Genomic DNA, 224,526 nt, shown 5'->3' with positions numbered 1-224,526 from the left:
AGAGAAATTTGTCCAAGAAGTGTTTTGGCGTACCTATTTCAAAGGCTGGTTGGAGCAAAGGCCAAGCGTCTGGGCGCACTACCAACACGACCTGATGCGCACCCTTAAAAACCTTGACGGTGATGCCGCTTTAGCGGCCCGATTTAAGGATGCGGTGTGTGGCAATACCGGCTTTGCGTGTTTTGACCATTGGGCGCGGGAATTGGTCAGAACCGGGTATTTGCACAATCACGCGCGCATGTGGTTCGCGTCGATTTGGATATTCACGCTGCGGCTGCCCTGGCAACTGGGCGCGGACTTCTTTTTGCGGCATCTTCTGGATGGCGATCCGGCCTCCAACACACTGAGCTGGCGTTGGGTTGGGGGATTACACACGAAAGGCAAGATCTACCTCGCGCGCGCAGAAAACATCACCAAATACACCGAAGGTCGGTTTCAGCCCAAAGGTCTGGCCACTCATGCGCAGCCGCTTGTCGAAGAGGCAGAACACCCGCGCATTCCGATTGCATTTCCCCAACAACATACTGGCAGCCCCAATTTGCTGCTTTTGACAGAGGAGGATCTTTCGGGCGCAAGCATTATGCCAACCCCGCCCGTTGCGATGGTCGGTGTGTTGGCCACCCACGGTCGATCCCCAAATCCGATCGGGAAAGTTGCACAAGATTTCGCCTGTGGCGCAATGAAGAGCGCGCTGGGGCAACACGCCACTATACTGGAGGCGGGCGACAACTGGTGCGATGCGTTGATTGAAGCCGCGCGGCAAGCTGGCGTCACAACCATTGCGACCGCTCACGCGCCGATTGGGCCTGCCAGATCACGGCTGGATCGGGCAGAACCCCAACTGAAGAACGCAGGCATCACTCTCGCTCGTGTCCTGCGCCCCTATGACCGCGAAGCGTGGCCCCACGCAAAGGCAGGGTTCTTTGGTCTAAAGAAAAAGATACCCGAGATCCTGAGCAACTTATCACTCACCCAATAAACAAATCAGAGCTTACCTCTTGTCCGCAACAACCATCCTGCTCCCCAACCAGCTTTTCGCCGATCATCCCGGGCTCGCCAACCAACCGGACCGCGTTGTGCTTTTTGAGGATCCGCTCTTTTTCGGTGACGCGCTCTATCCGGCCAGGATGCACAAACAAAAGCTCTGGCTGCACCGGGCCTCAATGAGACGGTATTGCGATTATCTGGTGACCAGAGGCATCAATGCTAAGATCTTTGCCTACGAGCGGCGGGCTGATGCCTGTCTGCGCTTGTTCCAGGGGCTTCGAGATAATGGCACCTGCAGTGTCACGATGACGGACCCGATTGATTTTATTTCCGAAAAGCGCCTGCGCGCGGCGGCACAGGAGACCGGGATCGCACTCAATCTCCTCCCAACGCCCGGTTTTCTGAATACGCGGACGGACAACCTGTCGTGGTTTGCAGGCCGAAAACGGTGGTTCATGGCGGAGTTCTACAAAAGCCAGCGTCGCCGATTGAATATCTTGATGGAGGGGGATCAACCGATAGGCGGGCGGTGGAGCTTTGACGAGGACAACCGCAAAAAGATCCCAAAGGCGCTTTTGAACAGCCTGCCCTGGATCGATTGGCCCAGCCATGACGCGGTTGACCACATGGCAAAGACAAGCGTTCTGAACGAATTTCCCGATGCTTTAGGATCGTTGGACACGCTATATTACCCGACATCCCACCACGCTGCTTCCGCATGGCTGACGCAGTTTCTGGAGCGGCGCTTTGATCGCTTTGGCGATTACGAAGATGCGATTGTTCAAGGCGAAAACTGGCTCTGGCATGCTATTCTGACGCCCGCCTTGAATATCGGTCTTTTGACACCGCAACAGGTTGTTGATGCGACCTTGGCCCACGCTGAGCGCAAGTCCATTCCCCTGAACGCGGTCGAGGGGTTTATCCGCCAAATCATCGGATGGCGCGAATTCATGCGCGCAACTTACGAGGACCTTGGCGTCAAGATGCGAGGGGCCAATCATTGGGGGCATCATCGTCCCATGCCCCGCGCGTTTTATGATGGGACAACTGGGATTGATCCCCTCGACAATACGATCCGCCGGGTTCTCAAAACCGGATATTGCCACCATATCGAACGGCTCATGGTGCTCGGCGGTTTTATGTTCTTATGTGAGATTGACCCCAATGAGGTTTACCTTTGGTTCATGGAGATGTTCGTGGACAGCTACGATTGGGTAATGGTCCCCAATGTTTATGGGATGAGTCAGCACGCCGATGGCGGCCTCATCACCACGAAGCCGTATTTTTCCGGCTCAAACTACATTCGCAAAATGAGCCATTGGGGCAAAGGGCCTTGGGCTGAGATTTGGGACGGCCTCTATTGGCGCTTTATCTTGAAACACTCGGAAAGGCTGGCTGGGAACCCACGGTGGGCGATGATGTGCCGTACAGCGCAGCGTATGTCGCCCGATATCAAAGCCAATCATTTAGCGACGGCAGATGCCTTTCTGAAGCAGTTCAGTGATACATGAATTCAGAGGCTGCAAAAGACTGAAACCGATATCACTTTACAAATCCGGTTTGTCCGCATTGCAGTCGTCGCCGAACGGAACCTCGAATGTCACATTCCCGCAACCATCGAATGATTGATAGCACCATAACAAACCGTGAACTCCACTGAGCGGATTTATGTGAAGCGATCTCTGGTTGAGTGAGTTATTCACCTGCGGATCCGACGCACCATCACTTATTTCTATCTGGTAGCAAACAATGATCCTGTTGGCAGAGAAAGTCAGCAACGAGCCCAGAGCGGCGGGTGCTGTGCTTGAATGGCTCCTTCCACCTGTATACATATAACAGATTGCAGAAGTACCTATTGGATACTGCAGTTGGGAGAGATCGACATGACAACCCCATACCTGACCCGGAGAGCTGTCGTTTCAACCGCGGGGGCCGCGCTTCTCATTGGGACCTCCGGCCTGACCTTTCCGGCACGCGCGCAAACTGTTGCGGCCACTCCGACGATGCGGGGAGGAGCCAACAATTATCGCCCTGGCGCTCCGATCATAGAAAGGATCGGCGATGGCGGCTTTTGGACCACTGGAACCGTGCGACGCGTGGGCGACGGTGCGCCCCTTGCCGGCCGGCGCATTCAGGTGTGGGCCCATACGACCGAAGGTCACGAGCGGGACGCGCGGTCTCATGGCGCGACGCTCACCGACGCCGACGGCGTATTCCGCATCGAGATGCCACAGATTGTACCCGCCTTCGGTCAGCCGCATGCGCATCTGGCTTACGATGCAGAATACGATGATGGCGGCTTCGAGACGGTTTTTTTGCGACCTGTGATGGAGCGAGCATCGGACACGAGCCTGCATGTTGAGTTCGTTCTGCGTCCTGTCTGATGAGCTTGTTGCGCGGCGTGGTCGCATGGGGGGCTCTAGCCTTAGCAATTGCCGTTCCCTTGATCGCCGCAGCGCAAAGCCCGCTTCTGCAGTGGCGCGAGCCGCTCTATGTCATTGCCGGGTTTTCTGGGATCGTCGGATTGGCGCTTTTGCTTGTTCAGCCTCTTCTAATCATCGGCGTGCTTCCGGGGATCCCGGCGCGGCGCATCCATATCTGGACCGGAACGACACTGGTTTTCGCGGTGGTTGTCCACGTGGCGGGTCTTTGGGTCACGAGCCCGCCGGACGTGGTGGATGTCTTGCTGTTCCGCTCTCCGACCCCGTTTTCCGTCTGGGGTGCGGTGGCAATGTGGGCTCTCTTCGCAACCGCCATCCTTGCTGCCGTGAGAAAGCAACTGGGGCTGCGCATCTGGCGCCTCGGCCATAGCGTGGCGGCGGTTGTGATCGTCACGGGCACGGTCGTACACGCATGGCTAATCCAGGGTGCGATGGAGAATGTGACGAAGGGGGCACTCTGCGTGATCGTTTTGGGGGCAGGAGCATGGGCCTTGTGTCGCCGCCGCGTATGGCGAATGATCCGCTAACTGCGCTCATGGATGCGTTGCACCGCGAACGACTGCTGAAAGTCCGCCTTTTGCTAGTCCCATTGGTTAATAACCCCAATCCGATATCCGGTCCTGCTGCGTTTTTTTGGTGTCAAAACCGCATCCAGCCCAAGAGCGACGAACCAACTGTTTGAGGATGCCATGTAGTGCTGAAACGGCATGAAGGGCCACAGACCTCCGCCTTCGCCACGTTATTGATCTGCAAACCAGCCTTTTCCCAAAAGGAAGGAAGGATCAATGAAATTAGACTGGGTGCTGGATGAAAGAAGTGGGGCGAAAATGGCAAGGTTCTGCCACCAGCGAAGACTAATTCTTTGAGCCTGAAACACTCTATTCCTAATGGGCGCATAAGATTTGCCATTTGCAACTCAAAGGCCTCCCTTTGACATCGACCGCTAATTATTCGCCAATTGTGCGGATTCAGTGTTCGCAAGAGCTATTGCCGGTATGAGGCAATACTCAACCTCCACCCGTCTGGCAGATTCGAATTTCTGTGACTCCACCGGATCTATAGCCTCGCCTTGCTCATAGGTCAGGATGGTGATCTTAGCCTCTTCCAATCGGCTGTGCCCTTCGGCACTGGCTTTAGACGACGAAAGGTCGAACGTGTGCTCGATTAACATTTGCTTGACCCTGTCAGCACGCCTGTCAGCTAGTTTCCTGTTTTCTTCAGGCAGGCCAGAGGTGCTCGCATGTCCTTTCAACTGTACAATCAGCCGACCTTTGCTAGGATTATGCGTCTTCATCTTTTCGGCAAAATCCACAATCTTATGGTTGTCTATCGGGTCAACCATGCCCTCGTTAAAGTAGACTGTTGTTGGCATTTTGACGTCATTTTCCCGACGGCAGGCATCCAGAGCGTCCGTTCCCAATTGGTTGGCTAGTTGCCCCCAATAAACCTGCAAAGGACGTAACGGATCTTTGCCACCCGATCCTGCCAACGCCTCGGCAGCAACAGCCAAAGAATTTGCAGCACCGCCAAGATCCTCCAATGTGTCTTCTAGGATAGTTCCACCAATGAACTCAGCTACAAGTTCAACCGTCAGGTTCTCCTGGGTTTCGTTAACAGTCGTCGGTTGGAGCACCACAAGAGGCGGTCGTTCCCTCAGCAGCTTCACCTCTTGTGCCAGGCGCGCAATTTGCATCTCGGTATCAACTCGCGGGTCCGACAAAAAACTCTGTATCCTCGAAGTAAGCGCTATTGCCGAAGATGCTAGTTGATGCGCTTGTTGAGCGTACAGTTGCAGAAGTGACAGGCTAGGTTTCTCATCCTCAAGTTGGAACTGTCTTATCGTAGAAGCATTGAGGAATACGAGCCGGCCGGGCTCATCAACTGGAGCAAGCGCCGCCCATCCCCCATATTTGCCAAGATGGAAAACTGGTTTGGACACCACCGGACCCTCTCGCTCAGCGGACAAACCTGCATCAACAATCCTAAAGTTCTCCAAAGCAGGTGGGGCCGACATAACGATCCTGCCACAGGGTATCCGCGCGGCAATCGGCAGCTCAAGTTTTTCCAACCCATCAAGAATCCAATGCCCAACGGAAATCGACGTGCAGTTCTTCGAAGCCGTCTCGATTTTCCCCTTAACTTCGCCTGCAATATTCTTGGTAGATAGTATCAGAATGCCAGCCAGTATTGCGATCAGTCCCATTCTGACCAGAACAGGACCGATTCCCTTCTGTTTGCCATTCAGAAGTGCCCCGACCCAAAAACCAACTGTATTGTTGGTTCTCCCGATCCACATGTTGCGCGTAGCCTCGTAACTGTCTCGCATCCTGCGAGCCAAAGCGAGCTCTGCTTGCCTATTACTTTCAAACTCGCGCTCGATGCGCATCTTCGCCACCTGCTCCATTCTTCGGCCATGTCCAAACCGCAGGCCAGATTGAACCGCGAGAAACTTGATACGGTGCTTCAACATCAAAATCGCCAATTGAAGCCACCCACCTTTGAGCACAGTCACAAGTGTAGGAGATATCACTACACCAACAACATAGAGCACCGCCCAAGCGGCAAGTGTGGCAAGCAGATAAAGTGAAGCAAAAATAAGGACTAAGATTACAAACTCAGCTGAAAGAAACCGATCAAAGGTCGAACTGTTGTCGCCGATGGGCAGTACGATTCCAAGTTCATGACGCCAAACTCGTTCAAGAAGCGCGACAATGGTCGTGCCCGTTATCACAAGAAGCCCCGGAGTGGAAAACACCATGTCGGCAAGACGCGAGGGGGGTTTGGTGGGTTCTTTTGCACTCAGGTCTAAGAGCTTTGAGATTTCAGCAGATTTCAGGCTGGTCAGCACAGAGATCTTTTCTTTTCCCAGAGCTGCCAGATGCCCTCCGCACAGCAACCCTTTACCATCGTCGACGGCATCCTTCGGGCAACGCTGGCCCTTGTCGACGACCACACAGCGACCATCGGGCGGGATTTTTACTCTCTTTGTCATGACATAACCTCACCGTACGAGTTGCGGCGCTATGTTTAGACCCGTCAGATTTCGCACAGCGTACCCAAGGGCACGGACAGCTGTATTGAGAATGGTTTGCCGAAATTCGAAAGTCTCGAATTTCAGACCATTCAGATACACTTTCATAGCGCGCTTATGTGACCGCATCAGGAATTCAGCATTCTGCTTGCTGATCCGATTTGCGGCAAAGTCGATCTGTGTTTGAATGACGGCTTCCGAGATACTTTTCAGATAGCCGCTCGCCTGCTCTTTGCTATCGGCGAACCAGGTTTGGGCTTCGGAAGAAATCGCGGCACCTAAACCATTTAGCAAATCATCTACAGAGCTGGGTTTGAAGTTTTCATAATCAAATGCCATGGCAACCTCACTGCAAAATGTTGTTGATGGGGATGGCGCAGGTCACCTGTACCAAGGTGTAGGCTTGAGACTGGCCGAGCCCAACGGTCCGATGCTGCTGAGCCATTTCAGTGACCCCGTCGACGCATTCCGTCAGGTCCGCCGCAAGCAGCGTGGCCGCTTTGGTCGCCGGCCTGCCGTCGTTGCTTTCTGCCCGGTTTTTTACCCAGCTTCGGGTGACCTCCAACTGCGCAAGCGCATCGGCATAGCGCGTGGCGGCACCGTTATAGGAGCCAGGCCCCTTGAAGTCGCCCAGCTGCGCAGATGCCACAAGCGACGAGACACTTTGCAAACCATCCGCCGCAGATTTTGTGACCTGATCGGGAAAGGCAGGTTCAAAATAGGTGCATCCACTGAGGGCAATGCCAATCCCGGCAGCGATAATAGCTGTCTTCGAAAAGTAGGTCATGCAATCAGCCCTCCTTGATTCAACTCAAGAGCCCGGTCCGTCGCGATGTCGATGCTGGCCTCAATAAACCCGACCCAGTTCGAACGGATCGACAGGCCACCCAGCCCAAGCTCTTTGCGCACTTCGCGCTCGATCGATTGCGTTTCCGGCCCCCATACCCCATCGATGGTAAGCATTTGGTCAAACAGGAATTTCAGGGCGTTTTGCAGGTAAAGCACTCGGCTTTTGGAATGCCGCTGAAAACCAACCGGCTCGCCATTATCAAAATGGATATGATCGCAATGGGCGGAGTCGTAGCCTGAGGTTAGCACTGTTCCAAAATTCTGGCGCAGCACGCCTTCGATCGCGAGATATTGATGCGGTTGCGTAGCAAAGGTATCGGCCATCCAGATGAAGCCGTTATCGAAGACCAGGCCGTCCAGATCGAACGCTCGGCCCTTGTGGTGAAGACTGGATCCACCTCCAGTTCGATCGACGCCGCCAAACAGGATGGCCGTGACCTGCCCAAGATCCATCGCCTCGAGCACCAGGAACATTTCGCCGAATGCGATGTCCGTTTGAAGCGCAAAGACCGTATCGACATGAGGATGCGTGCGAAAACCGCACTTGCCGTAGTTAGCTACCGGATCCCGGTCATAAAGCAGCGGGACGTCACCAAACTGACTGATCCGATTACGTGCCATGGGCATTCACCCCTTGGTCATCGGTGATGATGCCATCGTTGGCACTTGGGGGCACAAAGTACCCGACCAGAAACACGATAATTGTGATCAGCGCAGCCGACACTGCACCGGGCAACGTAGCACCTAGGAGGAACTCTTCGACTACATAGATAAAGACCGTCGCAACTGCCGCCCCGACAGAGCCGAAGACAACCTTTCGCGCAGGCAGGTTTGTTGACATCTGAGCCATGTGACACCTCTAATTAACTGTTTCCGAATGGCGCCAAACTTTCTCAAGCGCCTAATTAATTGAAAAAAAGTATCGTTTGCCTTGCCAAACAACCTCGCCCGGCAGGGCTGTGCCTGCGGATATAGCGGCGATGCAGTCCAGCGTTGAATTTCAGTTTTACGTCAGTGGCGCTCAATCGATCTCCTGAGTTTCAGGGATCATTTCTGAACATCGAAGCGTCCGCTATTGAACCACCCTAGCTATTCAAAAAGCGACAAAGTGGGTAGTTCGCAGCCCTTAGAGCCACCGGTCAACCTTAAAGCCCGGACACGCTTTTGCTGCGTAGTCGTTATGACCGCTAACCCTCTTGACCAGCGTCCGCCCCTGAATGTCCGAGATCAGATTGCGCAACGCGGAATCTTGGGCGTCCGTAAAGTTGTCAGAAAAGGCATCGTTTTCAGATGAGCCGAAACCGCCAACCAAAGAGATACCAATCGTACCGGCGTTGCGGCCCGCCACATGCGCGCCCACAACGGTTTCAGCACGTCCTTTCGCGATGCCACCATCACGATCAATCAGGTAATGATAGCCGATATCTTTCCAACCGCGATCTGACACGTGCCATCTGCGGATTTCAGCAGCCTTTTCTTCAACAGATCGTCCCGCATACCATTCCGGACGGGTAGCTGTGCAGTGGACAATAATTTCATTAACGGCATGACGGGCACTGCCCTGATAAATCATCTCGCCTGTACTGACGGCTGCAGCGACTTTTTGCATCTCGGCCGGTTCACCATCGTTTTCAAGCCAAAGCTCAGCTGCCGCACGGGTCCGGCGACCAAAGTCACCATCGATCGGACCAGGGTTGTATCCCAAAGCCTTCAGCGCTTGCTGAATAGACGTGACTGCGGTTGCCGGGTTGGTGATCAAAGCGAAGTTCGTCATAAGAATCTCCTTTTCCAATAAAATTTGGCCGTTGGAGGCAAGGTCAAAATCGTCTCTCAAAAGCACTTGTTTGCGAGCTAAAAAATGCCAATTGTCGAGCAGCTTAATGAGAGCAAACGCAACGATCATGATCCAAACAGATCATGACACGACGACTAATTGTGAAATGTGGAAAAGCTGGATGTCCTTGAAACATCTACGAACAAATTGCGAAGGCGATCGCTTCATTCGCTGAACGACCTAATGCAGATGTTTCCGTTCAAGATCAAAACAGTACACATACGCGATGTTAGGCTACCGGAGGCAAAACACGAAGAATCAAGCGTATCAGTTCGTGCCTGCCGTTCACACCTGTCTTTGCAAGCACCGCAGAAACTTGGTTCTTTGCCGTTGTCGGACTAGTGTTTCGATGCTCAGCAATCTCAGCAACGCTTGCGCCTTCTGCAATCCATCGGCAAACCTCGGTTTCCGCTGGAGTTAATCCATAAAGGGCCGTGAACCGCTCTAGTCTTAGATACGGAACTCGCTCTGGATCAACTATGGTGATTAAGGCTCCATCCAGGTTGTTCTCAAGCTCTGCATTGCTATCGCTCAGCGGGGCAATGTCTAAAAGATACGGTGTCAGGCCAGATGGCCGCGAAACGGACAAAAGCGATTCATGGCGATTGGCTTGACCCTGCGCTGTGGATCCGATGTCAAATATATGCGCTTTGATTTTCGAAGTCACATCCGGATCAGAAGTTACAATTCTTCCGTCACGGGCCAGTGCTATTCCATCTCGTGCTTTCAGAATCTTTTTTGCTTCTGCGTTTTTGACAATCACCTGACCATCCGGCAGCGCTATCGCAATGCCCGCCTGCACGTGATCCAACGCCGTGAGAGTGGCTTTGTATCTCGCCTTCAAAAAGGTAAACACGCGCCCTATCTCTAAAGCCTTCGTTAAATGTGGGAGCAATGCAAGAGATCTCTCACACGCTGACTGAGGTACTTCGGTGTCTTTTTGGTCGAAACCTAGACTCATCGCATCAAACCAGATTGGATCAGTGTTGAGACGTATTCCAATTCGGCGGGCAACACCTGTCCGTCTCTTTAAAAACGCATAATCCTTGCGGGCGTCCAAGACTTCGGCTGCAAGTCCGGTTTCAAGGTCTGGTATCGGCTGATGGGCTGGTTGAGTTCGAAGAAAATCCCAATCTTGATTTTGCAATCGTGAGAGCCAAGCTCCATAGAACCATCCTGCTGGTGTACGGGAGAAATCCAGATAAACACTGGACATCATCGTCAGGTCCTTTGCTCCCGCCTTACGTCCTCTGATCACTAAGGCTATTGCCTTCGCTCCAACGACAGAGGTCGTTGCATCCAAAGCCCTGCGCCAGCGCCCGGGATTGACCGCTGTGTCGTATATCGTTTCGAGGGCCTGATAGCCCCTAACATCTAACTCCAACTGTCACCTCCAGAGTTCAATAACCGCAAGGGAAACTGAGGTTCCCTAATGCGATTTGACGCTATGGACGGGTTGATCGGTCTTCGCCGCGCCCTCTAACAATAACTGCTAAAACCGCTACGCGCGACAAAAGATCGAAATCGAAGAAAATCCGGCCGATTTGGCAATCAGTGAAATATACGGTGTTTGAAACCTTTGCTTAGCTGACTTCGCTACCTGCCGCTGAATCTCCGCACCAGAACAAACTGCAATATTCGTCGAACCGGTGTCAGTCATGTTTCTTCACCTCTCAATTCAGTAAATCAACGTAGTTGGCCCAATCGAGAGACCGCCACTAATATTGATCAGCATGTGCGGCGGAGCATCAGATTATCTCCACCAATTGCTTTTCTTGGTTCAACAGTCGCTGAGACACACAGTTTGGTTTGACGTTTTACCGCCATCATCAGTTCACGAACCACATTCTATGTCCCTTTTGGGTACCCACAAACAAACCCGGTCTTGCAGGGGATTCGCCACGTGACAGACCATCAGGAACAGGCGCCTTCGGCGTCTGATCTGCAAATCAGCCCTGATTTTCCCAAAGAGAAGCCAGGATCAAACAAATCGGTCTGGGTGCTAGATGAAAGAAGTAAGGTGGAAATAGTTAGGTTCTGTCGCTAGTGGCAAAACTATGTGTCGTCTTACAAGGGCACCGTGGAACGTCACTGATAATTGACTCAATCGACGGCCAAAACTTCAATAAGTCGGTCAATGACGTCACTCACTTGCGACCCAAACGTCAAGCATTTGTGACCCAAAACGAATTGCAGCCATTCGACCATAATAAGGAGGGGTTTTGTCTATATGGACGGGTTATGAACAAAACCTCCATTCGTGCTGTCAGCATCAAAGACGGCTTGGCATGACTTTTGACAGCAGTGGAAAACACCCAAGTTTGGCAGTTAGACAAATCTGTTCACATAATTCTCTAGTATTTCCTGGCGTCCAGATTGCGGCTCTGGGTTTATTCCTTCATTTAAAACGCGAGCGGAAATTTCATCCAGGCTACTGCCTAACATGGACTCCGCTTTGGGAGACTTCCAACCGGAGTAGCGTTGCGAAAGCGCGTTTTCCAAACCTCCATCTTCAATCATTGCAGCCGCTGCTTTCAAACCACGTGCGCATATGTCCATTCCGCCGATATGAGCCGCCACCAGATCCACAGCGTCAATCGATTGCCGGCGAATTTTGGCGTCGAAATTTGTGCCGCCAGTGGTAAAACCGCCAGCCAGCAGGATGTAATAGTAAGCTAGGGCAACTTCCGGTGTATTATTCGGGAACTGATCCGTATCCCATCCAGATTGGTAGTCGTTGCGGTTCATATCAATCGAACCCAGCATCCCTTCAGCAGCCGCAACCGCAATTTCATGCTCAAAGCTATGCCCGGCAAGGATCGCGTGGCCCTGCTCGAGGTTCAGCTTCACCTCGTTCTCCAACCCGTATTTCCTGAGGAATCCAATGCAGGTGGCCGCGTCATAGTCGTATTGGTGCTTGGAAGGCTCCTGAGGTTTCGGCTCCACAAGAATGGTGCCTTTGAACCCGATCTTATGTTTGTACTCTACGACCATGTTCAGAAAACGGCCCATGTGGTCCAATTCAGTTTTCAGGTCCGTGTTCAGAAGGGTTTCGTAGCCCTCACGACCACCCCACAGAACATAGTTTTCACCGCCTAGTTTGTGAGTTGCATCCATACAGGATTTCACTGTCGCTGCAGCGAACGCAAAAACGTCGGGATCAGGATTGGTACTGGCGCCAGACATCCAGCGACGATGACTGAACATATTGGCCGTACCCCAAAGCAGTTTGGTGCCAGAAACCTGCATCTTTTCACCGATATAATCGGTGATTTCTTCCAATGTGCGCAGGTTATCGGCAAAGTTTCCCTGTTCGGGTCGGATATCAGCGTCGTGCCAGCAAAAGAATGGTTGCCCCAAAAGCTCAAACAATTCGAATGCAATATCTGCCTTCTGGCGGGCCCGGCCCATATCGTCCTGAGGATACCATGGGCGTTCGAACGTAGGTCCACCAAAGGGGTCTCCACCCTCCCACGCGAATGAATGCCACCAGGCCACCGCAAACCGCAGATGGTCCTCCATACGCTTGCCCATGATGATTTCATCCGGGTCGTAGTGACGAAAGGCCAACGGGTTCTTGCTGTCCACGCCTTCAAACTGGACCTTCTCGATCCCTTCAAAAAATCCACTTGGCATTTCTGCCCCCTACTCTGCTTTTTGTGCTGGCTGCTTGCCGAGAATGATCATCGACAAAAGATCGTCATCAGTGACATCTGCTATATCGACCGTCCCAACCAGTTTTCCGTTCTTCATGACCGAGGCGCGGTCGCACAGTTCCATGACGGCATGCACGTCGTGATCGATCAGAAATATCCCGATGCCTTGCGCCTTTAGCTGGTGGATCAGATCCGCCACCATCTGAGTTTCATGCGGCCCGAGCGCTGCTGTCGGCTCATCCATGATCAGAATACGTGCGTTGAAGTAGACGGCCCGAGCGATCGCCACAGATTGTCTTTGCCCCCCGGACAAGGCAGAGACCGGGTCGTTGAACTTCTGAAAGTTCGGGTTGAGCTGCGCCATGATCTTTCGGCACTCGGCCTCCATGGCTGCGTCGTTGACTAAACCAAAAGGCGTCGTCATCTCGCGCCCCAAGAACAGGTTCGATGTCGCGTCAAGATTGTCGGCCAAGGCGAGCGTCTGATATATCGTTTCGATGTTATTCGCCCGGGCATCACGGGGATTGCCAATCTCGACGGGCTTGCCATCGATCAGAATGTCGCCGTGGTCCATCTGATAGGCGCCGGACAAAACCTTGATCAACGTGGATTTTCCGGCCCCGTTGTGGCCAAGCAGGCCAACGACTTCACCCGGATAGAGGTCGACCGACACATGGTCGACGGCCTTGATCCCGCCGAAGGAAATCGAAATATCGCGCATCTCGACCAATGGCGGCGCGCCCGAACCGCGTCCGGAGTTGGGAGGTGCTTTTTGCGTGTCCTGAGCTTGCATCACTTGGCCCCCAGTCGCTTGCGGTAGACGATGTCGATATAGACGGCCAGCACGAGAACGCTGCCGACGACGATGTTCTGAAACGGCGCGTCAACGCCAACCATTGCCATGCCCGATTGCAGGGCCTGCATGATCAATGCGCCAAGGATCGCGCCATAGATGGTACCGATACCGCCCGACAATGCGGTTCCTCCGATCACTGCAGCGGCTATGACCCGAAGTTCGTCGAGCGTACCAATGTCGTTAGAGTGATTTGCCAAGCGGGCCGAGGCGACGACCGCGGACACGGCGCACAGGAAACCCATTAGTGCAAAAATCTTCACGGTCAGCAGCCGAGTATTGATACCCGAAAGCTCTGCTGCATCCGGGTTGCCGCCGGTGGCAAAGATGTATCGGCCAAACCGTGTTTTTCGCGCCACAATTGTCAGCGTGACAGCCACGATGATCAGGATGAGTACAGAAATAGGTATGCCGTATCCGACGACTAGCCCTTCTGGCATTGTCTCACCGCGCGCTTCGAACATACGTTGCAGCCGGCGCGTCGGAATCGCGTAGCTGTTTACGATGTAAACGTACCCAAGGATAGCAATTGCGATTATTCCGGCCAGAGTGGCCTCGGCCCAAACAGGTTTTACCGGGAAACCATGTGACGCTTTTGCGCGGCGACCACTCCACAAAGCCCAGATCGCGATTGCGGTAGCAAACAAGCCGAACAGCCAGCTTGTTGTCGTTCCCAATGTTCCGTTGGTCCCGCCAAACATCAGAAATGTGCTATCCAGAGGACCAATCGTCTGGCCGCTGGTCAAATACCACGCCACGTTTCGCCAAACCAGAAACCCACCAAGCGTAACGATGAACGCTGGTATCGTCAGATAACCAACCATCCAGCCATGAAACGCACCAATCAGCGTGCCGACAAACAGCCCGACTACAATGGTGATCGCCCAGGTTGCAGGATTGTTCAAACCCATCCCAAGTATTTGCGGCAAAAGCTCGGTTTGCGTCATTGCCATCACGGCCGAGGTTGTTGCCAGCAGCGCTCCTACCGACAAGTCGATGTGTCGCGTGACGATAATGAACACCATTCCGCACGCCATAATGGCCACTGAAACCGTCTGGATGGAGAGATTGAACAGGTTCCGAGGCGTCAAGAACCGTCCGTCCGTGAAGATGTTGAACCCGATACACAGGATGACAAACGCGCCGATCATTCCCAAAAGCCGCATATCCAGTTCCAATTGCTGGAACAGGCTGGGTTTCGCTTTTTCAGGTATCGGCTGAGACGAAGTTTCGGTCATTTCCGATCTTTCATATTCAGCATTTGCCCCAGGCCCAGACTAAGAGGCCCAGGGCTGAGTGGTTTAGTTACAAGGAGCAGGTCCGTTTTCAACGCCTTGGCAAAGATCTTCCAGCGGGATCCATCCGGCATCTACAACCACGGACAAGTTGTCCTTAGTGATTGGAACAGGCGCTAGGAAAACCGAGTTCATCTCGGTTCCACCCGGTGACGTCCAGCTCACTGCACCTTCGACATCAGCAGGGCTTGTTCCACCGCTCAACGCAACAGCGATTTCTCCAGCGGCCTTTCCAAGTTCGCGAGCATCCTTCCAAACCGAAACGGTCTGCGTGCCCAACGCAACACGGTTCAACGCTGCGTGGTCGCCGTCCTGACCGGAAACCGGAATGCCTTCCATGCCCTGTGCGGTCAGCGCAGCAACAACACCGCCTGCAGTACCGTCATTCGACGCAACGACTGCATCCACGTTGTTCTCGTTCGCGGTCAGGATTTGTTCCATGTTCCGCTGCGCGTTTGCGGGCAGCCAGCCATCCGTGTAAGCCTCACCAACGATTACGATGTCACCGCTGTCCACTGCTGCTCCGATAATTTCCTGCTGTCCACCCCGCAAGAAATCTGCGTTCGGATCAGTAGGAGAGCCCTTGATCATCACGTAGTTGCCCTTGGGCATGGCTTCAAAAACAGCCCGGGCCTGCATTCTGCCGACTTCCACATTGTCAAAGGTCAGATAGAACGCACGGTCATCCTCAATCAGGCGATCATAGGCAATGACCGGAATACCTTCGTCCGCCGCAGCCTGTACAGCTGGTCCGATTGCCTGCGCGTCCTGGGCCAGAATAATAAGTGCGTCCACACCCTGGGCGATCAGGCTTTCGATGTCCGATAGCTGCTTTGCAGAAGACGACTGCGCGTCTGCCGAAATGTATTCAGCGCCGCCTGCTTCAAGCGCCGATTTAATTGCCGCCTCATCCGTTTTCCAACGCTCTTCCTGAAAGTTCGACCAGCTTACGCCGACCACTGGCTCTGCGAATGCGGTCGAAGCCAACAAAGTGGCCACAGCCGAAAAGCTGAGAATTCTTTTCATGATTTCCTCCCATTTGCCGAGCCATCGCATTTCGATTCGCGGCTCTCACAGATTTGAATACCATATTTATTTCAGTCGGTAAAATATTTACTCTACAAGAGGCACTCAAATTCAAATAGATTGGGCCAACAGCAAGATTCGCGAGGACAAGATGCTGAAAAGCAAAGCCTCTCCGGTTTCTTTGGAACAAAGAAACACGACCCGCCTGCGGGTATTGGAGCACATCAGAGCCAAAGGGGCCGTCTCGCGGATCGATATTGCATCTGCCTTGCAAACCAGCCCTGCGACTGTCACCGCCGCCACGGCTGATCTCATCTCAGCCGGACTAGTGAAGGAGACTGAAAGCCAGGCACAGTCAAAGTCGGGGAAGAGAGGCAGACCCAGAGTATTGCTGCAATTGGACGGCCAGATGCACCTTGTGGCCGGCCTCAAGGTGGCTCGGCAAGTAATCTCGGTTATCTTGGTCGACTTTGAAGGTAACGAAGTCGCATCCCATAAATATGCTCTGGATAAAGCCAGAATGTCGCCGCAAGAATTTGTATCGGCGATCCGCGAAGCTCTTGAAGAAACCTGCAAACAGATCGATCGTTCTGTCGCTCATTTGGCAGGTGTTTCTATCGGGGTCGCTGGACTGGTCGATGCAAACAAGAATTTTGTCCACTGGTCATCCTCGATTACTGAGAGAAATATTGATTTTAGCCACTTACTTTCAAATGCGCTCCCCTGCCCTGCATTCGTCGACAATGACGCCAATCTTGTCGCCAAGGCCGAACAGCTTTTTGGCTTGGGCAAGGGCCTAAAGAACTTCCTCGTCGTTACGATCGAACACGGCGTTGGCCTGGGTATCGTGTTGGACGGTAAACTATACCGTGGAGAACGAGGCTGCGGCGCTGAGTTTGGGCACACCAAAGTTCAACTTGACGGGGCTTTGTGCCAATGCGGTCAACGCGGATGTCTAGAAGCCTATGTGGGCGACTATGCTTTGATCCGCGAGATGACAGTCACCGGTCATACCAACGACATGGAAACCGTTTCCGACATACATGACCGCGCCAACTCAGGTGACGACAGAGCTTCATCTGTGCTTGCCCGCGCAGGTCAGATGTTTGGCCTCGGGATTTCCAACCTGATCAACTTGTATGACCCAGAGTGCATTATCGTCTCGGGGGCACAAATGAGCTTTGAACACTTGTGTTCCAGCGAAGTTATGACCCGCATTCAAAACGGCGTTGTGAATGTCGATGCACCTTTGCCCCAGATCAAAGTTCATCACTGGGGTGACTTGATGTGGGCCAAGGGGGCGGCAGCCTATGGAATTGAACAAATCTCAATTCTCAAGGTCAAGGAGTTGACGGCGAATGCGTCTTGAGTTTGCGATATTTGCGACTTTGGCCACAGTTGCGAATGCGGACACTGTTATTCCCCAGTTTACAAATGTGGATGTACCAAAACATGTCTATGATGGCGGGTGGGAGCATTTTGTCGGCGGCGGTATGGCCGTTTTCGATTGCAATGGGGACTCGCTGCCAGAACTCTTTTTGGCTGGCGGTTCCAACCGGTCTCAACTGTTCATCAATACCTCGAAGGAACAGATAGCATTTCAGGCAAAGACGCCTGAAGATCTTTCACTGGCCGGTGTGACCGGCGCCTACCCTCTCGATGTTGATAGCGACGGCGTAGTGGATTTGGCGATTTTGCGTGTTGGCCCAGACCTGCTTCTTCGGGGCAATACCGACTGCCAATTCAGCCCTTTCACTGAACTCGGGTTTCAGTCCGAGGACCACTGGACCACAGGTTTCTCAGCAACATGGGAAAGCGGGCAAACTTTACCGACCCTGGCGTTTGGCACCTATGTTGATCGGTTTGATCCCGAAGGTCCCTTTGAATCCTGCGGCCCAACCCTTTTGTACCGTCCAGAAGGCGACTCGTATCGTGAGCCGCTGCATCTTGAGCCCGGCTACTGCTCACTTTCTATTTTGTTTTCGGACTGGGCCCGAACTGGCCGCGCTGATCTTCGCGTCAGCAACGACCGCCACTATTATGTTCGCGGCGGTCACGAGCAGTTATGGGCGATGGAGCCTGAGCCTCGGCAATACTCAGAAGGCGAAGGCTGGCTTCCATTTTCGATCTGGGGAATGGGGATCGCCTCTCGGGACCTTACAGGAGATGGATTTCCCGAAGTTTATCTGACCTCGATGGGGGATCAGAAACTCCAGATTTTTGACCCAGCGACAAACGGCCCGACCTGGCGCGATGCAACTTACGAAAAGGGTACTACCGCTCATAGACCGCACATCGGCGGAGACGGAAGGCCATCCACCGGGTGGCACGCACAGTTTGGCGATGTCAACAACGACGGCCGGGACGATGTATTCGTGGCCAAGGGTAACGTAGAACAAATGCCCGATGCGGCTCTGAACGACCCCAATAACCTACTACTACAGAACCCCGACGGTCAGTTTATTGAAGCTGCAGCAGATGCCGGTGCTGCCTCGATGGCTAAGTCTCGTGGCGCGGCACTTGCTGACCTGAACAACGATGGGAAGCTGGATCTGGTGGTCGTCAACCGAGGTTCTGAGCTCGAAGTCAGCCAGAACACTTCTCAGGGTGGCAACTGGCTATTGATTGATGTCACTCAGGATCAATCCAATCACGCAGCAATTGGTGGATTTATTGAAGTCAAAACCTCGCTGGGTGTTCAGACCCGCGAGCTCACTATCGGCGGCGGTCACGCTGGTGGTATCGCTGGGTTTCAGCATTTTGGGCTTGGGAGTCAGGGCCAGGTGCAGGTTCGTATGATCTGGCCGGATGAAGCGAAAAGCGAGTGGCGGGAATACTCCTCCAACCAAATCATCCGAATTCGACGCTGATTACTTGTCGACCGGCAGACCGCTAGGAACTTGGTCAGGTACACCTAGTCGCTGTGCCGGATCCTCAAGACTTTTAAGAAAACTGAGAAGAGCGTCAATTTCCTGATCCGTTAGGTTAAGATTCGACAAGCTGTTGCTTTGGGCAATCGCCTCCACGTGCTGATTGTCCGACATTGCCATTTGATCTTCGAAGCCCGGGAAGTCCGGCAATGCGGCCAACTCGATCGAGTAGCTTTTTAACGACGAAACCGCGTCCAGATGATGCCGCACGATGCCCTCAAGTTCGGCAAAAGCTCCGTTGTGTCCGTACGGAGCTGTCAGTGTCACGTTGCGCAAAGATGGCGTGCGGAAAGCAAACGCGTCGTCGGGATCACCGGTCACGCGAAGACGCCCGTCGTCCCTGACATGGTTTTCAAATCGCGCCGCCTTTCCCGGGCCGATCTGCGGCAGTGCGATCGAATGAAACTTGTGATCGGTCTGGAACCAGCCTGAGTGGCAATTGCTGCATCCGGCTTTTCCATAGAACAAGCCCATACCAATCTCGGCCTCTTCTGACAGCTCAGCCTCACCTCGCATCGCGCGATCGAACGGGCTGTTATCCGCACGCCACTCGAATGCGATAAAATCCGCGATTACATTGGCAATTGCCGTGAACGTAATTCCATCATCCGGCGCTAAATCTTCAAACCTCTGCTCATACTCTGGAATGGCCGCAACACGTTCTGCAATCAGATCCCACGCACCGCCTTGCTGTGTCAGAAATCCGAGGCGAACCGCCTTGCTCACGTCATTCTCGGAGTAATGACCCGCCATTTCGTCTGGCGACAAAACCGGGAACATGGCCTGTGCGGCCAGCGCTGAATTGAACCCAGAACGCATATGAGTACCCAACGGGGTTCTGATACCATCAGGTTGCGTTGGGTCTGCCTCTAGTCGCCCATCATGGAAAAACGTCGTGAACTCAGTGGCTCCGAGGTTCCAAAGCCCTGGTGAGTTTCGAGGAATACGTTGTTCCGGGGTATTCCCTGGGTCCAATGTCCGCTCTGGACCCAACCCAATTCCCCCTTCCCCTATACCAAGGGAAACCCCGTCGGACGTGCCAAGCTTGGGATGATGACAGGTCGCGCAGCTGATATTCTTGTTGCCAGACAAGATCGGGTCATAGAACAGCAAACGCCCCAGCTCAGCGCTTGCAAAGTCAGGATCGAGGAACTCCGGCAAAGGACCAAGCGATTGGGCACGCACACCGTCCACCACTGAGATCACCAACCCAAAAGCCAAAAATAGCGAAACTGCTCTCATGTCATTCCTCAGAAACTTCTAGAATAAGTTCCTGCCGATACGGCTTCTCCGGAGTATAGATGATTGAGGGAAATGACGAGATATTCGGTGCGTTGGGATAACCCGATGGCTCGATACACACACCACGCGAAGCGCGACGCGGTTTTGTCAGCTTATAGCCCGAATAAACCTGCGCTCCGGGTTGGTTAGAGTAGACTGTCAACGCAAGGCCAGAGGGTGAAGTGAGTTCCGCCACCGGAGCTTTGGGGGCGCGATCATGATCAAAGCAGAAGTAGTGATCAATCCCATCCGGCACACTTCCAATCGTATTGGGCGTTGAAAAATCCAACCCGTTTTCGTTGGTCGCAAGCACCCTGCCCGACGGGATACCCAGATCGTCGATTTCCAAATACCGATTTGAAGCGAGCTTCAGCTTGTGCCGGTCTACGCCTTCTGCGGCACCCAAAGTGTAGTAGTTGTGTTGCGCAATGCTTATCGGCGTAGGCCGATCAGGCTGTGCAGTTATTGAATAGGTCAAGCGTGGACCCCGTAGGTAGATTCTGATCTCGAACCTGATATTCCCCGGAAAGCCGCTCTCCCCGTCGCGAGAAACATAGCTCAGCAAAACCTCGTTCTGTGCAATCTGTTCGAGTTCCCAAAACTGTTTAGACAACCCATCGTCGCCGCCATGCAGGGCGTTTTTGCCCTCGTTGGCGTTCAATTCAAAACTGGTACCATCCAAGTCAAACGTCGCGCCGCTGATCCGGTTGGCAACGCGCCCAACAATTGCGCCCAGGTAACGCGTATCGGTGAGATACTCATTTGGGTCCTCGAACCCAAGGATGAGCGGGACGTCCTTGCACCACCACCCCTGCGTGATAGCCCCATAGTTCAGGACTGAAACACGCATGTTTCCATCGATGAGAATAGCATTTTCAATGCCTGAGGCTTTACCCGTTTCTGGACTCATCTTAATACCAGCGGCGCAAGCGCCTTATAGAATTGCTTATATCTCCGGTATTCGTTTTCGTAGACGTCAATCAGATCGCCGCGTGGTTCGATGCGTTCCTGAATTTCCGGCGGCGTCATGACTTGCGCTGGTTCCGCATCGTTGGCTGCACATATCGCGAGGCGCGCAGCGCCCATTGCGGCACCGAATTCGCTGCCTTTTGGCAATTCCAGCGGGACTTGCAAAACAGTAGCTAAAGTTTCTAGCCAGAACCGAGATCGTGCACCTCCTCCGACTGCCATAAGGCTATTTGGCTGGGTTCCGGTGCTCTTCAGTGCTTCCAGGCAATCTCTCATTCCAAAGGAAACACCCTCCATTACGGACTGGGTCAACTCAGCGGGTTCCGACGAGATGTCCAGGCCCAAAAACGCGCCTCGAATATGGCTATTGTTATGCGGCGTCCGTTCTCCTGACAGATATGGCAGGAAGGTGATCGCTGTAGGTCCATTCAATTTTTCCGGTAAAGATGCAGCGAGTTTCTCCACGGGTTCACCCAAATTGCGAGCAAGCCAGTTCATGCTGTTCGTCGCTGAAAGCATGACGCCCATTTGTATCCACCGATCGGGGACTGCGTGACAAAAACAGTGCACAGCAGATTCCGGATCAGGAGCATAGGTTTCCCGCGCAACAAGCAACACGCCAGACGTTCCGAGTGAGACAAAACCGGTGCCGTCGTTGATGCTCCCGATCCCGCAGGCAGCGGCAGCATTGTCGCCAGCACCGCCGGCCACGACGACGGAATTCGAAAGCCCCCACTCCTGCCTCAAATTGGCCCTCAACTCTCCACCCGGATCACTGCCCTCAACCAAGCGCGGCATCTGCTCGACACGCATGTGACCTACCGTTAACGCCTTTTCTGACCACCGCCGTGTGTCAACGTTCAACCACGATGTCCCTGCGCTGTCAGACATGTCTGAGACATATTCGCCAGTAAGCCAAAACCGCAAATAATCTTTCGGCAGCAGTACCTTGCCCACCTTTGAGAACACATCCGGCTCATGGCTGCGCAACCACTCGAGTTTCGGCGCTGTAAACCCGGGGAATACGATGTTTCCCGATATTGCGCGCATCTCTGGCGATTGATCCAGTATCCTCGCCTCATCAGCTGACCGTGTATCGTTCCAAAGAATACAGGGCCTCAATATTTCGCCATCAGAATCCAGTAGTGTAGCGCCGTGCATGTGTCCGCTTAGGCCAATACCTCGCAATTTTGAGAATGCTTGCTGGTTGCCGACGCGAAGCTTTCCAACAACCTCTTCACAAGCGTTGGTCCAATCCAAAGGATCCTGCTCAGACCAGCCAGGCTTAGGCGTTGAGGTGGAAATGCTGACTTCAGCATCACCGACGACGTGTCCTGTGTCATCTACCAGAATCCCACGGAGACCTGACGTTCCCAAATCTAAGCCCAGATACATTGAGGACCACCTGCATAAATATTTTAATGATTAAAATTATTTGAAACAGGAATCTTGTCAAGGCTCCATCAAAGGAGTTCCCTCTAATCATATCTTGATCAGAAAGCGCGAACGTAACGTCCTTCGATACCCCCGTTAGCCAAAAGAAAGACAGAGCAAGATTTGAGTTTAATCGTCTGACCGGACATGGCTCAAACCTCTTTGAAAAGCCACTTTGGCGGCGGCAAGGTCTAGGCGAGTATTTCCCCAGTTTGACCGACCGTTAGCGTTCCACCATTAACCACTTCGACATAGACGCCCATATCCATATGGCCCATCAATTTCCGAATAAGGTAGGGAATTTTCAAGTCGCGCTCGGCCGTTTTCGGGTTCACTTCAGTTGCTGCACACCTTTTCGTACGTGAGAGTATCTTCAACTCGACATCGCCAAATCTTAAAACTGATCCAACTGCTTCCAGCTCAGCAAACGAAGGTAATCCGTCTATCTCAATATTCGCTCGGAAGCGCGCCGGGTGGACTTCTGCGTTCAGTTGTTCGCCCAACTTTTTCACAGAGGCCAGATTCAAAACGGATATCGCGTTCATCATTTGCGGTGATACGACAGATACATCTGTAAACCTATGAGGAGCAGCAGAGACAAACTTTGGCAGCTCTGGATCTTTTAAATCGATCTCTGAAGAAAGGAACTCTACCGCCTTCTCCCGATCTTCAGACTCTCGCATATCAAAGCGTCGTGTCTTTCCGTTCGCATTGATCTCAAGTGCCTGGGACTCAATTTCAAAATTGGTCTGAATGCCTGCCAGTGCAGCCTCGTTCAACAAAACGACGAAACGATCTTTCGGCAGTGGCATTGGGTTCTGCATGTCGAAGCCGGAGTTGTAGCGAGCAAATCCGAACAGGCGATCGCCCGGAATGCCCTCTCCTGCTCGCAGCGTCACAGTTCTCATAGGCTCGGAACTCAAGCCTTTTATAGGGTAGCGGTTCAATCGGACGATGGAGAGATTGTTCATACGTTTGCACCCGACCAAAAAGAACTATGCACGGCCCCAAGTTGTCCGCGCTGTTTGACGCTATCTCGAATTCTCAAAGGTATCGACCAAATAATTTTTGAGCGCTTCAGAAGCTGGTTCACTGAACCTGTCGGCCGCATGACGGCTGCGCCCATTTAAGTCGATATGACCATTCAATACCTCGCTGCCGAAAATACATACACATCAGATTCAAAGAACAATTTCTCTAAGAATCAATAACTAAGAGACAAAATTGGCGATCTCTTTCGGACCCTTGAGGTACGAACCTCAAAAATATCTGGACTTGAGGTGCGTACCTCAAATAGCCTTGGATGTATGCCGCGATTCGCACATCCTCGATTGACGGCGCAAAAAAGGGAGGAATGGTTGACTTACACAAAACTGGCCTCGGCCAGCGCAATAGTCCTTGCCGCTACTACTCTTTCTACCAAGGCAAATGCTGAAGATCTGACGCTCTGTTGGGCTGCATGGGACCCGGCCAATGCGCTTGTCGAGCTATCAAAGGAATTCGAAGCAGAGTCTGGCCACTCGATGAACTTCGAATTTGTTCCCTGGCCAAATTTTGCGGACCGGATGCTGAATGAATTGAACTCTGGGGGTAAGCTCTGCGACCTGTTGATCGGTGACAGCCAATGGATCGGCGGTGGCGCCGAAAACGGCCACTATGTCCAGCTGAACGACTTCTTCGATGCTGAAGGCATCAGCATGGACGATTTCGCGCCGGCCACGGTCTACGCTTATTCGACTTGGCCCAAGGGCACACCAAATTACTACGCGCTGCCTGCGATGGGCGATGCGAATGGCTGGTTCTATCGCAAGGACTGGTTTGAAAACCCCGAAATTCAAGCTGCATACAAAGAGGCGACTGGTCAGGACCTACGTGAACCGCAGTCTCAGAAAGAGTTGTTGCAGATCGCGCAGTTCTTCCAAGGTCGTGAGATCGACGGCAAGACCGTCTATGGGGCAGCAATCTTTACCGAGCGCGGCTCGGAAGGGATCACCATGGGTGTGACCGGAGCACTGTATCCTTGGGGCTTCAAATACGAAAACACCCCGGGCTCATATGACATGGAAGGCGCCGTAAACTCACCGGAAGCGGTTGAGGCTCTGGAGTTCTATAAAGAATTCTACAAAACGGCGACGCCTCCTGGATATACCAATTCCTACATGGGTGAGAGCTTGGATGCCTTTAAATCCGGTCAGGTCGCCATGGCTATGAACTGGTTTGCGTTCTTCCCTGGTCTATATGCCGACCCCAATACTGGCGGCGACAAGATCGACTTCTTCGTGAACCCACCACAAAATCAGCCAGGCTCGACACTCGGCGGACAAGGTATTTCTGTCGTCAGCTATTCCGACAAACAGGACGCCGCACTTGAGTACATTAAGTGGTTTGCACAGCCGGAAGTTCAGGCCAAATGGTGGGAACTTGGAGGTTATTCTGCACATAACTCGGTGCTGGAAGATCCTGGTTTCATAGACAGCCAACCGTTTGCCGGTGACTTTCTGGAAGCAATGGCTGGAGTACAGGATTTCTGGCAAGAGCCTGCCTATGCGGAACTGCTGCTGGCAATGCAGAAGCGCATCCACGACTACGTGGTTGCCGACCAAGGCACAGCTCAAGAAGCGCTTGATCTGCTGATCGAAGATTGGACGGAAGTCTTCGAAGACGAAGGCAAGCTGTAGTCCGGACACAGGCAGGAGCGGGTGCAATCCCGCTCCACCTTCACCCGTGAGTCCGAAACCAAAAGAACTGGCAAAGAGATGTCTGACAGGACCGTAGATCGCGTTGCGCAGGCAACGCCCGAGCGAGTTGCGCGAAAAATCCGAGGGTTATCCGACCGCGCGATCGCCTGGATATTCATCTCCCCAACGATTTTTCTATTGCTGGCGATCAACATCTTTCCGTTGATTTGGACCATCCAACTGAGCTTTACCAACTACAAGGCCAACCGGATCGGGCGTGAAGTCAAAGATGTCGGGCTCAGGAACTACGAGCGTATCCTGACAGACTCGGACACCTGGCTGAATATGCAGGCAACGGCTCATTTCCTATTCTGGACGATCTTTTTCCAGGTCCTGATCGGGTTCACGCTAGCGTGGCTGATCAACAAGAAGTTCAAGGGCAACGATCTTTGGACAACGATCATCGTGCTGCCGATGATGCTGTCTCCTGCAGTCGTCGGGAACTTCTGGAAGTTCCTATATCAGCCTCAAATCGGCCTGTTTAACTACGTCGTGTCCTGGTTTACCGGCAAGGACCCATCGAGCTTTGAAATGCTGGGATCCGTGACTTTGGCCCCGTGGGCGATCGTGATTGTCGACACCTGGATGTGGACCCCCTTCGTGATGCTGATCTGTCTGGCCGGTCTGCGCAGCATTCCCGACTATATCTACGAGGCCGCCGAAATCGACAGGGCCAGCAAGCTGCGGCAGTTCTTTACGATTACCATTCCGATGGTGCTGCCGTTCCTGATGCTCGCTGTGCTGTTTCGAGGGATCGAGAACTTCAAGATGTTCGACCTAGTGGTTCAGCTAACCGGCGGAGGACCCGGCTCTGTAACGGAACTCACTTCAATCAATCTCAAGCGGGAGGCTTTTGAAAAGTGGCGGACGGGCTATGCGTCAGCCTACGCGATCATCCTATTCGTCACCGTATTCGGCCTTGCGTCGATCTACGTCAAAGCCCTGAACAAGGTGAAACAGAGATGAGCAGTTTTTCCGTCACTGAACCTTCGAACCGGTCCAAGTGGATCGCAGGTTTCTTGGTTATCACCTATGCGCTGATCACGATGATCCCGCTGGTTTGGATTTTATTGACAGGCTTCAAGTCCCCGGCCGATGCGATCAGCTACCCGCCCAAAGTGGTCTTTGACCCCACGCTTGAAGGGTATGTAAATCTCTTCACCACACGCACGCGGCAGACGCAGGAGTTTCTGGAAGCGAACCCACCGCAGAACTGGGCCGATGAGATCGTGCGCGAATACGACATGGTGATTGTCGGGCCATCAAAGTTCGGTGAGCGCTTTATGAATTCGGTTATCATCGGATTTGGCTCAACGTTCCTGAGTATCTTCCTTGGTACGCTGGCCGCCTATGCGTTCAGCAGGTTTAAAGTACCGCTAAAAGACGATCTACTGTTCTTCATCCTCAGTACAAGGATGATGCCGCCGGTCGCCGTCGCCATCCCAATCTTCTTGATGTTCAGAAACCTTGGTCTCAGCGACACACATCTGGGAATGATCCTGCTGTATACGGGTGTGAATATTTCCCTAGCGGTCTGGTTGCTAAAAGGTTTCATCGACGAAATCCCACGAGAGTACGAAGAGGCCGCCCTCATTGATGGCTACACGAGGTTTCAGGCCTTCTACAAAGTGGTGCTGCCCCAAGCTGCCACGGGCATCGCGTCAACTGCGATCTTCTGCCTGATCTTCGCCTGGAATGAATACGCGTTTGCGGTGCTGCTGACGTCTGCGAATGCGCAGACCGCACCACCCTTCATTCCAACCATCATCGGGATCGGCGGCCTGGACTGGCCTGCTGTGGCGGCAGGTGCCACGATCTTCCTCATCCCCGTCATGATTTTCACCATCCTGATGCGCAAACACTTGCTGCGCGGGATCACATTCGGAGCCGTGCGCAAATGAGCGAATTTCTTACCGGATTACTACGGCTCCGCCGCGGCCCATGGGAGATGGTGGCAACCATCCTCATCGCACTGGGTGTCTTTATGCTGATGCAGCCCTTTGTCCTTTGGGCCTTCACCTATTCTTTCATCGTCACGCTGATCGGAACCGTCATGTTCATCATCGTCAGCCATTTCCCGGAGTAGAAATGGCCCAGATCGTAGTCAAAAACGTAAAGAAAATGTTCGGCGATTTCACGGCCGTCCGCGAAAGCTCGTTCACGATCGAGGATGGTGAGTTTTTCATGCTGCTCGGGCCATCCGGCTGCGGAAAGACGACGACGCTGCGGATGATCGCAGGATTGGAACTTCCAACGTCGGGCGAAATCTACCTGGACGGCGAAGAGATCAGTCAGCGACCCCCATCAGAGCGGGACATTGCCTTCGTGTTCCAGATGTTCGCGCTGTATCCCCACATGAACGTGCGCAAGAACATCAGCTACCCGCTAATTTCGCAGGGTATGCCGCGCCCCGCCGTAAAAGCCAAGGTCGAGGAAGTCGCCGGAATTCTAGGGATAAACGACATACTGGATAGCCCAGTAGGTGGGCTTTCAGGCGGCGACAGACAGCGTGTAGCGCTTGGACGCGCGATTGTTCGCGAACCCAAGGCGTTCATGATGGACGAACCTCTTGGTGCCCTGGATGCCGAATTTCGTGAGCACATGGCCGAAGAACTGCGCGCGCTTCATGATCGCATGGGCGCAACCACCGTTTACGTTACACACGATCAGTTAGAAGCCATGCAAATGGGCGACAAGATCGTGGTGATGAACAACGCTGTGATCGAGCAATTCGGCACACCTCAGGAAATCTACGACAAACCGGCTACGATGTTCGTGGCGGATTTTATTGGGTCTCCTTCGATGAACTTCCTGCCGTTTCAGGGAAAGGTCGAACCCGGCTCGGAAATGGTCCGACTGAACGGCCATGACGAAGCCGTGCCCAAGCTGATGGAAGGGGCCGAAGGTGAATTGGTTTTCGGCGTTCGCCCCGAGCATGTTTTTCTGTCGGATGCGAGCGCATACCGGGCTAAGGTTCTGGCAGCGGAATATCTGGGAACCACTCAGATCGTGACGTTGCAAAGCCCGAACGGAGAACTGAAAGCCCGGATTGATGCACGCGAAGTCGTCAGTCCCGGTGAGACAGTAGGATTGGAGTTTCGCTCACCCGCAGTAACTCTGTTTGAAAAATCTAACGGGCGCGCATTGAGGTCCGCTTTGAACGACGAGGTGCTAAACAATGGCTGAAGTCGTTTTGGAGAATATCTCGAAGTCTTTCGGCAACGTCACAGCGGTGGATGATATCTCAATGACGATCCCCAACGGTGCCTTTGTGGTGTTGTTGGGTCCGACTGGTGCGGGAAAAACAACCACACTGAGGTTGATTTCAGGGCTTGAGAAACTGGATTCAGGAACAGTGCGCATTGCCGGGCGTGACGTTGGAATAGACACTCCCGCTCAGCGCGATGTAGCAATGGTCTTCCAGCAATACTCGCTGTACCCGCATATGACAGTGCGGGAGAACCTGTCTTTCCCTCTGCGGTCGCCGATCCTGAAAACACCAGAGGATGAGATCACAAAGAAGGTAAACGAAGTCGCTGAGATCCTCCAGATCCCGCACAAACTGGACAACAAAGCCACTGAATTGTCTGGCGGCGAAATGCAGCGGGTTTCAATTGGACGAGCGCTGGTGCGTGATCCCCAAATCTTCCTGATGGATGAACCGCTCAGTTCTTTGGACGCCAAGCTTCGGGCGGATTTGCGTGTCGAGTTGAAAAGGATTCAGGCCGATCTGGGGTCAACCTTGCTCTACGTGACCCATGATCAGGTCGAAGCCATGACAATGGCGACGCATATCGGGGTTTTGGAAAACGGCCGGTTGGTGCAGTACGGAACACCCCGGGACATTTATGAAAACCCGGGCAGTGTTTACGTAGCCAGCCGGTTGGGTCTGCCGCGGATCAACATCTTGCCGTCCGAGTTGTTCGGAGGCGATCACAAAGGCCCGCAGATTGGCCTGCGCCCGGAAAACATCATTGAAGGCGAAGGCAGTGAAGCGCGTGTGATACGCGCTGAACATCTTGGGGATCAAACGCGGTTGCATCTGGACTTAAACGGTCACCCGGTTGTGACCTTGATTGATGTCCATCAAGACTATCCATCTGGAAAAATTATAAAAATCCGCCCACACAACCCCTTGTATTTTGACGCGTCCGGCGCGCGAGTGAATTAAGGAGCAAAAGCATGGCCCAGTTCCTCAACACAAAAGAAACTCTGGTTACAGAGGCGATAGACGGCCTTCTGGCCTCTTCCGGCGGTCAGCTCACCCGATTGGACGGCTACCCGCATATCAAGGTTGTTTACCGGTCAGATTGGGACAAGTCGAAAGTTGCCTTGGTTTCCGGTGGTGGGTCTGGCCACGAACCCGCCCATGCAGGTTTCGTTGGCGCCGGTATGCTGACAGCAGCGGTCTGCGGAGAAGTGTTTGCTTCCCCATCGGTAGAGGCAGTATTGGCGGGCATTCTTGCGGTTACGGGTGAGGCTGGGTGCCTGCTGATCGTCAAGAATTACACAGGTGACCGGCTAAACTTTGGACTAGCAGCTGAACGCGCCCGTGCATTGGGTCGCAAGGTAGAGATGGTCGTCGTCGACGATGACATCGCCCTGCCCGACCTTCCGCAACCACGTGGCGTAGCCGGCACGTTGTTCGTACACAAAATCGCCGGGGCGCTTGCTGAAGGCAGTGCTGACTTGGACACCGTCACCGCCGCAGCAAGACGCACCATAGCCAAGGTCGTCAGCATCGGTATGAGCCTGGACACCTGTACCGTTCCGGGATCTCCAAAAGAGGACCGGATCGCCCCCGGCAAAGCGGAGCTCGGCTTGGGTATTCATGGCGAGCCCGGTGTACAGCAAGTCGAATTCTCAAATGCTGTATCGGCCATGTCCACAGTTGTGGAGAAGCTGAAACAACGGGTGGGGTCCGGGGATTGTGTGGCGTTGGTCAACAACCTGGGTTCTACAACGCCGTTGGAAATGGCTGTCCTCACGCATGCCTTGTCCGAAACTGGTATTGCCCATCACATCATAGGCCCGGCTCCAATGATGACATCGCTGGATATGCATGGGTTTTCTGTTTCTATTCTGCCTGTAGATCACGACGATTTATCGGCGCTTAAAGCGCCTGTTGATCTGGCGGCTTGGCCCGGTGTCAATTCTATCGATCCAATAAAAGTCGCACCTTTGCCTGACGGCCTGACTCCTATCGATCCAATTCCTTCAAACAATCCCGCCACAAGGGAAACGATCACCCGGTTGTCTGAACTGCTCATCAACGCTGAGAAGAACCTGAACGAGCTGGACGCGAAATCCGGAGATGGTGATACAGGAAGCACATTGGCGACGGCCGCAAGAGCATTGCAAGGTAGCCTCGACCGAATGCCGCTCGCTGATCTGACACAACTGTTTCCGGCATTAGGGAATGAGTTAAGCCAAACAATGGGGGGTTCTTCTGGCGTGATACTCGCAATTTTCTTCAACGCAGCCGGAGATGCCTGTGCGAGCGGCGCGTCTGTCCCGAAATCCTTGATCGAAGGTCTGAATAGGGTCAGCCAGGTTGGGGGTGCCAAGGTCGGTGACAGGACAATGATTGACGCCCTGGCACCAGCACTTGCCGCACTACCATCTGGTCTGACGCATGCCGCCGAAGCTGCCCGCGAAGGCGCGAACAACACCGCGAATATTCGTCGTGCGAAGGCGGGCCGCGCGGCCTATGTTCCCGAAGAGAACCTAGTTGGACATAACGATCCCGGCGCTGAAGCTGTTGCTTTGTTGTTTGAAGGCTTGGCACGGGAGATTGAGGGCTGAAGAACACGTGGAAGATCAAAAACAAAAACTAGAATTGGTGAAAAAGCCAACCGTCAATGACATCGCGCGCGTGGCGGGTGTCAGCCTGGCGACCGTTGATCGGGTCTTGAACAGACGCCCCGGCGTGCGGGCGGTGACTGTACAGAAAGTACAAAAGGCGATTGAAGAACTGGGCTATGTGCGCGATACCGCCGCAGCCAACCTGGCGCGAAACCGCGTCTACAATTTCCTCTTTGTTTTACCAGACACAGACAACGAGTTTGTTGAGGCAATCAGCAGTCAGATCGCAGAACAATCCCGTGACCAATTCATCGAGCGGACCCGCATTGCGATTAAGAAAGTCGCTCCATTCGAGCCGCAAGATATCGTCAACATTCTGGATGCTGTCGACAGTTTGGATATTGACGGAGTCGCCGTTTTCGGGCCCGAAACGCCTTCTGTCCGCGACGCCGTAAAAAGGCTCAGGGACAAAGGCGTTCCGGTTGTTGCCTTGGTGTCTGACTTGCCAAGTTCTGAGCGAGACCACTTTGTCGGAATTGATAACGTTTCGGCAGGACGAACCGCCGCTCAGCTGATGGGAAGATTTGTCCATCGCGAAGGCAAGGTCTTGGTTCTTACAGGATCCCGTTTGGCGCGTGACCACCTGGAGCGTCGTCAAGGCTTTGACCTTGTTGTGGCTGAGGAATTTCCGAACCTCGAAGTCGTAGCGTCTGTCGAGGGCCGGGATGACCCGGATCTGATTTACAAGATGATGCCCGAGATCTTTGAAACCTACCCGGATCTGGTTGGAATTTATTCCTCCGCCGCAGGCAATGCAGGACTGATTCAATTTCTTTCAGAAAACAAGCTCAGCAAAGATCTGGTGATCATAGCGCATGAGCTTACACCGCTTAGTCGTGAGGCGCTTACGCTCGGTACATTTGACGCGCTAATCTCGCAAGACACTGGGCACATTGTTCGTTCAGCCGTCCGTCTGCTGCGTGCAACTTCGGACAAAGTGCCATTCAACAAAGCCCAGGAACGCATCCGTATCGACATCTATCTGAAGGAAAATTTACCGCCATAGAGGCTCAGGTTTTGGGGAGGAAATTTTATGAAAACAATCAAAGGTCCAGCTTTGTTTCTTGCGCAATTCGCGGGGGACGAAGCGCCGTTCAATTCGTGGGACGCGATCACTAAATGGGCGGCTGACTGTGGATACAAGGGCGTTCAGGTTCCTAGTTGGGATGGCCGGTTGTTCGACCTGGAACAAGCCGCATCCAGCGCCAGTTATTGCGATGACTTCAAAGGCAAAGCCAAGGAAAATGGGGTCGAAGTCACTGAACTTTCAACCCACCTTCAGGGCCAACTTGTGGCCGTTCATCCGGCCTATGACAGTGCGTTTGATGGTTTTGCAGCCGAAAGCGTCAGAGGAAACCCGAAAGCCCGGCAAGAATGGGCGGTAGACCAAGTTAAAAAAGCGCTATCTGCTTCGAAAAACTTGGGTATTACAGCGCATGCGACATTCTCTGGCGCATTGGCATGGCCCTATGTCTATCCTTGGCCGCAGCGCCCTGCTGGTTTGATCGAAACGGCATTCGAGGAGCTTGCTCGTCGTTGGGTGCCAATACTGGATCACGCCGAAGACTGCGGCGTTGACGTCTGTTACGAAATTCACCCAGGTGAGGACCTCCACGACGGCGTGACGTACGAGATGTTTCTTGAACGGACAGGCAATCACCCACGCGCTTGCATGTTGTACGACCCGTCGCACTACGTGCTGCAATGCCTCGACTATCTGGACAATATCGACATCTACAAAGATCGGATCCGGATGTTCCATGTCAAAGATGCCGAGTTTAATCCGACCGGCCGGCAGGGTGTTTATTCCGGGTATCAAAGCTGGGTCGATCGTGCCGGGCGCTTCCGGTCGCTTGGTGATGGCCAGGTGGATTTCGGGGCGGTCTTTTCAAAAATGGCGGCGAATGACTTTGATGGTTGGGCAGTTGTCGAATGGGAATGCTGCCTCAAACACCCCGAGGATGGAGCGCGTGAAGGCGCTCAGTTTGTGTCAGATCACATTATCCGTGTGACCGAGAAAGCCTTTGATGATTTCGCTGATGGTGGCGCAGACGAAGCAGCCAATCGTAAAATGCTGGGGATTGAATGATGGTCACAGGACGCAATGAAGGAACCTCAGGCCGCATTCGACTTGGCATGGTTGGCGGCGGGAACGACGCCTTCATAGGTGGCGTTCATCGAATAGCGGCTCGACTGGACGACAAGTTTGAATTGGTTGCCGGTGCTTTGTCTTCGACGCCAGAGAAATCTCTTGAAAGTGGTCAGGCGTTGGGGCTCGAACGGGTCTATGGAGATTTCAAACAAATGGCGATCAGGGAGGCCCGGCTGAAATCTGGGATCGAGGCGGTCTCAATTGTCACGCCAAATCACGTTCACTATGCAGCCGCACGTGAGTTCCTGAAACGCGGTATTCATGTAATTTGTGACAAGCCACTCACCTCGACCCTTGCCGATGCAAAAAAACTGGTCAAAGCAGCAGAAAGCGCGAATGCCCTATTCATTTTGACCCACAATTACACGGGCTATCCGATGGTTCGGCAGGCGCGTGAAATGGTCGCTAACGGAGATATCGGCAAGATCCGCGTGGTTCAGGTTGAATACCCCCAGGACTGGCTGACCGAGCAGCAGGATTTCAAACAGGCTGAGTGGCGAACCGATCCCGAACGCTCGGGCGCGGGTGGATCAACCGGTGACATCGGGACTCATGCTTACAACCTCGCTTGCTTTGTAACCGGGCTGAAGGCGGAAAGCCTGGCGGCGGACTTGCAGGCCTTTGTGCCGGGGCGCAAAGTCGATGACAACGCGCACGTTTTGCTTCGATTCGAAGGTGAAGCGCGCGGTATGCTGTGGTCGTCTCAGGTGGCCCCCGGCAATGAAAACGCACTTCGTTTGCGCGTCTATGGTGAGAAAGGTGGGTTGGAGTGGTCTCAGGAAGATCCCAATTACCTTTGGTTCGCGCCATACAATGAACCCAAGCGGCTGATCACCCGAAATGGAGCTGGAGCTGGCGATGCTGCCAATCGGTTGAGTAGAGTCCCTCCGGGCCATCCAGAGGGATATCTTGAAGGTTTCGCCAATATCTATGGAGAGGCCGCTGAGGCGATCCAAGCTTTCCGAAATGGGATTTCACCTGACGCGTCCGTTGTTTATCCAACGGTTCATGACGGGCTCAATGGTGTTAAGTTTGTGGCGGCATGCGTGCAAAGCTCTTCAAGGAATGCGGCTTGGGTCAGCTTAACTTAAAATCTGGTTGTGGGCATAAGGCAGAATTCTTGGAAGGCAGCACGGGTATCTGCCAAAAATCGAAGCGCACCCAACCTATAGATGAACACTCCGGAACGACAAACCACGAACGTCTCTGACCGGCAGCTATGTGGCCCTATTGCTTTTTGCAGTTTGGCAGAACTGTACAATCGCAAATGGCGGCGGGCCTTCTTCCTCTCACTTTCCCTTCGTGGACCAGCGGGATTTAGACAAGTCAAACGCCCCTGGCCGTCAGGGTGAGGGGCGATCCTCCCCCTCGGGCAACCCTTTTAGACAGGGCCTTGCCTTCGGCTGCGCCTGCGGCCCGCACCCTCTTGACGAATAGCGTTGCCTCACCCCCTCCCGCGTTCGCCACGTGGCAGATTAGCAAGAACAGGCAGCTTCGCTGTCTGACCTACAAATCAGCTCTGATTTTCCGATATGGAAATCAGATCAAACCAAAATGTCAGCGGGAGTATGAAATCGGGCGGCGTGTTAGTTGATGACTCAAAGGTCAAATTCAACTGATGTCCAACGTTGAGGGCGCCTTCTGATGTCGAACGTTCACTTCTTTTCTGGTCCAACTGTGACGGTTGGTTCAGGTTCGTGTGACGTTCAACAGGAAATGTGGAACGTCACTGATATCTGACTCAATCGACCGCCAAAACCTGAAGAAACAAGTGAATCACGTCATTCAATTCTGACCCAAACGTCAAGCATTTCTGACCCAGTACGAATAGCAGCCTGACGTCAACGCTGCGGCTAATTTCTCAAATCAGCCCTTGCCGGACTTCGCGGCCGCCCTTGCTATGTCGAGTATCGCAGTTTGAGCCTCCACTGAGGAATCCCGGTAGTAGGTCAGCAATTCGATCTCAGCCTTGTTGCGCAGTTCTTTGGCTCACCAAATTTCTAACTGGATTCGAAACGACAAAACCGTGACAGTGCAGAGGGGAGAACGAATGTCTGAAACGCTGATTTCCTCTGATGTTGATTTCGCCGCTGAAGGAAAGCACAGCGGATATCTTCGCGTGCCGCACTCGGTCGACAACTCGGCTTACGGGTGGTTACCAGTGCCAATCACAGTTATCCGAAACGGAGAGGGACCGACATTGGTTTTGTCGGCCGGCGTTCACGGCGACGAGTACGAAGGGCAAGTCGCTGTAGCAGAACTCGCCACAGAGTTGTTACCTGAACACATTCGCGGTCGTCTGATCCTGTTGCCCATGGTCAATTTGCCGGCAGCTAAGCACGGTCGACGCATATCACCTTTGGATTCCGGTAATCTAAACCGCCTTTATCCCGGCAATCCTGTGGGGTCACCCTCCGAAATGATCGCCCATTACCATGAAGAGGTCATTCTTCCGCTTGCCGATTATGCCGTAGATCTTCACTCGGGTGGGTCGTCACTGCTTTATCCCGCCACGCTTTTGCGCGGGCCTGGACATACCCCACAGGAAGAGGCTGGCTTGCAGATACTCACAGAAGCCTTTGATTTGCCTTATGCATGGGTGTTTACCGGAGGTGGAGGACCTAACAGCACGGCCCGAACTGTTATGGGAGCCGCCAATCGCAAGGGGGTGATCAACGTTATGGCCGAGCTAGGCGGTGGCAACGCTGTGACGCCCGGGATTTTGTCTTACACGCGACGTGGGTTACGCCGCATATTGAACGTTTTGGGGATGTTGCCAGATTATGTGCCAGACGCCTCAAGAGGGACTTGCCTGCTGAATGCCGTGGGCGTGATCTACTCCTATGATGAAGGCTTGTTCGAGCCGCTGAAAGGTATCGGAGATCTCGTTTCAGAGGGTGAAATCGTGGCACAACTTCACCATCCGGAAACTCCGGGACGCGCACCTGAGCAAGTGCAATCCACCTTTGGCGGTGTGGTATTGGCGATGCGCGCAATGGCACCGACAAACCGAGGCGATGCACTTTATCAGATAGCGCAGGACGCAGTCCGAGATGCCTAACTTTGATTTTGATGAGGTTATCGACAGGCGTAAGGTTCCAGCGCTCAAGTTTCATCACACAGTTCTGGGGCCCGATGGCGCGGATCTTTTTGCCGCAGGCGTCGCCGACATGGATTTCCGTGTCGCTCCCTGTATCACGGCTGCTATCGAAAGGCGTCTGAAACACGACCTTTTCGGCTACGAAGCCGTGCCGGGCGGGTTGGTCCCGGCTTTGATCAGCTGGATGGAGCGTCGCCACAAATGGAAAATCGAGCCACAGCACATCCTGCGCGCTCCCAATGTGCTCAACACACTCGCCATGGCGGTCAATTGCTTCACCGCGCCGGGTGACGGAATCATTATACAGCCGCCGGTATTTTTTGATTTTGCAGACATAATCGCCGAAAATGAACGTATGGTGGCAGAGAACGCCCTAGTGTTGGAGCAGGGCCGATACAGCATGGATTTCGCTGGGCTGGAGCATCTCGCCTCACAACCCGATATTCGAATGCTGTTCTTGTGTAATCCACACAACCCGGTGGGGCGGGTCTGGACCAGAGAGGAACTTCGACAGGTTAACGACATCTGCTCTAGGCATGATGTATTCGTCGTGTCCGACGAAATTCACTGCGACATCACCTTTCCGGGCCACGAATACAAGCCATTTGCCAGCATCTCGCAAGAGGCAGGCGCCAACTCCGTCACTTGTCTGTCGCCAGCCAAGAGTTTCAATATCGCATCTTGCTGTTCTTCCTTTTCAGTGGTGCCGGATGACGGTCGTCGCAGCGCACTGCAAGCGCACAATAGCCGACTAACAGTCAACAAGAACAATGCCTTCGCATCCGTGGCGATGGAGGCCGCCTATACCTCTGGTGAACCATGGCTGGAGTCGATGCTGGAGTATCTGTGGGCCAACGTAGATCTCACCCGAAAATGTCTGAAAGACATACCAGGTGTCGACCTGATCGAACCGGATGGGACATTCCTTTTGTGGCTCGATTTCAACGGTCTGGGGCTTGCCCCGGAAGATCTTGACACATTCCTGAGAAACCAAGCCGGCTGGTCGATCACACGAGGGGAGTCTTTCGACCGCCTAAGCTCGCGTTTCGGCAGGTTGAATATTGCGTGTCCAAGATCAAGGCTAAAAACTGCGCTGGCTCAACTCAAATGCGCTGTAGCAGCTGGTTAGTTCTTCCAGAAAAGCTTCTGCGGTTTAGGTAGTGAAGGTCGGGTTTGTCCGCTTGTCGGCCATCCGACACTGGATTTGGAACATCCGGAATGCGCGGGTTCCCGGCACTCGGTATCTGCACTCCAAAGATGGCATTGGAGGTCCGGCAATTCCAACAATTAGAGAGGGCCGCTTTACGAGGCGCAACCAGCGCAGTGGCCTAAACAGTGTGATCAAGTAAGTTAGTTAGGCCGCACCGCAACGAGAACGACGTCAAGTTTATCTTCCAAGGCCTGCAGTTTCTCGAGCTGGTCTTTTGGCAGCGTCACAGTATCAGTTTCAACAGCGGTAAGAGCCACAACCGGGCTTCCAATTTCTTTTTCAAGTTCCCGAACCGCATTGAGTTTATCGGCTTCAAGTTCCGCGATTGGGTATAGCATGGCAATCTCCTGTCTTCTGATGATGGAAAGCATAGCCTATTTTCGCGATGTTTGGGCATACTAAGGTAGATCAACTCTGTTGCGCCCACCCGCCTTTCGTTGAACTCCGCTGAATGTCCCTTTAGTGCCGCATTCTGATGAATGCATGCGCAATACTCAATTCATCCGGGAACGGCCGGTAAGGGCTCAAACCACCTGTCTGAACCCACTGCAGAGAAATTCCGCGATGAGTCCATTGGTGCCGCCTCGTGCAATGCAACCAATGTCGGCTATTCCAGAAATGTCTAGGGCTTCGGGGGCGAGTTATCTGGGAGTTCCTCGGCTACCGGTTGCAAAGCGTATGTTCCTCGGGCAACTTGCGGGAAAAGGCGCCCTGTTATGTTCCCGCTCAACGACCCTACAATTTTCTCCCTTGTCTTGGCAGGTGTTGCCCTACTTTCAGCAGTGGCGTTTCGTTTTGGATGGAAGGTCCGTGCTCCACTTCTTCTTATGGCATTGGCGCTCCCGGCTGTTTTTTTATGGACTATTTCACCAACTGGTGATCACGCTGGGCTAGGGTATGTGCTCACTATTGTTCCATCTATTGCATTAATTTTAGTAGGCGCGGGATGGGGAAGTGTCATGAGATTGGCGCGGGTCTCATTGGCGATTTCAATATTGATCCCGGTCAGTGTTACCAGTGCCTATGCGGGTCGCGCGCTTTGGAACCAATACGTCCCAAACGATTGTCTTGGAAAGACTCTTCAAGTTCGCCTAGCCGGTGAAACCTTGAGTCTTCCACCAGAGCTGTGTCCTCGTCTTGAGAAGGGGCGGAATATTAGCTTCTTCGGTAGATTGGATAGAAAATCTGGCTATTATCGCTTCGGATGGCAGGCAGGGGTTACGCCGACAATATGACGATGGCGTTCTGACCAGGCTGGCCTTGATTGCGTTGGGCCAGCGGGCTGGCTATTCCTTGGATCAGATCGCCGCAGCGCTCTTTCGCCCACAGGGCGGAGAGCTGGAGCTCAGTCGCAACGAATTGCGGAGCCAGGCGACCAACTTGCGCAATCAGGCGCACGAATTGCAGGTAACTGCGGACCTTCTGGATCACGTCGCCGCTTGTACGGCGCCCTCTCACTTAGAATGCCCCCGTTTTCAAGCGTTACTTAAGGATGCTCTTATCACACATCTGCGCTGAGTTTATTGTTAAACGAAACCGCTCGGTATCTAAGTGCCAAACGTCCGCATTGCGGACAAAGCTGCCATTTGAGACAGCGGTCATACCTTAGATTTGCGACTGGTCAATCGAAGGTCGAAGTTCGTCGTCGCCATCGCATGCGTAAGACAGCTCAGAGCCATCTGAGAGTTGCATCACCAGTATTTCGCCATGGCGAGAAGGTTCGATGCTTGCTCTCACAACACTTTGCGTACGGATGCCATCATCAAGAAACTGCGGCAATATCAGCGTCCGCCCATACTCTGCCATGTCCACTGGATGAGGTTTTCCGGTCGCAACTTCAATGCTGCAACCTGCTGGACCAACAGAGATTTCGACTGCGTCTTCTTCTGCATCGGGCACCACCCAAACTCTAACGGGAAACTCCGAAATCATTTTGCTTCCGGACGGGTGCTCATGTTTCTCGACATAATAATCTGAGAGCTTGCTGCCAACTAATTCGTTAACTGAAGGAGCCATACTCATCTCTTCTGGTATCTCGCCACTATACAACTCTAGCTCACCAAACGACACCGGCACAATCTTCTCACTCTCGGAGCGCCTTGGTTGGATGCATTCAAGTCGAGGTAGATTTGGGCTCTTCCCGCTAGTCAAAACGATCCGCTGTGAACGGCGGCCAAGAGCCCATAGCGACCGATGCTGCACCGGTAACGAATGGCCCCTATCACTGAACCACTACCGGCTGATCCTACCGGTATCAGCCGGTAGTGGTTCAGTCCGTGTTCCTGCTGGGTGGTTTTACAAATCGTGCGCCGCCAGTATCTTCCGACACCAAAAACTGTCGGAGCAGCGTTTGCCGCTGCACAGGGTTTGCAAACCTTAGGATACCGTCCTCTTCTATAGCGGCCATCGTAACGGGATTGTTTGGTTCCCGATGAAGTTTAGCGACTTCACGCCCGTAACCGTCAAAAAGCAAGAGGGTCGCGATTGATGATGCTGCCGTGTCCGGGTCAAGGAAAAAAGTGACGTCATCATCCGCGTTGACGGCATTTAGTTGCACGCTCAATTCTTGCAACGCAATCACCCGTGGATCGTCCAAGCTAGATGGCTTTGCTTCAATACCAGCTTGTTCAAGTGACGCCGTCAGTTTTTGTTGGTATACTTCCGATAGGATTTCTAGCATCGATGTATCTGGATCCGCGCGCAGCAATGCAGCCATCGCCGCGAGTTGTTCAGGTGTATAGGTCGAAAGGTATTTTTTGGCAGTTCCCGACATATAGTGGTCAAGAACGGGTGCGATTTCTTCGTCGGGGATCAGATCAACGAACCGATCCATATCAACAATCTCGATCCCGAGTTCTGATAGGGGTCGAAAGTAAACCGGGACAAACGGCTCTTTAAGCATGCGCTTCAAGTCAATTAGAACGGTTGGACTCAAATTGCGCTGCGCGATGTAGTTTGCATCAGCTTGAGGTGTGGCCAAAGCGACTTGTGCGCTGAAGACAAGCGCCGCCAACAGCAAGGGTTTCAGAAGAGCTTTCATACAATGGTACCGCGAAGCATCTTGGTTGCTTAGAGTCATGGGACGGGATTCAAAAACGTTACCAAAGATTTGCGGCCAATTCTTGACGGCAACTCTCGATGGGCACTGAGACTATTCACTTTGCCAGCGTTTGGGTGGTTCATCGGGCGCAAACACGTTAGACATCATGAATCAATATCCAATGTCAGCCACATGAGCTACCCCAAAGCGGTCGCTTGTGCAGATGCACCGAATTGGTGGTATGTCCGCATAGCTGCTGTCCAAGGTTCTAAAACACTGGATATTTGATTTAAAGTCCGCTTCCTGTGCATTGCCGCCGTTACTGAGGATTAGCGCTGCACCTGCAGCGAAAGACCGCTTGGTGGCCGACTGTTACTTTTTGCAGTTCGACAGAATGGTCCAATCGCAAATGGCCTCTGGCCGTCAGGGTGAGGGCGCGGCCCTCCCCCTCGTGCAACCCCATTAGACAGGACCGTGTCCTCGGCTGTGCCTGCGGGCCGCACCACCCCTGTCGAATAGCGTTGCCTCGCCCCCTCCCGCGTTCGCCACGTGGCAGATCAGCAGGAACAGGCAGCTTCGCTGTCTGATCTGCAAATCAGCCCTGATTTTCCAAAGAGGAAGTCAGAACAAATCAAACTGCCTGCGGGAACATGAAATGGGGGCGGTGTGTTAGTTGATGACCCAAAGGTCAAATTCAACTGATGTCCAACGTTGGGGGCGCCTTCCGATGTCGAACGTTCACCCCGTTTCTGGTCCAACTGTGACGGTTGGGGCAGGTTCGTGTGACGTTCAACAGGAAACCAGTGGCGGACCGAGGAGGATTCGAACCCCCGACCCCTTGATTCGTAGTCAAGTACTCTATCCAGCTGAGCTATCGGTCCGCGTTGGTGAGGCGGTATTTAGACCTAGGTCCGAGGACGTGCAAGGCGATTCTTCAAAAAAAATTCAAAAAGTCCCATCTCCGCGCGGAAGCCTTATTTCAAAGGTGGTTCCGTCAGACCCGGTGTTCTTCAACACCAGTTCCCCGCCATGACCGCGCACCAATTCCTGCGAAATTGCCAGACCAAGGCCAGATCCGCCTTTGCGAACACCACCCTGAAAAGGGGTAAAGAGATTCTCGCGCGCCTTTGGTGGCAAGCCGGGGCCTGTGTCCTGAATTTCGACGCACCAGTTCGCATCATTTTCACCGCCTGCAATTATGATACGTCCAGGTTTTCCCGACGCCACCAAAGCCTGGCGCGCGTTGCGCACGAGATTGAGGATGACGCGAAAAATCTGTTCCGGATCAGCGCGGGCGACCAGATCCTCGGGCACTTCGTTGACGATTTCGACGCAGGCGTCAGCTACTGCCAACTGCTCGCTGGCCGCGACATCGCTCGCAATGTCGCGCAGGTTTACCATAGTCAGTGTTGGCGCTGGCTCCTCGGCGCGGCCAAAGGCGAGCGTGCTTTCGCATAGCGAGACCGCACGCGTGATCGAATTCACCAGCTTTGGTGCCATGCGCCGGACCAGAGGATCGTCGCTGGCCTCGATCCGGTCAGTGAACAGCTGTGCTGACGTCAGAATGTTGCGCAAGTCATGGCTGACCTTGGCAACGGCCCCACCAAGCTGCGCAAGGCGTTCCCGCTGCTTGAGCGCCTGTGTCAAATCGGTCTGCAGCATCTGAAGCGCCTCTTCCGCCTCGCGCAGCTCCGTTACCTTGGAGTTTGGCGAGATGATGCCGCGCGCGTCCTCGGGGGCACTGGCGTAACGCTGCATGTACACCACAACGCCCTTGATGGGGCGCACGAGCACCACGCGCACGGCCAGAAACAGAAAAAAGGCGGTGATGATCGAAATGACAAACGACAGGCCAAGAATACGCAGGCCATAGTCTGTCATCGCCATGCGCAGCGGTGAGCTGTCCATCGTGACTTCGATCAGCAGACCAGCACCTTTGACCGGCTCGCCGATCACGCGAATGACTTCATCATCCACAGTGAAGAACCGGATCATTGCATCCCGGATCAATATCCACGGACCTGCATCGCGCAAATCATAGGTCTTGGTGATTTGCTCGGGGATAGGTGATGACAGCATCAGCTGACGCACTTCGTCCCGGCGCAACACAACGTTGTAGACCCCTGCATTTGCCAGCAACTCGGCTTCAAGATCCTCGGCCAGCATATCATCGGCCAACAGGGCAAGGGACGCGATCTGGGCACGCTCCAGCCGGTTCAGCAGGAAATCCTCACGAAAGCGGGCGATCGAAGGAACAAAGATCAGCACTTCGGCCAACATAACGAAGACCGTCGTCAGGATCAGGAAACGGCCCGACAGCGAGTTCAAATGGCGCTCCTTTCCCGGTCAGGAGATCCAGCGCTGGACGAACCTGACCACTCGTTTAACTGTCTGATTCTCAAACAGCCTTGGCGAGAAATAGGCTCCCGCCACACGTTTGTTAAGCTCTCCGATCGTCGGATATGGCGATACCATCGCAGCGATCTGGCCCATCTTCAGGTTATTGGCCAATGCCAGCGACCACAAGTTGATCAGTTCCCCAGCCTGATGCCCCACGATTGTGACGCCGACGGGACGGCCTTTTACGACCATGGCCTTAATGAAACCTTTGGTTTTTCGTTCTGCCACAGCACGGTCATTGTGGTGATAGTCAAAGCGAGCAATTTCCAGCTTGTCGCCGTGCTGCTCACGCGCCTGCGCTTCGGTCAGACCAACCTGGGCCAACTCGGGGTCGGTATATGTGGCCCACGGAATATGAGAAGTTTTGGCCTTGGATGGCAAACCAAACAACGCCGAGCGGATGATAACCCCTGCCTGATAACCCGCAACATGGGTGAACTGCATTCCACCCGCCACATCGCCAATCGCATAGACCCTGCGATTCGATGTGCGCAATGAGGCATCCGTATTGATGCCTGTCCGCGTTCGGTCAATCCCGGCTGCTTCGAGGTTCAGGCGTTCGATGTTCGCCTTTCGACCCGCCGCTATCAGCAAATGTGATCCCGCGTAGATATCACCATTTTCAGTGACAACTTCGACCGCCCCGGCATTGCCACGAATTTGCGCAACCATTGCCTGTTCGCGAATTTCAACCCCTTCAGCGCGCAGAGAATCGATCACGATTGCTGCCGCTTCCGGGTCATCCTTGCCCAGCGCAGTCATGCCTTCGATCACAGTTACCTTACATCCGAGCCGGATATGCGCCTGCGCCATCTCCATCCCGATCGGGCCTGCACCTATGATCAGCAGATGCTCAGGCTTGTCCCGCAGATCAAAGATCGTCTCGTTTGTGAAATGCGGCACCTGATCGAGTCCCGGGATCGGAGGCACCAACGGTGAAGATCCGGTCGCAACAACAACTCGCCGTGCGGTGATCACGTTGTTTCCCGCCTGTACCTGCGTCGGCGATATGAAAGTGCCATATTCCCGGATCACTCGCACGCCGAACCCTTCAAACCGTTCCTGGCTGTCCATCGGTTCGATCTGTGCGATAACATCCCGCACATGTTCCATAGCAGCGGAATAGTTCACCTGAGGGGCAGCATCTGCGACGCCAAAGGCCGAAGAATGCGCCTGCGCATAAGCCGCCTTGCCGCTGGCAATCAAAGCCTTGGACGGGACGCAGCCGAAATTCAGGCAGTCGCCACCCATCTTGTGCCCTTCCAGAAGGATGACATCAGCCCCCATCTGACTTGCACCTGCGGCAACGGACAAACCACCGGACCCGGCCCCGATCACGAGGATGTCGGTTTTCAGCTCTTGCATCTGTCAGACGTCCTTTCGGCCACGCAGGGATTTGATGATAATGGGCAGCGCCGCGAGAACACATAGGCCAAGGATCGGCCCGATCACAAACGGTTCCCACAGCAGCGATACATCGGGGGTTTCGCCGCGATCAAACACACCACCCAAGCCAACGCCTATCCATGTGTAGACAATGCCACCGGGGATTATGCCCAGCGCGGTGGTCAGCAGAAAGTTGCGGAATTTCACGCCAACCAATGCCGGAACCAGATTGGCCACAAAGAAAGGCACCACTGGAACAAGGCGCAATAGGAACAGCACTGAAATCTCGTTATCGCGCAAACCATCCTTTAGCCTTTTGATCGTCCCTTCAGATGATTCCAGCCGCCGGGTCAGCGACTCCCCCAAGCCCCAGCGCGCTGCCAGAAAGATCGCCGAAGCTCCGATCGTCGCAGCGACAACGTTGAAAACCGTCCCGGCGAACAACCCGAACAGAAATCCTCCGGTCATCGAGGCGATGGCCGCGCCAGGCAGCGAAAAGGCAACAATCACGATGTAGATCGCGATGAATGCTGCCGCCATCGCCCAGTAGTTCGCATCGCGCCATGCGAGCAGCGCCTCACGATTGTCGCGCAAAGTCTCAAAAGTCAGGTAGTCGCCAAGCGTAAAGAATCCTGCAGCAGCAACGCCCAGGATCACAAGCAATGGTATATGTCGCGCCAGCCCGCCCCGCGGCGCCGGTGTTGTGTCACTCATCTGACTTTCCGGTTTCTTATGAATCATCCTGCCCACAACATGCGCTGCCGGGGCAGTCAGCAACAGGGACCTCACGTGGCCTTGATGTTTGTGGCTGTGAATGTGAGAGTTTTCCGCATCAAATCCGGTTTTTGAAACCTTTTGTCAGCCTCGGCTACAGAATTGTTGCAAAAGCAGCGAAAACCCGGCTCTTGGGGTTTGACTTACCCCCCGCTTAGCAGTAGAGGACGGGCTTCGAACACTACGGGCAGGCGAATCCGCGCCGCACCCGACCGATATAGATTGGAGACGGAGCGATGAAACGCACCTATCAGCCTTCGAACCTGGTTCGCAAACGCCGCCACGGTTTCCGCGCGCGCATGGCCACCAAGGCCGGCCGCAAGATCCTTAACGCACGCCGCGCACGCGGCCGCAAGTCGCTGAGCGCATAAACCGCCCACCGACAAGGTTCTGATGAACATGACGCCGCCGGAGGCCCCTGAGGATGGTAAAAACCAACCCCGGGAAACGCCCCCGGCGGCGTCCGTTTGCGCGCCTGAAACTATGACTGTTCTAAAAAACCGGTCGGACTTTCTGAAAGCGGCCCGCGCGCGCAGGCAAGGCACCGCCTCGATGATGGTGCAGGGCCGCAAACGTGCGCCTGATGAGGCCACGGGCCTTCGTGTTGGTTTCACCTGCTCCAAAAAGGTTGGAAATGCCGTGGCGCGCAATCGCGCCAAGCGCCGGTTGCGTGAAATTGCACGCGCTGTGATACCCGACCATGGGCGCGATGGATGGGATTATGTTTTGATCGGTCGGGCCAACGAAACGGCCAATCGCCCCTTCGAGGCCATGATCGAGGATTTGCGTCAGGCGCTCAAGCGTTTGCACGCCCGCAAGTAGCGTTACGTACAGTCCCAGGTGCAATAAGCCTTGGCAAAATCACGCGCCAGCAAGTCCTTATGCGCGATCATGAGGTTCAGCTCTCCGGCATCACCCATACAGACATGTTTATCGAAACCCAGATGTAGAATGACACGATCGAGGTCATGCAGCTCCGGATCATGACGAACATCCTCCTGCGTGAAGCTGGGATGCCCGCCCACCCAATGCTCAGATGGCAGATCGGCAAGTTGTTCCATCCGTTCTTCCCAATTGCCCAGCATCTCTGCGGCATCATCATCCGCCGGATTTCTGTCGACCAATTCCCACTCACGATCTGAATACGGCCAGATATAGGAGTTCGCGGGTGCGCTGGTCATTTCACTTTTGAGTGCTACGCCGCGCTGCCGCGCCTGTTCGGTCCGAAACATTCCACGTTTGGCCATAGCCAGCCGTTCGGGAACTTGCTGAACGACACCCTGTGAAGGTTCCGGAAACCACCTGACTCTAAAACCCTCATGTGGATCCAGCCATTTCAGTTGTCCGTCTTCCCCCACCTGCAGAAATACCTGCAATATCCCCTTATCGGGAAACTCGTTCAGGCCATCGAATTCTGCAAAATTGAGTAGCGCCGCAAGCAACATGGGCTTCCCATCTTCATCTGATGGCCATTGCGTTTCTTCCGGAGACCAGAGCGGTCCGCCAATGCGTGACGCCGTCATGGATGGATCGCCATCGACCGGGTGCAACGCAGCCATTGGCAGGCGCGCTGCTTCCAGACTGTCCAGAAACGTGTTCAGCTCTTTTGTTGTAACTGGCGGTTTGGCATCCCGTTCAGCTTTGGCAGCCTTGCGATTTCGCCATTCGAGGTACAGATAGGCAGTGACCGCTATAGCCACGACAATCCAAAGATACATGACGTCACCCCTTTTCAATCAGTGATAGAAAGTCTGACTTCACACCACCCGTCTACAAATCCGGTCAATTTGACGGGTTTTCCCTAACTCTTGCTGCAATTAGGTTACAGGCATGACACCTCTTGCCTTCATCGCCGCTCTCCCGGTTCGCGCCTATCGCTTGCTGTTCAGCCCTTGGGTTGGCTTCAATTGCCGATACCAACCGACCTGCTCGGCCTATGCTCTGGAGGCTCTTGAAAAGCATGGGGCCGTAAAGGGAAGCTTGCTGGCCGCACGGCGCATCAGCCGATGCCATCCTTGGGGCGGAGATGGATATGATCCGGTTCCCGATGCGACAGACACCCCGGATGACAAGACCTGAGGCCATGTGACGAGCCGTCAGACTTGACCCGTTCTGCCGTGCGCTCGACACTTGGGACATCAGATCCCGAGGCCCCCATGATATCTGCAGCGCGACATACCCTGCCCACACACGAAGTTCACAACCAACCCCCTGTTCGGGGCGATTGTGATCTCTGGGCTTCAGATCCTGTTCTGCAAAACGTGATCGCCTTCGCAGGCGGGCGTACAGAACCGCTGGCCTCGTATGGTAATATTCTGGGGCGCAAAGAAACGCGGGACGCCGGGATGGACGCGAACCGTCACCCGCCTGAGATCAGGCTGTTTGACCAGGGTGGCAGGCGTCTGGACGAAGTCCGTTTCCATCCCGCCTATCACCAGATGATGCAGATCAGTCAATCCGCCGGGTATGCATCAATTGCATGGGACGGGCAGCCGGGTGGTCATGCAACCCATGCTGCGATGATGTACTTGGCAAGCCAGGTTGAGCCGGGGCATTGCTGCCCCATGACTATGACCTATGCGTCAATTCCCGCGCTTGCCGCGACCGAAGCGATCGCTTCGGTCTGGCGCCCCAAGCTCACAGCTCGCAGCTATGATCCATCCACCAAACCCATCGGTGAAAAGGACAGTGCCACACTTGGCATGGCCATGACCGAAAAACAGGGCGGCTCGGATGTGCGTGCGAATACGACAATAGCCACACGCGACGGGGATCATTGGCGGCTGCGCGGGCACAAATGGTTCTGTTCCGCGCCGATGTCGGATGGGTTTCTGACACTGGCACAAGCCCCGGGCGGGTTGACCTGTTTCCTGCTTCCCCGCTGGCTCGAGGGCGAGCGCAACGCCATTCACCTCATGCGCCTAAAGGATAAGCTGGGGAACAAATCCAACGCCTCGTCCGAGGTCGAGTTCAATGATGCGCTGGCCTATCAGCTGGGTGATGAAGGCGCAGGTGTTCGCACGATCATCGAAATGGTCCATCACACCCGCCTGGACACTGCGATGGCCCCTGCCGGTCTGATGCGCGCCGCATTGGCCGAAGCACATCACTGGGTTGCACATCGCAGCACCTTTCAACGCCGCCTGATCGATCAGCCTCTGATGCGTTCTGTTCTGGCCGACCTCGTGCTGGACTGGGAAGGCGCGCTGACGCTGGGCATGCGGGTGGCGCAGGCCTTTGACGGTACAACCCCCGAAGACCGCGCATTCGCCCGCATTGCCGTTGCATTGGCAAAATTCCTTGCCAACAAGCGTTGCCCCATCGTTACGGTCGAGGCGATGGAGGTGTTGGGGGGCATGGGATATGTCGAAGATACCCCCCTGCCCCTGATCTACCGAGAGGCACCATTGAACGGCATCTGGGAAGGTTCGGGCAACGTCATCTGCCTCGATATCCTGCGGAGCCTGGCTCGTGATCCTCTGGCAGCGGAGGTGCTGCAAGCTGAACTGAGTGCCGCCGTCGGAACGGATCGGGGATACGATGCAGCATTGAAAGAGCATCGGGAACGCTGGCCAACCCTGCCTGCCGAAGCCGAAGCCCGCTGGTTTGCTGAACGGACAGCGCTTTTGCTGACAGCATCACTGTTGCTACGTCATGCGCCGGGTGCGGTGGCGGACGGCTACATAGCAACACGCATTCTTGGAAACAGCGGGCACATTCCCGGATCGGTCTCAGGACTGGACACCGAAGCCCTTATCCAGCGTCTCTCAACTCAATAAGCTAAGGCGCATCTGACCACATACTTGCCCGGTCGCCACATCTGATATAGGGGCAGCCCATGTTTGATGAAGCAGACGATATCCACCCGCTATTCGCCGGCGCGCCCTCGACCACCGAGTTCAAGAAGCTGCGTAAACGCATAGTGCGCCAGACCCGTGAAGCGATCGAGCATTACGGGATGGTGAACGAGTCTGCCCATGACAAGGACGCCAAACCGCCCAAATGGCTGGTTTGCCTGTCTGGCGGCAAGGACAGCTATACATTGCTTGCTGTCCTGTATGAGCTGAAATGGCGAGGCCTGCTACCTGTGGATTTGCTCGCCTGCAATCTGGATCAGGGGCAGCCCGGCTTTCCCGCCACGGTATTGCCTGAGTTCCTGGAGCGAATGGGCGTCCCTCACCGGATCGAGTATCAGGACACTTATTCTATTGTCATGGATAAGGTCCCTCAGGGGCGTACCTATTGCGCGCTTTGCTCACGGCTGCGTCGCGGCAATCTCTATCGTATCGCGCGTGAAGAGGAGTGCTCTGCCGTCGTTCTGGGTCATCACCGCGACGATATTCTCGAGACGTTTTTCATGAACCTTTTCCATGGCGGACGTCTCGCCACGATGCCACCCAAGCTTGTGAACGAAGAAGGCGACCTGTTCGTCTTCCGCCCGCTGGCCCATGTGGCTGAGGTCGATTGCGAGAAATTCGCCAATGCGATGAGTTATCCTATCATCCCCTGCGATCTGTGTGGCAGTCAGGACGGACTGCAGCGGCAACAGGTCAAACAGATTCTTGATCAGTGGGAAAAAAACTCACCCGGTCGACGTCAGGTCATGTTCCGGGCTCTGACAAATGCCCGCCCATCCCACCTTCTGGATCCAAAACTGTTCGATTTTAACAATCTTTCTTTGAATCCATCCGACGAAGTTAAAGATCGGGACGAAATTCCTCAGCTGCGTTAACGTCTGACTCAGACTGGTTTCCTACGGTTGGCTTGTGCGTTTCATGCCCAAGCGGAAGGCCGTAAGAACCGATGCGGACAAAATTCATTTTCGAAAAACTGCGCGATCAGTTTGTGGTCATCATCTCCGGCCCACAGGTTCTGGCGTTTCTGCCAGCATTATGTCTGGGCGCATTCTGGCTTGGTGGCGAACGTGCTTTGCTTGCAGTCGCACTTGGTCTGCCACTTCTGTTCGCCGTGATTGGGAATTTCATTACCTGGCCGTTGCACTTCAAAAGCAGCGCTGGACGTTCCAGGGGTATGATGGGAAATGATCTGTTCGGCGAGACATTGGATGAATTCTCAAAAGCCGCAGGGGCAGCCGGCAGTAACTCGGCCTGTATAATCGTGGCGCTTGATGACTACGCAGAAATTCATGACCTGCACGGGCAGGCGACCGCTGAGTACATTTTCAGCCAGTTCAGCGCACGACTTCTGTCAATGATCCGCAGCGAAGACATCGCAACGCAGATCGAGCAGAACAAGTTCCTTATCGGCCTGACCCCTTCCGGGCATCTTGATCTTGAGGCCTGCATACAAATGTCCGGCCGAATTCAGGGTGCTGTTGAAGAACCCGTCAGCCTGAATGAGGCGAGTATATATATCTCGTGTTCAATCGGTTTCTGCATGCTGTCGAACATACCTGAAACAAACGCGGAAGGTTGGATCGAAGCAACACGGGCAGCTCTGAGCGAGGCTCAAAAAAATGGACCATCCACAATTCGGGCGTATACTGCCGAGACACATCGCAGATCAGTTGTGCAGACAAATCTGCGCAAGGAATTTGATAATGCGCTGGACAGTGGTCAGATCTGCCCATGGTTTCAGCCGCAAATTTCGACTGATACCGGACAAATTACCGGCTTTGAGGCGCTGGCCCGATGGGAACATCCCGTAAAGGGTGTTTTGTCGCCACATGTCTTCCTTCCTTTTGCGGAACAGGCAAAATTGATGGAACGATTTGGGCAGGTCATTCGCCATCACGCCTTTAGTGCCATGCAGGCGTGGGATCGCGCTGCGGTCATCGTGCCGAGGATCGGAATAAACTTTTCATCTGATGAACTAAGGAATCCGGCCCTACTGGATCGTTTGAAATGGGAGCTGGATCAATTCGACTTGACCCCGGATCGTCTGGCCATCGAAATATTGGAAACTGTTTTTTCCAGACGCCCGGACGACGTGATAACCCGGAATATCACAGGGCTTTCAAAACTGGGCTGTTGTATTGATTTGGATGATTTCGGCACCGGTCATGCGTCTATTGCTTCCATTAAGCGTTTTGAAGTCACTCGAATCAAGATTGACCGATCCTTTGTGACCAAATCTGATCAGGACCCCAGTCAACAACAGATGGTAAGCGCCATTTTGACCATGGCCGAAAGGTTGAATGTGGAAACGTTAGCAGAAGGCGTCGAGACGCCGGGTGAACACGCGTTGATGGCACAACTGGGCAGCAATCACGTTCAGGGTTTCGGAATTGCCAAGCCGATGCCATTCGAAAAGACGCTGGACTGGATCATCGCACATCGCAGCAAGATGAAGGGTACACCGAAGATCGGGCGCAAAACCGGCTGAAAATCACGAAATCCCGTGATCAACCGCAGTGTCATTGGCAAATCAGGGGCGATTCCGCTTGACCTTTGGGGCTGCACTCTGTTGAACCCTCCGGTGTCTTTCACTGCTCAAGGTGGCTGTCCCCGATGGACGATCAGAACAAGAATCTCATCCTTGCAACCGCGCTCAGCTTTCTCGTGATCCTTGTTTGGTTCGTGCTGTTCCCTCCGCCGGAACAGACACCGACCACGGACCAGACGACTATCAGCGCCACTGACGGTAACGAGGTTCAGACACCCAGTGCATCCAGCACCAGCACCGTTGGTGAAGCGACAGCCGCAACATCCGAGGTGCAGCCCGAAGCCGAAGCACCTCGCGTTACGATCGACACGCCCCGCCTGACCGGCAGCCTGTCACTATCCGGTGGCCGGATCGATGAGCTGTCCTTGAAAGACTACAAAGTTTCGCTTGCAGCGGATTCCCCTATTGTCGAGCTGCTTTCGCCTGTTGGCACTGAATCCGCCTACTACGCTCTCTACGGCTGGGCACCCGGCGCGGGTCTGGCCGGCGCGGATGTCCCCGGCCCCAACACGCTGTGGACACTGGATCAGGGCGAAACGCTGGGTGTAGATAGCCCGGTTACACTGGCCTGGAATAACGGTAAGGGTCTGATCTTCCGCCGCACGATCTCGGTTGACGAAGACTATATGTTCACAGTGACGCAGTCGGTCGAAAACACCACCGACGGCGAAGTCGGCATGGCGCCCTATGGAATCCTCGCCCGCCACGGCATCGGTGAAGATGGCGATCTGCCGGGTCTGAAAAACTTCTTCATCCTGCATGAGGGTGTGATTGGCATGGCCGATGGCACCTTGGCCGAAGTTGACTATGGCGATGTTCGTGATTTCGACATCGATCCGAATGAACGAGCGCAGGCCGAGGTATATCAGGTCAAAGAAAACGGTTGGATCGGCTTCACCGATCACTACTGGATGACCACACTGATCCCGGAACCCGGTTCGGCATTCAAAGCAGCTGCAAAATATGACGCACGTCGCAAGATCTATCAGACCGAAACGGTTCTGCCGACGCTGACAGTTGCACCCGGCGAGACGGCTGAGGTGACCACACGCCTGTTTGCCGGCGCCAAGGAATGGGAAGCCATTCGCGAGTATCAGTCCCAAGGCGTTCAGAAATTCATCGACAGCATCGACTGGGGCTGGTTCTTCTTCCTGACCAAGCCGATTTTTTGGCTGCTGCACAACATCAATGCTCTGATCGGCAACATGGGCTGGTCCATCATCGGCCTGACGCTGATCATCAAGGCGATCCTGTTCCCGTTGGCCTTCAAATCCTATGTCTCGATGGCGAAGATGAAGGAACTTCAGCCGCAGATGGAGGCCCTGAAAGAGGCTGCTGGCGACGATCGCCAGAAGATGCAGCAGGGCATGATGGAACTGTACAAGAAGGAAAAGGTGAACCCGGCCGCTGGCTGTTTGCCGATCCTGATGCAGATTCCAATCTTCTTCTCGCTCTACAAGGTGATCTTCGTCACGATAGAACTGCGTCAGGCCCCCTGGTTCGGTCCGTTCCGCGACCTCAGCGCACCTGACCCAACCTCGATCATGAACTTCTTCGGCTGGCTGCCATGGGCAGGACCTCAGCCGGACACGTTCCTGGCCCTTATCTTCATCGGGATCTTGCCCCTGCTGTTGGGTATCTCGATGTGGCTGCAGCAGAAACTGAACCCGGCGCCAACCGACCCGACACAGGCGATGATCTTTGCCTGGATGCCATGGGTGTTCATGTTCATGCTGGGCAGCTTTGCAAGTGGTCTGGTGGTTTACTGGATTGCGAACAACACGATCACGTTCACCCAGCAGTACCTGATCATGCGCAGTCAGGGCTACAAGCCGGACGTATTCGGCAATATCAAGTCCGGCTTCAAACGGACGCCAAAGACGGATGACAAATGACCGGAGCTATCACCAGTATCTGGCGGCATCCGATCAAGAGCCACGGCCGTGAAAGTCTTGATGATGTAACCTTGATCCCCGGGCAGACCATGCCCGGGGATCGTGTTTGGGCTGTTGCGCACGAAGCCTCGAAAGCCGATGGCTCGGAATGGGTGCCTTGCGCCAACTTCAGTCGCGGGGCCAAGGCACCGAAGCTCATGGCAATCTCAGCGCGGCTGGAAGGCGACACCGTCACGCTCAGCCATCCTAAACAACCTGATCTCCGCTTCGATCCCGACACGCAGCAGGATATGTTCCTGAACTGGGTCAAACCGTTGATGCCAGCAGATCGGGCGGCATCAGCACGCATCATCCGTGCCCCCGGCCGCGGCATGACCGATAGCGACTTTCCTTCGATCAGCCTGTGCAACATGGCTTCGCATCGCGCCGTCGAACAAAAGCTGGGTCAAAACCTTTCGATAAACCGTTGGCGCGGAAACATCTGGTTCGACGGTCTACCCCTGTGGGAGGAGTTTGATTGGCCGGACCGCGATATCCGGATCGGTGAGACCCTGCTGCGGGTGAGAGAGCGCATCACGCGCTGCCTTGCGACCACTGCTAACCCCGAAACCGGCGAGCGAGACGCAGATACGCTTGGTGCACTCAGCGCGTGGGATCATCAGGATTTTGGCGTCTATGCCGAAGTGATCGAAGGTGGCAAGATCGAGATTGGCAACAAGGTCGAAGTGATATGAGCGCGTTACCATTCCCATTGGCCGAAGATCCGGATGCGATTGCTCTGGAAAGCGGACGCAAACTGTTCGCTGGTGAGTCTGAATTCGTCAAAGGCGTTGTAGCCATGGACGGATTGCCCTCGCCCGACCGGTTGGAGGTCTGCTTTGCTGGCCGCTCGAACGTGGGCAAATCCAGTCTGATCAATGCGCTGACCGGCACAAAAGGTCTGGCTCGCGCCTCGAACACACCGGGCCGCACACAGGAAATCAACTTTTTCACGCAGGGCCCCGATCTTTATCTGGTCGATTTGCCCGGATATGGCTACGCCAACGCTCCGGTCAAAGTTGTCGAGAAATGGCAGAGGTTGCTGAAAAAGTACCTCAGCGGACGTCAAACCTTGCGCCGTGCCTTTGTTCTGATCGACTCGCGCCATGGGGTGAAGCCCGTTGATGATGAGATCATGAAGCTTCTGGATACCAGCGCAGTGACCTTTCAATGCGTCATGACCAAGGCGGATAAAGTCAAAGCCAAGGATCGCGAGAAGGTACTGGAACAGGTGCGCAAGGCCCTGTCCAAACACCCTGCCGCCTTCCCTGAGATTGTACTGACCTCGTCTGAAAAAGGGGACGGAATTCCGACCCTGCGATCCATCATCGCTCATCTGGAATGATTGCGTTTGCCCGCATCCTCGGCGTTCTGACGCTGCTTGCGCTGGCAATCACCGGTGCCATCCCGCAGGGCTGGATGCCCGCGCGAGGTCACGATGGCAAAATTCTTCTGGTGCTCTGCACTGGTGAGGGAACGGTCGAGCAATGGGTCGATCTTGATCCAAGCGACCCGATCCATGACGAAACGGACGAGCGTGTCATGTGCCCCTTTGCGGGTTTGACCGCTGATGCCACTGTGCCGGAGCACAAGGTCATCCTTCCTTTTGAGATGCCGTTTCAGCCCCGCTGGTCGCACGAAGACTTTACGCATCGAAGCGCGGGTTTCTTTGCCCGATATGATGCGAGGGCACCGCCCCTACACTCCTGATTTCGCGAAACAAACAGGTAAGTCCGCGTGTTAGCTGCGCGGGCCTCTTTCTCGAATTTGGAGACTATTATGGCAATGGACAGCCAAAACAGGGCCGCCGACGCGGCCCCGCGCGATGCTGCGCAAAAATTCTACTTCGCCGCCTGGCGGTGGCACTTTTATGCAGGGATTTTTGTGATCCCGTTCCTGATCATACTGGCCGTGACAGGGCTGATGATGATGTTCATCACTCAGTTCGACGGCCGTGATGGGGAGAAGATTGCGGTCGAAATTCAAGGGGATCCATTACCGGTTTCTCGGCAGGCAGAGCTAGCCCTGGCCGAAGTTCCGGGACAGGTTGTGGAATGGATCGGCCCCAAAGCCGCTGATCTGGCTACAGTCTTTCGCATCAAAACAGACGCGGGTCAGCTTATGGTCGCCCTCGACCCGTATAGCGGTGATGTGATCGAAACATGGGACCGTCGCGCTGGCTGGTATGACCTCGCCGATAACATCCACTCGACCCTGATGATTGGCGATACGGGTGACCGAATTCTCGAGATCGCAGCCGGACTCAGTCTGGTTCTTGTTTTCACGGGCCTCTATCTCTGGTGGCCGCGCGGGAATTCCATGTCGGTCTTCGTCCCCAACCTGCGAGCTCGTGGGCGGGCGCTCTGGAAATCGCTGCATGCTGTTGTTGGATTCTGGATGTCAGGGCTTCTGGTCGTCTTTCTGGTCTCTGGCCTGTCGTGGGCCGGCGTGTGGGGTGGCATGATCGTGCAGCCGTGGAGCAGTTTTCCGGCCGAGAAATGGGACAATGTGCCCTTGTCCGACGACATCCATGCCAGCATGAACCACGGTCACCAGAACGATGTGCCCTGGGCGCTGGAACAGACGCCTATGCCTGCCTCAGGGTCTGACGCCGGTATCGATGGAATTGCTCAGGGCGCGCCGATCGATATTGATGCGCTGGTACAGCTGGGCACCTCACTGGGAATGCAGGGCCGGTTCCGCGTTGCCTATCCCAGCGGGGAAAACGGGGTCTGGACCCTGAACCGCGACAGCATGAGCAGTGACTCTACGGATCCGGTCAACGACAGAACCGTGCATGTTGATCAATATACTGGCAAGATTCTGGCTGATGTCAGATATCAGGATTACTCCGTGATGGGTAAAAGCATGGCCATTGGCATCCCGCTGCATATGGGCTTGATGGGTGTCTGGAACTTTGTTCTGAATCTGGTGTTCTGCCTATCCGTGATTTTTGTCTGCATCTCTGGTGTCGTTATGTGGATCAAACGTCGTCCCAAGGGGGAGGCGCGTCTGGCACCGCCCCCCTTGCCAGCGGAAATGCCGATCTGGAAGGGAGCCGTGCTCATTGGCCTGTTCACCGCGATGGCGTTCCCGCTGGTGGGGCTGACACTGCTTGGCGTTCTGGCGCTTGATCTGCTGATCATCAGCAACATTCCTGCGATGAAACGCGCGCTGAGCTAACCGGTTGGGGCTGCACCTCCCGGTGCGGCCTCGCTGCGTGGCACGTTTGCGTCCCTTATGGCGTGCCGCGCGGCAAATCAGGTGTTTCGGGTCATCTGGACTTGGCAGCCCTCTCCAAAGCCCCTAACAGGGTTGATCAGAGGGACGACAGCGATGAAGACAAGAGACATGGACCGGGACTGGATCGCCACTGCGGCCACTTTGAACAGTGCGCTGCCTTATCTGCAACGTTACGACGGTGCTATCGTCGTCATCAAACTGGGCGGTCACGCCATGGGCAGTGACGAAGCGATGGAAAGCTTTGCCCGAGACGTTGTTCTGATGCGACAGGTTGGCGTGAACCCGGTGATCGTGCACGGCGGCGGCCCGATGATCAACTCGATGCTGGACCGGCTGGATATTCAATCCGACTTCGTCAACGGCAAACGCGTCACCGATCAGGCCACGGTCGAAGTGGTCGAGATGGTGCTGTCAGGAGTCGTCAACAAGCGTATTGTTCAGGCGATCAACGCACAGGGTGGCATGGCTGTTGGGCTTTCCGGAAAGGACGCGCATCTGATGATGTGCGAGCAAACAGACGCCTCACTGGGATACGTGGGAACACCTGCGAAGATGGACCCGAAGATCCTGCATGACCTGTTCTCGCATGACGTGATCCCGGTGATTGCCCCCTTGGGTGCCGGCGCTGAAGGGGAGACCTTCAACGTAAACGGTGATACGGCTGCTGGTGCGATTGCCTCGGCTCTGAAAGCGGATCGCCTGCTGCTGTTGACCGATGTTTCCGGCGTCAAAAACGCGGCCGGAGATGTCGTGACCGAACTGAAGGCCGGGCAGATCCGTGAAATGACCCGCGAGGGCACCATTGCAGGTGGTATGATCCCAAAGACCGAGACCGCGCTGGACGCCCTGCACAGCGGTGTGCGTGCCGTTGTCATCCTAGACGGCCGTGCACCAAACGCCGTTCTGCTGGAACTGTTCACTGAGCACGGCGCTGGGTCTCTGATCCGACCAGACTAACACCTAAGTGATCCCGGTGGCCTTGCGCCGGGCACTAACATGCCTGAATGTGAATGTATGGACAATGAAACCATCATTCGGCTGGGTGTGTTTGTGGTACTGTTTGCGATCTTTGCAGGTGCCGAAGCGCTTGCACCACGTCGGCCACGCAACTGCCACAGATCGCGGCGCTGGGTGACCAACCTATCCATCACTGTTTTGAACACGGTGATGCTCCGGGCGCTGGCGATTGGCTTCCCGCTTCTGGCTGTTGGGGCCGCAATTGATGCCAGCCAGAATGGGATGGGTCTGTTCAACAATCTCAACTGGCCCGGTTGGTTTGAGGTCATTCTCTGTGTCCTGATCCTCGACTTCGCGATCTGGCTGCAGCATCTGATTACGCATAAGGTTCCGATCCTCTGGCGGCTGCACCGTGTACACCATGCGGATAGAGATATGGATGTCACCACGGCCATCCGGTTTCACCCAATTGAAATCGCGCTGTCCATGATCCTGAAAATCGGCCTGATCTATGTTCTCGGGCCAAGTGCGCTGGCCGTGGTCCTGTTTGAAATTCTGCTGAACGGGACTGCCCTTTTCAATCATTCCAACCTGAAACTCCCTCTTGCTGTGGACGCCGTGTTGCGTAGGGTTCTTGTGACACCCGATATGCATCGGGTGCACCATTCGGTTCTGAGGTCAGAGCATGACAGCAATTATGGCTTTGCGCTGTCAGTCTGGGACCGGCTGATGGGAACCTATGTGGCGCAGCCCGGGGGCGGGCATGAACAGATGAATGTGGGGCTGGAATGGCAGGACGATCGACCGACCCGACTGGGATGGAGCCTGTCTCTTCCGTTTCAGCGCAGATGACCTATCAGGAGGTTGAGAGAGCGGCGCAGGAGGTCGGCCTCATCGTGATGGGCACCCAACATCCCCGAGAAAGCGGTGCAAAACAGCTGGATGCGGGCACATTGATCCTGTTGGGTACAGCGGCCGAATTCTGGCCGCTTTTCATCGCCTCGCCTGAATGGACTGATGGCCGTTCAGATCCAGTGGATCGCTGGTCGTCGCGTGTGATTGGCAAACTGGCATCCGACATGGGCGCCAAACCCTACTTCCCCTTTGGCGGACCGCCCTATACCCCGTTCATCGACTGGGCGTTGAAATCCGGACGCACGTACCAAAGCCCGGTTGGCGCACTGGTACATGACACGGTCGGTATGCTGATCTCATACCGTGGGGCGCTGCACTTCCCGATGGAGTTTGACATCCCGGCCGTGACCGGCAGCTCACCCTGTACTGATTGTCCAGCCCCCTGCACGACGGCCTGCCCCGTCAGCGCGCTGAATGCTGATAGCTTTTATGACGTCGAAGCCTGCCATGGCTACCTTGACACTCAAGCCGGACAAACCTGCATGACAAGTGGCTGCATGGCGCGATTGGCCTGTCCCGTCAGCGAAGGTGCAGGTCGGCAGCCCGATCAAACAGCACATCACATGAAAGCCTTTCATCCTTCATGACACATACCCTGATCCTGACACGCCACGCCAAATCAAGCTGGAATCACCCCGGCCTGACCGACCACGACCGACCCCTGAACAAACGTGGCCGAAAGTCCGCTACAGCGATTGGTGACTGGCTAAAGCGACATAGTTATTTACCGGATGAAGTCCTCAGCTCCAGCTCAACCCGTACCCGCGAAACCTGGGATGGCATGGGGCTGGAAGCGTCGAACATCAGATTTACGCAGGACCTGTATCACGCAGACCCGGCGCAAATGCTGAACATTCTTGCAACAGCGCAAGGGGCCACAGTTTTGATGCTTGGGCACAATCCCGGGATCGCCGAATTCGCTGAGCGCGTCGTTAAAAAAGCGCTGGACCATCCAAGGTTCTTTGACTACCCCACCTGCGCAACCACCGTGATCCGTTTTGATTTTTTGGGTTGGGAAGACCTGCACTGGCACAGTGGAAAAGTGCAGGATTTCATAATTCCACGCGAATTGCTGGAATAGAAAAGGCGGGGAATGCCCCGCCTTTTCATAAGCTTACTGATCCGGGTTTGTCTTAGTGCCCCAGGATCTGGCTGAGGAACAGCTTGGTCCGTTCGCTCTGCGGATTGTTGAAAAACTCTTCCGGTTCGTTCTGTTCCACGATCTGACCCGCATCCATAAAGATCACGCGGTTCGCCACCTGACGAGCAAAACCCATCTCGTGCGTTACGCAGAGCATGGTCATGCCCTCTTCGGCCAGTTCGATCATGGTGTCGAGCACCTCTTTGATCATCTCCGGATCCAGCGCCGATGTCGGTTCATCGAACAACATGATCCGCGGGCGCATGCACAGGCTTCGTGCAATCGCCACACGCTGCTGCTGACCACCCGACAACTGGCCAGGATACTTATTGGCCTGCTCGGGAATCTTCACCTTTTCAAGGAAATGCATCGCCGTTTCCTCGGCCTCTTTCCGGGGTGTCTTGCGAACCCAGATCGGAGCCAGCGTGCAGTTCTCCAGAATGGTCAGGTGTGGGAACAAGTTGAAGTGCTGGAACACCATGCCAACCTCGGACCGGATCTTGTCGATGTTCTTGAGGTCATTCGACAACTCGGTCCCATCCACCACGATCTTGCCCTGCTGGTGTTCTTCCAGCGCGTTCAGGCAACGGATCAGGGTGGACTTACCCGACCCCGACGGCCCCGCGATCACGATCCGCTCGCCCTGATTGACGGTCAGATTGATGTCGCGCAGCACATGGAAGGATCCGTACCACTTGTTCATGTTGTTGATTTCGATGGCGACCTCGTCGCTCACCTGCATCTTTGAGCGGTCAATTTCGCGTTCTACGGCAAGTTGAGACATTGGGCCCTCCTCAGCGATGGCCAGTGTGGAGCTTGCGCTCCAGATACATGGAATAGCGGGACATGGAGAAACAGAAGATGAAGAACAGCAGGCCAATAAAGCCGTAGATCTCCCATACAATACCGTTCCAATTCGCGTCCGCGCGGATTGCGGTGGCAAGGCCCAAAGGATCCAGAAGCCCGATGATCGAGACCAGAACGGTATCTTTGAAAACACCGATAAAGGTCGAGACGATGCCCGGGATCGAGATTTTAAGCGCCTGAGGCATGATGATCAGTCGCTGTGCCTGCCAGTAATTGAGGCCAAGCGAATCCGCGCCCTCGTACTGGCCACGTGGCAACGCGGCAAGACCACCCCGGATCACTTCAGCCATGTAGGCTGCCGAGAACAGGGTCACCATGATCAGAACCCGCAGGATGATGTCAAAGTTCGTGCCCGGCGGCAGAAACAGGTTCAGCAGGGTCGACGCCACGAACAGCAACGTGATCAGCGGAACGCCCCGGATGAACTCGATGAAGCCTACACTAAGGTATTTGACGATCATCAGATCCGATTGACGACCTAAAGCCAGCACAATGCCCAGAGGCAGTGAGCAGGCGATGGCCACGACGCCAATGGTAATCGACAGCATGAAGCCACCAAACTTGCGGCTTTCGACAACCTCGATGCCAATCGCCGCAACAGAATCCATTGCACCGACAAAGTAGCTCGAGATAACCAACCACCAGACCAGCGAAGCAAGAACACCGAGGATGATGCCAAGCAACCCGCTCATCGTTTTGCTGATGAGTGTGTAAACTGCCCAGCCCACAACAAAGCCAAGCAATGCCGAGATCGGTCCCCAGATCGTTCCACCCCAAAGAAGCCAGGGGAAGATGAACGGGTACAGGCCTGAGAAAATCAAGAGCTTCGACGGTACCTTGTCAGCGAACAGCACAGGTGCCAGTGCAACACCCAGCAGGACAAAGGCTGCAATCGGGCGCCAGTACAGTTCCGGTGGGTAGAACCCGAAGATCAGCTGAATCCAGCGCTCGTGGATCACACCCCAGCACGCGCCGGCATAGTGGCCTTCACGTCCCAGCGCATGCAGGATTTCACGACACTCCGACAACGACCCGGCATCCCATGTGGGAGAAATTATCCACGGGACCACAGCTGCCAAAATCTTGTAGACAAAGTAGATCGACAGCAGCGTCATTACTGAGTTGAACCAACCCGAGAACAGGTTGTGGCGCATCCAGCCAATGATACCAACCTCAGAGGCTGGTGGCTCCTTCTCAGGGAGCATTTCGGTACGGACATATCCAATGTCAGACATCTTAACGCTCCTTCAGCTTCACGGATTCATTGTACCAGTTCATGACCGCCGAGATCGTCAGCGAGATGGACAGATACACAAGCATCAGCAACAGAACGCATTCCAGCTCGCGGCCGGTCTGGTTCATCGTGATGCCACCCAGAGTACCGGTGATATCCATGTAGCCCACGGCGATCGCCAGCGACGAGTTCTTGGTCAGGTTCAGATAGTTCGAGATCAGCGGCGGAATGATGACGCGCAGCGCTTGTGGCAGGATCACCAGATTCATGATCTTGTTCTGACGCAGACCCAGAGCGGCAGCAGCCTCAGACTGACCTTTTGAAATCGCCATGATACCGGCACGCACGATTTCTGCGATGAATGCCGCGGTATATAACGAAAGGGCAAGCCACAGCGCGATCAACGAGTTCCGCATATGGGTCCCGCCCTTGAAGTTGAACCCTTTCAGTTCGGGGTAACCAAGGTGAAAGCCCAGAGCATACATCAGAAGACCAATAGGCACGACGAAGACAGCAAGGCGCTGCCACCATGTGACAGGCCGGTCACCGGTCTGTTCCTGAATCCCGTCTGCGCGACGTTTGATCCACCGCGAGGTCCAGATAGCGCCCCCGAGTACGATCAGAAAGGCAACCAGGTCCAGGCTGACATCGAAACGCAGGCTGGAGGCACCAAACAGGTGAATATCGCCCAAACTGTTCGAGAACAGAACCTCGGGCACATAGACACCGCGGTTCGTCACCGCAACACTATCGGCAAGCATCATACTTGCTTCCGGGTTCTCTCCTCGGAATGCGCGCGGTGCGGGTAGAGATTCGATCAGGACCGCCATGATGAAAACGATCCAAAGAAGGACAGGCACGTTGCGGAACATCTCGACATAAACGGTCATCAACCGCGCGATGATCCAGTTGTGCGACAGACGCAGAACACCAATTACCACGCCCAAGATAGTGGCCGTGACACACCCCAGAACCGCAACAACCAACGTGTTGAGCAAGCCGACGAAAGCTGCCCTCAGGTGCGTGTCGCGTGAGGAATACTCCAGCAGTCTCTGGTTGATGTCATAGCTGGCGGGTTCACCAAAGAAACCGAATTCAACCGGTTTTCCCAGTGCTGCCAGGTTGTTGATAGTGTTGGATACAATCCAGGCTGCCAGTAGCATGAAACCGATCAATGCGATGACCTGAATGGTCGCAGATCGATACCGCGTATCATAAAGGAGCATGGACAGCCGGAACTGCTCCTTCGGCGGGTCAGTGAGAGTCGTCATGACCTATGTATATCCCCGTGACATCCCGGTTATTTTTGTCGGCAGAGTTTCTCTCTGCTCAATCTATCCGGGCATGTTTTTCTATGATGCAAAAAGGGCGCAGGTTGCCCTGCGCCCTTTTCGCGGTTTTCTTAGCGGAACGGCGGCGAGTACAGCAGACCACCTTCGGTCCATTGTGCGTTCAGGCCACGTGCCAGACCGATCGGAGTTTCTTCACCGATGTTCTTGGCAAACACTTCACCGTAGTTGCCACCCGCTTTAACAGCGCGCTTGGCCCATTCGGCGTCCAGACCCAGCATCTCACCCAGAGTGCCTTCGCTGCCCAGCAGACGGTTCACTTCGGGGTTGTCGGTGCCAGCTGCCATCTCGTCGATGTTGGCCGAGGTGATGCCCAGCTCTTCAGCCGAGACCAGCGCGTTCAGAGTCCAGCGGACAACGTCGCCCCACTCGTGATCGCCGTGACGGACCAGCGGGCCCAGAGGCTCTTTCGAGATGATTTCGGGCAGCAGGACGTGGTCACCGGGGTTTTCGAACGTGGCGCGAGTAGCAGCCAGGCCCGATGCGTCGGTGGTGTAAACGTCACATGCGCCAGCCAGATACTGCTGCTGTGCTTCGGCGTTGGTTTCGATCGGAACCGGCTCGTAGCTGATGTTGTTCGAGCGGAAAAAGTCCGCCAGGTTCAGCTCGGTTGTGGTACCGGTCTGGATGCAGACGGTCGCACCGTCCAGCTCTTTCGCCGAGGACACGCCCAGCGACTTGGGAACCATGAAGCCCTGACCGTCGTAGTAGTTGACGCCAGTGAATTCAAACTTCAGGTCCACGTCGCGGCTGAAGGTCCAGGTGGTGTTACGGGCCAGCATGTCAACTTCGCCCGATGCCAGCGCGGTAAAGCGTGTCTTACCGGTGGTCGGAACGAATTCAACAGCGTTTGCGTCGCCCAGAACAGCTGCAGCTACGGCGCGGCAAACAGCCACGTCAAAACCTTGCCATTCGCCATTTGCGTCGGGCGCAGCAAAGCCGACCAGACCGGTGGTAACACCGCAGTTCAGCTTACCGCGCGCCTTGACGTCGTCTACGGTTCCCGCCGCAGCTGCGCCAGCGGCCAGACCGGCAATCGTAGCCGCGCCCAAGATTACGGATTTTTTCATTTTTACCTCTTCCTGATTTCCCATCCCCAGAGGGAACGGTTTTGTCCGACAATAGATGCCGGTAAGGTTACCCCAAAGGTGTCTCCCCTTTAGTGGGCATGAGTTTGGTCGCATTCATAAACAAACGTCAAGGGTTCGATCAGGGAATTCGATGAGTTGACCGCTCTTGAATGCGCCAGATTACTGAAAATCAAGAAAATAAGGCTCAAACCGATAGATCGTAGAACCGTTTGGCGTGCAAAAAGGCCTCTCGTTTGGTCTTCTCGACCTCCTGAGCCTCTTCATCCTCGCCCCATTGCTCGGTCTGCCAAATTTCGTCCAGCCTAGAAATGCGCCATATCTCGTCCGGATTGCGCCAATTCTGCGCTGCGGCGAAACCAAGAATCAGGGAACCGGACAGGCTGACAAGGTCGTGAAAGGCGGCGAGTCGGTACTCATCCAGCTGATGGACCTGCTGCCGAAGTGTGTCCAATGCGGTCGACGATTGAGGCTGATGCAAAACACCCGATACCGGAACCAGACGGGCGTTCAAAACGTCCGCCGCCCAGTCCAGCGCAGGATCCCATGCCTCGGCTTGTCGCTGTTCCAACGCTTCGGGATGCGTGGCGCGATAGCACAGCAAATCCGTGTCGCCATAGTCGGCGAGCATGTCGGCAACTTCAGCCTTTTGATGGCGCACTTTATCGATTGCGGCATTGGCGGACCGGGTGAATGGCATCGTGGTCGGATCGACCTCTTTTTCCTGCGCGTCCCATTCATCAGCGACCGCTTGTGCCATCGCAGCTGTAGGCAGGATCAAAGCCGCTTTTGCCGGAGTTTTCACACTGCGACCATCCAACTCGACAGAATAGCCCCCGTCAGCCTCGACCACAGCGCTTGATGTCCAGAAGCGTTTTGGTTTCCATTCGCTCATGTTCTTAGTCCCATATCCCGGCCAAGGCCGCTGGTAGCTGATCAAAGGCATCGATCACACAGGATGCGTCACGCAGCGCAGATAGATCGTGATATCCCCAGGACACTCCAACGCCCGCGACACTGGCTGCCCGCGCCATTTCCATGTCAAAACTTGTATCGCCGATCATGACCGCATCTGCAGCAGAAACACCTGTATCTGACAGTGCAGTTTCAATCATTGAAGGATGCGGTTTCGACGGATGGTGATCCGCCACCTGACGAGTGACGAAGTAGCTTTCCAGCCCGTGCGCCTCCAGCAAGGCATCAAGACCACGCTGTGATTTGCCTGTTGCAACACCCAGCAACACTTCCGGTACCGCGTGCAGAGTTTCGATGATGTCTCTGGCACCCGGAAACAACGGTGAGCTTGCAGCACCCTGATCCAGACGATGCGCGTGATAGGCCTGCTTATAGCCTTCGACCAGGCGATCCTGCACCGCCGGTGCCTTGGTCGGGGCCAGCCGGGCAATTGCGACCGGCAGCGACAATCCAACAATCGAAAGGATCGCACTTCTGTCGGGTACGGGCAGCGAAAGGGCCTCGAAACTTGAAGTCATGGCCAGAACGATGCTGCCCTGGCTGTCGACCAGCGTTCCATCTACGTCGAACAGAACCAGACGCAATGGTGCGCTCATTGCAGTTCCTCGAACGGATCATCGGCTGCCAGATCTTCGGTCCAGCCGAACGTATCCCAACTGTCTTTCATGTGATCCGGCAGAGGTGCCTTGATCGTCACCTGCTTGCGGGTAACCGGGTGTTCAAAGGAAATCTGCCGTGCGTGCAGGTGCAGTTTCTTACTGATGATCCCACCCAGTTGCGCACCCCAGCCATCGCCGAGGTTTTCCTGACCCGAACCGCCGTATTTGCCGTCTCCGATAATCGGATGACCAATCGCGGCCATGTGCGCGCGCAGCTGATGTGTACGGCCCGTGATCGGCTCCATCGCCACCCACGAAGCGCGCCCGGCAACCCGATACAGCGTGGCATAAAGCGTATGCGCGCGCTTGGCGCCCGGCGTGCTGTCCACCTCGTTCAGATGTACGGCAATCATCTTCTCGCCCTCGCCGTGTTTGCCGTGCCCCGGGGCCTTAACCAGCCCGGTCTTGATCTCGCCCAGATATGGCGTAGGCACGCCGGCAACCAGCGCCCAATAGATTTTGCGCGTATTGCGATGACGGAAGGCCGCCGTCAGCCCTTTGGCAGCCTCTCGTGTGCGTGCCAGCAGCAGGACGCCCGAAGTATCCTTGTCCAACCGGTGCACAAGCCTCGGGTTTTCATCAAAGCCAAAGCGCAATGCTTCGGACAGGCTGTCGACATGGCGGCTCTGGCCGCTGCCGCCCTGAACCGGCAATCCGCTGGGCTTGTTGAGGGCCAAAACATGATCGTCACGATAAATCACACAGGACTGGATCATCTCGGCGTCGCTGTCTGAGACACGATGCTTGACCTCGGCCGGTTTATGATCGGCATCCGGCAGCGGTGGCACACGAACGGTTTGTCCGACTTCCAAACGGGTCGAGGCCTTCACCCGCCCGCCTTCAACACGCAATTCACCCTTGCGGCACATCTTTTCGATACGCCCCTGGCTGACATGCGGGAACAGGCGCCGCAACCAACGGTCCAGACGCTGGTCGCCATCACCTTCGGCTACCGTGATCATTTGTACGCCACTCATGCCAATGCCCCTTGCCCCGTGCGGCGATCCCGCCCGGATTGCGTGTTCGTCAGTGCCTTAGAAAACATGCGCGTCTGTCGCGCGCTATACCAAAAGAGTCAAGGCAGGACGGAGTATGCAAGCAGCACCAGATCAGATTTTTAAGAAATCTCCGTGACGTCCCGCACCATCCCGGAAACGTCCGGCACCGGCAGTGCCTTCCCTTCGGATCGCTTCGGTCCCATTGGCCCATTCTACCTTCAGGGCTTCACGAACGGGCATGCCACGGGTCTCGATGATTGAACGGCGGTCCGCCAACACGGCCTCCTGAGGGAAGCGGGCAATTTCATGGGCCATCGCTTCGGCGACCGCACGTGCTTTGCCATCCGGCGCGATCTTTTCCGCCAGACCGATGCGATAGCATTCCTCGGCCTCGACCTTTCGCCCCGTCAATGCGATCTCCAGCGCCTTGCCCTGCCCCACGAGCCTCGGCAACCGCACCGTTCCGCCATCCATCAAGGTTATACCCCAGCGACGGCAATACACGCCCATATAGGCTGTTTCAGCCATCACCCGGATATCGCACCACAGGGCCAATTCCATCCCTCCCGCGACAGCTGCCCCTTCAATCGCGCCGATAACCGGCTTGGACAACTCCAGACGAGACGGCCCCATAGGACCCAGTGTTGAGGGTGCCGAACCCAACGGAAAGGCGTGCTTGTCCATGTAGCGCTTAAGCAGGTCAGGATCGGACAGCGTCGCGGCCATCTTCAGATCCCACCCCGCGCAGAAGTTGCCGCCTTTGCCCCAGAAAACTGCGGCTTTGGCCGGGCTTTCATCGAATTCCAGAAATGCCTCCATCAGGGCCTTGGCGTGGTCTGCATCCACTGAATTCCGTGCTGCTGGCCTATCATGCACGATGGTCCATACGTCTTCGGTTTTTTCGATTGAGACGGTCACAGGCTTCCCTCCCTTGAAACTGCTGCCCCAAGGGAAACCGTTATGCCGTGCCTGTCGCATGTAACGCCACGGCACGCGCCGAACTGACCCTGCGTAATTAGCTGTTTCGCTGAGTGCGCAGTTTGGCGAAGTAGTCCAACCGCTTTTTCAGCTCACGCTCGAACCCGCGTTCGACAGGCTGATAAAGAACCGGGCGTTTCATCGTTTCCGGAAAATAGTTCTGCCCTGAAAACCCATCCTCGGCATCGTGGTCGTAAGCGTAGCCCGCGCCGTACCCCTGATCTTTCATCAATGAGGTTGGCGCATTCAGGATATGCTTGGGCGGTGGTTCACTGCCGGATTGCTTGGCCAGCCTCATGGCAGCTTTGTAGCCAACATAAGCACCGTTCGATTTCGGCGCGAGCGCGAGATAGACAACGGCCTGCGCCAAGGCAAGCTCACCTTCGGGGGAACCCAGCCGCTCATAGGTCTCCCAGGATTGCAGACAAACTGCCTGCGCCTGAGGGTCGGCCAGCCCGATATCCTCGACCGCCATGCGGGTAATGCGGCGCGCCAGAAACCGGGGATCCTCGCCTCCGGTCAACATCCGGGCAAACCAGTAAAGGGCCGCATCGGGATCTGATCCGCGCACCGATTTATGCAGGGCCGAGATCAGGTTGTAATGCTCGTCACCTGATTTGTCGTACTTTGCCGCGCGCTTCATCAGACGGGTGGACAAAGCATCCGGGTCCAGTGGCGTCTCGACTTTCCAGGCAGATACCTGCTCGATCAGGTTGAGCAGCGCGCGACCATCGCCGTCCGCCATCTCGTGCAGCGCGTCACGCGCGGCGGGCGTCAGCGGCAGGGCTCTACCAAGTTCCTTTTCAGCCCTTTGAGTCAGTCGCTCAAGATCGCTCAAACTCAACCGTTCGAGCACCAAAACCTGTGAACGGCTCAGAACCGCTGCGTTCAGCTCGAACGAGGGGTTCTCGGTCGTCGCCCCGACCAGAAGAATGGTGCCGTCTTCCATATGTGGCAGGAATCCATCCTGCTGCGCCTTGTTGAACCGATGAATCTCATCAACGAACAGCAGGGTTCCCTTGCCGTTCTCCCGGCGCAATTTTGCTGCCTCGAATACCTTCTTGAGGTCAGGGACACCCGTGAAAATCGCGCTGATCTGCACGAAATGCAGATCGGTCTCGCTGGCCAGCAGACGTGCGATGGTCGTTTTACCTACCCCTGGTGGGCCCCAGAAAATCAAACTGGAAAGGCTGCCCGATGCAAGCATCACACCCAATGGCGCGTCCGGCCCAAGAACCTGTTCCTGCCCGATCACCTCTGCCAAGGTTTGCGGCCGCAACCTGTCGGCCAATGGCCGATGGGGTTCAGCCGCAGGCTCAGCCGTACCGGTGTCGAACAGATCGCTCATAGGATCACAGCCGGAACCGCAGGGACACGACCTGACCGCCACGCAATACGTCCATCTGCAACCGGCGCCCCGGCTCGGTCAGCACGGAAACCACATCTCCGGAACGTTCCATCTCTTCACCATTGATGGCCTTCAGCACATCCCCGGTCCTCAGACCAGAACGTCCCCCATAAGGACCGGGATCAACAACAACCACGCCGGTCTGAGACAGCAACAAACCCATCCGCGCGATCAGCGCCGGGTTGACCCGCGCCACCGTGAGGCCGGGCATGACCGTGTCCTCATCCAGCGTCGTTTCTTCGGCGGGTGGCGTTTCCGGAGCTTCGATGAGTGCCACGTCGATCTCTGGCTGTTCCTCACCACGCAGCAGCGTCAGGCGGGATGTACCCCCAACACCGGCAATGGACATGCGGAATTTCATCTCGGCCGGAGAGTTCACCTCATCCCCATCCACATGGGTAATGATATCCCCGACCTTCAGCCCGGCCTCGGAAAGTGGACTGAGATCGTGCAAGTCCGAAACCACTACCCCCAAGGGCAAAGCCAGACCCAGCGACTCCGCAATATCAGCACTCATATGTTGCCCGGCCATGCCCGCCCACGGGGTGACAAAGCTGTCATTGCCCGCTTGCGCCTGGCGCAGGAATTCCGCCACCAAATTGGCCGGTATCGCAAACCCGATGCCATTAGAACCACCGGATCGAGACAGGATCGACGTGTTAATGCCAATCAAGTCTCCGTTCACGTCGATCAGCGCACCACCAGAGTTACCCGGATTGATCGGTGCATCGGTCTGAATGAAGTACCCACGCGCATTCCCGGTCGCCGTACCAGTACGCGCCAGCCCAGAGATGATCCCTGACGACACTGTCTGCCCCACCCCGAACGGGTTACCAATGGCCAGCGCCAGTTCGCCCACCTCAACATGATCAGAGTCGCGCATGTTCAGTGAAGGCAGGCCTTCTGCTGCATTCAGCCGCAGGATCGCGATATCGCTCTCCTGATCTCCTAAGACGACTTCGGCCGAGAATTCACGGCGATCCGTTGTCACCACCCGGATTTCGGTCGCTGTTCCCACGACGTGATAGTTTGAGACCACATATCCATCGTGGGTCAGAATGACCCCCGACCCCAACGAGTTCTGCACGCGGGGTTGTGGTGCACCGAAACCACCACCAAAGAAGTCCTGAAAAAACGGGTCCGAGAAGAACGGGTTCGCCCGACCCTGCCTGACGATCTTGGCATAGATGTTCACCACCGCCGGTGAGGCCTGCTTGACGACGGGCGCAAACCCCAGACTGATCTCGGACTGGCTTTGAGGGACCCGGGTTTCGGCGGCGGCGGAAAACGCCCCCAACAGCAAAACAAGCGAACACGCGATTTTCCGCATCATCAGTCCTCCGGCACCTTTGCTCATCGGATATGCGGGGCTGACGGCGGGAATGCAAGCGGCTTGGACTAAACACTTATTGGCAAGCAAATTCCCCGGATTGAGGTATAGTGAAAGGGAAGTTGTTTTTTGAAAGAGAATTACATGCATCAGGATCGTGAACTGACATTCGTATCAGCCGTCGCAAGCCATCATCAAAAGCGGCAATTCACCCCGGATGAGCACGCGCATGAATACTATCAAACCTCGTTGCTCAGTGCCGTGATGCAGGGTGTCTATGATGGCACTGTGTCCATTGATGAACTTCTGAAACATGGCGATTTCGGTCTGGGCACCTTCAACGCGCTGGATGGAGAGATGATCGTTCTTGGCGGCATCGCTTATCGTCTGGATGGAGACGGCAAGGCAACAATTGCGCAAGGCAACGAGCTGACCCCATATGCGGCGGTCATAAACTTCGAACCTACAGTGTCACTCGCACTGGAAGCGCCTGTCGAAAAACAGGCCTTCGAAAACGGGCTGGATTCCATCGCCGAGGCCAGAAACCTGTTCTATGCGGTGCGCTTTACCGGGCGGATCAAACACATCAAGTATCGAAACGTGTTGCGGCAAGAACGCCCCTACAAACCACTGCTGGAAGTCGTGAAAACCCAGGCCGAATTTGAATTGAGTGAAACCGAAGGTACGATTCTGGGCTTCAGATGCCCTGACTACGCCGTAGGCATAGGCGTGCCCGGCTATCATCTGCATTTCATCTCCAGCGACCGCTCAACCGGCGGTCATGTCCTGGACTACACTCTGACCAGCGGCCAGATCGAGATCGACCACACATCGTCGCTGCATCTGGAACTTCCGGAAACCCGAGATTTTTCAGACGCCAACCTGTCAGCCGGAGCTTCGGCCAACGGTATACTGAAAGCGGAAGGCGACTAAGTCCGCAAGCCTACGAAGCGCCGTTGGCCACTGTCCCAGAGCAACAAAAAACCCCCGCGCCTTGGGCACGGGGGTTAAAAATCAGATCTGGATCGATCTTATTCTTCGTCTGCTGCCTCTGCGGCGGCAACGCGGGCTTTGTCAGCCGCGCCTTTGGCGTCAACGTCACGATCAACGAATTCGATGATCGCCATCGGAGCCATGTCGCCATAGCGGAAGCCTGCTTTCAGGATGCGGACATAACCGCCCTGACGCTCAGCGTAGCGCGGGCCAAGAACTTCGAACAGCTTTGCAACGTCTTTGTCTTCTTTCAGCTGTGCTGCGGCCTGACGACGGGCGTGCAGGTCGCCGCGCTTGCCCAGGGTGACCAGCTTTTCGATGATCGGGCGCAGTTCTTTTGCCTTCGGCAGAGTTGTTTTGATTTGCTCATGCTCGATGAGCGAGCCAGCCATGTTCGCAAACAGCGCCTTGCGGTGCTCATGAGTACGATTCAGGCGGCGGTAACCACGTGCGTGACGCATTTTCTAGTTCCTTCTTTCGCGTTTTGCTTTGTCTGGCCGGCGATGCGTGTCACCGGCTCTCCTTGGGGCGGAAGTGCCCATATGGTCCCCGGCAGCCCGGGCATTGGGGAAGACGCGTTTAGAACGCGTCTTCGAATTTCTTGGCCAGATCTTCGATGTTGTCGGGCGGCCAGTCCTCGACATCCATGCCGAGGTGCAGACCCATGCCTGACAGCACTTCCTTGATCTCGTTCAGCGACTTGCGGCCGAAGTTCGGGGTGCGCAGCATCTCGGCTTCGGTTTTCTGGATCAGGTCGCCGATGTAAACGATGTTGTCGTTCTTCAGGCAGTTTGCCGAACGGACCGACAGTTCCAGCTCGTCTACTTTCTTCAGCAGCAGTGGGTTGAACTCCAGACCATCGTCTTCGTCCTGGCGGCCAGCCGATTCCGGCTCGTCGAAGTTGACGAAGATCGACAGCTGGTCCTGCAGGATACGCGCGGCAAAGGCCAGCGCGTCTTCCGGCGTGATCGAACCATCGGTTTCGATCTTCAGGGTCAGCTTGTCATAGTCCAGAACCTGACCTTCACGAGTCGGCTGAACGTCATAGGCAACCTTTTTGACCGGCGAATAGATCGCATCGATCGGGATCAGGCCGATAGGTGCATCTTCTGGCTTGTTCTTCTCAGCCGAGACATAGCCCTTGCCGGTGTTGACGGTCAGTTCCATGAACAGATCGGCACCATCATCCAGGTGGCAGATGACGTGATCGCGGTTCAGAACCTCGATGCCAGCGCTTTCGCTGATGTCGCCAGCGGTAACCACTGCGGGGCCTTTGGCATTGATCGACAGGCGCTTGGGGCCTTCGACTTCCATGCGCAGGGCAACCTGCTTGAGGTTCAGGATGATGTCGGTAACGTCTTCACGAACGCCCGCGACCGAGGAGAACTCGTGCAGGACGTTGTCGATCTGAACGCTGGTGATGGCCGCGCCTTGCAGCGAGCTCATCAAAACGCGGCGCAGCGCGTTGCCCAGAGTCAGACCAAAGCCACGCTCCAGCGGCTCGGCAACCAGAGTCGCCTGACGCGCGGGATCGTTGCCCGGCTTGCCTTCCAACTGGGTCGGCTTGATCAATTCTGCCCAATTCTTATGGATCATGTAATCCCTCCATTCCTGTCCGCGCCCCATGACCAACAAGGTGCAGACGCCCGAGGTTTAAAATGACGTGCTGGGGCCGTGCAAAAACACAGCCCCAGCTCAATTCAAAATCGCTTAGACGCGGCGGCGCTTCGGCGGGCGGCAGCCGTTGTGAGCAATCGGAGTCACGTCGCGGATCGACGTGATGTTGAAGCCCACTGCAGCCAGCGCGCGCAGAGCCGATTCACGACCCGAACCGGGGCCCTGAACTTCGACTTCCAGCGTCTTGACGCCATGTTCCTGCGCCTTTTTGCCTGCATCTTCTGCAGCCATCTGAGCGGCGTAGGGGGTCGATTTACGCGATCCTTTGAAGCCCATGGTACCGGCAGACGACCACGAGATGGCGTTGCCCTGTACGTCCGAGATCAGGATCTTGGTGTTGTTGAAGGTCGAGTTCACATGGGCAACGCCCGATGCGATGTTCTTACGCTCTTTGCGCTTAACGCGAGTCTTATCACGTGCCATCAGTCAGACCCTCCCTTATTTCTTCTTACCAGCGATGGCCTTTGCGGGGCCTTTGCGGGTACGAGCGTTGGTGTGGGTACGCTGACCGCGAACCGGCAGGTTGCGGCGGTGACGCAGACCGCGATAGCAGCCCAGATCCATCAAGCGCTTGACGTTCATCTGAACTTCACGACGCAGATCACCTTCAACGGTGAAGTTTTCGTCGATGTATTCGCGGATTTTCAGAACTTCGGCGTCGGACAGTTCGTTGACGCGACGGGTCGCTTCAATGCCCACGGCTTCGCAGATCGCTTTGGCCGAGGTGTTGCCGATACCGGTGATATATGTGAGGGCGATAGGTACCCGCTTTGCAGTCGGGATGTTTACGCCGGCAATACGTGCCACGTGTCACTTTCCTTTTTGTTGCGGTTCCGTAGCTCCGGAACCTTTTTTCACAACACTTGATCTTGGCAGTGACGCCAGAGGATCCAGCATTTGTACGAGGTAGTTACGACAAACAGGACGAATCCCGAATGCGCAGTTGATTCCCAAAAGGGATGGGGGTCGATATGGGCTTTTGGCGGTGCCGTCAAGCCCATTTCAGATTTAGCCGAGAACAGCCTCGATCGAAGCGGTCACTTCGTCAATGCTGGCCAGACCATTGACCGGGCGCAAATCGCCCTTGGCGTAGTAGTAGCCGATCAACGGAGCGGTTTTCTTGTAGTACTCCATCAGGCGGATACGAACGCTCTCTTCATTGTCGTCTGCCCGAACGGGTTCACCGGCAGCGCGTGCCTCTTCGGCTCGGTTGACGATGCGCTTGACCAGTGTCTCGTCATCAACACGCATTTCGATCACGGTGTGCAGCGACTGCCCCAGCTTGGCAAGCAGAGCCGCCAGCGCATCGGCTTGCGCCAGCGTGCGTGGGAAGCCGTCAAAGATAAAACCAGCGCCTTTTTCGGTCATCAGCTTTTCTTCGATCAGGCCGATCACGATCTCATCGGTGACCAGCTTGCCCGCGTCCATGATAGCCGCAACCTTCTTGCCCATATCGGTGCCAGAGGTCTTGGCTTCGCGCAACATGTCGCCGGTGCTCAGCTGGACCATGCCGCGTGTCTTGACCAGGTGTTGCGCTTGCGTCCCTTTACCTGCCCCCGGGGGGCCCAACAATATGATGTTCATCGACGAGCGGGTCCCTTCCTGCCGCGTTTCTTGCTTTTACCGCGCAGCTGGGACTTTTCGATAAGCCCTTCGTATTGATGCGCCAGCAAATGGCTCTGGACCTGTTGGATCGTGTCCATGGTCACAGAGACGATGATCAGAACCGACGTGCCGCCGAAATAGAACGGGATGGCAAACTGGTTCCGCAGAATTTCCGGCAACAGACAGACCAGCGCCAGATAGGCCGAGCCCAGCACCAGCACACGATTGACCACGTATTCCAGGTACTCCGAAGTTTTCTTGCCGGGACGAATGCCAGGCACAAAACCGTTCTGCTTTTTCAGGTTGTCTGCAACATCGTCCGGCTTAAACGACACGTTGAACGTGTAGAAGTAGGCAAAGAACACGATCATTGCAGCGAAGAATAGCAGATAAAGTGGCTGCCCGGGGCCAAAGTTGGCCAGCAACCAGGACATGACCGGTCCATTCGTTGCGCCCGACGAGAAGGTCGAGATCGTCACCGGCAACAGCAGCAGTGAGCTGGCGAAGATGGCAGGGATAACACCTGCGGGGTTCACCTTGACCGGCAGGTGGCTGGAACCACCCTCATAAACCTTCATGCCGACGTTACGGCGCGGATACTGAATATGGATCTTGCGCAGTGCCCGCTCCATGAACACCACGAAGGTGATGACTGCAATCACCATGACGATGACGCCTACGATGACAGCTGGGCTGATCGCGCCCGAACGGCCAGAAGCAAAGAACTGTGCCAGTGCTGCAGGAACCTCGGCGATGATGCCGACGAAGATAATCAGCGAGATGCCGTTACCGATGCCACGCGCGGTGATCTGTTCACCCAGCCACATCAGGAACATGGTGCCGCCAACCAGCGTGATCATGGTCGACATACGGAAATAGAGACCGGGATCAGTCGCAAGGTCACCCGATTCCAGCGAAACGGCCAGGCCATAGGCCTGAACAGTGGCCAGAGCCACGGTGCCAAAGCGCGTATACTGGTTGATCTTCTTGCGCCCTTGCTCGCCCTCTTTCTTGAGTTGCTCAAGCGCAGGAACCATCGCAGTCAGCAGCTGCACGATGATCGAAGCCGAAATATAAGGCATGATGCCGAGGGCAAAGATGCCCATCCGCCCCAGCGCCCCGCCGGTGAACATCGAAACCATGCCGCCGATGCCTTGCCCCGCCTGCTCCATGAACTCGCGCAGCGCTTGTCCGTCAATCCCCGGCACCGGAATGAAGGTGCCCAGACGATAGACGATCAGCAATGCAAGCGTGAACAGGATGCGGTTGCGCAGATCGGTGGCTTTGCCAAGGGCAGCCCAGCTTGTGTTGGCCGCCATTTGTTCTGCTGCTGATACCATAAATCGGTCTCTCTTGTGAAAACGCCGCCCGGAACCGTTTTCCGGCTCGGACGGCGTCTTGGAAAACTCTGAAGTCTATGTAAGCGGGTCTTCGCCCGCTCACAAGCGCTTACTCTGCCGCAGCAGCTTTTGTGACTTTCAGTGAACCGCCCGCTTTTTCAACTGCCTCTACGGCAGCTTTCGAAGCACCGGTGACTTCCAGGTTCACTTTGGCGCTGATTTCGCCTTTGGCCAGAACGCGAACACCGTCCAGCTTGCGACGGACCAGACCGGATGCAACCAGTGCGTCCTCGGTGATCGCAGCTTTGGAGTCCAGCTTGCCGGCGTCGACGAATTTCTGGATCAGGCCCAGGTTGATAACAGCGAATTCCTTGCGGTTCGGCTTGTTGAAGCCACGCTTGGGCAGGCGCTGGTACAGCGGCATCTGGCCGCCTTCGTAGCCATTGATGGCCACACCCGAACGGGATTTCTGGCCTTTGATACCACGGCCACCCATTTTACCTTTGCCGGAACCGGGACCACGACCAACGCGGGTGCGTTTCGGTGCGGCGCCAGGATTGTCGCTCAATTCGTGCAGTTTCATATCGCTTCTCCTAAGCCGGATGTGGCCCCCGAAGCGTGATGGGCCAAACACGGCATTTCTTGGTTTTGATTCTCGCAGCCCATACGGCCACCGAGCGCGTATAGACGGATGACATCTGTGATTCAAGAGGGTTGCAAACCTTGCACCTAGGGTCACGTGCCTTTGAGTGCCCGGCACTTGTTCCGGTTGCCGGATCAGTGTCCACAACAACGCTTGGTACGAATGGCGATCCCGGAAGGACTCGAACCCTCAACCTGCTGATTAGAAGTCACAAGTTTCCATGTTTTCCCTGAGTTGCATGAAATTGCACAGAGCCGCATAATCCCTTGTTTTTAATGCCTATTTTGTTTATTTAAATTGCATGGGCTTGCATGGCGCTTCAATTCCCGTGGTAGCCCGGTGGTAGCCAAGACAGGGGAATATGATGACGGATAAGGTAAAACTAACTAAGCGGGCGGTTGATGCGCTCAAGCCAGGAGAAAAGCGCTTTGTGGCTTGGGATTGCGATATTTCCGGCTTTGGCGTTCGCGTTGCCCCTTCCGGTCGGAAAACCTACGTCCTTAAGTACCGCGTTGGTGGCGGGCGTTCTGGCCGGGTGCGCTGGGCGGTGATCGGCGCACATGGAACATTGACGCCAGATCAAGCCCGTGAAACGGCGCAGCGTTGGGCTGCTGATGTAGCCGCAGGGGGAGATCCGGCAGCGGCAAAACTGGATTTACGCGCCGCCCCAACTGTTTCGGAACTTCTTGATCGATATTTGGCCGAGCATGTTCAAAAGAAAAACAAGCCATCTTCGGAACGCAACGCGCGTATGGTCATTGACAATATTGCGCGCCCCAGCTTGGGACACTTAAAGGTTGCGGATGTGGCGATTAATGACGTTGCCCGGGTACATACGGCCCATTCGGATACCCCCTACATGGCTAATCGGGTATTGGCCGCATTATCCAAAGCCTTCGCGCTTGCCGAAGTCTGGGGAATGCGCCCGGACGGGTCCAATCCATGTAAAAAGGTTGAGCGCTTCAAGGAAAAGTCGCGGGAACGTTTCTTGAGTGTTGCTGAATTTCAGAGGTTGGGCGAAGTTCTGGCGCAAGCCGAACAAGAGCCGCTACGCATTCCAGACGGGAACGGTAAAGAAAAGCTGGTACCAGTGAACCCGCAAGCAATACGTGCGCTTCGCCTCTTGATTTTCACGGGCGCGCGTGTCGGTGAAATCCTTGGGCTTCGCTGGGAACATATCGACGTTGAAAACGGGCGCGCAAACTTGCCCGATTCCAAAACAGGAAAGAAAGTAATTCAACTGGCCGCGCCTGCGCTTGAGGTACTGGCGGCGGCTGAGTGTCCAGTAGATGGCAGGGGTTACGTGATCCGTGGCGCGGGCGGAACTGACCCAGAGGTTCCACTTGTGAACATCAAAGGGCCGTGGGGCGTTATCCGGCAAGCGGCAGGGCTTGAGGATGTGCGCCCGCATGATTTGCGTCATGCCTTCGCCTCCATCGCGGTAGCGGGCGGTCTGTCTCTGCCTATGATCGGGGCGCTTCTGGGCCACCGGGAAACTCGCACTACGCAACGTTATGCGCATTTGTCCGACGATCCGCAAAGGGCCGCAGCAGACTTGATTGCGGGGCGGATTTCCAATGCGATGCGGGGGCAGGAAAGCGGTGCTGACGTGGTGCCGATACGCCATAAATCGTCTTAATCTGGTTACTATATCTTGTGTCAGAAAGGGGCAGTTTTTGCCATTTGCTAGTTCTGTATATATCGAAAATTCCTGTAACTTTGTTACTTTGTTACTTTTCGGCGTAAGCTTCTGATAAAAATGCGAAATTTAGGTTACAATTTTACCACAGCTTGGTTACAGGTTTTTCTTTTTGTTACTTCCTTCTGACCCTCTACGCTATTCTATGACGCCCCGTGCAATCCGGTGCGGTTTGACCTTGCAATCGAAGCCCCACAAAAACCCGCCTAAAATCACCAAAATCAGGGGTATTTTGCAGAACTCGAAACACAATATATTGTGTTCCGTTGATTTTCGGTTAGCGCTGGGCTTATGTTTTGAGTGGGCGGCTAGGTTTAGCGGCTGAAAGGCTGGATTTCGCACCCAGCTTGCCGCCTGTTAACTCTGTGCGAACGCCATGCGAGGGCGAAAATGAAAGACGTGCACAGAGGATTTGAGCAGCGCCGCGCGGCCCGCTTGCTAGAAACGGAATCGCAATTTAGGCAACAGATAGAAATACCCGCCCGAAAATCATTTGAGACCGAACCAAGCCCGTATGATGAGGCGCTTCTGGCTCGGGATGCACTGGCGTATTTAAACAGCAAAGACTATAAGTTCGGTTGGTTTGAATTTCTGCGTTCCGTTGTTCTGGGCGCTTCCGGTTTCTCTTCACCTGAGTTTCGCGCGGCTTTCCCTTATAGCGATGAAGCCTATGGAAGCGCGGGGAGTTTCAAACCCGGTTTATTTGCATCCGAAGGTATAGAGCATCTTGGTAGGGCACTGGTGGCTGAAGGTAAGATACTGGCGTTTGCCCGTGGTGAGAACGTAGACCGATGTTTTAGGCTTGATCCACAATTATTCAGGCGGATCGGTGTGGGCGTCGGGCGTCCCTCGGGGTTTTATCCCGCAATCTATGTGCGGTGTGATTTCATGGAAAATGCGCGCGGATGTGACGCTAATAAATTGAAATTGGTAGAACGCACAGATCCGCATTGGCAGGAAATAGCTTCAAGGTGCCTTGAGTGGCAAAGCCCGCGTCAAAAGGCTCCATTTGTTCAAGAAGCTGTGCGGATGGTTTTGGATGAAGCCGTTTCTATCAATGTTGCCGCGCAAAGGATAGTTGACAAATACGGGCACAGCGCACGGGGCGTTTCTTACAGGAAGGGCACTGTCGTCGGCATGGAATATCACAACGCCGTAGAAAATATTAGCCGTCCGGCTGGTAAGATTTTGAACGCAATAGAGGAAAGCGGGAAGCTTCCGAGCTAATCCACTACTTTCCAAACCGTTCCAAATGACGCCCAGCGCAGGGTAAGCGCAGATTGCATTCACGTTCAAATGAAACGGAGTGCAAGACTATGCAAGAAAATGATGCTGATAAGCTGCTTACCCGTGCAGAGGTAGAAGCCCGCTTTGGCTTGTCCCGGCGCTTTCTAGAAGTGGCGGCGGTGAAGGGTGACGGCCCCGTTATGGTCCGGCTAGGCCGCGCTGTGCGCTATCGTGTCCAGGATGTGCGCCAATGGATCGAGGTGCGCCGCGTGGCTTCTACGTCGCAAGAGGTAAGTCAATGACGGTCAATCGCAAACCTGCAAGCGTCTTGTCTGCGCCAAATGGGCAACTTTTGTTTTCGCAGGCTGATCAAGGCCACCATGCCCGTCTTGATCTGTCACGGCATGACCGCGCCACGCTGGATAAACTGGGCTTTGCCATTGATGCCCTGAGCCGCTGGGGTGCTTTTGTGCGCTCAGTCGAGCAGATTGAGGGTCTTATCTGCCGCTATGAACAAGTCACCTTGCCGATCCTCGGATGTGCGCAAGATGAGTGAGGCACAAGACATCGTTAAAGCACTGGGCGGAGAGTGGCGCAGCAACTATGGCCTTTCGCCGTGCCCTATATGCCAGCCGGAAGGGCGGCGAGATCAGCGCGGGCTTTCTGTGAAAGATTCGGCTGGCCGGACTCTTTTGACCTGCCACAAGGCAGGCTGCCCAGCGCCTGACATTTTCACGGAATTGCGGGCGCGCGGTATTGTTCAAGGTCATGGGCACAGCTTGCAGCGGTCCCCCGCTGAAATCGAAAGTGAGCGCAAAAAACGCCGTAGCCAGCGCCTGAAAACACTACGCTTTTGCGATGATATTTTTAGCCAGGCGGTGCCGATAACTGGAACGCTTGCGGAGACCTACTTGGCCACGCGGGGCATTTCCATTCAAGGTCAGAAGGTGCGCAAAACGCTGCGCTTCCACCCAAACCTAAAACACTCCGGCAAGGGCGATTATCACCCCGCGATGGTGGCACGCCTGCGGGGGCCGAAGGGCGAACCGCTGGGGTTGCATCGTACTTATTTGCGCCCGGACGGGTCCGGCAAAGCGGATCTGGATGGAGCCGCAAAGATGATGCTGGGACCGTGTGGCGGCGGTGCCGTGCGCTTTGGGCCGGATCGTCCGGTAATTGCCCTTGCCGAAGGGCTTGAAACGGCGTTGAGCATTGGTGTTGCATCCCGGTTGACCGTCTGGGCGACTCTCAGCGCGTCCGGGCTAAAAGGTCTGATCCTGCCCCCGTCGCCCGTGGCGGAAGTGATTGTTATTACGGCGGACCATGACGCGGCGGGACTTGCCGCTGCTGAGGAAGCGGCGGCACGGTTCGAGGCGGAAGGCCGCGCGGTTTCTGTGATTGCGCCTCAAGCCAAAGGTGCGGATTTCAACGACGTTTTGCGGGGTTCGGCGCATGGGTAATAAGGAAATCAACACCGCAGTAAGCGGGGCGGTAGAGGCTGCAAAGGCCAAACAAAAAAACGGCGCTGGGTTGAGCGGAAACACCCAGCGCGGGAAGGCCAAGCGGCGTCCGTTTCCGTTCAAAGTCGATGAAACAGGGGTTTACCGTCAAGTCGAACGGGAAGGCGATGACGGGACAGTGCTTAAAAGCTGGGTCCGGTTTGGTTCCGAATTGCACGTATTGGCCCTAACCCGGAACGATGATGGCGAAGATTGGGGGCGGCTTCTGCGCATTATCGACCGCGACACAATGGAGCATATTTGGGCGATGCCCGCTGCGTTACTGGCTGGATCTGGCGATCCGCTGCGGGCGGAATTGCTGCGGCTGGGGTTCGAACTTGAATCGCGTAGGGATGCCAGGGCATGGCTTCTGGAATACCTGATAACGGCTGAACCGGAAACGCGGGCGCGCTGCGTTGGGCGTGTCGGCTGGCATGGTGAAACCTATGTTATGCCAGATGGCCCAATCGGCAAAATTGAAGGCGGGGAGCAAGTGCTATTGCAAACCGTCGAAAAGCCTGACCATGCGTTTAATGTGGCGGGCGCGCTGGGTGATTGGCAAACCGAAGTCGCCGCGCTAGCGCTGGGAAATTCGCGGCTGGTGCTTTCGATTGCGGCGGCATTTGCTGCGCCGCTGCTGGCGTTGGCAGGCGATGAAGGCGGCGGCTTTCACTTTCGCGGCGCTTCATCTTCGGGAAAATCAACCGCCCTGACCGTGGCCGGGTCTGTCTGGGGCGGCGGCGGAACACGCGGGTTTGTGCGTCAATGGCGGGCAACCGATAACGCGCTTGAAAGTGTGGCGGCGATATCTTGCGATAGCCTGCTTTGTTTGGACGAACTTTCACAGGTTGAGGCCAAGGCTGCAGGCGCGGCGGCTTATATGCTGGCAAATGGCAAAGGCAAAGCCCGCGCAGGGCGCGAAGGGCAAGCCCGAAAGGTGCTTGAATGGCGCGTTTTGTTTCTCAGCAATGGGGAAATCGCCCTTGAAGACAAGATCAAAGAGGGCGGGAGCCGGATTGCTGCGGGTATGGAAGTGCGTGTTATCGACCTGCGGGCGGATGCTGGCGCTGGTATGGGGATTTTCGAAAACACCCGCGGCGCGACTGAACCGGCTGATTTTGCCCAGCGCCTCAAGAAGTCCGCCAATGCGTATTACGGCACGGCGGGCCGTGCCTTTGTGGCTGCGTTGGTGGATAATCTGGCGAGGTACCGGGAGCGGTTGGCGGATCTACGCAGAAAGTTTGTTGAACACGCCTTACCACCGGGGGCTGACGGGCAGGTGCACCGCGTAGCAGATAGGTTCGCACTGGTGGCGGCGGCGGGTGAAATTGCTACCGCGCTGGGGGTTACGGGCTGGCCTGCTGGGGCCGCTCTGAGCGCCGCCCAGCGCTGTTTTGCAGACTGGTTGGCGGAGCGCGGCGGGATTGGGTCTAGTGAAGTCGCTGAGGCCAGGCGCCGCATCGCAGAGGCATTACAGCTTCATGGCTCAAGCCGCTTTCAGCGCTGGGCGCGGTCTAGTTCTGATCGCATGGTGATTACCAACCGCATGGGGTTTGTGCGGATCCAGGGTGATCCAGATCAAGAGGAAGTCGAAAGCACCTTCTTTTTCCTTTGTGAACCCTTCAAAGACCTCATGGCAGGGTTAGATGTTCGGTCAGTTGTTACCGACCTGATGGCGGATGGCGTAATCGTCACCCAAATCGAGCGCGGCAAGCCGAGCCCAAACAAACCGTTCCATGTTTCCAGCGGTGGCGGCAAACATCGGCTTTATCAGATCGCCCGCGATAAGTTGGACACCGCAAACGGTGGTGCAGATGACCAGTAAGCCCGATTGGGACGCGCTGGGCGCTTTGTTCAGCAAGCCTGCACCAGAGAGCACTACAGCGCCGCCCAGCGCCAGTAAGGGAACTGAACAGACTATTGCCAGTCCAACACATGCCGAGGCACGGCATTCTGAGCTGGTATGTTATCGGGCCGATTGGATACCGAAGTGGCTGACCCGCGACCTGATGCAAGAGCGGGCCGCTATCTATGAATATGAGGCTGGTATGACGCGCGAAGAAGCTGAGGCCGAAGCGCGGAAGGGGGTTGAAAAGTAAAGCCCCGCAGGACTTGCTATTGTCTTAGCGGGGCTACCACTGGTGTGGTTTTGAGGCTCAACGCATTGCGCGAGCAGACAAGGGACATATAAGGCAGAAAACCTATAACGTCAACTTAACGCAACGCTACAGGCCCAGCGCCACTTTGATGCAGTCAAGTATTTTGGCAAATTCGTCCTCAGAAATACGTGGTGTCAGATACTTACGCTTGCCCGTTTGGTCCCGGTCAGTCCTGAACAGGTCAAGCCGCTCAAACCCGACTGTTGCAAGCATGTCGGCTTTTACCCAGCATTTGGTTTCCGAGAAATGCGGCAAGCTGTAAGGAAGTTTGATCTGACAATGATGCGGTGCAATCCGATCCGGTGGCGTCGTGCTAAGCGGAACCACTGTTATCAGTCCACTGCGATGACGCAAACGAGGCGACACGGCGATGACCGGACGGCGCTTCACCATTTCAGGCGGCTTGAAACCGCCCTTGCTGTAGTCGCACAGCAAAACAGTGCGTTGATTAACGTCATACTTGACAGGCAAGTTAAGCGTCCGCTTCTTTGACTGCTACGCCCGGCCCAGTTGCCACGTCACCACTTTCAAGAAACTGAACGCCTGCGGCCTTGAATGCCGACAATACTGCCTCTTGGTTCTTGGCGTTTAAGGTCGCTGTCCGACCACTTTCGAAAGATCGAATTGTGTCATGAGAGACATTCGCTCTTTCGGCTAATTCAGCTGCATTCCAATCGACTAATGCGCGGGCCACTTTGCTCATTTTCCTAGTGATTATCATATTTCGCCACCTTTTAAGTATTAAATTACACATAATGTGTTGACGCATGGCAGCACAAAGGCTACACATGATGTGTAGCAAATGAACGCGGAAAGGACAACCGCAATGACACTGAACCGTTCCGACATTATGACTGCCGCTTGGAAAGATACCCGTGAGCATATGCGCATGGGCTATGCCGCTCACCAGCTGCGTGAAGTATTCACCTACTGCCTGCGCCGCACATGGGCCGCTGCCAAGGCCGCAGCCGCGCTATTGTCCCGATCTGCCGCAAGCCTCTGGGCCGAAGTGCAGGACATGGAAAGCCGGGATCGCCTTGGCTTTCATGGCATTGAGCGTCTGGGCCAGTTGCGCCGCGCCTACTATAATGCGAAAGCCGAAGCTGAGGCGCAGGCCCAAGCCGACATCGCTGAAAAGCACGACCTTATCCGTTCTGCGAAGGGCCGTTTTGCATCTGTGACCTTCATCAAGAAAGATGGCAGCGTCCGCGAAATGCGCGTCCAGACCGCCAAACTTAAATACCACGTAAAAGGCCATGCGGCTTCGCCGAGCGCCCAGAGAGCCACAGAGACGCGCAAGGCCCTTCACCCAAACCTGATGGCGGTATGGGATGCCGACAAGGCGGCTCCGCGCTCAATAAACCTTGCCACCGTCACGGAAATCCGGCTGGACGGAATGGCCCTTGCCTATGAGGTGCCAGCATGAAGCGCCGTGAGTTTATTTTGGCAGGGGTCGCTGGTGCGCTCCCTGCCGTTCCCGCCCTATCATCCAGCGCCACATACACTGTAGGCCGGGCGCAACTGATCCAAATCATCAAGCAACTTGAGGCCCATCAAGGCTGGGAATCATCCTGTGTGATTGCTGCAAAGTGCTTTGCGGCATGGCAGTTACGTAAGGCGTTGTCGTTACCGCTTGGCGATAGCCAATACCCACAGATGCACATTGATTTTCAGCGTGACAACTTTGAGCGTTATCAACGGACAGTGTGGGCTAAACGTGATCTGCAAAACGGCGAGGTCTATCAGATCGCGCCTATGGAAAGGGCGCTGGCATGACACAGACCGCATATGATGATCGCAAAGACATTCTTCCTGGCGGCATCAATTGCTTTGATCTGGTGGGTAAGTCTAATGTTGTCGCTGGGCTGGTGGATGCATCAGTCTCCATATTGAACGAAATGGATTACGCGCTGCCGAACGGTGGGCGGAATAAAGACCTAGATCACGTCTGGGCAATCTTATCCGCTCCTGCCCCACTTGCTACCGATCTAGCTGACCTCTGTGACAATATCAAACTTATGCCTATCGTGGTCGATTCCTAGTTTTCTAGCCAATATCCAGACAGATCAAACCCGGTTGCGTTCGCTGCCGGGTTTTCTTTTCCCCGCGCCCCGGTTGGGCCAGCGGCACTGTCGCGCCCGTCCCTTCGCGTCTGTGCCTGTCCAGCGGCATAGCTGAGCCGTGAAAGATCACGGCTGTGGTGAAATGCCCGACCTTCAAATAGGGAAAAAAGCCACATACCGGGGGTATGCTGGTTTTTAGGTGTGTTTGGGTGCCGACCGCGCACCATAGCCTTGTTTACGCTTGGCCAGTGTCAGGCAAAAAAGCCCATGGGTAGGGGGGGTGCAAAAAGTTCACGCGTATGGATCAAGGGACCGGCGTGGGTAGGTAGATTTTTTCGCGAGTTGGTTTAGAGGGGGGGTGAAATACTTTATACAATTAAATCTATTATTTAAGTTTAACAGTCAATTTGAAGCTATCCGCAATGATCTGAACGCGAGGGGCGTTGATCAGCCACCGTCCTAGCCAAGCCACCCCACCCTTTCATTTCATGGTTGCCGAACTCTGCCAACGCGTCGAACATTTGAAAGATAAGCTGACCTTCACTCGATGTGGTACCAATGGACTCCTGAAGGTTTTTCAGGCCAACACCCATTTCCTTCAACGGCTCGGCGCGGCCAACCAGATACTTGAGAGACCAGCCCATCCGATCCAGCCACCAGACACCAGGGTGTCGCCATCCCGACGCTGTTAGAGAGCTTTGCTCAAATCTGGACTTTCGCTTTTAGCGCCGCTCACTTTGCCGTCGAATTCCGCTCGCACCCTATGGCGCGCAATGTATCAAGCTGCCAGGCAAGGCTCTGATCTTCTGACGATAAACATGCAGAGCAATGAGCATGGAAAACCATCTAAATAATCAATCCGATTGCCCAAATGCATACGGAGATTTCCAGATGCTGCAAACACACAAATTTGTTGCGTCGTTTCAATGGTTCTTCGACAAGCCAGTTACCTGTCTGTGAAACGGACGTTTGGATCTGGCTCTGGGAAGTATTTGGCGAGAATGGCGGTCTGTGCTGCCATCTCCTTTATTGGCAGATGCTTCATTGCTGATGCACCGCTGGAAAACAGGTCTTTCAGAGAAAAGTTGTCGCTGACGAAGATCTGCACCGCTGCAAGCCGTGCCAGCGGGTAATTCATGTAATAATGATAAAGCGTGCCCGGATTTAGAAGCCCATCAGCCAAACTATCCAGATTGTCGAACAGATAGGCCGCGTTTTCCACCGCCCAGACCTGTTCCAATTCCGGGTAAAGAGCAGGATCGTATTTTTGGACAAAACTCAAAAGAAGTAATTCTCCAATAAACGCGCAGGTCTCGCGGGCAATCGGGGGCATAGAGTCATTGCCGGAAAGCATGATCTGAAGTGCATGTGCGGCCTTGTTGGCCAAACACATCAAGTCCGTAGGTTGACCATTCCAGTTCATCGCAACAAGTGGCGGCTGTCCCTCGCCACGATCTGCTGTGTACGGCCAACAGATTGTCAGGTCTGCAAGTTCTTTGAAACCTAATCCTTGCAGTCTCCGCACAATGTCCAGGCACTCAGGAAAGCCTTCGACCAAAGCCGGGATCACATAGGTTTCAAAACACTCTGCCTGGCTTTCTGGTATCGGTGCTGCATTTGATGAGGTGGGCAGCTCTTCAACTTTCGAATGATAATCTTTCAGCTCACCCAAATAGTAGGCTGTGACAATATCCCGTAATATAGGCGCTTTCAGATCGTGCAGATCAAGCCAGTCGAAAATCGTGTGCAAGTCGGAAACCCAAATAAATAAAAATAAACGAACCTTGACCGATTAAATCATTCATTCAAAGGGCTCAATTCACCATATGAAACGGTAGTAAAGCCACAATCATGAGCAGAGTTCTGATTTACCGCCAAGAATTGATCCAAAAACTAGGAGTGGGAAGTAGTTAAGTCAATATAAATACATGGGACAGACGTGTTAGTTCACGGTAAAATCTAAATTCTCGCAAAGATTGTACCAGCCTGAACTATACTGGTACGTTAAGTCTACAGAGATAGCTCGCTCCTTCCTTCTCAATCACGACGCTGTCCGGTCACTGCTGCTGGAATGGAGCTTAGGCTGACCAACATTACCGGTCTTGCAAATAAACTCACAATCTCGACAAAAACGTATACGATTTTACAATACAAATATGATCACCTACGCGGCTTCCGAAGTCAGAAGGCCGTTTGATCCAAAGCAGAAAAGTTCTTTGATGATTTTGGGTTCAGCCGGATCAACTACAGCTGTTGTCGAAGAAATGAAACGGATACGCATGCGAAGTTTTGCAGTTGGGTCACCGGCTGGGCCAAACACTACAACGCAAATCAATACTACAAGCACGAACGAATTGGTCCGATACAGCACGGCCGGGGGACATACACCCTACGACTGGGACTCGCCTGAATTGGAAATTTATTAAACACCCGAAAGCAAAAACATCATCCAAGATGCCCGCGACCATGGGGTTTGGGGTGGCTGCTGCTCTATCCTTCCACCTTTGGTCGCTTTTGCACACTCGGGCCTATTGGGCCCGGCTCGGGTACGGCTTTGCGTGTGGCCCCTCGAACAGGGATCTGGCGCTGGGAGCCGCAGCGATTGCGGTCCGAACATCTGCATCTTTGAGGTCCAGCGATTGGAAACCGCCTGCTTCACTCTTCGCTACAGCTTCAATGCGGCCAAAGTCCTCACCATGGCGTTCGGCATAACCTTTCAGACCGAGCAACTTCGGCAATGAATCAGCCAAGTGTTGCCCATGCGGATCCACAAGATTGGCCTTAACGCTACCGTCATTGGATTGTTCAAAGAAAACAAAGTCAGGTCGCAGGATACTGGCCTGACCGTCTTCATCGTAAACGATCCCCAGGGATTCGGGTTTTGCAGAGGATGGATTGCGGTACCATGCCACAGATGTGTCCAGCGCCAGTTCCACTTCTATCACCTTGGCTTCCCATGAGTTCAGTGCGTCAGGGTATTTGCCGTCTTCATCGCACAAAAGATGGTGATCATGACGCGGCAAAGGAATTTCGGTGCCGTTTTCCCTGACTTCGACTGTTGGCTGCAACCTGTTCTTTGGCATAGCAAGCGTCACGTCCAGTGGTTCGGCGCTGAGTTCGCGCAACTCTCGGTATACGTCCTGCCGCTCATCAGTCAGCGCCTTGATTGCAGCCTCTTGCGCCGTAAGCCATGTATTTGCCAAGGCTTCCGCCTCAGCCTCCAGTGTAAATTTCACAATGTCGATCAGCCCGAGCGCAGCAACATCTGTATGCGCCTCGATCAAGGCTTCTTCATAGTCTTCTGCATCGGTGTTCTGGTCAGCCAGGTATTCGCTGTAAGTCTTTGCCAGATCAGGGGAGAACAGGCGAGCTGCACGTCTGTAGGCTTCTTCGATCACCACATAGTCAGCGGCTTCCACAAAGTCATTAAAGGACATTTCCTGCGTTTCAACATCCGCACTGACAGTCTTACCCTCGACAGTCAGGACATCTGTCCGGGCCTTGGCAATGTCGACGGTGAGTGCTGTTCGCTGTACATCCAGCACAGCATGCAAATGCGCATGTGCCTGCTTTCCAGCATTTGGCAACAAGCCATCGGCTGCTAGCTCATGTGCCAACGCTGTGAGACGCTTTACTGGCCGCGCTTGTTTCTTTGGCATTGTGGCAGAAGGCAGGCTTGTCAGCTTGTCCCAGACCGCCTGCGGCACATTCGGGTTTGGAACCATCTCAATCGGATTGATCAACACTCGACGCCCCGGCAGCATTTCGCCCGCATCACTGCCTGACATGAGCGCCTCAACAACGGCTTTTACCGTGTCCTGATTGAACCTGGGCAATAAGCAATCGACCGAGTTCAGCCGCTCGTTGCCCGGTATACGCCGCGCAAGCGGTGTCCGCACCATGCGGCCCAATAGCTGCGTGATATGTGTCTGATCTGACGCGGCGCGGAAAGACACCATAACCTCGGCCCTTGGGCAGTCCCAGCCAGTGCTGATTGCATCCTTTGCCAGCAAGACCCTTACATAGTCAGCCTCCTGAACCCGCTGCGGTTCGATGTAGGGCACCACAAAGCCGCCGAAGTTCTCTTCCTTGTGTTCTCCGAACACATTGTAAACGCTGTCCGGCCTCAGATCAGGCCATGCATCAAAAATGGTTTGCAGCCAAGTCCCCACATCATCTTTGCCGGGCGAGTTCGGCACCTGCAACACCATGAGCGGTTTTACCTTCACTGTGTCGCCTTGCTCAGCAGCATAAGCGGCCCAGGCCTTGCTGGACTCTTTCAGCTTTTCTGTGCCCCGTCGCAGCAAGACTGTGGTGAAATCACCTCGTTCATCCGGCACGTCCAGAGTGATCGTATCCTTGAGCAGGCCCGACTCTTGCACCAGCTTTGAATCCACCTCCACATTAGGCAGTGCGGTGCGGTCTTTCATCGACTTAACCGCATCATTGAACCGCTGCACGGTTGCCGACACGCCCCAGACAATCGGAATACCGGGAACCGCGCCTTGTCCGTTGATCAACCGCGTCACGATGGTCTGTGTGCCCTTCACCGCGTCGCGCATCCCCCGGTGCGCTTCGTCGAGCACCAGATACAGCGTCAGGTCCGGGTCTTCGACCGTGTTACGGATCGTGTCCCAGATCGTGTGGGACCGGCCATCGGGCATGATCGGCGTTCCGTCGATTGTCAGAACGCCCTGGTCAGACGGGTCAGCACCCCGCACCAGCATGGAGTTCTTGCTCAGCTTCTGAGTGTTCAAGAAGTACACCTTGCCCGGTTCAAACACTTCGCGCGAGAACGTGTTTTCCACCGTCACAAGGTCAGAGGTCGTCAGCTTGTCCGCCGCCTCTTGCAGCCGCCAGCGGGACTGTTCGTTCAGAGACGGGTCGTCGGAAAACCAGATAACTACCGCGCCGGGGTCAGGCTCAAAGTCGTAGTCGTCAGAGCCGAAGAACAGCGCCTCAAACACCGCAGCGGCCATCACTGTTTTACCGGCGCCTGTAGTTGCGGTTAAGGAAAAGGCGTTCTTTTCGCTATCTTCGTGCCAGCGTTTCCTTGCTTTCCTGAGGCGGTCGAGAACCTGGGCCACCGCGTCGTCCTGATAATCTTTGAGGGTAAATTGCATGGTCTCAGCGCCCCATCGAAAAGCGGAAATTGGTCAGGTATGATTCGTACAGCCGCACAGCCTCAACCCCGTCAGGAAGGCCCTGTGCCACAGACTGGAAGCGCCTGTCGTCATCGGTGACGATATAGGCGATGCGGATACCTTCCCTGGCCTCTATGGCGGAGATATAGGGCGCTGCGGCATCCAGATCGGTCAGCAGGCCATAGGTATCGGCCACGTCCCAGCCCGCGTCTGGCAGGCTGTCAATACGCCGACCCGCGCTGCCCGCTTTCATCCACAGAAGTGGCGCGACACGGGCAAAGGCACGGTTATGGCTGACCGAGACCGGGGTTTCGTAGCTGAGCGTGAAAAACTCGGCGTTTTCCTCAAAGCCATCGGCCATGGGAAACTCATCGGTAAACTTATAATCACCCTTAATCGGATCGCCGTCCGGCGTCAGACCCGTGATCGCGGCATTGATGCGCGGCTTGGTAATATATTCGCAAATGCCCCATCGCTCCCACTCAGGATCACCGGGGCGCAGGTTTAGCTGCCGCAGCGCCTTGTGTTCGTCTGCGGCGACCTCGTTATTGGTGATCGAGATGCATTGTCGCCTGCCGCCATCCTGCTTGTTCAGGCGCATGACCGCATGGGCTGTGGTGCCGGAGCCTGAGAAGAAGTCTAAAATAGTTGCGTGAGGCTTGTCCGAGGCGAAGAAGCGCACAGCGTCTTCAACGGCATAAAGGCTCTTCGGGAACGGAAACTTGCGACCGGGAATGAACGCTTTTTGTAAGTTCGTACCGCCCTGTTCTGCGTTGTGAGATGTTATTCGCCATTGTGTGCCGGGAATGAACGTGGGTTGATAAGCTGCATCATCTACAATCACAGAATTGTCGCTGCGCCTCCCAACAATAGGAAAAACACCACTTTCTACTTTGGTTTGCTCACCGCGCTTTAGGTAAGTCACAGCAGTCTTTTCTTCTCGCCATCGTCCTAACTTCGCGAACCCCTTTTCTATCAAAGTTCGCAAGCTCTCTCCACTGTTTTGCCAGTTCCCTTCACTGCCATCTGAGCGTATTGGCCATACCGCAAAGCACCCTTCGGGCGCTTTCAAGGATTGCCAGTCATCACCGAAGTACGCCTCACCGACAGAGTGAAAGGCAGGACCATCTGCTAGCTGGTGCACAAAGATTGGATAAAACTGGTTCGGACTGTCTTCGCGCTGCGTATTTGAGCCAGAGCGTAACAATTCCGCCCAGCGGAGTTTTGCCGCCCTTTTGTCCTGTACAACTTTCCATTCATTGGGTAGCGGCACAGGAGTTGGTGCCGCGTCCCCTTGAGAGACAAAAAACAAATATTCATCCGTTCTACCGAAGGACGATTGCCGAGTTGCGCCTTTAGGGTTGATGACGCTGGAAACCATTTGGACGCGCCCTTCAGGAAACACTTGTTCCAGAAGCAATCCAAGTCGCAGGTATTCCTTTTCATCAATGGAAACGATCAGCGTGGAGTTTTGAGGGTTGAGCAACTGTGCAGCCAACTTAAGTCGCCGCTCCATAAACGCCAGCCACTTCGAGTGACGGTAAAGGTCGTCGCCCTCCACATAGTCGTTGTTGTATTTCCAGTCCTTCGCCCCGGTATTGTATGGCGGGTCGATATAGATCACGTCGATCTTGCCGCGATGGGTGTAGGTCAGCGCCTCTAGCGCGTGGAAATTCTCGCCATTGACGACCGTGTGGTAGGGTTTGTCGCCGCCACACGCGACTTTGCCGGTGCTGACCAGACCGGGATAGATGTAGTCGCGCATCTCGGCCACCACGATCAGGTCTTTTACCGCAACTGTCTGTGCCTCTGGATTTGCAGCCTTTTGCAGCGTCAGGTCGGCCACCCGCGTGCCATTCTGCCTGTGAGTGCGCTTCACCCTCCACAGCCGCTGGTCGCCATTCTCCAAGCTGCCACGGGGCGGCAAAACCCGAACCTTGTCGCCCTTGCGAATGGGACGACCCGGCAGCTCCACGCTCTCCGGTGCATGGCGCTCAAAGTTCAGCCCAAAGGCTCGACGATTGGCTAGCGCCTTGAACTCGCGCTCCAGCTCGTTACCCAAAGTAGCGTCTTTGGCTTTGGCCTGTGCAATCAGGTCGATCAGGCGTGACATGTGTCATCCCTTAGAATGCGGGAAATGAAAATATCGTGAGTATTCTGCACGTGCCTTACAATCTTGTTCTTGTTCTTGCGGCCTAAATAATAACCTGAGCCCCAGGTTTCCTCCACTTAACGGAGAGTCCCTAGGTTGATGACCTTACGCGGCCCGTTTGTCCATGTTTGTTTTCCCTGAACATTCACTCAGTGTCAGGTTTCTGAGCGCTGAGTGGCCCTTTGTTAATTATACTCCTCTTGCCATACTTCCAGAGTTTTACTGACCTCGGCTGTCGGGCAAGGGTTGATCTTGTCATGGCGTATGTTTTCTTCCCCGGGGCGATGTAGTGCCAGCCGGCCTCAGTGTCCTGCACCCATCCAAGCGTCGCCATTCTGGTGAACTCGATCCCGTAACACCCTCGAAATGATGTTAATGCAAATGCCATGATGGCCTGCACATTTCGGCCGTCTTCTCGCCAGCTTCTTGTTCCTTGACCATGCAGACATTCTATTCTCGTCTTCATTTATCCGTCCTTTCGTTGGCAGGATTCTACACAAGACTAGATGAGTTTCAGGGACTCAGGTCAACGGGCCAACCCGTATTTCCGGCATTCATTCCAGCAGACTTCACCACATAACGTCAATGACGCGGCCATCGCTATGCAAGCATAATCCCACGAACCCAAAGCCTCGATTGATTGCGCTGTATCAGCATTCTCATCCAGCCATTTCGGCATTTTCCCGGGGCGCTTACCAGAGAAGATCTTGCACCCATACCTTTTGCATAGGGCTTCCAGATACTCCCAGTGGGTAATAAGGTTTTTGCGCGCGAAAGTTAAAAGGAGAGAGTATCCCAAAAAGTGCTTATCAAATAAATTCAAATACTTACAGGTAACAGTCTGAAATTTCTGTTACTTATTTTGTAACCAATTGCGGAGCATATAAGTAATTAAAAACAATAGGTTATATACAAATGTAACAAAGTTACAAAGTTACAGGCAATTTTTAGTGGTTAGCAAAACGTTTGAGCGCTGGGGCAATATGCGGCCCGCCAATGTGCCCAAATCGCCCCTTGTTATTCATGGTATACCACGGGCTTCCAATTTAGCGCGACGGTGCCGTTTGCCCTTACGGGGTGCGGGGGAGTTTATTCTATTGCACCCAGCGTTTCCAATAGGGCAAGGCGGTGCGAAATCTTGAATTGTGGTAGCCCGGTGGTAGCCGCGGAAAATTCAACCTTGTCGCAAAACCCCATAAGTAATTGATTTAATTGGCGATCCCGGAAGGACTCGAACCCTCAACCTGCTGATTAGAAGTCAGCTGCTCTATCCAGTTGAGCTACGGGACCGCTGGGCCCTTCTTGATGGTTTTAGCGACCGGGTTCAAGAGCCAAGCGCATGAATGCGCTGTTCGGGTCATCGGTGTACCCGAAGATTGGTTCGCAATAGGAGTAACCAAGCGCTTCATAGAGTTTGCGCGCGGCATCATACTCGGTCAGATGCGCTGCGCCAGTCTCGAGAACCAGTGCTGAAACCCCCTCGGCCCGCGCCAGTTCCGCAAGGTGATTCATCATCACCCGGGCCAATCCACGACCACGCGCCTGCGATATTATGTGAACCGATTTCACCTCGGCCGTTCCATCCGGCAATGTCTTGAGCGCGCCACAGCCGAGCGGCTGGTCGGACTCATACAGTGCCCAGAACCGAATGCCCGGCCCCGCCAGCGAGTCGGCATCCATTGTGTGATTGCTTTCTGCGGGCCCCGCTGTCTCGCTATGAGCAAAATGCGCCTGCACCACCGGACGCAGGGCGTCCGAAGTAGGATCGGCCTCGCGGATATCGATCATGCGATGGGTCTCGCTCAATGTGTCCAGGGACTGCGGCGGTCTGTGGCAAAGTTCTCGCCATAGCCCCGTGCGCGCAGGTTCGGCTTGCGCTTGTGTGGTTCACTAACCTGCACCTCGATGCCATTATCCTTGGCATAGTCCAGCGCTTCTTCCTTGGTGTCGAACTTCAGACGCACCTGAGTCTGTGTGTCGTCGGACGAAGTCCAGCCCATTAGCGGATCAACCTCACGCGCTGACGCAGGAGCATATTCCAGAACCCACTTGTGGGTCTTGGCCATGCCCGAAGTCATCGCATTCCTTGCAGGCTGGTAAATCCGTGCGCGCATGTCGCCTCTCCGTACTCACTTGGCTGACGTTGTTTATGCGTCAGAGAGCGCTCCGGAACAAGACAACAATTGTCACAGCAAGCTTTCGTGCCTCGCCCCCTCGCACAAGACCACTGATGTCAGAAACTGTCATCAGTCTACGCTATCTTTTGATCAATCCAAAACGAGGACACCACGATGATCCATCATGAACGAAGACTGGAGATCGACACCAACCCCGAAGCAGTCTGGACGGTTCTGAGTCGCTTCATGCATATCGACGAGTTCGCGCCACAGGTCACATCCGTCGAGGCATTGACGAACGGCAAGGATGGCGTCGGGTCAAAGCGGCGCTGTCACTTTGAGAACGGAACTTCACTGGTCGAAGAGGTCACAGACTGGCGACCCAATCGGGGCTACGGCGTCCGCTTGTCCGAGATGCCGGCGATGCCCCTGACTGAGGCACATGCAGCGATTGCCATCGAACCACTCGCAGATAGTCGTTCGCGGGTGGTCTGGAGCATGGATTACGAGATGAAGTATGGCCCATTGGGCTGGCTGTTGGGGCAAACGCTATTGAAAGTAATGATGGGTCGGGTGCTGGACAGCAATCTGAAAGCACTGGCTGAAAAACTGCGCACAGACCAGGTCCCGGACGCCCAGTTTGCCTTTTACTGAAACTTTGGTTTCTAGACCGGATCAGCCCTTGCAGTTGGACAAAATAAGAACAAATGTAGGGGCCTGACCCGGAGCCCGCTTATGCCATACGCCCATTCCGACAAGACGCAACTGACCGCCGAAGACGTCCGCGCACGCCTGAAACTCGAGGGCGGCAAACAGTTCGTCATGCACACCGAGTTCGCCCCTGCTGGTGATCAGCCCACGGCGATCAAAGAACTGGCCGGAGGTGTTCTGGACGGCGAGCGTGATCAGGTTCTGCTGGGTGCGACCGGTACCGGTAAGACCTTCACCATGGCCAAGGTGATCGAGGAAACGCAGCGCCCCGCGATCATCCTCGCGCCCAACAAGACATTGGCAGCGCAGCTATATGGAGAGTTCAAAGGCTTCTTCCCTGAGAACTCGGTCGAATACTTCGTCTCGTACTATGACTACTATCAGCCCGAGGCCTATGTGCCGCGCAGCGACACTTACATAGAAAAAGAATCGCAGATCAACGAACAGATCGACCGGATGCGCCACTCGGCCACCCGAGCGCTGTTGGAACGCGATGACGTGATCATCGTTGCCTCGGTCTCCTGTATCTACGGTATCGGGTCCGTTGAGACCTACGGGGCGATGACGCAGGACCTGAAAGTCGGCAATGAATACGACCAGCGGCAAGTGATGGCTGATCTGGTGGCTCAGCAATACCGCCGCAACGATCAGGCGTTTCAACGCGGCTCGTTCCGGGTGCGGGGCGATTCACTGGAAATCTGGCCCGCCCACCTTGAAGACCGCGCGTGGAAGCTGTCGTTCTTTGGCGAAGAACTGGAACAGATCACCGAATTCGATCCCCTGACAGGCGAACGCGCCGCCACGATGGAACACGTGCGGGTCTATGCGAATTCTCACTACGTGACGCCTAAGCCGACGATGCAGCAGGCGATCATCGGCATCAAAAAGGAACTGCGCATTCGGCTGGACCAACTCGTCGGCGAAGGCAAACTGCTGGAGGCGCAACGACTGGAGCAGCGCACCAACTTTGACCTTGAGATGCTCGAGGCAACTGGTGTCTGCAACGGTATCGAGAATTACTCGCGCTACCTCACCGGCCGCGCACCGGGCGAACCGCCCCCGACCCTGTTCGAATTCATCCCTGACAATGCCATCGTTTTCGCCGATGAATCCCACGTGAGCGTCCCGCAGATCGGCGGCATGTACCGGGGCGACTATCGGCGCAAGTTCACGCTGGCTGAACATGGGTTCCGCCTGCCGTCCTGCATGGATAACCGCCCGCTGAAGTTCGAGGAATGGGACGCCATGCGCCCGCAATCCGTCTTTGTCTCGGCCACCCCGGCAAAGTGGGAGATCGAACAGACCGGCGGCATCTTCACCGAACAGGTCATCCGCCCCACCGGCCTGCTGGACCCTGAGGTCGAAATCCGACCCGTCTCGATGCAGGTCGACGATCTGCTGGACGAGGTGCGCAAAGTGACCGCCGATGGCTATCGCACGCTGGTCACCACGCTGACCAAACGCATGGCCGAGGATCTAACCGAATACCTGCACGAACAGGGCATCAAAGTCCGCTACATGCATTCGGATATCGACACGCTGGAACGGATCGAAATCCTGCGCGACCTTCGCTTGGGGGCCTTCGACGTACTGGTCGGCATCAACCTGCTGCGCGAAGGGCTCGACATACCCGAATGCGGGCTGGTCGCCATTCTGGACGCGGATAAAGAGGGGTTCCTGCGCTCGGAAACTTCGCTGATCCAGACCATCGGCCGCGCCGCGCGAAACGCGGATGGCCGCGTGATTATGTATGCCGACAAGATCACCGGCTCGATGGAACGCGCGCTGAACGAAACCAACCGCCGCCGCGCCAGACAGATCGCCTATAACGAGGAACACGGCATCACCCCCGAGACGGTGAAGAAAAACGTCGAGGACGTTCTGGCCGGTCTCTATGAAGGCGATGTGGACATGAACCGCGTCACCGCTACTATCGACAAACCGATGCACGGCGCGAACCTCGAGGCCCATCTGGACGGCCTGCGCGAGCAGATGCGTAAAGCCGCCGAAAACCTGGAATTCGAAGAGGCCGCCAACATCCGGGATGAAATCAAACGTCTCGAAGCGGTCGATCTGGCCGTCGCCGACGACCCCATGGCGCGCCAATGGGCGGTCGAGAAAGCCTCGGAAGACGCGGTGAAATCGCGAGGGCGGTCAACGGCTGGTCGGCCGGGGCAAAGGGGTGGGAATGTGAAGAGAAGGAAGCGGTAAAGTTGCACATTCCAATATTGGACTTGAAAGGCGTTCCATGAAATCAACCTATTCGCGACAAATATCTCTTATGTGCCCGACTTGCGGTTCAAAAGATTTTTCATTTGACTACAGTGTTCCCGAAGAAAACCGTAGCTACATATGTACTGGGTGTGAGTTGGAGTTTTCCTATCAAGAAATTTGCGATAGTAATCAAGAAATTATCTCGCGGGCAATTGACGATACTAAGCGCGAAATAATGTCAGATATGAAGAAGAAATTTAAACGGATGTTCAAATAGGCCCTAAATGAACGTATCGGATGTTATTGCCGGATTGGCTCTATTGGTCTCCGCAGCTGCGTTGATAGTAACCCTGAGATCATTCAAATCTCAAAGCCGCTTAACTGATCGCGAGATCGAGTTGGTACGCATTCAAATCCAACAGGCACATGGTGAAGCGAAGCGAGAGAAAACAGCTTCGGTGTCGGCCCGACTAAACCGAATTGATAGAACAAATTGGCGCCTACGTGTATTCAACACCGGACCAGCAACTGCTCGGAACGTTCGTCTGGTGCTGGACGACCAGAACCATATTGTCGAAGAGAGTTTCGCAAATGATAAGTTTCCAATGAGCAAACTTGAAAAGGGCCAAAGTGTGGACTTGGCTGCTATGGTTCACATGCAAACCCCTCCCAAAGAATGGTTACGTATCACTTGGGAAGACCCTTCGGGAGAAGTCAAAGAAAACCGTGTGGAAATTACGATCTAGCATGCATTGGGTGGATGTTCGTACCTATCTATGTTGATGTATCACACTCCACCCTTGCAGCCCAGCGCTCCCTCCTCCACGTTTGAAATCACAAATTGTGATTCCAAACGGTTGCCATGACGAACCCGAACACCCTGCCCAGCACCCATGAAGTCCAAAGCGCCATTCACCGGGTGCGCGGCTCCCGCGTGGTGCTGGCCGAGGATCTGGCGCAGTTCTACGGAAAATCCGTCAGCGCCTTCAATCAGGCCGTGTCGCGCAACAAGGACCTGTTCGAGGGCTACCGCTTTCAGCTGACCGATGCCGAGGTCGCGGATTTGCAATCACAGAATGTGATCTCAAAACCCAAGGGCCGCGGTGGGCGGCGGGTCAATCCGTGGGTTTATACCGATTACGGCGTGGCCATCGCCTCGGCCCTGTTCAAGGACCCGCGCGCGATCAAGATCACCCGCATGATCACCGAAGCCTTCGTCGACGGCGCAAACGCATTGGCCGAAACCCCGCGCAGCCTGCCGGAAATTCTGCCACCCGAGGATGCCCCCGCCCCGCTGCTGCCCAATGGCGATCAACTGCGCGATCTGGCCGAAAACATCCTCGATTCCGGTCAGCAGAGCCTTGTCGATTACATCGCCAACCCCACCACCAAGCGGCAACAGGCGGTGGCAGTAATCATGAAAACTCTGGCTGAGACGGCCGGAGAAGAGGTGCGCACCCAACAGGAACGCCTGCGCCTGCGCATCGCCGAACGTCTGGCCACCGGTGACTACACCGATGACGATGACCGCAAGCGGCTGATTGAATTGCTGCACGCGATGAAGGGATAACTTATTTAAAGTGAACGCTTTTCTTTCGGATAGTTCCCCTTAGGAACAGATCCTGTTGAGCAACCTGCGGAAACTGCTCTTCCCAATCCCGAAAGCGGTCATTCGTGACAATCCGTGCATTGAGCTTTGCCGCATCTGCGATCAACAGCGGATCAGCCGGAGTTCCTTTTGGAGCCACCCAAATTTGCCGTGCAGGAAAGCGCAGGGCCCTCGAGAGCTTAGCCGGATTCATATAGTGACCCACAACCAAATAACCAATGTTCGCATCAAACCACACAATAGGTTCAAATCCTTCCGAAACCAGTTTTTCTATAACCAACCGGACCGATTGCAACGCGGGCTCATCATTTTCCCAATAAAGAACATTCGACCCATCAACGACCACCCAGTTTGCTGGCTTACGAAGCTTGAGTCTGAGAAGCTGAACAATGCCAAAAACAACACCAAGGGCCGCGACCAGCAGTGGTAGAGTGATGACCGGGCCAAACACCCATATGGACCACAGCACTATGCCTAATGAAACGCAAAGAAAGTAAATCAATCCAAACATGCTTAGGTTGATAATCAAACGCGCGGCCACTGCAATATCAAGATGCTGTCACCCGTAGAACTGACAAGCGGCTTAACGTCTCATCCCGCCAAAGTGGTGCAACTTCAGGGGGGGGTCAAACCCCCAATTCTGCCCGCATTTTCTTGGTCAACTTGGCAACGACCAGATCATAAGACGTCACAATATGCTCGCGTAGGGATGTGTCACTCATCCCGCGTTCCTCATAGACCTGCAGCCACTTCATCCCGCGTGAGGCCAAGTAAGGCGCTGGGCGGATGCCGGGTTCGTCGCTGAGAACTTCGAAGGCCAGATCAGTGGCCTTGAAGGTGAACGCATCTGCACCATCGTTCCAGCCACAGATCGCAAACACCTTTCCGCCCACTTTCCATACATCCGCATTGCCCCACTGCACCACATGGCTGGTAGCTTTGAGACTGGCGCAAAAAGTGTTGAATTCATCGCGGGTCATGACGTCATTCATGGCGACCATGTGGGGTGAAGACAAGCCTGTCCGGCAGATTGCCCGCGCCATTTCGCAATGTTCGGATCAGACGGCAGACCTTCATCGCTGCGTGGGATAACCTGCGTTGCTGTGGAAGATCTGGCGCTCAGGGAACACTATTTGCCAGATCAGGATCATCTGGGTTCCTTGCCGTGGCTGGCGATGGCTGGCTGCAGCTGGGTACCTGTAATCCTGTTACGTCCTACAGATAGTCATGCTGATTATGATGTCAACAAAAAATCCAACAAAATCATATAGTTGACAGTTTTTGTCGGTTATAGATTACCTTCGTCGTTCAGGGTTTCACAAATTTTGCATTCCCTACCCTGCGCTGTGCTGGGGCCTCTGCCTGTGCGGGTGCAGGTGCAGAAGACGGCACCGGAGCAGGGATGACCGCTGTCGGATTTTCCACGACAAACGTTCCGCATGCGACCCCATCTCCATCAGGATCGTTGCGCTTGTGATACCCGGGCTGCCCTTCGCGCACGGCCCCCATGCCCAAGGCATGCGCTGCATCACATCCCGCCAGTGCGACCAGATGAATGACCGCCTCCGCATGTTCGTAGTCGGTCGTTCGCAGATAAACCCCAAGGGCGATCGTCGCGGTGGTAAATGGCAACGCCAGTACCATCATAAATATGCGGAGTGGCGAGAGAGCCTTACGGCGCACGGCCTCAGCCCGCCGCTGCCTTCTGGATGGCCTCGGTTTGCTTTCTTCGTATGGAGGTTTCTCAGACGTCATAATTTGAATGCTACCGAAACTATGTGGCAAAGCCGAGGCGGTCAGGGGAGTTACACAATTTGCCTATGAAGGCGCATTGCGCTGCGACGGATCCCGCGCAAAGGCCTCAGGATGGGACAAAGCCTCGCGTTGATGCACAGCGGCACCAGCCCACCAGGACAGCTGTTCAAATGCCCGCCCCATATAGCCGCGCCACCGATCAGCTTCGACATCATGAGCAAACGCTCCATCCACCTCAAACACCTCATGAGCTTTGGGGACGTGGATCATCGCAGAAACTGGCAAGCAACCCAGCTCACTCAGATACGTACGCATATTGACAGCGGCCCGTGCCCCACCCCACTGGCCCGCAGAATAGGTCGCGATGACGCTGGGTTTGTATGAGAACAGGGAACTTCCGAAGTGGTTCAGCAGATCCGCCAGAGCAGGCGACATCGAGTGGTTGTACTCAGGCTGACCATGACATAACCATCTGCCCGTTCAATCTTCTCAGCCAGCACATTCAATGCATCGGGCGCACGGCCTTGAGCATATGCGAAATGCGGCTTGAACGGGTGCGAGGGCTGCAGCTCCAGAGGGTCGATCAGTTCGACATCAGCACTCATTTCGGACAGCTGTTTATGGCAGGCACGGGCCACACGCTCACCCAAGCGGGCCGGGCGCGGAGGTGTGCTTTGCCGGACCGAGCCCAGAAAGACAAGAAAATTCAACGGCACTTTTGCCTCCTTTGATGGTCACTTCCGCTCTCGTACTTTCGCAGAATAAGTGCTTATGTCACCCGACATTATCCGGTGAAGAAGATATGACGCGATCCGATCCATTCCAACCGTTTGACGACACCGCCCGTGCTCTCGCGCATGAATTGCTGGCAGGCGCGGAATATGCGGCCCTTGCGGTGCTGCAACCCGGAACATCACTGCCCTCGGTCACCCGGATCGCCCTTGCAACCGACACCAATAACCAGCCCATCACTCTAATCTCGACCCTTGCCGAACACACACGCGCCCTGCAGGCGAACCCGGCTTGTGCGTTATTGATTGGCGAACCCGGAGAGAAAGGTGACCCGCTGACCCACCCGCGTCTGACACTGCATTGCACCGCTAATCTGATCGCCCGCGACAGTGCCGAACACACCACCCTGCGCACGCGATATCTTTCGCTGCGCCCCAAGGCCAAGCTTTATATAGATTTTGCCGACTTAGGATTTGTTCGGTTCAATACGACCGATGGGCTGCTGAATGGCGGCTTTGGCAAAGCCTGGCGCCTTTCAGCAGCTGATCTCTGACCCTATCGAACCACATGCACCGCACATCCTGCGTGTCGCACAACATGGGTGGCAGTTGATCCCAACAACAAGTCCTGCATCCCGGGTCGATGCGAAGCCATGATAATCAGATCAGGCTTGTTAGTTTCCGCCCAATCCAGAATCGTCCGACCCGAATGCCCCTCGATCACCACACCCGTGGCGTTTGGCAGTTTTTCTGCAAGCATATCGAGCTCGGTCTGAATCGCCTTGCGCGCCTCGGTCAGATACTCCACCGGCATGTAAGAAATCGCATAGTCCGGAATATGCTCAACCACATGCAGCAACGTGACCTGAGCATCCGGAGTGGCAAGTATATGCGCCAGCTTCAGCGGCCCCGAAGTGTCACGTTCGGCATCAAAGGAAATCGGAACAAGAATATTGTGATACATGGCGCGTGCCTCCGTAATTTGCACACCCAGATTGAACCGGGTCGTCCCATTCAGCTTTGATTCAGGTCAGAATCAGCCAAAGGTTTCTGCCACGTCATACATGACCGGCTCAAAACTCTTGCACAGCTCATTGATTTTTCGATTGCGATCCCGCATCTCTGGGGTGCGCAACATAGCCAGAAAATCCTCACGGCGCTGCCATTGCGAATAGTTGGCGATCCGGGTCTGGGCATCATTCACGTGCAGACCCGCTGATACGAACCCGGGCTGTTTCGAAATGAAATCCGCATATGCATCGGTCAGTGCTTCCAACAGATCCTGACAGGTTCCCGGGGTCATCTCGAATGTGGTGATAACGGTTTGAACGCTCGCGGTTTTCGAAATTTCTGGCATCTGGAATCTCCTTTGGCTGATCCAAGCCTAGCACAGCTTTCTGAAACGTCTCCTGTTTCCTGTATGCCCCGAACGGAAGCAGGCAGATTTTTCCGAAAAAGCAAAATTGGATAACCCTCCGTTAACCAAGCTTAAGGATGCTGCCCGCATGGGTCGCATCATCACCATCCTTCTATACGTGTTCGTATCTGCAGGGCCTGTCTGGGCCGGGGCCTGGCTAAGGGAAAAGGGGCATGGCTTCACCGCTGTGGCTGTCTCCGGCTTCTCGGAAAATGACGGAACCCGCAAGTACAAGTCATCCCTTTATGCGGAGTGGGGTCTACGCCCCAAACTGACCATCGGCCTCGATGCCGAGGAACATCAGGACCAATATGGCCACGCTGTGGTTTTTGCCCGCTTCCCGCTTGCAGATCTGGGGGGTCCCGGTCGTTTCGCAGCCGAACTTGGTCTGGGCGCGCATCATCGGGGACTTCAGTCCTGGGCGATGTACAAGGCCACACTGTCTTATGGCAAAGGGCTGCAGACCGGCTTGGGCAACGGCTGGCTTGCCGTCGATACAGCCCTTGAATACCGGACGAATGCAGATTTGATCAGAAAGTTCGATGTGACGGTCGGACTATCAACGGATCGCCTCCTGGATCCACTGCTACAGATCGAAACATATTATGCGCCCGGATATCCGTTTTACTGGAGCGCGCGCCCATCATTGATGATCCGCCCAAGAAAGGGAAAATTCACCTGGATTGTTGGGGTGGAAAAAACCTCTGCACAGGATGCCATCGGGGCCCGACTTGCACTCTGGCGCGACTTCTGAAGACGGACCGGCCACCCGGTTAGGGGTGGCCGGCGCGATGTCTAGTGTTCAACACTCATCGTGACAGATGCCTCACCGCGCAAGGCTTCGGGCCAGCGTAGGGTAACCGACCGGTTATTGATACCCTGCTGCAGGTCAACATACGGTGCTACATGGCTTACCCCGTTGAACACGTTTCTGAGCGGCCCGAGCGCAACCACACTTTCACAACTGCGCGCCTTGCCTCCAAAAGGCAGCCGATCCAGTGAATCCACTGTCCATGCATGGGAATGAGAGTGTTGGGTATGACGCATCCGCAACGGATTGGCAGTCTTGAAACTTATACCGTGGAAGGTGTTATCTTCGAACTTGACGTTCGAATAACGATCGCGATCGAGATTGGCAAAAGTGGTGTCGACCCGCTCGACCCGGTCGATTGATCCGCTGCTCGTTCGGAACAAATTTCCGGTCACGTTCATGCCGTAGATGGTGTGGCCTGCGCCATACGGGCGAATAACGATAAAGCTGAACCAGTTCGCCGGTTTACTTGCGTAAAAGATATTGTCGGTAATGCTCATGGCACTGAACGAATAGCCAGCTGTATAGCTTGGCGTGGTATCGCGCTCATTTGTCCACTGAATGAAGCAGTTATCGACATAGTTTTCAGAGATTTTCGAACTGTTATAGGCACCAATCATCACCAATCCCGGATGGCGCACGCCATTCGGAATGCTGTCCCCCTGGTGGAAATGGTTGCCCAGAACCAGATTGTTGTCCCCGCCCAGAACGGCAAAATGCTTGAACCGGTTCGCAAGATTATGGCGCAGCTTGATGTCATTCGCATTCGCGTTCACAGCAATGGATGTGCGCTGCGGTACGTTAAAGGACTCCTCGCTCGACAAGAACTGGCAATTGTCGATCAGCATACCCTGACATCCTGTCGCGATCGAGGTAATCCCCCGATCTTTGGGGCGACTCACAAAGCAATTCGCCAACGAAAAAGTACTGCCTGACGGCGCAAGGCGGATGGCGCTGCAGCGGCCGTTACACTGGAACTCGATCTGCTCCATGCCAAGTTTCCGCAATTTGGCGAAACCACTGAAATCCAGCAAATACTTGAAGGCGGTGAAGCCGAAATTCTGCGTACCGCTACCACTGTAGAGCCTTGCGCTCAGCGTCAGTTCTCCGGCACCCACATTCTTTGCGCTCACATAGACTTCGCGCCCGACGCCGCTGCCGGTAACCAGCGACCCAACGGGGATGTTGGCAACATTTGCGACGTTGGTCAGGTTGTGTGGCCGGGACGGATCGTATGTTGCGACCGATGTGAATACCTCGGTATCCCAAGCTGAACTGCTTCTGACGTCGAACTGCCCGTTGCGGATGATACGGCGGGTTGAGAACCCTCCCTGCCGGTTGGGCACAGCCGCGGCCATGTCGATCGGTTCGGTAACCGATATTTTGCGACCACCCAGATCAAGCGACTCATGGTCGGTGTTGTTCAGCAAGGCCTGAAACGCCTTCTTGAACGCCAGCGTCTCATCCCCGAATGCCGAGATATAGGTGGGCAGGTCAAAGTTCTTGGTCAGCAGCAGCATCTTGTCATCGGGCATGGTGACCGTGCCCTCAAACTCGATCTCCGACGACATGCTGGTGTTCTGCGCCAACAGGTACGTGCCCTTGGGAACCAGAATACGACCCCCGCCTGCGGCCTGATCCGCTGCCTCGAACGCTGACGAGTCATCGGAGACACCGTCACCAATCGCCCCGTAATCGCGGACATCGACAAACCCGATCATGTCGCGCAGGAATACGTTGGTTACATCAGTGATCTCGATGTCATCAATCCGTACTAAAGCCCCGTTTGTGCCGTCGATATCCACGCCAAAATGGCCGTACAGGGCGGAAACACCCCAAGGCATATCCACGCCCGGGCGTTTGCCGGTGCCAACGATGGCAGTGATCTCGTGCACGGTACCATAGCCCGACAGTTGCGTCGCAGGCCCCTGTTCGACCAGACCTGTTACGTGCGTATCTCCCGCACCACCGGCCCAACCGGCGATACGCACCTGAGGCAATGGGCCTGATATCGCCTTGACCCGGGCCTTTATCTGCAAATAGCAACCCGGCAACAAAGGCGTCTGCCCCATGTGGCGCACCTTCTGCGTTGCGCTGGTCTTCAGAACTTCCAGACATCCGGCAAAATCCGCATCGGCAGGAACGAAAGCCCCTGTTCCCGATCCTGCATATGTCGGTGAACCGGGCGTGCCGTCACCGCTCGACCAGACATCCAGTCCATTGGCGAATGCAGGTGGTGTGAAGACTATACCGTCGGTGATTGCCTTGTTCATTGAAATCCCTTTCCCAATCATGCCGCAGCCTGTCGCGCGGTACACGTCAAACCCTCAGTTCGGGACCGGCCCCAAACGCGAAAGCCTGAGTATCGGAAAGGAATTAACAGGCGCTCATATCACCGTGACGATGGTGTTGCCTCAGGCAGCGGGATCCGAATTGCCAAGCAACTGAACACCGTTGATCTTCCAGCCACTTTCCTGCTGCACCATCTGATAATCAAGAATGTGTACGTGCCCGTCACTATCCGTGATCATGATCTTTTGCCACAGCGCCCCGGCAACCTCGCGCAGTTCCAGAAACCGCACTTCTGCAGGGCGCCAGACCATGGGATATCCACGCCGAACCATGACCCCGAAATTCTCGGGCGTGCCAAACAGGCGCTGGATATTGGGGCTGGCAAAGGTGAAGGCGGTGCTAAAATCATCCGCCTTGAATGCCTGTATCTGTGCCGTGATGTTCGCTTCGATCTCGGCATTCTGTGCAATTGCACCCGACGCCAGACCGGCACTCAAGGATACAGCAAGCAATAAACGACGCATGGGGCCACCTCCTGCCGAAAGGGTAGCCCCATGCGGTATCAGGTCAAATCAGGCCAGTTCTCCGGCCAGTGCCTTGTCGATCAGGGCAATCGTCTCGGGCACACCGTACAGAGCGATAAACCCGCCAAATCGCGGCCCCTGCGACGCGCCCAGCAGCACTTCGTAAAGCGCCGTAAACCATCCGCGCATTGGATCGAACCGCTTGCGACCAATGGAATAGACCACCGATTGCAGCGCCTCATCCTCGATCGGTCCATCATAAGCCTCAAGCTCGGCTTTCAGCGCTTCCAACGCCTCACGCTCTTGCTCCGTCGGCGCGCGATGCTTGCGGGTCGGCTTGACGAAGTCGTTGAAGTAACGCACCGCAAAGCCCGCCGCCTGATCAAGGTCGGGATGGCTTTCGGCTGTCGCTTCGGGCGCATAACGACGGATGAAGCCCCACAACGCCTCTTTGTCCTCGGCCCCGGAAACAGAGGCGAGGTTCAGCAACATCGCAAAAGGCACAAGCAACGTCGAAGCCGGAACATCGCCGCCATGAATGTGCCAGACCGGGTTGTTCAACTGCGCTTTCAGATCCTGACCCAGATACGCCCGCAGCTGCTGATGGTATTCATCATAGGCTTTCGGGATGACGTCGAAATGCATCCGCTTGGCCGTTTTGGGCTTTTGGTACATGAAATAGGCCAGCGACTCGGTCGGCGCATAGGTCAGCCATTCGTCAATCGACACGCCATTGCCGGACGATTTGGAAATCTTCTGACCGTTTTCGTCCAAGAACAGCTCATACGAGAAATGTTCCGGTGCACGACCGCCCAGCGCACGACAGATCGCATCATAAATCTTTTCGTTGGTAGCGTGTTCCTTGCCGTACATCTCAAAATCAACGCCAAGAGCAGCCCAGCGCGCGCCAAAATCAGGCTTCCACTGCAGCTTTACGTTGCCGCCGGTGACAGGCAGCGTCCATTCCTTGCCGTCTTCATCATCGAAAGTAACCGTGTAAGTTTCGGCGCAGACCTTCTTCATCGGGACATACAGAACCCGGCCGGTCTCGGGGTGGATCGGCAGGAAGATCGAGTAGGTCTGCTGGCGTTCTTCACGCAGGCTTTTCAGCATGATCGCCATGATGTCATCATAACGTTCAACCGCACGCTTCAGGATCTCGTCGAACTGACCCGACCGATAAAAGTCACGGGCCGAATAGAATTCGTACTCGAACCCGAAGGTATCGAGGAACCGCCGCAACATTGCATTGTTATGCTCGCCAAAGCTGGGATACTCGCCAAACGGATCGGGAACCGAGGTCAGCGGGCATTGCAGATATTCCTGCAGTTTTTCGGGGTTCGGCACGTTGCTGGGCACCTTGCGCATGCCGTCCAGATCGTCAGAGAAACAGATCAGCTTGGTCGGTATATCCGACAATGCCTCAAAGGCGCGCTTGACCATTGTGGTCCGCGCCACCTCACCAAAGGTGCCGATATGCGGCAGACCCGAGGGGCCATATCCGGTCTCGAACAACACGTATCCCTTTTCCGGAGCACCCTTCTGATAGCGTTTGAGCAACCGGCGCGCTTCTTCAAAAGGCCAGGCCTTGGACGCAAGAGCGGTTTCACGCAATTCAGACATTTGATTTGATCTCCATCGGGGGAACAGCGCCGGTTACCCCATGCAACCGGACCGACCCCTCCTATTGTGCGGATGCAGCATGAGTCAATAAACACTCGGAGAAACAGAGACTATTTCTGCCCGGTTTCCGCAATCCAGGTCAGAATATCACGAACATGAGGCTCTGCCGCCAGCCCATCCCGCGCCGAAAGGAAATACCCGCGTGCCGAAACAGCTGTTGATCCCTCCAGACGGGTCATTGCACCCGTGTCCAGAAAGCTGTCCAGAACGCCATCCCAGCACAAGCACACACCCTGCCCTGCCAGGGCTGCATTCACCAGCATCGCATAAGAGTTGAAATCGAGTACCCGCGCACCTTTGGGCATTTCCAGACCAGCCGACTGAAACCAGCTTGGCCAGTCATGCCACTGGCTGCGCGCCGTCTCCATGGTCAGCAGGGTCATCCGGGAAAAATCATAATCCTGACCGTTCATCCCTCGGTTCGCCAGATACAAGGGGCTCGCGGTTGGGAAAACCGCATCCCCAAGCAACCGTGTTTCTTCCTCGGCCTCCCTGTGACCAAAACGAATGACAATATCTCCGGGCCGCACCGCCTCACCATACTCTTGGCTTATGATCCGAATCGTAGTTTCAGGAAAGTCCGCCTCCAGTTCCCCCAACCGCGGTATCAGCCAAAATGCAACAAAACCCGAAGGTGCGGTGACGCTGACAACTTTACCCTGTGACGCCTGTCTGATCTGGCCGACCGCGCTTTCGATTTGCCCAAACCCACCATGTAGTGCCTTGAGCAAACTTCGCCCATGTTGCGTCATTTTAACGGGTTTTCGACTTCGATCGAACAAATGGCATCCGAGATCCGCCTCGAGATCAGCAATTCTACGTGACACCGCAGGCTGCGATACATTTAGTTCGCGCGCTGCTGCAGTCAGCGTTCCAAGCCGTGCGGCCGCATAAAAAGCCGTAAGCCCTGCGAAACTTGGCAACCTGTCCATATATCATAACCTCAGCGTATGATGTGTTTCACCTTTCCCTTATTGCCCCGACAGCAGAACGGCGTCAAATGGCGATCAGAGGAGGACCCGCCATGACGCAGCAACTGGACACTTTGGCCACCGATTACAGCGACACTGTGATGCTGAATCAGGCAAGCAATCTGACACATCCCCCGCTTGCAGTGGATGCCGCACAGGTGCCTCTGGCTGGCGGCACCGATCCGACATATGGCGAGGTCCGTTGGCGCACTTTGATCAACGGCACACAGGAAAGCCCCCGCGACATGGTTCTGGGCATTGCCGAGTTTGGCCCCGGCGATCGCCTGCTGCCTCACCGGCATGACCCGGCCGAGTTCTATTTTGGTCTGGACGGCAACGGCACAGTCACCATCGATGGAGTGCCGCATGAAATGCGCCCCGGCGTGGCACTTTACGTACCTGGTGGTGCCGAACATGGCGTGGTCGCCGGTGAAGGTGGTCTTCGCTTTGCTTATGGTTTTGCCAGCCAGAGCTTTGAGGAAATCGAGTACAAATTCTCGGCAACAGCCTGAAATCCTGCTGCACGGGCGGGTTAATCCTGCCCGGCACAAAACCGTCACACCGCCTGCGTGACAAAACAAGGTGTTGAACCTGCTTCCGCCCCCTCATATCGTGCGCGATCAGAGATACCCAAGCAGGACGATCCAATGACCGAGCAAGTTACCCACCCAATGTCCCCGCAGGATTGCCTCGTGGCGATCATGGTTGCGGTCTCGGCATCGGACGAAACCATCCGCACAGCCGAGCTGGTCAAGATCGAAACTGCCGTGAACATGCTGCCTGTTTTTGCCGACTATGACATCGACCGGACACGCCGGGTATCTCAGATCGTGTTTGACCTTTTCGAACAGGAAGACGGGCTGGACGCATTGTTTGGCCTAATCCGCGACAACCTGCCAGAGCGCTTGAACGAAACCGCTTATGCGCTGGCCTGCGATGTCGCCGCAGCTGACGGCTCTTTGGCTGAGACCGAACTGCGCCTGTTGGAAGAAATCCGGTATGAACTGAACATTGACCGGCTGCACGCAGCGGCGATCGAACGCGGCGCAAGGGCGCGCCACACCGTTTGATCCGGCACTATCAGCTTCCGTATAAAGCACCCCAACGTTCTATCAGCGTCTGCTGCAGCTTTCTGGACCTGCGGTTCCAGCTGCGTGCACCATCGGGCCTCTCCCGGTTTTCGCGGCTAATCGTGGCGCGATGCGGGACATCTGCAGTGAAGATGGCAAAGGCCAGCTCCGCCCCCGCTGCAGTTGTGACATAACCCCCAAGCCCGGACACAAAATTCAGGGTTCCGGTCTTGGCATCAACAGTGATCGGGTGACCCTTAATGGCGCGCCCGTTGCTGTCCTTCAGTGTAAAGGGCTTCAGCAAATGCCGCAGCGCTTTCGATTCGCGTGCTGCAACCAGTGCCGTCACCAGATCTGCAGGGTCCATGCGTGATGCATCCCCCAAACCAGAATGGTCCACCATACGGATGTTGCTGGTCCCGTAAGTCTCGGCAGCCCATCGGTTCATCTCTGCGGCAGAGTCCGCAAGGGTTTGCGGCTCAACGCCTCGCGCATTTGTCGCTGCCAGTCCGACCATCTCGGCAGTCAGGTTGGTCGAGTACTTGAGCATACCCTTCAGAATGCTCTCCAAAGGATCACTTAGGTGGACAACTAGAACCTCACCCTTTGGGGCCTGGCTGGTGACCTGAACCCGACCCAGGACGATCCCGTTGGCCCGGGCCAGAGTTCTGAAAACATCCCCGGCATAAAGCGCTGGTTTGCGTACCGGCAACCACCGTGCGCCGCCATTACCCAACGCACCCTTGGCGACGGTCCACCGGTCCTGTCTTGCACTGGATTGATAGGTGTATATCGGTAAGCTGCGGTTCTCGACCCGCATCGCGGCCATATCCACGGCCGGGGTATAGCGCGCGCTGCGGGCATCCATGGTTACGTCATAACCACCAGTCCCGCGCTTCCATTCGAAATGCACACGGTTGAAGTTCAGCGATATTCCACTGATTGACGGACTGTAACCCACATGATCCGGTTGCCCCGGATCGATACTGAACACATAGGGCAGCGCACCATCATAGACTTTGAATGAACCCTGCACCTCGGTAATGCCCGCCTCGCGCAGATTGGCAGCCATCGTGGCCAGCGCATCGGTATCCAGCAAGGGGTCGCCCCCACCAACCAAGATCAAATCGCCTTTGAGTATGCCGTTCACGATCGGACCATCGGCCACCAGCTGAGTCTCGAATCTGTAATTCGGCCCCAGCACATCCAACGCATAAAGCGCCGTCAACGCCTTGGCGACACTGGCGGGCGGCAAACCTTCCTTGCCTCCAAAGGCCTCAAGCTGCGTTCCGGTTTTGACATCAGCGACGGCGAACACAACCTCGCCTTTCAGTCCTGCAGCCTGAATGACCCGCTCTACACCGCTCAGCTCGGCACCACGCAGTTGTGGACGCAAAGATCTTGCTGGGGCCTCAGCCAGTCCGGCAACCGGGATCACAAGTGACCCCAATCCCCCCAGGAATAAACGGCGCGAAATACGATCAACCATGGGTCAATTTAAATCCCAGAGATCACGGGCAAACAATCATTCAAATGAATTATGCTCCCATGGTCGCTCTTCAGGCAACACCCGATTGTTCCACTCACCGCGCAAACGAATATCGGTCGAGCTGACATCAACCATCGGAACATTCACAAAACACCAAGCAGGCGCGCCGCTCCGACCCAGCAGATGCCGCGCCTGACTATCAATTCTGTACTTCGCGTAAATCCGCGCCGCAGGGGACATCCGGGCAGAAATACGATCCCCCGGTCGCGCCAGGACACCCACCGGAACACTGTCCATGATCAGCCACCAATCCTTCCACTTGTGGAACTGCGCCAGATTGTCTGCCCCCATCAGCCAGACAAAACGTACTCCGGGATACAGCCGCCTTAGTTCAGTCAGCGTATCCGCTGTTGCCCGCGTCCCGGTCAGCGCCTCGATATCCGTCACCTCGACCCGAGGGTGTTGCATCAGCGACCCCGCCGCCACCATCCGTTGCGCCAGCGGCGCTGGCCCACGTTGCTTGAGCGGGTTTCCGGGGGACACCAACCACCACACCCGGTCCAGCCCAAAGGCTTTCATCGCCTCAAGCGTCACATGCACATGGCCCTGATGCGGCGGATCAAAGGACCCGCCAAACAACCCAATGACCTGCCCGGGCCGCGCATATGGAATAGAGCTTCGCAACATCCCTTGCTGATGTTCAGAACTGCGAGGCGTTGTCAATCAACAGGTTGCACCGCATCGCCCAGCCGAACCCGCCCGGACTGCACCACCTCGGCATACCATCCCCCATGCCCGCGCACGGCCGAATAGCCGCCCTTGCCCAGCGCCTCCTCCATCCGGCTGCACGGCGCACAGATCACCGTAATGCGCAGGATCGCCTCCCCCACCTGCACCTCACGCCCCTTGAGCGCGGCCAGATTGATCCCCGAAACCAGCAGATTACGCCGTAGGGTTTCCGGCGCGACTGGCCCTTGCCCCAGATAGCTGCCGATCGCCGCCAGATGTTCCTGCTGGATCAATGACACCGCCCGTTTGCCCGCTCGGCTGCGGTCGCCCTCCAGACCATCGCCAGAGATCATTGCAGACTCGACAGCCTGCAACTTTGCGCGCCGGTCAGGCCGCAGGCCGATCCACTTGACACGCCCGGGCCGCGCCCATCCGGCTATGAGGTTTTTCAGAGACATGAAAAGCACCAATAAGAATGCGAGAAAAAGATAGCCCAAGCGATTGCAACGTTCACCGCTGTTCTCTTGCTAGCCTTCCAAACGTAAGCCCGAAGGGCAATAACGTCCTCGGGCCGTACATACGACTTAGGTGCCGGCAACATTTGACCTTTTGCCCGAATAGGCTCGTAGAAGACACTTAAGCGGGCGCGCATGATATCGGTCCGGAGTATCGACATACACCAAATCGAAAACGCAAACCAAGCAAGCGCAAGTGAGGCACTGACGACCTCCAGAGCTCTTTCAAATTCCATTAGTTCCAAAAGGTGTTCCATGAGGCTGTTAGATTCTTCAAAGTTTGTCCACATGTCGGCAGCAAACTGATCTTGCAAGACTATTCTTCCCTGCCCCCTCTAAATCCTATCCATTGCCCCCACCAACCTCATCCGCTATCACACCGCCCAACTCAATTTCCCCGACCCAGAGGACGCGACATGGCCGCCTATCAATATGTCTACCACATGCAGGGTGTCTCCAAGACCTATCCCGGTGGCAAGAAGTGCTTTGAAAACATCCACCTGAGCTTTCTGCCCGGCGTGAAAATCGGTGTCGTCGGCGTCAACGGCGCGGGTAAATCGACCCTGATGAAGATCATGGCTGGCCTCGACACCGACTTCACCGGTGAGGCCTGGGCGGCCGAGGGTGCCAAGGTCGGCTATCTGCCGCAGGAACCGCAGCTGGATGAATCGCTGACTGTCCGCGAAAACGTCATGCTGGGCGTGGCCTCGAAAAAGGCCAAGGTTGATCGGTTCAACGAGATTGCCATGGAGATCGCCGAGAACTACTCGGACGAGCTGATGGAGGAAATGACCACCCTGCAGGACGCGATCGACGCCGAGAACCTGTGGGACCTCGACAGCCAGATCGACGTCTCAATGGAGGCGCTACGCTGCCCGCCGGACGACGCCAACATCGCCAACCTCTCGGGTGGTGAGAAACGCCGCGTGGCGCTCTGCAAGCTGCTATTGGAAGCGCCCGACATGCTGCTGCTGGACGAACCGACCAACCATCTGGACGCCGAGACCATCGCCTGGCTGCAACAGCACCTGATCGATTACAAAGGCACCATCCTGATCGTCACCCACGACCGTTACTTCCTGGATGACATCACCGGCTGGATCCTCGAACTCGACCGTGGCCGCGGCATTCCGTACGAGGGCAACTATTCGGCATGGCTGGAACAAAAGGCCAAACGGCTGGAACAGGAAGCACGCGAGGACAAGTCCAAGCAGAAGACCCTGCAGCGCGAGCTGGAATGGATGCGTCAGGGCCAGAAGGCTCGTCAGGCCAAATCAAAAGCCCGGATCAACGCCTATAACGAGTTGGCCGAACAGTCCGAACGCGAAAAGCTGACTCGCGCCCAGATCGTCATACCCAACGGCCAGCGCCTTGGCGGCAAGGTGATCGAGGTTGAGGGGCTGTCGAAACACATGGGCGACAAGCAACTGATCGAAGGGCTCGACTTCGCCCTGCCCCCCGGCGGTATCGTCGGCGTCATCGGCCCCAACGGTGCCGGTAAATCGACCCTGTTCAAGATGCTCACCGGTCAGGAACAGCCCGACAGCGGCACCATCACGCTGGGCGACACAGTCGAGCTGTCCTATGTCGACCAGTCCCGCGACGACCTGAAAGACAACGACACCGTGTGGGAGGCGATCACCGGAGGCGCCGAGATCATCCAGCTGGGCGACGCGCAGGTCAATTCCCGCGCCTATTGTTCGTCCTTCAACTTCAAGGGCGGCGACCAGCAGAAGAAAGTTTCGCTGCTGTCAGGCGGTGAGCGCAACCGCGTCCACATGGCCCGCCTGCTAAAAGAGGGCGGCAACGTCCTACTGCTCGACGAACCGACCAACGATTTGGACGTCGAAACCCTGCGCGCGTTGGAAGATGCTCTGGTCGACTTCGCCGGCTGCGCCGTGGTTATCTCGCACGACCGTTTCTTCCTCGACCGGATTTGCACGCATATATTGGCGTTCGAAGGTGATGCGCACGTGGAATGGTTCGAGGGCAACTTCGAGGATTACGAAGAGGACAAAAAACGCCGCCTGGGACCAGACGCGCTGGAGCCCAAGCGGTTGAAGCACAAGAAGTTTGCTCGGTAGAAAACTCTTAGCCTTGCAGCTTTTTGAATTGCATGTCCTGGTTGTTTAATGCAGAAATCACCACATCTTAAAGTGGTGATTTCTATGGATTTAATTGTTAAACTTCCAGATCGAGACGTCGGTGATGACGAGCTAAGATCCCCCAAGCATCAAAAGAAATTTCTTCGAAATACACGGTCAATCTGTGTTCACACCTGTGGCACACCGTTCACCTCAAAGCAGATGTATTACGTAAAATTTATTGTTGGAGGTGTTTGTGTTCACGAGGGTATTTATTGCATCGACAGATTAGGGTCCCAAAAAGGTTATGTCATCGTCGGAGATGACAGAATTCTTGATGCCTGCGATTCACAACCGGTCCAATTAGCCATTCAAGAAGCCGACGCAGATTCAATCACAGAATGGCTCAAATCAAACGTCGACCCAGAGCGCAGAGCTTTAGGCACGATTCTGAGCGAAGACCTCAAAAAATCCGAGAAACTCCACCATGAGCTTTCAGATCTTGCGATTGAAGCACGAAAAAACTTTGAGAGTGCCCATCTCGAACGCGAAAAACTAAAAGCTTCGCGACGCTGGGTCTGGGGAATGTCAGCTGCAGCATTCGTTGGAGGTTCTTTGCTAGACCTTGGATTGCTCGAAGACAAATTTAATTTCACAATCGATCCACTTGCTCTTTTTGCAAGCGCGGTTTGCGTTTTGATTGTTCTTGTCCTGTCGTGGCTGAAGCTCAGAACAAAACAGTAAACGCGGTTTTCGCGATGGATCGACAAACGCAGCCCATCATTCGGATGCTCTACCAAATCGTACATGACCGAGGCTCCACCCGTCCGCACCTCGAAGCGTCCACTGAACGTTTCGCCATCTGCGCTAGACCGGCACTCACCCCCACACCAGTACGCCATGTGACTGCGGCAGTCCCTTCATTATGAATGGTATGTTTCCAAAACCTACGCCACCAAACAGCCGCTTCCACTGGGTAATCGCAAAAGCAGAGCGAAATACGCCATCTCGCGCGTCAACAGGTTTAACGATCGGCCCACCGGAGGCAATGTGAAAAAACTTGCCCCCCGCTTTCCGGACACGGCAGTAATTGCCTGTGTCCCGACACAATTACGTCCGTGTTTAAAATTCACTTAAAACCCGATCACCTGCACAACCCGCGCAGGGGTCACATCCTCACCTGCCACCCGAACTGATTTCTGCGGCCCGTCCCGACCGATCCTCAGCCGGGCCTCGATCTGCTTCATATGCTCCGGGCCGATGCGCGGGGTGGGACAAGTATCATCCTCCCACAGACCTTTTGAAATTCCGCCCGATACCGCCCAAGTAATCGCGCTGGGTTGCAGATCGCTTTCGGCAACTGCTGTTTGCCGCTCAAGCGTTTTCAGCATCTCGGCCATGATCTCGAAGCTCTCGCGAAAGGTGACGTCGTTCACCTTCGCCTCATCTGCATCTGCATCCCCGGCATTCAGACATTTGCGCGCAGCGAACAGCCAGTCATGTACCATATAGGCGGGCGCATAGCCCCAGGGGTTCAGCCCCTTTACCGGCTGCACCAGTCGTGGAATGCTACCCCCATCAGTGTACATCAGCCGCGGTTCGACCTCAGTGATATGCACCGCCCGCCCGTCCGTCTGTGCACCGCGCCGGAACATCAGCGCCCGCCCCTGCCGGTCCAAATCGGGGACATAGACAAACCGACCATCTCCGGCAGAGTCACTACCGCTATCTACCCACATCACCAGCAGCGATCCGGTGAACTCACCGGGTTGAGACTCGTCGTATATCCGGCTGCCGCATGCGGTCAGAACGGCCAGTGAAATCAGGGCAAGACTGCGGAAAATCATCGCGCGCTCCAATAAATTCAATCAATTGATCAAGCCTAGGACGATAATCGAAGCAGCGTCAAAACTTTCGGCGGATTTTTGTACAAAACGGAAAATTGGCCCTTTTTGCGCTGTACAAGCCGAACAATCTCCCTTGTCACACCCCCTTAGCGATGCCATATCCAAAGGGCTTACGTTTTTCTATTTCGACCTACTGTCTCCTTCTACGGCGTTCAGTCTATCGATACAGACAACGACGCCGGGCTGCCGCAACACCGTGGGCAGCACTAAACAGGAGACAACGGATATGCCCGCAGGCACCGTAAAATGGTTCAACACCACCAAAGGCTACGGCTTTATCGCACCCGAAGATGGCGGCAAAGACGTGTTTGTACACATCTCGTCCGTCGAGCGCTCGGGCCTGACCGGTCTGGCCGACAACCAAAAAGTCACTTACGAGCTACGCTCGGGTCGTGACGGCCGCGAAAGCGCGGACAACATCGAGCTTGCATAAGCTCTTGAAAGGGTGAGGTGATTTCCTCACCCTTTTTCATTTATGCATAGTTTTTCCGCAATCCTACTGTGGCATGCGGAATACATCACTTTTCAGTTATCCTTGCCCGACGATTGACCAAATCGGCTATCATTTTGAAAGTATAGTCATGATTTCTTTGGTCATTTGAAGGAACCCACCATGGTCACACGCCGCGTCTTTATGGCAGGTACCGCTGTCAGTTTGCTGCCCGGAATCGCCAGCGCCAAGAAAAAGGCGGTCGAGTATGATCCGACGCCACAATACGTGCGGATCAAGAAACAGTTCCTACCCGGACAGCTGCTCGTCGCCCCTAGATCTTTCTATCTGTACTACGTGACCGAACCCCGAAAAGCGATCCGCTATGGATGTGGTGTCGGCAAGGCCGGGCTGGAATTTACGGGCACGGCGACTATCGACGTCAAAAAAGAGTGGCCAACCTGGCGACCAACCGAAGAGATGATCGAACGGGATCCGGTTGCTTACGCCAAATTCAAGGACAACGACTATGTCCAACCCGGCGGTGGTGACAATCCGCTGGGTGCGCGAGCGCTGTATTTGTTTCAGAACGGCGTTGATACCTATTTCCGCATCCACGGGACTACACAGCCACAAACCATTGGCCGCGCCGTATCAAACGGGTGCATCAGGATGCTGAACGAGCATGTGATTGACCTCTATAACCGGGTTCCCGTCGGCACTGTCGTGACTGTTGTCTGACGCCATCTCAAGGCGCAGACCAATCCACATCGTTTGCCTCTTCGATCTGCAAACGACCATTCGGCCACGAGCGGGTAAGAGATTTCGCCCGCTCTTCTGATCCGTTCAGCCAGTCTTCGACATCTGATCGCTCAAGCAGAACACCCATGCGATGATGGATAGGTTTGACGTCAGCGTTGGGCTCACATGTCACCGCCGCGATCTGATCGATGGTCAAACCTCCGGGGGCCTGCCATCTGTCTGTGATCGCAGCAAAAAGCAATAGCGCACCATCTGCCGAGGAAATCCGCCAAGCCGTTTTACGGCGCTTTTCCCCGGTCCATTCATACCAACCATCCACGGGGATAATCGCCCTGCCAACTCCTTCGAAAGCAGTTTTGTCAAAGACAGTTTCAGATCTCGCGTTGATGATAGTCTCCATAACCGGGCGTCCCCGTGCATTCACGCGACCGACGGGGATCATACCCCAGCGCATCGAAACCAGCCCGTCACGGGTCAGCGCTAGCAAATCTTGTCCGGGTTGTATGTTCTTGCGAGCAGGCTGAGCATCCGGGGTTTCTGAAACTCCGAGAAACTGTGCGATGTCAGAAATCGGCCTTGTCAGAAAGAACCGCCCCGGCATACCTGCCTCCTATTTGCTCGCCTCTGTCACAAGTTCCAGCACCGTTGGTCCCAGATTTTCAACGATCAGCGCAACTCCTTGCGCATTTGGATGAATACCATCGGACTGCATGTATTGCGAAACTGCACCCGGATCGCCTTCTGCCTCAAGTCCAACAAAAAAGCTGTCGACAAAGAGTGTGTCGTACTTCTGTGCCAATTCGGGGTACATGCTATCGAATGCTTGTTTATAATCCGGGCCATAGTTGCCCGGCGCTTCCATCCCAACCAGCAAAACCTCGACCTCTGCCTTGTCCGCTGCATTCAGGATTTTATCCAAATTGGCGCGGGAGACTTCAGGGGCGATACCCCGCAGCAGATCATTCCCCCCCAACGCAACGATCATACCATCGACCTCGGGTGTTAGTGTCCATTCGACACGGGATGCACCGCCAGCAGTGGTGTCACCTGAAACACCTGCGTTGATCAGCCGGACATCTGCGCCCTGGGCATCCAGCCAGCGGCCAAGCTGTGGAACCAATCCGTCGTCCTCGATCAGGCCATATCCTTGTGTGAGTGAATCGCCCAGTGCGGCGATCACCACCGGTTCTGCTGTGGCAGCAAAGCCGCAACATGCAAACAGGCCCGACATCAAAGTCTTGCGCAATTTTTTTACCGCTCCATATCCCAATTGACTCCTCTCCTTCGGAAAGACCGATGACAACATCTGTTCTGGAACTCCAAAATGCCGCTTTGTCACTGGATGGCAATGCCGGGCGCGTTAAAATTCTGCACGACATCAACCTGACCGTGGCGCAAGGTGAAACACTTGGGTTGGTTGGCCCGTCCGGATCAGGAAAGTCCTCATTGCTTATGCTGATGGGCGGTCTCGAACAGGCGACTGGCGGCAAAGTAGCTGCCCTTGGACGCGATCTGACCAGCATGGGTGAAGATGAACTCGCCCGGTTCCGGCGCGATACGATGGGCGTGGTGTTTCAGAATTTCCACCTGATCCCCACCATGACCGCGCTGGAAAATGTGGCAACCCCTCTGGAACTGGCCGGTCACAAGGACGCGTTTCAGCGTGCCGAAGCTGAACTGGAGGCCGTAGGCCTGTCCCACCGCCGAGACCACTACCCGGCACAATTGTCGGGTGGCGAACAACAGCGCGTGGCTCTAGCCCGCGCGTCAGCTCCACGCCCCCAGATCCTTCTGGCGGATGAACCGACCGGCAATCTGGACGAGACAAACGGAGAGGCCATCGTCGAGCTTCTGTTTGGCCTTCGCGACAAACATGGCGCTACGCTGGTTCTGGTGACTCACAGTCATTCACTGGCAAGAAAATGTGACCGCGTTGCCCGATTGCGCGATGGACGCATTGCCGATGAAGCCCAGCGCGAGGCAGCAGAATGAGCCTGAGACTGGCCGGAAGGCTGGCTCGGCGCGAGCTTCGGGGCGGTCTACGTGGTTTTCGCGTATTTCTTGCCTGTCTTGCCCTTGGTGTGGCCGCAATCGCGGCTGTCGGTTCGGTACGCTACGCGATCCAGACCGGCCTGACGCAAGAGGGTGCATCGCTGCTGGGTGGCGATGCCGAACTTGAATTTACCTATCGCTTTGCAAGCGAAGAAGAACGCGCCTGGATGGAAAATACAGCGCTGGATGTGTCCGAAGTAGTCGACTTCCGATCCATGGCGGTTGTGCATCAAGGAGAAGATGCGGAAAGGGCGCTGACCCAGGTCAAATCCATCGACGACGCTTACCCATTGCTAGGGACAGTTACGCTGAACCCCGAAATGTCGCTGGCGGACGCGCTGAACGGATCGCAAGACCTGCCGGGTGCGGTGATGGATCCGGCGTTGATAGATCGCCTTGGCCTTTCAGTAGGTGATCGTTTCGCCCTTGGCACACAGGATTTCGTTTTGTCGGCAGCGCTGATGAACGAACCCGACGGTGCATCGGATGGGTTTGGGTTGGGCCCGCGCACACTGGTTCGCACACGCGATCTACAAGCATCCGGCCTGCTGGCTCCGGGCACCTTGTTCTCGACCAAATACCGTCTGGATTTGCCTCAAAATACCGATCTGGCCGTTTTGTCGTCCGAGGCTGATCGTGCATTCGACGGCACGGGTATGCGGTGGACCGACGCCCGCAATGGCGCACCCGGAATTGCCGAGTTCGTTGCCCGCCTCAGCGCCTTTCTTGTCCTAGTTGGCCTTTCGGGTCTGGCCGTTGGTGGCATCGGTGTGTCGGCTGCTGTACGGGCTTATCTTTCACAAAAGACCGAAACCATTGCGACCCTGCGAACTCTTGGGGCTGACCGGGCAACCATCTTTCAGACCTATGTGATCCAGATCGGAGTTTTGTCTGCAATCGGCATAACCATTGGCGTGGCACTGGGTGGTTTGGCACCGCTTATGCTGGCCCCGCTGATTGAAAGCCAACTGCCTGTGCCTGCGGTGTTTTCAATCTATCCGCAACCACTAGCCGAAGCCGCTCTGTATGGCCTTCTGACCGCCTTCCTGTTTACGCTCTGGCCACTGGCGAGAACCGAGGAGGTGCGCGCCGCAACTTTGTTCCGCGACGCTCTGACTTCCGCCCGCAGCATTCCGCGTCCGGTCTATGTGATCGCAACGGGTCTTGGGTTGGCAATCCTGATCGCCTCGGCGTCCTGGTTCAGTGGTTCAACCTGGCTGACCCTGTGGACAAGCGGCGGTCTGGCAGGCGCGCTGCTGCTGTTGTCACTGTCCGCGATTGGTATCCGCTGGCTAGCCCGTCGCGGTGCCCCATCGGCACGCGGGCGCCCTGCCCTGCGTTGGGCCCTGTCCGCTATTTCGGACCCGCGTGAAGGGGCTGCCTCGGTTGTTCTCTCGCTGGGGCTTGGCCTGTCGGTTCTGGCAGCTGTTGGACAAATCTACGGTACCCTGCGCAACGCGATTTCGGGAAACTTGCCGGATGTCGCGCCATCCTACTTCTTCGTCGATATCCAAAAGGATCAGATGCCCGGATTTTCCGAGCGGCTTGAGAACGATCCGGCTGTCAGCAGGATTGAAAGCGCACCGATGTTGCGTGGCATCATTTCACAGATAAACGGGCAACCTGCCCGAGAGGTCGCGGGCGATCACTGGGTCCTGGAGGGTGACAGAGGTGTAACCTACTCTGTGCTGCCGCCAGAGAATGCGCGCATCACCGGCGGCGCATGGTGGCCCGAAGACTATGATGGTCCGCCCCAAGTCAGCTTTGCCGCGGAAGAAGCGCTGGAAATGGGGCTGAAGCTTGGTGATGAATTGACGGTGAACATCCTGGGCCGGGATATCACCGCTGAACTGACGTCGTTCCGTGAAGTTGATTTTTCAACCGCAGGCATGGGCTTCATCATGTCTATGAACCCATCTGCGCTCGCAGGTGCTCCGCACAGTTTCATTGCGACTGTGTACGCTGAAGAACAGGCCGAAACAGCAATCCTGCGCGATCTGGCCGGGCAATTTCCAAACATCACAGCCATTCGGGTCAGAGATGCGATCGACCGGGTTTCAGGCCTGCTGGCAGGGCTCGCCGCTGCAACGTCTTATGGCGCAGGCGTATCGCTGCTAACCGGTTTCCTTGTCCTGATCGGAGCGGCCGCAGCAGGTGAGCCTGCCCGGCGTTACGAAGCAGCCGTCCTGAAAACACTTGGGGCGGACCGGCGACGTATCCTGATCAGCTTCGCCCTGCGTGCAATCCTGTTGGGCGCGGCAGCAGGGTTCGTCGCCCTGTTCACGGGCATTATGGGGGGCTGGGCCGTTGCCACCTACATCTTCGACACCGATTTTGCAGTGATCTGGCCGTCAGCACTGGGAATCGTGATCGCAGGTGTCGCGGTCACGTTGGGTGCCGGTTTGATCTTTGCGCTGCGCCCATTGTCAGTCAGACCGGCCCGTATTCTTCGGGCCAGCGACTGAAGTCAGCGCACGCAGGCAACCGGCTGAAGGATCTTGATCAACTGATCGTTGTCACAAACCAGCGCGTCCAGAGTGATCTCGTCCAGCGAGGCATAAAAAACTTCAGCCGCGTCCCTCAGGGCCAGGCGCAATCGGCAAGCATCTGTCAACGGGCAGGTGTTGTCGGCGTCCGCAAAGCACTCTGCAATCGGCAGGTTGCCTTCGACATGCCGAAAGACCGAACCGATACGAATCTGATCCGCCGGACGGGCCAGTGACATACCGCCATTGCGGCCTCGTTGCGTGCTCAGGTAGTTCAGCTGGCTCAGTTGGTTGATGACCTGCGCCAGATGGTTCTCCGAGATGTTGCACACTTCGGCAATCTCGGATTTCGTCACCAGCCGGTCCTGGTGCGCCGCACAATACATCAGCAGGCGCACGGCAATGTTCGTCCGTTTGGTAATCCGCATAAGGGCCTCCCTGAAATCAAGATGAAGCCTTATTGCATGTCCCGCAAAAAAGCGGTTTGACATACATCAATCGTCAGAAAGGACGCCGCTGGATATGGCAGACCCCTATTTCTTTGGCTACGGCAGCCTCGTGAATCTCTCCACGCATGATTTTCCAGACCCGCGACCTGCGCGTCTTAAGGGTTGGCGGCGGGCATGGCGGCATACAGACCTGCGCCCGGTCGCGTTTCTGACTGCGATCCCCGACCCCGAATGCGAGATTGACGGCATGATCGCCCATGTCCCTCGGAATGACTGGGCAGCCTTGGATGAGAGAGAATGGGCCTATGATCGCATCCCCGCGACGCAGTCGATCTCACATCCGTTGCAGCACGAAGTTGAGATCGCCGTTTATGCAGTACCGGCAGAGCGACAGAATGCATCTGATGGACCCCATCCGATTTTGCTGAGTTATATCGACGTTGTGGTTCAGGGATACCTGCGAGCCTTCGGGACCGAAGGTGCTGATCGTTTTTTTGCAACCACAGACGGGTGGGACGCGCCTATCTTAAACGACCGACCTGCGCCCCGTTATCCGCGTCACCAGCAACTAAAGCCATCTGAGACGGAGTTCGTGGATGATCGCCTCAAGCAGGTTTCTGCCAGGATTTCGGAGATAGCATAAGAAAGGCGGGGTAAAATACCCCGCCTTTTATGTCTCGAATTGTCCGTATGCAGTTATCCGCGCGCGCGGATCACCTGCAGCAATGGAAGCAAGCTCGCCATTTCCGGCCCCCGCTCCATCCCGGTTAGTGCCTTACGCAGTGGCATGAACAAGCCTTTGCCTTTGCGGCCTGTTGCCTCTTTTACGGCCTTGGTCCACTCACCCCAGGTTTCGCCGTTGAACGGTCCTTCGGGCAGCAGGGCCACTGCAGCGGCGATGAATTCGCGATCTTCTTCATCGATCAGCGGCTCGGCGCCATCACGGCACAGTTCCCACCAGCCTTTGAGATCGGACAGAGTGGTGATGTTCTCGCGTGCCATCGCCCAGAACGGTTCAGCAAGCTCTGCCGGAACCCCTGCATCAGCGACCGCATCGGTAACATCGGCCAGAGGCAGCGATTGCAGATGTCTGGCGGTCAGTGGGAACAGATCCTGCACGTCAAATTTGGTTGGCGCCGCACCGAACCGGTGAATGTCAAAACCTTCGATCAGTTCAGCCATGTCCGAACGCAGTTCAACCGGATCGGAAGAGCCAAGACGCGCCATCAAGCTCAGCAAAGCCATCGGTTGCACGCCCTGTTCACGCAGATCGCGCAGGGCCAGAGTGCCCAGACGCTTCGACAGCGCCTCACCCTGTGGCCCGGTCAGCAGCGAATGGTGTGCGAAACGCGGGCATGTGCCGCCCAGTGCTTCAATGATCTGAATCTGCGTTGCAGTGTTGGTCACGTGGTCCGAGCCGCGTACAACATCGGTTACACCCATCTCGGTATCATCAACCACTGACGCAATCGTATAGAGCACCTGACCGTCGCCGCGGATCAAAACCGGGTCAGAAACCGACGACGCATCGATCGAGATGTCGCCCAGAATGCCGTCAGTCCACTCAATCCGCTCATGATCCAGCTTAAAGCGCCAGACACCATTTCCACGTTCGGCGCGCAGTGCTTCTTTTTCAGCATCAGACAGGTTCAGCGCGGCGCGGTCATAGACCGGTGGCTTGCCCATATTCAGCTGTTTCTTGCGCTTGAGATCCAGCTCGGTCGGTGTCTCGAACGCCTCATAAAACCGGCCCATCTCGCGCAATTTATCGGCGGCCTCGGCATAACGGTCCAACCGTTCTGACTGACGCTCGACCTTGTCCCAATGCAGGCCCAGCCACTCCATATCCTGTTTGATGGCATCGACATATTCTTCTTTCGACCGCTCTGGGTCGGTATCATCGATGCGCAGGATGAACGTGCCGCCAGCCTTGCGGGCGATCAGATAGTTCATCAGGGCGGTGCGCAGGTTGCCCACATGGATGTAACCGGTGGGCGACGGGGCAAAACGGGTGGTGGTCATAGGTGTCTCCTGTTGGCGCGGCTCATCTCATATGAGCGCGATTTTGTCCAGCAGCGCCTGCGGAGACGTCTTGTTTTAGATCAGTTCAAATAGGTTCGACCGGCCAATGGCTCCCGAGATCATCCAGCCCGGCCAAGATAAGTTCAGAAAGAACATCAAGGTCTATATCCGACAGCTTGTTCACATACAGACATGACTTGCCCAGTTTGTGTTTTCCCAAACGGGACAGGATACCCCCGAAATCCGCGTAGCCGGGCATGATATAAATGGAATGCGCAGCCTTGCGGGGTGAAAATCCCGTAGCCAGAAAATCCCCCTCACGCCCTGACGCATAACGATAATGGTATCTGCCATAGCCAATGATCGAAGGGCCCCACATCACCGGTTCAAACCCGGTCACCTTTCGAAACAGCGCGTCCAGCACCCGTGCCTCGCCCGCTTTTTTGGATGGCGATACACCCGACAAAAAGCTGTCGACGCTTTGCGTTGTTTGAACGGTTTTGTTCTGGGATCGCGGCATTAACAAAATTTAACACGTAATGTTCAACCACGCAGCCCATTTCAATGGCGTATAAAGTGGCAAGACTCACGCGCCGACCTAATTCTCACAATCATGTTCTGACAGGGAGAACAAATATGACCATCAAATTGACACGCCGGGCCGCACTCGGAGCCGCCGCTGCATTGCCGTTTGCATCTGCCGCTGCACCCGTTCTGGCCGCGGGTAAAGAAACCAAGGCCAATTCGACAGTAGCAAAATCGTTTCAGCTGGGTGATTTCACCGTGACCACGTTGCTGGATGGCAGCCTTCCGCGCGACGGGGCGCAGGAGATTTTTGGCGGCGGCGCATCTGACGAGGACTTTGCCCGTGTATCAGCCGACAACTTCATATCACCGGACATAGCTCAGTTTTTCTTTACGCCAACGTTGGTCAACACTGGGTCCGAACTGATCCTGTTTGACACTGGCCTTGGACAGGGCGGAATTCAGGCTGCTTTGGCAGATGCCGGTGTCGCACCGGAAGACATCAATGTTGTCGTCCTGACCCATATGCACCCCGACCACATCGGCGGCATGACAACCAATGACGTCCCAACCTTTGCGAATGCACGCTATGTCACGGCAGCACCGGAATATGACTTTTGGGCTGCACAGGACGCGGGCAATCGGGTTGGCGATCTGGTTGCTGCCAAAGTCACACCCCTGGCTGAGAAAATGACGTTCATCGAAGACGGTGGTGATGTGGCTTCAGGCGTGACAGCAATGGCAGCCTTTGGTCACACTCCGGGCCACATGGTTTATCATTTGGAAAGCAACGGTCAGCGTCTGATCCTGACTGCGGATCTGGCCAACCACTATGTCTGGTCCTTTGCGCATCCGGAATGGGAAGTCCGCTTTGACATGGACAAGGCCGCAGCGACTGCGTCACGCCGCAATGTGCTGGGCCTGCTGGCTGCTGACAAGGTGCCGATGATCGGCTACCACATGCCCTTCCCCGCTGCCGGTTATGTTGAAACCCGCAATGACGGGTTCCGTTTCGTGCCGGTTAGCTATCAGATGATGGGCTGAGATCGATCAGTAACCCGGATCAGGCCGTATCTTTGAGCCGTCTGTGAAACGGGACAGCCTGAATGCTGTCGGATCGACACAAGGTGTGGTCTGCGTCGCCAGATCGGCGACCAGCCTGCCTGCGCCCGGCCCGATACCAAACCCGTGCCCCGAAAAACCGGTCGCGATGATCATCCCAGGTATGTCATCCACATGCGAGATGACCGGGATTGCATCGGGGGTTACATCGATCATTCCTGCCCAGCTTTGAACGATCTCAGCCTGTTCGAGAACCGGAAAGGCCTTTCTCGCGCTCGCCCAAGCCTGTCGTAGCGCCTTTTGCGAAGGTTCCGGGTCCAGCACACGGCAATGTTCGAACGGTGTTACATCGGTAGGCAGCCATGACCTGTCCTGCCCAGCTTCGGTTAGCCAGCGACGGGACAGGCGAAACCTCAGGGATCGCCATTCCTGCCTGAAGGCCGGCAGAAACCTTAGCGCTAGCTGGAAACTGTCGGGTACGATGTCGACGGTGTTTTCGTGCCCCGACGCAATCGTATACCCCCCATCTGCGCGCCTTCGAACCGCAAAGTCATCGGACCAGAGCGCGGCCTGTGGTCCCGGCTCCACCGGGGATGTGCGCAGAACCGTGTTCAGAACTTTCAGTTGCGGTAGTTCAATCCCCGCGTTTCCCGCAAACAGGCGCGACCAGGCACCACCAGCAAGCACGACCTGCTCACACGCCACGCGCCCACGTTCAGTAAATACACCTGCGATGCGACCCGCCTGAACATCGATACTGCGAACCGCGCAGCTGGTCATGATTGCAGCACCTTTGACGCGCGCACCCTCCGCAATTGCCGGGGCCGCCCATTGCGGTTCGGCGCGGCCGTCCTGGGGAGTGTATAGAGCCTGGGACAAGCCCATCGCATTGTCCGGCAAGAGATCGTCCAACTCAGAACCCGAAACCATTTTGGCTCCGGTCTGATACCCTTCAAGGTTTTCCAGCCATCGGTGCAAATTCCTGGCCGAACGCTGTCCGGATGCACCAAACAATATACCCGACTGAATATAACCCGTCTTGCGACCGATCCGTTCGTCAAGACCTTGCCAGATGCGTATGGCCTCTTGCATCAATGGGATTTCTCTTGGATCCCGCATACCAAGACGCACCCATCCCCAGTTGCGAGAGCTCTGCTCTCCTGCAATCTGCCCCTTCTCACAGAGCAGAACTGAGTGACCGCGTTCGGCTAACTCAAACGCTGCCGATGTCCCGATGATTCCACCGCCGATAACGACGACATCCACGGCTTTGGGCAAGCAAAGATCTGGTTCTACAGGGTTGGGTTTTGGGCCGGGCATCTACCGCTCATTTTCAATCGCTCGGACCGCCAAGGATGCTCAAGATGAGAATTCAGGCAATGGCGAAAGGAAGCTGGCAGAGGAAATCTTCGCACGTGTGGCGAATGCGCCGATAGCAGGCGCGGCAAGCACTTTGGCTTTGCTCAGATCAGGTTCGTGAAGGTCAGGCAGCGCCCGAAAACTCAGCCCATTTCTGACGAATGATTGCCGCAACACCAGAATTTTGATCCGGTGTCTGAGCGGCCAGTGTTTCCTGAGTACTCAGTTCCGGAAATTCAGAACGATCATCTTGCTCGGCGGATGTGTCTTTCTGTGCTGCTGAAACTCCATCACCCAGAATGTCAGCAATAGCTGCGTCCACACGCGCCTCATCAAGATCGCGAGCAGGGGACTCCATCGTTTTCCATCTCAATGGAGCGTGCAGGGGCTTATCATAATTATCAACCATTTGATCACCAAAACATTTAACCGGCATCGAAATTCAGATGCACCACCAGAAACTATATTCCCAGCGCAGTACGAAATGGTTCAACCCACCCAATCGCAATGCGTCAATATCGCCCCACATCGGGCGGCATTGGAACTAAATTATGGCGAGAAAATGGCACTCAGGCAAGGCGCTTCGCGCTCATTCATGACGCGCAAAGCCCTTATGCAGAAACAATACAATTCTGAACTTAACAATGAAGCCAATACGAGAACAATTCAGACGAAACCCAACCCCTTACCAAGTTAGTTTCCCCATATCCCACCCGATAGAATCTGAGATCTAGTTAGGGTCGCGCCACCGATTCACAATCGGATACCGTCGATCCAGCCAGAACGCGCGTTTCGTCAAACGGGTACCTGGAGCAGACTGAAAACGCTTGTACTCACTGATGTAGATAAGATGTTCGACGCGACGGGCATCAGCTTCGTCAAATCCGGAGGCCACGCAATCTGCAATCGACCCGTCCTGATCGACGAGAATTTCCAGAATGGCATCCAGAACCGGATAGTCCGGCAGACTGTCGCTGTCTTTCTGATCGGCACGCAGCTCGGCGCTGGGGGGTTTGTCGATGACCGAAGGCTGGATGACCTCGGTTGCAGGCCCCTTCATCCAATCGCGGTGGTTGGAGTTGCGCCAGCGGCAGGTTTCAAACACGCGGGTCTTGTAAAGATCCTTGATGGGATTGTAGCCGCCATTCATATCGCCATAGATCGTGGCATAGCCCACAGCGACCTCGGATTTGTTGCCGGTGGTCAATAGCATCTCGCCAAACTTGTTCGAGATTGCCATCAGCAAGAGACCACGCAGACGGGATTGAACGTTTTCTTCGGTCAGATCTTCCTCACGCCCAGCAAAGAGCGGAGCCAGCGTGTTTGTCACGGCTGCGCGGCTTTCGGAGATCGGTACGTAGTCGTAGTGAACACCCAGCGCCTTGGCCACTGCTTCGGCATCCTCCAATGATGCGTCGCTCGTATACTCAGACGGCAGCATCACGCAGCGTACATTCTCGGCTCCGATGGCATCTACGGCAATCGTCGCAACCAACGCGGAATCGACCCCACCTGACAGGCCCAATACCACCTTACCGAACCCGGTCTTGGCCATGTAGTCGCGCAAGGACTGTACCATTGCGCGATAGTCCTGCTCCCACTCGTCCGGTTGCGGTGCCACTTCGGCAGGTACAATCCGCCAGCCTTCGTCTCCCTGCTCCAACTCGATCTGCGTGACGGCCTCATCAAAAACCGGCATCCTGAACGCGAGCTCTCCGCCCGGGTTCAGGCCAAAGGTGCCACCATCAAATACCTGATCGTCTTGGCCACCAACCATGTTGAGATAGATCACCGGCAAGCCGGTTTCGACAACCCGCGCCACCATGTGGTTCAGCCGGATATCATATTTGTTCCGAAAATACGGAGAGCCGTTCGGGATAAGCAGAAATTCCGCCCCGGTCTCCTCAAGCGTCTCAGCTACGTCCTCATGCCAACCGTCTTCACAGATCGGGCTGCCAATCCGGGTGTTGCCTACGGCATATGGCCCACCCATCGGACCGGCGTCATACAACCGGACCTCATCAAACACTGTTTCATTCGGCAAGTGATGCTTCAGAACCTTGCTGGCGACTTTTCCGCCTTTGAGGATCAGATAGGCATTAAACAGCTTATCGTCTTCGACCCATGGCCCGCCAATCGCAAGCGCCGGACCGTCAGCACATTTAACGGCTAATTCCTCAACCGCTTTCATCGCTGCAAAATGAAACGAGGGCTTAACGATAAGGTCCTGTGTGTTGTAGCCGGTGATGAACATCTCAGGCAGTGCAACAAGATCCGCGTCAGCCATCCGGCCGTGTTCCCACGCGGACAGTGCTTTGGCAGCGTTCCCCTCAATATCCCCCACGGTGGGGTTGAGTTGCGCCAGGGAGATACGGAAACGATTGGCCATTTTGCCCTCTTGCCCACGTCAGTCCACAAGGGATTTAGCAGATCATGCGGCGAGTAAAAGGCAAATGCGGCAAAACACGTTGCTCTGCCCCTGCCTGTGTCTTAGTTTTGCGCCAACGCAAACAACCGATGATGACCGGGCAGGCAGGAACGACCATGAATGTAATTCGCAATTCGATTGCTGTTTTCGCATTTGGCTTGACGGCGCAGGCTGCTGTTGCCCAACAGGAGCAAGTTATTGTTGCGGATGACGACGTCGGCGGCGTCTACGAGGGTACATTCGAGAACGGCTTGCGACACGGGACTGGGACTTACCGCCTGCCTGACGGCTTTGAGTACACCGGTGAATGGGTCGAAGGTGAGATTCAGGGCAAAGGTACAGCCCGCTACGCCAACGGCTCGATCTACGAAGGCATGTTTTCCAAAGGTCAGCCCCAAGGGAAAGGCAAGATCACCTTTGCTGGTGGCGGGACCTATGAAGGGGATTGGTCCAACGGCGCAATCAATGGCCAGGGCGTAGCGCAATATGAAAACGGCATGCGTTATGAGGGTGGTTTCAGGAATGCGCGTCACCACGGTAAGGGCGTGATGACGGATGCCGATGGCTATAGCTACGACGGAGATTGGGAAGACGGCGTTCGGCAAGGCAAAGCCAAAATCACCTACGCAAGCGGCGGTGTCTATGAAGGAGATATCCTGTCCGGACAGCGACACGGCAAAGGTGATCTTACGCTGCCAGATGGCATGACCTATTCCGGCGACTGGTCTGAAGACCGGATCACCGGGGCCGGGCGGCTGACGCAGGCCAATGGCGATGTTTACGAAGGCAGGCTGATCGAAGGGCGCCGTCAGGGCAAAGGCAAAGCGGTTTACGCAAATGGCGACGTCTATGAGGGCGATTTCGTAGATGATCAGCGACACGGTCAGGGAACGTTCACCGGAACCGACGGCTATATCTATACCGGTCAGTGGACCAACGGGCAGATCGAAGGATTGGGTGAACTGACCTATCCTGATGGCTCGGTTTATACAGGTGACTTCAGCGCCGATCTGGCCGATGGCAAGGGGCTTATCACCTATCCCGATGGCTCTACCTATGATGGCGACTGGATCGCCGGGGTGATCGATGGCCGGGGTGTCGCAACTTATGCGAACGGTACCATTTACAAAGGCCAGTTCAAGAATGCCAAAACCCATGGCAAAGGGGTTCTGACCCGTGCAGATGGCACGGTCTACGATGGTGATTGGGTCGAAGGTGCGCGGCAAGGCAAGGGTAAGACCACCTATGCTGATGGCACCGTATATACAGGCGATTTTGCCCAGGGACAGCGCCACGGTCAGGGCGAGATCGTGATGGCAAACGGCTTTAAATACACCGGCGAATGGAAAGAAGGAAAAATCACCGGTGTCGGTATCGCGACCTATTCAAACGGAGACATCTACGAAGGCAGCTTTGTAGACGCGAAACGCCAGGGCAACGGCACCATGCGCTATGTGAATGGCGAGGAAGAAACCGGCGTCTGGGCAAACGGTGCGCTTTCTGAAGAAGCTGCTAGCGAACCAGATGCAGTCACCACTGAGCCGGAAGCAACCGAACAAGCGCCCGCTCCGACAGAGCAACCTACGGAAACCACCAATTCTGACAGCTAGTACCGGCAGGCTTCAACCGGATCACCATGGGATCGGTTTGCCTGCCCAGTCAAAGAATTGACCCGATTCTGACGGGCTCAGTTGATCTATCACGCGCAGAAGGTTCCCGGCAGCATCATCCGGTTCGACCGCCGGGTGCCGCCCCAGATACTTTTCAGTAAAGGCTGTTTTGACGGTTCCGGGATGTAAGGACACGCAGATGGCTTCCTTGTGCGTTCGAGCCAACTCAATCGCAGATGTATGCACAATCTGGTTCACAGCTGCTTTGGCAGCGCGGTAGCTGACCCAACCGCCGAGCCGGTTATCCCCGATCGACCCCACCCTTGCCGAGAGCACGGCAATCACAGATCGACCGCTTCTGGGAAGCAGTCGGCTCGCATGTTTCAGCACCATCGCGGGCCCAACTGCATTCAGGGCGAACTGGTCCATCATCGCTTTGGCAGACAATGCGCGCAGTGTCTTTTCGGGCGCAGCGCCATTGATTTCCAGCGCGCCACTGGCCACAAACACCAGATCAAACGGGCCTTCGACAGCGCTTAAGACTTGCTCGGCCTTGTCCGGGATCACTAGATCAAACCCGTCGCCTGTCCGCGACAGGGTCGTAACCGTGACGTCCTGCTGCGCAAGCCGGCTACACATAGCGCTACCGATTCCGCCCGACGCCCCAATGATCAGTGCTGTTTTCATGAACTGCTACCTAGGCGCACACCCAATCAGATCAATGAGCGTTGAAAAGAATAGTTCAGCTGAAGAATAAGGCATTTTGGTCCTTTTCATTCCCTGCGGGCTCTGTATAAATTCCGCCTCATGATCAACCGCGCAGATATCCCTTTTGCCAACACCGCGTTTCGTGGTGCCGATCTGCGTGGCCTACTGATCCTAATCCGCCTCTGAGCGTGCCATCCGGCGCGCCCGCTCAGAGGAGGACGCCAGCGCGCCAAGAGGCATTAGGACAGAGAAGAAAGAGATTCCCATGACCAACGTGACCGACCAAGACCGCGTCTTGATCTTTGATACTACTTTGCGCGACGGCGAGCAGAGCCCTGGTGCGACCATGACCCATGACGAAAAGCTCGAGATTGCCGAGCTGCTGGACGAAATGGGCGTCGACATTATCGAGGCAGGCTTCCCCATTGCCTCCGAAGGCGACTTCAAGGCGGTATCCGAAATCGCGCAGCGTTCTAAGAACAGCCGCATCTGCGGTCTGGCGCGCGCCAACTTTGCGGATATTGACCGCTGCTGGGAAGCGGTGAAACACGCCGGCAAAAGCCGCATTCACACTTTCATCGGCACCTCGCCGCTGCACCGCGCCATTCCGAACCTGACGCAGGACGAAATGGCCGAAAAGATCCATGAAACCGTAAGCCACGCGCGCAACCTGTGTGAAAACGTGCAGTGGTCACCGATGGACGCGACGCGAACCGAATGGGACTATCTGTGCCGCGTGATCGAGATTGCGATCAAGGCGGGCGCAACGACGATCAACATCCCCGATACAGTGGGTTACACTGCTCCGGTGGAATCCGCTGACCTGATCAAACGCCTGATCGAAACGGTCCCGGGCGCGGATGAGGTCGTCTTTGCGACCCACTGCCACAACGACCTTGGCATGGCGACCGCGAACTCACTGGCTGCAGTTGCAGGTGGCGCCCGTCAGATCGAGTGCACTATCAACGGTCTGGGCGAACGCGCTGGCAACACTGCTCTGGAAGAGGTCGTGATGGCGCTGCGCACCCGCAACGACATCATGCCCTGGCACACCGGTATCGACACGACCAAGATCATGCATATCTCGCGACGGGTCGCGACGGTGTCGGGCTTCAACGTCCAGTTCAACAAAGCCATCGTTGGCAAGAATGCCTTCGCGCATGAAAGCGGCATCCATCAGGACGGCATGCTGAAGAACCGCGAGAATTTTGAGATCATGCGCCCCGAGGATATCGGTCTGTCCGGCACATCCCTGCCTTTGGGCAAGCATTCGGGCCGGGCCGCGTTGCGCGATAAACTGAACACGATGGGTTACGAAGTCGGTGACAACCAGCTCAAGGATATCTTCATTCGGTTCAAGGAGCTGGCCGACCGCAAGAAAGAGGTCTTTGACGACGACATCATTGCTCTGATGACGCTGGACGATGACGACGGCAACGATCATCTGCAGCTGGTTTCACTGAAAGTCACCTGTGGAACGGTTGGCAAGGCCGAAGCAACCATCGAGATGGAAGTGGACGGCAAAGAGATCATCGCAACCGAAACCGGCGATGGGCCCGTCGATGCGGCGTTCCGCGCTATTCGAGTGGTTCACCCAAATACGGCGCATCTCCAGCTTTATCAGGTACATGCTGTGACTGCGGGAACCGATGCGCAAGCCACGGTTTCGGTCCGGCTCGAAGAAGACGGTATGATCGCTACCGGGCAGTCGGCCAACACCGACACGGTCGTTGCATCTGCCAAGGCTTACATCCATGCGCTGAACCGCCTGATCGTCCGACGCGAAAAGGCCGGTCCCGGTGCGGATGCACGAGAAATCTCGTATAAGGATCTTTCCTGAGAATGAAAAAGGGGCGGCCTTTCATGGACCGCCCCTTTGCATTTCTTCTGTTCTGGCTACGGCCAGTAGAACAGTGTCAGGTCGACCGGTTTCCCCGGTTCAACCAGAGAGTAATAGAAGACCGGGTTGTCATGCAGGTCATTCATGCCTGACACCGCATACCCCTCGGTCGGGGTGTATTCCGCATCATAGTTCAGATCGTAGTCACCGTTTGCATCATGAAACGCGATGACGGAGTAGTAGTTGTTGTTGAGGTCCGGAAAATCGAACCGCTGCGGTTGCCCCGTCGCAGGGGCCTCGAGATATCCAGCCGCGTTGTTGTAATCCATGTTGTCAAACGCTGACTGTTGATCAAACGCCATGACGATGATGTTGCCCGTGTCGCCACGTGCCCCGTGCAGGTTCACGATCAGACCCTGGTGATCCTGCACGCCGGTTGAAGAAGCGGACGCCTCGGCGATATCCGTGCGAAAGCCGGAGGCAAACCAGGCTCCGCCAATGAACAGCCCTGCTGTTGCGATGGCGGCGACGATGCGTTGCGTATTGTTTGGCATCTCATCCAGTCCTTTGTGCTATTCCGCTGGCTTTCGCTGGCTCTTTTTGGGCTGCCAGCCAGGAGGTCCGAAGAGGACGCCCAACTTGTTTCGGAAGCCCGGCATGTTCCACACATCTCTGAAGAGCCGGGTAAAACCATGCAGGAAGGCGACAAAGGGATTTACCGAGTCGATCGGGGTGACCAGACCGTAAACAACATCCTCTTTTTCTTCCTCAAAGGTGCCGAACATGCGGTCCCAGATGATGAAGATACCGGCATAGTTTTTATCCAGATACTTACGGTTCGATCCGTGGTGCACCCGGTGATGCGACGGCGTATTGAAAAGGTATTCGATCGGGCGCCACAACTTTCCGATAACCTCTGTGTGCAGGGCGGTCTGATACAGCTGCACCAGCAACTCTACGATCAGAACCATGAACGGATTGAACCCCAGCAGCACCAGCGGCAGATGGAAAAACAGTGGCCAGAAACCATCCAGCGGGCCATGACGATATGCAACCGAAATGTTGAAGAAAGGCGAACTGTGATGCACTGAATGCGTCGCCCAAAGAAAGTTGATGCGATGCAGGATACGGTGTTCCCAGTAGTAGGCCAGATCCGCAAGTATCAGCACGATGATGAATGACGCCCATGTCGTTGGGATGTCGAACACGGCAAACTGATAGGCCCAGACATAGGCACCTATGTAGAAGCCCGCCAGCAAAACGAAGCTGATCCCGATAAAGAACGCGAGCGTGATGAAATTGGTGACCGTATCGCCCACCATTTCCCAGTTCAGCTTTTTGACGATGGCATAGCGCAGCAACTCGAATGCCAAAAACGCCAATGCAAAGACAAAGAACCAGTTATTGATAAAAGTTTCCCAGTAACTCAGATGAAAGTCACTGATGTGGCGGCTTAGGAAGTCCATGGATATGTCCCAATTCCTGTTTATTGTCAGGTGTGACAATTTACTTACTGAACTAGCCTGGGAAATCAAGTGGACCACCTAATCTTTCGCAGAGGCCGCAATTACGTCCTGACGTAGATACGCGACACGGTGGCCGGTAAAATGCAGCGAAAACAGAGGCATCGGCCCACAAAAGCGGACCGTGCGCAAATGTCAGAAAATGTGGAGTTACCTAAGGGAACTAAGCTTGAACACGAGCAAAAAGCGCGTCGAGTCGCCCGGCTGCCTCTTCTAATCCATAGGTCGCATTCACGATAAACATGCCCGAGCCGACCATGCCATGACCCTCACGCGCGGCAGGAAACCGGACTTGGTGATGCAGCACCTTTGGCAGATCCCGTTTCCGCAAGGCATCACACATGGCTTCATGGCGTCCGTTTGTCAGGATCGGATACCAAAGGGCAATTATCCCGACATTCCATTTGCGGTTCAGCGTTGTGATGATGTTTGGCAACCGATCGTAATCGGCCTTAACCTCGTAGCTAGGATCGATCAGCAGCATCCCCCGACGCGGCGTCGGCGGTAGCAACGATTGCGCCAGTTCAAATCCATCTTGCTGATAGGTCCTGGCTCCATAAGGCGCGACCGCGTTTTTAAGAACCCGGTATTCCTGCGGATGCAGCTCGGCCAGGTGTAAACTATCCTGTGGCCGCAACAGGCTGGCCGCGATCAGGGGAGAACCCGGATAAGCAGATTGGCCATGTTGATCTTTCACGCCGGAGATTGCGCGGCTCAGAGGGTGATCCTCTCCGAACCAGCCCTCAAGCAAGGCACGCTCGATACCGGCCGAGGCTTCGCCGGTCCGAACGGCTTCGTCCGAATCCAGCTGATACAAACCCCGCCCAGAATGGGTTTCGGCATAGGTCAGCGGCTTATCTTTCCGGGTCAGATAAGCGAGTATTTCCGCCAAAAGGGCATGCTTATGCACATCAGCCAGATTTCCCGCGTGGTAAATATGTTGATATGAGAGCATTTTGCCTTCTAAAGTCCCTGTTAATGAGGCGGAAAGGTGCTGATTACCGCGGAATCAGGCCTTTTATCGGGCGTCGTGGCACCCTATAAGTCATCCATCCCGGAACCGTCGAGTCGCGGGCAGTAGAAAAAATCTGACATACAGGATCAGGGGACATATGGGGATCTTTGACAATCTGGGCGGCCTGTTCACAGCGGATATGGCCATTGACCTTGGGACTGCTAACACGCTGGTCTATGTCAAGGGTCGCGGCGTTATCCTGTCCGAACCTTCCGTTGTGGCCTATCACGTCAAGGATGGTGTCAAGAAAGTTCTGGCAGTTGGTGAAGACGCCAAACTCATGCTGGGTCGTACCCCCGGCTCGATCGAAGCCATTCGCCCGATGCGCGAAGGTGTGATCGCCGACTTCGATACAGCCGAGGAAATGATCAAGCACTTCATTCGCAAAGTGCACAAGCGGTCGACCTTTTCGAAACCGAAAATCATCGTCTGCGTCCCACATGGCGCGACGCCTGTTGAAAAACGCGCGATCCGTCAGTCGGTTCTGTCTGCCGGTGCACGCCGCGCTGGCCTGATCGCCGAACCCATTGCAGCTGCAATCGGGGCCGGAATGCCAATCACCGACCCAACGGGCAACATGGTCGTCGATATCGGCGGTGGTACGACCGAAGTTGCGGTCTTGTCGCTGGGCGACATCGTGTACGCCCGTTCGGTGCGTGTTGGTGGGGACCGCATGGACGAAGCCATCATCTCGTACCTGCGCCGTCAGCAAAACTTGTTGGTCGGTGAATCGACCGCTGAGAGAATTAAAACAACTATCGGCACAGCGCGTATGCCTGACGATGGCCGTGGACAGTCGATGCACATCCGTGGCCGCGATCTGCTGAACGGTGTGCCAAAGGAAATCGAAATCAGCCAAGCGCAAGTCGCCGAGGCCTTGTCCGAGCCCGTCCAGCAGATTTGCGAGGCGGTGATGACCGCCTTGGAAACCACTCCGCCCGACCTTGCGGCGGATATTGTGGATCGCGGCGTGATGCTGACTGGTGGCGGTGCGCTGTTGGGTGATCTGGACCTGGCGCTGCGCGAACAGACCGGTCTGGCCGTGTCGATTGCCGATGAAAGCCTGAATTGTGTGGCTTTGGGCACCGGCAAGGCGCTTGAATACGAAAAACAACTGCGCCACGCGATTGACTACGAAAGCTAAGGCGCGCACCCTTATAACTAAGGGTGTATAATCGGGCGCGAGCAGCACGGGAAGGAGTCCTGTGGCAAAGGACCGATCACAGCGCGACGACTACGCAACCCCCTTGCGCCGCTTGTTCCTGGGGATTGTTGTGTTGTGCCTGCTGGGCATCTTTCTGGTGTGGCGTATCGACAGCCCCCGCGTCGAACGGTTTCGCGCTCAGGTCGTTGATGCAGTCGTACCGTCGATGGAATGGGCCATGGTTCCGGTTACTGCGGTGGTCAACCTGGTCCGGGACTTCCAAAGCTATCAGCGCCTCAGCGAACAAAATCAGGAACTGCGCAGCGAATTGCGCCTGATGCGCGCATGGAAAGAGGCAGCACTACAGCTCGAGCAGGAAAATGCGCGGTTGCTTGACCTGAACAATGTCCGTCTTGATCCGCGTTTGACCTACATCACAGGTGTGGTGATGGCCGATAGCGGATCCCCTTTCCGTCAGTCGGTACTCCTGAATGTCGGGGAGCGCGACGGGATCGTGGATGGCTGGGCTACGATGGACGGTATCGGGCTGGTTGGACGCATCTCTGGTGTTGGCTCTGATACAGCCCGTGTCATCCTGATGACCGATGCTTCGAGTGCGATTCCGGCAACCATCCAACCCTCAGGCCAGACAGCATTGATCGCAGGTGATAACACCTCAGCACCTGTCGTCGAGTTTCTGGAAAATCGCGAGTTGGTCCGGCCCGGCGATCGCGTGATCACCTCGGGCGATGGCGGTGTGTTTCCGGCTGGTCTCCTGATTGGCCAGATCACGGTTGATCCGGGCGGAAGGCTACGCGTTCGGCTATCGGCGGATTTCGAACGCTTGGAATTCCTGCGCGTACTTCGTTATCAATCTGCGCCCCCAATTCGTACACCTGGCAGCATCGTTGGGCCACAACGCCCTGAGGCCGCACTGACACCCGAAGAGGCGGGCGATGGATAAAGCCACGTCACATCTCTGGCTCATGCGTGGCATGTATTTCGCGCTCGCCATACTGGTGGTGTTTCTGCATCTGTTACCTCTGGACACCAAACCAGATCGCTGGCCTTTCCCCGACATCCTGATCGCACTGACATTTGTCTGGGTGCTGCGTCGTCCCGAGTATGTGCCAACGCTCAGTATCGCCATCGTGATGCTAATGGCTGATCTTCTGTTTCAGCGCCCTCCCGGGCTGCTGGCTGCTTTGGTTGTCCTTGGATCAGCATATCTGCGCTCGGCGGCACCGGGCATGCGGGACGCTGGTTTTGTCGGTGAATGGACAACGATCGGAGTTGTGACGGCAATGGTCTTCCTGGCAGATCGCGTTATCCTTTCCATATTGTCCGTTCAGCAAGTCGCTTTGGGCCCTGCTATGATCCAGCTAATCCTAACCATCCTGGCCTATCCTTTGATCGTATTGATCAGTCAGAGTGTGTTTGGAGTGCGTCGCATCTCAGCCGCGGATGCAGGTGCTACGGGAGCACGGGTATGAAACAGCGAAAGCCAAAATCCGAGGGTCTTGCATACAAGCGCTTGCCACGCCGTGCTATCGTATTGGGCGGCCTTCAGGCAGCCTTTATTGGCGGGCTAGCAGCCCGTATGCGTTTCATGCAGGTCGATCAGGCCGATCAATATCGCCTTCTGGCAGAAGAAAATCGCATCAACATCCGCCTGATACCACCAACCCGCGGTCGTATCTATGACCGGAATGGTCAGGTCATCGGACAAAACACACCTTCGTACCGCATAGTAGTCGTTCGCGAAGATGCGGGTGACGTCGACAAGGTCATTGCCAAGCTGTCGGAACTGATCCCGCTGAACGAGGATGAGATCGAGCGCGCACGCACGGAAATGCGCCGTTCAGCACCGTTTCTTCCCGTCACTCTGGCGGATCAGGTGACATGGGAAGATATCTCCAAAGTCGCGGTTAACGCACCTGCGCTGCCGGGTGTCACGCCAGAGGTCGGCTCGACGCGTCAGTACCCCCGGTATGAGGACTTTGCGCATGTAGTGGGCTATGTCGGCCCGGTCAGTGATTATGACCTGAGCCAGATACAGGATCCCGAACCGGTACTGCGCATTCCGCGATTTCAGATTGGCAAGGTCGGGCTTGAGGCCAAGCAGGAAAGCTCGCTGCGCGGCAAAGCCGGCGCCAAACGTGTCGAAGTCAATGCCACTGGCCGCGTTATGCGTGAGCTGGACCGTCAGGAAGGACAGGCAGGCGCGGACCTGCAGCTATCAGTCGACGCCAATCTGCAGCAATACGCGCAGGCCCGTCTTGCCGGAGAAAGCGCGGCTGCCGTCGTTATTGACTGTGAAACCGGAGATATCCGGGCGATCAGTTCAGCGCCCAGCTTCGATCCCAACCTGTTTGTCCGCGGTATCTCTGTTGCGGACTATCGGACCCTGACACAGGACAAATACCGCCCACTGGCCAACAAAACCGTTCAGGGCACCTATCCGCCGGGATCGACGTTCAAGATGATCACCGCTCTGGCCGCGCTTGAGGCGGGTGTAATCGGTCCCGCCAACACGGTTTACTGTCCCGGGCACCTCAAGGTCGGCAGCCGCCGGTTCCACTGCTGGAAACGTGGTGGGCATGGCACGGTTGACCTCGAGACCTCTCTGAAGCGCAGCTGCGATGTGTACTACTACGATGTTGCCCTGCGAGTAGGGATCGACAAGATTTCCGACATGGCTCGCACCTTCGGTCTGGGTATCCGGCATGACATCCCCATGTCTGCGGTCGCCGCAGGTTTGGCCCCGAACCAGGAATGGAAACAGCGGGTACACGGTCAGGACTGGCTGGTGGGTGATACGGCCAACGCGTCCATCGGGCAGGGCTTCATGCTCGCCTCTCCCTTGCAGCTTGCGGTCATGACAGCACGGCTTGCCACAGGGCGAGCTGTCTCCCCACGTCTGGTTCGCTCGGTCGATGGGGTTGAGCAACCGTCAGGTGCGGGTGAACCCCTTGCCGTAAATCCCTACAATCTGGAACAGGTGCGCAAGGCGATGTTCTCGGTTTCGAATGACCGGCGCGGCACTGCTTATCGCAGCCGTATCATCGCTGATGATTTCCGCATGGCCGGGAAAACCGGAACAAGTCAGGTGCGCAACATCACCAAGGCCGAACGCGCTGCAGGTGTTATCCGCAACGAAGACTTGCCTTGGGAACGCCGCGACCACGCCCTGTTCGTAAGCTTTGCCCCCTATGACAATCCAAAATACGCGATCGCCGTGGTCGTTGAACATGGCGGCGGCGGTTCCAAGGCGGCAGCTCCTGTTGCAAGGGACATCATGCTGCAGGCTCTCTATGACGGTACTCCGCCGCTTGAGGCATATCCGGTAGCAGATCGCGAACGTATCAAGGAGCAGCAAAAACGGCTGGAGGGCGATCGTCGCCCCAAAGCGCGTCCGGATGAAAAGGACCGCGCATGAGCTATCTTGAATACGCCGTCAAATCCACGCCATCGGGGTTCCGCAAATTCCTGTACATGAACTGGCCCCTTACCCTGCTGTTGATCAGTACGGCCAGCGCAGGTTTCCTGATGCTGTACTCGGTGGCAGGAGGTTCATGGCTGCCCTGGGCCGAGCCACAGATGGAACGGTTCGGGCTTGGCCTGACGGTGATGTTCATCATCGCTCTGGTTCCGATCTGGTTCTGGCGGAACATGTCGGTACTGGCCTATCTTGGGTCGATTGCCTTGCTGGTGTTCGTGGAACTCTTCGGCACAATCGGTATGGGCGCACAACGCTGGATCGACCTTGGGTTCATGCGGCTTCAACCGTCCGAAGTCATGAAGGTCGCCTTGGTCATGGTTCTGGCCGCCTATTACGACTGGCTGCCGTCTCACAAAACCTCTCGGCCGCTATGGGTTCTGATCCCGGTGCTGCTGATCCTGATCCCGACTTTCATGGTTCTGAAGCAGCCCGATCTCGGGACGTCGATCCTGTTGCTCGCGGCCGGAGGCGGCCTGATGTTTCTGGCGGGCGTACACTGGGCTTACTTCGCAGCAGTGATCGCCGCAGGCGTCGGGCTGGTTGCGACAGTCTTCAACAGTCGTGGGACGGAATGGCAATTGCTCAAAGATTACCAGTTCCGGCGCATCGATACGTTTCTTGACCCTTCAACCGATCCGCTTGGGGCCGGCTATCACATCACCCAATCCAAGATTGCGCTTGGTTCAGGTGGCTGGAACGGGCGTGGCTTCATGCAGGGAACTCAGTCGCGCCTCAACTTTTTGCCCGAGAAGCATACAGACTTCATCTTTACCACTCTGGCAGAAGAATTTGGGTTTGTTGGCGGGATCACTCTGTTGATCCTATACGGTCTGATCCTGATATTCTGCATGGTAACGGCCCTGTCGACACGCGACCGCTTTTCTTCGCTCGTTACGCTCGGAATTTCGCTTAACTTCTTCCTGTTCTTTGCCGTGAACATGTCAATGGTTATGGGGCTGGCACCTGTTGTGGGCGTCCCGCTGCCCATGGTCAGCTATGGTGGTTCTGCCATGCTGGTTCTGATGGCCGCATTTGGCATCGTGCAAAGCGCCCATATTCATCGTCCCCGATAAACTGAGAGACTGCCCATGTCCGTAAACGTCCTGTTTTCCGCGCGCCCTGCCCTGTGGCCCGTGTATGAGCCACTGTTGACCAATGGGCTGAGCGAAGCTGGTCTGGATTTTCGACTGGGAACCGAATTCGATCCGGATGAGGTCGATTACGTGGTCTATGCCCCGAACGGGGGCTTGTTGGATTTCACACCTTATTCACGGCTCAAAGCGGTGCTGAGCCTTTGGGCCGGGGTTGAAAGCATTGCGGGCAATGAGACCCTGACCGTTCCACTGGCGAGGATGGTGGATCATGGGCTGACCCAAGGCATGATTGAATGGGTGGTCGGGCACACATTGCGGTACCATCTTGGCATGGACAAACACATCACGGTTCAGGACGGCGTCTGGACACCGGATGCGCCCCCGCTTGCACAAGAACGGCAGGTCTGTGTTTTAGGACTGGGTTCACTGGGCCAGGCCGTGGCTCAGGCGCTTGCGGCACTGAACTTTCACGTTACCGGCTGGAGCAGAACATCCAAAGAAATCGGCGGAGTTACCTGCCTGCACGGCGCAGATGGATTGCGTGAGGCTCTGAGCCGCGCAGAGATTGTTGTCCTTCTGCTACCTGACACCCCAGCGACCGAGAACACAATGAATGCCGAAACACTTGCCCTGTTGCCGAAAGGCGCACGGATCATCAATCCGGGGCGTGGGCCATTGATTGATGACGATGCCTTGCTGGAAGCACTGGGTTCGGGTCAGGTCGGTCATGCCACGCTGGATGTGTTCCGAACTGAGCCTCTGCCGCCCGAGGATCCGTATTGGGCGCATCCAAATGTAACGGTCACTCCCCATATCGCGTCTGAGACTCGCCCCATTACAGCGGCGCAAGTCATCTGCGAAAACATCCGTCGTGGCGAGGCGGGTGAGCCGTTTTTGCATCTGGTGGACCGTCAGCTCGGATACTGACGGTCCGACTGGTTCAGGCCGCGATCAGGCCGCGCCCTTTCAGCAGGGCTTCAACACCCGGCAAACGCCCGCGGAACGCCAGATACAGGTCTTCCGCTTCCTTTGATCCGCCGGTCGAGAGGATATGCACTTCCAGAGCCTTTGCACGCTCTGGATCAAAGGCTCCACCGGCTTCTTCAAAGGCCGCAAAGGCGTCCGCATCCATAACCTCGGACCACATGTAGCTGTAGTAGCCTGAACTATAGCCATCCCCGGCGAACACATGAGCAAAATGTGGCGTTGCGTGGCGCATCCCAATGGCCTGCGGCATCCCGATGCTCGCCAGAACCTCAGCTTGTTTCGCCATCGGATCAGCCGGAGCCGCGCCGTCGTGGAACGCCAGATCGACGAGGGCCGAAGCGACATATTCAACGGTCTGGAAACCCTGATCGAAATTAGCGGCCTTCAGCACTTTCTCGAGCATATCCTGCGGCATCGGCTCACCAGTTTCCGCATGCGTAGCGAATTCTGCCAGAACTTCGGGCACCTCCAGCCAGTGTTCGTATAGTTGGCTGGGAAGCTCCACAAAATCACGCGCAACGCTGGTGCCCGAGATGCTTTCATAGGTCACGTTGGACAACATCTGGTGAAGGGCATGGCCAAATTCATGGAACAGCGTACGTGCGTCGTCGTAGGACAGCAGCGCCGGATCACCCTTTGCGAAATTGCAGACATTGATGACGACAGGCGCTTGATCCGCAGGGAATTTCGCCTGAGCTCGCATCGCGCTACACCAAGCACCTGAACGCTTGGAGCCACGTGCGAAATAGTCGCCAATGAACACCGCGATGTGCTGACCGTTGCGGGTCACCTCCCATGCACGGCAATCCGGATGATAGAGCGGCACATCAAGCGGTGCGAACTCCAACCCGAACAAACGGCTGGCGCAGGCAAACGCCGCTTCGATCATGCGATCCAGCTGCAGGTATGGCTTTAGCGCAGCCTCATCCAGGTCATGTTCAGCCTTGCGGCGCTTCTCGGCGTAGTAGCGCCAGTCCCAGGCCTCGAGCGGTCCGTTGACACCGTCCTCCCGCATCATCTCTGTCAGGATGTCAGCATCCACATCAGCACGGGTTTTGGCTGCATCCCAAACCTCCATCAGCAAATCACGTACACGGTCCGGCGTTTGCGCCATCTCGGTTTCCAGCTTGAAATCAGCAAAGCTGTCATAGCCCAGCAGCTTTGCCCGTTCCTCGCGCAGTTTTAGAATTTCGGATGCAATTTCGCGATTGTCGGTTTTTCCACCATTGGCCCCTCGCGCAGTCCATGCCCGGTAAGCCGTTTCGCGCAAATCCCGACGCGGGGAAAACTGAAGAAACGGAACGATCAACGAGCGTGAAAGAGTAATAGCCGGCCCGTTGGTTCCCTTTTCCTGCCCCGCCGCGCGAGCCGCATCCACAACAAAACCCGGCAGGCCTTGCAGGTCGTCCTCGCTCAATCCCATGAACCAATCCCGCTCATCGGCCAGAAGGTTTTGAGTGAATGAGGTTCCCAGCGAGGCGAGCCGCGATTTGATTTCCTGCATCCGGTCATCTTCGTCACCCTGCAGTGCAGCACCTGCGCGTACAAACCCCCGATGGGTCAGCATTAGAACACGCGCCTGTTCGTCGCTTAGCCCCAGTTCTTCGCGACGATTCCAGAGGTCGGCAACCCGATGAAACAGCGCCTTGTTCGAGGATATGCCCGAGAAATGCGCCGACAGTTTGGGCGAAAAGTCCCGCTGCAGTTCTTCCCGCTTTGGATTGCTGTCCGCTCCGGCAACCGTGAAGAAAACCGAAAGCACCTTGTCCAGTTCTTCACCGGCCGCTTCCAGCGCTTCGATCGTGTTGGCGAATGTGGCGGCGTCCTCATTGGACGCGATGGCTTCGATCTGAGCGTTGTGGGCCTGCATTGCCTGATCCAGCGCAGGGGCAAAATCGTCATCCGATATCTCGGCAAACGGGGCGATTTCAAAGGGTGTGTTCCAGTCAGACAGGATCGGGTTGGTCATGCAGATCTCCTTTGATCGTCAAGCTAGGTAGGCCGGGCACAATGGTCCAGAGGCAGACCGGCTGATACGTCAAATTCTGTCGCAATACCGCTTGCGCCATATGAACCCAGCAATCAGGGTCCGTTGGAAAGGGAGACAGGACATGACCAAAACGAACCGCACTGCTGGCATCATGACAACGGCCATTCATGCGGGTGATCCACCGGACGCCTCAACCAATGCATCGGCACCACCGATCCACATGAGTTCGACCTATCTGACCGAAGATGTCGCCGGGTTTTCCGCCCATGACCTGACGCCTGACAGCCCCTATGTCTACTCTCGGTGGGCCAATCCAACTGTTGCCGGGCTCGAGACCAAAATCGCGGCTCTGCAAGGCACCGAAGCTTGTCTTGCAACAGCATCCGGAATGGCAGCGGCGTCTGCGATCTTTTTCACCTTTCTCTCAGCCGGTGATCACCTGATCGTATCGGACGTGTCTTACGCAGGCGTGGCGGAACTGGCACGTGAAACTCTGCCTCGGATGGGGATCCAGGTTTCTGCCGTCAATATGTCCGATCCCGCATCCGTTGCGGACGCGATCAGTCCAAACACAAAGCTGATCCATACAGAGACCCCTGTAAATCCAATCGGTCGCCTGACGGATCTGGCGGCGATCTCAAAACTGGCCCGAGAAGCCGGAGCGTTGTTGAGTTGCGATGCGACCTTTGCCTCACCACTGGGAATGGATGCGGCCGCGCTTGGGGTCGATCTGACGATGCACTCGATTACGAAATACATCGGCGGACACGGCGATGCAGTGGGTGGGGCTGTTGCAGGTTCTGCCGAATTGATCGCGAAGATGCGGGCTGAAGCAGGCATTCATCATGGCGGTGTACTGTCCCCATTCAATGCTTGGCTGATTGCGCGTGGAGCATCGACCCTGCCATTGCGCATGAGGGCGCATCAGGAGGGAGCTACCGCCGTTGCAGAGTGGCTGGAAGCAGACCCGAGAGTTACAAAGGTCATCTATCCTGGCCTGGCGTCGCACCCTCAGGCCGAACTGGCGGCGCGACAGATGTCGAACATGTCCGGGATGATATCATTTCAGGTTGGCGATGCGGCCACGGGCGAACGTATCGCACAGCAGATGATCGAGCGGCTGCAGGTGATCCACTATGCGGTCTCTCTTGGGCACCATCGCAGTCTGATCTTCTGGATGGGAACTGACGGCCTGATGGAGACCTCGTTCAAATTGCAGGACGCCCAGTTGGAGGACTATCGCGCCTATGCCGGAGACGGGATTTTCCGCCTGTCCGTCGGGCTGGAGGATGCCGATGACCTGATTGCCGATCTGGATCGCGCGCTGGGCTAAAAACAGGCTCCCGCCCCTGCTGTGCGCATCACAGATGCGCCACGCAGGGTTGGGTGGCTTGGATCATGTGGTTGCAGCCGCGCAAATCGGGCAATCTGCACGTTTGGACAAGGTGATCTTCCGGCTTTCACCATAAAGCGCGTCGTAGATCAGCATCTCTCCGACCAGAGGCTGGCCAGCCCCGGTAGTAACCTTAATCGCCTCTACAGCCATCATCGATCCAACGACACCGGGCAAGGGGCCGATGACCCCGGCTTCGGCACAGGAAGGCGCAAGACCGGCGGCAGGTGCTTCGGGGAAGATGCACTGATAGCAAGGTCCGCTTTCTGCAGGGCTGAATACGCTTAGCTGCCCCTCCCACTGGGACAAAGCGCCCGAGATCAGGGGCTTGCCGCGCGCGACGGCTGTACGGTTCGCCAGATAGCGCGTCTCAAAGTTATCCGTTCCATCCAGAATCAGATCATACTCATCAAAAAGATCAGAGGCGATCTCTTCAGTCAGACGGCGGTGATAAGGGCGTACCACAACATTCGGGTTCTGCGATTCCATTGCCTGTTGCGCAGAAAAGACCTTGGGTATGCCGATATCCGTATCACGGTGGATCACCTGCCGCTGTAGATTGGCATTCTCAACCACATCATCGTCGATCACACCAATTGTCCCGACACCCGCTGCCGCTAAGTACTGAAGTGCCGGCGCGCCCAGGCCACCTGCTCCGATCACCAGCACCCGCGCTTTTTTAAGTCGCTTCTGCCCTGGACCGCCAAGTTCCCGAAGAACGATATGTCGGGCATATCGTTCCAGTTCTGTTTCACTGAATTGATCGGAGGCCATCGTCTGCTCCTTGTCCTGCGTGGGCACAGCGCGTGCACGCAGAAGCTTTAGCATCCGACTGTAGAGAAGAACCAGCGCTGCAAACCCACCAAGGATGAGCCACATGGCAGCCGATCCTCCGGTGGCTTCTCGCAACGGATGGCCATCCGGCAAAATCAGCTGAGCAGTAACCACCCCCAACAGCAACACCGCGACTGACGCCGAGCGGGCTGTTCTGGAAACACCTGCCATCCAGCCGATACCCCAAAGGGCCGCGGCCAGGAAGAACACCAACAGCATCAACTGCTACCGGTGGAGCCGAAACCGCCAGCGCCGCGTTCAGTGACGTTCAGTTCCTCGACAGCTTCAAAACTTGCCTGAACCACCGGAGCCACAACGAGTTGAGCAATCCGTTCGCCGTGGCTGATTTCGAACCGCTCCTGCCCGGCATTCAGCAAGATCACTCCCAAAGGACCGCGATAGTCGCTGTCGATAGTCCCCGGCGTATTGGGCAGTGTGATGCCATGTTTCAGGGCCAGACCCGAGCGCGGACGAACCTGAACCTCGTACCCATTGGGAATTTCGATCCTCAGGCCGGTTGGCACGAGGGTGCGTTCTCCGGGTTCGAGAATGATCGCCTTGCCATCGGGCAAGTTTGCGCGCACATCCGCGCCCGCTGCTCCTGTGGTTTCGTACGAAGGCAGCGCCACCGCCGGATCAGCGCCGTCCTCGCGGATCACACGAATTGCAACCATGTTGGCACCCTTTTTCTGTTTCTGCGCTGATCACGCGTTGAGAACTTGTGCAATCTTCTCTGCCAGACGTTTGGCGACGGCATCCTTGCCCATACGGGGCCATTCGTCAGCGCCATCATCCGAAATCAATATGACCGCGTTCTCGGACCCGCCCATTATCCCGGTCGCCGGGCTCACGTCATTTGCGACGATCCAATCGCATCCTTTGCGCTTACGTTTGGCCGTTGCGTGTTCGATCACGTTATCGGTTTCGGCGGCAAAGCCAACTACCAGCCCCGGGCGATTGGTTTCCATATTCGCGACACGTTTCAAAATGTCCGGGTTTTCGGCAAATTCCAGAGCCGGAACGCCGTCGCGGCTTTTCTTCAGCTTGCGGTCCGACGCCCCGGCAATACGCCAATCTGCAACCGCCGCCGCGAACACGCCCGCATCGACGGGCAAGGCCTCGTCCACCGCATCCGACATTTGCTGGGCTGTCTCAACTTGAACAACCTGCACGCCCTCAGGTGGGGGCACATCTGCAGGGCCGGTCACAAAAACAACTTCGGCACCCATTGTGGCAAGTGCACGGGCCACCGCTGTTCCCTGTGCCCCCGATGATCGGTTTGCAATATAGCGAACCGGATCTATGGGTTCATGCGTAGGGCCAGATGTCACCAAAATACGCTTGCCAGCCAAGGGCCCCGCTTCAAACGCATTTTCGATTGCTGCCACGATCTCCAGCGGTTCAGACATGCGGCCCGGTCCGTATTCTCCGCACGCCATATCGCCCTCGTTAGGGCCAACAAAGCTGACGCCATCGGCCAAAAGCTGTTCATGATTGCGCCGCGTCGCAGGATGATCCCACATGCGCACGTTCATTGCAGGGGCACACAGGACAGGAGTGTCTGTCGCCATCAGCAAAGTAGATGCGAGATCATTTGCCAGACCACCTGCCATCTTGCCCATAAGATCGGCCGTGGCCGGAGCAACAACAATCAAATCGGCAGAGCGTGAGAGCTGGATATGCCCCATCTCGGCTTCATCCGTCAGATCGAAAAGGTCGCGATACACCTTTTCCCCGGCAAGTGCGGACACCGAAAGCGGCGTTACAAATTCTTCCGCAGCGCGGGTCAGAACGGGCGTCACCGCCGCGCCGCGTTCTTTCAGTCTCCGGATCAGATCCAACGACTTGTAAGCCGCAATTCCCCCGCCGATGATCAGAAGAATACGTTTGGATGCCAGCATGTTCAGCCCTTCCACGTCCCGGTCGGCGCTGACATTAGGCAACGCCACCGATGAGTTCCAGCGGATATTGTTGCAGCTCAGTCCTGATTTTCAAAGGCTTTGCACGGATCTTCGCGTTCGACCGCAGGGCTGTCGATAACCACATCAAACTCGCCTTCGATGACGCCATCTTCGGATTGTCCCAGCACAAAAACCTTTAGACCCGGTCGCATACGAGACAGAAAAGTGGGAATCCCGCGATCTTTGCGTGCATGCCCATTGCCGGTGATCACGGCAACCGGCCCTTCGGTGTCGTCAATCGCAGTCAGGATAGCGCGTGTCAGGACCGCATCCCGCAGCCGCTGAATCGCAACCATCTGAGGCAGCGCCTCTTCGGGGATCGCATTGCAATGAGCCGCCAGTTGATCCGCTTCGCGCGCGGCCTGATCTTCGGCAGCCAGTGGCACCGTCAATCCGTAGCGCGCAGCATCCGCCCCCAGAGCAGTGGCTGCACCACGTTCCATCGCCGCCCGTGCAGCCTTGCGCGGAACCATTGCGCCATACACTGGTGCTTCGCTTGCTTGAAACACCGGGTAATACATGCTGAGCGGTGGCCAGCCGGATTCAACCCAGCGCAGGATTCGCGAAAGCTCTTCGGGATCGGAAACGGCTTTTTGAGCAAGGCGCTGCGCACCTTCCTCTGTCACCATTTCCCAGACCACAGCCGAAGGATCAATCACTTCGATCGCTTCGGCCTGGATATAATGGTGCTGTGGATTGTCGTGAATTTCACCCAGAATAATAACATCTGCTGACTGCATCCGCTCGCGCACGTTGTCGGGCAGGTATTCGTCAGCAAGCCCCTGAGGAGCAAAGTTAAAATTCAGAATTGCGGCGGTGGCAAGAATCGCAAGATGTCTCATGCGAAGAAGTGTTGCACCTCACGGGATTGCGCTTCAAGGTTCTTGCGCATTTTGATGAAGGCTGCCGCCTCAAGCTGTCGTACGCGCTCTTTGGACAGACCTAGTTCCTGCCCCAAACTCTCCAGCGTGCGCGCCGGTTCACGCAGTTTGCGTTCCCGAACAATGAACCGCTCGCGATCGTTCAAGGCCTGCATCGCTGTCACCAGCCATTCACGCAGCTGTTGGGTATCATGGCTGTGTTCAACAGCTTCGGCTGCCTGCTCCCGATCATCTTCAAGCGCATCAATCCATTCGCGCCCGTCCTCATCGGTCGATTGCACCGCGTTGAGAGAGAAATCAGATCCAGAAAGGCGCCCTTCCATCATCTCGACATCCCGCAGTGGGACCCCAATCTCGGCCGCGATCATCTGGTGCAACTGGTGGCGATCCAACTCAAGACCATCTGTTGCGGCTTCCCGCTCCAGCCGCGCCTGGACGCGCCGCATATTGAAAAACAGGGATTTCTGGGAAGAGGTCGAACCAGTCCGCACCATCGACCAGTTCCGCATGACATAGTCCTGGATGCTCGCCTTGATCCACCAGACGGCATAGGTCGAAAACCGAACTCCGCGATCCGGGTCGAACTTATCGGCGGCCTTCATCAATCCCAAACCAGCTTCCTGAATGAGATCATTCATCGGCGCTCCGTAGCGTTTGAACTTCGCAGCCATCGAGATCGCCAGTCGCATATAGGCAGTGATCAAACGATGAAGCGCCTGTTCGTCGCGATCATCTCTCCACGCGTAGGCGAGTCGCAATTCTGTTTCTGCGTCCAGCAATTCGGCCTTCATGGCCCTACGGGACATCGAAAAGTCGCTTGGGTTATCCAGTGCCATGCATCTCTCCCTTGTTTGCTGGCGCGGGCCGGTCTTGCTTTGACGTTTTGGTGTCGATACGCAGGGCAAAACCGGGTGGATCACCAGAAAGGTAATAAAAGTGCATCCCAATTTAACCTTTGTTCTGGGCGGCGCAGCATCGGGAAAATCCGCTTTTGCCGAACAACTGGTTGTTTCAACGGATAAAAATCGGGTTTACGTCGCGACATCACAAGTGTTTGATGATGAGATGCGCCAAAAAATTAGGCAGCATATTGCACAACGCGGCGCAGGTTGGACGACAATTGAGGCCCCGTTTGACCTGAAGCCTGCGCTTGCGGGCCTGAGTCGGGATCAGATTTGCCTTATCGATTGTGCCACCATGTGGCTGAGCAATCACTTGCTCGCTGAGAATGACATCGCTCAGGCCCAGGCTGATTTTCTTGATGATCTGCGCGCCTGCCCGGCGCAAATCGTCATCGTTTCGAATGAGGTAGGTCACGGGGTCGTCCCGGATAACGCACTGGCACGCAGGTTTCGCGAGGCGCAGGGGCGTTTGAATATCGCACTGGCTGCGCAGGCTGACCTGGTCGTACAGGTCACCGCCGGATTACCACTGGTTTTGAAAGGTCAGCTTCCGTGACACGTCTGCACCTTGTCCGACACGGCCCGACGCATGCCAAAACAATGGTAGGCTGGTCGGATATTCCTGCCGATCTGAGCGATCATGCCGCGATTGCAAGGCTTCAGACCCATCTGCCATCCGGAGGCATTGTTGTGTCCTCAGATCTTTCTCGCGCCGCGGACACCGCCAGCGCAATAGAAGGGACACGCCGCCGTTTGCCGCATCATCCGGACCTGAGAGAGATCAACTTTGGAACCTGGGAACTGCGGCCTTTTGCGGATATCGAGGCCGAGGATCCTGAACTGGCTTTTGCTTACTGGGATAATCCGGGCGAGGTGCGCCCACCCGAAGGTGAAAGCTGGAATCAGGTCCGTGCAAGGGTTGATGCGGTGATCGACGGGCTGATTGCCGAACATACCGGATCTGACCTGATCGTGGTTGCACATTTCGGCGTCATACTCACGCAGGTACAGCGTGCGTTGGCAGTTGATGCCCAACAGGCGTTCTCTCATCGTATCGACAATTTGTCTGTCACCGAAATCACGGATCATGGCGACAGATGGTCTGTGGAACGGATCAATCACATTCCGTGATAAAACTCCGCACAAATAACCGATTTACGAATGATATATGATCCGACATCGTCGGGGCATGACTTATGATCTATTTATCGGGGACAGGCTGTTTTCCAGCTGGTCCATGCGCGGATGGCTGATGCTGGAGAAGTTTGGCCTTCCCTATAAAACCCATATTATTGGCCTCTATTCCGGGACTATGGCCGAGGATATGAAACCCCTCGCCCCCGCTCGTCTGGTACCGGCATTGCGCTTGCCGGACGGAACAGTTGTTGGTGAAAGCTTGGCCATGGCCGAAACTTTGGCTGAACGTCATCCAGATGCAGGGCTTTGGCCCAAGGATGCCGCCGCACGCGCAACTGCAAGATGGTTATGTTCCGAAATGGTTTCCGGCTTCACTTCCCTGCGAAGCGAATGCCCGATGCAACTTTTGCATTGCTGGGAAGACTTTGTGCCATCAGCGGGTACATTGGCAGATCTCGAAAGAATCGAAACGCTGTGGGATCACGCTCGCAAGGTTTCCGGCGCATCATCCGGGCCGCTGTTTGGCGAATATTCTCTGGCCGATGTGTTTTATACCCCTGTTGCAGCCCGGATCATCGGATATGGGCTACCGGTATCTGACAGGAACCGCGACTATTGTCTGGGGCTGCTCTCGGATACACCGGTCAGGCAATGGAGAGCGATGGGTATGACCGTACAGTATGATCCGTTTCCCTACGCCCAGGAGCTGCGCTCCAAGCCATGGCCGGTTGGCGGTGCCTCCAAGGCAAAACCTCTGGAGGCTGGCCCCTCGATCAATGCGAATTGTCCGTATTCGGGCAAACCCGTCTCCGACTACCTGGAACTCGATGGAAATCGTTGGGGGTTTTGTAATCCGTTCTGCAGGGACAAAACAGTGGCCGACCCGGAAGCCTGGCCAAAATTCATGGCGATGATCAATTGATCCGCGTCGTTAACACTTCCTAAACCGCGGCCATGGCAGCAACAACCTGTTAACCAAGAACAGGACAGCCATGGTCGCCCGAGCTCATACTGTTGCCTTTCAGGGTGTCGATGCCCGACCGGTCGAGGTCCAATGCGCCGTTTCGCCCGGTCTTCCTGCATTTTCAATTGTCGGCCTGCCGGACAAAGCTGTGTCCGAGGCTCGTGACCGGGTGCGCAGCGCTCTCAGTTCGATGGCGATCGCACTCCCTTCAAAACGGATAACGATCAACCTGTCCCCTGCCGATCTGCCAAAAGAGGGCAGCCATTTCGACCTGCCGATTGCTGTCGCCTTGCTTTCGGCACTGGAAATCATTCCAGCCGATGCTGCCGAAGGTGCCGTGGCACTTGGGGAGCTGTCGCTGGATGGTTCTTTGGTTCCCGTGGTTGGTGCCTTGCCTGCGGCCATGACCGCCGCAGCCGAAGATCGAACGCTTCTATGTCCTCGCGCCTCAAGCGCCGAGGCGGCGTGGGTTGATGCGACGCAGGTAATTGGAGCCGGTTCCCTTGGGGATGTGGTCCGGCATTTCTCTGGCCAGTCACCTTTACCTATCGCCCAGCCCGGCGAGGTAAACCTGACGCCCAGCGCCCGCGATCTGCGCGACGTCAAGGGTCAAGAGCGTGCCAAACGAGCAATGGAGATTGCCGCGGCCGGACGCCATCACCTCATCATGATCGGCACGCCCGGATCAGGCAAATCCATGCTGGCAGCCCGATTGCCGGAAATACTGCCTCCGCTTACGCCTGTTGAGGCGCTTGAAACCTCGATGATTCAGTCCCTGTGCGGATTACTGGATGAAGGCGGCATCAGCCGTTCGCGTCCATTTCGAGAGCCGCACCATACAGCTTCGATGGCAGCCATTGTGGGCGGTGGGAAAGGTGCGAAACCCGGTGAGATTTCCCTTGCCCACAATGGCGTGCTGTTCATGGATGAATTTCCGGAATTCCCGCGAACCGTTTTGGAAACTCTGCGCCAGCCCATCGAGACCGGTGAGGTCATGGTGGCGCGCGCCAATGCTCATGTAAAATATCCCTGCCGGTTTATGCTGGTTGCGGCCGCAAACCCGTGCAAATGCGGATATCTGACTGATCCGTCTCGCGCCTGCTCGCGCGCACCCGGCTGCGGGGAAGATTATCTTGGACGCATCTCGGGGCCGCTCATGGATCGCTTTGACCTGCGGCTCGAGGTGCCACCTGTCGGATTCACCGACCTTGACCTGCCCCCATCCGGTGACAGCTCCGAAATCGTTGCCGCCCGGGTTGAAAAAGCCCGGTTGGTACAAGCTGATCGCTATCAGGGAACTGCCACGCGTCAGAATGCAGATGTGGAAGGAAATCTTTTGGAAGAGATCGCCGCGCCGGATGCAGAAGGTAAAGATCTGCTGCTGAAGGCGGCAGAGCGATTCGGCCTTTCAGCCCGCGCCTTTCACCGCATTCTTCGGGTCGCCCGGACAATTGCTGATCTCGAAGGCACGCCAGATGTCAGACGCCCGCATGTGGCCGAGGCGCTGAGCTTTCGCATCAGCGCCAAGGTCGCTGCTTAAACCTTAGCCTCGATCGCTTCCCAGATTTTCTGAGCAACGTTGACGCCGTTAAAGCGTTCAAGCTCCTGAATACCGGTTGGGGAGGTCACGTTGATTTCAGTCAGATAATCGCCAATCACATCGATCCCGACAAACACCTGCCCCTTTTCTTTCAGCAAAGGCCCGATGGCGGCGCAGATCTCCAAATCACGCTCTGTCAGGCCGATTTTTTCGGGTCGACCGCCGACATGCATATTCGAACGTGTCTCACCCTCGGCAGGGACGCGGTTGATGGCACCGACCGGCTCGCCATCCACCAAAATCACGCGCTTGTCGCCGTTACTGACGTCCGGCAGGAACTTCTGGACGATCAGAGGCTCTCGTGAAAACCCGGTGAACAATTCATGCAGCGAGGTCAGGTTGCGGTCATTTGCATCCAACCGGAAGACACCCGCACCACCATTGCCATAAAGCGGCTTCAGGATGACATCGCCATGCTTTTCTTTGAAAGCTTTGATGGTCTGAAGATCTCGCGCGATGGTCGTTGGCGGCGTCAATTCCGGAAAATCCAGCACCAGCAGTTTTTCCGGGTAGTTACGCACCCAGAACGGATCATTCACCACCAACGCCTGCCCTTTCAGTCGATCCAGCAAGTGGGTCGATGTGATGTAGTGCATATCGAACGGCGGATCCTGCCGCAGCCAAACCACATCGAAATCCGCAAGATCAACCTCGCGTTCCGAACCCAACACAGCCGGTTCACCAGCGACACGTTGCACCGTCATGTCCTGACCACGAGCGGTAATGCGCCCTTCCTGATAAGCCAGTTGATCCGGGCTGTAAAAGAACAGCTCATGCCCGCGTGCCTGTGCCTCTTCGGCCAGACGGAACGAACTGTCGGCGTTGATATCCACGGTCCCGATCGGGTCCATCTGAAAGGCGATCTTCATGGCTTATCCCTCAATTCCACGCTCGATACATGGCGCAGAGGAACGAAGGGTTCAATGGTGATCAGGCCTGACCAAACGCGTTTTCGATAATTTGAAGCTCACCAAAGGCATTCACTAACGCCGCATCAAAACGTGCATTGGCCAAATGTCCCCGAGGCTGCTGATCAAGATATTGCGCGGCTGAGGCGCAAATGCGGTCCATCTGACGACGGCTGATCCGGGCAGCGGCTGCATCAAAACTTGAGCTTTTCTTTACTTCGACAAAAACAAATCCATCCGCATTTCGTACGATCAGATCAATCTCGCCACCGGCGCCACGCCAGCGGCGCTCTGCAATGTTATAACCACGACGCTCATAGTCTGATGCAACGAAATGCTCGGCTGATTGCCCTGCGTGATATGAAACAGAGCTACGAACCGATCGTTGCATGAACTCATCCTTTTCCCAGCTTCAGCGCCCTTTGATAGATCGGTCTGCGCGGGAGGTTGTACATCTCTGAAATAAGATCGGCAGCATCCCGAACCGAATGCGTCTCCAAGGCTTTGATCAAAGCCTCTTCTACGTCGGATTCCTTAACAGATTGCGAATGAGAGCGATCAACAAGCAGGACTATTTCACCTTTGACGGTTTTGGACTGATACTCCTCAGCCAATTCCCCAAGTGTCCCACGGCGCACTTCCTCGAATTTCTTGGTCAGCTCGCGGCACAAAGCGGCCTGACGATCTGATCCCAACACGTCGGCAAGATCCGCCAGGCTGCTGGAGATGCGTTTTGGAGATTCGTAGAACACCAGCGTTCCCGGAATGTCGCGTAGCGCTTCGATTCTCGTCCGCCGCGCACCCGACGCATTGGGCAGAAACCCAGCAAAAAAGAACGCGTCTGTCGGCAAGCCCGCCAATGTCAGCGCAGCCAGAGCGGCAGAGGGCCCGGGCGCACATGTCACCATATGACCCGCTTCGGCGGCCTGGCGGCCAAGATCATAGCCTGGATCGGCAATAAGTGGCATGCCCGCCTCGGAGGCGTAGGCAATCGATTTTCCCTGCTCAAGCGCTTCGAGGATTTTGCCACGCGCACCCGCTCCGCTGTGATCGTGATAGGCAAGAATACGACGCCCATCCAGTGGAACACCGTGTATTTCCATCAACCTGCGCAGGCTGCGTGTGTCCTCGGCCGCAATGACATCAGCCGACGCCAGTACATCCAATGCCCTGAGCGTGATGTCACGCGCCGTTCCGATCGGCGTGGCAACAAAGTACAGGCCAGCAGCCAATCTGATCTTTTGGAAATTCAAAGCTGGACCCTCGCAGCATGACGTTTATTATCGCGGCTCAACAGAATAGCAGCATTCTAAGCCGCTGGATCAGGGAGTTTTCATTTAGATGTTTACCGTTTGCAAGCCCGTACGCAAGCTGGCGAAATCCGCCGCTGTATTAGCTACCGCGGCGTTTCTGGCCGCATGTGAGCCGGGGGCAATCGGCGGCGGCCCGTCGATCAATACCTCCAAACCGGTTCCGGTCGCATTGCTGGTACCGAAAGGGTCGGCGCAGTCGGGTGATGCAGCGCTGGCACAAAGCCTTGAAAACGCAGCCCGGCTTGCGATGGCGGATCTGAAGAACGTACAGATCGACCTGCGGGTCTATGACACTGCTGGCAATGCGAGTACCGCATCGACAGTTGCACAGCAGGCGGTATCTGACGGGGCCAAGATCATCATCGGGCCGGTATATGCACAGGCTGCAAACGCCGCCGGACTTGCCGTTCTGAACAACAAAGTCAACGTTCTGTCCTTTTCGAACAATACCAGCATTGCAGGCGGCAATGTCTTTGTCCTTGGGCCCACATTCGATAACACCGCCAGCCGTCTGGTGAACTTTGCCGGCAGCCGAGGCAAGACCGGAATGGTCATCGTCCACAGCAACGACGCTGCCGGTCAGTTGGGACAGTCGGCCATTTCAACTGCATTGAGCAGCAGCCGCGTCAACAATGCGGGTACGGTCGGATATGATCGTTCACAGCAAGGTGTCATCAACTCGGTACCCACCATCAAGGCAACCGTTGATTCTTCGGGCGCGGATTCGATTTTCCTGACGGCGACTACTGCTGGTGCTCTGCCCCTGTTTACCCAATTGCTGCCCGAATCCGGTGTGTCGCCCGCGACAACACAATTTATCGGGCTGACCCGCTGGGATATCCCGCCCCAAACGCTGGAACTGCCCGGAGTTCAGGGTGGCTGGTTTGCCCTGCCCGACCCGGCAAAGGCACAAGCTTACAGACAGCGCTATAACGCCACTTACGGCACTGCGCCGCATCCAATCAGCGGCCTCGCTTATGACGGAATTGCTGCAATCGGCGCATTGGTCAGCCAGGGCAAATCCGACGCTTTGACAGCCTCGGCCCTGACACAGAATGCTGGTTTCCAAGGCGTCGGCGGCATCTTCCGCCTGCGTCCGAACGGTACGAATGAACGCGGTCTGGCAGTGGCCACGATCCAGAACAAACAGGTGGTTGTGATTGACCCTGCCCCACAAAGCTTCACTGGCGCCGGCTTCTGATCGTCCGGCGCAGGTACGATTGCCAACCGGCGAACTTATCTGCCCGGCGAACGATATATTCGACAGTGACGGGGTAAGCGCCCTGTTGTCCGAAGCGTTCGAGAAAGACCTCGACACTGCATCGATGCGCAATGAAACAGTGCGCATCCTGCGTGACGTGCAAAAGACCGGGCGCAAGGCGATTGCCGAGGCATTTGCCAAGCGTCCGTTTGAGGCGCGTGCGCTTACCCGCTCGTATACCTATCTGACAGACGGGCTGGTCTGCACGGCGATGAAAATTGCCAGCGAGTATCTGCATCCTCTGGCGACTCCGACACGTGGCGAAAAGATCGCCGTGCTGGCGGTTGGAGGGTACGGGCGCGGAGAGATGGCGCCATCCTCGGATGTCGATCTGTTGTTCCTGACCCCGTACAAAATCACGGCCTGGGCCGAGAGCGTGATTGAATCCATGCTCTACATGCTCTGGGATTTGCGACTTAAGGTCGGCCATTCATCGCGCACGATCAAAGACTGCCTTCGGTTGGGAACCGATGACTTCACCATCCGGACAGCGATGCTGGAACAGCGTTATCTGGCCGGAGATGAGGATCTGGCAAAGGAACTTGATCGTCAGCTCAAATCCGATCTTTTCAAGGGCTCCGAACAGGAGTTCATCGAAGCAAAGCTACAGGAACGAGATGAGCGTCACCTCAAACAGGGTGAACGTTATATGGTCGAGCCCAATGTGAAAGAGGGCAAGGGCGGCCTGCGCGACCTCCAGTCGCTCTATTGGATCGCCAAATATATCTATGGCGTTCAGGATGTCGCGGAATTGGTGCCGCTAGGTCTGTTTACACCGGAAGAGTTCAATACCTTTGTTCAGGCAGAAGAGTTTCTATGGGCCGTACGCTCGCACCTGCATCTGGTCACAGGACGTGCCACAGAACAGCTGACATTCGATCTGCAGGTCGAGGTCGCAGACCGCATGGGTTACGAAGACCGCGCCGGTCGCCGGGCTGTCGAAGTGTTCATGCAGCGCTATTTTCGCGAAGCGACCCGCGTGGGTGAACTGACCCGGATCTTTCTGACAAAGCTGGAAGCTTCACATATGAAAAGCCCGGCACTGTTGGAGCGTATCTTTCGCAGACGCCCACGGGTTAAGCCCGGTTACAGGATCGTGCACGGTCGGTTGGATGTCGCTGATCCGGACAAATTTCTATCCGACAAGATGAACCTTCTGCGCTTGTTCGAAGAAGGTTTGCGAACCGGGATGCTGATCCATCCGGATGCAATGCGGCTGGTCACGGCCAATCTGAATCTGATCGATGACGAAATGCGCAATGACAAAGAGGCTCAGCGCATCTTCCTCGATCTGATGTTGAAGCACGGTAACCCGGAACGTGCCTTGCGGCGAATGAATGAACTGGGCGTGCTGTCAGCGTTTCTCCCGGAATTCGAACACATTGTCGCGATGATGCAGTTCAACATGTATCACAGCTACACCGTCGACGAGCATACGATCCAATGCATCATCAACCTGGCACAAATCGAACGCGGCGAACTGATTGAGGAACTTCCGCTCGCGTCTTCAATCCTTGAAGGTGACGTCAGCCGGCGCGTTCTGTATGTGGCTTTGCTTTTGCACGACATCGCCAAAGGGCGGCCAGAGGACCATTCAATCCTCGGAGCCAAAATCGCCCGCAAGGTTGCGCCGCGACTAGGCCTGAACAAATCCGAGGCCGAGACCGTTGAGTGGCTGGTACGCTACCATCTGCTGATGTCAGATATGGCGCAGAAACGGGATATCTCGGATCCAAGAACAGTGCGCGATTTTGCCAAGGCCGTGAAAACGGTCAAACGGCTGGATTTGCTGACCGTGCTGACTGTCTGCGACATCCGGGGTGTGGGACCGAATACTTGGAACAACTGGAAGGCCACACTGCTGCGGGCACTCCATGCCGAAACCAAGCGTGCGCTGGAAACGGGAATGGAAGACCTCAACCGGGCCAATCGCGGTGCAGAAGCCAAGAAAGCGCTGCGCGCCGAGCTTGAGGACTGGTCCAAAACTGATCTCAAGGCTGAAACCTCGCGTCACTATGACCCCTACTGGCAGGGCCTGAATCTAGCGACACATGTCGAGTTCGCCGAGATGTTGCGCGTTCTGGAACATAGCGGTGACCCGGGTTCGATGGAAATCCGCCTGCATCCCGATGAGGATCGCGACGCCACCCGTGCCTGTTTCGCAATGGGCGATCACCCCGGTATCTTTGCACGGATTTCCGGTGCGCTGGCATTGGTCGGGGCAAATGTCGTTGATGCGCGCAGCTACACAACCAAAGACGGGTATGTGACCGACGCGTTCTGGATTCAAGATGCAGAGGGTCATCCGTTCGAGGCGGATCGCCTGCCACGCCTGACCCAGATGATCCACAAAACCCTCAAGGGTGAAGTCGTAGCCCGCGACGCCTTGAAATCCCGCGACAAGATCAAGAAGCGTGAAAAGGCATTCAACGTACCGACTCATATCACGTTTGATAACGACGGCTCTGAAATCTACACGATCATCGAAGTTGATACCCGTGACAGGCCCGGTCTGCTGTATGATCTGACACGGACACTCGCTGCTGCGAATGTCTATATCGCCAATGCCGTGATCGCCACCTATGGCGAGCAGGTTGTCGACACTTTCTACGTCAAGGATATGTTCGGTCTGAAATACCATTCCGAAAGCAAACAGCGCGGTCTTGAGGCCAAGCTGCGCAAGGCGATCACTGAAGGTGCGGAGCGCGCTGCCTCATGAAGCAGATCCGGTTGTTTTCGGGCCTCTTCACGGTCGGCTTCTGGACCCTGACCAGCCGTATTCTGGGCTTTCTCAGGGAAATCCTGCTGAATGCCTATATCGGACCGGGACCGGTGATGGATGCTTTTGTCGCCGCGTTTCGTCTACCAAACATGTTCCGCCGCTTCTTTGCCGAAGGTGCATTTAACGCAGCCTTCGTACCCATGTTCTCAAAGCGTTTGGAGGGAGGGGCAGATGCGCAGGGCTTTGCGCAAGACGCCTTTAACCTTCTGTCAGCCGCCGTGCTGGCTCTGGTCGGGTTGGCAATGGTTTTCATGCCCGGGCTGGTATGGCTGGTGGCCGACGGGTTTTCGGATGATGGGCGTTTCGATCTTGCGGTCGACTATGGGTACATCGTGTTTCCGTACATTCTGTTCATGTCCCTTGCGGCATTGTTTTCCGGTGTTCTCAATGCGACCGGCCGCTTTGCCGCAGCTGCCGCAGCGCCGGTTCTGCTCAACATATTTGCATGCGCAGCCATGATCACAGGCGCGGTTTTGGGAGGCGAGATCATTCGATGGCTGCTTGTCGTCATTCCAATCGCAGGCGTTGCACAGCTAAGCTTGGTTTGGTTCGCAACTGAACGCGCTGGTTTTCGCATCCGCCCTGGCCTGCCCAAGTTGAGCCCCGATATGCGTCACATGGTTCGCGTGGCGGTTCCAGCAGCTCTGGCCATGGGGGTGACGCAGGTCAATCTGGTGGTCGGGCAACGCGTCGCGTCGCAGACTGACAAAGCTATAAGCTGGTTGTTCAGTGCCGACCGGCTGTACCAGCTACCGCTCGGTGTGGTTGGTATTGCTGTCGGCATCGTTCTGCTGCCCGATTTATCGCGCCGGTTGCGTGCCGATGACAAAGAAGGGGCGCGAAACGCGTTTTCTCGGGCCGGTGAGTTCACATTGTTGCTGACCATTCCTTCAACGGTTGCATTTGTGATCATCCCAAACCCGCTGGTTTCGGTCCTGTTTGAACGCGGTCAGTTCAGCGCGGAAGACACTGCTGCCACTGCGCTGGCCGTGGCTATCTATGGCATCGGCCTGCCCGCATTCATGCTGCAAAAACTACTGCAGCCTTTGTTCTTTGCTCGGGAGGATACTAAATCTCCGTTTCACTACGCCCTGGTTGCCATGGTCGTGAACGCAGCGCTTGCCTTTGGTCTCTATCCGCTTATCGGCTGGATCGCTCCGGCCATCGCTGCGTCGGTCGCTGGGTGGGCCATGGTTGCCTTGTTGGCTATCGGCGCGCGAAAAATGGGGGAAGAAGCCCGCTTTGACGACCGGTTCAAACGACGAGCATGGCGGATCATAGCAGCCTCATTGGGGATGGGTGCGGTTCTTTATACAGCAATCCATTTCTTTGGTTGGACGCTGGAACTATCGGGCTGGCGTTACCTTGCACTGATCTTGCTGATCAAGATCGCGGCGGCCTCTTATTTCTTCCTTGGCCACCTGCTGGGCGCTTTCGAAATCTCTGAGTTCAAGCGCGCCCTACGCCGGTCATAAGCTATCAGTCCCGACGGATTCGGCTGACAATACGCGCCCAGCCCCCCGGGGCCAGAAAGAAAGACAGGCCAAAACCGGTGGCAAATCCACCTAGGTCGGCCACCCAATCCGATGTGCCGCCAAAGATCAGTCCAAACAGCAACTGAATGCCCATCAAAACTGCGATCAACTGGAAGGCTCGCGATTGGTTTTCTCCGACCAGAGACAGTTTGCGCCACAAGAGCCAGGTAAATGCACCGATCAGACCATAGACCGGTGGGAACCCACCAATCAGCGGGTGGCTTGGGTTAAGAAGCAGAGCATAAACCAGTGCGCCTCCTGCACCGGACAGAACAAAGATCAACAACATAGCAATGCTGCCAAACACTTCGGCAACCATCTTGCCCATCGCCAGAATAAAGACGCAGACAAAAATTGCCTGGGTAAAGGTTCCTGAAACAAAAGGATACGTTACCAAACGCTTGAGGCTATCTATGCGCCAGTCGCCGGTTTCCAGCATTCGATCAAACTGACCTGCAAAGAACGAGTAGCTGTCTATTGCGTGTAGTCGCCACCCGACGGCATCTGGTCCGCCGACCAATCCTCGGCTGCCCAGCGTGAACGCCAATTCAATGCCCATGACAAACAGCACCAGTGCCATCACGACGGGGGGCAGAGGATTAACTGCAGGTGTATAATGCTCACTGCTCATTGGGCTTTACCTTTGCGGCTGTTGACGTCCCTTGGCCTCATGGGTAAGCGACGGGGACTGATTTTTCCAGACAGGAGTTCCCTTCGATGACCGAGACCCAATTCACGCCGCGCGTGTTTTCCGGCATCCAGCCTTCGGGAAACCTGCACCTTGGCAACTACCTTGGTGCGCTCAAGCGTTTTGTGGATATGCAGGGCCCAGAGATGGAGACTGTGTATTGCATGGTCGACCTGCACGCGATCACCGTCTGGCAAGACCCCAAGGAACTGGCCCACTCGACGCGAGAATTGTGCGCCGGCTTTATTGCGGCGGGGATCGACCCTGAGCAATCTATCCTCTTCAACCAAAGTCAGGTGCCCGAACACGCGCAGTTGGCCTGGGTGTTCAACTGCGTCGCGCGTATGGGCTGGATGCAGCGCATGACGCAATGGAAGGATAAGGCAGGCAAGAACCAGCAGAACGCCTCGCTGGGCCTGTTCGCCTACCCGTCCCTCATGGCTGCGGACATCCTGACCTATCACGCGACTCACGTGCCAGTCGGCGATGACCAGAAGCAGCATCTCGAGCTGACCCGTGACATTGCGATCAAGTTCAACAATGACTTTGGCGTCGATTTCTTTCCGATCACCGAACCGGTGATTGAAGGAGCCGCGACGCGGGTCATGAGCCTACGCGACGGTTCGAAAAAGATGTCGAAATCCGACCCTTCCGACATGAGCCGGATCAATATGACGGATGATGCCGAAGCGATCGCCAAGAAAATCCGCAAGGCCAAGACAGATCCTGATGCTCTGCCCTCAGAAATCGACGGATTGGAAGAGCGTCCCGAGGCTCGCAATCTGGTCAACATCTATGCTGCGCTCAGCGATCAATCGGTGGAGCAGGTTCTGGCTCAGGTTGGCGGCAAGCAGTTTGGAGAGTTCAAGCCAATGCTTGCTGATCTGGCAGTTGAAAAGCTGTCGCCGATCTCGACCGAGATGGCACGTCTGATGGGCGATCAGGCAGAGATCGACCGCATTCTGGCACGTGGCGCGGAACGCGCGCGCGAAATCGCAGCCCCGATCCTGCGCGACACCTACGAGATCATCGGAATGGTGGGCGCAGGTAAATCCTGAGATCTCGTAATAAAACAACATAGAACGCCGCCCCAAAACCGGGCGGCGTTTCTCTTTGGAATCTTACGCTGCCTTAGGGCGCAGTACTTCCTGTACAATCGATTCCGCCACCTCATGCGGACTGACCGATTCAGCCTGCGCACGGGTCAGAATTCGATCCATCGTACGTTCCAAAGCCTGCAATCTGAGATCGACAAAGGCCTGACGTTCGGCAACCTGCAGGATCTCGGTCGCAACGTTTATGATGCCGCCACCGTTCGCAACAAAGTCCGGAGCATAGAGGATACCGCGGTCATGCAGTCGCTGCGCATCAGCAACTGCGGCCAATTGATTGTTCGCCCCGCCGGCAATGGCAGAAACCTTGAGCAACGGGATGCTGGTCTCGTTCAGAATGCCTCCAATCGCGCAGGGTGCAAATATGTCGGCCTCTACTGAATAAATCACATCGGTCTCGACCACCTTCGCCGAAAACTGATCTGCTGCCCGAGCACATTGCTGCCGGTCAATATCGGCTACAACCAACTCGGCACCGTCTTCATGAAGCAGGTGACACAAATGCCAGCCGACATTGCCCAAACCCTGAACCGAGACGGTTTTACCTTTCAGCGCAGCCGTTCCAAATCGATGGCGTGCGACAACGCGGATCGCATTGAAAATGCCTCTAGCGGTGATCGGGGAAGGATCCCCGCTGGCAAAATCACCCTCTGCCAGACCAGCGACGTACCGGGTTTCAGACCCGATATGCGCCATGTCGGCAGGCGTCATGCCCATATCCTCGGCAGTCCAGTATTGACCATCCAGATGCTGAACGACGCGGCCAAAGGCTTTCATCAATTCAGGGGACTTTTCTGCCGAAGGATCACCTATGATAACTGCCTTACCACCCCCAAGCGGAAGGTCAGCGGCAGCGTTCTTGAATGTCATACCGCGTGAAAGTCTCAGCGCGTCATTCAATGCCTCAGTCGGATGCCCATAGGGTCGCATCCGTACGCCACCAGCGGCTGGCCCCAATTGCGTTGAGTGGATTGCAACATAGCCCAGCAATCCGTGTTCCGTATCTTTGAATTCAACCACGCGCTCGTGCCCTGGCGCGTCAATTGGGTGGATTTCCATTATCTACCTCCGGAATGACAAAGCGATTCTGGCACGTATTGCCTAGAGATTTTCGCCAATGGACACTGCTGGCTTGCGAGATTTTAGTGCTTTACTCTATAAGATAGCCCTCAGATGGAGTATTTCACCATGGATCAGATAGATAGAAAGATCATTCGCGCTCTGCAAAAGGATGGGCGAATGACTGTCATCGATCTGGCAGAGCATGTCGGACTGTCTGCAACACCTTGTGCGCGGCGCCTCGAAAGGCTCCTGCGAGACGGCGTGATCACGGGATATGCCGCGCAGGTAAGCGCAGAATTGCTTGGGTTTGGCGTCACGGTTTTTGTTTCGGTCGAACTGGAAAAACAGGACCGGAACGCCATTGATGCATTCGAGAAAGCCATTCGCCGCTGTGATGAAGTCATGGAGTGTTATCTTATGACCGGATCCCGCGACATATTGCTGCGAGTTGTTGTTCAGGACCTGAATGCATTCGATGCATTCCTGGAAAACAGGCTGATGAAAATTCCGGGAATTCGAAATCTGCGGTCCAATTTCGCTCTGCGCACCATGGTCAAACGGGATGTGTTGCCCTTGTCGATTGGATAATCCTCTGGACCTCGATGCCGTGCCCTCCTAGGTTTCGCCAGAATGAACGGAGGGGATCATGGCAGTCGGTACGAACATCCGAACCTATTTCGAAGGTCAGTGGCATGATGGGGACGCCCCGATCATGCGTGCAGCGGATCACGGTTCCTGGCTTGGGTCATCTGTGTTTGACGGCGCACGTTGTTTTGAGGGGATGGCCCCTGACCTTGCAGCACATTGTGAACGGGTCAATCGCTCGGCCGAGGCGCTGATGCTTACGCCGAATGTCGCCACAGAACAGATGGTAGAGATCGTAAAGGAAGGCCTGGAAAGCTACGCTCCGGATGCCGCCGTTTATATCCGTCCGATGTACTGGGGGATCGACGGGGATGCGACTGCGATCGTCCCTCAGGAGGACAGCACGGGTTTTGCGATCTGTCTCGAAGAAATTCCGATGGCAGCGGAAACGGCCTCAGCCACGCTGACTTCGACCCGATTTCGACGTCCGATTTTGGAATCCGCAGTCGTTAATGCCAAGGCCGGATGCCTTTATCCCAACAATGCGCGGATGCTGAAAGAAGCCCGGTCCAAAGGGTTTTCAAACGCACTGGTAACTGACGCAATGGGCCATGTCGCGGAAACCGCCACCGCGAATATCTTCATGGTGCGTGATGGCGAGGTTTTCACGCCGACACCCAACGGCACTTTCCTCGCTGGAATCACCCGTGCCCGCCACATCGACAACCTGCGCCAGGACGGCGTAACCGTGCACGAAACCATTCTAAGTTTCGAAGATTTTCATGACGCGGATGAGGTGTTCATGTCTGGTAATATGAACAAGGTTACACCTGTGACTGCACTGGACGATACGCAGTACCAGATTGGCCCTATCGCCCGCCGCGCGCGTGCGCTTTATTGGGATTGGGCCGCAAGCAACCGCTAGCGTGTTGCCTCTGTTTGTTCGAGTTGCCAGCAGGCAAATGCTCGGGCATGATCCCTGAAAACAAAGAGGATATTCATGCGCAAGTTCCTGGTCGTACTTGATGACAGTCGCGAGTGTCTGAACGCGATGCGTTTTGCCGCGATGCGTGCAGCGCATACTGGCGGTGGCGTCACTGTCCTGTCCGTTATTCCACCAGATGAGTTCAATCACTGGATCGGTGTCGCTGAAGTCATGCGTGAAGAAGCGCGCGAACGTATTCACGCACATTTCGAGGTATTCGCGAAATGGATGCGTGACAAACAGGGTGTAGAACCCGAACTCGCCATTCGCGAAGGCGAACCGGTGCCACAAATCATCGAACATGTTCGTGACGATCCGGAAATTGGTGTGCTTGTTCTGGGTGCCGGTACAGACAAAAAGGGCCCCGGCCCGCTTGTTACCCAACTGTCACGCAACGCAGGCAGCCTGCCGATTCCGATCACGATCGTCCCCGGTGATCTGAGCAAAGAGAAACTGGAAGAAATTACCTGAGGCAGGCTGATGGGAAGGCAAATTCAATTCTGGTTCGAATTTGCCTCGACCTATTCCTATCTCAGCGCAATGCGGATCGAACAAGCCGCGGCCGCAAAGGGTGTGGTTGTCGAATGGCAGCCATTTCTGCTGGGTCCGATCTTCGCAGAACAAGGCTGGGATAACTCTCCGTTCAACATCTATCCCGCCAAGGGCCGCTATATGTGGCGCGATATGGAACGGCTTTGTACTGAGCGCGGGCTACCCTTCGCACGGCCTGCCAGATTCCCTCAGAATGGCCTGAAAGCTGCGCGTTTGGTACTGGCTATCGAAGCACCCGATCAAAAGGCCGCGTTTGTTCGCGCCATTTATTCTGCAGAGTTTGGTTCGGGGCGCGACATTTCGGATGAATCTGTGCTGGCAGAGTGCATGCAATCGGCGAATTTACCCATCGAAATGCTTGATAAGGCCAGCGACCCCAACATCAAGTCAGCCCTGATTGAACAGGTGGCAATGGCAAAGTCGCACGACATCTTCGGGGCACCCAGCTTTCTGGTCGGAGAAGAGTTGTTCTGGGGTGATGACAGATTGGATGCAGCTATTTCTTACGCCGCCCAAATTTAGAACGGTTCCAAATCTTGACTTCCCGGGCCCCTGCCCGCATATCTGGAGCAACTGAAACGGAGCTCCGCCATGTTCATCCAGACCGAATCCACACCGAACCCGGCAACATTGAAATTCCTGCCCGGCCAGGCTGTTCTGGACGCTGGAACAGCAGATTTTCCCAACGCCGAAGCTGCTGAGAAGTCGCCGCTGGCCAAACGCATCTTTGCCGTAAGCGGTGTAACCGGTGTGTTCTTTGGCAATGATTTCGTGACCGTGACCAAGTCGGATGACGTCCAGTGGGATCACATCAAACCGGCTGTTCTTGGCGCTGTTATGGAACACTATCAGTCTGGCCAGCCTGTCATGGGCGCCGAAGCCGTCACCGAATCCGGCCACGCTGAGCACTTTGGCGAAGATGCAGAAATCGTGAACCAGATCAAAGATCTGCTGGACAGCCGTGTGCGCCCGGCCGTTGCTCAGGACGGCGGCGATATCACGTTCCATGGGTTCGATCGGGGCGTTGTTTATCTGCACATGCAAGGGGCCTGCGCAGGTTGCCCATCATCGACTCTGACCCTGAAAATGGGCATCGAGAACCTGCTGCGCCACTACATCCCAGAAGTGACCGAGGTTCGCCCTGTTGCCGTCTGAACCAACAATACTGGCATTTGATACATCGGCCGCGCATTGCGCGGCCGCTTTGCTGCGCGGGGGTGAAATCGCGGTATCAAAGGCCGAATCCATGACCCGCGGACAAGCTGAGCGGCTGATGCCTCTGCTTGAAGAGGTTCTGGCAGAAGCGGATTGCGCCTGGCAGGATCTGGATGCGATCGGGGTTGGCGTAGGCCCCGGCAATTTTACTGGCATACGAATTTCGGTCTCAGCGGCACGGGGTCTCGCACTAGGTCTTGCGATACCTGCAGTTGGCGTTTCGGGGTTTGAAGCGTTGACAGATCTTGCACCCGATGGCGAGATTCCCGTCATCGTTGCTCCGCGAGATCAGGTGTACGTGCAACTTCCAGGGTCTTCACCGCAACTGAAGTCTCGGGATGAGGCAGAATCACTTGGGCCTCTTTTCAATTGTTCTGAGCCCGTATCTCATGCATCGGCTATCGCCCGCATTGCCGCGCAACGTTGGGCAACAATTAAAGAACCACCCGCACCGCTCTACATACGGCCGGCTGACGCCGCACCATCCAGAGATGTGCCACCCGTACTGTTAGACGGATGACACCTCAGGGCTTGGCATCGACTCACGCTGCGGCATTCACCCAATCCCGCCCATGGACAGAGGATGAATTTTCCGGCCTTCTGACCAATCGCTTCACCCATGTTGTTGGAAACGAACAGTCTTTTGCTTTATTTCAGGTCATCGCCGGAGAAGCTGAGTTGCTGACAATTGCGACTCACCCGGCGTATCAACGGCAAGGGCTGGGCCGGCGCTGCATGGAGAACTGGCACAACAAAGCCATCGAACTGGGTGCCACCCGCGCGTTTCTGGACGTAGCGGAAGACAATCATCCCGCCTTTGAGTTGTACCAAAGTTGCAATTATCGCCCCTGTGGACGGCGCAAAGGCTACTATTTGCGGAAAAACGATAAAAATGCGGACGCAATCGTAATGGAACGCAGCTTGCCCTAGCGGTAGATGCAATTTTTTCGACCATATGGTCAAAATTCAGTTGACCCCGCCTGTTGCAAACGGCCTTAATTCCCGCCATCACAACGGTTATGCTCGCTCTGAGTGGGTAAACGGGGCTATCTTGGCACCGAACCGACAAAAACCAACGGGAGTAACATATGACCCTGATGAAATCTTTGATGGGCGCAGCCGCTGCGGTTGCACTGACAGCTGGCGCAGCTCTGGCCGAGCCCGCGCTGATCTTTGACCTGGGCGGTAAATTCGACAAGTCGTTCAACGAAGCGGCACATAATGGCGCGCAGCGTTGGGCCGACGAAACCGGCGGCACCTACCGCGAGATCGAACTTCAGTCCGAAGCTCAGCGCGAACAGGCTCTGCGCCGTTTTGCCGAAGCGGGCGCAAACCCGATCATCACCATGGGTTTCGCGATGGCAGATCCGCTGTCCGCAGTAGCCGGCGACTATCCCGACACCAAGTTCGTCGCGGTTGACGTAACTTGGCTGGACGCGCCGAACATCCGTCAGATCGGCTTTGCCGAACATGAAGGCTCGTATCTGGTCGGCATGATGGCCGCGATGGCCTCCCAATCGGGCACCGTGGGTTTCATCGGCGGCATGGACATTCCGCTGATCCGTCACTTTGGTTGCGGTTATGCGCAGGGTGCCAAGGCTGTGAACCCTGATATCAACGTTGTCGCCAACATGACCGGCACAACTCCTGCGGCTTGGAATGATCCGGTTAAAGGCTCGGAACTGACCAAAGCCCAGATCAGCCAGGGTGCAGACGTGATCTATGCCGCTGCGGGTGGCACCGGTGTTGGTGTTCTGCAGACCGCAGCTGATGAAGGCATCCTGTCGATCGGCGTGGACAGCAACCAGAACCACCTGCACCCGGGCAAGGTTCTGACCTCGATGCTGAAACGCGTCGACGTTGCTGTTTATGATGCAATGAGCGGCGGCGAAGACCTTGAAACCGGCGTATTTGCCATGGGTCTGGCCGAAGAAGGTGTTGGTGTCGCAATGGACGACAACAACGCAGCACTGGTCAACGACGACATGAAAGCCGCAGTTGACAAGGCACGTCAGGACATCATCGACGGCAACGTCGCGGTTGTCAGCTACTACGAGAACGACAGCTGCCCAGCACTGCAGTTCTGATATCGCGTGGGACGGGGATACCCCCGTCCCACATCCACTCTGCCGCTGTTCGCGCACTGCAGTTATGGTGTCACAGCGGCCTTTTCGGCAATTGAGGACAAGACATGACCGTCCCCGCCATTGAGCTCAAAGGGATATCCAAAGCCTTTGGGCCGGTTCAGGCCAACAAAGACATTTCCATCAGCGTCGCCCCCGGTACGATCCATGGGATCATCGGTGAAAACGGTGCAGGCAAATCCACGTTGATGAGCATTCTCTACGGCTTTTACAAAGCCGACAAAGGTGAAATCTGGATCAATGGTCAAAAGACCGACATCCCCGACAGCCAGGCTGCAATAGCCGCAGGTATCGGCATGGTTTTCCAGCACTTCAAGCTGGTTGAGAATTTCACCGTTCTGGAAAACATCGTTCTGGGTGCAGAGGACGGCGGCCTGCTAGGGCCGTCTCTGACCAAAGCGCGCAAAGAACTGAAAGAGCTTGAGGAAGAGTACGAACTCTTCGTCGATCCGGACAAACGCATTGATGAAATCGGCGTGGGCGCACAGCAGCGGGTCGAAATCCTCAAAGCGCTTTACCGCCGGGCCGAGATTCTGATTCTTGATGAACCAACCGGTGTTCTGACCCCGGCCGAGGCGGATCAGCTGTTCCGCATCCTAGATCGCTTACGGCAAGAGGGTAAAACTATCATCCTGATCACGCATAAACTGCGCGAGATCATGGAAGCCACAGATACCGTATCGGTCATGCGGCGCGGACAAATGACAGCGACGGTCAAAACCTCGGAAACCAATCCCGAGGAACTGGCCGAACTGATGGTGGGCCGTAAGGTACTGTTGCAGGTGGATAAGGTCCCTGCACAGCCTGGCAAACCGATATTGGAAATCGAAAACCTGCGTGTCAGCGACGAGGCCGGTGTCGAACGCGTCAAAGGCATCAATCTGAACGTTCGCGCGGGTGAGATCGTCGGCATCGCTGGTGTGGCCGGCAATGGTCAATCCGAACTGCTGGAAGTTCTGGGCGGAATGCGCCCTGGTCACGGGACCATCAAGCTGAACGGCACTCCGCTTGCCCTCAGCGGGCCGGGATCTGATGGTCAGGCCCGCCGCGCGCAGCATATCGCGCACGTTCCCGAAGACCGTCAGCGCGAAGGTCTGATCATGGATTTCCACGCCTGGGAGAACGTGGCCTTCGGTTATCACCGTGACCCGGCCTACAAGCGCGGGATTTTCATGGACAACGCGGCACTGCGTGCCGATACCGAACGTAAGATTGAGAAGTTTGACGTGCGCCCGCCAAATGGATGGCTGGCGGCCAAAAACTTCTCGGGCGGTAACCAGCAAAAAATCGTGGTTGCACGAGAAATCGAGCGTAATCCTGACCTGCTGCTGGTGGGGCAACCAACGCGTGGCGTAGATATCGGCGCGATCGAGTTCATTCACAAGCAAATCGTTGCCCTGCGTGATCAGGGAAAAGCGATCCTGTTGGTGTCGGTCGAATTGGAAGAGATATTCTCACTTTCAGACCGGATCGCAGTGATGTTTGACGGACATATCATGGGCGAACGCCTGCCTCATGAAACAGATGAAAAAGAACTGGGCCTGTTGATGGCCGGTGTTGCGGGGGAGGCCGCGTAACATGGATAAAATGCCCAAATGGGCTGATGTCGTTCTGATCCCGTTGATCAGTCTGATATTGGCAGCAATCCTGTCGGCGCTGGTCATCCTCGCCATCGGAGAAAACCCGGTCGAGGCGGTGAACCTGATGGTCACCGGCGCACTGGGGTCGACCTATGGTTGGGGTTATACGCTCTACTACGCCACCAACTTCATGTTCACGGGATTGGCGGTAGCCGTCGCGTTTCACGCACGCCTCTTCAACATCGGTGGTGAAGGTCAGGCAATGCTGGGTGGTCTCGGCGTTGCCATGGTTTGCCTGTATATTCCTTGGCCTCACTGGAGCATCGCGTTGCTTGCCGCTTGCGCCGGTTCAATGCTCTTTGGTGCCGCCTGGGCTGCGATCCCTGCCTATTTGCAGGCTAAACGCGGCAGCCACATCGTGATCACCACGATCATGTTCAACTTCATCGCAGCGGCCTTCCTGAACTATATGCTGGTCAATGTGATGCGCCCGCAAGGTTCGATGGACCCGGCAACGGCACGCTTCCCCGAAGCTGTCCATCTGCCAACCTTCCAATCCATGTTCTCTACCGCTGAGAATGTGGTCTTCCGGGGTGCTCCTGCCAACATCTCGTTCTTCGTGGCAATTCTTGCCTGCGTCGTTGTCTGGGCGCTGATCTGGCGTACGCGATTGGGTTATGAAATTCGTGCCTATGGCCATTCAGAAACCGGTGCGGTTTATGCGGGTATTTCACCCGTACGGATTACCATAATCGCGATGCTGATCTCCGGTGCGCTTGCAGGAATGATGGCGATCAACAACGTCATGGGTGAAGCGGAACGGTTGGTTCTGAATTCTACTGAAGGAGCTGGATTTATCGGTATCGCTGTGGCGCTGATGGGCCGTTCGCATCCCTTTGGCGTGTTCCTGGCCGCGATCCTGTTCGGGTTTCTCTATCAGGGAGGGGCTGAGCTTGCTCTCTGGACATCGATTCCGCGCGAGTTGATCGTTGTGATTCAGGCGCTTGTAATCCTGTTCACCGGAGCGCTGGACAACATGGTGCGCATGCCGCTTGAAAAGCTGTTCCTAAGTCTGCGGAAGGGGGCCGAGTGATGGAGTTCTTCATTACACTCATCCAGGTTCTGGATTCCACAATCCGTCTCGCCACTCCGCTGTTGCTTGCTTGCCTGGCAGGCCTCTATTCCGAGCGCGCGGGCATTTTTGACATCGGCCTTGAGGGCAAGATGCTGATGGCTGCGTTCTTCTCAGCTGCAATCGCGGCTGTAACAGGATCGGTCTGGCTCGGTTTGCTGGCCGGGATTGCTTCGTCTCTAGTTTTGTCGGGGCTGCACGGTTTGGCGTCGATCACCTTCCGGGGAAATCAGCTCATCTCAGGGGTTGCGATCAATTTCCTTGCGGCTGGCATGACAGTCCTAGTGGCGCAAAGCTGGTTCCAACAAGGCGGGCGCACGCCATCATTGTTTGACGGCGGTCGCTTTTCACCGATCGAGTTTCCTTTTGCCGACGCGTTGAGCGGTGTCCCGATCATCGGCCCGATCTATTCCGAGCTGCTGTCAGGCCATTCGATTCTGGTCTATGTCGCGTTTCTGATGGTTCCGGCCACATGGTGGGTGCTTTTCCGTACCCGCTTTGGCCTGCGCCTGCGTGCGGTAGGCGAAAACCCGGCCGCTGTTGATACGGCAGGCGTATCGGTCGTTGGGCTGCGCTATGCCGCCGTTGCGATCTGCGGCGTGCTTTGTGGTATCGCCGGAGCTTACCTTGCCACCGCGTTGCAAGCGGGTTTCGTGAAGGACATGACGGCAGGCCGTGGCTTTATTGCACTTGCCGCATTGATCTTTGCGAAATGGCGGCCATGGCACGCGATGTGGGCCTGTTTGCTGTTCGGATTGCTTCAGGCCATCGCCCTGCGGTTCCAGAACATTGATCTGGGTGGCATCGTCATACCGGTTCAAGTCATGGATGCCCTGCCATACATCCTGACGGTTGTGATCCTGGCAGGTTTTGTCGGCAAGGCAGTTCCGCCCCGTGCAGGTGGCGAACCATACGTCAAGGAACGCTGATAAGGCCAGTTCAGAACAGAACTTCAGTCCTGTTCGCTGCAAAGCGGCATGCAGAGTTGATTTTGCATGCCGCAACCGCTCTAAAGGGATATGCATGTGTCCCGCCCTATAGCGGAGGTTTCCACGGCCCTTGAACTTTTGACGAGGGTCTCTGCCGCAACCCGTATTGGGCCCGATCACGTTCACAGACCAATTTCGTTAACCGAACCGGGGGCCAGTCATTATGCGCGTCGTTCAGGGCACATCCGGTTTCTATCTTGGACTGACAAGCAAACTGCGAGCGTTTTGCCACATGTCACCTGATCTTTACGATACAGGTGTTTGTGTCGCGTTGCGCCGCTCAGCCAGGCTCGTCTAGAAAACAACATGCAAATATATCTCCCGATAGCCGAAGTCTCCGTAAACGCCTTTCTGTTGTTTGGCCTTGGCGGAATGGTGGGAATTCTGTCCGGTATGTTCGGCGTGGGTGGCGGGTTTCTGATGACCCCCCTGCTGTTCTTTATCGGCATCCCACCTGCCGTCGCTGTTGCGACCGAAGCCAACCAGATTGTCGCCTCGTCCTTTTCAGGTGTGCTCGCACATTTTCGACGAAAGACGGTCGATCTCAGGATGGGTACGGTCCTGTTGATCGGGGGATTGACGGGCGCCGCGCTTGGTGTCGTGGTGTTCAACTATCTCAAAAGCCTTGGGCAGGTCGATCTGCTGGTCAAGCTTTGTTATGTGGTGTTCTTAGGCATCATCGGCAGCCTGATGTTCATCGAAAGCCTGAACGCCCTGCGCAAATCCCGCAGAGCGGACGCCTCGCCACCTAAAAGACGACAGCGGGGCTGGATTCACGCGATGCCGTTCAAGATGCGCTTCCGCACTTCGGGCCTGTATATCTCGGTCATTCCACCGCTGGTCGTCGGCCTGTTTGTCGGTGTTCTGTCTGCCATCATGGGTGTTGGCGGCGGGTTCATCATGGTGCCCGCAATGATCTATCTGTTGGGGATGCCGACCAAAGTGGTTGTCGGAACGTCGCTGTTTCAGATCATCTTTGTGACCGCATTCACCACCATGCTTCATGCCACAACGAACTATACGGTTGATGTTGTGCTCGCAGTCCTGCTGCTGGTTGGTGGCGTCGTCGGAGCACAAATCGGCACCGTCATCGGCGCGCGGATGCCTGCAGAACAGTTGCGGGTCCTTCTGGCCGCACTGGTACTGGTCGTTTGCGGCAAGTTGGCATTGGATCTATTGCTGCAACCGTCCGAGCTGTTTTCGCTCGGCGATAGCGGAGGGCACTGACATGTATCGCCTGATTGCCGCCTTTTGCCTGATCTGCCTTCCCGCCTTTGCCTCGGAAGAACAAGTTGTACTGGGACTCAGCCAGGATCGCGTTGCTATCACAGCCAACTTTGATGGTTCGGAAATCCTGATTTTTGGCGCCGTCAAACGCGAAGCCCCGATTCCAGCGGGACCGCCACTGGAAGTTATCGTCTCGGTCGTAGGTCCTTCAAAACCCGTCACGGTCAGACGCAAAGAAAAGAAATTCGGGATTTGGGTGAATGTTGACAGCGTACTGGTCGATTCCGCACCCAGTTTCTACGCGGTTGCGACCAGTGCTCCGTTCGATGACATCATTACCGACACCGAAGACCTTCGGTATCGGATTTCAATCGAACGTGCGATCCGGTCGGTCGGAGCAGCGATGCATATCCGAGGAGCACAGGAATTTGCAGACGCCGTAATTCGGATCCGCGAAGCAGAGGATCTGTATTCGATCCGTGAGAACACGGTTGCCGTCGATCAACAGACCCTGTTTCGTACATCAATCGAAATGCCTGCAGACCTGACCGAAGGGGACTATGTCGCACGTATCTTTCTGACGCGTGGCGGTGAGGTCGTATCGCAGCTCGAAACAACCATCGATGTGCGCAAGGTGGGGCTGGAACGGTTCCTCTACAACATGTCCCGTGAGCAGCCCATTTGGTACGGGCTGATGTCACTGGTCATTGCGATTGCCGCAGGTTGGGGCGCATCGACGGCATTCCGGATGCTGCGGGAAAACTGACGATCATCCCCTGCCAATGTAAGGCATGGTCGTTGCCATAACGGTCATGAACTGCACATTTGCTTCGGCTGGCAGGTTTGCCATGTGCAGAACCGATTTGGCGGCATCTGCGACGGCCATGGTCGGATCGGGCTCATTCCCCTCCGCGATGGCTGCATCGACCAGCCCCTGCACCATCGGTGTGCGAGCGTTGCCGATATCGATCTGACCACAGGCAATCCCCAGCTCGCGACCATCCAATGACAGGCTGCGGGTCAATCCTGTTATCGCGTGTTTGGTCGCCGTGTAATGCACCGAGTTCGGGCGCGGCACATGCGCGGCGATTGAACCGTTGTTGATGATCCGCCCGCCCTGCGGCGACTGGTTGCGCATCGTTTTGAAGGCTTCGCGAGCGCACAGGAACATGCCGTTCAGGTTCACGTTTACGGTCTGATACCAGGCATCCAGGGCGATCTCATCTATCTTACCGCCCGGTGCAAATACACCTGCATTGTTGAAAAGCACATCCAGACGATCTGTGTGTTCCGCAAATGTCTGAAATGCCCCGGTGACCGCATCCGGGTCAGTCACATCCGCGACCAATGGAATCGCATTCGAATGTGCCTTGGCCATCGCATTCAGCGTATCCGCACCGCGGGCGAGGATGCCGACTGTCCACCCCTGTTCCAGAAACAGCTCTGCCGTCGCGCGACCAATACCAGAGCTGGCGCCGGTTACGATGATCGATTTCATGTTTCTTCAGCCTCCAATGTCAAAGACGCCGCAGGGATTGCACGCAGATCGTCCACACGCAGCGGATGCGTTGGCTTTGACAATCGGTTGCGAACCACCCAGATCAACCGTTCTTGCGCGCGTGTAATCGCAACATAGGCAAGGCGCTTCCACAGGGGCTGGCCAGCCTCGGTCCGGCCCATACGGGCAGCAGCGTAGATGTCCGGGGCAAAAACCTGAACAGTATCCCACTGTGAACCCTGTGCCTTGTGGATAGTGACCGCAGCGCCGTGCAGAAAGGTTGCACCCATGCGGGCAGCATATGGAATGAAAGGCTCTTCCTCGTCCGGTTTTTCAATTTGAACGATGGAAGCGGCACTGACCTGAGGATCCTCGGCCCCCATCACGTGCAGGCGTGAAAAACCCGGTTTGCGTCCGGGGCCGAGATATATGACCTGAGCGCCCTTGATCAGCCCGCGCGCTTCTAGATCCAGCCGTTTCTTTCGGTGTTTCAGAGGCAGCTCGATGCCATCGCAAATCAGGGGCTCACCTTCCAATAACTCGGTTTCCGGCGCATGGTGAACTTGTCGGAAGGCCTGTATCAATCGAATACGCGTTGCATTGCGCCATACGAGCACCGGGCTGCGCGCCATCAAATCCACCTCAACCCGCTGTCCCCAGACAACGCGATCGTCTTTGCGCGCAGTTTCTTCAATCAGACGTTCAAAATCTTCGAACCCCATCGCAGGATCTGCCAACGCGTGCGCCAGATCCAAAATGGGGTTGTCGGCATCTTGCCTGTGCACCCGGTGCAAAGTCAGCTTTCGCGGTTCGGGCAAACCCTCGAACACCATTGAACCGGACTGGTTCACCGGTGCCAGCTGGGCCGGGTCACCAAACAGCAACAGGGTCGGAAAGATCTCCTGCAGATCCTCGAACTGACGGTCGTCCAACATCGATGCTTCATCGACAAACCCGATGTCCAACGGTTCATCCCGGCGTTTCCAGCCGGTGATGAAATCGGAACCGCGCAGGCCTGCTGCCGCCAGGGCGCCCGGGATCGATTTGTTGTTTTGATAAAACGCTGCAGCACGGTCGAGGGCTTCATCTGTTAGCCCCTCAATCTCGGGCCTTTCATCGTTGCCCGCCAGCCATTCAGCGATGCGTTCGTATTCCGGATCATAAACCGGTGTGTAGAGGATACGGTGAATTGTCGTCGCCGGTACGCCGCGCAGTCGCAGAACACTCGCCGCCTTGTTGGTAGGGGCCAGGATGGCAAGGCTGCGTTTATCACGTGACTTACGGCTTTCGAAATCTCCGGAAACCAGATTAACACCCGTCTCGGCCAAGGCTTTGTAGAGTTCGGCCAGCAAAAGCGTTTTGCCCGATCCAGCCTTGCCGATCACCGCCATGACACCCGATTTACCGGTGCCGGGCAGCTTGAGCAGCGCATCGTCTTCAAGGTCGACACCTGCTGTTCGCAGCATCTCAGCGATACTGTCAAATGCGGCGGCCTGATCTTCGGAAAAGGTAACTTGGGGCAAGGACATGGCGCGACCCTACAGGGCCACGCCACCCTCCACCAGATGTGGATTTTGTTTTCTCAGAAATCAGGCAGACAGCGCGAAACGATGCTGCGTTGCACTGCCAAATGCTGTCTTGAACCACAGCCGGGACAGCTCACGCGGAATGCCCGCCCGCTCTGCCACGCGATTGCAATCGTCGACAGAGTAAGGCCACAAGCCAACCGATATCTGATCCCGTCCCTTTCCTTCGGAACCCAATACCGTTGGGGACGACCCTATAAGCCGGTAAATCCGGATCATGCGGGCGTCGAACACACCTGCGATGTGGGTCAACCCAAAGCCTTCCATCACCTCGCCACCACTCAGCATAATCGCGCCAGCGGTGTGCGGACTGGCTGTACGAGACAGGCAAAACCGCGTTACTTCCCAGATAAGCGGGCTTCGTATCGGGCTGCCGCCAGTCAGGTGTCCGAAAACCTCGTTGATCATAACGGGTCCGGTGGTCGGCAGAATGCGCATCGACCCACCATGACTGCCATCAGGCTCTTCCCAGATGACATAAATCGGGTTCAGGTCATCATACTGATCCCGCTCTTCCCCCTTTTCGTTAATTTTGACGTCCCAACCCAATCGGGTTTTGAACTGATCGGCGCGATCCCGAAACATTCCCTCGGCCAGTTTTGGATATTTGTGCAGCTCATCGGCATACAGATAGCGCAGCATGACTTGTTCCCCTTGTCGTCCAGTGCTGGAACGAAGGGGGTACAAACTCGTGGTTAATATTCGGTTCGACGACCGGGCGTTGCTTAAACGACTATTAATCCTCGACTTAGCGCCGTCGCGATTGCGTGCGTGGTATTCAAAGCACCCAGCTTTGACCGGGCGCTCTCGATGTAAACACGCAATGTATGCTCTGAGATCGAGAGCGAATGCGCGACTTGAGCCCGGCTGTAGCCCAGCGCCAGAAGCGTCATCGCATCAACCTCGCGCGGAGAAAGACCACGTGCCGCATCGGGTTGCCGGTCACGCTCAAACTCCAGTGCCTTTCGATTGAAATAGTGGGCAATAAGGATCAGTTCGCGCCCATAGGTGGTGACGAATTCCTCCCACTGGACGTCATTGCAAGTGTGATTGACGGTAAACAGCGCAAATTGGCCATTTGGACCTCGCAAGGGGATCGAATATCCCTGATTTCCGACACCGTGGTCCAGAGCGTCCTGTAGAAAAGCTTTGGCAACCTTGCTGGACCAATCGAGCTTTTTCCAGTCAACGGGATGAAAACGCTGAAAGCAGCCTAAGATGACCGGGTCGATTCTGTGGTAGTTTTTTTCGCGATAGCGTTCGGCCCATGCGTCGGGATAGGTTGTGTACCCGTATTGGTCGCCTGCGCCGTCAACCCAGTGATAGATGATATGCTCGATTTCGAGCCGGTCTCGCAGTCGAATGGCGACCTGACTCAACTCATCAAGCGTGCTGGTGTTTTCCAAATCTTCGGGGATCTGGCTCAAATCGAATTTTGTTCCCATTCGCGGGCGCTGATGCCTCATCGTTCAGGGACGCGATCTCGGCCGCCGCAATCAACCGTGTATCATCAAGCTGCTCGGCAAGTGCGCTCAACCCGTTGGCAACAGCGAAAGCGTTGAGGTCCGACAGGACGTCCAATATCCACTCATTTTGCGCCATCAGGGTCTCCCCGAAATAGTTAACGAAGGGTTAACACAACCATAGCATGTAGAGGTTTTTTTTGCCTATTCACTGCTTTCTACTCCCCAAAAATAGTGAGGGAAAACTAGTTAAGTCATTGTAAAATAATATCATATATCAAAAACAGAAACACCTGCGAGCCGCAAAAGCGATTCGCAGGTGTCTATACTTAAGATTGTACTTATTAGCCGCGTGCTTCCAGAACTTCTTCCAGAGTACGCATACCTGTACGCGGAGCCTGAACCAGAACCGACATGTTGCCCGGCTTGTGTTCGTTACGCATCATCTTCATGTGCGCTTCGGGCAGGTCCTGCCAGGTGAACACTTCGGACATGCATGGGTCCAGACGGCGTTCAACCATCAGCTGGTTTGCGGCCGAAGCCTGCTTGAGATGCGCAAAGTGCGAACCCTGCAGGCGCTTCTGGTGCATCCACATGTAGCGGACGTCAAAGGTCAGGTTATAGCCGGTAGTGCCAGCACAGATCACGACCATACCGCCTTTTTTCACGACGAAGGTCGAAACCGGGAAGGTGCTTTCGCCCGGATGCTCGAACACCATGTCGACGTTTACGCCCTTACCGGTGATGTCCCAGATGGCCTTGCCGAATTTGCGGGCCTCTTTGAACCACTCTGCATATTCCGGTGTGTTCACCGTGGGCAATTGACCCCAGCAGTTGAAGTCCTTGCGATTAAGAACGCCCTTGGCACCCAGACCCATGACAAAGTCACGCTTGCTTTCATCCGAGATCACGCCGATCGCGTTCGCACCCGCGGTGTTGATCAGCTGGATCGCATAAGAACCCAGACCACCCGATGCGCCCCATACCAGAACGTTCTGGCCCGGCTTTAGGTCATGCGGCTCGTGGCCAAACAGCATACGGTATGCGGTTGCCAGCGTCAGCGTGTAGCAGGCGCTTTCTTCCCAGGTCAGATGCTTGGGACGCGGCATCAGCTGCTGAGCCTGGACGTTGGTGAACTGCGCGAACGAGCCGTCGGGTGTCTCATAACCCCAGATCCGCTGGCTGTCCGAATACATCGGGTCGCCGCCGTTGCAGGCTTCGTCGTCACCATCATCCTGGTTGCAGTGGATCACGACCTCGTCGCCGACTTTCCAGCGTTTGACCTTGTCACCAACGGCCCAGACGATGCCCGAAGCATCCGAACCTGCGATGTGGAAAGGCTGACCATGGCCGTCAAACGGGCTGATCGGCTTACCCAGCGATGCCCATACGCCGTTGTAGTTCACACCGGCCGCCATAACGAGAACCAGAACTTCATGGCTGTCCAGCTTAGGCACGTCCACAACTTCGAGCTGCATGGCCGTATCCGGCTCACCATGACGCTCTTTCCGAATGGCCCAAGCGTACATTTGTTTCGGGACATATCCCATCGGGGGGATTTCACCCATCTCATAGAGGTCTTTTTCCGGTGCCTCGTACGACGCGATGCCGCTGTCGGTGTCCAGAGCCATGTTGGCCTCCTTTAATCATTTCTTTTGCCGCGACGCAGAATCGCGGCCTCAGAAGATGGAATATTGGCCGTAAAGCAATAATGCAATAGTTTTTGGATCAAATTTGTAATTTTATGACCCTGCAGTTGCAGAATTTTCTTTCGCTATCGCAGCATACGCCTCATTCTTTTCCAAAGCAGCCGACGCAGCATAGTAGTTCATGAGATTCAATCGTTCGACAGAGGGTTTCAAATTCCCGCTTTCGCGACAAAGGATTCGGCGCTCAACCAGTTGATCGATCGCCTCCGAAATGGCGACAGAATCCGTTTCACGCACTTCACCCTCACTTCGCATAAGACCACTGATCCGGGCCATCACCTGATCTTCTTGCATTGGCCCTTCCTCGCGAACAATCCAGCAGGCCGCAGGTGCGGGCACGATGGGGATCGCATGTCCAATGCGCTTCATCAGTTCCCGCGCCAGATCGGTCATCAGGTCGCGGCTTTCGCATTCACGAAAATCGTGGAGTGAAATTGGCATCCCGTAACGAACCGAAGCGATTCCAAAGCGTTTGTAGCGGCCGATTAGACGGCGCCAGATCTGCTTCAGGCTCCAACGCGTGATCACTCCGATCCTGGCACGGAACCGTCGTTCGGAATTCTCAGCAGCGGCTGTCAGAATGGTGTCTTCCAAAACCCGGTCATAATTGAGCGCAACAGGAACGAAAACCACGTCACGACCTTCGGGCGTTGTACCGTCGATGATATACTTCAGTAGTCCCAGCTTTGGTCGGCCTGGTGCGCCCGTCAGACTCAGACCGCCTTCTGGAAACATGGCCTGAGTCACACCTGCTTCGGTGGCAAGGCGAACATAGCTGGCCAAAACCTGGCGATAGAGGTCGCTGCCAGATTTGCGCCGAATAAAGTAAGCGCCCATAGCCCGGATCAGGCGACTGAGCGGCCAGACCCTGGCCCATTCGCCAACGGCATACGACAATGCAGATTGCTGCGCCGCCAAATAGGTCACCAGCACATAATCCATATTGCTGCGGTGGTTCATTACGAAGACCACCGTCGCTTGGGGATCGATTTCCTTCAGCGCATTTTCATCTTCATAGCTAAGTCGAACGTTATAAAAGGCGTTGCTCAGCAAACGCGCAACGCGAATGGCAAAGCTGAAGTAGGTAAAAGCCGAGAACGAAGGGACGATCTCTCGCGCGTATCTACGGGCCTGTTCGTATGCAACCCCTTCGGGAATGTCCGTTTCATGCGCATGGACCTGCGCCGCTTTAGCGACCTGCGGATCATAGATCAGACGCTGAATCATGTCATGCCGCCGCGCAAGTTTGAACGGCTGAATTGGCCGCTGCAGGCGTTCATTCAGCCGGGCCACAGCCTTTTCAAGCCGACGGCGAAAAAACCAGCGCACCGATGGAAACAGGAAATGCGAAGCAAAGGTGACCGCAGCAAAAACCACGATCAGCACAAACAGCCAAAGCGGAAGTTCCACGGTCTGAGTCATGGGGGGCACACTGCCATCAAACGCGATTGCTCACAATCTCAAGAAACTCGTACATGCCGCAACGCAGCGAATTGACATATCCCAAAAATTGCGATTTAGAACCTGTGTACGTAATTTTGTTACCCACCCAGATGCGAGGCTCAAATTATGACTCAGATGCAGAAAGATCGCCCCTGGCTCATCCGAACATATGCTGGTCACTCTACCGCTAAAGCCTCGAACCAGTTGTACCGTGCCAATCTGGCCAAAGGTCAAACCGGCTTGTCCGTAGCTTTCGATCTGCCCACACAGACCGGCTATGACAGCGATCATACGCTCGCGCGCGGTGAAGTGGGTAAAGTTGGCGTGCCCGTCTGCCATCTGGGGGACATGCGGGTTCTGTTCGATCAGATTCCGCTTGAGCAAATGAACACCTCGATGACGATCAACGCCACAGCCCCTTGGTTACTGGCACTTTATATCGCTGTGGCCGAAGAGCAGGGCGCTGATGTCGCCAAACTGCAGGGCACGGTGCAGAATGATCTGATCAAGGAATATCTCAGCCGCGGCACATATGTCTGCCCGCCAAAACCATCGTTGAAGATGATCGCTGATGTGGCTGAGTACTGCTACACGAATGTACCTAAATGGAACCCGATGAATGTGTGTTCCTATCACCTGCAAGAGGCGGGCGCGACGCCCGAGCAGGAACTGGCATATGCGCTGGCCACCGCGATTGCAGTTCTGGATGAGTTGCGACCAAGGGTTCCAGCTGAAGATTTCCCTGCTCTGTGCGGCCGCATTTCGTTTTTTGTGAATGCCGGCATCCGTTTTGTTACCGAGATGTGCAAAATGCGGGCATTCGTCGATCTTTGGGATGAGATTCTGCAACAGCGATATGGTGTCGAAGACCCCAAGTTCCGCCGATTCCGTTACGGTGTTCAGGTCAACTCGCTGGGCCTGACTGAACAGCAGCCGGAAAACAACGTCTATCGCATCTTGATCGAGATGCTGGCCGTGACACTGTCCAAGAAAGCACGCGCCCGTGCGGTGCAGTTGCCAGCGTGGAACGAAGCCCTTGGCCTGCCCCGCCCCTGGGATCAGCAATGGTCAATGCGCATGCAACAGATCTTGGCCTATGAAACAGATCTTCTTGAATATGGTGATCTGTTCGACGGCAATCCGGTGGTCGACGCGAAAGTCGAGGAGTTGAAGAACGGCGCCCATGCTGAGTTGGCCAATCTGGACTCCATGGGCGGTGCCGTTGCTTCGATCGAATACATGAAGTCGCGTTTGGTTGATTCCAATGCCGAACGCCTTAATCGCATTGAGCGCAACGAAACCGTCGTGGTCGGCGTGAACAAGTGGACCGAAGGTGAGCCATCACCACTACAAACCGAAGACGGCGGCATCATGGTGGTCGACCCCGCGGTTGAACAGGAACAGATCGCCCGTCTGAACGAATGGCGGTCAGAGCGTGACGATGCCGCTGTCGCAGCGGCCCTGAACGCGCTGCGCGAAGCCGCGCAATCCGGTGCAAATGTCATGGGGCCTTCGATCGCTGCAGCCAAAGCTGGCGTAACCACCGGCGAATGGGCTGAGGAAATGCGCAAAGTCTACGGCACGTATCGCGGCCCGACAGGCGTATCAGGATCTGTCTCGAACAAAACCGAGGGTCTGGATGACCTGCGCGCGGCCGTTGATGCGGTCAGCGACAAACTTGGACGCAGGCTGAAATTCCTCGTGGGCAAACCAGGTTTGGATGGGCATTCAAACGGGGCCGAGCAAATCGCATTCCGCGCGCGTGATTGTGGTATGGACATCAGCTATGAGGGTATCCGACTGACCCCGGAAGAGATCGTGACCGCTGCAGTTGAAGACGACGCGCATGTCATCGGGCTTTCGATCCTGTCCGGCAGCCACCTGCCGCTGGTTGAAGATGTCATGAAACGTTTGCGTGAAGCAGGGTTAGATAATATCCCGGTTGTCGTTGGTGGCATTATCCCTGACGAGGATGCTGAAAAATTGAAGTCGATGGGTGTATCCAAAATCTACACGCCCAAAAACTTTGAATTAAACGCAATCATGGGCGATATCGTTACTTTGGTAGATCCGCAATCGCTCGCTGCTGAATAGAGGCGGCAAATACCGTCAAATTCCCCGTATCTATTCCATATCTGAAAAGGAATAGATAAAGACGATGAATGGAATTAACGTGGGCGACTGTGTCTACGAATAATATGTGTCGTACGGAGAAGAATGATGGGGATCAATCTTGAAAAGATGTCACGCAAGGAATTGCTGGAATTGCGTGACCAAGTTGAAAAAGCACTAAAAGGTGCTGAAATTCGTGAACGTCAGGAAGCTTTAAAAGCAGCTGAAAAGGCAGCTGCGGAATTCGGCTTCTCGCTTTCCGAGCTTTCGGCCGACGCTCTGCGGTCGTCAAAAGGTACGAAAGCCAAGCCGAAATACAGAAATCCTGCTGATCCGGCACAAACCTGGACTGGTCGCGGCCGCAAACCGCAATGGGTTCACGACGCGCTGAAAGCGGGTGCTGATATTTCCGATCTGGAAATCTGAACGGAGCTTTGGCCTCGAAATGACAATTCATATTGGCGCAGAAAAAGGTGATATTGCAGAAACCGTTCTTTTGCCCGGCGATCCATATCGTGCGAAGTGGGCGGCTGAAACGTTTCTGAGCGAAGTGCGGCAGGTTAATGACGTACGCGGGATGCTTGGGTTTACAGGAACCTGGAACGGCAATCCCGTCACCATCCAAGGAAGCGGCATGGGGATGCCGTCTCTATCGATATACGTCAACGAACTGATCCGCGACTATGGCGCTAAAACTTTGATCCGGATTGGGTCTTGCGGTGGAATGCAGGACAGCGTGAACGTACGCGATGTGATTTTGGCGATGACCTCGACAACGCTCAGCACACCTTCGCGTGGCATCATGAAAGAACTAAATTTCGCACCCTGCGCCGACTGGGGACTGCTGCAGGCAGCAGCCAAGGCGGCTGAAGCAAAGGGAACGCCCACTCATGTAGGTGGCATCTATTCTTCGGATGTCTTCTATGACGAACGACCAGATCTGAACGAACAGATGGTTCGCCATGGCATTCTTGGTGTCGAGATGGAAGCTGCAGAGCTTTATATTCTGGCCGCACGCCATAAGTGTCGAGCGCTGGCGGTTCTGACCGTGTCAGATCATTTGTTGACCGGCGAGGCGCTGCCTTCATCTGAACGCGAACGCAGCTTTGGCGACATGGTAGAAATCGCCCTTCAAGCCGCGTTTCCCGGAACTGCATAAAACGTGATGAGCAAGGGCGCAGTTCGTAGGCTGCGCCCTTGCTTCAATCGTACATCACCGACCGTGGGACCGGTCATATCCATTTCTGGCAGGGCTTTCCCAGCCTGCCAGCACGTCCTCGTCAGGCGCAAAAACTTCGACCAGTAATGGATAACAGGCGGCAACGTCCGACGAATGCTCGGATGAGCAATCCCCGCCAGGGCAAGCGCTAAGATTACCCAACAGATCAATCTCGGCAAAAAACTCCAGATAGTCCCCCGGTCGGACCGGCGAGGCCTTCATAAAATACTGGCCCGTATCCCGTGTGAAACCTGTACACATAAAAACGTTGAGCACGTCGTGTACTGCAGGCTCTGCCTCGGCCAATGAAATGCCCAGATGATCCGCCAGGGCCCGCGTCAGGTTAGAATGGCAGCAATGATGGTACTGTGAGCCAGATAGCAGATTCCCGGTGTAGGGATCACAGCGTGTACCAATGACATCGTGAACCGAGCCGCCATATTCATCGATTCCATACCAGCCAAGCGTATCGTCTATGATCGTCGCCATCGGGCGCATATGTGGAAAGCTTGACCACATCCGCTCGCCAGTCGTCAGATGCGTTCCATGAAGCGCCCGGGTCTTACCAGAATAGAACCGTTCGGACAGGTCCTGGCGGTTCCAGAGGTTCAGATCGCCAACCTGCGGACCTTCGACAGATGTTATCCGGAGGAAATGTCCGGCGGGCACTTCAAAACACTTCGCGTCTCTCGCCGGCACAAGCACTTCGTCGGTCTTTTGCGCATTCATTCTGGCACTGCGATACAAGTCTAGATCCGGTTTAGGCAAACCTTCATTTGGGTAGCAAATAACCGGGGCGATGGCGCGACGGGCGTCCGCATCGGAGGGGGGCAAAGCCATTCTCTCACCTTCCTGCAATTTCGCGCAGATTGGCGTAGTTTCTGACTTCTGGAAACCCTGTTACGGATTGAAGTGTCAGGTATCTACTACTGACCCTTTAGACAGCTGGTCGGTTCGGCGTCTGAGTGGGAAACTGCACCGCAATAGGCACACATCCATGAACCTTCTTTTCTGTGCTGCCGCCATCGGCAGTCGCGCGTCAAAGAAGACGTGCGGGACCGCCAGAAAAAATAAGCAAAAACGCCAGCAGCGAGCAAAAGCAGAAGTAATGGCATCCCTCTGCTTTGCTGATTACTGCCCGGATTTCAAGCTCGGTGTTAAGTAGTTCAGCTAATCTGCTTTAGGCAGCGTTTGCGTATTCGAACAACTCGGGTTCCTGCTCGGCAACCGGAGCTACCGGCTCCGGCGTGTAATAAGCCCATGCCTGTTCCAGCAATTCCAGAGCTTCTTCAGCGTCGAATTTGGTTTTTTTGTTTTGAATGCTCATCGGAGTGATCCTGTCTCAATCTCGTCACTCCTCCCTGACGCAAACATATGTCGTTTCGGGGAAAGTCGCAGCATACAAGTTTGCAACTGCGTGTTGCACCTGCCGCAATGCGGCAAGTGCATATCCTAACAGGAACATCAGACGGTACGTTCCACCATCATCTTTTTGATCTCAGCGATCGCCTTAGCCGGGTTCAACCCTTTCGGGCAGGTCTTGGCGCAGTTCATGATGGTATGGCAGCGGTAGAGCTTGAACGGATCTTCCAACTCATCCAAACGCTCACCCGTTGCTTCATCGCGCGAGTCGATGATCCAGCGATAGGCATGCAGCAATGCTGCCGGGCCAAGATACCGGTCGCCGTTCCACCAATAGCTCGGGCACGAAGTCGAGCAGCTGGCGCACATCACACATTCATAGAGACCATCCAGCTTCTTGCGGTCCTCGATAGACTGCTTCCACTCTTTCGCGGGGCGATTGGTCTTGGTTTCCAGCCACGGCATGATCGAAGCGTGCTGGGCATAGAAATGGTTCAGATCAGGGATCAGGTCCTTGACCACCGGCATATGCGGCAGCGGGTAAATCTTAACGTCGCCCTTGATCTCATCCATGCCATAGATACAGGCCAGCGTGTTGATCCCATCGATATTCATCGCACAGGATCCGCAAATGCCTTCGCGGCAGGATCGACGGAATGTCAGCGTTGGGTCGATCTCATTCTTGATCTTGATCAGCGCATCCAGAACCATCGGGCCGCATTCGTCCATGTCGACAAAATAGGTGTCGACGCGCGGGTTCTGTCCGTCATCCGGGTTCCAGCGGTAAATCTGGAACTTGCGGACATTGGTCGCGCCTTCCGGCTTGGGCCAGGTTTTGCCCGTTGTGATGCGCGAATTCTTCGGGAGGGTCAGTTGTACCATGTGTTCCTCTCCTTAGAAGGTCCGCGCCTTGGGCGCGATTTTCTTGAGGCTGATGCCGCCTTCGTCCTCGGTGGTCAGCGGGTCGACGATGACCGGACGATAACTCAGTTCAACATTATTGCCGTCAACGTGGCTGATCGTGTGCACGCGCCAGTTTTCGTCATCACGCTCGGTGAAATCCTCATGCGCATGTGCGCCCCGCGATTCCTTGCGGGCCTCAGCACCGACAATCGTGGCCAGGGCGTTGGGCATCAGGTTGGTCAGTTCCAGCGTTTCCATCAGATCGCTGTTCCAGATCAGGCTGCGGTCCGAAACCTTGAGGTCGTCCATCTTGGCCGCAATCGCGGTCATCTTCTTGACGCCATCGGCCATGGTTTCGGCAGTCCGGAAGACCGCAGCGTCAGCCTGCATGGTCTTCTGCATCTCAAGACGCAGCTCGGCAGTTGGGATGGACCCGCTTGCATTTCTGATCGCGTCAAAGCGGTCAAAAGCGTGATCAACCGACGCTTGGTTCAGAACCGGATTTGCTGCTTCGGCATCCACGACCTTGCCGGCCCGAATGGCTGCTGCGCGTCCGAAGACCACCAGGTCGATCAATGAGTTCGAACCCAGGCGGTTCGCACCATGAACCGAGGCACAACCAGCCTCGCCCACGGCCATCAATCCGGGCACGATGGCGGTTGGATCATCGGCTGTTGGGTTCAGCACTTCGCCCCAATAGTTCGTGGGAATACCGCCCATGTTATAGTGCACGGTCGGCAATACCGGGATCGGTTCCTTGGTTACGTCAACACCTGCAAAAATCTTGGCCGACTCTGAGATGCCGGGCAAACGCTCATGCAGCGCTTCAGCGGGAAGGTGGCTCAGGTTCAGGTGGATGTGATCGCCATCCTTACCAACGCCCCTGCCCTCACGGATCTCCATGGTCATCGAGCGCGAGACATAATCGCGTGGCGCAAGGTCTTTGTACTGAGGCGCATAGCGCTCCATGAACCGTTCGCCTTCCGAGTTGGTCAGGTATCCGCCCTCGCCGCGTGCACCTTCGGTGATCAGGCAGCCAGAGCCGTAGATGCCGGTCGGGTGGAACTGAACGAATTCCATATCCTGCAGGGCCAGCCCGGCACGAGCGACCATACCGCCACCGTCACCGGTGCAGGTGTGGGCCGATGTCGCGCTGAAATAGGCGCGGCCGTAACCGCCGGTCGCCAAGACAACCATCTTGGCGTTGAAGACATGCATCGTGCCGTCGTCGAGCTTCCAACAGACAACGCCCTGACACTGCCCGTCTTCGGACATGATCAGGTCGATGGCAAAGTACTCGATGTAGAACTCGGCGTTGTTCTTGAGCGACTGACCATACAGTGTATGCAGGATCGCGTGGCCGGTCCGGTCAGCGGCAGCACATGTCCGCTGCACAGCGGGGCCTTCACCAAATTCAGTGGTGTGTCCACCGAACGGTCGCTGATAGATCTTACCTTCCTCGGTCCGCGAGAACGGAACGCCATAGTGTTCCAGTTCATAAACAGCCTTGGGCGCGTGACGTGCGAGATATTCCATCGCATCGGTATCGCCCAGCCAGTCCGAGCCCTTGACCGTGTCATACATATGCCACTGCCAGTTATCCGGACCCATGTTCGACAAGGATGCCGCGATACCACCCTGAGCGGCCACGGTATGCGAACGGGTTGGGAAAACCTTGGTCACACACGCAGTGCGAAGTCCCTGTTCAGCCATTCCCAGCGTTGCGCGCAGGCCAGCTCCGCCGGCTCCAACAACCACGACGTCATATTCGTGGATTTCGTATTCGTATGTTGTCATCTTACCTGATCCTCTACGCGCATTTTACAGGGCGAGCTTTACGAGGGCGAAAAGCCCTGCAGCGATCAACGTGTAGGAAAACGCCGTAACCGCCATCAGCGTCAGTTTCTCTGCAACGCCGTGCACATAGTCTTCGATTGCAACCTGCGCCTCGCGCATCAGGTGAATGATGACCACTACAAGGGTCAGTCCTGTCACGATCGCGGGGAAGGGTCGGCTGTAATAGGCCAGCACTTCTTCGTATGTTCCGCCGAGGCCGTTGGCAAATGTGATAACAAAAAGCGGAACCAGAATGACCAGCGCTGCCGAGCTGACCATCATTTGCCAATGATGATGCGTGCCCTGCCCTCCGGCACCCATGCCTTCTGCGCGTTTGCGTTCGGTAAGATACTGCATAGCCATCCCTCCTTAGACCGCGACCGCTGTGATCAGGGCCAGAACCGTCGCCAACACAAACATGCCGATACCCAGTTTTTCCGAAACCTGAACATTCAGGCAGTACCCGAGATCCCAGATCAAATGACGAAGACGACCAAGCATGTGATAGAAAAGCGCCCAGGCCGCACCAAACATCACGAGGTCGCCCAGAAAGCTCCGCATCAATCCGTCGATGAAATTGAATGCGCTTTCCGATGTCGCTGCCGCAAGCAGCCACCAGACCACGAGCACGGAAAGAAGCAAAGCCGCAATGCCGGTGATGCGCACCATGATCGAGGACACGGACGTCATTTGCGGACGGTATATCGTCAGATGTGGTGAAAGTGGGCGGTTGCCCCGATTTACATCGGCCATGTTGGCTCCTTTTCGGTTGGCTACCGAACGTTTTACTGTTTTTTGCGACTCTGTCACGCGCTGCAGGTGCAAAAAAGAGCAAAATTGGCCTAAAAGCACCTATAAATCCAAAACGTGATCACACGAAATATTCTCGTGATCACAAATACCATTCCCCCCTTGCAATGTTAGCGTTTTCAATGCCGAAGCATTGTGATCACGAATCTCCTCCTTGGTCACCGCAGGTCCGCTGTTTGTTGCGTAACCTCGCGCAGCAGCTTTTTCCGAATTCTTTCGGGATAGTCGGCGAACCCTGCGGCCGAGACGACGAACGCACCTTCGCCAACAATCACGTTCTCAAAAAAATATGCCGTCAGGTCCGGCTCGCTTTCTTCGATCGCGATCGCATTAACGGTCACACCTCGATGTCGCAAAAGTGCGTGTAGCTCAGAAGGTTCAACACCTTCGTTGGATATTCCATCACCGGAGATGTCGATCAAATGCCTTTTGCATTCCGACACCGCGTCAAAGCTGGCCATTGTGGTTTCCAGAGCTTCTCCAATCGCCGTTGAGAAATTCCGCCACACCCGCGGGTCTGTCGCCACCTGCCCTGCAAACCGGTCCAGCGTTTCAAAACTGTCGATGTAAGTCCAAGGGATTGTCGTTCTCTGACGCGATGCACCGGTCCACTGAACCAGCATGAGCCGCGCCTGCCCCCGCACCAGCGCCTCGGACACCACCGGATCGCGCAATCCTGCGGCCAGGCCATCCATCTGAATGCGATATTCCTTTGTGTCCACCGAGCCCGACACATCAACCGCCAAAGCCAACGCGAGATCGCAGGCGACCGATTGGGTAGCAAACAAAGAAGCAAGAGTTGCTGCACGCAAAATATGCATGCCCCAACCCTAGCACAGATGAATGAAACTCAATTCAAATTCTCATCAGGGGGCAATTTCGCGAAGCCAGCCTTCAAACTCAGAGCAAATCGTGATCTCAGTCCGCTCAAGATCATAATACGCGTTTGCCTCACCGCAGTCCTCAACCGTCACCTTCAAGGTCTGTGGCAAACGGAAGTTCTGGTTCAGGGCGGCAACTTCTTCCGAGATGATCTGTTCGGTCAAACTGGAAGTGCCACCAGTGTAACGAATGGATGTACCCGAACCTTCAATTTCGTCGAACACCGGACCCCAGCTGCTATTGGCCAGATCAAATTCTTCTTCGCAGCTATCCTGACGTTCTTCTGGCAGTTCCAAATCTTCAATCATATCCGATCGCGCATCCATGTCTGCGCCGACGAACAGGCAGACAAGGTTATAATATCGCTGCAAATCGGGTCCGTGTACGTCCCACCATGCTATATCGCTTCCGGCGGCATGTGCCTCACCCAAAAACCCAAAGGCCGCATCATAGGCTATGCTGACTGCATATTCCTCTTCAAAGAAGGCATCAATCAGCAGGATCGACGCGACATCTGCAGCGTCCTCTTCCTGTCCGAACACAGGTAGTTTCAGGATGTCGATCAGCGCATGCCCGAGCTCGTGATAGAAGATCGACAACAGGTTGGCTTCGACAAAATCATCGGTATCAGCCGCAACCGGAGCCGCAATCATCGCAGCGCAAAAGGCAATACGTTTCAACATCTTAATATCTTTGTTCTACTTTGGAACAAGTACCCAGACATCCAGATCCAGCAGCACGTTGGGCAGGTATTTTCCGTTTTCATCCTTCAATTCAAACGGGGCTCCGCCCTTTGTTGCAACCAATCGCAGCCGCAGTGCGCCGACCCCAGGGGTATCTGTGTCGGCCTTATCCAGGACCTCGGACCATGCTTTGACCGTGTCGCCAGCGAAACATGGGTTGGCATGTGCACCGCCGTTCAGACCAACGATCATCTGGGCATTGGCGAGACCGTTGAAAGACAAGGCCCGCGCCATCGAGATGACATGGCCGCCATAAATCAGGCGTCCTTCCGGACGGAATGTCAGGTCAAAATGCACTTTGGCGGTGTTCTGCCACAGACGGGTGGCGAGCATGTGCTCGGCCTCTTCAATTGTCACGCCGTCGACATGATCAATCATTTCGCCTGTTTTGTACTCATCCCAGCGGTGAGATTCGCCGGATTGTACAAAATTGTAGTTTGAGAAATCGAGGCCTTGCGGCACCACCAGATCCGCTGGATCGAGTACCTTTTTCAATTCGGGCACCACTGTTTCCGGTGCAGGTGCGTCGAGGTTCGATTTGCGAACCATGACCCAGCGAACATATTCGATCACCACCTCATCGCGCTGGTTCAGTCCGCGGGTTCGCACCCAAACGACACCGGTTTTCCCGTTCGAATTCTGTTTGAGGCCGATCACCTCGGATTCCGAGCGCAACGTGTCGCCGGGATAGACCGGTTTCAGCCAGCGACCTTCGGCATAACCCAGATTGGCAACCGCGTTCAGAGAGATATCCGGCACCGTCTTGCCAAACACCACATGGAAGGCGGCCAGATCGTCAATCGGGCTTTCAGGCAATCCACAATTCCGGGCGAACTCATCCGAGGAATAAAGCGCGTGGCGCGCAGGATAGAGCGCGTGATAGAGCGCGCGCTCTCCCATAGTGACGGTGCGGGGTACTGCGTGGTGCAGCACCTGTCCGACCGAATAATCCTCGAAGAAGTGACCCGGATTTGTTTTTGCCATTATTGCTGTCCCAGTTTCATGTCGGGTGAATAGTCGGCCTCGACCTCTTTGGTCACGGCCTGCGCGCAGCGCATCATGCGGCTGTTTTCGTCATAGGCGTAGGATGGGTCGCCATACAGCTCCCAGCCTTTTGCCAATGCGTCCGACACTTTGTGGCAGAAGGCGGATGTGTCTTCCTCGGTCAGCAGACGATAGAGTTTTGCCATGGTGTCAGATCCTTATGAAGGGAACGGTGACGGGCCGACCAGCCCGTGAATGTATCCGATGATGCCCATCAGCACGATCGAGGCCACAAAGAACATCGCATCCTTGCCATAGGTCCCGGGTTCGCCGGGCGTCCAGTCGGGCTCGGATTTGTTGATCACGATCACTTCGACCACAGCCCAGGCCAACAACCCGCCAAACAGGATGATCGAAGCCAGATCGCCATTCACCAGAAGATGCGCAAAGGCCCATAGTTTGAACCCACCAAGCATCGGGTGGCGCATCTTGTTCAAAACACGCCCTTTGGTTCCGGCGGGGCTCAACATGAAGATCGCGATCAACACCAGCAGGTTGTTGATGTGAATCATAAAGGTCGGCGGGGCCCAGACATAGATGAAGTCGGTCATGCGATAACCGAAAATCATCAACAGGATCGACGCCACCAGCGCCAGCGCGACCACGCCCTTGCCGGCATCGCCCATCGCAGCGCGTCGTTCAGGCATCACGCGTTTGAACAGGTGCGCGGCCCACCATAGTGCCACACCGAGAATCAGAAGAACAAAGCCCATGCTGGCTTACCCCGCTTGCAAAGCTGTAATTGCCTCCGCTTTTGCCAGAATTTCGCGGGCAGTTACAACGTGCAGGTTCTCTACGATCTTGCCGTCAACAACAGCCACGCCCTGCCCCAGTGCTTCGACCTCTTCGAACGCGGCGATCTGACGACGCGCCAGATCAATCTCGGAATCGGATGGGGCAAAGGCCGCATTGGTGACATCCACCTGCGCGGGATGGATCAGGGTCTTGCCGTCAAAGCCCATATCGCGCCCTTGTGCGCATTCTGCAGCCAGCCCTTCTTCATCCTTGAAGGCGTTGTAAACACCATCGACGATGATCAGACCTTCAGCCTTTGCCGCCAACAGGCACAGGCCCAGCGAGGTCATCAGAGGAACGCGGTCGGGGCGGAAACGGGTTTGCAGTTCCTTGGCCAGATCGTTGGTTCCCATGACGAAACCGGCCATCAGTGGATGTGCCGCAATCGCTGCCGCGTTCAGCATTCCGCGCGGGGTTTCCATCATCGCCCAGATTGGCATGTCGCCAGTGATAGCAGCCAGGGCATCAACATCGGCAGCACTTCCGACCTTGGGCAGCAGAACAACGTCTGCGTCCATCTCGCGCACCGCTTTGGCATCCGCGCGACCCCATTCGGTATCCAGCCCGTTGATTCGCACGATCTTGACGCGTGATCCGTATCCGCCTGCAGACAATGCAGCCTTGAGCGTCTCGCGCGCATTGTCTTTTTCATCTGCTGCGACGGCATCTTCGAGATCGAAAATGATCGCATCCACAGGCAGGTTGCGCGCTTTTTCCAACGCCCGCTCTTTCGAGCCGGGAATATACAGAACCGAACGATATGGGCGCTGACGCGGGTCCATGGGCTTCTCCCATTGAAATAATGTTGCGCGGAATGGGGCATTTTTTGTCGGAAAGTTCAAGCGCAAAATCGCCGCAACGCAGCATTCGGGACGCAACGTGCGTTCTCTTAACCGAATTTCGGTCTGGTCACGGTAGCCTGAATGCCAGTTGGGATCGAAAGGGGTCAGAGATGAAAAAGACGCTGTTCAAGATGACGATGGGCCTTGGAATAATGGTTCTGGCCGCGCAGCAGGTTCACGCCCGCAATTGTGCGCCACGGGATGAAGTGATCAAGCGTTTGACCGAAACCTATGGCGAAACCCGTCAGGGAATTGGCATCGCGCGCCGGGGCGCGGTGATGGAGGTTTATGCCTCGGACCAAAGCGGAAGCTGGACGATCACGGTGACGTTGCCGGATGGGATGACCTGCCTGGTGGCCTCGGGTCAGGCCTATGAGGCGATGGCCGAAGTACTGCCGCCGAATGTGTAATGCTCAGGTCAGCGCGTCCCAGATCAGCTTGCTGCCGGTCAAGGTCAGCAGGACATAGGCGATGCCAAAAAACAGGCGTTCGGACAGCATGAAATGTGCCCGTACGCCCAGCCAGGCACCCAGAATCGCAAACGGCGTCAGCAGCAAATCGGCCCATGCCGTATGCCATGTGAACATCCCCAGATAGGCATAAGGCACGAATTTCGCGATGTTGATGACCCAGAAAACCAGCACTGTGGTGGCCTGAAATTCGGTCTTCGACAGGCGTTGCGACAGCAGATAGACAGCGGCGGGAGGGCCACCTGCATGGCTGACGAAACTGGTGAATCCGGCAACCAGCCCGGCAAACAAACCTGCAGGAGGCGGCAACCGGTTGGCAAAGCCGCGCACCCAACCTTTGGTCTGCGCGATGTGCCAGACGACAAAGCCGACAGATATCCCGCCAATCAGCAGACGCAACAGATCATCATCGGTCGCGCGATAGAGCCACGCGCCCAGCACCACACCCGGCACGGCACCGAGCATCAGCAATCGGGAATCCGCCCAGCTCCAGCGTTTCCAATAGGGTCCCAGCGTCGCCACATCGATGACCATCAGGATCGGAAGCATCAGGGCAAGTGCCTGTCCGGGTTCCAAAATCAGCGCCAGAATCGAAGAGGACGCAAAGGCCACGCCGGACCCGAACCCGCCCTTCGAAATGCCTGCAAAGATCACGGCCGGGATCGCCACAGCAAAAAACATCAGGTTCAATTCGAACATGGCCCGGCCCCGGAAACGGCTTGTTTCGCAAGCCCTTTAGCGCAACCAGCATGACACTTGCAAACGGTATGCGGTCGCATGCCGCGTCGCAGAACCCTTGCACGATGCCGTTTTAACGACTAGCAAAACCGCGATTTCAAAACCGACCGGAGATATTCCAAATGGCCAGACCCAAGATTGCGCTGATCGGCGCGGGGAACATCGGCGGCACGCTTGCGCATCTTGCAGCTGTCAAAGAACTGGGTGACGTTGTCCTCTTCGACATCGCTGACGGGCTGCCGCAGGGCAAAGCGCTCGACATCGCTGAATCCGGCCCCTCCGAAGGGTTCGATGCGTCCATGTCCGGCACCAGCGATTATGCCGACATCGCAGGCGCAGATGTTTGCATCGTCACCGCCGGCGTTGCGCGTAAACCGGGCATGAGCCGCGATGACCTGCTGGGCATCAACCTGAAAGTCATGAAGTCGGTTGGCGAAGGCATCGCAGCCCACGCACCCGACGCATTCGTGATCTGCATCACCAACCCACTGGATGCGATGGTCTGGGCTCTGCGCGAATTCTCGGGTCTGCCGCACAACAAAGTCTGCGGCATGGCAGGCGTTCTGGACTCGGCACGTTTCGCACACTTCCTGTCGGAAGAGTTCAACGTTTCGATGCGCGACGTCACCGCTTTCGTTCTGGGCGGCCACGGCGACACGATGGTGCCTTCGGTCCGTTACTCAACCGTTGCCGGTATCCCGCTGCCCGATCTGGTCGAGATGGGCTGGACCACGCAGGACAAGCTGGACGCTATCGTTCAGCGTACCCGTGACGGCGGTGCAGAGATCGTTGGCCTGCTGAAAACCGGTTCGGCCTACTACGCGCCTGCTACTTCGGCGATCGAAATGGCCGAAGCTTATCTGAAAGACCAGAAGCGCGTACTGCCTTGCGCCGCATACTGCAGCGGCGAGCTGGGTGTTGACGGTCTCTATGTCGGCGTTCCGACCGTGATCGGTGCCGGTGGCGTCGAGCGGATCGTGGACATCAAGCTGAACGAAGACGAGCAGGCCGGTTTCGACAACTCGGTCAACGCAGTCAAAGGCTTGATCGAAGCATGCAAGGGCATCGACAGCTCGCTGGCGTAAGTCCAACGACCAAGCATTCTGAGACCGGCCCTGATTTGGGCCGGTTTTCTTTTGGCAGCATCAGTCCCGATCAATGCGCGGGTCGTGAATGTTGGCGCAAACGCCGCAAATGCCTTTTTTGAATGTGTTTTCTCATGCAGTATCCGGGCATTCGAATCAAATCCAACCCTCGCGACACTTTGTGATCACACCCAAAAAACCTGTGATCACAAATACTGAAAATCTTCGTGAAAAACCTCTTTTTCATCAAAAAACCCTTTAAACTTACCCGCTAGACACGCCTATATCGGTTAAATCGCAGTCAGACGGGACAGTTTCGATGAACATTCACGAATATCAGGCCAAAGCCCTCCTTCGCAGCTATGGCGCACCGGTGTCCGATGGTCGCGCCGTGTTGCGCGCCGAAGAAGCCAAAACCGCAGCAGGTGAGCTGGACGGCCCGCTTTGGGTTGTCAAAGCACAGATCCACGCAGGTGGTCGCGGCAAGGGTTCGTTCAAAGAGGCCGATGCCGGTGAAAAGGGCGGCGTTCGTCTGACCAAGTCGGTTGAAGAAGCCGCTGAAGAAGCCAAAAAGATGCTGGGCCGCACACTGGTCACACATCAGACCGGTCCGGCAGGCAAGCAGGTCAACCGCATCTACATCGAAGCCGGTTCCGGTATCGAACGCGAACTGTATCTGGCGCTGCTTGTCGATCGTCAGACCAGCCGCATCTCGTTCGTCTGCTCGACCGAAGGCGGCATGGACATCGAAGAAGTTGCCGCTGAAACCCCTGAGAAGATCCTGTCCTTCTCAGTTGATCCGGCAACCGGATATCAGCCTTACCATGGCCGCCGCATTGCGTTCTCGCTGGGTCTGGAAGGTGCGCAGGTCAAGCAATGCGTCAAGCTGATGGGTCAGCTGTACAAGGCCTTCGTCGAGAAGGACATGGAGATGCTGGAGATCAACCCGCTGATCGTGGCCGAAGGCGGCGACCTGAAGGTACTGGACGCTAAGCTGGGCTTTGACGGCAACGCGGTCTACCGCCACCCCGACATCGCCGAACTGCGCGACACCACCGAGGAAGACCCCAAGGAATTGGAAGCCTCCAAGTACGACCTGAACTACATCGCGCTGGATGGCGAGATCGGCTGCATGGTCAACGGTGCCGGTCTGGCGATGGCGACGATGGACATCATCAAGCTGTACGGTGCCGAGCCTGCCAACTTCCTCGACGTGGGTGGCGGCGCGACCAAAGAGAAAGTGACCGAGGCGTTCAAGATCATCACCTCGGACCCGCAGGTCAAAGGCATTCTGGTCAACATCTTCGGCGGCATCATGCGCTGTGACGTGATCGCCGAGGGCGTTGTGGCCGCTGTGAAAGAAGTTGGTCTGAAAGTACCGCTGGTCGTCCGTTTGGAAGGCACGAATGTCGAGAAAGGCAAAGAGATCATCAACAATTCGGGTCTGGACGTGATTGCGGCGGACAACCTGAAAGACGGTGCTGAGAAGATCGTGAAGGCGGTTAAGGGTTGAGGCAAGTGACCGTCGGTTTTCGTCATTCCCTTGTAGCTGCTTGTCTGATTTTGATGTCAGCGCTCTTCGCTTCTTCAGCCTCAGCTCAAGACCTCGAACCAGGCACCAAAGGCTTGGGCTTGGAGGATGCCGCAAACCTGTTTATCGATGTCTGCGCTAAAACTTATCCGAACTTTCGTAAGGCTAAGAAAGTGCTTGCCCAAAACGGGTTTCAAGCTCACTCGAAAACGGGAACGTTTTACGATGGCAAGCGAGATGTGTCTTTTAAACTGACACGTAGCTCGTCTGGCAAAGTTTGCTCCATGGTTTTTTCGTCGAAAGAGAAACCAGAGGAACTCGGTCTGCTACTTGCAGTAGGAAGCACGCAAGGAACTGACAGGAATGCGAAAATCGACGTCGATCCGAACACGTTCGCGACTCGAACAAACTCGCGCGGAGGTTCAGTTATGAACTTTACACCCACGTTCGTGAACAACGGCAAACAGTACTTTCGTGCATCATTGAGCGCATCTAACTGACAAGGAGACTCCACAAAATGGCAGTCCTCATCGACGAAAATGTCAAAGTGATCTGTAAGGGCTTTACCGGCTCTCAAAATAGATTGCGCTGGATGCGGACTGCCTGATCTGACTGGAAACGTAACCCCATGAGCATCCCAATCTTCCTCATAGGCCTCGAACGCGCCACCGGGCGGGCGCGTTTGATGGAACAGGAACTGCAAAAGGCAGGCCTGTCGGCAACGCGGGTCAATGCAGTCGACTGCGATGCCGCAACCCGCGAGGATTTTCTGCGCGATTGCAGCAGCGAAGGACCGTGGGGGTATTTTCAGACCAAGGACATGGCCTGCACGCTGAGTCATGCCAAGGCGTGGGAAGCGGTGATTGCCTCAGGGGCCGAGCAGGCGTTGATTCTGGAAGATGACGTGTTCCTGACGCCTGAACTGGCGACATGGCTCAACGATCCGTCCTGGTGGCCCGAGGATGCGGATATCGTTCGGTTCGAACGCTGGCGCAGCACCAAGCTGTATGTGGCGCTCGGGCGGAATCGCCAATCCCATCTGGGGCGCGAGATCCGGCTTATGAAGTCGCGGCACCCCGGTGGCGCGGCCTATGCCCTGACCCGCAAGGCGGCGCAGCACTTTCTGGCGCAGAAGCCGTTTGACATCACGCTGGATGGCCTGCTGTTCAACCCGTCGGCATCGGCCGCCGCGCGGCAGATCAATATCTATCAGGTGATCCCCGCTATGGTCGAACAGGGCAATGAGGCGCCCGGCGAACATCAGATGGGCTCGCCGCGCCATCGCCCCAAGGGCTGGCCCCTGCTGCGCCAGAAGATCCGACGCGGCATTGTCGAAATCGATGGTGGGGCCCGCACCATCGCAAATCTGGCGCTTGGTCGCGCCACGCTCGAAAAAATTACTTACGCGCCGCAGGTTCTGCCGGACGCGCAACCCAATCAAACCAGCATCGCCTAAGGAAAGGGACAACATGGCAGTCCTCATCGACGAAAACACCAAGGTCATCTGTCAGGGCTTCACCGGCTCGCAGGGTACATTCCACTCTGAACAGGCCATCGCCTATGGCACCAAGATGGTCGGCGGTGTAACCCCCGGCAAAGGCGGAATGGAGCATCTGGGCCTGCCCGTGTTCAACTCGGTCCACGAAGCCAAGCATGTGACCGAAGCCAATGCCAGCGTGATCTACGTTCCTCCGCCCTTCGCGGCAGACTCGATCCTCGAAGCGATTGACGCCGAGATGGAAGTGATCGTTTGCATCACCGAAGGCATCCCGGTTCTGGACATGATGAAGGTGAAGCGCGCGCTGGAAGGCTCAAGCTCGCGTCTGATCGGCCCGAACTGCCCCGGTGTCATCACGCCGGATGCCTGCAAGATCGGCATCATGCCCGGCCACATCCACAAGCGCGGCTCGGTCGGTGTTGTGTCGCGTTCCGGCACCCTGACTTATGAGGCCGTGAAACAAACAACTGACGTAGGACTGGGCCAGTCCACCTGTGTGGGCATCGGCGGTGACCCGATCAAAGGCACCGAGCATATCGACGTGCTGGAGTGGTTCTTGGCGGATGACGAGACCGAGTCGATCATCATGATCGGTGAGATCGGTGGCTCGGCCGAGGAAGAAGCCGCTCAATTCCTGGCGGATGAGGCCAAGAAGGGCCGCAAGAAGCCGACCGCCGGTTTCATCGCAGGCCGCACAGCCCCTCCGGGCCGCCGCATGGGCCACGCGGGCGCCATTGTCGCCGGCGGTAAGGGCGGTGCCGAGGACAAGATCGAAGCCATGCGCTCGGCCGGTATCGTCGTGGCCGAAAGCCCGGCGCAGCTGGGTGAGGCTGTGCTGGAAGCGATTGGGTAATGGCAATCCGTCCCTCCAAAAGCGCTGAACGCAGTGCGCAACCCTGGGTGGGAGCTGAAAGCACCTTCCCGGGGGGAGGGTCGGGCGCTGCCCGGCGTTCACGCCGGGCGGGTGGGTGCTGATGGGACCAAAACACGCCATATCGACGGGTTTCAGAAAAGCCTTTGTCTTTTCGGGCAGAGCAACGCGCACCGAGTTCTGGTGGTTCGCGCCCGTGGCTGCTGTGCTGCCGCTAGCTGTAGCATTGAACATTGACTGGCGCGTTTCCTTAGGCTGGGGAAGTGGGCAGTTGCTTTTGGTAATGGCGGCTTCTATCCCTTTGCTTTCGGCTATGAGCCGACGGTTACAGGATACTGGCGAAGAGGGTCAGCAAGCCGTGTATCCTTTTTTGCTGATTATCCTCGTCTGGCTCGGATATCAGGTCTGCTTGGGGTTTAGTTTGCTGATAGGTGGACCAACTTTGTGGCTGATCTTGGCATTTCTGACCCTTGGGCCAGTTTTTCTGGCGGCAATCTTAGCGAGTGTGATGATAACAGCAAACATCGTGGGAATGATGCTTGTCGCGTCTGAGCCCAAGAGCAATAGATTTGGTGTGCCATGCGGAGACGTGCCCGCATGACCTTCTCCGACGCGATCCGCACCTGTTTCTCCAAGTTCTTCACCTTCTCTGGTCGTGCCGCGCGGCCCGAATACTGGTTCTTTTTCCTGTTCATTGTGATCTGGAACATCATCGCCGGGATCATCGACTGGCAATTCTTCACACAGGTCTCGGTCACCCAAACGGATGAGGTCAAATCCGTTGCCGCCACGTCCCGGCAACCGGTCCAAAGCATCGTCGGTCTGATCGTCTTCATCCCGCATCTAGCAGTGGCGTTCCGGCGGATGCACGATACCGGTCGCAGCGGGCTTTATGCCCTGCTCCCGATCCTGCTGATGGTGGGCGCGTTTGCCGTACTGATCTTTGGCATTGGCATTGCCAGCCAGTTTCACGGTGGCACGTTGGACATCCTGTTCACGCGGGCCACACTGCTTATCGTCATTCCGACATTGCTGGTTCTGGCAGTGTCGCCCCTTCTGGTTCTGTGGTGGCTGACCCGCCCCAGCCAGCCAGGCGCCAACCAATACGGTCCCAACCCATATGAGGTCGCGCAATGAGTTTCAGACAGGCCGTCAAGATTTGCTTTAGAAAGTACATCACATTCTCAGGCCGCGCATCGCGCGCCGAGTACTGGTATTTCTGGCTATTCTTCCTGCTCGTTTCGGTCATTCTGGTGCTTGTGAATTCTGCTTTGTTCGGACCTGAGATCATTGTCACCGAAGAAACCGTGTTTGCAGCGGATGGCAGTCAAAGTGTCCAGAAAAACCTCAGGCACAGTTACAATGGAGGGCTCGTGGGGACGGCCTTTTCCCTCCTGGTTTTTCTGCCCGGGCTAGCAGTGGCATGGCGTCGTTTGCATGATACCGGCCTTAGTGGTTGGTGGGTGCTCGCCCCGTTTGGCCTCACAATGGTGACGGCCCTGTCCTTGGTCCTTAGCTCCATCGGCTGGAACGCAATGGTGGAAGCCCTTGCAGCTACTGGCCACGTGACAGTTCAAGGGGGAACGGGCACAGCAATCCTCGCTCTCGTAGTCTTTGCATCGTTCCTGATGTTGCTCTTCTGGCTCTGCGCAAAATCGCAACCTGGCCAAAACAAATACGGTCCCAACCCATATGAGGTAACCCAATGACCGAACATTCGCCCAACTCAGCCTTTCATGCCTCAAGCTTTATGCAGGGGCATAATGCCGAATATCTGGAGCAGCTTTATGCCCAGTACACAAAGGACCCGAATGCGGTAGATGCCGCCTGGGCCGAATTTTTCAGGCAAATGGGTGACGCCACTCCGGACGTGCAGAAAGAGGCCGAGGGACCATCCTGGGCGCGCACCGATTGGCCTCCGATGCCGACTGATGATCTGACGGGTGCGTTGACCGGGGAATGGGCCGAGGTCGATGCCAAGGCCGCCGGAAAGAAGATCAAGGACAAGGCCGCCGCCAAGGGCGTTGAAGTCAGCGATGAGCAGGTCAAACGCGCCGTGCTGGACAGCCTTCGGGCGCTGATGCTGATCCGGGCCTATCGTATTCGCGGACATCTGGCCGCCGATCTGGACCCGCTGGGTATGCGCGCCGCCAGCACGCATCCTGAACTGGATCCGAAAACATACGGTTTCACCGATGCGGATATGGATCGTCCGATCTTTATCGACAACGTGCTGGGCCTGCAGATGGCCTCGATGCGGCAGATCGTCGAGATCGTGAAACGCACCTATTGCGGCACGTTCGCGCTGCAATACATGCACATCTCGAACCCGGAAGAGGCCTCGTGGCTGAAAGAGCGGATCGAGGGGTATGGCAAGGAAATCGCCTTTACCAAGGAAGGACGTAAGGCGATCCTGAACAAGATGGTCGAGGCCGAAGGGTTCGAAAAGTTCCTGCATGTGAAATACATGGGCACCAAGCGCTTTGGTCTGGACGGTGGCGAAGCGCTGATCCCCGCGATGGAACAGATCATCAAGCGCGGTGGCGCGCTGGGTGTCGAGGATATCGTGATCGGTATGCCGCACCGCGGGCGTCTTAACATTCTGGCCAACGTTATGGGCAAACCTTATCGCGCCATCTTCAACGAATTCCAGGGCGGCAGCTTCAAGCCCGAGGATGTGGATGGATCGGGTGACGTGAAGTATCACCTCGGCGCCTCTAGCGACCGGGAATTCGACGGTAACAGCGTTCACCTGTCGCTAACGGCGAACCCTTCGCACCTTGAAGCCGTGAACCCGGTTGTTCTGGGCAAGGTCCGCGCCAAGCAGGACCAGTTGAACGACACCGATCGCACCAAGGTGATGGGCATCCTACTGCACGGTGATGCGGCCTTTGCCGGTCAGGGTGTTGTTGCCGAAGGCTTCGGTCTGTCGGGTCTGCGCGGGCACAAGACCGGCGGCACCATGCATATTGTGGTGAACAACCAGATCGGCTTTACCACTGCGCCGCATTTCTCACGCTCCAGCCCGTATCCGACGGATATCGCGTTGATGGTAGAGGCGCCGATCTTCCACGTGAACGGCGACGACCCCGAGGCGGTCGTTCATGCGGCCAAGGTCGCAACCGAGTTCCGCCAGAAGTTCCACAAGGACGTGGTCATCGACATCTTCTGCTATCGCCGGTTTGGTCACAACGAGGGCGATGAGCCCATGTTCACCAACCCGATCATGTACAAGAAGATCAAGACCCATAAGACCACGCTCAGCCTCTATACCGAGCGTCTGGTCAAGGACGGCCTGATCCCTGAGGGTGAGATCGAGGACATGAAAGCCGCCTTCCAGGCGCATCTGAACGATGAGTTCGAGGCCGGCAAGGACTACAAGCCCAACAAGGCCGATTGGCTGGACGGGCGCTGGTCACATCTGGACAAAAACAAGGAAGAATACGTACGCGGCGACACCGCCATTGCACCGGAAACTCTGGCCGAGGTCGGGAATGCCCTGACCCGCGCGCCCGAAGGGTTTGCCCTGCACAAGACCGTCGGCCGTCTGCTCGATCACAAGAAACAGATGTTTGAATCCGGTCAAGGATTTGACTGGGCGACTGGTGAAGCGCTGGCATTTGGCTCCTTGCTGACCGAAGGCTATCCGGTGCGTCTCTCTGGGCAGGATGCGACGCGCGGAACGTTCAGTCAGCGCCATTCCGGATTTATCCATCAGGAATCCGAAGAACGGTACTACCCTCTGAACAACATCCGCTCGGGCCAGTCGCATTACGAAGTCATCGACTCGATGCTCAGCGAATATGCGGTTCTGGGTTTCGAGTACGGCTTCTCGCTGGCGGAACCCAACGCGCTGACCCTGTGGGAGGCGCAGTTCGGCGACTTTGCCAACGGTGCGCAAATCATGTTCGACCAGTTCATCAGCTCGGGCGAAAGCAAATGGCTGCGCATGTCTGGGCTGGTCTGCCTGCTGCCACACGGGTTCGAAGGGCAAGGCCCCGAACACTCGTCAGCGCGGCTTGAGCGGTTCTTGCAGATGTGCGGTCAGGACAACTGGATCGTGGCGAACTGTACAACGCCTGCGAACTACTTCCACATCCTACGCCGTCAGTTGCACCGCACCTTCCGCAAGCCGCTGATCCTGGTGACCCCCAAATCGTTGCTGCGCCACAAACTGGCCGTCAGTACGTCCGAGGATTTCACCACCGGCTCTAGCTTCCACCGGGTGCTATGGGATGACGCGCAGAAGGGCAACTCGGACACCACGCTGGTTGCAGATGACAAGATCAAGCGTGTGGTGATGTGTTCGGGCAAAGTCTACTACGACTTGCTGGAAGAGCGTGATGCGCGCGGCATCGACGATGTCTACCTGCTGCGGATCGAACAGTTCTATCCGTTCCCTGCGCACTCTCTGATCAATGAGCTGGAACGCTTTAAACAGGCAGAAATCGTCTGGTGTCAGGAAGAACCGAAAAACCAGGGCGCGTGGACATTCATCGAGCCAAATATCGAATGGGTGCTGACCCGTATCGGCGCCGATCACAAACGGCCGCGCTATGTCGGTCGCGCAACATCGGCCTCGCCCGCGACGGGTCTGGCCAGCCAACACAAAGCCCAACAAGAAGCGCTGGTGAACGAAGCGCTGAGCATTGAAGGAAAGTAAACGATGTCGATTGAAGTTCGTGTTCCCACGCTTGGCGAGTCGGTAACCGAAGCCACGGTTGCGACATGGTTCAAGAAACCCGGCGACGCAGTTGCCGTGGACGAAATGCTGTGTGAGCTGGAGACCGACAAGGTCACAGTCGAGGTTCCGTCGCCCGCCGCCGGCGTGATGGGTGAGATCGTGGCCGCCGAAGGTGAAACCGTTGGTGTCGATGCCCTGCTGGCAACCATTGCCGCTGGCGAAGGCGCGGCCCCTGCGCCCGCTGCTGCTGCGCCTGCCCCGGCCGCAGCACCCGCCGCTTCGGGTGGCAGTGTTGACGTGATGGTGCCTACCCTGGGCGAGTCGGTGACCGAGGCAACCGTGTCGACATGGTTCAAGCAGGTGGGTGACAGCGTCGCGCAGGACGAGATGCTGTGTGAACTGGAAACCGACAAAGTCTCGGTCGAGGTTCCCGCTCCGGCAGCAGGTGTTCTGGCAGAGATCGTGGCCCCGGAAGGCGCAACCGTAGATGCAACGGCTAAACTGGCGGTGATCTCGGGTTCAGCAGCGGGTGCCGCTGCAGCACCAGTGGCGGCTGCGGCTGCTGCACCAGCCGCGGCGGCAAGCACCGGCAAGGACGTGGCAAATGCCCCCTCTGCCGAGAAAGCCATGGCTGAGGCCGGATTGTCGGCAGATCAGGTCACCGGTACCGGTCGTGATGGCCGCATCATGAAAGAAGATGTTGCGCGTGCCGTTGCTACGGCTGCAGCCCCTGCACCTGCTACAGCGCCCACCCCTGCAGCTCAGGCCCCGCGCGCACCAGTTGCGGCCGAGGACGAGGCCCGCGAGGAACGTGTCCGCATGACACGCCTGCGCCAGACCATCGCAAAGCGTCTGAAAGATGCGCAAAACACTGCCGCAATCCTGACCACCTACAACGAGGTGGACATGACCGAGGTGATGGCCCTGCGTAATCAGTACAAGGACCAGTTCGAGAAGAAGCACGGCGTGCGTCTGGGCTTTATGTCCTTCTTCACCAAGGCCTGCTGTCACGCGCTGAAAGAGGTTCCCGAAGTCAACGCCGAGATCGACGGCACGGACATCGTCTACAAGAACTTCGTTCACATGGGTGTGGCTGCTGGCACGCCGCAGGGTCTGGTTGTACCGGTCATCCGCGATGCTGACAGCATGTCCTTTGCGGCCATCGAAAAAGCCATCGCCGAAAAGGGCAAACGCGCTCGCGAAGGCAAGCTGAGCATGGCCGAGATGCAGGGCGGCACGTTCACCATCTCGAACGGTGGTGTCTATGGCTCGCTCATGTCCTCGCCGATCCTGAACCCCCCGCAGTCCGGCATTTTGGGCATGCACAAGATTCAGGACCGTCCGATGGTCATCAATGGCGAAATCAAGATCCGTCCAATGATGTATCTGGCCCTGTCTTACGACCACCGGATCGTTGACGGTAAAGGCGCCGTGACCTTCCTTGTTCGCGTGAAAGAGGCGCTGGAAGATCCGCGCCGCCTACTGATGGATCTGTAATAATGGCGACACATGTACTCTGGCAGGCCGATGTGGCCGATTTCGATGTCTGGCTGAAAGTGTTTCAGGAAGACAAACCGATGAGGGAGGCCGCGGGCATTCGCGACCTTCACATCTGGAAAGACCCGGATCAGAAGGACCATGCCGTCGCGCTGTTCGAGATCACGGATCTGGATCGCGCTCAGGATTTCATGGAATCCGAGGAGTTGGCGATGCATCACGAACGTGGTGGGGTTGCTCACATCCAGATCAAGGTGCTGGATCCTGTCTGAAATCCGCATTCGCGCCTCATTCAGGGGCGCGAAGTTCACTCGTAATCCGATGATTTGTACCAACTCAGGGGGAACTGACGGATGACCACGGAGCTGACCGTTCTGACCCTTGCTGCATTGCTCTGGGTGGTGCAATTCACGGCCTACTTGGCAGCAGGTCATGGCAAGATCGACCTAGGCCACGCCATTGGCCCACGGGATACCCCATTTGACAAACCCGGTGTCTGTGGCCGTCTGCATCGCGCGCTCAGCAACCATACCGAAGGGTTGGTTCTGTTTGGGATCGCGGCACTTGTCCTGACTGTCTCGGGGCAATCCAGCGGATTTACCGCCGCCTGCAGCTGGATCTATCTGATCGCCCGAATTCTATACGTCCCGGCCTATGCGTTCGGCTGGACACCCTGGCGTACAGTGATCTGGATCGTTGGTCTGCTGGCCACCACCGCAATGTTGCTGGCTGCTGTTCTTTGAGACGGCCCCCAGCATAGATTAATCATAAGGGGAACGGCCCTGGCGCAATCGGTACTGCCGCCATCCCCGCAAAAGATAAGGACCTGACATATGGCAAACTATGACGTTATCGTAATCGGCGCCGGTCCCGGCGGCTATGTCTGCGCCATCCGCTGTGCCCAGCTGGGGCTCAAGACGGCTGTGGTCGAGGGGCGTGAAACACTGGGCGGCACCTGTCTGAACGTGGGCTGCATCCCGTCCAAGGCCCTGTTGCATGCCAGCCATCAGCTTCACGAAGCTGAGCATAACTTTGCCAAGATGGGCCTGAAGGGCAAAAGCCCCTCAGTCGATTGGAAACAGATGCAGGCCTACAAGGACGAGGTGATCGACGGGAACACCAAGGGCATCGAATTCCTGTTCAAGAAGAACAAGATCGATTGGCTGAAAGGTTGGGGTTCGATCCCCGCCGCTGGCAAGGTCAAGGTGGGTGATGAGGTTCACGAAGCGAAAAACATCATCATCGCTTCGGGATCGGAACCATCGTCGCTGCCCGGTGTAGAGGTGGACGAAAAGGTCGTCGTAACCTCGACAGGTGCGCTGTCACTGAACAAGATCCCGAAAAAGATGGTGGTCATCGGTGCAGGTGTCATCGGGCTGGAACTGGGCTCGGTCTATCAGCGTTTGGGTGCTGAGGTGACCGTGATCGAATTCCTCGATGTCATCACACCGGGCATGGATCCGGAGGTTCAGAAAACCTTCCAACGTATCCTCAAGAAGCAGGGCCTTAAATTCGTCATGGGCGCTGCGGTGCAAAAGACCGAGGCCACCAAGACCAAGGCTAAGGTGACATACAAACTGCGCAAAGACGACAGCGAGCATGTGATCGACGCCGACACCGTGCTGGTTGCAACCGGGCGTAAGCCATTCTCGGATGGTCTTGGCTTGGAGGCACTGGGTGTTGAGATGACACCGCGCGGCCAGATCAAGGTTGGTGCTGATTGGCAAACCAACGTGCCGGGTATCTATGCCATCGGCGATGTAACCGAAGGCCCGATGCTGGCGCACAAAGCCGAGGATGAAGGCATGGCTGCCGCCGAGCAGGTCGCCGGTAAGCATGGCCATGTGAACTATGGCGTCATTCCGGGCGTGATCTACACCTGGCCCGAGGTCGCCAATGTCGGTGAGACCGAAGAGACACTCAAAGAACAGGGCCGCGCCTATAAGGTCGGCAAGTTCATGTTCATGGGCAATGGCCGCGCCAAGGCAAACTTGATGACCGATGGGTTTGTGAAAATCCTCGCCGACAAGGAGACCGACCGTATCCTGGGCGCGCATATCATCGGCCCAGCAGCGGGTGACCTGATCCACGAGGTCTGCGTCGCAATGGAATTCGGAGCATCAGCCGAGGATCTGGCCCTGACCTGCCACGCCCACCCGACCTACTCCGAAGCCGTGCGCGAAGCCGCGCTTGCCTGTGGCGACGGACCGATCCACAGCTGAGTTTTCCGATCCCGGCAGCTGTCAGGTTGCCGGGGTCAACCACGCCTCAAGATAGACTTCCAATCGATCGGCAAAGCTCTGCGCCTCATGCAGCGCGCAAAACTGCAGGGACATGGCCTGTATGGAAAAGGCCTGAACGCCTTCGGCAAGCAGATCGTGTGATACATCCTGCCGAACAGACGCATGTTCCAACCAGCCGGATACCAGACGGAAGTACCGCTCAAAGCAATGGGCAATTGGTCCGATCTCGGCAATTCCCGTGGCACCTGAATATCTTAACAGCAGATCAAAGACATAGCGTTCCGATGTCATGAAACTGTGGACAGGCTCCAATGCCGCTATGATCTCGGACACAGTTTTGGGATCAGGCCCGCTCTCAGCCTGATCAAAACAGGCGCTCAGCTTTTCGCCCATCAGGATTTCCATCAGCGCGTCCTTGTCGTGGAAATGCGCAAAGAAGGTTCCCTTGGCGACGCCGGCAGCCTGAACCACTTCTTCGACCCGCAATGCCTCGTATCCATTGCGCTGCACAACGTCCTCAGCGGCGGACAAGAGGCGTGCGCGCGTCTTCATGGTTCTTTTTTGAATCGGTTTTTGCATAAGGGTTGTTCGCACGAATTTTGACCGCGGTCAAATTTAATATTGACCATGGTCAATTATTGATTCTATAAACTGACCGCGGTCATTTTTGGAGAATCCCGATGCAACCCAAGAAAGTTCTCATCCTCGACGGTCACCCAGGTGAAACCAGCCTGTCCCGTACCTTTGCCCAGACTTACAGCGATGCAGCGCGTAAGGCGGGTCATGACGTCCGAATGGTTCATCTGAGCGAACTGCAGTTCGATCACGATTTCGGTCAGGGCAACTATCACGACTTCAAACCACTGGAGCCCGTGCTTGAGCAGGTACTGCAAGACATCGAATGGAGCGATCATCTGGTCCTGACGACCCCTATGTGGTGGGGTGGTCTGCCTGCCAAACTGAAAGGCCTGATCGACCGGATGTTCATCCCCGGACGCACGTTCGATACGCGGAACACGACCAAGATCGGATTTCCCGCTCCGATGCTCACCGGTCGGACAGCACGAGTTATCATGACATCCGACACACCCGGCTGGTTCATGCGGCTGATCTATCGTCAGGCGCTTATCCGACAGGTTCGGGACCAGATACTTGGCTTTGTTGGCTTCAAACCCACCCGCTTCACCTATTTCGCGGGTGCAAGTTATCCCAAATCGGGCAATGTGGAGCGCTGGATTGAAAAAGTAGCCAAAATCGGTGCGGCTGCAGTTTGAGCAGCGCGCCTACCACATCGTCTTGGCGGCGCGGGCACCCCATTCCTGATCATAGCGGGCGCCGCCTTCTTCCCCTTCCGAGGCCTCAGAGAGGATCTCGCCAACCGTCGGCAGATCGGCGGTTTCATCACCGCTGCTCCAGGTGCGTGCACGCATAAGAGCCCGGGCACATTGGGTGTAGATTTCAGCAATTTCTATGACAATCACAGTAGCTGGGAGCTTGCCGTTTTTCTCAAACCGCGCGCGCAAACCTTCATCTGTGGTCAAGCGTGCCATTCCGTTCAAACGCACCACATTGTTTGATCCCGGAACCATGAACATCAGCGATACATGCGGATCGCGCACAATGTTGCGCAAACTGTCCAGCCGGTTGTTCCCACGCCAATCAGGCATGGCCAGAGTACCTGCATCCAGTTCCAGAACCACCGGACCATCATCGCCGCGCGGGCTGCCATCTACGCCTTCAGGACCCACCGTGCTGAGCACACACAGGCGAGAGGCCATGATCCATTTGCGATAGAGCGGCGTCAGGCGGTGCGCGACCTTACGCAGCGCTGGCGCCCCGGGTTTGCCATACAACGCCTCAAGCGCTGCAATATCTTTAATGAACTCCATCCGGATCAAACCCCACTTCGCGCATCAGATCGTTTGAGCGTGTTTCAATCACGTCTTCCAGACGTGAAAGGAATTCGTTGCGACTGACCCCAGGCTCAATCGGATCAAGAAATTCGACAATCGCATGCCCGGGTTTGCGCATGATTCCTGTACGAGGCCAGAACACGCCGACATTCGTGGCTGCCGGTACGCATGGAAAACCCAGGCCCTCATACAGGACGGCCGTGCCAACCTTGTAGGGTTTATGGACCCCGGGGGCGACCCGGGTTCCCTGCGGATAGATCACCAGTTGACCGGGTTCCGCAAACTCTCGGGACACATCCTTGACCATCTTGGCCACCGCCGCGCCGCGCTTGCCTCGGTTAACCGGGATACATCCAAGGCGGCGCGCATACATGCCGATGATCGGGGTCCACAGAAGCTCTCGTTTCATGATGAACTTGCCGTGCGGGATAGCGTCAAAGATCATGATGATATCGAGAAACGACTGGTGCTTGGCACCGATCACCACCTCTCCGGTCGGGACGGGGCCGCGTACTTCACTGCGAATACCAACCATCCAGCGAGCCAGCCAGATTGTGGTGCGCGCATAGGTTTTGCAGGCCTGCAGCGCGCCACGTTTCGCGAACATCGCATAAGGGGCAAAAACCAATCCAAGGATCAGCATCCAGATATAAATCGTGATCATGAAGATCAGCGAACGCACCCATTGAATGGCCATGAGCATCACGAAAGTTCCTTCAACTTGCGACGGGCTGCGGACCAGGTGGCAAAAAAGGCAACAGTTGCCCCAAGCAGCGGAATAGCGGCAGGCAGAAGCCAGCCCATTCCCTGAAAGCCCAGTCCGGTCAGGAAGCCGCCCGCATCCGATGCTTCGGGCAGAAGCAATACACCTGACATCCCCAACAACGTACCCACTGCAGCACCAAAGAACGCACGATAGGTAAATCGCCGTACAAAAGCTCCGGCGATGAAGCGGTCACGGGCACCGACCTGTCGCAATACCTCGATGATCTGCGCATTGGCGGCGAGGGACGAATTGGCCGCCAATGTAATCATCGCCGCCGTTGCCCCACCAATCAGCAAGATGGAAATCCAGCCCAGCCGCCGCAGCGACATGGCCGCGTCGACCAGTGGTTCACGCCATCTGGTATGATCATCCAGTACCGCGCCGGGGACTTCGGCGCCGAGCCTGAGTCGCAGTCCAATGGCATCCAGACCGGGTTCGCCTTCAACGATCTCGATCAGTTGCGGAATAGGCAGAGTGTCCAGGGGCAGATCAGGCCCGAACCAGGGTGCCAGCAGCGCTGCCTGTTCCTCGGATGTCAGGGCCCGCGCAGAAGCCACTCCCGGTGTCTGGCGCAGCACATTCAAGGCCGCTTCGGTCTGGGCCGCGCGCTGTTCTGCCGGTGCGTTGATACGCAAGGTGGCAGCACCGGCAAGTTCGGTGGCCCAACGGTCGGCCAACCGACCCGATGCCAGCGACAATGCCAACGCAAAGACCGCGAGAAAGGCCATGGCACCGGATACAAACAGGGTCAGCTGCGCAGTAAAACCGGTGGGTGGAACCACCCGGTCAGCCCGCGTGTCGCGGCGCAGCAGTGTTCGGATATCACCATTGCTCATAGGTCCGCCCCCGCCAGCTGCAGCCGACGCTGCGAAATCCGCAAAACGCGGGCCTGAACCTGGCTTTTGGCCGCACGGATCAGGCTGAGGTCATGAGTCGCAATCAGTACGGTTTTACCCATGCGGTTGAGTTCGACCAACAGGCGCAACAGGCGCTGGGACATTTCCCAATCAACATTGCCGGTTGGTTCGTCCGCCAGAACCACATCGGGCGACAAGATAAGCGAACGCGCCAATGCGGCACGCTGGCGCTCACCACCCGACAATTCCGGCGGATGAGCCTCCAGCCGGTTACCCAGCCCGACCCAGTTCAGCAACTCATTGAGGTTGTCTTGTTCCGCATCCTGTGCACGTCCTGCAACCATCAGCGGCAGGGCAACATTTTCGGACAGGGTCATGTGATCCAGAAAGTTGCAGTTCTGGTGCACAACCCCGATCCGGCGGCGCAGCAAGGCCATCTGATCCCGATCTAGGCCCGCTATGTCTTCACCAAAGGCGCTGATACGCCCCGATGTGGCCAGCAAGGCGCCATAACAAAGCTTGAGCAAAGTCGTCTTACCGGCCCCGGATGGTCCGGTCAGAAAATGGAACGACCCCGGTTGCAACTGCACCGAAACATCGCTGAGCAGCTCTCCTCCGCCATAGCTGTAGCTGACATTTTCCAGCTCGATCACGCCTGTCCCCATATTTTCTGCCGCTCTTCTTGCCCGAGCGCGGCCTTGGTTTCAATGCCCGTGCCGAGTCCAATTGGTGACACTTGTGTCCTGAGACCAAAAACGCGCTTTGCTGTTGGCTCTTAACGGAATATCATCCCTGAAAAAACTACTATCAGGCCGACAGGCAGGCCGGGGAGGCAGTATGCGTCTAACATGTCCGAAGTGTAGTGCCCAATACGAGGTTCCGGACGAGGTCATTCCAGAAGAAGGCCGAGACGTACAATGTTCCAATTGTGAAGAGACATGGTTTCAGGCCAAGTATCCTGAGCCACAGGCTGAGGCCGCTCCGGCACAAGATGAGAGTGTCGAAGAGACCGAAAACGAAGAGGTCGCCGCTGAAGCCCCTGCCCCCGAGGCAGAGCCTGAACCCGCGCCGGCAGAAGAAGCCCAACCACCAAAGGAAAGCAACGGCAATGTAGATCCCGCTGTTGCCAATATCCTGCAGCAGGAAGCAGCCCGCGAAGCGGAACTGCGGGCGCAGGAAGGCTCGGGGCTGGAAAGCCAACCGGATCTGGCACTGGATCCTCCGGCCGAAGAGCCCGAGGTGGAGGCCAAAGAGCCCACGACGACCGAAACGGCAGAGGATGCCGGGCACAAGGACGTGTTACCGGATGTCGAGGCCATCAATTCCAGCCTGCGTTCCGATGAGACCGATAACCCATCAGCGGAAACCGAAGTCGCACCACGCAAATCCAGCGGGTTTGTACGGGGGTTTGTGCTGATCCTCGTGATCGGCGTGATTCTGTTCCTGGTCTACGGCAATGCATCACAGATCAGCGAGGCGGTTCCTCAAGCCGAACCAGCGTTGCAGTCTTACGTATCACTGGTGGATCAGGCCCGTATCTGGCTTGAGACGCAGGCGGGTTCAGCTTCGCAATAATTCCAGAATATCTAATCAGAACCGTTCAAGCAGACGCTTGAGGTATTCCAGTTCGATTTTCGGGCGGTCGGTCTCGCCTGTCCGACGACGGATTTCGTCCAGCAATTCACGTGCGCGGCGATAGACGTCTTCGCCTTGCAGCAGATTTTCATCTGTTGAAATCGAACCGGCCGCGCCCGGATTGCGGCCCAGCGGATCGCGGTTGTTGGCCTGCATATCGCCTTCCTGTGTGCCCTGACCGGGTTGGTTTTGCTGGTTCTGGGCCATGGCTTCACCCAGCGCACGCATGCCTTCGCGAAGTGCTTCCATCGCTTCGGACTGACGGTCGATGGCTTCGGCCAGATCTTCGCTGCGCAGCGCTTCTTCTGCCTCGTCCATGGCGCGACCTGCGCGGCCCAGCGCCTCGCGGGCAGCTTCACCCTCTTCCGTTCCTGCACCGGGCAGGCCTTGTTCCTGACGGCTCAATTCATCTCTCAGCGCCTGCTGGCGGTCCGCCAGCGTTCCCTGACCCTGCTGACCTTCGCCGCCCTGCTGGTCAGCGCCTTGTCCCTGACCACCCTGGCCTTCGTGGCTCTGACCCCGGCCCTGTCCACCCGATCGGCCTTCGTTACCGGAGTTTTCACCCGCCTGCGCACCCGGATTAAACTGTTCCTGCAAATCGCGGAATGCCTGATCGCTCAGGCCCTGCTGTTCGCGCAGAGTCTCGGCAAGCCCTTCCATTGCCTGCTGACCTTCGGATTGACCGCCCTCACCCTGACCTTGGGTGACACGCATGTTCTCCATCATCTGCTGGAACTCTTCCAACGCTTGCTGCGCCTCGGCCATACGGCCCTGTTCCATCAACTCCTGAATACGATCCATCATCCGCTGCAGATCATCCTGCGTCATTTGCAGCGATTCACCGTTTTGCCCGGGTTGGCCTTCGTCACTTTCGTTTTCCTGCGCCAGACGCTGAAGCTGTCGCAGATAATCCTGCGTCGCGTCGCGCAGCTCCTGCATCAGATCGGCAATCTCTTCGTCGCTGGCGCCGTTCTGCATCGCTTCGGTCAAACGCTCTTGCGCACGGCGCATGCGTTCCAGCGCATCAGCAAGAGTCCCCTCTTCGATCAGAATCGCGAGATCCCAAAGCGCTTGAGCAATTTCGGCTTGTTGTTCGGGCTTCAGGCCGAATTCATCAAAAGTCTCAAGCCTGCGCAGCAGCACGCGCAGGCGAAGATAAGCCGTCTCGGACCGGAAGAGGCTTTCGGGACGATGCGAAACAGCCCGTAATATCTGCGCGACACGACCAGAGTTGTCACGAGCCCAAAGCAGATCGCGTCTCTGTTCGATCACCGCCGATGCAAGCGGGTCAAAGAAACGTCGGGCGGGCAATGCGGTCAGATAGGGTTCGGATTCCGACTGCTGATCTGATGCGTCACGAACAGAAAGTGTGATCCTGACTGGTAGATGCGCCCACGGGTGTTGAGAGAAATCCTCGATCAGATCCTCTTCAAATTCGGTACGATCCCCGGTGATTGGCATCGGCAGCTGGACAGTAATCGTCTCGCGCGGTTCCGGCTCGGCGGTTAGGCCATAGCGACGATCCACAGACGCCAGATCAAGCTCAATCCGGGCAGACCCCGATACCACACCGTAGTCGTCACTGGCGGTAAAGGGCAGTTTCATCTGACCACCCGCCTCGGCCTCGGCGATGTCGGATACAGCGACCTGAGGTCGGGTGTCCGGAATGACATTCAGTGTCCAATCCCGCCCAGCCGGACCATCAATGCGCAACTGACCGGTGCGTTCGGCAACAAAATCCTGTTCCGGTTCTGTCGCAGCCTCAATCCCTGTCGACGATGCGGATTCCGTCAGGGTATGCGCCCCGACTTCCCCATAGAAGCGCAATGTTATGCGGCTGCCCTGAGGCACCGAAAGCGTCGGATCTGTCTGATCGGCCAGATACAAAGTAGGCAAACCGGTATAGCGCGGAGGCTCGACCCATCCTTCCCATGTCGGTCCCTGACCCGCCGTGGCTGTTCCCGGCGTCATCTCGGCAACTGATCCGATGCGCCAGAACGACCCGAAAAAGAACGCCACAACCAACGCCAGCAATGCCGCGTAGCGCAAAGCATAAGGATCGCGCGAGGCCAGCCGAAGATCCGGTTTGACGACACCTGCCTTCGAGGCCTTCTGCGCCATGCGTGTCTGGTGCGCATGCCAGAGCGCGACAGAATCGGCATCCATTGCACCGATGGCCTGATCATCCAGCAAGGCCTGAATGGGACGGCCGGGTAGGGTTTCATCCAACCGCACGAGCGCTTCGGCACACGTCGGGATATGGAATCGTCTGATTCCCCAAACTGCTGCCACCAGAAGCCCAAGCACCGCCAGCGCACTTACGGACCAGACAATTTCAACACCGACATGATCCTGCAGACCCAGCATCAAAGCGGCCAAAATAGCCATTGCCAGCGAAAAAAACGGCCAGAATGCGCGCCAAACCTGCTCGGCCAGCATCCCTGCGTGCGTCAGCCACAGGGACAATCGGGGAATTGGCAGGTTTGATCTGTCGGTCAAGGCGGGCCTCCTGATCGGGCCCGCGCGCTCATCGCGTCAAAGCCACGAAGGTATGGTATCGCGGTTTATGATTTCGTCAAAGCTTGGCCGTTCACGAATTACTGCGAATTGATCGCCGTTTACCAGAACCTCTGGGATCAGCGGACGCGTATTGTATTCGCTGGCCATTACCGCGCCATATGCGCCCGCACTGCGAAAGGCGATCAGATCACCGGATTTCAGCGGTGGCATGTTGCGCTGCTTGGCAAAGGTATCACCCGTTTCGCAGACCGGCCCCACGATGTCATAGGGTTGCTGTTCAACGCCTGGAGCAGGCTCCTGCACCGCCACAATATCGTGATGCGCTTCGTACATAGCAGGGCGGATCAGATCGTTCATTGCGCCATCGAGGATCAGGAAGTCGCGACCTTCTCCGGACTTCACATAAATCACTTTGCTAACCATCAAACCCGCATTCCCGGCGATCAAACGACCCGGTTCGATCTCGATCTCGCAGCCCAGATGACCAAGTGTCTTCTTGATCAGTGCACCATACTCCACCGGCAGCGGTGGCGCATCGTTGGAACGGGTATAGGGAATGCCCAACCCGCCCCCCAAATCGAGGCGGCGGATGTTGTGACCTTCGGCGCGCAGCTTTTCCGTCAGTTCAGCTACCTTGGTATAGGCCAGCTCAAAGGGCTCCAGTTCGGTCAGCTGCGAGCCGATATGGACGTCGATGCCAATCACCTCGAGGCCGGGCAGGCTGGCGGCATGGGCATAGACCTCAGATGCTCGTGCAATTGGAATGCCGAATTTGTTCTCGGATTTTCCCGTCGCGATCTTGGCATGGGTCTTGGCATCCACATCCGGATTCACCCGAACGGTGATCGGCGCAACCACACCCAACTCCAAAGCAACGGCGTTGATCACTTCCATCTCAGGCTCGGATTCGACGTTGAACTGGCGGATGCCGCCGTTCAGCGCGGTGCGTATCTCATCTGCTGTCTTGCCAACGCCCGAGAACACGATCCTGTCGCCGGGCACTCCGGCCGCTTTGGCGCGCAGATACTCACCGCCCGAAACCACATCCATTCCCGCACCCGCCTGTGCCAGCGTCTTCAGGATTGCCTGATTGCTGGCCGCCTTCATCGCGTAACAGACGAGGTGATCGGTACCGTCCAGCGCATCATCGAACAGCTTGAAATGGCGCAGCAGCGTCGCAGTCGAGTAGACATAGAATGGCGTTCCGACCGCAGCAGCAATTTCGGAGATCGGTACATCCTCGGCGTAAAGCGCGCCGTCGCGGTAAAGAAAGTGATCCATGACAGCGCGCTTAGACTGAAATGCAAGCGTTGATCAATGGTTTTGAAGCGCCATCGCGCGCCTTTGAGGATTCAAAAAAGGGCCCGAAACAAATTCGGACCCCTTTCAAAGAAACAATCAATCAAACTTCAGGAGTTAACCTCGTCGATCAACTCATCGTAGTAAGCGCACAAACCTGCCAGATCGCCAGATGTCTGTGCTTCTGTTGCTTTGGCCTGCATTTCAGTTGCAATCTCCTGCATGCGCGTAGGGTTCGTTGCAGCCAGCGTTTGCAGTGCTGTGGACAGTTCCAGCGCCTTGGACTGCGCATTCTCAGCAGTGCAGTCCTGATCCGCAGCAGACGCAATTCCGGCAGAGGCAGCAATCAGTGCTGCGGCAATAAAGATTTTTTTCATTTTGTACTCTTGTGTGTTTACCTGATGAATTTTCAGGCACGGCCCTTTTGCTCAGGAACACCGGCACCAACAAGGGGGAAGAATCTGAAATTTAACCCATTGTAATAAAATATATTTTGCAGGCATGCCGAATGGCCGAGCATTAGCGTACAGCTCCAGCTCGTAAACACAATTTGCGCAGTGGTTGCTGATTAACGCGTTACTTTCTGGTGGAAACACCAACGCGACCGTAGCCGGAAATTGAGATGCCCGATTTCTTCGGCTCTGCCGCAGGTTCAGGGCGCGACTGATAAGACGGGTCGCAAGCTGCGAGCACAACAAGCGCGGTCAATACACCGATGAATTTCATTCTTTATTGCCTCTGAATTTCAGTCATGAGGGCATGACCACCCAAAGTTGGGTGATCAGACCATGGTTTTCAATCGGGCGTCAGGTCAGAGCCCGAAAAAGACGCTGAGAGGGCCACGGTTTACACCCACACCGCCACTGACATACGCACCGTTGTTTGAAACGCCGACATTTGCGTTCAGCGTTGGCTGAATGGGCTCGCCATCCGCCCCGCATCCCGACAGCATCGCAGTAGCGGCCATAAGAGCAATTGCGCGCAAAAGGGTCATCACAGGTTCGCCTTCCATCTTTCAATCTGGATACGGACCTGATCCGGTGCCGTACCGCCGTAAGATTGTCGCGAGTTTACCGAATTTTGTACGCCAAGAACAGAATAGACATCCTGAGTGATGTGCGCGTGGACCGACTGCATGTCGTCAAGCGTCAGGTCGGGCAGATCGCAGCCCTTGCTTTCCGCCATCGCAACCAGAGATCCGGTAACGTGGTGCGCATCACGGAACGGCAGGCCCAATACGCGAACCAGCCAATCGGCCAGGTCGGTCGCGGTCGAAAACCCCGAGCCCGCTGCCGCGGCAAGGCTCTCGCGGTTGGCGGTCATATCCTTGACCATGCCTTCCATTGCTGCCAGCGCCAGCATCCAGTTGTCGGCCGCATCAAAGACTTGTTCTTTATCTTCCTGCATGTCCTTGGAATAGGTCAGGGGCAAGCCTTTCATGACCATCATCAGACCGGTATTGGCTCCGTAAATCCGCCCCACCTTGGCACGGATCAGTTCAGCTGCATCAGGGTTCTTTTTCTGCGGCATGATCGACGAGCCGGTCGAGAAGCGATCCGAGAGCGTTACAAACCGGAACTGGGCCGAAGACCAGATCACCAGTTCTTCGGCAAAGCGTGACAGGTGAATGGCACAGATCGACGCGGTCGACAGGAACTCCAACGCGAAGTCGCGGTCGCTGACGGCGTCCAGCGAGTTGGCAGCGGGGCGGTCAAAACCAAGGGCCTCGGCCGTCATGTGGCGGTCGATGGGGAATGAGGTGCCGGCCAGCGCGGCAGCGCCAAGGGGGGATTCGTTCATCCGGGCGCGGGCGTCACGGACACGAGACAGATCGCGGCCAAACATCTCGACATAGGCCATCATGTGATGGCCCCAAGTGACTGGCTGGGCGGTTTGAAGGTGGGTAAAGCCCGGCATGACCCAATCCGCCCCGGCCTCGGCCTGCGCCAAAAGCGCGCGGATCAGCGCCAGCAAGCCGTTCTCAGCCGCGTCCAGCTGATCACGAACCCAGAGTTTGAAATCGGTCGCAACCTGGTCATTGCGGCTGCGGCCTGTATGCAAACGGCCTGCGGGCTCACCAATGACCTCTTTCAGGCGCGCTTCGACATTCATGTGGATGTCTTCCAGTGCGGTTGAGAACTGAAATTCTCCGCTCTGGATTTCTGACAAAACGGTGAGCAGCCCTTCCCGAATAGCCTCGGCATCACTATCACTTATGACGCCTGTGGCAGCCAACATGGCGGCATGGGCGCGCGAGCCTGCGATGTCCTGGGCTGCCATCCGCTGATCGAACCCGATCGAGGCATTGATCGCCTCCATGATCGCGTCTGGACCGGCGGCAAAGCGGCCGCCCCACATCTGGTTCGAGGATTGATCGGTCATGTAAGAAAACCCGGAGTTGATATGCGCCTATTTCGTCTGATCCCCCTTTATATGGCCCTTGCGCTGGGTGCAAACGCCGCTTTGGCGACAGATGCCGAGACTCTTGGCCCACTGCGCGAAGGAAGTCTGAAACGCCTGATCCTGCACAAAGAGCCCAAGCCGGTCGAAGCCGTTGAGTTTCAGCTGGAAGATGACGGTGGCACTGCGTCTCTTGAGGATTACAAGGGCAAGTATGTGCTGCTGAATTTCTGGGCCACCTGGTGCGCCCCTTGCCGCAAGGAGATGCCGCAGATTGCTGAGCTCCAGGACGAGTTTGGCGGTGACAGCTTCGAAGTTCTGACATTGGCCACAGGACGCAACTCTCCTGCCGGGATCAAGAAGTTCTTCGACGAGAACGGCATCGACAATCTGCCCCGCCATCAGGACCCAAAGCAGGCCGTCGCAAGCAAAATGGGTGTGATTGGCCTGCCGATCACCGTGATCATCGACCCGGACGGCAATGAAATCGCCCGCCTGATCGGTGACGCGGAGTGGAATTCAGACAGTGCCAAAGCGATTGTGTCGACACTGATTGATGGTGAAAGCTAATCCTGGACGTCCAAAATCGGACGCAGCTTTACCACTATGAGGTCGACCAAATCAGGCGCCATGTAATCAAATTGATCGGGGATACCAAGAATAATAATCTTGGTGTCCTTTATGAGATGACCGAATTTGTCAGACAGCCGCTTCTTCTGGCGGCGGTCCATCACAAATATCATATCAGCCCACTCAACCTGTTCTGATGAAATCATTTCGTCTGCATCCCGGCTAATCCCTGCGAAATCAGTGCTATAGCCGGGCCATTCGCCCACTACATCGGCGGCTGTTGGGCTGCGCATGCGCGCTTTGCCGCAAATGAACAGAACGTTCTTCAAGATGCATTTCCTGTTTTCGATGCTGGCGATTTAGAACAAGTCAACTTCGGCCTTCCCGTGCTATAGTTTTCTCATGCTTAG

The 224,526-nt window shown here is 55.9% G+C and carries 228 protein-coding genes, 2 tRNA genes and 1 pseudogene (1 of these 231 cut by a window edge); 113 read left to right on the top strand and 118 right to left on the bottom strand.

From position 1 onward, the window contains the following. The 4 genes from ACR0CW_RS10255 to ACR0CW_RS10240 form a co-directional block, all read left to right on the top strand. Positions 1-979 carry the 3' portion of an FAD-binding domain-containing protein gene (locus tag ACR0CW_RS10255; protein WP_480787688.1) on the top strand. The gene continues 254 nt to the left of window position 1, outside the view, so only the last 979 of its 1,233 coding nucleotides appear in the window; its start codon lies beyond the left edge, outside the window; the stop codon is at positions 977-979. Between the two features lie 19 nt (positions 980-998). Continuing rightward, positions 999-2,498 carry a cryptochrome/photolyase family protein gene (locus tag ACR0CW_RS10250; protein WP_480787687.1) on the top strand — a complete coding sequence of 500 codons (1,500 nt, stop codon included), beginning with the start codon at positions 999-1,001 and terminating at the stop codon, positions 2,496-2,498. A gap of 372 nt (positions 2,499-2,870) precedes the next feature. After that, complete coding sequence (locus ACR0CW_RS10245; RefSeq protein ID WP_480787686.1) at positions 2,871-3,371, top strand: twin-arginine translocation pathway signal; 501 nt, start codon at positions 2,871-2,873, stop codon at positions 3,369-3,371. Continuing rightward, positions 3,371-3,955 (top strand): ferric reductase-like transmembrane domain-containing protein, encoded by a 585-nt coding sequence (locus tag ACR0CW_RS10240; RefSeq protein ID WP_480787685.1) that lies wholly within the window; start codon positions 3,371-3,373, stop codon positions 3,953-3,955. The genes ACR0CW_RS10245 and ACR0CW_RS10240 overlap by 1 nt, the downstream gene beginning before the upstream one ends. A gap of 416 nt (positions 3,956-4,371) precedes the next feature. Here ACR0CW_RS10240 and ACR0CW_RS10235 read toward each other — a convergent pair whose 3' ends face one another. The 11 genes from ACR0CW_RS10235 to xylF form a co-directional block, all read right to left on the bottom strand. After that, positions 4,372-6,420, bottom strand: a complete 2,049-nt coding sequence (locus tag ACR0CW_RS10235) for an OmpA family protein (RefSeq protein ID WP_480787684.1) — start codon at positions 6,418-6,420, stop codon at positions 4,372-4,374. A gap of 9 nt (positions 6,421-6,429) precedes the next feature. After that, positions 6,430-6,798 (bottom strand): hypothetical protein, encoded by a 369-nt coding sequence (locus tag ACR0CW_RS10230; protein ID WP_480787683.1) that lies wholly within the window; start codon positions 6,796-6,798, stop codon positions 6,430-6,432. A gap of 7 nt (positions 6,799-6,805) precedes the next feature. Then, entirely contained in the window at positions 6,806-7,246 is a 441-nt protein-coding gene (locus tag ACR0CW_RS10225; protein ID WP_480787682.1) for a hypothetical protein, read from the bottom strand. Beyond that, positions 7,243-7,929 carry an extensin family protein gene (locus ACR0CW_RS10220; RefSeq protein ID WP_480787681.1) on the bottom strand — a complete coding sequence of 229 codons (687 nt, stop codon included), beginning with the start codon at positions 7,927-7,929 and terminating at the stop codon, positions 7,243-7,245. Before ACR0CW_RS10220 ends, ACR0CW_RS10225 begins: the two co-directional genes overlap by 4 nt. Next, positions 7,919-8,158, bottom strand: coding sequence for a hypothetical protein (locus ACR0CW_RS10215; protein ID WP_155150149.1), 240 nt, complete (start codon positions 8,156-8,158; stop codon positions 7,919-7,921). The genes ACR0CW_RS10220 and ACR0CW_RS10215 overlap by 11 nt, the downstream gene beginning before the upstream one ends. Before the next feature lie 276 nt (positions 8,159-8,434). After that, positions 8,435-9,211, bottom strand: coding sequence for an N-acetylmuramoyl-L-alanine amidase (locus ACR0CW_RS10210; protein ID WP_480787680.1), 777 nt, complete (start codon positions 9,209-9,211; stop codon positions 8,435-8,437). Positions 9,212-9,371: 160 nt separating this feature from the next. After that, on the bottom strand, positions 9,372-10,526 hold the full coding sequence (locus tag ACR0CW_RS10205) for a helix-turn-helix transcriptional regulator (RefSeq protein WP_480787679.1): 1,155 nt from the start codon (positions 10,524-10,526) through the stop codon (positions 9,372-9,374). A 944-nt stretch (positions 10,527-11,470) separates the two neighbouring features. Further along, positions 11,471-12,778 (bottom strand): xylose isomerase, encoded by a 1,308-nt coding sequence (gene xylA / locus ACR0CW_RS10200; RefSeq protein WP_480787678.1) that lies wholly within the window; start codon positions 12,776-12,778, stop codon positions 11,471-11,473. A 9-nt stretch (positions 12,779-12,787) separates the two neighbouring features. Beyond that, on the bottom strand, positions 12,788-13,591 hold the full coding sequence (locus ACR0CW_RS10195) for an ATP-binding cassette domain-containing protein (RefSeq protein WP_480787677.1): 804 nt from the start codon (positions 13,589-13,591) through the stop codon (positions 12,788-12,790). Further along, on the bottom strand, positions 13,591-14,889 hold the full coding sequence (locus tag ACR0CW_RS10190; RefSeq protein WP_170332141.1) for a sugar ABC transporter permease: 1,299 nt from the start codon (positions 14,887-14,889) through the stop codon (positions 13,591-13,593). The genes ACR0CW_RS10195 and ACR0CW_RS10190 overlap by 1 nt, the downstream gene beginning before the upstream one ends. A 63-nt stretch (positions 14,890-14,952) precedes the next feature. Further along, a complete protein-coding gene (xylF, locus tag ACR0CW_RS10185) occupies positions 14,953-15,972 on the bottom strand; it encodes a D-xylose ABC transporter substrate-binding protein (protein WP_155150139.1) in 1,020 nt (339 codons plus the stop codon). Positions 15,973-16,123: 151 nt separating this feature from the next. Here xylF and ACR0CW_RS10180 point away from each other — a divergent pair, with 151 nt between their 5' ends. Continuing rightward, positions 16,124-17,341, top strand: a complete 1,218-nt coding sequence (locus ACR0CW_RS10180; protein ID WP_480787676.1) for an ROK family protein — start codon at positions 16,124-16,126, stop codon at positions 17,339-17,341. Continuing rightward, positions 17,331-18,842, top strand: a complete 1,512-nt coding sequence (locus tag ACR0CW_RS10175; RefSeq protein ID WP_480787675.1) for a CRTAC1 family protein — start codon at positions 17,331-17,333, stop codon at positions 18,840-18,842. Before ACR0CW_RS10180 ends, ACR0CW_RS10175 begins: the two co-directional genes overlap by 11 nt. On the opposite strand, the gene ACR0CW_RS10170 is transcribed toward ACR0CW_RS10175, so the two are convergent. The 4 genes from ACR0CW_RS10170 to ACR0CW_RS10155 all read right to left on the bottom strand — a co-directional run bounded on the left by ACR0CW_RS10170 (position 18,843) and on the right by ACR0CW_RS10155 (position 23,557). Beyond that, positions 18,843-20,144 (bottom strand): cytochrome-c peroxidase, encoded by a 1,302-nt coding sequence (locus ACR0CW_RS10170; protein ID WP_480787674.1) that lies wholly within the window; start codon positions 20,142-20,144, stop codon positions 18,843-18,845. Between the two features lies 1 nt (position 20,145). Continuing rightward, the gene (locus ACR0CW_RS10165) at positions 20,146-21,033 is read right to left on the bottom strand and encodes an aldose epimerase family protein (protein ID WP_480787673.1); all 888 of its coding nucleotides are present in this window, start codon (positions 21,031-21,033) and stop codon (positions 20,146-20,148) included. 56 nt (positions 21,034-21,089) lie between these two features. Beyond that, positions 21,090-22,547, bottom strand: a complete 1,458-nt coding sequence (gene xylB / locus ACR0CW_RS10160; protein WP_480787672.1) for a xylulokinase — start codon at positions 22,545-22,547, stop codon at positions 21,090-21,092. Between the two features lie 230 nt (positions 22,548-22,777). Continuing rightward, entirely contained in the window at positions 22,778-23,557 is a 780-nt protein-coding gene (locus tag ACR0CW_RS10155) for an MOSC domain-containing protein (RefSeq protein WP_480787671.1), read from the bottom strand. Positions 23,558-23,944: 387 nt separating this feature from the next. Between ACR0CW_RS10155 and ACR0CW_RS10150 the strand changes: the two genes are divergently transcribed. From ACR0CW_RS10150 to ACR0CW_RS10095, 12 genes are all read left to right on the top strand, one after another. Next, positions 23,945-25,264: an ABC transporter substrate-binding protein gene (locus ACR0CW_RS10150; protein WP_480787670.1), complete on the top strand. Its 1,320-nt coding sequence runs from the start codon at positions 23,945-23,947 to the stop codon at positions 25,262-25,264. 78 nt (positions 25,265-25,342) lie between these two features. Next, positions 25,343-26,290: a carbohydrate ABC transporter permease gene (locus tag ACR0CW_RS10145; RefSeq protein WP_480787669.1), complete on the top strand. Its 948-nt coding sequence runs from the start codon at positions 25,343-25,345 to the stop codon at positions 26,288-26,290. Next, a complete protein-coding gene (locus ACR0CW_RS10140; protein ID WP_170819496.1) occupies positions 26,287-27,225 on the top strand; it encodes a carbohydrate ABC transporter permease in 939 nt (312 codons plus the stop codon). Before ACR0CW_RS10145 ends, ACR0CW_RS10140 begins: the two co-directional genes overlap by 4 nt. Then, positions 27,222-27,410: a hypothetical protein gene (locus ACR0CW_RS10135; RefSeq protein WP_155150119.1), complete on the top strand. Its 189-nt coding sequence runs from the start codon at positions 27,222-27,224 to the stop codon at positions 27,408-27,410. Before ACR0CW_RS10140 ends, ACR0CW_RS10135 begins: the two co-directional genes overlap by 4 nt. Before the next feature lie 2 nt (positions 27,411-27,412). Then, entirely contained in the window at positions 27,413-28,510 is a 1,098-nt protein-coding gene (locus ACR0CW_RS10130) for an ABC transporter ATP-binding protein (protein ID WP_480787668.1), read from the top strand. Continuing rightward, complete coding sequence (locus ACR0CW_RS10125) at positions 28,503-29,495, top strand: ABC transporter ATP-binding protein (protein WP_480787667.1); 993 nt, start codon at positions 28,503-28,505, stop codon at positions 29,493-29,495. Before ACR0CW_RS10130 ends, ACR0CW_RS10125 begins: the two co-directional genes overlap by 8 nt. Positions 29,496-29,506: 11 nt before the next feature. Further along, positions 29,507-31,129 (top strand): dihydroxyacetone kinase subunit DhaK, encoded by a 1,623-nt coding sequence (locus tag ACR0CW_RS10120; protein ID WP_480787666.1) that lies wholly within the window; start codon positions 29,507-29,509, stop codon positions 31,127-31,129. 7 nt (positions 31,130-31,136) lie between these two features. Continuing rightward, the gene (locus ACR0CW_RS10115) at positions 31,137-32,195 is read left to right on the top strand and encodes a LacI family DNA-binding transcriptional regulator (protein WP_480787665.1); all 1,059 of its coding nucleotides are present in this window, start codon (positions 31,137-31,139) and stop codon (positions 32,193-32,195) included. A gap of 27 nt (positions 32,196-32,222) precedes the next feature. Continuing rightward, on the top strand, positions 32,223-33,278 hold the full coding sequence (locus ACR0CW_RS10110; protein WP_155150109.1) for a sugar phosphate isomerase/epimerase family protein: 1,056 nt from the start codon (positions 32,223-32,225) through the stop codon (positions 33,276-33,278). Further along, complete coding sequence (locus ACR0CW_RS10105) at positions 33,278-34,432, top strand: Gfo/Idh/MocA family protein (RefSeq protein ID WP_480787664.1); 1,155 nt, start codon at positions 33,278-33,280, stop codon at positions 34,430-34,432. Before ACR0CW_RS10110 ends, ACR0CW_RS10105 begins: the two co-directional genes overlap by 1 nt. 959 nt (positions 34,433-35,391) lie before the next feature. Further along, positions 35,392-36,402 carry a succinylglutamate desuccinylase/aspartoacylase family protein gene (locus tag ACR0CW_RS10100; protein ID WP_480787663.1) on the top strand — a complete coding sequence of 337 codons (1,011 nt, stop codon included), beginning with the start codon at positions 35,392-35,394 and terminating at the stop codon, positions 36,400-36,402. After that, positions 36,395-37,570, top strand: coding sequence for a MalY/PatB family protein (locus ACR0CW_RS10095; protein ID WP_480787662.1), 1,176 nt, complete (start codon positions 36,395-36,397; stop codon positions 37,568-37,570). Before ACR0CW_RS10100 ends, ACR0CW_RS10095 begins: the two co-directional genes overlap by 8 nt. A 221-nt stretch (positions 37,571-37,791) precedes the next feature. Here the strand turns inward: ACR0CW_RS10095 and ACR0CW_RS10090 are convergent, their stop codons facing one another. Next, on the bottom strand, positions 37,792-37,989 hold the full coding sequence (locus ACR0CW_RS10090) for a hypothetical protein (RefSeq protein ID WP_480787661.1): 198 nt from the start codon (positions 37,987-37,989) through the stop codon (positions 37,792-37,794). A 378-nt stretch (positions 37,990-38,367) separates the two neighbouring features. On the opposite strand from ACR0CW_RS10090, the gene ACR0CW_RS10085 reads away from it, so the two are divergent. Further along, positions 38,368-38,886, top strand: a complete 519-nt coding sequence (locus tag ACR0CW_RS10085; protein ID WP_480787808.1) for a hypothetical protein — start codon at positions 38,368-38,370, stop codon at positions 38,884-38,886. Next, positions 38,789-39,169, top strand: coding sequence for a MerR family DNA-binding protein (locus ACR0CW_RS10080; protein WP_480787660.1), 381 nt, complete (start codon positions 38,789-38,791; stop codon positions 39,167-39,169). The genes ACR0CW_RS10085 and ACR0CW_RS10080 overlap by 98 nt, the downstream gene beginning before the upstream one ends. 87 nt (positions 39,170-39,256) lie before the next feature. Here ACR0CW_RS10080 and ACR0CW_RS10075 read toward each other — a convergent pair whose 3' ends face one another. From ACR0CW_RS10075 to ACR0CW_RS10050, 6 genes are all read right to left on the bottom strand, one after another. Then, complete coding sequence (locus ACR0CW_RS10075) at positions 39,257-39,667, bottom strand: hypothetical protein (protein WP_480787659.1); 411 nt, start codon at positions 39,665-39,667, stop codon at positions 39,257-39,259. 253 nt (positions 39,668-39,920) lie between these two features. Then, positions 39,921-40,691, bottom strand: a complete 771-nt coding sequence (locus ACR0CW_RS10070; RefSeq protein WP_480787658.1) for a hypothetical protein — start codon at positions 40,689-40,691, stop codon at positions 39,921-39,923. An 804-nt stretch (positions 40,692-41,495) separates the two neighbouring features. Next, positions 41,496-41,572 (bottom strand) — tRNA-Arg (locus ACR0CW_RS10065). Positions 41,573-41,636: 64 nt separating this feature from the next. Beyond that, a complete protein-coding gene (locus tag ACR0CW_RS10060; RefSeq protein WP_480787657.1) occupies positions 41,637-43,019 on the bottom strand; it encodes an ATP-binding protein in 1,383 nt (460 codons plus the stop codon). A gap of 18 nt (positions 43,020-43,037) precedes the next feature. Next, a complete protein-coding gene (locus tag ACR0CW_RS10055; protein WP_480787656.1) occupies positions 43,038-44,456 on the bottom strand; it encodes a dihydrolipoyl dehydrogenase family protein in 1,419 nt (472 codons plus the stop codon). Between the two features lie 3 nt (positions 44,457-44,459). Next, entirely contained in the window at positions 44,460-45,191 is a 732-nt protein-coding gene (locus ACR0CW_RS10050) for a TVP38/TMEM64 family protein (RefSeq protein WP_480787655.1), read from the bottom strand. Between the two features lie 296 nt (positions 45,192-45,487). On the opposite strand from ACR0CW_RS10050, the gene rpmH reads away from it, so the two are divergent. Together rpmH and rnpA are read left to right on the top strand one after the other, a co-directional pair. Beyond that, positions 45,488-45,622, top strand: coding sequence for a 50S ribosomal protein L34 (gene rpmH / locus ACR0CW_RS10045; RefSeq protein ID WP_005980833.1), 135 nt, complete (start codon positions 45,488-45,490; stop codon positions 45,620-45,622). Between the two features lie 28 nt (positions 45,623-45,650). Next, positions 45,651-46,073, top strand: a complete 423-nt coding sequence (gene rnpA / locus ACR0CW_RS10040; protein WP_480787802.1) for a ribonuclease P protein component — start codon at positions 45,651-45,653, stop codon at positions 46,071-46,073. 2 nt (positions 46,074-46,075) lie between these two features. Here rnpA and ACR0CW_RS10035 read toward each other — a convergent pair whose 3' ends face one another. Then, complete coding sequence (locus tag ACR0CW_RS10035) at positions 46,076-46,969, bottom strand: YwqG family protein (RefSeq protein WP_480787654.1); 894 nt, start codon at positions 46,967-46,969, stop codon at positions 46,076-46,078. Positions 46,970-47,081: 112 nt separating this feature from the next. Between ACR0CW_RS10035 and yidD the strand changes: the two genes are divergently transcribed. The 13 genes from yidD to ACR0CW_RS09970 all read left to right on the top strand — a co-directional run bounded on the left by yidD (position 47,082) and on the right by ACR0CW_RS09970 (position 59,786). After that, the gene (gene yidD / locus ACR0CW_RS10030) at positions 47,082-47,330 is read left to right on the top strand and encodes a membrane protein insertion efficiency factor YidD (RefSeq protein WP_480787653.1); all 249 of its coding nucleotides are present in this window, start codon (positions 47,082-47,084) and stop codon (positions 47,328-47,330) included. 77 nt (positions 47,331-47,407) lie between these two features. Then, the gene (locus ACR0CW_RS10025) at positions 47,408-49,030 is read left to right on the top strand and encodes an acyl-CoA dehydrogenase family protein (protein ID WP_480787801.1); all 1,623 of its coding nucleotides are present in this window, start codon (positions 47,408-47,410) and stop codon (positions 49,028-49,030) included. Positions 49,031-49,089: 59 nt separating this feature from the next. Continuing rightward, positions 49,090-49,983 (top strand): tRNA 2-thiocytidine(32) synthetase TtcA, encoded by an 894-nt coding sequence (gene ttcA, locus ACR0CW_RS10020; protein ID WP_480787652.1) that lies wholly within the window; start codon positions 49,090-49,092, stop codon positions 49,981-49,983. Positions 49,984-50,054: 71 nt separating this feature from the next. Continuing rightward, entirely contained in the window at positions 50,055-51,596 is a 1,542-nt protein-coding gene (locus tag ACR0CW_RS10015; RefSeq protein ID WP_480787651.1) for an EAL domain-containing protein, read from the top strand. Between the two features lie 125 nt (positions 51,597-51,721). After that, a complete protein-coding gene (gene yidC, locus ACR0CW_RS10010) occupies positions 51,722-53,551 on the top strand; it encodes a membrane protein insertase YidC (RefSeq protein ID WP_480787650.1) in 1,830 nt (609 codons plus the stop codon). Continuing rightward, positions 53,548-54,285 carry an MOSC domain-containing protein gene (locus tag ACR0CW_RS10005; RefSeq protein WP_480787649.1) on the top strand — a complete coding sequence of 246 codons (738 nt, stop codon included), beginning with the start codon at positions 53,548-53,550 and terminating at the stop codon, positions 54,283-54,285. Before yidC ends, ACR0CW_RS10005 begins: the two co-directional genes overlap by 4 nt. Beyond that, entirely contained in the window at positions 54,282-54,935 is a 654-nt protein-coding gene (yihA, locus tag ACR0CW_RS10000; RefSeq protein ID WP_170332185.1) for a ribosome biogenesis GTP-binding protein YihA/YsxC, read from the top strand. The genes ACR0CW_RS10005 and yihA overlap by 4 nt, the downstream gene beginning before the upstream one ends. Continuing rightward, positions 54,932-55,300 carry a DUF2946 domain-containing protein gene (locus ACR0CW_RS09995; RefSeq protein ID WP_480787648.1) on the top strand — a complete coding sequence of 123 codons (369 nt, stop codon included), beginning with the start codon at positions 54,932-54,934 and terminating at the stop codon, positions 55,298-55,300. The genes yihA and ACR0CW_RS09995 overlap by 4 nt, the downstream gene beginning before the upstream one ends. Positions 55,301-55,369: 69 nt before the next feature. Next, positions 55,370-56,773 (top strand): PepSY-associated TM helix domain-containing protein, encoded by a 1,404-nt coding sequence (locus ACR0CW_RS09990; protein ID WP_480787647.1) that lies wholly within the window; start codon positions 55,370-55,372, stop codon positions 56,771-56,773. 153 nt (positions 56,774-56,926) lie between these two features. After that, positions 56,927-57,790, top strand: a complete 864-nt coding sequence (gene argB, locus ACR0CW_RS09985) for an acetylglutamate kinase (RefSeq protein ID WP_480741257.1) — start codon at positions 56,927-56,929, stop codon at positions 57,788-57,790. A gap of 57 nt (positions 57,791-57,847) precedes the next feature. Next, entirely contained in the window at positions 57,848-58,642 is a 795-nt protein-coding gene (locus ACR0CW_RS09980) for a sterol desaturase family protein (RefSeq protein ID WP_480787646.1), read from the top strand. Next, positions 58,639-59,292, top strand: a complete 654-nt coding sequence (locus ACR0CW_RS09975) for a ferredoxin (protein ID WP_480787645.1) — start codon at positions 58,639-58,641, stop codon at positions 59,290-59,292. The genes ACR0CW_RS09980 and ACR0CW_RS09975 overlap by 4 nt, the downstream gene beginning before the upstream one ends. Beyond that, positions 59,289-59,786 carry a SixA phosphatase family protein gene (locus ACR0CW_RS09970; protein ID WP_155150064.1) on the top strand — a complete coding sequence of 166 codons (498 nt, stop codon included), beginning with the start codon at positions 59,289-59,291 and terminating at the stop codon, positions 59,784-59,786. Before ACR0CW_RS09975 ends, ACR0CW_RS09970 begins: the two co-directional genes overlap by 4 nt. Positions 59,787-59,838: 52 nt before the next feature. On the opposite strand, the gene ACR0CW_RS09965 is transcribed toward ACR0CW_RS09970, so the two are convergent. The 10 genes from ACR0CW_RS09965 to ACR0CW_RS09920 form a co-directional block, all read right to left on the bottom strand. Next, entirely contained in the window at positions 59,839-60,630 is a 792-nt protein-coding gene (locus ACR0CW_RS09965) for an amino acid ABC transporter ATP-binding protein (RefSeq protein ID WP_155150062.1), read from the bottom strand. Positions 60,631-60,640: 10 nt separating this feature from the next. Beyond that, on the bottom strand, positions 60,641-61,948 hold the full coding sequence (locus ACR0CW_RS09960) for an amino acid ABC transporter permease (protein ID WP_480787644.1): 1,308 nt from the start codon (positions 61,946-61,948) through the stop codon (positions 60,641-60,643). A gap of 1 nt (position 61,949) precedes the next feature. Beyond that, positions 61,950-63,218 carry an amino acid ABC transporter permease gene (locus tag ACR0CW_RS09955; protein ID WP_480787643.1) on the bottom strand — a complete coding sequence of 423 codons (1,269 nt, stop codon included), beginning with the start codon at positions 63,216-63,218 and terminating at the stop codon, positions 61,950-61,952. A 131-nt stretch (positions 63,219-63,349) separates the two neighbouring features. Beyond that, positions 63,350-64,366, bottom strand: a complete 1,017-nt coding sequence (locus ACR0CW_RS09950) for an amino acid ABC transporter substrate-binding protein (RefSeq protein ID WP_155150056.1) — start codon at positions 64,364-64,366, stop codon at positions 63,350-63,352. Positions 64,367-64,571: 205 nt separating this feature from the next. Continuing rightward, positions 64,572-65,279, bottom strand: a complete 708-nt coding sequence (locus tag ACR0CW_RS09945; protein ID WP_480741265.1) for an ATP12 family chaperone protein — start codon at positions 65,277-65,279, stop codon at positions 64,572-64,574. Positions 65,280-65,283: 4 nt separating this feature from the next. Then, positions 65,284-65,955 (bottom strand): HAD-IA family hydrolase, encoded by a 672-nt coding sequence (locus ACR0CW_RS09940; RefSeq protein WP_480787642.1) that lies wholly within the window; start codon positions 65,953-65,955, stop codon positions 65,284-65,286. Continuing rightward, positions 65,952-66,995, bottom strand: coding sequence for an RluA family pseudouridine synthase (locus ACR0CW_RS09935; protein ID WP_155150050.1), 1,044 nt, complete (start codon positions 66,993-66,995; stop codon positions 65,952-65,954). Before ACR0CW_RS09935 ends, ACR0CW_RS09940 begins: the two co-directional genes overlap by 4 nt. Before the next feature lie 132 nt (positions 66,996-67,127). Then, positions 67,128-67,934 carry a crotonase/enoyl-CoA hydratase family protein gene (locus tag ACR0CW_RS09930; protein WP_480787641.1) on the bottom strand — a complete coding sequence of 269 codons (807 nt, stop codon included), beginning with the start codon at positions 67,932-67,934 and terminating at the stop codon, positions 67,128-67,130. Positions 67,935-68,031: 97 nt separating this feature from the next. Continuing rightward, on the bottom strand, positions 68,032-69,342 hold the full coding sequence (locus ACR0CW_RS09925; RefSeq protein WP_480787640.1) for a replication-associated recombination protein A: 1,311 nt from the start codon (positions 69,340-69,342) through the stop codon (positions 68,032-68,034). A 4-nt stretch (positions 69,343-69,346) separates the two neighbouring features. Continuing rightward, entirely contained in the window at positions 69,347-70,735 is a 1,389-nt protein-coding gene (locus tag ACR0CW_RS09920; protein ID WP_480787800.1) for a trypsin-like peptidase domain-containing protein, read from the bottom strand. A gap of 141 nt (positions 70,736-70,876) precedes the next feature. Here ACR0CW_RS09920 and budA point away from each other — a divergent pair, with 141 nt between their 5' ends. Continuing rightward, a complete protein-coding gene (gene budA / locus ACR0CW_RS09915; RefSeq protein ID WP_480787639.1) occupies positions 70,877-71,665 on the top strand; it encodes an acetolactate decarboxylase in 789 nt (262 codons plus the stop codon). Between the two features lie 98 nt (positions 71,666-71,763). Here budA and rplQ read toward each other — a convergent pair whose 3' ends face one another. The 7 genes from rplQ to rplO form a co-directional block, all read right to left on the bottom strand. Next, the gene (gene rplQ, locus ACR0CW_RS09910; RefSeq protein ID WP_155150040.1) at positions 71,764-72,186 is read right to left on the bottom strand and encodes a 50S ribosomal protein L17; all 423 of its coding nucleotides are present in this window, start codon (positions 72,184-72,186) and stop codon (positions 71,764-71,766) included. Positions 72,187-72,304: 118 nt separating this feature from the next. Continuing rightward, positions 72,305-73,321: a DNA-directed RNA polymerase subunit alpha gene (locus ACR0CW_RS09905; RefSeq protein ID WP_058276312.1), complete on the bottom strand. Its 1,017-nt coding sequence runs from the start codon at positions 73,319-73,321 to the stop codon at positions 72,305-72,307. A gap of 114 nt (positions 73,322-73,435) precedes the next feature. Next, complete coding sequence (gene rpsK, locus ACR0CW_RS09900; RefSeq protein ID WP_008757289.1) at positions 73,436-73,825, bottom strand: 30S ribosomal protein S11; 390 nt, start codon at positions 73,823-73,825, stop codon at positions 73,436-73,438. A 15-nt stretch (positions 73,826-73,840) separates the two neighbouring features. Then, the gene (gene rpsM / locus ACR0CW_RS09895) at positions 73,841-74,209 is read right to left on the bottom strand and encodes a 30S ribosomal protein S13 (RefSeq protein WP_170332212.1); all 369 of its coding nucleotides are present in this window, start codon (positions 74,207-74,209) and stop codon (positions 73,841-73,843) included. A 201-nt stretch (positions 74,210-74,410) separates the two neighbouring features. Beyond that, the gene (locus tag ACR0CW_RS09890; RefSeq protein WP_155150038.1) at positions 74,411-74,986 is read right to left on the bottom strand and encodes an adenylate kinase; all 576 of its coding nucleotides are present in this window, start codon (positions 74,984-74,986) and stop codon (positions 74,411-74,413) included. Beyond that, positions 74,983-76,347, bottom strand: a complete 1,365-nt coding sequence (gene secY / locus ACR0CW_RS09885; protein WP_155150036.1) for a preprotein translocase subunit SecY — start codon at positions 76,345-76,347, stop codon at positions 74,983-74,985. Before secY ends, ACR0CW_RS09890 begins: the two co-directional genes overlap by 4 nt. A gap of 109 nt (positions 76,348-76,456) precedes the next feature. After that, complete coding sequence (rplO, locus tag ACR0CW_RS09880; protein ID WP_480787638.1) at positions 76,457-76,930, bottom strand: 50S ribosomal protein L15; 474 nt, start codon at positions 76,928-76,930, stop codon at positions 76,457-76,459. A 424-nt stretch (positions 76,931-77,354) separates the two neighbouring features. Between rplO and ACR0CW_RS09875 the strand changes: the two genes are divergently transcribed. The 7 genes from ACR0CW_RS09875 (at position 77,355) to ACR0CW_RS09845 (ending at position 83,514) form a co-directional block, all read left to right on the top strand. Then, positions 77,355-78,629 (top strand): tyrosine-type recombinase/integrase, encoded by a 1,275-nt coding sequence (locus tag ACR0CW_RS09875; protein WP_480787637.1) that lies wholly within the window; start codon positions 77,355-77,357, stop codon positions 78,627-78,629. A 450-nt stretch (positions 78,630-79,079) separates the two neighbouring features. After that, entirely contained in the window at positions 79,080-79,916 is an 837-nt protein-coding gene (locus ACR0CW_RS09870; RefSeq protein WP_480787636.1) for a hypothetical protein, read from the top strand. A gap of 89 nt (positions 79,917-80,005) precedes the next feature. Continuing rightward, a complete protein-coding gene (locus ACR0CW_RS09865; RefSeq protein WP_480787635.1) occupies positions 80,006-80,218 on the top strand; it encodes a helix-turn-helix transcriptional regulator in 213 nt (70 codons plus the stop codon). Beyond that, positions 80,215-80,472, top strand: coding sequence for a hypothetical protein (locus tag ACR0CW_RS09860; protein WP_480787634.1), 258 nt, complete (start codon positions 80,215-80,217; stop codon positions 80,470-80,472). Before ACR0CW_RS09865 ends, ACR0CW_RS09860 begins: the two co-directional genes overlap by 4 nt. Next, positions 80,465-81,376 carry a DUF7146 domain-containing protein gene (locus ACR0CW_RS09855; protein ID WP_480787633.1) on the top strand — a complete coding sequence of 304 codons (912 nt, stop codon included), beginning with the start codon at positions 80,465-80,467 and terminating at the stop codon, positions 81,374-81,376. Before ACR0CW_RS09860 ends, ACR0CW_RS09855 begins: the two co-directional genes overlap by 8 nt. After that, positions 81,369-83,240, top strand: coding sequence for a DUF927 domain-containing protein (locus ACR0CW_RS09850; RefSeq protein WP_480787632.1), 1,872 nt, complete (start codon positions 81,369-81,371; stop codon positions 83,238-83,240). Before ACR0CW_RS09855 ends, ACR0CW_RS09850 begins: the two co-directional genes overlap by 8 nt. After that, positions 83,230-83,514, top strand: coding sequence for a hypothetical protein (locus tag ACR0CW_RS09845; RefSeq protein ID WP_480787631.1), 285 nt, complete (start codon positions 83,230-83,232; stop codon positions 83,512-83,514). The genes ACR0CW_RS09850 and ACR0CW_RS09845 overlap by 11 nt, the downstream gene beginning before the upstream one ends. A 126-nt stretch (positions 83,515-83,640) precedes the next feature. Here the strand turns inward: ACR0CW_RS09845 and ACR0CW_RS09840 are convergent, their stop codons facing one another. Together ACR0CW_RS09840 and ACR0CW_RS09835 are read right to left on the bottom strand one after the other, a co-directional pair. Beyond that, a complete protein-coding gene (locus ACR0CW_RS09840; protein ID WP_480787630.1) occupies positions 83,641-84,045 on the bottom strand; it encodes a type II toxin-antitoxin system PemK/MazF family toxin in 405 nt (134 codons plus the stop codon). 1 nt (position 84,046) lies between these two features. Further along, positions 84,047-84,277, bottom strand: coding sequence for a hypothetical protein (locus ACR0CW_RS09835; protein WP_480787629.1), 231 nt, complete (start codon positions 84,275-84,277; stop codon positions 84,047-84,049). Positions 84,278-84,400: 123 nt separating this feature from the next. Between ACR0CW_RS09835 and ACR0CW_RS09830 the strand changes: the two genes are divergently transcribed. The 3 genes from ACR0CW_RS09830 to ACR0CW_RS09820 are packed head-to-tail and all read left to right on the top strand — an operon-like array spanning position 84,401 to position 85,616. Next, positions 84,401-85,000: a hypothetical protein gene (locus ACR0CW_RS09830; protein WP_480787628.1), complete on the top strand. Its 600-nt coding sequence runs from the start codon at positions 84,401-84,403 to the stop codon at positions 84,998-85,000. After that, entirely contained in the window at positions 84,997-85,350 is a 354-nt protein-coding gene (locus ACR0CW_RS09825) for a hypothetical protein (RefSeq protein WP_480787627.1), read from the top strand. Before ACR0CW_RS09830 ends, ACR0CW_RS09825 begins: the two co-directional genes overlap by 4 nt. Beyond that, on the top strand, positions 85,347-85,616 hold the full coding sequence (locus ACR0CW_RS09820; protein ID WP_480787626.1) for a hypothetical protein: 270 nt from the start codon (positions 85,347-85,349) through the stop codon (positions 85,614-85,616). The genes ACR0CW_RS09825 and ACR0CW_RS09820 overlap by 4 nt, the downstream gene beginning before the upstream one ends. 434 nt (positions 85,617-86,050) lie before the next feature. Here the strand turns inward: ACR0CW_RS09820 and ACR0CW_RS09815 are convergent, their stop codons facing one another. From ACR0CW_RS09815 to ACR0CW_RS09785, 7 genes are all read right to left on the bottom strand, one after another. Then, positions 86,051-86,290 carry a recombinase family protein gene (locus tag ACR0CW_RS09815; protein WP_480787799.1) on the bottom strand — a complete coding sequence of 80 codons (240 nt, stop codon included), beginning with the start codon at positions 86,288-86,290 and terminating at the stop codon, positions 86,051-86,053. Between the two features lie 293 nt (positions 86,291-86,583). Then, the gene (locus ACR0CW_RS09810) at positions 86,584-87,387 is read right to left on the bottom strand and encodes a hypothetical protein (protein WP_480787625.1); all 804 of its coding nucleotides are present in this window, start codon (positions 87,385-87,387) and stop codon (positions 86,584-86,586) included. 778 nt (positions 87,388-88,165) lie between these two features. After that, positions 88,166-90,760: a DEAD/DEAH box helicase gene (locus ACR0CW_RS09805; RefSeq protein ID WP_480787624.1), complete on the bottom strand. Its 2,595-nt coding sequence runs from the start codon at positions 90,758-90,760 to the stop codon at positions 88,166-88,168. A 4-nt stretch (positions 90,761-90,764) separates the two neighbouring features. Next, a complete protein-coding gene (locus tag ACR0CW_RS09800; protein ID WP_480787623.1) occupies positions 90,765-92,627 on the bottom strand; it encodes a site-specific DNA-methyltransferase in 1,863 nt (620 codons plus the stop codon). Positions 92,628-94,146: 1,519 nt separating this feature from the next. After that, positions 94,147-94,223: transfer RNA gene (locus ACR0CW_RS09795), tRNA-Arg, on the bottom strand. Between the two features lie 21 nt (positions 94,224-94,244). Next, complete coding sequence (locus ACR0CW_RS09790) at positions 94,245-94,739, bottom strand: GNAT family N-acetyltransferase (protein WP_480787622.1); 495 nt, start codon at positions 94,737-94,739, stop codon at positions 94,245-94,247. Next, positions 94,736-95,047, bottom strand: coding sequence for an ETC complex I subunit (locus ACR0CW_RS09785; RefSeq protein WP_155150030.1), 312 nt, complete (start codon positions 95,045-95,047; stop codon positions 94,736-94,738). The genes ACR0CW_RS09790 and ACR0CW_RS09785 overlap by 4 nt, the downstream gene beginning before the upstream one ends. Before the next feature lie 177 nt (positions 95,048-95,224). Here ACR0CW_RS09785 and ACR0CW_RS09780 point away from each other — a divergent pair, with 177 nt between their 5' ends. The 5 genes from ACR0CW_RS09780 (at position 95,225) to ACR0CW_RS09760 (ending at position 99,545) form a co-directional block, all read left to right on the top strand. Beyond that, positions 95,225-95,704: an SRPBCC family protein gene (locus ACR0CW_RS09780; protein ID WP_480787621.1), complete on the top strand. Its 480-nt coding sequence runs from the start codon at positions 95,225-95,227 to the stop codon at positions 95,702-95,704. Between the two features lie 81 nt (positions 95,705-95,785). After that, the gene (gene uvrB / locus ACR0CW_RS09775; protein WP_480787620.1) at positions 95,786-97,972 is read left to right on the top strand and encodes an excinuclease ABC subunit UvrB; all 2,187 of its coding nucleotides are present in this window, start codon (positions 95,786-95,788) and stop codon (positions 97,970-97,972) included. A 37-nt stretch (positions 97,973-98,009) separates the two neighbouring features. Then, positions 98,010-98,252 (top strand): ECs_2282 family putative zinc-binding protein, encoded by a 243-nt coding sequence (locus ACR0CW_RS09770; RefSeq protein ID WP_480787619.1) that lies wholly within the window; start codon positions 98,010-98,012, stop codon positions 98,250-98,252. Positions 98,253-98,259: 7 nt separating this feature from the next. Beyond that, positions 98,260-98,721 (top strand): hypothetical protein, encoded by a 462-nt coding sequence (locus tag ACR0CW_RS09765; RefSeq protein WP_480787618.1) that lies wholly within the window; start codon positions 98,260-98,262, stop codon positions 98,719-98,721. A gap of 116 nt (positions 98,722-98,837) precedes the next feature. Beyond that, a complete protein-coding gene (locus ACR0CW_RS09760) occupies positions 98,838-99,545 on the top strand; it encodes an ORF6N domain-containing protein (protein WP_480787617.1) in 708 nt (235 codons plus the stop codon). A 1-nt stretch (position 99,546) separates the two neighbouring features. Here the strand turns inward: ACR0CW_RS09760 and ACR0CW_RS09755 are convergent, their stop codons facing one another. The 4 genes and pseudogenes from ACR0CW_RS09755 to ACR0CW_RS09740 all read right to left on the bottom strand — a co-directional run bounded on the left by ACR0CW_RS09755 (position 99,547) and on the right by ACR0CW_RS09740 (position 102,055). Then, positions 99,547-100,095 (bottom strand): NYN domain-containing protein, encoded by a 549-nt coding sequence (locus ACR0CW_RS09755; protein ID WP_480787616.1) that lies wholly within the window; start codon positions 100,093-100,095, stop codon positions 99,547-99,549. Positions 100,096-100,210: 115 nt separating this feature from the next. Next, positions 100,211-100,564 carry an MmcQ/YjbR family DNA-binding protein gene (locus ACR0CW_RS09750; protein ID WP_170332225.1) on the bottom strand — a complete coding sequence of 118 codons (354 nt, stop codon included), beginning with the start codon at positions 100,562-100,564 and terminating at the stop codon, positions 100,211-100,213. Positions 100,565-100,892: 328 nt separating this feature from the next. Then, positions 100,893-101,339 carry an excalibur calcium-binding domain-containing protein gene (locus tag ACR0CW_RS09745; RefSeq protein ID WP_480787615.1) on the bottom strand — a complete coding sequence of 149 codons (447 nt, stop codon included), beginning with the start codon at positions 101,337-101,339 and terminating at the stop codon, positions 100,893-100,895. Positions 101,340-101,402: 63 nt separating this feature from the next. Beyond that, positions 101,403-102,055 (bottom strand): annotated as a pseudogene (locus tag ACR0CW_RS09740) (NADPH-dependent FMN reductase). Positions 102,056-102,141: 86 nt separating this feature from the next. Here ACR0CW_RS09740 and ACR0CW_RS09735 point away from each other — a divergent pair. Next, the gene (locus tag ACR0CW_RS09735; protein ID WP_480787614.1) at positions 102,142-102,624 is read left to right on the top strand and encodes a HugZ family pyridoxamine 5'-phosphate oxidase; all 483 of its coding nucleotides are present in this window, start codon (positions 102,142-102,144) and stop codon (positions 102,622-102,624) included. A 2-nt stretch (positions 102,625-102,626) separates the two neighbouring features. Here the strand turns inward: ACR0CW_RS09735 and ACR0CW_RS09730 are convergent, their stop codons facing one another. Beyond that, positions 102,627-103,034: a universal stress protein gene (locus ACR0CW_RS09730; RefSeq protein ID WP_480787613.1), complete on the bottom strand. Its 408-nt coding sequence runs from the start codon at positions 103,032-103,034 to the stop codon at positions 102,627-102,629. A 72-nt stretch (positions 103,035-103,106) separates the two neighbouring features. Next, on the bottom strand, positions 103,107-103,427 hold the full coding sequence (locus tag ACR0CW_RS09725; RefSeq protein WP_155150015.1) for an antibiotic biosynthesis monooxygenase family protein: 321 nt from the start codon (positions 103,425-103,427) through the stop codon (positions 103,107-103,109). Positions 103,428-103,575: 148 nt separating this feature from the next. On the opposite strand from ACR0CW_RS09725, the gene ACR0CW_RS09720 reads away from it, so the two are divergent. Continuing rightward, the gene (locus tag ACR0CW_RS09720; RefSeq protein ID WP_480787612.1) at positions 103,576-104,241 is read left to right on the top strand and encodes a hypothetical protein; all 666 of its coding nucleotides are present in this window, start codon (positions 103,576-103,578) and stop codon (positions 104,239-104,241) included. Between the two features lie 41 nt (positions 104,242-104,282). Here ACR0CW_RS09720 and ACR0CW_RS09715 read toward each other — a convergent pair whose 3' ends face one another. From ACR0CW_RS09715 to ACR0CW_RS09700, 4 genes are all read right to left on the bottom strand, one after another. Further along, the gene (locus ACR0CW_RS09715) at positions 104,283-106,571 is read right to left on the bottom strand and encodes a glycosyl hydrolase family 28-related protein (protein ID WP_480787611.1); all 2,289 of its coding nucleotides are present in this window, start codon (positions 106,569-106,571) and stop codon (positions 104,283-104,285) included. Positions 106,572-106,712: 141 nt separating this feature from the next. After that, positions 106,713-107,114: a DUF4864 domain-containing protein gene (locus tag ACR0CW_RS09710; RefSeq protein WP_480787610.1), complete on the bottom strand. Its 402-nt coding sequence runs from the start codon at positions 107,112-107,114 to the stop codon at positions 106,713-106,715. Positions 107,115-107,162: 48 nt separating this feature from the next. Continuing rightward, the gene (locus tag ACR0CW_RS09705) at positions 107,163-108,737 is read right to left on the bottom strand and encodes a lysine--tRNA ligase (RefSeq protein ID WP_480787609.1); all 1,575 of its coding nucleotides are present in this window, start codon (positions 108,735-108,737) and stop codon (positions 107,163-107,165) included. Positions 108,738-108,847: 110 nt separating this feature from the next. Further along, entirely contained in the window at positions 108,848-109,729 is an 882-nt protein-coding gene (locus ACR0CW_RS09700; protein WP_480787608.1) for a LysR family transcriptional regulator, read from the bottom strand. A gap of 92 nt (positions 109,730-109,821) precedes the next feature. Between ACR0CW_RS09700 and ACR0CW_RS09695 the strand changes: the two genes are divergently transcribed. After that, positions 109,822-110,280: a cupin domain-containing protein gene (locus tag ACR0CW_RS09695; protein ID WP_480787607.1), complete on the top strand. Its 459-nt coding sequence runs from the start codon at positions 109,822-109,824 to the stop codon at positions 110,278-110,280. Between the two features lie 135 nt (positions 110,281-110,415). Further along, positions 110,416-110,838 (top strand): tellurite resistance TerB family protein, encoded by a 423-nt coding sequence (locus tag ACR0CW_RS09690; protein ID WP_155150003.1) that lies wholly within the window; start codon positions 110,416-110,418, stop codon positions 110,836-110,838. A gap of 10 nt (positions 110,839-110,848) precedes the next feature. Here the strand turns inward: ACR0CW_RS09690 and dacB are convergent, their stop codons facing one another. Genes dacB through ACR0CW_RS09675 form a run of 3 tightly spaced genes read right to left on the bottom strand, consistent with a single transcriptional unit; the run spans position 110,849 to position 113,514 of the window. Beyond that, positions 110,849-112,327, bottom strand: a complete 1,479-nt coding sequence (dacB, locus tag ACR0CW_RS09685; RefSeq protein WP_480787606.1) for a D-alanyl-D-alanine carboxypeptidase/D-alanyl-D-alanine endopeptidase — start codon at positions 112,325-112,327, stop codon at positions 110,849-110,851. Positions 112,328-112,363: 36 nt separating this feature from the next. Continuing rightward, positions 112,364-113,011, bottom strand: a complete 648-nt coding sequence (locus ACR0CW_RS09680) for a nicotinate-nucleotide adenylyltransferase (protein WP_480787798.1) — start codon at positions 113,009-113,011, stop codon at positions 112,364-112,366. A 35-nt stretch (positions 113,012-113,046) separates the two neighbouring features. Then, the gene (locus ACR0CW_RS09675; RefSeq protein WP_480787605.1) at positions 113,047-113,514 is read right to left on the bottom strand and encodes an MOSC domain-containing protein; all 468 of its coding nucleotides are present in this window, start codon (positions 113,512-113,514) and stop codon (positions 113,047-113,049) included. Between the two features lie 473 nt (positions 113,515-113,987). Between ACR0CW_RS09675 and ettA the strand changes: the two genes are divergently transcribed. Beyond that, the gene (ettA, locus tag ACR0CW_RS09670) at positions 113,988-115,655 is read left to right on the top strand and encodes an energy-dependent translational throttle protein EttA (protein WP_480787604.1); all 1,668 of its coding nucleotides are present in this window, start codon (positions 113,988-113,990) and stop codon (positions 115,653-115,655) included. A 48-nt stretch (positions 115,656-115,703) separates the two neighbouring features. After that, a complete protein-coding gene (locus ACR0CW_RS09665; protein WP_170332249.1) occupies positions 115,704-116,399 on the top strand; it encodes a hypothetical protein in 696 nt (231 codons plus the stop codon). Between the two features lie 389 nt (positions 116,400-116,788). Here the strand turns inward: ACR0CW_RS09665 and ACR0CW_RS09660 are convergent, their stop codons facing one another. After that, entirely contained in the window at positions 116,789-117,502 is a 714-nt protein-coding gene (locus ACR0CW_RS09660) for a hypothetical protein (protein WP_480787603.1), read from the bottom strand. 286 nt (positions 117,503-117,788) lie between these two features. Between ACR0CW_RS09660 and ACR0CW_RS09655 the strand changes: the two genes are divergently transcribed. Continuing rightward, a complete protein-coding gene (locus ACR0CW_RS09655) occupies positions 117,789-117,995 on the top strand; it encodes a cold-shock protein (RefSeq protein ID WP_155149991.1) in 207 nt (68 codons plus the stop codon). Between the two features lie 180 nt (positions 117,996-118,175). After that, on the top strand, positions 118,176-118,733 hold the full coding sequence (locus ACR0CW_RS09650) for a L,D-transpeptidase (protein ID WP_155149989.1): 558 nt from the start codon (positions 118,176-118,178) through the stop codon (positions 118,731-118,733). Between the two features lie 7 nt (positions 118,734-118,740). On the opposite strand, the gene ACR0CW_RS09645 is transcribed toward ACR0CW_RS09650, so the two are convergent. Together ACR0CW_RS09645 and ACR0CW_RS09640 are read right to left on the bottom strand one after the other, a co-directional pair. Continuing rightward, positions 118,741-119,355: an SOS response-associated peptidase gene (locus tag ACR0CW_RS09645; protein ID WP_480787602.1), complete on the bottom strand. Its 615-nt coding sequence runs from the start codon at positions 119,353-119,355 to the stop codon at positions 118,741-118,743. A gap of 9 nt (positions 119,356-119,364) precedes the next feature. Next, positions 119,365-119,985, bottom strand: a complete 621-nt coding sequence (locus ACR0CW_RS09640; RefSeq protein WP_480787601.1) for an arylesterase — start codon at positions 119,983-119,985, stop codon at positions 119,365-119,367. A 65-nt stretch (positions 119,986-120,050) separates the two neighbouring features. Here ACR0CW_RS09640 and ACR0CW_RS09635 point away from each other — a divergent pair, with 65 nt between their 5' ends. Continuing rightward, positions 120,051-120,746, top strand: a complete 696-nt coding sequence (locus tag ACR0CW_RS09635; RefSeq protein ID WP_480787600.1) for an ABC transporter ATP-binding protein — start codon at positions 120,051-120,053, stop codon at positions 120,744-120,746. Then, positions 120,743-123,271 carry an ABC transporter permease gene (locus ACR0CW_RS09630; protein ID WP_480787599.1) on the top strand — a complete coding sequence of 843 codons (2,529 nt, stop codon included), beginning with the start codon at positions 120,743-120,745 and terminating at the stop codon, positions 123,269-123,271. The genes ACR0CW_RS09635 and ACR0CW_RS09630 overlap by 4 nt, the downstream gene beginning before the upstream one ends. A gap of 2 nt (positions 123,272-123,273) precedes the next feature. Here the strand turns inward: ACR0CW_RS09630 and ACR0CW_RS09625 are convergent, their stop codons facing one another. Further along, positions 123,274-123,720: an RrF2 family transcriptional regulator gene (locus ACR0CW_RS09625; protein WP_155149981.1), complete on the bottom strand. Its 447-nt coding sequence runs from the start codon at positions 123,718-123,720 to the stop codon at positions 123,274-123,276. 94 nt (positions 123,721-123,814) lie between these two features. Here ACR0CW_RS09625 and ACR0CW_RS09620 point away from each other — a divergent pair, with 94 nt between their 5' ends. After that, entirely contained in the window at positions 123,815-124,384 is a 570-nt protein-coding gene (locus ACR0CW_RS09620; RefSeq protein ID WP_480787598.1) for a gamma-glutamylcyclotransferase family protein, read from the top strand. 53 nt (positions 124,385-124,437) lie between these two features. Here the strand turns inward: ACR0CW_RS09620 and gltX are convergent, their stop codons facing one another. Both gltX and ACR0CW_RS09610 read right to left on the bottom strand, forming a co-directional pair. Further along, positions 124,438-125,763: a glutamate--tRNA ligase gene (gene gltX, locus ACR0CW_RS09615; protein WP_480741331.1), complete on the bottom strand. Its 1,326-nt coding sequence runs from the start codon at positions 125,761-125,763 to the stop codon at positions 124,438-124,440. An 85-nt stretch (positions 125,764-125,848) separates the two neighbouring features. Continuing rightward, positions 125,849-126,283, bottom strand: a complete 435-nt coding sequence (locus ACR0CW_RS09610) for a DUF1801 domain-containing protein (RefSeq protein ID WP_480787597.1) — start codon at positions 126,281-126,283, stop codon at positions 125,849-125,851. 116 nt (positions 126,284-126,399) lie between these two features. On the opposite strand from ACR0CW_RS09610, the gene ACR0CW_RS09605 reads away from it, so the two are divergent. After that, positions 126,400-127,332: an MBL fold metallo-hydrolase gene (locus ACR0CW_RS09605; RefSeq protein ID WP_480787596.1), complete on the top strand. Its 933-nt coding sequence runs from the start codon at positions 126,400-126,402 to the stop codon at positions 127,330-127,332. A gap of 6 nt (positions 127,333-127,338) precedes the next feature. On the opposite strand, the gene ACR0CW_RS09600 is transcribed toward ACR0CW_RS09605, so the two are convergent. The 3 genes from ACR0CW_RS09600 to ACR0CW_RS09590 form a co-directional block, all read right to left on the bottom strand. Beyond that, positions 127,339-128,670: an NAD(P)/FAD-dependent oxidoreductase gene (locus ACR0CW_RS09600; protein ID WP_480787595.1), complete on the bottom strand. Its 1,332-nt coding sequence runs from the start codon at positions 128,668-128,670 to the stop codon at positions 127,339-127,341. Between the two features lie 163 nt (positions 128,671-128,833). Further along, positions 128,834-129,067 carry a hypothetical protein gene (locus ACR0CW_RS09595; RefSeq protein ID WP_480787594.1) on the bottom strand — a complete coding sequence of 78 codons (234 nt, stop codon included), beginning with the start codon at positions 129,065-129,067 and terminating at the stop codon, positions 128,834-128,836. Positions 129,068-129,439: 372 nt separating this feature from the next. After that, positions 129,440-131,098, bottom strand: a complete 1,659-nt coding sequence (locus ACR0CW_RS09590) for an NAD+ synthase (protein ID WP_480787593.1) — start codon at positions 131,096-131,098, stop codon at positions 129,440-129,442. Positions 131,099-131,253: 155 nt separating this feature from the next. On the opposite strand from ACR0CW_RS09590, the gene ACR0CW_RS09585 reads away from it, so the two are divergent. Then, the gene (locus ACR0CW_RS09585) at positions 131,254-132,747 is read left to right on the top strand and encodes a 2-isopropylmalate synthase (protein ID WP_480787797.1); all 1,494 of its coding nucleotides are present in this window, start codon (positions 131,254-131,256) and stop codon (positions 132,745-132,747) included. Positions 132,748-132,768: 21 nt separating this feature from the next. Here ACR0CW_RS09585 and ACR0CW_RS09580 read toward each other — a convergent pair whose 3' ends face one another. Continuing rightward, positions 132,769-133,434: an SDR family NAD(P)-dependent oxidoreductase gene (locus ACR0CW_RS09580; RefSeq protein ID WP_480787592.1), complete on the bottom strand. Its 666-nt coding sequence runs from the start codon at positions 133,432-133,434 to the stop codon at positions 132,769-132,771. A gap of 286 nt (positions 133,435-133,720) precedes the next feature. Between ACR0CW_RS09580 and ACR0CW_RS09575 the strand changes: the two genes are divergently transcribed. Next, on the top strand, positions 133,721-135,295 hold the full coding sequence (locus tag ACR0CW_RS09575) for a 2-isopropylmalate synthase (RefSeq protein WP_170332275.1): 1,575 nt from the start codon (positions 133,721-133,723) through the stop codon (positions 135,293-135,295). A 56-nt stretch (positions 135,296-135,351) separates the two neighbouring features. Here the strand turns inward: ACR0CW_RS09575 and ACR0CW_RS09570 are convergent, their stop codons facing one another. The 3 genes from ACR0CW_RS09570 to ACR0CW_RS09560 all read right to left on the bottom strand — a co-directional run bounded on the left by ACR0CW_RS09570 (position 135,352) and on the right by ACR0CW_RS09560 (position 137,773). Continuing rightward, positions 135,352-135,849 (bottom strand): DUF2141 domain-containing protein, encoded by a 498-nt coding sequence (locus ACR0CW_RS09570; RefSeq protein ID WP_480787591.1) that lies wholly within the window; start codon positions 135,847-135,849, stop codon positions 135,352-135,354. Positions 135,850-135,867: 18 nt separating this feature from the next. Next, positions 135,868-136,761 carry a sterol desaturase family protein gene (locus ACR0CW_RS09565; protein ID WP_155149955.1) on the bottom strand — a complete coding sequence of 298 codons (894 nt, stop codon included), beginning with the start codon at positions 136,759-136,761 and terminating at the stop codon, positions 135,868-135,870. Positions 136,762-136,981: 220 nt separating this feature from the next. Continuing rightward, a complete protein-coding gene (locus tag ACR0CW_RS09560; RefSeq protein ID WP_155149953.1) occupies positions 136,982-137,773 on the bottom strand; it encodes a 23S rRNA (adenine(2030)-N(6))-methyltransferase RlmJ in 792 nt (263 codons plus the stop codon). 157 nt (positions 137,774-137,930) lie between these two features. Between ACR0CW_RS09560 and ACR0CW_RS09555 the strand changes: the two genes are divergently transcribed. The 6 genes from ACR0CW_RS09555 (at position 137,931) to ACR0CW_RS09530 (ending at position 144,500) form a co-directional block, all read left to right on the top strand. After that, positions 137,931-138,977, top strand: coding sequence for a rod shape-determining protein (locus ACR0CW_RS09555; RefSeq protein WP_005978801.1), 1,047 nt, complete (start codon positions 137,931-137,933; stop codon positions 138,975-138,977). 61 nt (positions 138,978-139,038) lie between these two features. Beyond that, entirely contained in the window at positions 139,039-139,941 is a 903-nt protein-coding gene (mreC, locus tag ACR0CW_RS09550) for a rod shape-determining protein MreC (protein ID WP_209016367.1), read from the top strand. Further along, positions 139,934-140,470: a rod shape-determining protein MreD gene (locus tag ACR0CW_RS09545; protein ID WP_155149951.1), complete on the top strand. Its 537-nt coding sequence runs from the start codon at positions 139,934-139,936 to the stop codon at positions 140,468-140,470. The genes mreC and ACR0CW_RS09545 overlap by 8 nt, the downstream gene beginning before the upstream one ends. After that, positions 140,467-142,416, top strand: a complete 1,950-nt coding sequence (mrdA, locus tag ACR0CW_RS09540) for a penicillin-binding protein 2 (RefSeq protein ID WP_480741352.1) — start codon at positions 140,467-140,469, stop codon at positions 142,414-142,416. The genes ACR0CW_RS09545 and mrdA overlap by 4 nt, the downstream gene beginning before the upstream one ends. Further along, positions 142,413-143,552, top strand: a complete 1,140-nt coding sequence (rodA, locus tag ACR0CW_RS09535) for a rod shape-determining protein RodA (RefSeq protein ID WP_170332289.1) — start codon at positions 142,413-142,415, stop codon at positions 143,550-143,552. The genes mrdA and rodA overlap by 4 nt, the downstream gene beginning before the upstream one ends. A gap of 15 nt (positions 143,553-143,567) precedes the next feature. Next, positions 143,568-144,500, top strand: coding sequence for a 2-hydroxyacid dehydrogenase (locus tag ACR0CW_RS09530; protein ID WP_480787590.1), 933 nt, complete (start codon positions 143,568-143,570; stop codon positions 144,498-144,500). A 13-nt stretch (positions 144,501-144,513) separates the two neighbouring features. Here the strand turns inward: ACR0CW_RS09530 and ACR0CW_RS09525 are convergent, their stop codons facing one another. Next, positions 144,514-146,529: a M3 family metallopeptidase gene (locus tag ACR0CW_RS09525; RefSeq protein ID WP_480787589.1), complete on the bottom strand. Its 2,016-nt coding sequence runs from the start codon at positions 146,527-146,529 to the stop codon at positions 144,514-144,516. A gap of 142 nt (positions 146,530-146,671) precedes the next feature. On the opposite strand from ACR0CW_RS09525, the gene ACR0CW_RS09520 reads away from it, so the two are divergent. Further along, on the top strand, positions 146,672-147,883 hold the full coding sequence (locus ACR0CW_RS09520) for a trans-sulfuration enzyme family protein (RefSeq protein ID WP_480787588.1): 1,212 nt from the start codon (positions 146,672-146,674) through the stop codon (positions 147,881-147,883). A 63-nt stretch (positions 147,884-147,946) separates the two neighbouring features. Here ACR0CW_RS09520 and ACR0CW_RS09515 read toward each other — a convergent pair whose 3' ends face one another. The 5 genes from ACR0CW_RS09515 to ACR0CW_RS09495 form a co-directional block, all read right to left on the bottom strand. Continuing rightward, on the bottom strand, positions 147,947-148,996 hold the full coding sequence (locus tag ACR0CW_RS09515) for a molybdopterin-synthase adenylyltransferase MoeB (protein ID WP_155149938.1): 1,050 nt from the start codon (positions 148,994-148,996) through the stop codon (positions 147,947-147,949). Next, on the bottom strand, positions 148,996-149,451 hold the full coding sequence (gene dut, locus ACR0CW_RS09510) for a dUTP diphosphatase (RefSeq protein ID WP_155149936.1): 456 nt from the start codon (positions 149,449-149,451) through the stop codon (positions 148,996-148,998). The genes ACR0CW_RS09515 and dut overlap by 1 nt, the downstream gene beginning before the upstream one ends. A gap of 30 nt (positions 149,452-149,481) precedes the next feature. Continuing rightward, positions 149,482-150,678 carry a bifunctional phosphopantothenoylcysteine decarboxylase/phosphopantothenate--cysteine ligase CoaBC gene (gene coaBC, locus ACR0CW_RS09505; protein WP_480787796.1) on the bottom strand — a complete coding sequence of 399 codons (1,197 nt, stop codon included), beginning with the start codon at positions 150,676-150,678 and terminating at the stop codon, positions 149,482-149,484. Between the two features lie 77 nt (positions 150,679-150,755). Next, on the bottom strand, positions 150,756-151,580 hold the full coding sequence (locus tag ACR0CW_RS09500; protein ID WP_155149934.1) for a ChaN family lipoprotein: 825 nt from the start codon (positions 151,578-151,580) through the stop codon (positions 150,756-150,758). Then, a complete protein-coding gene (locus ACR0CW_RS09495; protein ID WP_155149932.1) occupies positions 151,577-152,455 on the bottom strand; it encodes an RNA polymerase factor sigma-32 in 879 nt (292 codons plus the stop codon). The genes ACR0CW_RS09500 and ACR0CW_RS09495 overlap by 4 nt, the downstream gene beginning before the upstream one ends. A gap of 100 nt (positions 152,456-152,555) precedes the next feature. Here ACR0CW_RS09495 and cobU point away from each other — a divergent pair, with 100 nt between their 5' ends. The 4 genes from cobU (at position 152,556) to ACR0CW_RS09475 (ending at position 156,162) form a co-directional block, all read left to right on the top strand. Beyond that, positions 152,556-153,077, top strand: a complete 522-nt coding sequence (cobU, locus tag ACR0CW_RS09490; protein ID WP_480787587.1) for a bifunctional adenosylcobinamide kinase/adenosylcobinamide-phosphate guanylyltransferase — start codon at positions 152,556-152,558, stop codon at positions 153,075-153,077. Then, positions 153,074-153,652, top strand: coding sequence for a histidine phosphatase family protein (locus tag ACR0CW_RS09485; protein WP_209016366.1), 579 nt, complete (start codon positions 153,074-153,076; stop codon positions 153,650-153,652). The genes cobU and ACR0CW_RS09485 overlap by 4 nt, the downstream gene beginning before the upstream one ends. A gap of 58 nt (positions 153,653-153,710) precedes the next feature. Next, a complete protein-coding gene (locus tag ACR0CW_RS09480) occupies positions 153,711-154,580 on the top strand; it encodes a glutathione S-transferase N-terminal domain-containing protein (protein ID WP_480787586.1) in 870 nt (289 codons plus the stop codon). Between the two features lie 70 nt (positions 154,581-154,650). Beyond that, positions 154,651-156,162, top strand: coding sequence for a YifB family Mg chelatase-like AAA ATPase (locus tag ACR0CW_RS09475; RefSeq protein ID WP_480787585.1), 1,512 nt, complete (start codon positions 154,651-154,653; stop codon positions 156,160-156,162). Here the strand turns inward: ACR0CW_RS09475 and gshB are convergent. The 3 genes from gshB to rsmI all read right to left on the bottom strand — a co-directional run bounded on the left by gshB (position 156,159) and on the right by rsmI (position 158,383). Then, complete coding sequence (gshB, locus tag ACR0CW_RS09470) at positions 156,159-157,091, bottom strand: glutathione synthase (protein WP_480787584.1); 933 nt, start codon at positions 157,089-157,091, stop codon at positions 156,159-156,161. The genes ACR0CW_RS09475 and gshB overlap by 4 nt on opposite strands. A gap of 61 nt (positions 157,092-157,152) precedes the next feature. Beyond that, positions 157,153-157,521 carry a YraN family protein gene (locus ACR0CW_RS09465; RefSeq protein WP_480787583.1) on the bottom strand — a complete coding sequence of 123 codons (369 nt, stop codon included), beginning with the start codon at positions 157,519-157,521 and terminating at the stop codon, positions 157,153-157,155. A gap of 4 nt (positions 157,522-157,525) precedes the next feature. After that, positions 157,526-158,383, bottom strand: coding sequence for a 16S rRNA (cytidine(1402)-2'-O)-methyltransferase (gene rsmI / locus ACR0CW_RS09460; protein WP_480787582.1), 858 nt, complete (start codon positions 158,381-158,383; stop codon positions 157,526-157,528). 88 nt (positions 158,384-158,471) lie between these two features. On the opposite strand from rsmI, the gene ACR0CW_RS09455 reads away from it, so the two are divergent. From ACR0CW_RS09455 to murJ, 3 genes are read left to right on the top strand one after another with little or no spacing between them, the layout of a single operon-like run. Continuing rightward, the gene (locus ACR0CW_RS09455; RefSeq protein ID WP_480787581.1) at positions 158,472-159,644 is read left to right on the top strand and encodes a penicillin-binding protein activator; all 1,173 of its coding nucleotides are present in this window, start codon (positions 158,472-158,474) and stop codon (positions 159,642-159,644) included. Then, a complete protein-coding gene (locus tag ACR0CW_RS09450) occupies positions 159,604-162,423 on the top strand; it encodes a [protein-PII] uridylyltransferase (protein ID WP_480787580.1) in 2,820 nt (939 codons plus the stop codon). The genes ACR0CW_RS09455 and ACR0CW_RS09450 overlap by 41 nt, the downstream gene beginning before the upstream one ends. Next, positions 162,420-163,961 carry a murein biosynthesis integral membrane protein MurJ gene (gene murJ, locus ACR0CW_RS09445; protein WP_480741385.1) on the top strand — a complete coding sequence of 514 codons (1,542 nt, stop codon included), beginning with the start codon at positions 162,420-162,422 and terminating at the stop codon, positions 163,959-163,961. Before ACR0CW_RS09450 ends, murJ begins: the two co-directional genes overlap by 4 nt. A gap of 4 nt (positions 163,962-163,965) precedes the next feature. On the opposite strand, the gene ACR0CW_RS09440 is transcribed toward murJ, so the two are convergent. Continuing rightward, the gene (locus ACR0CW_RS09440) at positions 163,966-164,652 is read right to left on the bottom strand and encodes a rhomboid family intramembrane serine protease (protein ID WP_155149915.1); all 687 of its coding nucleotides are present in this window, start codon (positions 164,650-164,652) and stop codon (positions 163,966-163,968) included. A gap of 86 nt (positions 164,653-164,738) precedes the next feature. Here ACR0CW_RS09440 and trpS point away from each other — a divergent pair, with 86 nt between their 5' ends. Then, complete coding sequence (trpS, locus tag ACR0CW_RS09435) at positions 164,739-165,767, top strand: tryptophan--tRNA ligase (RefSeq protein ID WP_170332325.1); 1,029 nt, start codon at positions 164,739-164,741, stop codon at positions 165,765-165,767. Positions 165,768-165,830: 63 nt separating this feature from the next. Here trpS and ACR0CW_RS09430 read toward each other — a convergent pair whose 3' ends face one another. Continuing rightward, entirely contained in the window at positions 165,831-166,880 is a 1,050-nt protein-coding gene (locus ACR0CW_RS09430) for a Glu/Leu/Phe/Val family dehydrogenase (protein ID WP_480787579.1), read from the bottom strand. A gap of 129 nt (positions 166,881-167,009) precedes the next feature. On the opposite strand from ACR0CW_RS09430, the gene ACR0CW_RS09425 reads away from it, so the two are divergent. From ACR0CW_RS09425 to ACR0CW_RS09365, 13 genes are all read left to right on the top strand, one after another. Further along, positions 167,010-167,471: an Lrp/AsnC family transcriptional regulator gene (locus ACR0CW_RS09425; RefSeq protein ID WP_480787578.1), complete on the top strand. Its 462-nt coding sequence runs from the start codon at positions 167,010-167,012 to the stop codon at positions 167,469-167,471. A 58-nt stretch (positions 167,472-167,529) separates the two neighbouring features. Continuing rightward, on the top strand, positions 167,530-168,393 hold the full coding sequence (locus ACR0CW_RS09420) for a branched-chain amino acid aminotransferase (protein WP_480787577.1): 864 nt from the start codon (positions 167,530-167,532) through the stop codon (positions 168,391-168,393). Positions 168,394-168,468: 75 nt separating this feature from the next. Then, a complete protein-coding gene (locus ACR0CW_RS09415) occupies positions 168,469-168,924 on the top strand; it encodes a universal stress protein (RefSeq protein ID WP_155149905.1) in 456 nt (151 codons plus the stop codon). A 9-nt stretch (positions 168,925-168,933) separates the two neighbouring features. Beyond that, the gene (locus tag ACR0CW_RS09410; RefSeq protein ID WP_480787576.1) at positions 168,934-169,527 is read left to right on the top strand and encodes a DsbA family protein; all 594 of its coding nucleotides are present in this window, start codon (positions 168,934-168,936) and stop codon (positions 169,525-169,527) included. 69 nt (positions 169,528-169,596) lie between these two features. After that, positions 169,597-170,160, top strand: a complete 564-nt coding sequence (locus ACR0CW_RS09405) for a NifU family protein (protein ID WP_155149901.1) — start codon at positions 169,597-169,599, stop codon at positions 170,158-170,160. Further along, complete coding sequence (tsaB, locus tag ACR0CW_RS09400) at positions 170,150-170,740, top strand: tRNA (adenosine(37)-N6)-threonylcarbamoyltransferase complex dimerization subunit type 1 TsaB (protein WP_480741399.1); 591 nt, start codon at positions 170,150-170,152, stop codon at positions 170,738-170,740. The genes ACR0CW_RS09405 and tsaB overlap by 11 nt, the downstream gene beginning before the upstream one ends. Next, positions 170,737-171,150 (top strand): GNAT family N-acetyltransferase, encoded by a 414-nt coding sequence (locus ACR0CW_RS09395; protein ID WP_480787575.1) that lies wholly within the window; start codon positions 170,737-170,739, stop codon positions 171,148-171,150. The genes tsaB and ACR0CW_RS09395 overlap by 4 nt, the downstream gene beginning before the upstream one ends. A 158-nt stretch (positions 171,151-171,308) precedes the next feature. Continuing rightward, positions 171,309-172,307 carry a BMP family lipoprotein gene (locus ACR0CW_RS09390; RefSeq protein WP_170332340.1) on the top strand — a complete coding sequence of 333 codons (999 nt, stop codon included), beginning with the start codon at positions 171,309-171,311 and terminating at the stop codon, positions 172,305-172,307. Positions 172,308-172,411: 104 nt separating this feature from the next. After that, positions 172,412-173,941 carry an ABC transporter ATP-binding protein gene (locus ACR0CW_RS09385; protein ID WP_170332342.1) on the top strand — a complete coding sequence of 510 codons (1,530 nt, stop codon included), beginning with the start codon at positions 172,412-172,414 and terminating at the stop codon, positions 173,939-173,941. 1 nt (position 173,942) lies between these two features. Then, positions 173,943-175,037: an ABC transporter permease gene (locus ACR0CW_RS09380; protein WP_155149893.1), complete on the top strand. Its 1,095-nt coding sequence runs from the start codon at positions 173,943-173,945 to the stop codon at positions 175,035-175,037. Further along, the gene (locus ACR0CW_RS09375; RefSeq protein WP_155149891.1) at positions 175,037-176,005 is read left to right on the top strand and encodes an ABC transporter permease; all 969 of its coding nucleotides are present in this window, start codon (positions 175,037-175,039) and stop codon (positions 176,003-176,005) included. Before ACR0CW_RS09380 ends, ACR0CW_RS09375 begins: the two co-directional genes overlap by 1 nt. A gap of 366 nt (positions 176,006-176,371) precedes the next feature. Further along, positions 176,372-177,292, top strand: a complete 921-nt coding sequence (locus ACR0CW_RS09370; protein ID WP_480787574.1) for a sulfite exporter TauE/SafE family protein — start codon at positions 176,372-176,374, stop codon at positions 177,290-177,292. Between the two features lies 1 nt (position 177,293). Then, positions 177,294-178,058, top strand: a complete 765-nt coding sequence (locus ACR0CW_RS09365) for a TIGR02186 family protein (protein ID WP_209016362.1) — start codon at positions 177,294-177,296, stop codon at positions 178,056-178,058. 3 nt (positions 178,059-178,061) lie between these two features. Here the strand turns inward: ACR0CW_RS09365 and ACR0CW_RS09360 are convergent, their stop codons facing one another. From ACR0CW_RS09360 to ACR0CW_RS09330, 7 genes are all read right to left on the bottom strand, one after another. Beyond that, the gene (locus ACR0CW_RS09360; RefSeq protein WP_480787573.1) at positions 178,062-178,790 is read right to left on the bottom strand and encodes an SDR family oxidoreductase; all 729 of its coding nucleotides are present in this window, start codon (positions 178,788-178,790) and stop codon (positions 178,062-178,064) included. Continuing rightward, a complete protein-coding gene (locus tag ACR0CW_RS09355) occupies positions 178,787-180,319 on the bottom strand; it encodes an ATP-dependent DNA helicase (protein WP_480787572.1) in 1,533 nt (510 codons plus the stop codon). Before ACR0CW_RS09355 ends, ACR0CW_RS09360 begins: the two co-directional genes overlap by 4 nt. A gap of 60 nt (positions 180,320-180,379) precedes the next feature. After that, positions 180,380-181,018 (bottom strand): acyl-homoserine-lactone synthase, encoded by a 639-nt coding sequence (locus ACR0CW_RS09350; RefSeq protein WP_170332350.1) that lies wholly within the window; start codon positions 181,016-181,018, stop codon positions 180,380-180,382. 83 nt (positions 181,019-181,101) lie between these two features. Continuing rightward, positions 181,102-181,821, bottom strand: coding sequence for a helix-turn-helix transcriptional regulator (locus ACR0CW_RS09345; RefSeq protein ID WP_170332352.1), 720 nt, complete (start codon positions 181,819-181,821; stop codon positions 181,102-181,104). Further along, positions 181,760-181,978 carry a hypothetical protein gene (locus tag ACR0CW_RS09340; RefSeq protein WP_155149877.1) on the bottom strand — a complete coding sequence of 73 codons (219 nt, stop codon included), beginning with the start codon at positions 181,976-181,978 and terminating at the stop codon, positions 181,760-181,762. Before ACR0CW_RS09340 ends, ACR0CW_RS09345 begins: the two co-directional genes overlap by 62 nt. A 205-nt stretch (positions 181,979-182,183) precedes the next feature. Continuing rightward, positions 182,184-183,470 (bottom strand): crotonyl-CoA carboxylase/reductase, encoded by a 1,287-nt coding sequence (ccrA, locus tag ACR0CW_RS09335; protein WP_155149875.1) that lies wholly within the window; start codon positions 183,468-183,470, stop codon positions 182,184-182,186. A gap of 111 nt (positions 183,471-183,581) precedes the next feature. Beyond that, positions 183,582-184,970, bottom strand: coding sequence for a 1-acyl-sn-glycerol-3-phosphate acyltransferase (locus tag ACR0CW_RS09330; protein WP_480787571.1), 1,389 nt, complete (start codon positions 184,968-184,970; stop codon positions 183,582-183,584). 147 nt (positions 184,971-185,117) lie between these two features. Between ACR0CW_RS09330 and ACR0CW_RS09325 the strand changes: the two genes are divergently transcribed. The 3 genes from ACR0CW_RS09325 (at position 185,118) to deoD (ending at position 188,262) form a co-directional block, all read left to right on the top strand. Further along, positions 185,118-187,085 (top strand): protein meaA, encoded by a 1,968-nt coding sequence (locus tag ACR0CW_RS09325; RefSeq protein WP_480787570.1) that lies wholly within the window; start codon positions 185,118-185,120, stop codon positions 187,083-187,085. 126 nt (positions 187,086-187,211) lie between these two features. Next, a complete protein-coding gene (locus ACR0CW_RS09320) occupies positions 187,212-187,529 on the top strand; it encodes an H-NS histone family protein (RefSeq protein WP_155150518.1) in 318 nt (105 codons plus the stop codon). 19 nt (positions 187,530-187,548) lie between these two features. Further along, on the top strand, positions 187,549-188,262 hold the full coding sequence (deoD, locus tag ACR0CW_RS09315; RefSeq protein WP_480741428.1) for a purine-nucleoside phosphorylase: 714 nt from the start codon (positions 187,549-187,551) through the stop codon (positions 188,260-188,262). 54 nt (positions 188,263-188,316) lie between these two features. On the opposite strand, the gene ACR0CW_RS09310 is transcribed toward deoD, so the two are convergent. From ACR0CW_RS09310 to ACR0CW_RS09255, 12 genes are all read right to left on the bottom strand, one after another. After that, positions 188,317-189,162 carry an urea carboxylase-associated family protein gene (locus ACR0CW_RS09310; protein WP_480787569.1) on the bottom strand — a complete coding sequence of 282 codons (846 nt, stop codon included), beginning with the start codon at positions 189,160-189,162 and terminating at the stop codon, positions 188,317-188,319. Between the two features lie 340 nt (positions 189,163-189,502). Next, entirely contained in the window at positions 189,503-189,649 is a 147-nt protein-coding gene (locus ACR0CW_RS09305) for a hypothetical protein (RefSeq protein WP_480787568.1), read from the bottom strand. Between the two features lie 137 nt (positions 189,650-189,786). Beyond that, positions 189,787-190,566 (bottom strand): succinate dehydrogenase iron-sulfur subunit, encoded by a 780-nt coding sequence (locus tag ACR0CW_RS09300; protein ID WP_155149866.1) that lies wholly within the window; start codon positions 190,564-190,566, stop codon positions 189,787-189,789. A 12-nt stretch (positions 190,567-190,578) separates the two neighbouring features. Beyond that, the gene (gene sdhA, locus ACR0CW_RS09295) at positions 190,579-192,384 is read right to left on the bottom strand and encodes a succinate dehydrogenase flavoprotein subunit (protein WP_155149864.1); all 1,806 of its coding nucleotides are present in this window, start codon (positions 192,382-192,384) and stop codon (positions 190,579-190,581) included. A 24-nt stretch (positions 192,385-192,408) separates the two neighbouring features. Continuing rightward, a complete protein-coding gene (gene sdhD, locus ACR0CW_RS09290) occupies positions 192,409-192,780 on the bottom strand; it encodes a succinate dehydrogenase, hydrophobic membrane anchor protein (RefSeq protein ID WP_155149862.1) in 372 nt (123 codons plus the stop codon). 12 nt (positions 192,781-192,792) lie between these two features. Further along, positions 192,793-193,176, bottom strand: a complete 384-nt coding sequence (sdhC, locus tag ACR0CW_RS09285) for a succinate dehydrogenase, cytochrome b556 subunit (RefSeq protein WP_155149860.1) — start codon at positions 193,174-193,176, stop codon at positions 192,793-192,795. Positions 193,177-193,391: 215 nt separating this feature from the next. After that, the gene (locus tag ACR0CW_RS09280; protein ID WP_155149858.1) at positions 193,392-194,054 is read right to left on the bottom strand and encodes a DUF1194 domain-containing protein; all 663 of its coding nucleotides are present in this window, start codon (positions 194,052-194,054) and stop codon (positions 193,392-193,394) included. A gap of 45 nt (positions 194,055-194,099) precedes the next feature. Continuing rightward, on the bottom strand, positions 194,100-194,798 hold the full coding sequence (locus ACR0CW_RS09275; protein ID WP_480787567.1) for a DUF4344 domain-containing metallopeptidase: 699 nt from the start codon (positions 194,796-194,798) through the stop codon (positions 194,100-194,102). Positions 194,799-194,813: 15 nt separating this feature from the next. After that, positions 194,814-195,842 (bottom strand): MaoC family dehydratase, encoded by a 1,029-nt coding sequence (locus ACR0CW_RS09270; RefSeq protein WP_480787566.1) that lies wholly within the window; start codon positions 195,840-195,842, stop codon positions 194,814-194,816. Further along, positions 195,842-196,048: a DUF1737 domain-containing protein gene (locus ACR0CW_RS09265; protein ID WP_170332370.1), complete on the bottom strand. Its 207-nt coding sequence runs from the start codon at positions 196,046-196,048 to the stop codon at positions 195,842-195,844. Before ACR0CW_RS09265 ends, ACR0CW_RS09270 begins: the two co-directional genes overlap by 1 nt. Positions 196,049-196,060: 12 nt before the next feature. Continuing rightward, complete coding sequence (locus tag ACR0CW_RS09260; RefSeq protein WP_480787565.1) at positions 196,061-196,615, bottom strand: NnrU family protein; 555 nt, start codon at positions 196,613-196,615, stop codon at positions 196,061-196,063. Between the two features lie 6 nt (positions 196,616-196,621). Beyond that, on the bottom strand, positions 196,622-197,479 hold the full coding sequence (locus tag ACR0CW_RS09255; RefSeq protein WP_480787564.1) for an HpcH/HpaI aldolase/citrate lyase family protein: 858 nt from the start codon (positions 197,477-197,479) through the stop codon (positions 196,622-196,624). Between the two features lie 170 nt (positions 197,480-197,649). Between ACR0CW_RS09255 and ACR0CW_RS09250 the strand changes: the two genes are divergently transcribed. After that, positions 197,650-197,949: a hypothetical protein gene (locus ACR0CW_RS09250; protein ID WP_155149846.1), complete on the top strand. Its 300-nt coding sequence runs from the start codon at positions 197,650-197,652 to the stop codon at positions 197,947-197,949. Between the two features lie 3 nt (positions 197,950-197,952). Here the strand turns inward: ACR0CW_RS09250 and ACR0CW_RS09245 are convergent, their stop codons facing one another. Further along, positions 197,953-198,708, bottom strand: coding sequence for a sulfite exporter TauE/SafE family protein (locus tag ACR0CW_RS09245; protein ID WP_480787563.1), 756 nt, complete (start codon positions 198,706-198,708; stop codon positions 197,953-197,955). 161 nt (positions 198,709-198,869) lie between these two features. Here ACR0CW_RS09245 and mdh point away from each other — a divergent pair, with 161 nt between their 5' ends. From mdh to lpdA, 13 genes are all read left to right on the top strand, one after another. Next, on the top strand, positions 198,870-199,832 hold the full coding sequence (gene mdh, locus ACR0CW_RS09240) for a malate dehydrogenase (protein WP_155149842.1): 963 nt from the start codon (positions 198,870-198,872) through the stop codon (positions 199,830-199,832). Between the two features lie 319 nt (positions 199,833-200,151). Then, positions 200,152-201,345, top strand: coding sequence for an ADP-forming succinate--CoA ligase subunit beta (sucC, locus tag ACR0CW_RS09235; protein ID WP_155149840.1), 1,194 nt, complete (start codon positions 200,152-200,154; stop codon positions 201,343-201,345). A 5-nt stretch (positions 201,346-201,350) separates the two neighbouring features. Then, positions 201,351-201,863: a hypothetical protein gene (locus ACR0CW_RS09230; RefSeq protein WP_480787562.1), complete on the top strand. Its 513-nt coding sequence runs from the start codon at positions 201,351-201,353 to the stop codon at positions 201,861-201,863. 128 nt (positions 201,864-201,991) lie between these two features. Continuing rightward, on the top strand, positions 201,992-202,819 hold the full coding sequence (locus ACR0CW_RS09225; RefSeq protein WP_480787561.1) for a glycosyltransferase family 25 protein: 828 nt from the start codon (positions 201,992-201,994) through the stop codon (positions 202,817-202,819). Between the two features lie 13 nt (positions 202,820-202,832). After that, entirely contained in the window at positions 202,833-203,714 is an 882-nt protein-coding gene (gene sucD / locus ACR0CW_RS09220; RefSeq protein WP_117870362.1) for a succinate--CoA ligase subunit alpha, read from the top strand. A gap of 121 nt (positions 203,715-203,835) precedes the next feature. Further along, positions 203,836-204,333 carry a DUF805 domain-containing protein gene (locus tag ACR0CW_RS09215; RefSeq protein ID WP_480787560.1) on the top strand — a complete coding sequence of 166 codons (498 nt, stop codon included), beginning with the start codon at positions 203,836-203,838 and terminating at the stop codon, positions 204,331-204,333. Further along, complete coding sequence (locus tag ACR0CW_RS09210; RefSeq protein ID WP_480787559.1) at positions 204,330-204,869, top strand: DUF805 domain-containing protein; 540 nt, start codon at positions 204,330-204,332, stop codon at positions 204,867-204,869. Before ACR0CW_RS09215 ends, ACR0CW_RS09210 begins: the two co-directional genes overlap by 4 nt. Further along, complete coding sequence (locus ACR0CW_RS09205) at positions 204,866-205,441, top strand: DUF805 domain-containing protein (protein ID WP_480787558.1); 576 nt, start codon at positions 204,866-204,868, stop codon at positions 205,439-205,441. Before ACR0CW_RS09210 ends, ACR0CW_RS09205 begins: the two co-directional genes overlap by 4 nt. After that, positions 205,438-208,395 carry a 2-oxoglutarate dehydrogenase E1 component gene (locus ACR0CW_RS09200; protein ID WP_170332388.1) on the top strand — a complete coding sequence of 986 codons (2,958 nt, stop codon included), beginning with the start codon at positions 205,438-205,440 and terminating at the stop codon, positions 208,393-208,395. Before ACR0CW_RS09205 ends, ACR0CW_RS09200 begins: the two co-directional genes overlap by 4 nt. A 3-nt stretch (positions 208,396-208,398) precedes the next feature. Then, on the top strand, positions 208,399-209,913 hold the full coding sequence (gene odhB / locus ACR0CW_RS09195) for a 2-oxoglutarate dehydrogenase complex dihydrolipoyllysine-residue succinyltransferase (protein ID WP_170332390.1): 1,515 nt from the start codon (positions 208,399-208,401) through the stop codon (positions 209,911-209,913). A 2-nt stretch (positions 209,914-209,915) separates the two neighbouring features. Next, positions 209,916-210,185 (top strand): hypothetical protein, encoded by a 270-nt coding sequence (locus tag ACR0CW_RS09190; RefSeq protein ID WP_155149827.1) that lies wholly within the window; start codon positions 209,916-209,918, stop codon positions 210,183-210,185. Positions 210,186-210,266: 81 nt separating this feature from the next. After that, positions 210,267-210,656, top strand: coding sequence for an MAPEG family protein (locus ACR0CW_RS09185; RefSeq protein WP_170332392.1), 390 nt, complete (start codon positions 210,267-210,269; stop codon positions 210,654-210,656). Between the two features lie 90 nt (positions 210,657-210,746). Then, entirely contained in the window at positions 210,747-212,135 is a 1,389-nt protein-coding gene (gene lpdA / locus ACR0CW_RS09180; RefSeq protein ID WP_480741468.1) for a dihydrolipoyl dehydrogenase, read from the top strand. Between the two features lie 21 nt (positions 212,136-212,156). Here the strand turns inward: lpdA and ACR0CW_RS09175 are convergent, their stop codons facing one another. Next, positions 212,157-212,708 (bottom strand): TetR/AcrR family transcriptional regulator, encoded by a 552-nt coding sequence (locus ACR0CW_RS09175; protein WP_480787557.1) that lies wholly within the window; start codon positions 212,706-212,708, stop codon positions 212,157-212,159. Between the two features lie 128 nt (positions 212,709-212,836). Between ACR0CW_RS09175 and ACR0CW_RS09170 the strand changes: the two genes are divergently transcribed. Beyond that, positions 212,837-213,430, top strand: coding sequence for an NAD(P)H-dependent oxidoreductase (locus ACR0CW_RS09170; protein ID WP_480787556.1), 594 nt, complete (start codon positions 212,837-212,839; stop codon positions 213,428-213,430). 9 nt (positions 213,431-213,439) lie between these two features. On the opposite strand, the gene ACR0CW_RS09165 is transcribed toward ACR0CW_RS09170, so the two are convergent. Genes ACR0CW_RS09165 through ACR0CW_RS09150 form a run of 4 tightly spaced genes read right to left on the bottom strand, consistent with a single transcriptional unit; the run spans position 213,440 to position 216,345 of the window. Continuing rightward, on the bottom strand, positions 213,440-214,045 hold the full coding sequence (locus ACR0CW_RS09165; protein ID WP_480787555.1) for a pyridoxamine 5'-phosphate oxidase family protein: 606 nt from the start codon (positions 214,043-214,045) through the stop codon (positions 213,440-213,442). After that, on the bottom strand, positions 214,032-214,772 hold the full coding sequence (locus tag ACR0CW_RS09160; RefSeq protein ID WP_155149816.1) for a lysophospholipid acyltransferase family protein: 741 nt from the start codon (positions 214,770-214,772) through the stop codon (positions 214,032-214,034). Before ACR0CW_RS09160 ends, ACR0CW_RS09165 begins: the two co-directional genes overlap by 14 nt. Next, positions 214,772-215,671: a cell division protein FtsX gene (locus tag ACR0CW_RS09155; protein ID WP_170332404.1), complete on the bottom strand. Its 900-nt coding sequence runs from the start codon at positions 215,669-215,671 to the stop codon at positions 214,772-214,774. Before ACR0CW_RS09155 ends, ACR0CW_RS09160 begins: the two co-directional genes overlap by 1 nt. Next, positions 215,668-216,345, bottom strand: a complete 678-nt coding sequence (locus ACR0CW_RS09150; RefSeq protein WP_170332405.1) for a cell division ATP-binding protein FtsE — start codon at positions 216,343-216,345, stop codon at positions 215,668-215,670. Before ACR0CW_RS09150 ends, ACR0CW_RS09155 begins: the two co-directional genes overlap by 4 nt. Positions 216,346-216,529: 184 nt before the next feature. On the opposite strand from ACR0CW_RS09150, the gene ACR0CW_RS09145 reads away from it, so the two are divergent. After that, positions 216,530-217,267 carry a zinc-ribbon domain-containing protein gene (locus ACR0CW_RS09145; RefSeq protein ID WP_480787554.1) on the top strand — a complete coding sequence of 246 codons (738 nt, stop codon included), beginning with the start codon at positions 216,530-216,532 and terminating at the stop codon, positions 217,265-217,267. Between the two features lie 15 nt (positions 217,268-217,282). Here the strand turns inward: ACR0CW_RS09145 and ACR0CW_RS09140 are convergent, their stop codons facing one another. From ACR0CW_RS09140 to argH, 6 genes are all read right to left on the bottom strand, one after another. Continuing rightward, positions 217,283-219,826, bottom strand: a complete 2,544-nt coding sequence (locus ACR0CW_RS09140) for a TIGR02302 family protein (RefSeq protein ID WP_480787553.1) — start codon at positions 219,824-219,826, stop codon at positions 217,283-217,285. Positions 219,827-219,862: 36 nt separating this feature from the next. After that, positions 219,863-221,128: a diaminopimelate decarboxylase gene (lysA, locus tag ACR0CW_RS09135; protein ID WP_480787552.1), complete on the bottom strand. Its 1,266-nt coding sequence runs from the start codon at positions 221,126-221,128 to the stop codon at positions 219,863-219,865. 128 nt (positions 221,129-221,256) lie between these two features. After that, positions 221,257-221,523, bottom strand: coding sequence for a hypothetical protein (locus tag ACR0CW_RS09130; protein ID WP_480787551.1), 267 nt, complete (start codon positions 221,521-221,523; stop codon positions 221,257-221,259). Positions 221,524-221,722: 199 nt separating this feature from the next. After that, a complete protein-coding gene (locus tag ACR0CW_RS09125) occupies positions 221,723-221,872 on the bottom strand; it encodes a hypothetical protein (RefSeq protein ID WP_170332411.1) in 150 nt (49 codons plus the stop codon). An 85-nt stretch (positions 221,873-221,957) separates the two neighbouring features. Further along, entirely contained in the window at positions 221,958-222,140 is a 183-nt protein-coding gene (locus ACR0CW_RS09120) for a hypothetical protein (RefSeq protein ID WP_480787550.1), read from the bottom strand. After that, the gene (gene argH, locus ACR0CW_RS09115; RefSeq protein WP_480787549.1) at positions 222,140-223,528 is read right to left on the bottom strand and encodes an argininosuccinate lyase; all 1,389 of its coding nucleotides are present in this window, start codon (positions 223,526-223,528) and stop codon (positions 222,140-222,142) included. Before argH ends, ACR0CW_RS09120 begins: the two co-directional genes overlap by 1 nt. A 21-nt stretch (positions 223,529-223,549) precedes the next feature. On the opposite strand from argH, the gene ACR0CW_RS09110 reads away from it, so the two are divergent. Further along, positions 223,550-224,116: a TlpA disulfide reductase family protein gene (locus tag ACR0CW_RS09110; RefSeq protein WP_480787548.1), complete on the top strand. Its 567-nt coding sequence runs from the start codon at positions 223,550-223,552 to the stop codon at positions 224,114-224,116. Here ACR0CW_RS09110 and ACR0CW_RS09105 read toward each other — a convergent pair. Further along, positions 224,113-224,445 carry a phosphotyrosine protein phosphatase gene (locus ACR0CW_RS09105; RefSeq protein WP_480787547.1) on the bottom strand — a complete coding sequence of 111 codons (333 nt, stop codon included), beginning with the start codon at positions 224,443-224,445 and terminating at the stop codon, positions 224,113-224,115. The genes ACR0CW_RS09110 and ACR0CW_RS09105 overlap by 4 nt on opposite strands. Positions 224,446-224,526 lie beyond the last annotated feature (81 nt).

This window comes from Ruegeria sp. CH6, from assembly GCF_056537005.1.
This window is presented reverse-complemented; position numbering and strand designations above follow the sequence as displayed.

What these genes read in the sequence shown, in the direction of transcription:
- ACR0CW_RS09530 (WP_480787590.1), top strand. Translation starts at nt 143,568, where the DNA reads ATGTCCGTAAACGTCCTGTTTTCCGCGCGCCCTGCCCTGTGGCCCGTG.
- ttcA (WP_480787652.1), top strand. Translation starts at nt 49,090, where the DNA reads ATGTTTGATGAAGCAGACGATATCCACCCGCTATTCGCCGGCGCGCCC.
- ACR0CW_RS09580 (WP_480787592.1), bottom strand. Translation starts at nt 133,434, where the DNA reads ATGAAAACAGCACTGATCATTGGGGCGTCGGGCGGAATCGGTAGCGCT.
- ACR0CW_RS09495 (WP_155149932.1), bottom strand. Translation starts at nt 152,455, where the DNA reads ATGGCACTGGATAACCCAAGCGACTTTTCGATGTCCCGTAGGGCCATG.
- ACR0CW_RS09845 (WP_480787631.1), top strand. Translation starts at nt 83,230, where the DNA reads ATGACCAGTAAGCCCGATTGGGACGCGCTGGGCGCTTTGTTCAGCAAG.
- ACR0CW_RS09380 (WP_155149893.1), top strand. Translation starts at nt 173,943, where the DNA reads ATGGATAAAATGCCCAAATGGGCTGATGTCGTTCTGATCCCGTTGATC.
- ACR0CW_RS09165 (WP_480787555.1), bottom strand. Translation starts at nt 214,045, where the DNA reads ATGGAGTTCATTAAAGATATTGCAGCGCTTGAGGCGTTGTATGGCAAA.
- ACR0CW_RS09825 (WP_480787627.1), top strand. Translation starts at nt 84,997, where the DNA reads ATGAAGCGCCGTGAGTTTATTTTGGCAGGGGTCGCTGGTGCGCTCCCT.
- ACR0CW_RS09700 (WP_480787608.1), bottom strand. Translation starts at nt 109,729, where the DNA reads ATGGACAGGTTGCCAAGTTTCGCAGGGCTTACGGCTTTTTATGCGGCC.
- ACR0CW_RS09745 (WP_480787615.1), bottom strand. Translation starts at nt 101,339, where the DNA reads ATGACGTCTGAGAAACCTCCATACGAAGAAAGCAAACCGAGGCCATCC.
- ACR0CW_RS09785 (WP_155150030.1), bottom strand. Translation starts at nt 95,047, where the DNA reads ATGCGCGCACGGATTTACCAGCCTGCAAGGAATGCGATGACTTCGGGC.
- secY (WP_155150036.1), bottom strand. Translation starts at nt 76,347, where the DNA reads ATGGTATCAGCAGCAGAACAAATGGCGGCCAACACAAGCTGGGCTGCC.
- ACR0CW_RS09410 (WP_480787576.1), top strand. Translation starts at nt 168,934, where the DNA reads ATGGGAAGGCAAATTCAATTCTGGTTCGAATTTGCCTCGACCTATTCC.
- ACR0CW_RS09325 (WP_480787570.1), top strand. Translation starts at nt 185,118, where the DNA reads ATGACTCAGATGCAGAAAGATCGCCCCTGGCTCATCCGAACATATGCT.
- ACR0CW_RS09705 (WP_480787609.1), bottom strand. Translation starts at nt 108,737, where the DNA reads ATGTCTGAATTGCGTGAAACCGCTCTTGCGTCCAAGGCCTGGCCTTTT.
- ACR0CW_RS09640 (WP_480787601.1), bottom strand. Translation starts at nt 119,985, where the DNA reads ATGTCGGGCCTGTTTGCATGTTGCGGCTTTGCTGCCACAGCAGAACCG.
- ACR0CW_RS09830 (WP_480787628.1), top strand. Translation starts at nt 84,401, where the DNA reads ATGACACTGAACCGTTCCGACATTATGACTGCCGCTTGGAAAGATACC.
- ACR0CW_RS09870 (WP_480787636.1), top strand. Translation starts at nt 79,080, where the DNA reads ATGAAAGACGTGCACAGAGGATTTGAGCAGCGCCGCGCGGCCCGCTTG.
- ACR0CW_RS10155 (WP_480787671.1), bottom strand. Translation starts at nt 23,557, where the DNA reads ATGAACAATCTCTCCATCGTCCGATTGAACCGCTACCCTATAAAAGGC.
- coaBC (WP_480787796.1), bottom strand. Translation starts at nt 150,678, where the DNA reads ATGCTGGCATCCAAACGTATTCTTCTGATCATCGGCGGGGGAATTGCG.
- ACR0CW_RS09665 (WP_170332249.1), top strand. Translation starts at nt 115,704, where the DNA reads ATGCAGAAATCACCACATCTTAAAGTGGTGATTTCTATGGATTTAATT.
- ACR0CW_RS09305 (WP_480787568.1), bottom strand. Translation starts at nt 189,649, where the DNA reads ATGAGCATTCAAAACAAAAAAACCAAATTCGACGCTGAAGAAGCTCTG.
- ACR0CW_RS10070 (WP_480787658.1), bottom strand. Translation starts at nt 40,691, where the DNA reads ATGAAAGCTCTTCTGAAACCCTTGCTGTTGGCGGCGCTTGTCTTCAGC.
- mrdA (WP_480741352.1), top strand. Translation starts at nt 140,467, where the DNA reads ATGAAACAGCGAAAGCCAAAATCCGAGGGTCTTGCATACAAGCGCTTG.
- ACR0CW_RS09155 (WP_170332404.1), bottom strand. Translation starts at nt 215,671, where the DNA reads ATGAGCAATGGTGATATCCGAACACTGCTGCGCCGCGACACGCGGGCT.
- ettA (WP_480787604.1), top strand. Translation starts at nt 113,988, where the DNA reads ATGGCCGCCTATCAATATGTCTACCACATGCAGGGTGTCTCCAAGACC.
- ACR0CW_RS09980 (WP_480787646.1), top strand. Translation starts at nt 57,848, where the DNA reads ATGGACAATGAAACCATCATTCGGCTGGGTGTGTTTGTGGTACTGTTT.
- rplO (WP_480787638.1), bottom strand. Translation starts at nt 76,930, where the DNA reads ATGAAACTGCACGAATTGAGCGACAATCCTGGCGCCGCACCGAAACGC.
- sucC (WP_155149840.1), top strand. Translation starts at nt 200,152, where the DNA reads ATGAACATTCACGAATATCAGGCCAAAGCCCTCCTTCGCAGCTATGGC.
- ACR0CW_RS09225 (WP_480787561.1), top strand. Translation starts at nt 201,992, where the DNA reads ATGAGCATCCCAATCTTCCTCATAGGCCTCGAACGCGCCACCGGGCGG.
- ACR0CW_RS09960 (WP_480787644.1), bottom strand. Translation starts at nt 61,948, where the DNA reads ATGTCTGACATTGGATATGTCCGTACCGAAATGCTCCCTGAGAAGGAG.
- ACR0CW_RS09145 (WP_480787554.1), top strand. Translation starts at nt 216,530, where the DNA reads ATGCGTCTAACATGTCCGAAGTGTAGTGCCCAATACGAGGTTCCGGAC.
- ACR0CW_RS09395 (WP_480787575.1), top strand. Translation starts at nt 170,737, where the DNA reads ATGACACCTCAGGGCTTGGCATCGACTCACGCTGCGGCATTCACCCAA.
- xylA (WP_480787678.1), bottom strand. Translation starts at nt 12,778, where the DNA reads ATGCCAAGTGGATTTTTTGAAGGGATCGAGAAGGTCCAGTTTGAAGGC.
- ACR0CW_RS09715 (WP_480787611.1), bottom strand. Translation starts at nt 106,571, where the DNA reads ATGAACAAGGCAATCACCGACGGTATAGTCTTCACACCACCTGCATTC.
- ACR0CW_RS09455 (WP_480787581.1), top strand. Translation starts at nt 158,472, where the DNA reads ATGTTTACCGTTTGCAAGCCCGTACGCAAGCTGGCGAAATCCGCCGCT.
- ccrA (WP_155149875.1), bottom strand. Translation starts at nt 183,470, where the DNA reads ATGGCTCTGGACACCGACAGCGGCATCGCGTCGTACGAGGCACCGGAA.
- sucD (WP_117870362.1), top strand. Translation starts at nt 202,833, where the DNA reads ATGGCAGTCCTCATCGACGAAAACACCAAGGTCATCTGTCAGGGCTTC.
- ACR0CW_RS09350 (WP_170332350.1), bottom strand. Translation starts at nt 181,018, where the DNA reads ATGCTGCGCTATCTGTATGCCGATGAGCTGCACAAATATCCAAAACTG.
- ACR0CW_RS09405 (WP_155149901.1), top strand. Translation starts at nt 169,597, where the DNA reads ATGTTCATCCAGACCGAATCCACACCGAACCCGGCAACATTGAAATTC.
- ACR0CW_RS09210 (WP_480787559.1), top strand. Translation starts at nt 204,330, where the DNA reads ATGACCTTCTCCGACGCGATCCGCACCTGTTTCTCCAAGTTCTTCACC.
- ACR0CW_RS09990 (WP_480787647.1), top strand. Translation starts at nt 55,370, where the DNA reads ATGGCAATGGACAGCCAAAACAGGGCCGCCGACGCGGCCCCGCGCGAT.
- ACR0CW_RS09735 (WP_480787614.1), top strand. Translation starts at nt 102,142, where the DNA reads ATGACGCGATCCGATCCATTCCAACCGTTTGACGACACCGCCCGTGCT.
- ACR0CW_RS09625 (WP_155149981.1), bottom strand. Translation starts at nt 123,720, where the DNA reads ATGCGGATTACCAAACGGACGAACATTGCCGTGCGCCTGCTGATGTAT.
- ACR0CW_RS10225 (WP_480787682.1), bottom strand. Translation starts at nt 7,246, where the DNA reads ATGACCTACTTTTCGAAGACAGCTATTATCGCTGCCGGGATTGGCATT.
- ACR0CW_RS09525 (WP_480787589.1), bottom strand. Translation starts at nt 146,529, where the DNA reads ATGACCAACCCGATCCTGTCTGACTGGAACACACCCTTTGAAATCGCC.
- ACR0CW_RS09190 (WP_155149827.1), top strand. Translation starts at nt 209,916, where the DNA reads ATGGCGACACATGTACTCTGGCAGGCCGATGTGGCCGATTTCGATGTC.
- ACR0CW_RS10230 (WP_480787683.1), bottom strand. Translation starts at nt 6,798, where the DNA reads ATGGCATTTGATTATGAAAACTTCAAACCCAGCTCTGTAGATGATTTG.
- ACR0CW_RS09205 (WP_480787558.1), top strand. Translation starts at nt 204,866, where the DNA reads ATGAGTTTCAGACAGGCCGTCAAGATTTGCTTTAGAAAGTACATCACA.
- ACR0CW_RS10190 (WP_170332141.1), bottom strand. Translation starts at nt 14,889, where the DNA reads ATGACCGAAACTTCGTCTCAGCCGATACCTGAAAAAGCGAAACCCAGC.
- ACR0CW_RS09725 (WP_155150015.1), bottom strand. Translation starts at nt 103,427, where the DNA reads ATGCCAGAAATTTCGAAAACCGCGAGCGTTCAAACCGTTATCACCACA.
- dut (WP_155149936.1), bottom strand. Translation starts at nt 149,451, where the DNA reads ATGGTTGCAATTCGTGTGATCCGCGAGGACGGCGCTGATCCGGCGGTG.
- murJ (WP_480741385.1), top strand. Translation starts at nt 162,420, where the DNA reads ATGAAGCAGATCCGGTTGTTTTCGGGCCTCTTCACGGTCGGCTTCTGG.
- ACR0CW_RS09755 (WP_480787616.1), bottom strand. Translation starts at nt 100,095, where the DNA reads ATGTTTGGATTGATTTACTTTCTTTGCGTTTCATTAGGCATAGTGCTG.
- budA (WP_480787639.1), top strand. Translation starts at nt 70,877, where the DNA reads ATGCATCAGGATCGTGAACTGACATTCGTATCAGCCGTCGCAAGCCAT.
- ACR0CW_RS10015 (WP_480787651.1), top strand. Translation starts at nt 50,055, where the DNA reads ATGCGGACAAAATTCATTTTCGAAAAACTGCGCGATCAGTTTGTGGTC.
- ACR0CW_RS09605 (WP_480787596.1), top strand. Translation starts at nt 126,400, where the DNA reads ATGACCATCAAATTGACACGCCGGGCCGCACTCGGAGCCGCCGCTGCA.
- sdhD (WP_155149862.1), bottom strand. Translation starts at nt 192,780, where the DNA reads ATGCAGTATCTTACCGAACGCAAACGCGCAGAAGGCATGGGTGCCGGA.
- yidC (WP_480787650.1), top strand. Translation starts at nt 51,722, where the DNA reads ATGGACGATCAGAACAAGAATCTCATCCTTGCAACCGCGCTCAGCTTT.
- ACR0CW_RS10165 (WP_480787673.1), bottom strand. Translation starts at nt 21,033, where the DNA reads ATGCGTGTTTCAGTCCTGAACTATGGGGCTATCACGCAGGGGTGGTGG.
- gshB (WP_480787584.1), bottom strand. Translation starts at nt 157,091, where the DNA reads ATGAAGATCGCCTTTCAGATGGACCCGATCGGGACCGTGGATATCAAC.
- ACR0CW_RS10245 (WP_480787686.1), top strand. Translation starts at nt 2,871, where the DNA reads ATGACAACCCCATACCTGACCCGGAGAGCTGTCGTTTCAACCGCGGGG.
- ACR0CW_RS10215 (WP_155150149.1), bottom strand. Translation starts at nt 8,158, where the DNA reads ATGGCTCAGATGTCAACAAACCTGCCTGCGCGAAAGGTTGTCTTCGGC.
- sdhC (WP_155149860.1), bottom strand. Translation starts at nt 193,176, where the DNA reads ATGGCCGATGTAAATCGGGGCAACCGCCCACTTTCACCACATCTGACG.
- deoD (WP_480741428.1), top strand. Translation starts at nt 187,549, where the DNA reads ATGACAATTCATATTGGCGCAGAAAAAGGTGATATTGCAGAAACCGTT.
- ACR0CW_RS09925 (WP_480787640.1), bottom strand. Translation starts at nt 69,342, where the DNA reads ATGAGCGATCTGTTCGACACCGGTACGGCTGAGCCTGCGGCTGAACCC.
- ACR0CW_RS10055 (WP_480787656.1), bottom strand. Translation starts at nt 44,456, where the DNA reads ATGCAAGAGCTGAAAACCGACATCCTCGTGATCGGGGCCGGGTCCGGT.
- ACR0CW_RS09905 (WP_058276312.1), bottom strand. Translation starts at nt 73,321, where the DNA reads ATGATCCATAAGAATTGGGCAGAATTGATCAAGCCGACCCAGTTGGAA.
- ACR0CW_RS09920 (WP_480787800.1), bottom strand. Translation starts at nt 70,735, where the DNA reads ATGATGCGGAAAATCGCGTGTTCGCTTGTTTTGCTGTTGGGGGCGTTT.
- yidD (WP_480787653.1), top strand. Translation starts at nt 47,082, where the DNA reads ATGACACCTCTTGCCTTCATCGCCGCTCTCCCGGTTCGCGCCTATCGC.
- mdh (WP_155149842.1), top strand. Translation starts at nt 198,870, where the DNA reads ATGGCCAGACCCAAGATTGCGCTGATCGGCGCGGGGAACATCGGCGGC.
- ACR0CW_RS10235 (WP_480787684.1), bottom strand. Translation starts at nt 6,420, where the DNA reads ATGACAAAGAGAGTAAAAATCCCGCCCGATGGTCGCTGTGTGGTCGTC.
- ACR0CW_RS09265 (WP_170332370.1), bottom strand. Translation starts at nt 196,048, where the DNA reads ATGGCAAAACTCTATCGTCTGCTGACCGAGGAAGACACATCCGCCTTC.
- ACR0CW_RS09245 (WP_480787563.1), bottom strand. Translation starts at nt 198,708, where the DNA reads ATGTTCGAATTGAACCTGATGTTTTTTGCTGTGGCGATCCCGGCCGTG.
- ACR0CW_RS09365 (WP_209016362.1), top strand. Translation starts at nt 177,294, where the DNA reads ATGTATCGCCTGATTGCCGCCTTTTGCCTGATCTGCCTTCCCGCCTTT.
- ACR0CW_RS09860 (WP_480787634.1), top strand. Translation starts at nt 80,215, where the DNA reads ATGACGGTCAATCGCAAACCTGCAAGCGTCTTGTCTGCGCCAAATGGG.
- ACR0CW_RS09765 (WP_480787618.1), top strand. Translation starts at nt 98,260, where the DNA reads ATGAACGTATCGGATGTTATTGCCGGATTGGCTCTATTGGTCTCCGCA.
- ACR0CW_RS09750 (WP_170332225.1), bottom strand. Translation starts at nt 100,564, where the DNA reads ATGACCCGCGATGAATTCAACACTTTTTGCGCCAGTCTCAAAGCTACC.
- ACR0CW_RS09300 (WP_155149866.1), bottom strand. Translation starts at nt 190,566, where the DNA reads ATGGTACAACTGACCCTCCCGAAGAATTCGCGCATCACAACGGGCAAA.
- ACR0CW_RS09660 (WP_480787603.1), bottom strand. Translation starts at nt 117,502, where the DNA reads ATGATTTTCCGCAGTCTTGCCCTGATTTCACTGGCCGTTCTGACCGCA.
- ACR0CW_RS09465 (WP_480787583.1), bottom strand. Translation starts at nt 157,521, where the DNA reads ATGCAACGATCGGTTCGTAGCTCTGTTTCATATCACGCAGGGCAATCA.
- ACR0CW_RS09440 (WP_155149915.1), bottom strand. Translation starts at nt 164,652, where the DNA reads ATGAGCAGTGAGCATTATACACCTGCAGTTAATCCTCTGCCCCCCGTC.
- ACR0CW_RS09780 (WP_480787621.1), top strand. Translation starts at nt 95,225, where the DNA reads ATGATCCATCATGAACGAAGACTGGAGATCGACACCAACCCCGAAGCA.
- ACR0CW_RS09835 (WP_480787629.1), bottom strand. Translation starts at nt 84,277, where the DNA reads ATGAGCAAAGTGGCCCGCGCATTAGTCGATTGGAATGCAGCTGAATTA.
- ACR0CW_RS09730 (WP_480787613.1), bottom strand. Translation starts at nt 103,034, where the DNA reads ATGTATCACAATATTCTTGTTCCGATTTCCTTTGATGCCGAACGTGAC.
- dacB (WP_480787606.1), bottom strand. Translation starts at nt 112,327, where the DNA reads ATGGTTGATCGTATTTCGCGCCGTTTATTCCTGGGGGGATTGGGGTCA.
- ACR0CW_RS09355 (WP_480787572.1), bottom strand. Translation starts at nt 180,319, where the DNA reads ATGTCCTTGCCCCAAGTTACCTTTTCCGAAGATCAGGCCGCCGCATTT.
- ACR0CW_RS09875 (WP_480787637.1), top strand. Translation starts at nt 77,355, where the DNA reads ATGACGGATAAGGTAAAACTAACTAAGCGGGCGGTTGATGCGCTCAAG.
- ACR0CW_RS09635 (WP_480787600.1), top strand. Translation starts at nt 120,051, where the DNA reads ATGACAACATCTGTTCTGGAACTCCAAAATGCCGCTTTGTCACTGGAT.
- argH (WP_480787549.1), bottom strand. Translation starts at nt 223,528, where the DNA reads ATGACCGATCAATCCTCGAACCAGATGTGGGGCGGCCGCTTTGCCGCC.
- gltX (WP_480741331.1), bottom strand. Translation starts at nt 125,763, where the DNA reads ATGACCACCACCCGTTTTGCCCCGTCGCCCACCGGTTACATCCATGTG.
- ACR0CW_RS09820 (WP_480787626.1), top strand. Translation starts at nt 85,347, where the DNA reads ATGACACAGACCGCATATGATGATCGCAAAGACATTCTTCCTGGCGGC.
- ACR0CW_RS09200 (WP_170332388.1), top strand. Translation starts at nt 205,438, where the DNA reads ATGACCGAACATTCGCCCAACTCAGCCTTTCATGCCTCAAGCTTTATG.
- ACR0CW_RS09995 (WP_480787648.1), top strand. Translation starts at nt 54,932, where the DNA reads ATGATTGCGTTTGCCCGCATCCTCGGCGTTCTGACGCTGCTTGCGCTG.
- sdhA (WP_155149864.1), bottom strand. Translation starts at nt 192,384, where the DNA reads ATGACAACATACGAATACGAAATCCACGAATATGACGTCGTGGTTGTT.
- ACR0CW_RS09855 (WP_480787633.1), top strand. Translation starts at nt 80,465, where the DNA reads ATGAGTGAGGCACAAGACATCGTTAAAGCACTGGGCGGAGAGTGGCGC.
- ACR0CW_RS09215 (WP_480787560.1), top strand. Translation starts at nt 203,836, where the DNA reads ATGGGACCAAAACACGCCATATCGACGGGTTTCAGAAAAGCCTTTGTC.
- ACR0CW_RS09255 (WP_480787564.1), bottom strand. Translation starts at nt 197,479, where the DNA reads ATGGACCCGCGTCAGCGCCCATATCGTTCGGTTCTGTATATTCCCGGC.
- ACR0CW_RS09940 (WP_480787642.1), bottom strand. Translation starts at nt 65,955, where the DNA reads ATGAGCGCACCATTGCGTCTGGTTCTGTTCGACGTAGATGGAACGCTG.
- ACR0CW_RS10110 (WP_155150109.1), top strand. Translation starts at nt 32,223, where the DNA reads ATGAAAACAATCAAAGGTCCAGCTTTGTTTCTTGCGCAATTCGCGGGG.
- ACR0CW_RS09610 (WP_480787597.1), bottom strand. Translation starts at nt 126,283, where the DNA reads ATGCCGCGATCCCAGAACAAAACCGTTCAAACAACGCAAAGCGTCGAC.
- ACR0CW_RS10170 (WP_480787674.1), bottom strand. Translation starts at nt 20,144, where the DNA reads ATGAGAGCAGTTTCGCTATTTTTGGCTTTTGGGTTGGTGATCTCAGTG.
- ACR0CW_RS09415 (WP_155149905.1), top strand. Translation starts at nt 168,469, where the DNA reads ATGCGCAAGTTCCTGGTCGTACTTGATGACAGTCGCGAGTGTCTGAAC.
- ACR0CW_RS09330 (WP_480787571.1), bottom strand. Translation starts at nt 184,970, where the DNA reads ATGACTCAGACCGTGGAACTTCCGCTTTGGCTGTTTGTGCTGATCGTG.
- ACR0CW_RS09375 (WP_155149891.1), top strand. Translation starts at nt 175,037, where the DNA reads ATGGAGTTCTTCATTACACTCATCCAGGTTCTGGATTCCACAATCCGT.
- ACR0CW_RS10140 (WP_170819496.1), top strand. Translation starts at nt 26,287, where the DNA reads ATGAGCAGTTTTTCCGTCACTGAACCTTCGAACCGGTCCAAGTGGATC.
- ACR0CW_RS09545 (WP_155149951.1), top strand. Translation starts at nt 139,934, where the DNA reads ATGGATAAAGCCACGTCACATCTCTGGCTCATGCGTGGCATGTATTTC.
- ACR0CW_RS09250 (WP_155149846.1), top strand. Translation starts at nt 197,650, where the DNA reads ATGAAAAAGACGCTGTTCAAGATGACGATGGGCCTTGGAATAATGGTT.
- ACR0CW_RS09690 (WP_155150003.1), top strand. Translation starts at nt 110,416, where the DNA reads ATGACCGAGCAAGTTACCCACCCAATGTCCCCGCAGGATTGCCTCGTG.
- ACR0CW_RS10085 (WP_480787808.1), top strand. Translation starts at nt 38,368, where the DNA reads ATGTTCCCGCTCAACGACCCTACAATTTTCTCCCTTGTCTTGGCAGGT.
- ACR0CW_RS09500 (WP_155149934.1), bottom strand. Translation starts at nt 151,580, where the DNA reads ATGAGACATCTTGCGATTCTTGCCACCGCCGCAATTCTGAATTTTAAC.
- ACR0CW_RS09185 (WP_170332392.1), top strand. Translation starts at nt 210,267, where the DNA reads ATGACCACGGAGCTGACCGTTCTGACCCTTGCTGCATTGCTCTGGGTG.
- rpsK (WP_008757289.1), bottom strand. Translation starts at nt 73,825, where the DNA reads ATGGCACGTGATAAGACTCGCGTTAAGCGCAAAGAGCGTAAGAACATC.
- yihA (WP_170332185.1), top strand. Translation starts at nt 54,282, where the DNA reads ATGAGCGCGTTACCATTCCCATTGGCCGAAGATCCGGATGCGATTGCT.
- ACR0CW_RS09480 (WP_480787586.1), top strand. Translation starts at nt 153,711, where the DNA reads ATGACTTATGATCTATTTATCGGGGACAGGCTGTTTTCCAGCTGGTCC.
- ACR0CW_RS09655 (WP_155149991.1), top strand. Translation starts at nt 117,789, where the DNA reads ATGCCCGCAGGCACCGTAAAATGGTTCAACACCACCAAAGGCTACGGC.
- ACR0CW_RS10135 (WP_155150119.1), top strand. Translation starts at nt 27,222, where the DNA reads ATGAGCGAATTTCTTACCGGATTACTACGGCTCCGCCGCGGCCCATGG.
- ACR0CW_RS10100 (WP_480787663.1), top strand. Translation starts at nt 35,392, where the DNA reads ATGTCTGAAACGCTGATTTCCTCTGATGTTGATTTCGCCGCTGAAGGA.
- ACR0CW_RS09710 (WP_480787610.1), bottom strand. Translation starts at nt 107,114, where the DNA reads ATGCGTCGTTTATTGCTTGCTGTATCCTTGAGTGCCGGTCTGGCGTCG.
- ACR0CW_RS09630 (WP_480787599.1), top strand. Translation starts at nt 120,743, where the DNA reads ATGAGCCTGAGACTGGCCGGAAGGCTGGCTCGGCGCGAGCTTCGGGGC.
- ACR0CW_RS10195 (WP_480787677.1), bottom strand. Translation starts at nt 13,591, where the DNA reads ATGCAAGCTCAGGACACGCAAAAAGCACCTCCCAACTCCGGACGCGGT.
- xylB (WP_480787672.1), bottom strand. Translation starts at nt 22,547, where the DNA reads ATGTATCTGGGCTTAGATTTGGGAACGTCAGGTCTCCGTGGGATTCTG.
- ACR0CW_RS09770 (WP_480787619.1), top strand. Translation starts at nt 98,010, where the DNA reads ATGAAATCAACCTATTCGCGACAAATATCTCTTATGTGCCCGACTTGC.
- ACR0CW_RS09590 (WP_480787593.1), bottom strand. Translation starts at nt 131,098, where the DNA reads ATGGCCAATCGTTTCCGTATCTCCCTGGCGCAACTCAACCCCACCGTG.
- ACR0CW_RS09575 (WP_170332275.1), top strand. Translation starts at nt 133,721, where the DNA reads ATGACCAACGTGACCGACCAAGACCGCGTCTTGATCTTTGATACTACT.
- ACR0CW_RS09865 (WP_480787635.1), top strand. Translation starts at nt 80,006, where the DNA reads ATGCAAGAAAATGATGCTGATAAGCTGCTTACCCGTGCAGAGGTAGAA.
- ACR0CW_RS09720 (WP_480787612.1), top strand. Translation starts at nt 103,576, where the DNA reads ATGGGTCGCATCATCACCATCCTTCTATACGTGTTCGTATCTGCAGGG.
- ACR0CW_RS09595 (WP_480787594.1), bottom strand. Translation starts at nt 129,067, where the DNA reads ATGGAGTCCCCTGCTCGCGATCTTGATGAGGCGCGTGTGGACGCAGCT.
- ACR0CW_RS09890 (WP_155150038.1), bottom strand. Translation starts at nt 74,986, where the DNA reads ATGAACATCATATTGTTGGGCCCCCCGGGGGCAGGTAAAGGGACGCAA.
- ACR0CW_RS09850 (WP_480787632.1), top strand. Translation starts at nt 81,369, where the DNA reads ATGGGTAATAAGGAAATCAACACCGCAGTAAGCGGGGCGGTAGAGGCT.
- ACR0CW_RS09520 (WP_480787588.1), top strand. Translation starts at nt 146,672, where the DNA reads ATGACCAAAACGAACCGCACTGCTGGCATCATGACAACGGCCATTCAT.
- ACR0CW_RS09515 (WP_155149938.1), bottom strand. Translation starts at nt 148,996, where the DNA reads ATGCTGTTGGTGTTCTTCCTGGCCGCGGCCCTTTGGGGTATCGGCTGG.
- ACR0CW_RS09645 (WP_480787602.1), bottom strand. Translation starts at nt 119,355, where the DNA reads ATGCCGGGGCGGTTCTTTCTGACAAGGCCGATTTCTGACATCGCACAG.
- ACR0CW_RS09945 (WP_480741265.1), bottom strand. Translation starts at nt 65,279, where the DNA reads ATGAGCGAATGGAAACCAAAACGCTTCTGGACATCAAGCGCTGTGGTC.
- ACR0CW_RS09950 (WP_155150056.1), bottom strand. Translation starts at nt 64,366, where the DNA reads ATGAAAAAATCCGTAATCTTGGGCGCGGCTACGATTGCCGGTCTGGCC.
- ACR0CW_RS09965 (WP_155150062.1), bottom strand. Translation starts at nt 60,630, where the DNA reads ATGTCTCAACTTGCCGTAGAACGCGAAATTGACCGCTCAAAGATGCAG.
- ACR0CW_RS09760 (WP_480787617.1), top strand. Translation starts at nt 98,838, where the DNA reads ATGACGAACCCGAACACCCTGCCCAGCACCCATGAAGTCCAAAGCGCC.
- ACR0CW_RS09570 (WP_480787591.1), bottom strand. Translation starts at nt 135,849, where the DNA reads ATGCCAAACAATACGCAACGCATCGTCGCCGCCATCGCAACAGCAGGG.
- ACR0CW_RS10125 (WP_480787667.1), top strand. Translation starts at nt 28,503, where the DNA reads ATGGCTGAAGTCGTTTTGGAGAATATCTCGAAGTCTTTCGGCAACGTC.
- ACR0CW_RS09125 (WP_170332411.1), bottom strand. Translation starts at nt 221,872, where the DNA reads ATGAAATTCATCGGTGTATTGACCGCGCTTGTTGTGCTCGCAGCTTGC.
- ACR0CW_RS09555 (WP_005978801.1), top strand. Translation starts at nt 137,931, where the DNA reads ATGGGGATCTTTGACAATCTGGGCGGCCTGTTCACAGCGGATATGGCC.
- ACR0CW_RS09360 (WP_480787573.1), bottom strand. Translation starts at nt 178,790, where the DNA reads ATGAAATCGATCATCGTAACCGGCGCCAGCTCTGGTATTGGTCGCGCG.
- ACR0CW_RS10240 (WP_480787685.1), top strand. Translation starts at nt 3,371, where the DNA reads ATGAGCTTGTTGCGCGGCGTGGTCGCATGGGGGGCTCTAGCCTTAGCA.
- ACR0CW_RS09120 (WP_480787550.1), bottom strand. Translation starts at nt 222,140, where the DNA reads ATGACCCTTTTGCGCGCAATTGCTCTTATGGCCGCTACTGCGATGCTG.
- ACR0CW_RS09565 (WP_155149955.1), bottom strand. Translation starts at nt 136,761, where the DNA reads ATGGACTTCCTAAGCCGCCACATCAGTGACTTTCATCTGAGTTACTGG.
- ACR0CW_RS09110 (WP_480787548.1), top strand. Translation starts at nt 223,550, where the DNA reads ATGCGCCTATTTCGTCTGATCCCCCTTTATATGGCCCTTGCGCTGGGT.
- ACR0CW_RS09175 (WP_480787557.1), bottom strand. Translation starts at nt 212,708, where the DNA reads ATGAAGACGCGCGCACGCCTCTTGTCCGCCGCTGAGGACGTTGTGCAG.
- ACR0CW_RS09385 (WP_170332342.1), top strand. Translation starts at nt 172,412, where the DNA reads ATGACCGTCCCCGCCATTGAGCTCAAAGGGATATCCAAAGCCTTTGGG.
- ACR0CW_RS09280 (WP_155149858.1), bottom strand. Translation starts at nt 194,054, where the DNA reads ATGCATATTTTGCGTGCAGCAACTCTTGCTTCTTTGTTTGCTACCCAA.
- ACR0CW_RS10025 (WP_480787801.1), top strand. Translation starts at nt 47,408, where the DNA reads ATGATATCTGCAGCGCGACATACCCTGCCCACACACGAAGTTCACAAC.
- ACR0CW_RS10005 (WP_480787649.1), top strand. Translation starts at nt 53,548, where the DNA reads ATGACCGGAGCTATCACCAGTATCTGGCGGCATCCGATCAAGAGCCAC.
- ACR0CW_RS09345 (WP_170332352.1), bottom strand. Translation starts at nt 181,821, where the DNA reads ATGGGAACAAAATTCGATTTGAGCCAGATCCCCGAAGATTTGGAAAAC.
- ACR0CW_RS09430 (WP_480787579.1), bottom strand. Translation starts at nt 166,880, where the DNA reads ATGGAAATCCACCCAATTGACGCGCCAGGGCACGAGCGCGTGGTTGAA.
- ACR0CW_RS09955 (WP_480787643.1), bottom strand. Translation starts at nt 63,218, where the DNA reads ATGACGACTCTCACTGACCCGCCGAAGGAGCAGTTCCGGCTGTCCATG.
- trpS (WP_170332325.1), top strand. Translation starts at nt 164,739, where the DNA reads ATGACCGAGACCCAATTCACGCCGCGCGTGTTTTCCGGCATCCAGCCT.
- rpmH (WP_005980833.1), top strand. Translation starts at nt 45,488, where the DNA reads ATGAAACGCACCTATCAGCCTTCGAACCTGGTTCGCAAACGCCGCCAC.
- ACR0CW_RS09675 (WP_480787605.1), bottom strand. Translation starts at nt 113,514, where the DNA reads ATGTCTCTGAAAAACCTCATAGCCGGATGGGCGCGGCCCGGGCGTGTC.
- ACR0CW_RS09975 (WP_480787645.1), top strand. Translation starts at nt 58,639, where the DNA reads ATGACCTATCAGGAGGTTGAGAGAGCGGCGCAGGAGGTCGGCCTCATC.
- ACR0CW_RS09320 (WP_155150518.1), top strand. Translation starts at nt 187,212, where the DNA reads ATGGGGATCAATCTTGAAAAGATGTCACGCAAGGAATTGCTGGAATTG.
- ACR0CW_RS10210 (WP_480787680.1), bottom strand. Translation starts at nt 9,211, where the DNA reads ATGATCGTTGCGTTTGCTCTCATTAAGCTGCTCGACAATTGGCATTTT.
- ACR0CW_RS09390 (WP_170332340.1), top strand. Translation starts at nt 171,309, where the DNA reads ATGACCCTGATGAAATCTTTGATGGGCGCAGCCGCTGCGGTTGCACTG.
- ACR0CW_RS09270 (WP_480787566.1), bottom strand. Translation starts at nt 195,842, where the DNA reads ATGGCAAAAACAAATCCGGGTCACTTCTTCGAGGATTATTCGGTCGGA.
- lpdA (WP_480741468.1), top strand. Translation starts at nt 210,747, where the DNA reads ATGGCAAACTATGACGTTATCGTAATCGGCGCCGGTCCCGGCGGCTAT.
- ACR0CW_RS09620 (WP_480787598.1), top strand. Translation starts at nt 123,815, where the DNA reads ATGGCAGACCCCTATTTCTTTGGCTACGGCAGCCTCGTGAATCTCTCC.
- rplQ (WP_155150040.1), bottom strand. Translation starts at nt 72,186, where the DNA reads ATGCGTCACGCACGTGGTTACCGCCGCCTGAATCGTACTCATGAGCAC.
- ACR0CW_RS10130 (WP_480787668.1), top strand. Translation starts at nt 27,413, where the DNA reads ATGGCCCAGATCGTAGTCAAAAACGTAAAGAAAATGTTCGGCGATTTC.
- ACR0CW_RS09650 (WP_155149989.1), top strand. Translation starts at nt 118,176, where the DNA reads ATGGTCACACGCCGCGTCTTTATGGCAGGTACCGCTGTCAGTTTGCTG.
- ACR0CW_RS09970 (WP_155150064.1), top strand. Translation starts at nt 59,289, where the DNA reads ATGACACATACCCTGATCCTGACACGCCACGCCAAATCAAGCTGGAAT.
- ACR0CW_RS09275 (WP_480787567.1), bottom strand. Translation starts at nt 194,798, where the DNA reads ATGTTGAAACGTATTGCCTTTTGCGCTGCGATGATTGCGGCTCCGGTT.
- uvrB (WP_480787620.1), top strand. Translation starts at nt 95,786, where the DNA reads ATGCCATACGCCCATTCCGACAAGACGCAACTGACCGCCGAAGACGTC.
- ACR0CW_RS09425 (WP_480787578.1), top strand. Translation starts at nt 167,010, where the DNA reads ATGGATCAGATAGATAGAAAGATCATTCGCGCTCTGCAAAAGGATGGG.
- ACR0CW_RS09560 (WP_155149953.1), bottom strand. Translation starts at nt 137,773, where the DNA reads ATGCTCTCATATCAACATATTTACCACGCGGGAAATCTGGCTGATGTG.
- ACR0CW_RS09310 (WP_480787569.1), bottom strand. Translation starts at nt 189,162, where the DNA reads ATGGCTTTGCCCCCCTCCGATGCGGACGCCCGTCGCGCCATCGCCCCG.
- ACR0CW_RS10175 (WP_480787675.1), top strand. Translation starts at nt 17,331, where the DNA reads ATGCGTCTTGAGTTTGCGATATTTGCGACTTTGGCCACAGTTGCGAAT.
- ACR0CW_RS09585 (WP_480787797.1), top strand. Translation starts at nt 131,254, where the DNA reads ATGAATGTAATTCGCAATTCGATTGCTGTTTTCGCATTTGGCTTGACG.
- rnpA (WP_480787802.1), top strand. Translation starts at nt 45,651, where the DNA reads ATGACGCCGCCGGAGGCCCCTGAGGATGGTAAAAACCAACCCCGGGAA.
- ACR0CW_RS10095 (WP_480787662.1), top strand. Translation starts at nt 36,395, where the DNA reads ATGCCTAACTTTGATTTTGATGAGGTTATCGACAGGCGTAAGGTTCCA.
- ACR0CW_RS10105 (WP_480787664.1), top strand. Translation starts at nt 33,278, where the DNA reads ATGGTCACAGGACGCAATGAAGGAACCTCAGGCCGCATTCGACTTGGC.
- ACR0CW_RS09475 (WP_480787585.1), top strand. Translation starts at nt 154,651, where the DNA reads ATGGTCGCCCGAGCTCATACTGTTGCCTTTCAGGGTGTCGATGCCCGA.
- ACR0CW_RS09130 (WP_480787551.1), bottom strand. Translation starts at nt 221,523, where the DNA reads ATGAAAAAAATCTTTATTGCCGCAGCACTGATTGCTGCCTCTGCCGGA.
- ACR0CW_RS09695 (WP_480787607.1), top strand. Translation starts at nt 109,822, where the DNA reads ATGACGCAGCAACTGGACACTTTGGCCACCGATTACAGCGACACTGTG.
- ACR0CW_RS09160 (WP_155149816.1), bottom strand. Translation starts at nt 214,772, where the DNA reads ATGCTCATGGCCATTCAATGGGTGCGTTCGCTGATCTTCATGATCACG.
- ACR0CW_RS10120 (WP_480787666.1), top strand. Translation starts at nt 29,507, where the DNA reads ATGGCCCAGTTCCTCAACACAAAAGAAACTCTGGTTACAGAGGCGATA.
- rodA (WP_170332289.1), top strand. Translation starts at nt 142,413, where the DNA reads ATGAGCTATCTTGAATACGCCGTCAAATCCACGCCATCGGGGTTCCGC.
- argB (WP_480741257.1), top strand. Translation starts at nt 56,927, where the DNA reads ATGAAGACAAGAGACATGGACCGGGACTGGATCGCCACTGCGGCCACT.
- lysA (WP_480787552.1), bottom strand. Translation starts at nt 221,128, where the DNA reads ATGGATCACTTTCTTTACCGCGACGGCGCGCTTTACGCCGAGGATGTA.
- ACR0CW_RS09600 (WP_480787595.1), bottom strand. Translation starts at nt 128,670, where the DNA reads ATGCCCGGCCCAAAACCCAACCCTGTAGAACCAGATCTTTGCTTGCCC.
- ACR0CW_RS10180 (WP_480787676.1), top strand. Translation starts at nt 16,124, where the DNA reads ATGCTGAAAAGCAAAGCCTCTCCGGTTTCTTTGGAACAAAGAAACACG.
- ACR0CW_RS10090 (WP_480787661.1), bottom strand. Translation starts at nt 37,989, where the DNA reads ATGCTATACCCAATCGCGGAACTTGAAGCCGATAAACTCAATGCGGTT.
- ACR0CW_RS09260 (WP_480787565.1), bottom strand. Translation starts at nt 196,615, where the DNA reads ATGGGCTTTGTTCTTCTGATTCTCGGTGTGGCACTATGGTGGGCCGCG.
- ACR0CW_RS09170 (WP_480787556.1), top strand. Translation starts at nt 212,837, where the DNA reads ATGCAACCCAAGAAAGTTCTCATCCTCGACGGTCACCCAGGTGAAACC.
- ACR0CW_RS09340 (WP_155149877.1), bottom strand. Translation starts at nt 181,978, where the DNA reads ATGGCGCAAAATGAGTGGATATTGGACGTCCTGTCGGACCTCAACGCT.
- ACR0CW_RS10035 (WP_480787654.1), bottom strand. Translation starts at nt 46,969, where the DNA reads ATGTATCTTTGGATTGTCGTGGCTATAGCGGTCACTGCCTATCTGTAC.
- ACR0CW_RS10075 (WP_480787659.1), bottom strand. Translation starts at nt 39,667, where the DNA reads ATGGCTCCTTCAGTTAACGAATTAGTTGGCAGCAAGCTCTCAGATTAT.
- ACR0CW_RS10050 (WP_480787655.1), bottom strand. Translation starts at nt 45,191, where the DNA reads ATGAGTGACACAACACCGGCGCCGCGGGGCGGGCTGGCGCGACATATA.
- ACR0CW_RS09370 (WP_480787574.1), top strand. Translation starts at nt 176,372, where the DNA reads ATGCAAATATATCTCCCGATAGCCGAAGTCTCCGTAAACGCCTTTCTG.
- xylF (WP_155150139.1), bottom strand. Translation starts at nt 15,972, where the DNA reads ATGAAAAGAATTCTCAGCTTTTCGGCTGTGGCCACTTTGTTGGCTTCG.
- odhB (WP_170332390.1), top strand. Translation starts at nt 208,399, where the DNA reads ATGTCGATTGAAGTTCGTGTTCCCACGCTTGGCGAGTCGGTAACCGAA.
- ACR0CW_RS09805 (WP_480787624.1), bottom strand. Translation starts at nt 90,760, where the DNA reads ATGCAATTTACCCTCAAAGATTATCAGGACGACGCGGTGGCCCAGGTT.
- ACR0CW_RS10220 (WP_480787681.1), bottom strand. Translation starts at nt 7,929, where the DNA reads ATGGCACGTAATCGGATCAGTCAGTTTGGTGACGTCCCGCTGCTTTAT.
- ACR0CW_RS09420 (WP_480787577.1), top strand. Translation starts at nt 167,530, where the DNA reads ATGGCAGTCGGTACGAACATCCGAACCTATTTCGAAGGTCAGTGGCAT.
- ACR0CW_RS09935 (WP_155150050.1), bottom strand. Translation starts at nt 66,995, where the DNA reads ATGAGTGGCGTACAAATGATCACGGTAGCCGAAGGTGATGGCGACCAG.
- ACR0CW_RS10145 (WP_480787669.1), top strand. Translation starts at nt 25,343, where the DNA reads ATGTCTGACAGGACCGTAGATCGCGTTGCGCAGGCAACGCCCGAGCGA.